The organism is Clostridium sp. TJA032, assembly GCF_058310275.1.
Genome location: NZ_JBZEFB010000003.1, coordinates 1 through 217,149, shown reverse-complemented (window position 1 = coordinate 217,149; position 217,149 = coordinate 1). Strand labels below are relative to the sequence as shown.

Below are 217,149 nucleotides of genomic sequence, written 5' to 3'. Positions count from 1 at the left end.
TTCCCATAGCGTAAGCTAGTAAGATCCCTTGAAGAACACAAGGTTGATAGGTCGGAGGTGTAAGCATGGTAACATGTTCAGCTGACCGATACTAATAGATCGAGGGCTTGACCAAATATAGTATTAATTATGTGCAATTTTGAAAGAACAAAGTTCTTTTTAAAATCTGGTGATGATGTTCTTTAGGGTAACACCCGTTTTCCATTCCGAACACGACGGTTAAGCCTATAGAAGCTGATGGTACTGCACGGGAGACTGTGTGGGAGAGTAGGTGGTTGCCAGGTTTATATTCCTCGATAGCTCAATGGTGGAGCACTCGGCTGTTAACCGATAGGCTGGAGGTTCGAGTCCTCTTCGAGGAGCCAAATCTAGTGATAATGCGTTTAAGGGTAACACCCGTTTTCCATTCCGAACACGACGGTTAAGCCTTTTACGGTCGATGGTACTGCACGGGAGACTGTGTGGGAGAGTAGATGGTTGCTAGGTAAGAAAAAGCTTGAAAATTAATTTTCAAGCTTTTATTTTTTTGTTTTTTATTATATTTATTAATTATGAATTTTATATGTGGATATTTTATTTTATAATTTTATCCACAGAAAATAATATTAAAAAATTTTCTTTATTCCTGTGGATAACTTTTTTATTTTAAAATATAACTATTACTTATTTAAAACATTATAAAAAATATATATAAAATTTTAAAAAAAGTGTTGACATATTGATATATTATCTATATAATTAATACTTGTGAAGAGCAAATCTTCTTTTATGGTAAGGCTCGATAGCTCAGTCGGTAGAGCAGAGGACTGAAAATCCTCGTGTCGCTGGTTCGATTCCTGCTCGAGCCACCAGCTTATGGCGCTATAGCCAAGTGGTAAGGCAGAGGTCTGCAAAACCTTTATTCCCCGGTTCAAATCCGGGTGGCGCCTCCATTAAAAACCTCAGTGATTTAACTGAGGTTTTTGCTTTGCAGAAATTTACATATAAACACTAAATTTTATTCCAAACACTAAGAAAAAGTGAATTTATCTTTTAAAGATAAATTCACTTTTTTTATTGATAAAATAGAATATAGTTTATTTTTATTTTATAAAAAATATCTTTAATAATATATATCTATATTTTCTTTTTCAGGATTAAAGTTAAATCTTCCACCTATAGGTAGAGAGATATTTGGATAATCATGTCCGAAAGGCATATTAAATATAATAGGTTTATTATATTCTTTTAAAATAGAATATATAATATTTTTAGTTTGAGAATTATTAGGAGTAAAATGACCTATTAGAAAGCCATTACAATTTTTAAGTTTATTAGATAGTTTTAATTGCATTAAGTATCTATCTATAGAATAATTTTCTTCATTTATATCTTCAATCATTAAAACTTTATTTTCTGTGTTTATTTCATAAGGGGTGCCAATAGAACTACATAATACTGCTAGATTTCCTCCACATAAAGTTCCTTTAAAAAATTTTTTGTTTTTTATAATAAATTCTTTTGTGGAGATTTTTATTTTATTAGAATCGTCTTTTAACATAGATAGAAAACTTTTTTTTGTATTGTTTTCTAAAAAAAAATTTGAATTTACCATAGGAGCATGAAATGTTGTTAATCCTGTCTTTTCTGTTATGTAATTTAGTAAGATTGTTAAATCACTATAGCCACAGAAAATTTTAGGATTTTTTTTTATAATATTTAAGTCTAAATAGGGCATCATTCTTATACAGCCATATCCGCCTCTATAAGCTACTATAGCTTTAATTTCATCATCCTTAAACATGTTAATTAAATCCATAGCTCTTTCTTTATCAGAGGCTCCTAAATAGTCATTTTTTTCTCTTAAATACTTTCCTTCTTTAATTTTAAAACCTAATTTTTTGAATTGTGAAATATTATAATCTAATTCTTTTAAGTTATCTCCACTTGCAGGTGCTATTATACCTATAGTATCTCCTTCATATAATTTCTTAAATTGCATAAAAGCCTCCTAAAAAAAGAGAGCAAAAAGTTGCTCTCTATTATTTATATTTAATTATATGCATATTCTTTTTTAGGATTACATTCTTTATACAAATTTTGTACAAAAAACATATGTCTATAAAATTTTAAAACATATCCTTTTTGTATAAAATAAAAGCAATTACACCACATAATATTATAGAAAATCCCATTACGATTTGGAAACCATAAGGATGATGTAATAAAGGTAAATAATCAAAGTTCATTCCATAAATACCAGAAATAACTGTAAGAGTTGACATAAGTATAGTAACTGAAGCTAAAACTTTCATAACTATATTTAAGTTGTTTGAAATAACAGAAGCAAAAAAGTCCATAGTACTTCCTAATATATTACTATAAATTTCTGTCATTTCTATAGCTTGCTTGTTTTCTATTATTACATCTTCTAGCACATCTTTATCTTCTTCATATCTCTGTATTACATCAAGTTTTAACATTTTTTCTAAAGTTATTTCATTAGATTTTAATGAGGTTGAAAAATAAACCAAGGATTTACTTAAAGAATGAAGTTGTACTAGTTCCCTATTTTTCATAGATTTATGAAGCCTTTTTTCTATCATTATACTTTTTTTATCTATTTGTCTTAAATATAAAAGATAATAAGTTGAAACTCTATTTAGAATTTGTAAAATAAATCTTGATTTTTTGAATGAATAAAAATTTCTAACTTTATTTGAAGAAAAATCAGTTAATACTTTACTATTTTTTAGACATACAGTAATTAATTCATTTTTTGTATGAATTATAGCTAATGGATAAGTATCATATGTTAATGAGTTATCCTCCATTTCAGTAAAAGGAATATCCACTATTATTAATATAAAATCTCCTTCAATCTCTATACGAGAGGTTTCTTCATCATCTAAAGGAGCTCTTAAAAATTCTATTGGAACTCCTGTTTTCTTAGAAATTAGAAGTAATTCTTCTTGTGAAGGTGCTATTATATTAACCCAACAACCTGGTTCAAGGGAATCAACTTTTTTTAAAGTTCCGTCGGTTTCGCTTAAAGATTTATATATCTGTATCATTTTGTCCCTCCCAAAGTTTTAAGTTATATTTTGTTTTCAATATCATTAAACAAGTTATTTAAAATAAAATCAAGAGAATTTTTAATAATAATATAGATATAATGAAGAAAGCTATAGAAAAAAAGAGGTACAAGCAATACGTTTCATTTAAACTTTAAATATGGTCAATTAAGATTAAAATTATTAGAATTCTACATTTGTTTAGGTAGAATTAATGTTTGAAAATTAGTATAATGTGATTTGTTTATAATATTAAAAGTCGGGGGATTTTTTAATGGGCACTATGCATAAGGAGGTTGTCAAAAAAAGAAGGGATGTAGCTATTATAATTAGTATAATCTTTATGAGCTTAGCTATAAGCTTAGCTAATTTTTTTGGCAATTTTAAATTTGAATCTTTTAAGGCTGAAAAAGTAACAGATCCAATTTTTATATTTTTAACTTTAGTTATTTTCTATAGAGAATATAGAAAATGCAAAATAAGTTATAAATATTCTATAGTTGCAAATCAACTAATGATTCACAAAGTTAAAGATAATAGTCAATCAACATTAGAGAACATAAAACTAAACAACATTGTTTATTTAGGAAAAGATGACCATAAGGAAGCAAAAGAATTTAAGGTATCATCTTGCAAAAAATATGTTTGTAGTTTATTAGATAGAACAGGACACTATTGTTGTATATATAAAAATGGTGATGTATATAACAAGTTTTATTTTAAACCAAGCAAAACACTTGTTGATAAATTAGAAAAGAATTTAGTGTTTTAAAAAAGAGAGTTTTTAAACTCTCTTTTTTAATATAAACTTTCTCTAGATAGATTAAAAGATTCTTTAACTTCTGATAAAAGGAAATCACTTTCTATAAGGTCTAAGGCTGTTGATATAAGAGAACAGGAAGCTATAAAAGCTTGATTTTGTGCAAAGTTGGTTATAGTTGAATCAGCAAATTCCTTTGTCCCATATTCAATATTGATATTATCAACTATATTTATATATGGATGAATACAAGGGACCTTATGACTTACTGCACCTAAAGAAATTCCAGCATCTATATTTCTAGGTTCTCCTATATTAATAATTCCATTTTCTTTTAAGTTATGACTATATAATCTATTTAACACTTGATTTGATAAAAGCTCCTCATTGGGAGGTTCATAAAGTTCTATAGAACTTTGTAGATTCATAGTGTTAGAAACACAGTTTACTATATTTTTAATTTTATTTTCTATACATTTAGCTATTTTTGTATTATCTGTTCTTATATAGAGTTTACCTTCTGCCTCTATAGGTCTTAAAAGTGGAGTAACTCCACCTTGAGATAAAATGGTGTGTATATTAGCTTTTTTACAGAAACCTTTTGATAAAGAATTTATAATATTAAAGGTTAGCATTATTCCATCTAAAGAAGTAAAGTTATCAAAATCTAAAAAGCTTAGACCATCATGACCTTTAAATGTAACTTTTAAAGGTATTATTGCCTTTGATGTTCCACTTCCAGAGGTTACAATATCAGGATGTGCTGTTAATACTACATCTATATCATCAAAAACACCTTGTCTAACATAAGTAGATTTAGTTCCACCTAAATATTCTCCAGGACATCCAATTAAAATAACTGTTCCACCAACTTTTTCTATTACTTTTCCTAAGCCTATGGCACTTGCAACTGAAATAGTAGTTAGTAGGTTGTGTCCTGTTATATGTCCACCTTTATCTTTAAGGGCATCATATTCACAAAGAAAACATATTTTAGGATAGCCATCTCCTTTCTTTGCATAAAAAGAGGTATCTAAATCTAAAAATTTTTCTCTAACTTCAAAATCCCTATCTCTTAGAAAGCTACATATGTATTTACAAGCATCATACTCTTTATAGCTTTCTTCAGGATTATCATGAAGAAATTTACAAAGATTAAAGAGTGCTTCTTTTTCAGTAGATAAATAAGAAATAACTTCTTGTTTCATTGAAAAAACCTCCTAAATTAGTTATATGTTTAGTTTGTGCTACAATATAAAAAATATTAATTTTTTTATGTAGCTTATAGAAAATTTTAGAAATTTATGTATAGAAAAATATGAGATGGAAAAAATATAAAAAAACAGAATTTTAAGGAGGTTTATTGTATGAACAATTCAATTTGTATTATTTGTGGTAAAGAGGCTCATGGTATAATGATAAGAGGAAAGCTAATATGCACAGAATGTGAAAAAAAGGCTATAAGTTGTGATGTTAATAGCGAATTTTATGAGTTTTATAAAAATAGATTAAAGGAAGAAGTTTATAAAAAGAAATTAGGATAATAAGGAGTGATTTACTTTGAAAAATATTCCTATTATAAATGGAATATCAAAATACTTAAATGATGAAATAGTACCATTTTCTATGCCAGGACATAAAAATGGGAGAGCTTTTAAAGATATTAAAAGATTTCTTATAGATGGAGATTTGACTGAAGTTGAAGGGTTAGATAATTTACAAGAACCAGAGGGAATAATTAAAGAAGCAGAGGATAAACTAAGCGATTTATATAAGAGTTATAAAAGTTATTTTTTAGTGAATGGTAGCACTTGTGGAAACTTAATAATGATTTTTTCAGCTTTTAAAGAAGGAGATAAAGTCTTAGTTGAGAGAAACTGCCACAAGAGCATAATGAATGGAATAATACTTAGAAAATTAAAGCCAGTTTTTATAAATAATATTTTTCATTCTAAATTAAAAGCACCTGTTGGAATAGATTTAAATCATTTAAAGAGCCAATTAAGTTTAAATAAAGATGTAAAAGGAATAATTTTAACTTATCCAAATTATTATGGGATAGGTGTAAATATAAATGAAACTATAAATTTATGTAAAAATTTAAATTTAAGAATTTTAATAGATTCAGCTCATGGAGCACATTTTGGTTTTAATAAATTACTTCCAAATAGTGTACAAGATTTAGAAGTTGATATGGTTGTTATGAGTGCCCATAAAACATTACCAAGTTTAACTCAAACAGCATGGCTTCATGTAAATAATAAGAAATTTATTGATGAAGTAGAGTTTTATAAAAATATATTTATGAGTACAAGTCCTTCATATATGTTTATGATGACTTTAGATTATTCAAGAGATTTTTTAGAGAATTATTCTAACTTAGCATATAATGATTTATTTAATAACATAGAAAATTTTAAAAATGATATAAAAGATTTAAATTATTTTAAAATACTAGATGATGAATTTTTAATAAATGGATTAGATAAAGATATTAATTTAGATGATATTGAGCTTGATAAAAGCAGAATAGTTTTTAATTTAAGTGATGGATTAAATGGAAACAAGCTATCTAATTATTTAAGGGATAAAAAAATACAATGTGAAATGAGTGATAATAAAAATCTTGTTTTGATACCTTCTCCTTTTAATACTAAGAAAGATTTTCTATTACTTAGTGAAGCTTTAAAGGAATGTGATATTAATCTTCTTAAAGAAGAAGAGGTTGATTTTTATTTAACAGATTTACCTAAGAAAAAATTAGAACCTTTTGAAGTTTTAAATTTAGAATATGAAAAGTTAGATATAGATAAATGTGAGAATAAAGTTGTAGCAGAAAATATAGTTCCTTATCCACCAGGAGTTCCTATGTTAATAATGGGAGAAGTTATTGATAAAAATCATATTAAACTTATTAAGGAATATATGAAAAATAATATTGATGTAATAGGTATAAAAAATAAAAAAATTAAGGTAATAAAATAAATATTTTAGGTTGTGTTTAAAATCATAAAAATAAAAATCTAATGTATTGTTATTTATATGATTTTGTACAACCTTTTTATGTTTTTCTACAAAAATAGTATTAAATTATTTGATATAATAATTTTTAGGTTAAAATTAAAAATTGTTTAAATGGTATTTTATAAATTATTTTATATAGATTGGAGCAAATATGGGTAAAATATTTTGTATAATGGGAAAAAGTGGTTCTGGAAAAGATACTATCTTAAAAGAAATCAATAAAATAAAGGATTTAAATTTAAAAACTATTGTTACATATACAACAAGACCAAAAAGAAGTAATGAAACTAATGGAGTAGAATATTTTTTTATAAATAAAGAAAAGTTAGAAGAATTTAAAAATGAAGGAAAAATAATAGAGTGTAGAGTTTATAATACTGTTCATGGAAAGTGGTATTATCTAACTGTTGATGATGGACAAATAAATTTAGAGAAGAATAATTATATAGTTATTGTAACCTTAGAGGCTTATTCAAATTTTAGAAAATACTTTGGAGATGATAAATTAGTTCCTCTTTATATAGATTTAGATGATGGAATTAGACTTGAAAGAGCTTTAAAAAGGGAGAGAGAAGAAAAAAATCCTAATTATAATGAGATGTGTAGAAGATTTTTGGCAGATAGTGAAGACTTTAGTAAAGATAAATTATTAAAAAATAATATACTAAAAAAATATAATAATAATGATTTAAAAGAATGTATAGATGAAATAGAAAAAGTAATAAGAAGTAATTTCAAATAAAATGTTAAATTAAGAGGGGAGAGAGAAAAAATGAAGAATGCTTTAAAATTAATATTTATTGGATTTTTATTAGTTTTAGTAGGAATATATTTAGCAGTTTCTGATATAGACCCGTATGGTCTTAATAAGGTTATAACTATTATAGGAGTTGTCTTAGCTGGTTTTGGTATAAAAGGAATAAAATAAAACTATTATTTAAATAGCTTAAAATAAAGTAATAATAACTTTTTGGTTTAGAATTAAAAATAATGATATAATTATTAAAAACATAAATTTGATTTGGGTAGAGAGATTAGGAGGCGTTAATATGAAATTGGTAATAGCCATAGTTCAAGATGATGATGCGTTAGATTTAGTTGATGCTTTAAATGATAAGGGGTATAGCGTTACTAAATTAGCTACAACAGGAGGATTTTTAAAATCAGGAAATACTACTCTTTTAGCTGGAGTTAAAAAAGAGAAGGTAGATGATGTTATAGCAATAATAAAGGAAGTATGTCAAACAAGAAAAGGCGTAATAACTTCCCCAGCAAATGTTTCTGAACCAGGAGGGGTATATATACCTTATCCTATGGAAGTTCAAGTAGGTGGAGCTACAGTTTTTGTAGTTGATGTAGATAAGTTTGTAAAAATTTAAATATGAAAGGAAAGTGCATAAATGATAGGTCATAAAAAAGTTATAGATAGATTTAGTAAAAGTGTAAGTAGAAATGCGCTTTCCCATGCTCATTTAATTATTGGTGAGGATGGCATAGGAAAAAGTCTTGTGGCAGAGGTCTTTGCATATAAGATTTTAGGAATACCATCTAGAAAAGAACATGTAGACATTATTAATTATAAATCTGAAAAAAGTTCTTTTGGAGTTGATTTAGTAAGAAATATAATAGAAGAAGCTAGTAAAAAACCTTATGAAGGTGATAAAAAGGTTATTATAATTCATAATGGTGAAAAGCTTACTGTTGCAGCGCAAAATGCTCTTTTAAAGACTATAGAAGAACCTCTTTCAGGTATTTTTATAATAATTTTAAGTAATAATTTAGAGGCGATTTTAGAAACTATAAGGTCTAGATGTCAAATTCATAGATTAGCACCTCTTAGTAAAGAGGAAATAAATTTATATATAAATGAAAAGTATAGATATATAGATGAAGATTTGCGTAAGACTCTTATATCTTTTAGTGAAGGTATTCCTGGAAGAGTAGATAAATTTATGAATGACCAAATATTTAAGGAAATAAGAAACTCTGTTTTAGAAATGTTTAAAGACATAGGAAAGGGAAATATAGGCCTTCCTATAAAGTATTCAGATAAATTTAATTCTATGAAGGGAAATGAAGAAGAAGTTTTAGAAACTATTACAACTTTTGCAAGAGATGCTATAGTTTATAAGGAAATAGAGAATAATCTATCCATAATAAATGGAGATAAAATAGAGGATATAAAAGAAATTGCTAATAATTTATCTTATAAGAAATTAAGTAGGATAATAAAATTAGTTAATGAAGCGAGAAATAATTTGAGAAGCAATACTAATTTATGGATAACTTTAGATAGTATGTTAATTAGTATATTGGAGGAATAAAAATGATAGAAGTAATAGGTGTCAGATTTAAAAAAGCTGGTAAGATATATTACTTTGGTCCTAATGGTATAGAGATTAAAAAGGGACAGAATGTAATTGTTGAAACTGCTAGAGGTGTTGAGTTTGGAGAATGTGTAATAGGCATAAGAAAAATAGATGAAGAAGATATAGTAGCACCTTTAAAATCAGTTTTAAGATTAGCAACAGAAGAAGATATAAATAAACATAGAGAAAATAAGGCTAAAGAAGTTGAAGCTTTTGAAATATGTTTAAAAAAGATAGAAGAACATAATTTAGTAATGAAATTAATAGATGTAGAATATACTTTTGATAATAATAAGGTAATATTTTATTTTACAGCTGAAGGTAGAGTTGATTTTAGAGAATTAGTAAAGGATTTAGCAACTATATTTAAAACTAGAATAGAGCTTAGACAAATAGGTGTTAGAGATGAAGCTAAGATGATAGGAGGACTTGGTCCTTGTGGAAGACCTCTTTGTTGTTCTACCTTCTTAGGAGATTTTGCATCTGTTTCAATAAAAATGGCTAAAGAGCAAAGTTTATCATTAAATCCTACTAAAATATCAGGAATATGTGGTAGACTTATGTGTTGTTTAAATTATGAACAAAGTACTTATGAAGAAATAAGAAAAGAACTTCCAAGAGTAGGTTCTATAGTTGAAACTGAATTTGGAAAAGGTGAAGTTGTAGCTAATAATGTTTTAAAAGAATTAGTAAGAGTGAAGTTACCAAGAAAGAATGAAGAGATTATACAAGACTTTAAAATGTATGATGTAAAATTAATTTCAGGAACTTATGAAGGTGAAGTTGAAGATAACAATATTAGATTAGAAATTACAGATGAAGCTGATAAGGCTTTAATTAAAAATTTAATAAAAGAAAATTAAAAAATAATACGGTATGGGGGTATTTCTTAGCATAGTTATTATAATTTTGTTAGAATACTCTAAATATGCTTAAATATAGAGATTAAATACTTTAAAAGTTAGAAGAAATGTGATAATATAAATATGGTATTTTTATACCAACATTTTAGGAGGTGTTTTATTATGGCATACAAAATATTAGACACATGTGTAAGCTGTGGAGCATGCGCTGCTGAGTGTCCTGTAGATGCAATATCACAAGGAGATACTCAATTCGTTATAGATGCAGATACTTGTATCGAATGCGGAAACTGCGCTAATGTTTGCCCAGTAGGTGCACCAGTTCAAGAATAATATTATTTAAAGATCATCTTAGGATGATCTTTTTTTATTATATTTAAATACTTTCTTCAGAAGAAATATCTAATATTTTTATAGTTGATTTATTAGGTAAAGAATTTTCTGAAACAGAAAGTATTTTTTCTTTAATTACAGGGTATGCTTTCATTTTTATTAGAAATTTATCTATAGTATTTAATTGAAAATTTAATTTAGTTGTTTTATAGTGCATAGGTATTATATATTTTGGATTTATCTTGTTTATTAACTTTTTTAAATCATCTATAGAAATAGTAAATTCTTCTCCTACAGGCACAAATAAAATATCAATATTACCTAGTTGTTCTATTTGCTTTTCAGAAAGCATATGACCTAAGTCTCCTAAATGACAAAGATTTAAATTATCACAGGTTATTTTAAATATAAAATTTCTATCTCTTTTTAAACCAAAACAATTATCATGGAAAGAAAAGAAAGATTTTACCTTACAAAAGGTGTTTTCGTAATTTACTAATTCTTTTAAAATTTTTGTTTTGTCTTTTATATATTTTGTGCAATTATGGTCAAAATGCATATGACTTATTGTAACCAAATCTATATCTCCTCTATAAGGCTTATAGCCTATATCAAAGTCAAAGGGGTCTAATAATATACGTTTTCCTAAGTTTGTTTTTATTAAAAAGCAGGAATGTCCTAACCAATAAATATTCATTAAAAAATCCTCCTATAAAAATTATTTTTATTATTGACACATATAATAGAAATAAACATAAAATATAAGAATGATTTTGGTAAATTAAAACATTTATATAAAAATAATCTATTAGCTCCTGTATTACATTGATTAAGTATGGCAAATGTATTAATATATATTGTGTATTAAGGTCAGTAAAGGTCAAATTTTGAGGAGTGATATATATGGCTAAATTGTCAGATTCAATAGAGGATTTTTTAAAAAAATTATTAGATGAAACAGAAGATAATAATTTAATGATAAGAAGAAATGAATTAGCAGAAAAATTTAAATGTGCACCTTCACAGATAAATTATGTTTTAACTACTAGATTTACTTATGAAAAAGGATATCTCATAGAAAGTAGAAGGGGTGGCGGAGGCTACATTGTTATAAAAAAGGTAGTTCATGAAGTCCATGCAGATAGAAGAGATTTAATCTATGATGAGATAGGCAAAGGCATTACATACCATAATGCAGCAGCTATTATAGATAATTTGCTTGAACATAATATAATTGATGAAAAAGCAGCAAATCTTACTAAAGTTGCTATAAATGATAGAACGCTACAAAGTTCTAAAAATATAAATGAAACTAGAGCAGATATATTCAAAGCTTTACTTATGGTATTACTTAAGTAATTTATAGGAGTTGAAAATATTGCTTTGTAATAATTGTAATAAAAATAAAGCTACAATTAATTTGTTAAAAAAGAATAAAGGAAAAAATGAGAGTTTTATGCTTTGTGAAATGTGTGCTTTAGAGGTAATGAAATTAACCTTAGATGATGAAAATAAGGGGTTAGATGAGTTCTTAGCATATTTAAATAAGTATATAGATTCAATGGGGAGTTTAGGAAAAAATTTATTATGTGATAAGTGTGGAACAGATATTAGAGATTTTAAAAAAAATAATTTTTTAGGATGTCAAAACTGTTATGAGATTTTTAGGGAAGATGTATTAGATTTTTTAACATCAAATAATTTAGGTTTAAAACATATAGGAAAGGAACCTAAAACTATAAGTAAGGAGCTTAAAATATTACAATTATCTATTTTAGAAGAAAAATTAAAAATTAATATACTAAAAGAAAAGTTTGAAGAAGCTACTATTATAAAGAAGAAAATTTTAAATTTAAAAGAAGAATTAAGGGAGGAATAGATTTTGTTTAAATATATTTCTCCTATTAATAATAGCATTATAATTGCTTCTAAAGTTAAGATTTATAGAAATTTTGAAGGACTTAAATTTAGAAAATCTTTAGAACCTAAGGAAGATACAGAAATTTTAAACTTAGTAATAGAGGTTTTAAAAGAAAAGAACTTTTTAGAGAAATCTTATTTATTTAAAGATAAAGAAGAGGAAGATATCTTATATAAGGATATTGATTTTATACATGAAAAAAATAAATATATAACCTTTGAAAAAAAGAGAGATTTTAATGTGTTTTTGAATGAAGATGAGCATATTGGGATAGAATGTACAAATGGTGGACTAAGTTTAAATGAAATTTATAATAAAGTAAATATGTTAGAGAGTTTTATAGAAGAAAGAAGAGATTATGCTTTTGATATGGAGTTTGGATACTTAACATCAAATATAAAAAATTTAGGAACTGCTTTAAGGGGAAGTGTTTTTATTCATCTTCCTTTAATAAGCTATTATAATTCAATAAATTTATTAAAAGAGTATTTAAGTACACAAGGTTTTGGCTTAAGAGATGTATTTAATTCAAGGAAACTAAGGTATAGCAATATTTATGAAATATATAATAAAAATACTATAGGAATTAAGGAAGAGGATATTTTAGAATCACTTAAAGCTATTAGCAGTCAAATTGTTTTAAAAGAAAAGATGAAAAGAGATAATATTTCTTATGAAGATTATCATAAATTAAATAAAGAAATTCTAAACTCTTTAGAAACTATAAAAGAAATTGATTCAATAGAAGAAGAAAAGGCTTTAAAAGTTTTATCAAATATAAGATTAGGAATTGAAAGTGGAATTATAAAGGATATTTCACTAAATTCAATAAATTCTATTCTTACAAAGATTCATCCTAATATAATAAATCATTTTAATGAGTATGAATTTTTAAAAGACTTAAATAAAAAAAGAGCTTATATTATTCAAAATTCTTTAATCACATAAAATTTTAATAGTAGGAGGTAAAAGATGCGTCTTGATAATTTTAATGAAAATTCCAAAGTAGTTATTAAAAAGGGAAAAGAAAGCTCTTTAAGGTTAAATCACGGTTATATGGGGACAGAGCATTTATTAATTGGATTAATAAATGAAAATGGACAATGTTCTAAAATTTTAGAGGAAAGTAATATAACAGAAGAAAAAGTGCTTAGTTTTATTAAGTTATATGTTGGAATTGGAGAAGTTAATTATAGTTTAGATGAAGTACCTTTTACTCCTAGATGTAAAAAAGTTTTAGAAAGAAGTATGGAGATTTCAAGAGATTATGGACACATAGTTTCAAGACCTGAACATATATTATTATCATTGTTACAAGAAAAAGACGGCGTAGCTAGATTTATTATGAATAAAATAGTAAAAAGCGATATAGATTCAATAAGCATAAAGTTAAATAATGTTTTAGGAAAGATAACAAATAAAGATAATAAAAATGTAAGGGAAAAAGAAAAGATTAAAAAAAGAGATATACCAACTTTAAACCTTTATGGAATAAATTTAATAGAGAAAGCAAGTAACAATAAATTAGACCCAGTCATTGGAAGAGAAGATGAAACACAAAGGCTTTTAGAAATACTTTGTAGAAGAATGAAAAATAATCCTTGTCTAATTGGAGAGCCAGGGGTTGGAAAAACAGCCGTTGTTGAAGGGTTGGCTCAAAAAATAGTTTTAGGAGAAGTACCTGAAAATATACAAGAAAAAGTTATATTTACCCTAGATGTTACTTCTATGCTAGCAGGAGCTAAGTATAGAGGAGAATTTGAAGAAAGACTTAAAAAGGTAATAAAAGAGGTTAAAGATTCAGAAGATATTATACTTTTTATAGATGAGATACACAATATTGTAGGAGCAGGAGGAGCAGAGGGAGCTATTGATGCTTCTAATATTTTAAAGCCAGCCTTAGCAAGAGGAGAAATACAATGTATAGGAGCAACTACAATAGAGGAATATAGAAAGAATTTTGAAAAAGATTCAGCCTTAGAAAGAAGATTTCAACCTATAATGGTTAAAGAGCCAAGTAAAGAAAATTCTATTTTAATTTTAAAAGGATTAAAGGAAAAATATGAAATTCATCATAATGTTAAATTGACAGAAGAAGCTATAGAATCTGCAGTTAGTTTATCAAGTAGATATATAACTGATAGATACTTACCAGATAAAGCGATAGATTTAATTGATGAGGCTTCAGCAAAGGTTAGAATTGATAGTTTAAAAGTTCCTAAGGAGTTTTTAAAATTAGAAGAAGAAATAAATTCTTTAAGAGAAAAAAAGGAAGAAGCTATAAGATTACAAGATTTTGAGTTAGCTGCAAAACTAAGAGATGATGAAAATATATTAGAAGAAAGTTTACAAGAGAAAAGGAATTTATGGAGAGAAGAAAGTTATAACAAGGTTCATGATGTGAAAAAAGAGGATATTGCACGAGTTGTTTCTAAATGGACTCAAATACCAGTTGAGAAACTTACAGAAAAAGAATCTCTTAAACTTTTAAATCTAGAAGAAAATTTAGGTAAAAGAGTAATTGGACAATTAGAAGCTATAAAAACAATATCAAAAGCTGTAAGACGTTCAAGGGTGGGATTAAAAGACCCTAAAAGACCTATTGGTTCATTTGCTTTTTTAGGACCAACAGGAGTTGGTAAAACAGAGCTTTGCAAAGCTTTAGCAGAAGCTATGTTTGGAGATGAAAACAAATTTATAAGGCTTGATATGTCAGAATATATGGAGAAAAATGGTGTGTCTAGACTTATAGGTGCTCCTCCTGGATATGTTGGGTATGAAGAAGGAGGACAGCTTACAGAGAAGGTTAGAAAAAATCCATATTCAGTAATACTTTTTGATGAAATAGAAAAAGCACATTCAGATATATTTAATATTTTACTTCAAATTCTAGAAGATGGTATTCTTACAGATGGAAAAGGTAAAACTGTAGATTTTAAAAATACAATTATAATAATGACTTCTAATATTGGAGCAGATAAATTAGATAAAAAAAGTTCACTTGGATTTAGTGCTAAAGATGATAAAGAAAAAGATTATGATAGAATGAAAAATATTATGATTGAAGAATTAAAACAAAACTTTAAGCCAGAGTTTATAAATAGATTAGATGATATAGTTGTTTTTCATCGCTTAGAAAAAGAGCATCTTTTAGAAATAGTGGACCTTATGATTTATTCTTTAAAGGAAAGATTAGAAGACTTAAAGCTTTCCTTATGTTTTTCTAAGGAATGTAAGGAGTTTTTAGTTAAGAAGGGTACTGAGTTAAAGTATGGTGCTAGACCTTTAAGAAGAGTTATAACTAAGTATGTTGAAGATAAGTTAAGTGAAGAATTATTAAATGGAAATATATTAGTTGGTTCTAAAGTTGAAGTTTTTTTAGAAGAGGATACTTTAAAATTTAAAAATATTATTTAATAAAAAGGTAAGACTATTTATTTTTATAGTCTTACCTTTTTATTAATGTATTAGATTTTAGAATATAATATGGTTTTTTAGTCAGAATAAGAATAAATTATTAAAAAAATATAATTAATAATAATTATTATTGAAAAATTGTTTAACAAGGAGTATAATTAATAAAAAAAGAGGTACCCTTAGGGGGTACATAGAATAATATATCATATAATACAAATAATAAATTTAACCTCAGTAAGGAGTGTTAGTATGGATAAAAAAGAAAAAGAATTAGATTTAATAATAATTGGAGGAGGTCCTGCAGGACTAACTTCTGCTATATATGCTTCAAGAGCTAAGTTAGATACTTTAGTTTTAGAGAATAATTTAGTTGGTGGGCAAGTAAGGTCAACTTACACAGTTGAAAACTATCCAGGATTTATTGAAATAACAGGAAATGAACTTGCAGATAAGATTCAAGCTCAAGCTGAAGCCTGTGGAGCTAATATAGATGAATTTGATTTTATAGAAAAGGTTTATCTAAAGGATGATGAAAAAATAATAGAAACTGGTGAATATATATATAAGCCAAAGGCTGTAATAATAGCTACAGGAGCAACACCTAAAAAATTACCAATCCCAAGTGAAAGTAAATATTTAGGTAAGGGTGTGCATTATTGTGCAGTATGTGATGGAGCTGTTTATAAAGATGAAGTTGTAGCAGTTGTAGGCGGTGGAAATGCTGCTTTAGAAGAGGCTTTATATTTATCAAATATAGTTAAAAAAGTAATTGTTATAAGGAGATATGATTATTTCCGTGCAGAGGCTAAAACATTAGAAGCTGCAAGTAAGAAGGAAAATATTGAAATAATGTATAACTGGGATTTAGTTGATGTTTTAGGAGGAGAATTTGTTGAAGCTGCTAAAATAAGAAATACTAAAACTCAAGAAGAAAAGGAAATTCCTATAAACGGGGTTTTTGGTTATATAGGTACAGAACCAAAAACTGCTATGTTTAGAGAATATATAAATATAAAAGATAATGGTTATATTGAAAGTGATGAAAATATGAGAACAAATGTTAAGGGTGTCTATGTAGCAGGAGATGTTAGAGATAAAATGTTTAGACAAATAACTACTGCTGTTTCAGATGGAACTATAGCAGCCTTACATGCAGAAAAATATATTTCAGAAATAAAGGAGAGATAATTTATGGTAAAGGTATATTCAGTTGAATGGTGTGGACCATGTAATAAACTAAAAAAATATTTAGAAAAAGTAGGAGTTCCATATGAAACAATAACAGTTGCAGATGGAAAAGAAGATAGAAATGAAGTTTTAGAAGTTTCAGGTCAAAGATCAGTTCCAGTAGCCGTAATTGGAGATGAAGTAATAGTTGGATTTGATAAAGAAAAAATAGATAATGCAATATCTAAATTAAAATAGTGAAGGATGAATTTTAATGAATACAAAAGAAAATGTTTTTTATAACTTTATGGGTGGAAGTTTTTATAAAGATACATCAGATAAATTAATTGATATAAAATCACCTATAGATGGTAGCTTAGTTGGAAAAATTCAAAGCTTATCTAGGGAAGATGTAGATAAGATTATTGATAATGCAGAAAAAGCTCAGAAATCTTGGAATGAAGTTCCTTTAAATGAAAGAGCTGATATTCTTTATAAAACTGCTGATTTATTAGAAGAGCATAAAGAAGAATTAGCAAATATAATGATAAGAGAAGTTGCTAAGGATAAAAAAAGTGCTTTATCAGAGGTTAGTAGAACAGCTGATTATATAAGATTTACAGCAGATGCAGCTAAGGGAATGGATGGAGAAAGTATTCCATCAGATAATTTTCCAGGCTTTAATAGAAGTAAGATATCAGTTGTAACAAGAGAACCTTTAGGGGTTGTTTTAGCAATATCACCTTTTAACTATCCTGTAAATTTATCAGCATCAAAGATAGCACCTGCTATAGTTGCTGGAAATAGTGTTGTTCTTAAACCAGCAACTCAAGGTGGGTTATCAGCATTGTATTTAGCTAAAATGTTTCATGATGCTGGACTTCCTGGAGGGGTTTTAAATACTTTAACAGGAAGAGGAAGTGAGATTGGAGATTATTGTGTAACTCACGATAAAATAGATTTTATAAACTTTACAGGAAGTACAGAGGTAGGAAGAAGAATTTCTCAAATAACAGTTATGAAACCTCTTCTTATGGAGCTTGGTGGTAAAGATGCAGCTATAGTTTTAGAAGATGCAGATTTAGATTTAACTGTTAATAATATAATTTCTGGAGGATATTCTTATTCAGGACAAAGATGTACAGCTGTAAAAAGAATATTAGTAATGGATTCTATTGCTGATAAATTAATTTATAAATTAAAAGAAAAAATAAGTAAATTAAAAATGGGAAATCCACTAGAAATAGAGGATGTTACTATAGTACCTCTTATAGATAATAAAGCAGCAGACTTTGTTATGGAGCTTATAGAGGATGCAAAAGATAAAGGAGCTGTTTTAATATGTGGAGGAAATAGAGAAGGTAATTTAATAGAGCCTACTTTATTTGATAATGTAACTACAGATATGAGATTAGCTTGGGAAGAACCTTTTGGTCCAGTTTTACCTATTATAAGAGTAAATAGTAAAGATGAAGCTATAGATATAGCTAATGCTTCTAAATATGGATTACAATCTTCTGTATTTACTAAAGATATAAATGAAGCTTTTTATATTGCAGATAAATTAGAGGTTGGAACTGTTCATGTTAATAATAAAACTGAAAGAGGACCTGACCATTTCCCATTCTTAGGAGTAAAATCTTCAGGAATGGGTACACAGGGAATAAGATATTCAATAGAAGCTATGTCTAGACCAAAGGCAACAGTAATTACAATAAGATAATAATTTAAAAATAAAATACTTAAACCTATACCTAAAAGCTACAAATAAAATTATTTGTAGCTTTTTTAAAATGAAAAAGAGAGATGAATTTCATCTCTCTTTTGTGTTCCTATTGTCCTAAAGCTTTGTCTATAGCATTTTTATCGAAACCAACTATTATAGTTCCATTTATATCTAAAACAGGAACACCCATTTGTTTACTCTTTTTAAGCATATCTTCTCTAGCAACCATATCTGTTTGAACATTTAAATCTTCAAACTCAACGTTTTTTGATTTAAGATATTGTTTTGCTTTAACGCACCATGGACAAGAGTTTGTTGAATAAACCTTTACCATATTATCATCTCCTATGCTAATTATTTTTAATATATATTTATTTTAAGTATTAAAAGTGTATAAAATATGTGATTTAAATCAATAAAAACCATTTATTTAATTTGACCATCATTTAAATGATCATTAAATATTAAGTTATGCATTGTATCCTCATTATTAACAAAGGAGGATAAAGTAGTTAAAGGTCTATTAGAAGTATGTAAGGGGTTTTCTGAAACTACATAGTTATGATTAAATTTATCCTTTAAATTCAAGGCAATCCCTCCTGCTTTTTGTTTATAGTATTTGATAAAATTAAGTTATATATTCACTAAGATTTATAAAAGTGGAAAATATTTAAGGATAAATGATAAAATATAACATAGACTAAAGAGATAATATAAAAAAGAATGTATAGTGGTCTAGACAACTATGGAACACTTGAGTATAATTAAAGTAGGAGGAGAAATCATGATAGATAAAAATAGTCCTATACCAGTTTATTACCAGTTAAAGGAAATGATAAAAGAAAAAATACTAGGAGGAACTTGGCAAGTAGGACAATGTATAGCTAGTGAAAGAGAGTTAACAGAGACTTATGGGGTAAGTCGCATGACTGTTAGACAGGCCTTAGGGGAGTTAGTTCAAGAGGGGCTTTTAACAAGAGAGAAAGGAAAGGGTACTTTTGTCTGTGAACCTAAAGTTAAGCAAGAAGATATGATGAGTTTCTCAGAAATAATAAAAAAAGCAGGACGCAGTTTAATAACTAAAGTTATAGATTTTGAGGTTATTAATACACCAGAGGAATTAGCTGATGTTTTTTTAGTAGACAGAATATACAAAATAAATAGATTAAGAATAGTAGATAATGAGGCTGTAGCAAATGAAGTTGTCTATATTCCCTGTGAGTATTGTGGCTTTATAACTAAGGAGGACTTAGAAGGTTCTTTATTTAAGTTATTAGAAGAAAAGGGATATATAATAGATAGCACAGAATCTTCTTTGGCAGCAGTTATAATGGATAAAGAATTAAAGGATTTATTTGGTGTTGAGAAACAAGTTCCTCTATTAAAAAGTCATAATACAGCTTTAAATTCTGAGGGAGAAATAATTTACGTTGAAGATGCAATTTATAGATCAGATAAGTATGTGTTAGAAATTAATATTTCTAAAAGAGAGGGGAAATTGAAATGAGATTAATAGTTACTAAAAATTATGATGAAATGAGCAAGGTTGCAGCTAATGAAATGGCTGAAGATATAAAGAAAAATCCTGAAATTGTTTTAGGTTTAGCAACTGGTGGAACTCCAGTTGGAATGTACAAAGAACTTATTAAAATGTACAATGAAGGAAAATTAGATTTTTCAAAGGTTACAAGTATAAATTTAGATGAATATGTAGGTCTATCAGGTGAGCATGACCAAAGTTATAGATACTTCATGAATAAAAATTTATTTAATCATATAAATATAGATAAAAATAAGACTTTTGTTCCTAATGGTTTAGCAGAAAATATTGAAGAAGAATGTGAAAAGTATGATGAGAGAATACAAGATTTAGGTGGAATAGACCTACAATTATTAGGTTTAGGAGCAAATGGACATATAGGTTTTAATGAGCCAGGAGAGGCTTTAAGTGTAGGAACACATTTAACTGACCTTAAAGAATCAACTATAGAAGCTAACGCAAGATTTTTTGATTCAATTGAAGATGTTCCAAGAAAAGCTATAACAATGGGACTTGGTGGAATAATGAAGGCCAAAAAAATAATGGTTATAGCAAGTGGAGAGGGAAAAGCTGCTGTTGTAAAAGCTATGATGAGCGGAAAAATAACAACTGAAATACCAGCTACTATGTTACAAATGCATAGAGATGTTTTATTAATAGTAGATGAAGCTGCTGCTAAGCTATTAAAATAGTTAAATTATATATAAAAAACTGTTTGCAGATTGGAATTTTTATTTTCTTTTTTGCAAACAGTTTTTTACTTTTTATAGCATTAATTTTTATTAAATCTTTTACATAATCTTTTTAATAAAATAGTAATAAATAAGTATGTGATTAGTTATAATGATATGATATGATTATTTAAGGATATATTAGGAAATAATTAGATTTGTACGTAAAATGAAGAAATATGGAGTTGGTAAAGTGGCAAAGGTTAGAAGTATATATGTGTGTCAAAATTGTGGATATGAAACACCGAAGTGGATGGGTAAATGTCCAGAATGTAATAATTGGAATACTTTAGTTGAGGAGATTAGAGATTCTAAAAGTAATCAATCTTCTCAAAAGGTTGAAAGACAGTTAGGTGAACTTAAAAAAATAAAAGAAATCAAATCAGGTGAGAAGGAAAGATATGACACAGGAATTGGTGAATTAAATAGAGTGTTAGGTGGAGGACTTGTTAAAGGGTCGCTTACTCTTATCTCTGGAGACCCTGGAATAGGTAAATCTACACTTCTTTTACAAACAGCTAATAATATTTCAAAAAAATATGGAAAAGTTTTATATATTTCTGGTGAAGAGTCAGAAGAACAGATAAAAATAAGAGGAGACAGATTAAAGGTTGATGCAGAAGAACTTTATATAGTCTCTGAAACTAATCTTGATTTAATAGAGGCATATATAGATAAATTAGAACCAGCTTTCATAATTATAGATTCAATACAAACTATATATAGAGAAACAGTATCTTCAGCACCAGGAAGTGTTTCTCAGGTTAAGGAATGTTCAAATTCTGTAATGAGGATTGCTAAAGGCAAAAATATTCCATTGTTTATAGTTGCTCATGTAACAAAGCAAGGAGATTTAGCAGGACCTAGAGTATTAGAACATATGGTTGATACTGTTTTGTCTTTTGAAGGTGAAAGAACAGAAGAATTTAGAATATTAAGAACTATGAAAAATAGATTTGGGACTACAGCAGAAATTGGCGTTTTTGAAATGCGTGGAGAAGGGCTTATGCAAGTTTATGACCCTTCTAGCATGTTTTTAGAGGATACTAGTTTCAATCAAGAAGGTTCAGTTGTAATTGGAGTAATGGAAGGAACTAGACCTATTCTTGTAGAAATACAATCTTTAGCTTCAGAAACAAAGGCTGTAATGCCAAGAAGGACCTCTGTAGGAGTAGAAAATTCAAGATTAAGTTTGATTTTAGCTGTATTAGAAAAGAAGTTAAGAGTGCCTTTTTATAATACTGATGTTTATGTAAATGTAGTAGGAGGGCTTGAAATAGAGGGAACTACAGCAGATTTGGGGATTGCCATTTCTCTTGTATCTTCTGTTAAGGGTAAGGCTACTTCTTTAGAAAAGTTAGTTGTTATAGGAGAAGTTGGATTAACAGGAGAAATAAGACCTATATCAAATTGTGACAGAATATTAAATGAAGCAGAAAAAATGGGATTTTTAAATGCTGTTGTTCCTTATAGAAGTTTAGATAAATTAAAGGGGAGTAAATTAAATCTTATAGGAGTAAAAACTGTAAGAGAAGCCATAGGAAAGATATTTTAAGATGGATAGGTGTGAGTTAAATGAGAACTGTACATGATGATGAGTTAAAGAAAATATTAAAAATAATGAGTCCTGGTACTTCATTAAGAGAAGGCTTAGATAATATATTAAGAGCTAAAACAGGAGGACTTATAGTATTAGGGGATAATGAGGAAATATTAGATTTAGTAGATGGTGGATTTAATATAAACTCTGAATATAGTCCTGCATATATATATGAGCTTGCTAAGATGGATGGTGCTTTAGTACTTACTTCAGATAGAAAAAGAATACTTTATGCCAATGCTCAGCTTATGCCAAATCAATCTATAAGTACTTTTGAAACAGGAACAAGACATAGAACTGCTCAAAGGGTTGCAAAGCAAACAAATAAAATAGCAATAGCTATTTCTCAAAGAAGAAATATAATTACTGTCTATAAGGGAGATATAAAATATGTTCTAAGAGATAGTGCTGTTATATTAAGCAAAGCAAATCAAGCTATACAAACATTAGAGAAATATGTAGCAGTTCTTGAAAGAGTAACTAACAATCTTAATATACTTGAGTTTCAAGATTTAGCAACACTTTTTGATGTTACTACTGCTATTCAAAGAACAGAAATGGTAATGAGAATAGTAGAAGAAATAGAAGGATATATTATTGAGCTTGGAAATGAAGGAAGACTTATTTCTATGCAGTTAAATGAATTAGTAAGAAGCATAGAACAAGATGGAGTTCTTTTAATAAGAGACTACTGTTACGATAGAATGGAATATAATAATGTTTATAAAGAGATACAAAAATTATCAGCTGAAGATTTATTAGATTTAGATATAATAGCAAAGGAATTAGGGTATGTAGGTAAACCATTAATTGACACATTAGTGTCACCTAGAGGATATAGAATATCTAATAAGGTGCCAAGAATACCTTCAAACGTAATAGAAAATCTAGTTGGACACTTTGGAAAGCTTAAGTATATTCTCGAGGCAGGAAATGAAGAATTAGATCAAGTAGAAGGAATTGGAGAAGCTAGAGCTAGAGCAATTAAAAATGGATTAAGAAGAATAAGAGAACAAGTAGCTTTAAATAAAAATTTATAAAAAAAAGTGCCATATTTATATGGCACTTAATATTTATCTAAAAGTAAATTTACCTAAAGTATCGATTTTATTATATTCTTTTAATAGTATATCAAATAAATTTAAATCCAAAGCATTACATAAAGAAGTTAGATAAAAAAGGTTATTACCAAGTTCACGTTCTATAACTTCCCTACAATTTTCACATAAAGCTCCTTTAATATGGGAGCTTAAATTTGGAGTTAAATCCTCTAAGGATAAGTCGCTATTTTCTAGTAAATTTTGCTTCTTACCATCAATTTCTATGCAGCCACAATTTGTAACGGCTTTACATATAGCTCTATTTGCTCTTGCTTGAGATTCTTGATATTTACTTAATATATCTAATATGCTTTTGTGTCTAAGTAAAGAATTATTAACGCTATTTTGAAATTCGTCAAAAATTACGTCCTTCATAGTGTTTCACTCCTTATATACTAATCTTTGACCCTATAGTAATTATAAAATTTTTTGGTTATATTTGTCAAATGATTTAGGGTTGCAAAACTAAACATATGTTAAAAACTAATTAGCTTGTTAACTTGACTACAATATAAATCAATTTTAAAAAAAGTTACAGGGGGTAATTTGTTAATTCTATGAATTAAGAAATATTTGTAAATCTGAAAAGGCACTTATATGGTATAATTAAGTAAGTATATTATAAATATTTTACAACTATGAATTATAAAACCTAAACATGTCAATAATTATATAGGAGGTGAGTTTGTGATAAAGAAAATTTTTAGAATAATCCTTACTATTTTAGGGGTGTTAATTGGCTTTGTTTTAGCAGATGGAATAAGAAAAAGTGCTATAGGCAAGGAGTATTTAACAAACATTTTTTTTAAGGTATCATTTTATATAATTTTAACAGTTGCATTTGGAATTATTTTATTTATTCTTTCTCCTTTTATATATAAAGCTATAAGAAGACTTATGACTTTTATAGAAAAAGGAATATCTAAGTTATCTCCAAGTGAAATAATATTTGGAGCTGGGGGAGCCATAGTTGCCTTAGTATTAGCTTTAGTAGTAACTTTGCCTTTAAGTAGCTTTTTAAGTGGAATAAATGATATGTTAGGGCCTATTGTATCTGTAGTTATAAATGTTTTAGCTATGATTATAGGTGCAGATATAGCTGTTAAAAAAAGAGAAGATATTACATTGTATTTTCAAAACTTTAGAAAAGGACAATCTAAAGAGAAAAAATCTAAAAGTCCTTCAAGTAAAAAAAGTGAAGCTACACCAAAGGTTTTAGATACCTCTGTTATTATTGACGGAAGAATATTTGATTTATGCCAAACTGGATTTATTGAGGGAGCTTTAGTAATACCTACTTTTGTTCTTGATGAATTAAGACATATATCAGATTGCTCTGATTCTTTAAAAAGAACTAGAGGAAGAAGAGGGTTAGATATATTAAATAAAATACAAAAAGAGCTTTCTATAGAAGTTATAATGTGGGAAGGAGATTTTCCAGAAATAGCAGAAGTTGATATAAAGCTTTTAAAATTAGCACAAAAATTAAATGGTAAGGTTGTAACAAACGATTATAATTTAAATAAAGTAGCGGAATTCCAAGGAGTTCCGGTATTAAACATAAATGAATTAGCAAATGCAATAAAACCTGTAGTATTACCAGGGGAAGAGATGACACTTACTGTTGTTAAAGATGGAAAAGAATCTGGACAAGGAGTTGCTTATCTTGATGATGGTACTATGATTGTTGTAGAAGGTGGTAGAAAGTACATGGGAAAAGAAATAACAGTAGTTGTAACTTCAGTACTTCAAACTGCAGCAGGAAGAATGATATTTGCTAAATATAAATCTTAAAAGGAAGTTGTTTATGGGAAAAGTAGTTAGCATTATATTAGCTGGTGGAAAAGGTAAAAGAATGGGTGCTAAAGTTAGCAAACAGTTTATAGAAATAAATGAAAAACCTATAATTTACTATACATTAAAAGCTTTTGAAAAATGCAAAGAGATTGATGAAATAATTCTTGTCTTACCTAAAGATGAAATAGATTATTTTAAAAAGGAAATAGAGCCTAAATTTAATTTTAAAATTTCTAAGATTATTGAAGGGGGAGAAGAAAGACAAGATTCTGTCTATAATGCTTTAAATTCTATAGAGAATTGTGAAATTGTCTTAATACATGATGGAGCTAGAGCCTTTGTAAGTAATAGAATAATAACAGAAGGCATAGATTATGCAAAGAAGTTTGGAGCAGCAGCTCCTGGAGTTACTCCAAAGGATACCATAAAGATTAAAGATGAAAAGGGATTTTCTATAGATACTCCTAATAGGAATTCTTTAGTAGCTGTTCAAACACCTCAATGTTTTAAGTATAACTTAATAAAAAGAGGTCATGATAAAGTAAAGGAAGAACACATTAAAGTTACGGATGATACTATGATAGTAGAACTTTTAGGAGAAAAAGTATATCTTTTTAATGGAGACTATGAAAATATTAAAGTTACAACACCAGAAGATTTAATTTTGGCAAAGTATTTTATTTAATAAAGATTCACAGGATAAAAAGAGTATATTGACATGTTATTTTTATAAGGATATAATTTTATAAGATTTAAGAAAATTTAATAGTTGTAAAGACTGTGAAAAAGATTAGTAGAAACGCTTATACAGAGAGAAAATACTAGGCTGAGATATTTTCAACATGTTTTGAACCTACTTTGGAGTCGTAGCAAAAAACTAACCGGCTTTAATACCGTTAACAATGAATAGAGTACAAATTTAGGTGGTACCGCGAAAATACAAGCTCGCCCTAAAGTTTTTTAGGGTAGAGCTTTTTTATTTATATGAAGTTAATTAAAAAAATTAGATTTATAGATAGCTTATGAGGAGGTAATATATTATGAAAATGTCAAATATGTTAGTAGGAACTTTAAGAGAAGTTCCAGCTGAAGCAGAAATAGAAAGCCATAAACTTATGCTTAGAGCAGGTCTTATGAGAAAGATGGCTGCAGGTATTTATAACTATATGCCTTTAGGATTAAAGGTTATAGAAAATGTTAAAAATATAGTTAGAGAAGAAATGAATAATGCAGGAGCTCAAGAGTTTTTAGCATCAGCTTTAATTCCAGCTGAATTATGGCAAGAATCAGGAAGATGGGATGCTTATGGAGCAGAAATGTTTAGATTAAAAGATAGACACAATAGAGATTTTTGCTTAGGACCAACTCATGAAGAAGTATTTACTGATATAGTTAGAAATGAGATAAAATCATATAAACAACTACCATTAAATCTTTATCAAATACAAACAAAATACAGAGATGAGAGAAGACCAAGATTTGGTGTTATGAGATCTAGAGAGTTCATAATGAAAGATGGATATAGCTTTGATAAGGACCAAGAAGGTTTAGATTTAGCATATGAAAAAATGAGAAAAGCATATGTTAACATATTTAATAGATGTGGTTTAGATGCAAAGGCAGTTGCTGCTGATTCAGGAGCTATAGGAGGTTCAGGTTCAGCTGAATTTATGGTTAAATCAGAAGTTGGAGAAGATGATGTAGTATTCTGTACAGCTTGTGATTATGCAGCTAATATAGAAAAAGCACCATCAACACCAGAACATGCAGAAAAAGAAGAGTTAATGGAAGTTGAAAAGGTTGAAACACCAGCTGTTAAATCAATAGATGATTTAGCTAAGTTTTTTGAGTGTTCACCAAAGAAAATAGCTAAAACTTTAATCTTCCAAGCTGATGATAAGGTTGTTGCTGTTATGCTAAGAGGAGATAGAGAAGCTAATGAAGTTAAAATAGCAAATGCTATTGGTGATGTAATTGAGTTAGAAATGGCAAGTGAAGAAGCAGTTAAAGAAGCTACAGGAGCAGTTGTTGGATTTGCAGGTCCTATAGGAATAAAGGTAGATATGCTATTAGTTGATGAGGAAGTAGCTAATATGTATAACTTTATAATTGGTGCTAATGAAACTGATATGCACTTAAAGAATGTAAACTATGGAAGAGATTTTGAAGGAATAGTTGGAGATTTTAGAAATGTTACTATAGGAGAAAAATGTCCTGAGTGTGGAAAGGAAATAACTATTTCAAGAGGTACTGAAGTTGGTCACATATTTAAGCTTGGAACTAAGTACTCAGAATCTATGGGTGCAACATTTATTGATGAAGATGGAAAAGCTAAACCTTTCATAATGGGATGTTATGGAATAGGTGTTACAAGAACTGTAGCTTCAATAATAGAACAGCATAATGATGAAAATGGAATAATATGGCCATTAGAAGTAGCTCCATATCATGTTTCAGTTATACCAGCTAATGTTAAAAATGAAGAGCAAGCAGCAAAAGCAGAAGAAATTTACAATGAATTAAGAAAAATGGGAGTTGAAGCTCTATTAGATGATAGAAAAGAAAGAGCTGGAGTTAAGTTTAAAGATTCAGAGTTAATAGGTATTCCAATGAGAATAACTGTTGGAAAAATGATTGGTGAAGGTCAAGTTGAATTTAAACTTAGAGATGGTGGAGAAGTTGAAACTTTAAAAATAGAAGAAGTTTATAATAGAGTAAAAGAAGAATTTGAAAAAGCAAATTTATCTTTATAATTTGTAAGATTAACCAAATTGTATATAATTAGAATATAATAGTAGAACTCACCTTATTTTAATAAGGTGAGTTAATAATATAAGATAGGAGGGTTAAATTATGATTAAAGTTTATAATACTTTAAATAAGAGAAAAGAAGAATTTATTCCTTTAACTCCAGGAGAAGTTAAAATGTATGTTTGTGGTCCTACTGTTTACAACTTTTTTCATATTGGAAATGGTAGAACATTTATAGTTTTTGATACTATAAGAAGATATTTTGAATATAGAGGATTTAAGGTTGACTTTGTCCAAAACTTTACAGATATAGATGATAAAATGATTAAAAAAGCTAATGAAGAAGGTACAACTGTAAAGAAGGTTGGAGATACTTATATAAAAGAATATTATAAAGATGCTGATGCATTAAATATAGAAAGAGCTACAGTTAATCCAAGAGCTACAGAATATATTGGAGAAATAATAAAATTTGTAAAAGGATTAATAGATAAAGGATACGCTTATGAGGTTGATGGTGATGTATATTTCTCAACTAAAAAGTTTGAGGGATATGGAAAATTATCAGGTCAAAATATTGAAGACTTACAATCAGGTGCTAGAATAAGTGTTGATGAAAGAAAGAAAGATCCAATGGATTTTGCTATATGGAAGGCACAAAAGCCAGGAGAACCAGCTTGGAATAGTCCATGGGGAATGGGAAGACCAGGATGGCATATAGAGTGTTCATGTATGGCTAAAAAATTATTAGGAGATACAATTGATATTCATGCAGGTGGTTCAGATTTAAAATTCCCACATCATGAAAATGAAATTGCACAAAGTGAAGCTTTAACAGGAGAACCTTTTGCTAGATATTGGTTGCATTCAGCTTTTGTTAATGTAAATAATGAAAAAATGTCAAAATCATTAAATAACTTCTTTACTGCAAGAGAGATATTAGAAAAATATGATGCAGATGTTATAAGATTTTTAATGTTATCAGCTCACTATAGACAACAACTTAATTTTAGTGAAGATTTATTAGAATCTGCTAAGTCATCAGTTGAAAGAATATATAATGCTATAGGAAATTTAGAAAATTTAATAGATGAAGTTTCTAGAGAAGAAATGAATGAAGATGAAAAAGCATATTTAGAGTCATTAAATAAATATAAAGAAAAATATATTGAAAAAATGGATGATGATTTTAATACAGCAGATGCTATAACAGCTATATTTGATTTAATAAAAGATACTAATACAAATATAACAATTGATTCATCAAAAGAGTTAGCTAAAAAAGCTTTAGATTTAATAAGAGAGTTAGGAAAGCCTTTAGGAATGTTACAAAAATCAACTAAAGGAAACTTAGAAGGAGAAATTGAAGCTTTAATAGCTAAAAGACAACAAGCTAGAAAAGATAGAGATTTTGCTTTAGCTGATAAAATTAGAGATGAGTTAAAAGATAGAGGAATAGTATTAGAAGACACACCACAAGGTGTTAGATGGAAGATGATATAATTAAAATAATAAACTTGCAAAGGAACTTTCTTTTGCAAGTTATTATTTTAAATAGGTTTATTTAAAATTTATTTATGAGTTTTTATATTTATAAATATAAAAAAGATATGATTGAATTAAATATGAAACTATAGTTTAATAGTTTTAAATAAACTTATATAATTACGCAATATATTAAATCTAAAAAAAGGAGATAAAATATTGAAGAATTTATTATATAGAGAGTTTACAGAAAATGAAGCTAGAATGTTAAATCCACTTCAGTTAGCTTTAATAGGAGATGGAGTTTATGAGGTTTTCATAAGAAATTATATATTAAGTGAAAATGCAGGGTTATCTGCTCATAAAATACATGTTAAGGCTATAGAGTATGTAAAGGCTAAGGCACAAAGTGATATAATAAACGCCTTAGAAAATGAGTTAAAGGAAGATGAACTTTATATCTATAAAAGAGGAAGAAATGCAAAATCAGCAACTGTACCTAAGAATGCAAATGTTAGAGATTATAGAAATGCAACAGGTTTTGAAGCATTAGTTGGATATTTATATCTTACAGGTAAAGAGGAAAGATTAAATGAGTTTTTACTAAGATGTATAGAGGTTCATATTTAAGGAGGAGAAATATTAATGTTAAAAGTTAGGTTATTGCAACATACACCAGAACCTGAAAAAACTATAGCAGCAGCAGCTAAATTATGTTATAGTGCCGTTGGTGTTGATGATATATTAGAAAATTTAACTGATGAAGGGGCAGAAAAGTTTTTAAATATGCTTATGTCCTATGGGCATATGTCTCCTATAGAGCATGTTTCATTTACTTTTGCAGTAGAGGGAGTTTCAAGAAGTTTAACCCATCAATTAGTAAGACATAGATTAGCTTCTTATTCTCAACAATCTCAAAGATATGTTAAATTAGAGCAATTTGAATATATAGTTCCACCTGCAATAGAAAAGGATGAAGTAGCTAGAGATATATTCATAAAACAGATGGAAGAATCACAAAAAGCATATGATGAAATAGCAGAAAGATTAAAGAGTAAATACATAGAGGAAGGTATGGCAGAAAAACAAGCAGAGAAAAAAGCTATAGAAGATGCAAGATATGTTTTTCCAAATGCTTGTGAAACAAAAATAGTATTTACAATGAATGCTAGAAGTTTAATGAACTTTTTCCATCATAGATGTTGTGATAGAGCTCAATGGGAAATAAGAACTATGGCAGAAAAGATGGTTGATGAAGTAAAGAAGGTAGCACCTATATTATTTAAAAAGGCGGGACCAAGTTGTGTATCAGGACCATGTCCTGAAGGAAAAATGTGTTGTGGTAAGCTTAAAGAGATGAGAGCTTTATATCTTGAAAAATAAAGATTTTAAGGAGAGAACAAAATGACAAAATCAGAAAATAAGTATAAACAATTAACTCGTAAGCAAAAGTATGCTTTAGAAAGAGAACAAAGAGTAAGAGAAGAAAAATACTCTAGAGGAAATAGAAATTTTGTTGAAGAGGAAGTTAAGGTTAGAGAGGATTTAGTAGAGGGAAGAAATGCTGTTATAGAATTATTAAAATCAGATAAAACTATAGAGCAAATTTTCATAGCTAATGGAAAAATGGAAGGTTCTATAAATAAAATTTTAGGCTTAGCTAAAGAAAAGAAAATAGTTGTAAAAGAAGTTGATAGAAAAAAACTTGACTTAATGAGTGAAACAAAAGCACATCAAGGAGTAATAGCACAAATAACTCCATTTAAATATAGTACCGTTGAAGAAATTTTAGATTTAGCTAAAAGAAAAGGAGAAGAACCTTTTATAATTATATTAGATGAGTTAGAAGACCCTCATAACTTAGGTTCAATAGTAAGAACTGCAGAATTATGTGGTGTACATGGTATTATAATTCCAAAGAGAAGAAATGTTGGAGTAACTGGAACTGTTTATAAAGCATCTGCAGGTGCCATAGAACATATGAAAATTGCAAAGGTTACTAATATAAATAATGCTATAGAAGAATTAAAATCTAATAACATATGGATATATGGAGCTGACATAGATGGTGAAGAGTACAGTTATGAAACAAACTTTAAGGGAGCTTGTGGAATAATAATTGGAAGTGAAGGAAGAGGAATGTCAAACTTAACGAAGAAGAAGTGTGACAAGTTAGTTAAAATACCAATGGTTGGTAAAATAAATTCTTTAAATGCCTCTGTTGCAGGTGGTATAATGATGTATGAGGTATTAAAATCAAGAATAATAAAAAAATAGAAAAAGAGTGATAAAATGAGAGTTATATTTATAGATGGTTATAATGTTATAAATAGTTGGCCTAATTTAAAAAAGTCAAAAAATTATAGCTATGATATAGCAAGAACAGAGCTTACAGAAATGCTTGAAAATTATGCTGCTTTTAACTCTTGTAAAATTTATTTAGTTTTTGATGCTCATAAAGTTGCTGGAAATATTGAAAGCAAAGAAGTATCTGGAAATATAATCACTGTCTTTACAAAAGAAGGCGAAATAGCCGATGCATATATTGAAAGAATGGTAGATGAATTAGGAAGAAAGGTAGAGATTGTTGTTGTAACTTCAGATAGGTTAGAGCAACAAACTATTTTCCAAAGAGGGGCAGTTAGAATGTCATCTATTGAATTTTATAATGAAGTATTAAAAGTACAGGATAATATAAGGAAAAAGGCAGAGAAAAATAAGGCGGAATTAGGCAAAAACTTTTTAGGAGATACTTTAGATGAAAGTGTTTTGAAAAAATTAGAAAAAATGAGAAGAGGGTAATATTGACTAAGTCAAATATAAATTTTATAATTTATTTGTAATTTATTGGATAATGGGATTTTATCTGGGGGTGTAGAGAATATGGGGATTACTTATGATTTGGCTAAGATTAATAATTATGAAGAGTTTAAAGATTTAACAGATAAAGAAGTAGTTATGATGGCTAAAGATGGAAATAGTAAAGCTCAAGAATATGTAATAAGTAAGTACGAACAGTTTGTAAAAGCTAAATCTAAATCCTATTTTCTTATAGGAGCAGATAAAGAAGATATATATCAAGAAGGGATGATAGGATTATATAAAGCTATAAGAGATTTTAATCCTAATAAATTTGCATCCTTTAAAAGTTTTGCAGAGCTTTGTGTTACAAGGCAAATTATAACAGCTATAAAAACTGCAACAAGACAAAAACATATTCCATTAAACACTTATATTTCTTTAAGTAAACCTATTTATGAAGAGGAGTCAGATAGAACACTTTTAGATACTGTAGTAGGTATAGCAATTACAGACCCTGAATCCTTAGTTATAGGAAAAGAAGAGGTTGAAAAAATAGAAAGTGCAATAAATAGTGTTCTTTCTGAATTAGAATTAGAAGTTTTAAATTCTTATTTAGATGGCAAATCTTATCAAGAAATTGCTTGTGATTTAGACAGGGAAGCTAAATCAATAGATAATGCTCTGCAAAGGGTTAAAAGAAAGCTTGAAAAATGTTTAAACATTAAATAATGCAATTTTTCAAAAGTATTGACAAAGAATTTTATTAGTAGTAAAATTTTTATGGCATAGGTAAATTAAATGAATTTGAGGTGCTCACGTAGCTCAGTCGGCAGAGCGTCGCCTTGGTAAGGCGGAGGTCGTCGGTTCAATCCCGATCGTGAGCTCCAATCCAAAATAAGGAAAATACAACACGCTAGGTAGAGTTTATTTGAATTTTAAAGGAGGAATTTGCAATGTCAAAAGCAAAATTTGAAAGAAGCAAACCACACGTTAACATTGGAACAATCGGTCACGTAGACCACGGTAAAACAACTTTAACAGCAGCTATAACAACAGTTTTAGCTCAAGCTGGTGGAGCAGAAGCATTCAAATACGATGAAATAGATAAAGCTCCAGAAGAAAAAGAAAGAGGAATCACAATCAACACAGCTCACGTTGAATACGAAACAGCTAACAGACACTACGCACACGTAGACTGTCCAGGACATGCTGACTACGTTAAAAACATGATAACAGGAGCAGCTCAAATGGACGGAGCTATCTTAGTTTGTTCAGCAGCAGATGGTCCAATGCCACAAACAAGAGAGCACATCTTATTATCATCAAGAGTTGGAGTTGACCACATCGTAGTATTCTTAAACAAAGCAGATATGGTTGACGACGAAGAATTATTAGAATTAGTTGAAATGGAAGTTAGAGAGTTATTAAGCGAGTACAACTTCCCAGGAGACGACATTCCAGTAATCAAAGGATCAGCTTTAGTAGCATTAGAAAACCCAACTGATGAAGCTGCAACAGCTTGTATCAGAGAGTTAATGGATGCTGTAGATAGCTACATCCCAACACCAGAAAGAGCAACAGATAAGCCATTCTTAATGCCAGTAGAAGACGTATTTACAATCACTGGTAGAGGAACAGTTGCAACAGGAAGAGTTGAAAGAGGAGTTCTACATGTAGGAGACGAAGTAGAAATCATCGGATTAACTGAAGAAAGAAGAAAAACTGTTGTAACAGGAATCGAAATGTTCAGAAAGTTATTAGATGAAGCACAAGCTGGAGATAACATCGGAGCATTATTAAGAGGTATCCAAAGAACTGACATCGAAAGAGGTCAAGTATTAGCTCAAGTTGGAACAATCAACCCACACAAAAAATTCGTAGGTCAAGTATACGTACTTAAAAAAGAAGAAGGTGGAAGACATACTCCATTCTTCGATGGATACAGACCACAATTCTACTTCAGAACAACAGACGTTACAGGATCAATCAAATTACCAGAAGGAATGGAAATGGTTATGCCTGGAGACCACATTGATATGGAAGTTGAATTAATCACAGAAATCGCTATGGATGAAGGATTAAGATTCGCTATCAGAGAAGGTGGAAGAACTGTAGGTTCAGGAGTTGTTACTTCAATAATCGAGTAGTTTTAAGCAAAACAACATATAGTTTATCATAATAAGGACTGGGTTTAATAACCTAGTCCTTTACATAGCCAACGTTTGTTGACACTTGTGTATATTTATGATAATGTATTTTAGTAATTAACTAGCAGTGTATTGGTAGATTAGAACTACTTTTAATATACAACAAAACTGGAGGTGCTGAACGTGAGAGTAAAAGTAACTTTAGCATGTACTGAGTGCAAGCAAAGAAACTATAACACTATGAAAAATAAGAAAAACGATCCTAATAGAATAGAGATGAAAAAATACTGCAAATTCTGTAAGAGCCATACTCTTCACAGAGAAACTAAGTAGTGTTTTGGAGAGAAAATTCTAATGCATTATTATGGTGTTAAGGATGTGAATTTATGGCTGCAAAGCAAAATGTAAATGAAGAAAGCAGAGGCTTTGGTATAACAAAGTTCTTTAGAGGGGTTAAGGCTGAATTAAAAAGAATAACTTGGCCACCAAAAGAAGAAGCTAAAAAGGCCATTATTGCAGTGATAGTATTTACTGTAATATCTATTGTTTTAATAGGAGCAATGGATTTTGTATTTAAGAACCTCTTTGAGTTAGTGTTTGGACTTAAATAATATAAAGGAGGTTTGGTGATTTATTCACCGATATGATATATGAGTGATAGAGCTAGATGGTACGTAGTACACACATATTCAGGATACGAAAATAAAGTTAAAGCAAATCTTGAGAAAACTATAGAGAACAGAAACTTAGAATCTTTAATTTTAGACATTCAAGTTCCTATGGAAGAGAGTGCTGAAGAAAAAGATGGTAAGATAAAAGTTACTTTAAAGAAAAAATTCCCAGGATATGTTATAGTAAACATGGTTATGACAGATGAATCTTGGTATGTAGTAAGAAATACAAGAGGAGTAACTGGATTCGTAGGTCCAGGGTCAAAACCTGTACCACTTACCGATGAAGAGGTAGAATCTATGGGAGTAATGAAAACTGCTATAGATATTGACTTGGAGGTAGGAGAAACTATAAACATTATTTCAGGAGCTTTAAGTGGCTTTGCTGCTATAATCCAAGAAATAAATGTTGAAAAAGGCAAAATAAAAGCCTTAGTAGATATGTTCGGTAGAGAAACTCTAGCTGAACTAGATTTTAATCAAGTAGAAAAATTAGATTAAAAATCAGACTAACGTCTCGATCAAGTGGGAGGGCGGAAGTCCGATAATTACCACAGTATAGGAGGAATAAACTCATGGCTAAGAAAGTAACAGGAATGATAAAACTTCAACTTCCTGCAGGAAAAGCAACACCAGCACCACCAGTAGGACCAGCTTTAGGTCAACATGGTGTAAACATAATGGGATTCTGTAAAGAATTCAACGCAAAGACTGCTGATAAAGCTGGCTTAATAATACCAGTTGTAATAACTGTATATCAAGACAGATCATTCAGCTTCATATTAAAAACTCCACCAGCTGCAGTTCTTATAAAGAAAGAATTAGGCTTAGAAAGTGGATCAGGTGTTCCAAATAGAACTAAAGTTGGAAACATCACTAAAGAGCAAATAAGAAAAATTGCTGAATTAAAAATGCCAGACTTAAATGCTGCAACAATCGAAACTGCAATGAGCATGATCGAAGGTACTGCTAGAAGTATGGGTGTAGTAGTAGTAGAATAATTTATTCAAATCGGTGGGAGGTAAAAACCGCTAATACCACGAAGGAGGATTATATTAATGGGAAAGAAATATATTGAAAGTTCAAAATTAATAGATAAAAATGCATTATATACTCCAGCAGAAGCTTTAGAGCTTGCTGTTAAAACTGCAAAAGCTAAATTCGATGAAACTATCGAATTACACGTAAGATTAGGTGTAGACCCAAGACATGCTGACCAACAAGTTAGAGGAGCTGTTGTTCTTCCACACGGAACTGGTAAAGATGTTAAAGTTTTAGTTTTCGCTAAAGGTGAGAAAGCTAAAGAAGCTGAAGCTGCAGGAGCAGATTTCGTTGGAGCTGACGAATTAGTACAAAAAATTCAAGGTGAAAACTGGTTTGACTATGATGTAGTTGTTGCTACTCCAGATATGATGGGTGTAGTTGGTAGATTAGGTAGAGTATTAGGACCAAAAGGTTTAATGCCAAACCCAAAATCAGGAACAGTTACATTTGATGTAGCTAATGCTATAAAAGAAATCAAAGCAGGTAAAGTTGAGTATAGAGTAGATAAGACTGCTATAGTTCACTGTCCAATAGGTAAGAAGTCTTTCGGAACTGAAAAATTAGTTGAAAACTTCAAAGCTTTAATGGATGCTTTAGTAAAAGCTAAGCCAGCTGCTGCTAAAGGACAATACTTAAAATCAGTTTCAGTTTCAGCTACTATGGGACCTGGAGCTAAAGTTAATCCAGCTAAAGTTTTAGATTAATTTTAATAAAATGCTTGACATAAGTTTTAGTATTTGTTAAAATAATTCTTGTTGAAAAAGTGAATGAAAGTTTCCGTAGACAGTAGGTGCTTTTAAAAAGCATAACGTAGAACAACCTACCGAGGGCAATTATAGTGTATATAATAGTCTTCCTATGTCTACGGGAAGACTTTTCTTATTATATAAAGCAGTTAAATAAACTGTGAGGAGGTGGACACAGTGAACAAAAACAGACAATTAAAAGAAGCTAAAGTTGCAGAAATTAAAGAGAAATTAGAAAAAGCTCAATCAGTTGTACTTGCTAGCTACCAAGGTTTAACAGTAGAACAAGATACAAACTTAAGAAAGAGCTTAAGAGAAGCAGGTGTTGAGTACAAAGTTTACAAAAACACACTAGTTACTCTAGCTGCAAAAGAATTAGGTTTTGATGGATTAGTTGAATACTTAGAAGGTCCAGTTTCAATAGCTTTCGGTTACGAAGATGCTACTGCTCCAGCTAGAATCCTTAACGATTTTGCTAAGGAAAACAAAAAGCTTGAGTTAAAAGCTGCTATAGTAGAAGGAACAGTTTACAACAAAGAGCAAACTGAACAACTTGCTGCTATACCTTCAAGAGAAGTGTTACTTGCAAAACTTCTTGGAAGTATCAAGTCACCACTATCAAACTTTGCATACTTATTAAGTGCAATAGCAGACAAGAAAGAAGAATCTGCTGAATAATTAATAAATTAAAAATAAAAATACAGGAAAGAAAATTCGGAGGTGCGAATCATGACAAAAGAGCAAATCATAGAAGCTATAAAAGAAATGAGTGTTTTAGAATTAAACGAGTTAGTTAAAGCTTGTGAAGAAGAATTCGGAGTAAGCGCTGCTGCTCCAGTTGCTGTTGTAGGCGGAGCTGCTGCAGGTGCTGCTGCAGAAGAAAAATCAGAGTTTGACGTAGTATTAACTAGTGCTGGTGCAAACAAAATAAAAGTAATCAAAGCAGTTAGAGAATTAACTGGTTTAGGATTAAAAGAAGCTAAAGAAATAGTTGACGGAGCTCCTAAAACATTAAAAGAAGCTGTAGCTAAAGAAGAAGCTGAAGAAATGAAAGCTAAATTAGCTGAAGTTGGAGCTGAAGTAGAGCTTAAGTAATTAAAGCTTAATTTAAAAATATTAAAAGAGGTACTTAGTAGTGCCTCTTTTTTTTAACTCAAGAAGATTGAATTAAAAAATAATTTAAAGTAAATTTTTTTAGAATATTGACAATGGGTATTGCCTATGATACCATAAGTAAATGTACTATTGTGTAATAGTATAAAGTGAATATGAATTTTATGTATACTACCTTTAAAAATGGGTATACTAAAAAGATGATATTGTATGTAATCCGAAAGCATAGGTCCTTAGGGAAAGTATGCTTTTGGCTATTTTAGTTTATACAAGGGGTGAAAGTTGATGGTACATCCTGTCCAAGTTGGAAAAAGAACGAGAATGAGCTTTGCAAAAGTCAAAGACGTGGCTGAAATGCCAAACCTAATTGAAATTCAATTAGATTCTTACAAATGGTTTTTAGATGCAGGACTTTATGAGGTTTTTGATGATATTAATCCTATCTCAAACTTTACTGGAAATCTTGTGCTTGAATTTGTAGGGTACACTCTAGATATGGATAACATAAAATATTCAGTTGAAGAGTGTAAAGAAAGAGACACTACTTATGCTGCACCGCTAAAAGTAGCTGTAAGACTTCAAAATAAAGAAACTGGAGAAATAAAAGAACAAGAGGTATTCATGGGAGACTTCCCATTAATGACAGAGCAAGGAACTTTTATAATTAATGGTGCCGAAAGAGTTATTGTTTCTCAGTTAGTAAGATCACCAGGAGTTTATTACAACTATAATGTAGACAAAACTGGTAAAAAACTGTTCTCAGCAACAGTAATACCTAACAGAGGTGCATGGTTAGAGTATGAAACAGATTCAAATGATGTTATCTATGTAAGAATAGATAAAACAAGAAAACTTCCTATTAGTATATTAGGAAGAGCTATGGGCTTTGGAAGCGATCAAGAACTTCTTGAGTATTTTGGAGAAGAAGAAAGATTCAAAGCTACAATAGAAAAAGACAATACTAAGACTAAAGAAGAAGCATTATTAGAAATCTATAAGAGATTAAGACCAGGTGAACCACCTACAGTTGATAGTGCGATTAGTTTAATAGATTCTTTATTCTTTGATGCTAAGAGATATGATTTATCAAGAGTTGGAAGATATAAATTTAACAAAAAACTTGCAATAAGTTTAAGAATTGCAAATCAAATAGCAGCAGAAGATATAATAGATAAATTAACTGGTGAAGTTTTAGTTGCAAAAGGTGAAAAGATATCAAGAACTAAAGCAGAAGAAATTCAAAACAGAGGTATAAACTCAGTTGACGTTTTAGTTGAAGACAGAGTAATTAGAATTATAGGTAATCACTTTGTAGATATACATAAGTGTGTGGATTTTGATTTATCAGATTTAAATATCAGAGAATTAGTTCACTACCCAACACTAAGAGAAATTCTAGATAGCTATTCAGATGAAGAAACTATAAAAGAAGAAATTAAAAAGAATATAACAAGACTTATTCCAAAGCATATAATTAAAGATGATATATTTGCTACAATAAGTTATCAAATAGGATTAGCTTATAATATTGGATATGTAGATGACATAGACCATTTAGGAAATAGAAGATTAAGAAGTGTTGGAGAGCTTTTACAAAATCAATTTAGAATTGGTTTATCAAGAATGGAAAGAGTAGTTAAAGAAAGAATGACTATTCAAGACCAAGAAGCTATAACTCCACAACAGTTAATAAACATAAGACCAGTAGCAGCAGCTATAAAAGAATTCTTTGGAAGTTCACAGTTATCACAGTTCATGGATCAAACAAACCCATTATCTGAGTTAACTCATAAGAGAAGATTATCAGCTCTTGGACCAGGTGGTCTATCAAGAGAAAGAGCTGGATTCGAAGTAAGAGACGTTCACCACTCTCATTATGGTAGAATGTGTCCTATAGAAACTCCAGAAGGACCAAACATAGGTCTTATAAACTCTTTAGCTACATATGCTAAAGTTAATGAATATGGATTTATAGAAACTCCATATAGAGTTGTAGATAAAACAGAAGGAAGAGTAACAGATGAAATAAGATACTTCACAGCAGATGAAGAAGATCAATATTTAGTTGCTCAAGCTAATGAGCCTTTAGATGAAAATGGATGTTTTATTGACAAAAAGGTTACTGTTAGAGATAAAGATGAAGTTTTAGTAGTTCCAAGTAAGGATGTTGACTTAATGGACGTTTCTCCTAGACAGTTAGTATCAGTAGCTACAGCTATGATACCTTTCTTAGAGAATGATGACGCATCAAGAGCCTTAATGGGATCAAACATGCAACGTCAAGCAGTTCCTTTATTAAAACCATATGCTCCAATAGTTGGTACTGGAATAGAATACAAAGCAGCAGTAGATTCAGGGGTTCTTCCTAAAGCTAAAAATGCTGGTGAAGTTGTTTATGTAAGTGCTAATGAAGTTAGAGTTAAAAGAGAGTTAGATGGTTCAATTGATACTTACAAACTTCTTAAGTTTAAGAGAAGTAACCAAGGTACTTGTATAAACCAAAGACCAATTGTTCAAAAAGGTGATTGGGTTCTTAAAGGTGAAGTATTAGCAGATGGACCTTCAACAGATTTAGGAGAAATTGCTTTAGGTAAAAACATAAGAATGGGATTCATAACTTGGGAAGGATATAACTACGAGGATGCTATGCTTATCTCAGAAGAGTTAGTTAGAGAAGACGTATTTACATCAATCCATATAGAAGAATATGAATGTGAAGCAAGAGACACTAAATTAGGACCAGAAGAAATAACTAGAGATATTCCAAACGTAAGTGAGGATGCTTTAAAGGATATAGATGAAAGAGGAATAATCAGAATTGGTGCTGAAGTAAGATCAGGAGATATCTTAGTTGGTAAAGTAACACCAAAAGGAGAAACTGAACTTACAGCTGAAGAAAGATTATTAAGAGCTATCTTCGGAGAAAAAGCTAGAGAAGTTAGAGATACTTCTTTAAGAGTTCCTCATGGAGAAGCAGGTATTATAGTAGATGTAAAAGTGTTTACAAGAGAAAATGGAGATGATTTATCACCAGGAGTTAATGAACTTGTAAGATGTTACATCGCTCAAAAGAGAAAAATATCAGTAGGAGATAAGATGGCGGGTCGTCATGGTAATAAAGGGGTTATCTCAAGAGTATTACCAGAAGAAGATATGCCATTCTTACCAGATGGTAGACCACTTCAAATATGCTTAAATCCACTAGGGGTTCCATCTCGTATGAACATCGGTCAGGTATTAGAAGTTCACTTAGGATGGGCAGCAAGTGCTTTAGGATGGCATATTGCTACTCCAGTATTTGATGGTGCTACAGAAACAGATATAGAAGACTGCTTAGAAAAAGCAGGATATAATAGAAATGGAAAAACAGTTTTAAGAGATGGTAGAACTGGAGAAGAATTTGATAACGAAGTAACAGTTGGTATAATGTACATCTTAAAACTTGCTCACTTAGTTGATGATAAGATCCATGCTAGATCAACAGGACCTTACTCACTAGTAACTCAACAACCACTTGGTGGTAAGGCACAATTCGGAGGACAAAGATTCGGAGAGATGGAGGTTTGGGCATTAGAAGCATATGGTGCAGCTCATACTCTTCAAGAAATACTTACTGTTAAGTCAGATGATGTTGTAGGTAGAGTTAAAACTTACGAGGCGATTGTTAAGGGTGAAAATATTCCTGAACCAGGAGTGCCTGAATCATTTAAGGTTCTTATTAAAGAATTACAAGCTTTATGCTTAGACGTTAAAGTTTTAAATGATAATAATCAAGAAGTTAAGTTCAAAGAATTAGCTGAAGATGATGATGAAATTGAAGTATTAGAAGTTAACATGGAAGGTACTGAAGATTCAACAGAAGAAGCTAAGGAAGATAAAGGGGAAGCATATATCCCTGAGGAAATTGAAGAAGAAATTGACTATGATTTATTAGACTTCGCAAGTGATTTAGACATAGAAGATGATTTTAACTAGGATATAAAGTATTCCCTTACTATTATAAGTAAGGGAATACTTAAAAATTCACATTAAACTATGAAGGGAGGACACACCCTTGTTCGAATTAAATAATTTTGATGCTTTACAAATCGGGTTAGCATCTCCAGAACAAATTAGAGAGTGGTCTAGAGGAGAAGTAAAGAAACCTGAAACTATTAACTATAGAACTTTAAAACCTGAGAGAGACGGATTATTCTGTGAAAGAATATTCGGACCTATAAAGGACTGGGAATGTCACTGTGGAAAATACAAAAGAGTTAGATATAAAGGTATTGTATGTGACAGATGTGGTGTTGAAGTAACTAAATCTAAGGTTAGAAGAGAGAGAATGGCTCATATTGAATTAGCTGCGCCTGTATCTCACATTTGGTACTTTAAGGGAATACCTTCAAGAATGGGATTAATTCTTGATATGTCACCAAGAGCTTTAGAAAAAGTTTTATATTTTGCATCATATATAGTTATAGATCCAAAAGAAACTTCACTTTTAAAGAAACAACTTCTTAATGAAAAAGAATATAGAGAAGCTTGTGATAAATATGGTGAAGAAAGCTTTGTAGCTGGAATGGGTGCAGAAGCTATAAAAACATTATTATCAGAAATAGACTTAGAAAGAACTGCAGCTGAGCTTAAAGAAGAATTAAAGCAAAGCACAGGTCAAAAGAAAGTTAGAATAATAAGAAGATTAGAAGTTGTAGAATCATTTAAATCATCAGGAAATAAACCAGAATGGATGGTTGTAGATGTAATACCAGTTATACCACCAGATTTAAGACCGATGGTTCAATTAGATGGAGGTAGATTTGCTACTTCAGACTTAAATGATTTATACAGAAGAGTTATAAATAGAAATAATAGACTTAAAAAGTTATTAGACCTTGGAGCACCTGACATAATAGTTAGAAATGAAAAAAGAATGCTTCAAGAGGCTGTAGATGCTTTAATAGACAATGGTAGAAGAGGAAGACCTGTAACTGGTCCTGGAAATAGACCTCTTAAATCCTTATCAGATATGCTTAAAGGTAAGCAAGGAAGATTTAGACAAAACTTACTTGGTAAGAGAGTTGACTATTCAGGAAGATCAGTTATAGTTGTTGGTCCTGAGTTAAAGATGTATCAATGTGGTCTTCCAAAAGAAATGGCCTTAGAATTATTTAAGCCTTTTGTTATGAAGAAATTAGTTGAAGACGGAGTTGCTCATAACATAAAGAGTGCTAAGAGAATGGTTGAAAGAGTAATGCCACAAGTATGGGATGTACTTGAAGAAGTTATAGCAGACCATCCAGTATTACTAAACAGAGCACCTACTCTACATAGATTAGGTATTCAAGCTTTCCAACCAGTTTTAGTTGAGGGTAGAGCTATAAAGCTTCATCCACTTGTATGTACAGCATATAATGCTGACTTTGATGGAGACCAAATGGCTGTTCATGTACCTTTATCAGTTGAAGCTCAAGCAGAAGCTAGATTTTTAATGCTTGCAGCAGGTAATATAATGAAACCTTCTGATGGTAGACCAGTTTGTGTACCTACTCAGGATATGGTTCTTGGTTCATATTACTTAACAATGGATAAAGATGGAGCTAAAGGAGAAGGAAAATATTTCTCTTCATTTGATGAAGTAATAATGGCTTATCAATTAAAAGAAGTTGATATTCATGCTAAAATCAATGTTAAAGTTATTAAAGAAGTAAACGGAGAAATTAAGTCAGGAATAATCAAAACAACTCCAGGATTTATAATCTTTAATGAATGCATACCTCAAGATTTAGGTTTTGTAAATAGAGAAAATCCTGAAGAAATGTTTAATTTAGAAATAAATTTCTTAATAACTAAAAAGTCATTAGGAAAAATAATCGATAAGTGTTATTTAAAGCATGGTCCAACTAAGACTTCAATAATGCTTGATAATATAAAAGCAACAGGATATCATTATTCATCAATAGGTGCTGTTACAGTTGCTGCTTCAGATATGATAGTTCCTAAAAAGAAATATGATTTATTAAGAGAAGCTGATGAAACAGTAGATAAGATTGAAAAGATGTATAGAAGAGGTCTTATCTCAGAAGATGAAAGATATGAAAGAGTTATAGAAAAATGGACTGAAACTACTGAAGAAGTTGCAGATACATTAATGAATAGTTTGGATAAATTTAACCCAATATTCATGATGGCAGATTCAGGAGCCAGAGGTTCTAAATCACAGATTAAACAGTTAGCTGGTATGAGAGGACTTATGGCAAGTCCATCAGGTAAGATTATCGAGTTACCAATCAGAGCATCATTTAGAGAAGGTCTAGATGTATTAGAGTACTTCATTTCTACTCATGGAGCTAGAAAAGGTAACGCAGATACAGCTCTTAAAACTGCTGACTCAGGTTACTTAACAAGAAGACTTGTTGATGTAAGCCAAGATGTTATAGTAAGAGAACACGACTGTGGAACTCAAAATGGTATTTATGTTGAAGAAATAAAAGAAGGTTCAGAAGTTGTTGAACAATTATCTGAAAGATTAACAGGAAGATATACTGCAGAAGATGTTTTCCATCCAGAAACTGGAGAGCTTTTAGCTAAAAATGATACTTATATGGACCCTGTATTAGCTGAAAAAATAGCTGATAGTGGAGTTAAAAAAGTAAAAATAAGATCAGTATTCACATGTGATTCTAAGGTTGGAGTATGTACTAAGTGTTATGGTATGAACATGGCAACATCATATAAGATTAATATTGGTGAAGCTGTTGGTATCGTAGCTGCTCAGTCAATCGGAGAACCAGGAACACAGCTTACAATGAGAACATTCCATACAGGTGGAGTTGCTGGAGCAGATATAACTCAAGGTCTTCCAAGAGTTGAAGAGTTATTTGAAGCAAGAAAACCAAAAGGATTAGCAATTGTAAGTGAAGTTGCAGGTACTGTAAGAATAGAAGAAACCAAGAAGAAGAGAACAGTTTATGTTGTTACTGATTCAGGAGAAGAATATAGTTATGATATACCATTTGGTTCAAGATTAAAAGTTAAGGATGGCATGGCTATAGGAGCTGGAGATGAAATAACAGAAGGTTCAGTTAACCCACATGATATTATGAACATTAAGGGTGTAGATGGTGCAAGAGAGTACTTACTTTCAGAGGTTCAAAAAGTTTACAGACTTCAAGGGGTTGATATAAATGATAAACACTTAGAAGTTGTAGTTAGACAGATGACTAGAAAGATAAAAGTAACTGAGCAAGGTGATACTAATTTATTACCAGGTGTAATGATTGATATGTTTGATTTCAGAGCTGAAAATGAAAGAGTTGAAAGCTTTGGAGGAGAAAAAGCTCAAGGAGATATAGTTCTTCTTGGTATTACTAAGGCAGCTCTTGCTACAGATAGTTTCTTATCAGCAGCATCATTCCAAGAAACAACAAGAGTTCTTACTGATGCAGCAATTAAAGGAAAAATTGATCCTCTTGTTGGATTAAAAGAAAATGTAATAATTGGTAAGTTAATTCCAGCAGGTACAGGTATGATGAAATATAGATCATTAAAATTAAATACTGAAAATAGTAATCAAGAAGCTGAAACAATAATTGAGATTGAAGAATAAGATTAATTTTGTTGACAGTAGTATTCTTAGATGATAAAATACAGTTTGTGTGATTAGCAAAGTACTAAGGGATTAACTTGTCTACATGATTATTTACAATGGAGGTAATCTTATGGTAGACAGACTTTTAGGAAAAAAGGTTATTGGCATAAAACAATCCACAAAAGCTATAAAAAAAGGTGAAGGAAAAATTTTATATGTTGCAGAAAATGCTAATGATAAAATAGTTTCACCATTAATAAAATTAGCAAAAGAATGTGGAGTTGAAATAAAACATGTTAAGAACATGAAAATTCTAGGAGAAATGTGCGGCATAGATGTAAAATCAGCAGTAGCATTAATCTTAGATTAGAGTGTTAACATCTAAAATTTATATAGATAGTTAAATAATTTATCAGGAGGTGAAAGTATGCCAACTATAAGCCAATTAGTAAGAAAAGGCAGAAAAACAGTAGCATCAAAATCAACTGCACCAGCTCTTAAAGAGTGTCCACAAAAAAGAGGAGTTTGTACTGTAGTTAAAACAACTACTCCTAAGAAACCTAACTCAGCGTTAAGAAAAATCGCCAGAGTAAGATTAACTAATGGATACGAAGTAACAGCTTACATTCCTGGTGTAGGCCACAACTTACAAGAGCATAGTGTTGTTCTTATAAGAGGTGGAAGAGTTAAAGACCTTCCTGGTGTTAGATACCACATAGTAAGAGGAGCTTTAGACTCAGCTGGAGTAGCTAACAGAATGCAAGGAAGATCAAAGTACGGTGCTAAGAAACCAAAGCAAAAGAAATAATTATTGCTTAAACTTAGTTTAAGTGCTGTGTCTTCAAGTTTAGATAGATAACTGATTGAAGTTTAAATATAGATTATGAAGCAAGCACTTTACGACAATCGATTAAGTTGTGTCGAGTACCGATGAACTTAAACAAAAATTGTTAAGGAGGGAAGAAAAGTGCCAAGAAAAGGACATATTGCAAAAAGAGATGTATTACCAGATCCAGTGTACAATTCAAAAGTTGTTACTAAGTTAATAAATAACGTAATGGAAGATGGTAAAAAAGGAGTAGCACAAAAAATATGCTACGATGCTTTCCAAATAATCAATGAAAAAACTGGCAGAGATGCTATGGAAGTTTTTGAGGAAGCAATGAACAACATAATGCCTTTATTAGAGGTTAAAGCTAGAAGAATAGGTGGTGCTAACTACCAAGTTCCAATAGAAGTAAGACCTGAAAGAAGACAGACTTTAGGATTAAGATGGCTTCTTGTAGCTTCAAGAAAAAGAGGCGAGAAGTACATGAGAGAAAGATTAGCTGGAGAATTAATAGATGCAGCTAACAATACTGGAGCAGCTGTTAAGAAGAGAGAAGATACTCACAAAATGGCTGAAGCTAATAAAGCATTTGCTCATTACAGATATTAATAAAATGGAACTGTTTTGGCTAAGAGCCAAAACAGTTTTGTTGAATTTAAAAACACTATACGTTGAGAGGAGGAGTCACAATGGCTAGACAATATCCGTTAGAAAAATTCCGTAACTTCGGAATAATGGCACACATAGATGCTGGTAAAACAACTACTACTGAGCGTATTCTTTTCTATACAGGAAGAAACCACAAAATAGGGGAAACTCATGATGGAGCTTCAACTATGGACTGGATGGCTCAAGAGCAAGAAAGAGGTATAACAATAACTTCTGCTGCTACAACTTGTTTCTGGAAAGGTTATGAATTAAACATAATCGATACTCCAGGACACGTAGACTTCACAGTTGAGGTTGAAAGATCATTAAGAGTTCTTGATGGAGCTGTTACTGTTCTTGATGCTAAGAGTGGAGTTGAACCACAAACTGAAACTGTTTGGAGACAGGCAGACAAGTACGGCGTTCCAAGAATGATTTATGTAAACAAAATGGATGCTACAGGAGCTGACTACTACAACTGTATAAACACAGTTAGAGAAAGATTACAAGCTAATGCTGTTGCAATTCAAATTCCAATAGGTCAAGAAGATGAATTCCAAGGAATGGTTGATTTATTAACTAACCAAGCAATAATCTTCAAAGATGACTTAGGAAAAGAAATAGAAGTAGGTGAAGTTCCAGCTGAATTAGCTGATAAAGCAGAAGAATACAGAGCTGCTATGATTGAAGCTATAGCTGAAACTGATGAAGAGTTAATGATGAAATACTTAGAAGGTGAAGAGTTAACTCTTGAAGAATTAAAAGTTGCTTTAAGAAAAGCTACTATAAATAATGAAATAATCCCAGTTATATGTGGATCATCATACAAAAATAAAGGTGTTCAACAAATGATTGATGGTGTTGTTGATTACTTACCATCACCATTAGATATACCTGCAGTTAGAGGAACTAACTTAGATGGTGAAGAAGAAGTTAGAGAAGCTTCAGACGACGCTCCAATGTCAGCTTTAGCATTCAAAATAGCTACTGACCCATTCGTAGGAAGATTAGCTTTCACAAGAGTTTACTCAGGAATACTAGAAAGTGGTTCATATGTATTAAACTCAACTAAAGGTAAAAAAGAAAGAATCGGAAGACTTGTTAAGATGCATGCTAACTCAAGAGAGGAAGTTGAATCATTAGAAGCAGCTGAATTAGGAGCTGTAATAGGTCTTAAGAACACAACTACTGGAGATACTTTATGTACAGAAGCAGCTCCAATAATATTAGAAAAGATGGAATTCCCAGAGCCAGTTATATCTATAGCTATAGAGCCAAAAACAAAAGCTGGTCAAGAAAAAATGGGTATAGCTTTATCAAAGCTTGCTGAAGAAGATCCAACTTTCAAAACTTGGACTGATCAAGAAACAGGTCAAACTATCATAGCTGGTATGGGTGAGCTTCACTTAGATATCATCGTTGATAGATTACAAAGAGAATTTAAAGTTGAGTGTAACGTAGGTGCTCCTCAAGTTGCTTACAAAGAAACTATCAAAAAGGCTGTTGAAGCAGAAGCTAAATTTGCTAGACAATCTGGTGGTAGAGGACAATACGGTCACTGTAAGATAGAAATGATACCAACTGAAGGTGAGTATGAATTCGAAAATGCTATCGTTGGAGGAGCTATTCCAAGAGAATATATTCCAGCTGTAGATAACGGAATCAGAGAAGCTGCAGAAAGTGGTATAATAGCTGGATACCCAGTTATAAACTTCAAAATCAGATTATTCGATGGATCATACCATGATGTTGACTCATCTGAAATGGCATTCAAAATAGCTGGATCTATGGCATTCAAAAACGCTATGGCTAAAGCTGATGCTGTATTACTTGAGCCTATAATGAAAGTTGAAATAACTGTACCAGAAGAGTACATGGGAGACGTTATAGGAGATGTTAACTCAAGAAGAGGTAGAATGGAAGGAATGGACTCAAGAAATGGTGCACAAATCATAAGAGCATTCATACCACTATCAGAAATGTTTGGATATGCAACTGCATTAAGATCAAGAACTCAAGGTAGAGGAACTTATGCAATGGAATTCGATCATTACGATGACGTTCCTAAGAGCATCCAAGAAGAAGTTGCAGGAAAGAAAAATAAATAATTAAAGAAGCTTTTAAAGCTTCTTTAATATAATAATATTTTATAAAATTAAAGGAGGAATTTGCAATGTCAAAAGCAAAATTTGAAAGAAGCAAACCACACGTTAACATTGGAACAATCGGTCACGTAGACCACGGTAAAACAACTTTAACAGCAGCTATAACAACAGTTTTAGCTCAAGCTGGTGGAGCAGAAGCATTCAAATACGATGAAATAGATAAAGCTCCAGAAGAAAAAGAAAGAGGAATCACAATCAACACAGCTCACGTTGAATACGAAACAGCTAACAGACACTACGCACACGTAGACTGTCCAGGACATGCTGACTACGTTAAAAACATGATAACAGGAGCAGCTCAAATGGACGGAGCTATCTTAGTTTGTTCAGCAGCAGATGGTCCAATGCCACAAACAAGAGAGCACATCTTATTATCATCAAGAGTTGGAGTTGACCACATCGTAGTATTCTTAAACAAAGCAGATATGGTTGACGACGAAGAATTATTAGAATTAGTTGAAATGGAAGTTAGAGAGTTATTAAGCGAGTACAACTTCCCAGGAGACGACATTCCAGTAATCAAAGGATCAGCTTTAGTAGCATTAGAAAACCCAACTGATGAAGCTGCAACAGCTTGTATCAGAGAGTTAATGGATGCTGTAGATAGCTACATCCCAACACCAGAAAGAGCAACAGATAAGCCATTCTTAATGCCAGTAGAAGACGTATTTACAATCACTGGTAGAGGAACAGTTGCAACAGGAAGAGTTGAAAGAGGAGTTCTACATGTAGGAGACGAAGTAGAAATCATCGGATTAACTGAAGAAAGAAGAAAAACTGTTGTAACAGGAATCGAAATGTTCAGAAAGTTATTAGATGAAGCACAAGCTGGAGATAACATCGGAGCATTATTAAGAGGTATCCAAAGAACTGACATCGAAAGAGGTCAAGTATTAGCTCAAGTTGGAACAATCAACCCACACAAAAAATTCGTAGGTCAAGTATACGTACTTAAAAAAGAAGAAGGTGGAAGACATACTCCATTCTTCGATGGATACAGACCACAATTCTACTTCAGAACAACAGACGTTACAGGATCAATCAAATTACCAGAAGGAATGGAAATGGTTATGCCTGGAGACCACATTGATATGGAAGTTGAATTAATCACAGAAATCGCTATGGATGAAGGATTAAGATTCGCTATCAGAGAAGGTGGAAGAACTGTAGGTTCAGGAGTTGTTACTTCAATAATCGAATAATTTTAAATTATTATAAATTTTCTTAGTACCGAAGAACACGGGAAATAAAAATGCTTAATTAAATTCAACTTATATTTTTAGCGCAAAAATTTATAAGATTGAATTTAATTAAGAAAAGTTTCTAATATATAGACGTATATATTAGAATGCTTTTTAAAAATTAAAATTAAAGCGCAATAATTTTATTTATTAAAAAGAGTTCATTAAAATAGGCCTTTAAATTATAAAGAGAAGAATCAGTATTGATTCTTCTCTTTATTTTTTTATTGATTTTCTATAAAAAATAAATATAATATAATTTAGGAAAAAAATTTGGGCAATAATATTAATATAATATTTTTAGGAATAAAATTCTTCTTGAAAAATAAAAAAAATAGTATATTATTAATATTAGGTTTTATTTTTTTGAACGGTTTTGGGGTAAAAAAACTACATAAATGTATATGTTAAAAGTTATAAAAAAATACTTGAAAAAACATAATATACATAGTATAATGAAGAAGTTGTAAAGCGAACAGCGATGAATCAAGAGGTTGCCGGACTTCCGGGTAATTCTTGAAGAGCATGTTAGGATCTAGAATCCAACGACAGAAGTTAGTGTATCTTTCTAAAGTGTGAAACACCAGGGACAGTTTACATAATACTTACTGTTGTGCGTTAGAAGTAAAGCGTACATGAAAAGGAGGGAAACCAAAATGTCAAAACAAAAAATTAGAATAAGATTAAAAGCATTTGATCACACAATATTAGATCAATCAGCTGAGAAAATTGTTGAAACTGCTAAGTCTACAGGAGCAAAGGTTGTTGGACCAGTTCCACTACCAACTGAAAAAGACGTTATCACAATCTTAAGAGCTGTACATAAGTACAAAGACTCAAGAGAGCAGTTCGAAGTAAGAACTCATAAGAGATTAATAGACATCGTTAATCCATCACCAAAAACTGTTGATGCATTAATGAGATTAAACTTACCAGCAGGTGTTGATATCGAAATAAAACTTTAATAGTTTATTTAGATTGAATTAAGAGATTGAACTGTTATGATTGCAGAAGCAATCCGCTAATATGTTTAGGAGGTGTAGCCACATGAAAAAAGCTATAATAGGTAAAAAAGTTGGAATGACTCAAATATTCGATGAGAATGGTAGAGTAATCCCTGTAACTGTAGTTGAAGCTGGTCCATGTGTTGTAGTTCAAAAGAAAACAGTTGAAACTGATGGATATGATGCAATACAAGTAGGATTCGGTGAATTAAGAGAAAAATTAGTTAACAAACCAAGAAAAGGACATTTTGCTAAAGCTGGTGTTTCTTTAAGAAGAACTTTAAAAGAGTTCAGAATGGAAGATGTAGCTAATTACAATGTTGGAGACGAAATAAAAGTTGACACATTTGAAATTGGAGACAAAGTAGATGTATCAGGAGTTTCTAAAGGTAAGGGATTCCAAGGTACAATAAAAAGATGGAATGCTAGTAGAGGACCAATGTCTCACGGTTCTAAATTCCACAGAGCACCAGGTTCAATGGGAGCTGCTTCAGACCCATCAAGAACTTTCAAAAACAAAAGAATGCCTGGACATATGGGAGCTAAGAACACAACTGTTCTTAACTTAGAAGTAGTTAAAATAATGCCAGAAAAGAACATTATTTTAATAAAGGGTGGAATCCCAGGTCCAAATAAAGGCACAGTAGTTATAAGAAACAGCGTTAAGGCTTAATTTCTGTAGAAAGGAGGAAGCGTAATGCCTAAAGTAGGTTTATTTAATAAAGAAGGACAACAAGTTGGAGATATCCAATTAAATGAGCAAGTATTCGGAGTAGAAGTAAACAAATATGCTTTACACCAAGTAGTAGTAGCTCAATTAGCTAATAAGAGACAAGGTACTCAATCAGCTAAAACAAGATCTGAGGTAAGAGGAGGCGGAATCAAGCCTTGGAGACAAAAAGGAACAGGTAGAGCAAGACAAGGTTCTATAAGAGCGCCTCAATGGATTAAAGGTGGAGTTGTATTCGCACCAAAGCCAAGAGATTACAGAATGTCAATACCAAAGAGCATGAGAAAAGTAGCTATGACTTCTGCTTTAACTAGCAAAGTTGCAGATATGGTAGTTTTAGAAGACTTAACTTTCGAAGCTCCAAAGACTAAGGAAGCAGTTAAAATGTTAAATGCTTTCGAAGCTAAAAAGACATTAATAATAACAGCTGAAGTTAATGAAAATGTATATAAATCAGCAAGAAACATAGAAGGTGTAACAGTTATGCCTGTTAACAACATAAATGTTTATGATTTATTAAACTGCAAAACATTAATGATAACTAAAGAAGCTGTAAACAAAATTGAGGAGGTGTACGCATAATGAAGTTAACAAGCCATGATATAATCAGAAAACCAGTTATAACTGAAAAGAGTATGGCAGCTATGGCTGAAAATAAATACACCTTCATAGTTCATATGGCAGCTAACAAAGTACAAATAAAGAGAGCTGTAGAAGAAGTTTTCAACGTAAAAGTTGCTGACGTTAAGACTATGAGATTCGAAGGAAAGACTAAGAGAGTTGGAGTTCATATCGGAAAAAGAGCTGACTTCAAAAAAGCTGTTATAACTTTAGCAGAAGGTAGCAGCATAGAATTCTTCGAAGGAATGCAATAATAAAAAGCAGGTATTGGTTGAAGGCCAGATAAGCTATAAGAAGGAGGGACAATAATGGCACTTAAAAAGTTTAACCCAACTACACCATCAAGAAGACAAATGACTATGCCAACATTTGAAGAAGTTACTACAAATGCACCTGAGAAGTCACTTCTTGTTTCATTAAAGAAAACTGGTGGTAGAAACGCACAAGGTAAAATAACTGTTAGACACCACGGTGGTGGAGCTAAGAGAAAATATAGAATAATAGATTTCAAAAGAAATAAAGACGGAATTCCAGCAAAAGTTGCTACAGTAGAGTACGATCCAAATAGATCAGCTTACATAGCACTTGTTGTTTACGCTGATGGAGAGAAGAGATACATACTTGCTCCTGTAGGATTAAAAGTAGGAGATACAGTAGTATCAGGACCAGATGCTGATATTAAGCCAGGTAACGCTCTTCAATTAAAACACATGCCAGTAGGTACTTTTGTTCATAACATAGAGTTACAAGCTGGAAAAGGTGGCCAAATGGTAAGATCAGCAGGTACTTCAGCTCAATTAATGGCTAAAGAAGGTAACTATGCTACATTAAGATTACCATCAGGTGAAATGAGATACGTAAGAATAGAATGTAAAGCTACTGTTGGAACAGTATCAAATACAACTCATGAGATCGTAAATATCGGTAAAGCTGGTAGAAAGAGACACATGGGATGGAGACCAACAGTTAGAGGTTCTGTAATGAACCCTTGCGATCACCCTCACGGTGGTGGAGAAGGTAGATCTCCTATCGGTAGACCAAGTCCAGTTACTCCATGGGGTAAACCAGCACTTGGATACAAAACAAGAAAGAACAAAAAATACTCAGATAGATTCATCATTAAGAGAAGAAACGCTAAATAATCTGGAGAGAATTAAAAATTCTCTTCACAGTTTGGCGGCATAATTAAGTTTATGAAGGGAGGAAATTCTAGTGAGTAGATCAATTAAGAAAGGACCTTTCGTGCATGCAGGTCTTTTAAAGAAAATAGAAGAAATGAACCAAAGTGGAGATAAGAAAGTTATCAAAACTTGGTCAAGAAGCTCAACTATATTCCCACAAATGATAGGCCATACAATAGCTGTTCATGATGGAAGAAAACATATCCCAGTTTATGTTACAGAAGATATGGTTGGACATAAATTAGGAGAATTCGTTTTAACAAGAACTTTCAAAGGTCATATTAAAAACGAAAAAACATCAAAGAGAAAATAATAGTATCCGGGAAAGGAGGATCTTTAGATGGAAGCTAAAGCTATAGCTAAATATGTAAGAATGTCTCCAACTAAAGTAGGAGTTGTTCTTGATTTAATAAGAGGAAAGAACGTAAACGAAGCTTTCGCAATTTTAAAATATACTCCAAGAGATGCTGCTGAGGTTATAAGCAAAGTTTTAAAATCAGCGGTAGCTAATGCGGAGAACAATCACGAATTAGACGTTAACAGATTATTCGTTGCAGAAGCACATGTAGGTCACGGACCAACATTAAAAAGATTCAGACCAATGGATCATGGTAAAGCATTCAGAATAAACAAGAGAACAAGTAACATAACACTTGTTGTTAAAGAAAGAGCTTAATAAGGTAAGGAGGGAAAAGCATGGGACAAAAAGTACATCCTCACGGACTAAGAGTTGGTGTAATTAAGGATTGGGATGCAAAATGGTATGCTGATAAGAAGAATTTTGCTGACAACTTAATTGAAGATCAACAAATAAGAAAATTCATAAAGAAAGAACTTTTCTCAGCTGGAATCGCTAAGATTGAAATCGAAAGATCAGCTAAAAGAGTAAAGTTAAACATACACACAGCTAAGCCAGGAGTAATCATCGGTAAAGGTGGTTCAGGAATCGAAAGATTAAAAGCTAGCTTAAAAAATATAATAGCTGAAAAGAATGTTTTAATAAACATTGTTGAGGTTAAGAACGCTGAAACTAACGCTCAATTAATGGCTGAAAACATTGCTGCTCAATTAGAAAAGAGAATATCTTTCAGAAGAGCTATGAAACAAACTATCCAAAGAGCAATGAAAGCTGGCACATTAGGTGTTAAAACTGCTTGTTCAGGAAGATTAGGTGGAGCTGAAATAGCTAGAACTGAGCAATACAATGAAGGAACAATCCCACTACAAACAATAAGAGCTGACATCGACTATGGATTTGCTGAAGCAGATACAACTTATGGTAAAATCGGTGTTAAAGTGTGGGTTTACAATGGAGAAGTTCTTCCAACTAAAAAAGTTGAAAAAAAGGAAGAAGCTAACGCATAATAGGATGCACTAAGAAAGGAGGAATATAACATGTTAATGCCTAAAAGAGTTAAACATCGTAAGGTACAACGTGGTAGAATGAAAGGTAAGGCAACTAGAGGAAACTTTCTAGCTTACGGAGATTTCGGAATCCAAGCTACAACTTGTGGATGGATCACTAGTAACCAAATAGAAGCTGCGAGAATAGCTATCAATAGATATATAAGAAGAGGCGGAAAGCTTTGGATAAAAATATTCCCAGACAAACCTGTAACTGAAAAACCAGCTGAAACAAGAATGGGTTCAGGTAAAGGTTCAGTTGAATACTGGGTAGCAGTAGTTAAACCAGGTAGAGTTTTATTCGAGTTATCTGGAGTTGATGAAGAGAAAGCAAGAGAAGCTATGAGACTTGCTTCACACAAACTTCCTGTAAAGACTAAGTTCGTTACAAGAAGAGATTTTGAGGAAATGGGTGGTGAAGAATAATGAAGGCTAGAGAGTTAAAAGAACTAAGAACAAGCAATCCTCAAGATTTAATAAAGAAATTAGGAGACCTTAAAGCTGAGTTATTCAATTTAAGATTCCAATTAGCTACAGGTCAATTAGAAAACCCAATGAGAATCAGAGAAGTAAAAAAATCAATAGCTCAAATCAAGACAATCATAAGAGAAGAAGAGTTAAAGATTGAGCAGTAATCCTGAAAGGAGGTAACCGCTGTGGAAAGAAATTTAAGAAAAAAGAGATTAGGTAGAGTTGTTTCTGATAAAATGGATAAGACTATCGTTGTTGCGGTTGAAACAAAGGTTAGACATCCACTATACGGAAAAACTGTTAACAGAACAACTAAGTTTAAAGCTCATGATGAGAATAATGAGGCTAGATTCGGAGATAGAGTTCTTATAATGGAAACTAGACCATTATCAAAAGATAAGAGATGGAGACTTGTTGAGATAGTAGAGAAAGCAAAATAGTTTTCTAAAGTCTGAAAGGAGGTTAATTTCATGATACAACAACAAACCTTACTAAAGGTTGCTGATAACTCAGGTGCAAAAGAAATAATGTGCATAAGAGTTTTAGGCGGATCTAAAAGAAAATTCGGAAATATCGGAGATGTAATAGTTGCTAGCGTTAAAAGTGCAACACCAGGCGGAGTTGTTAAAAAAGGCGAAGTAGTAAAAGCAGTTATTGTAAGATCAGTAAGAGGACTAAGAAGAGCTGACGGTTCATACATCAAATTTGATGAAAATGCAGCTGTAATAATAAAAGATGATAAGCAACCAAGAGGAACTCGTATCTTTGGACCAGTTGCAAGAGAGCTAAGAGATAATGAGTTCAATAAAATCTTATCATTAGCACCAGAAGTTCTATAATAAACGATTAGGAGGTGGCTAAGATGAAGGTACATGTTAGAAAGAACGACACAGTAGTAGTTATATCAGGTAAAGATAAAGGAAAAACTGGTGAAGTTTTAAGAGTAATTCCTAAGACTGGTAAAGTAGTAGTTAAAGGAGTTAATTTAGTTAAAAAGCATCAAAAACCTAATAGACAAAACATGCAAGGTGGAATAATAGAAATGGAAGCTCCAATAAATAGCTCAAAAGTTATGTTATTCTGCAACAAATGTAAAAAGGCTACAAGAATAAGCCATAAGTTATTAGAAGACGGTGCAAAAGTAAGAGTATGTAAGAAGTGTGGAGAAACATTCTAAAATTTGAAAGGAGGTACTTTACGTGAATAGACTTCAAGAAAGATATGAAAAAGAAGTAGTTCCAGCTATGATGGAAAAGTTCGGATACAAAAACATAATGCAAGTTCCTAAAATAGAAAAAGTTGTTATAAACATGGGAGTAGGAGAAGCTAAAGACAATCCTAAGGTTCTAGAATCAGCTGTTAGTGATTTACAAATAATCGCTGGACAAAAGCCTGTATTAACAAGAGCTAAAAAGTCAGTTGCTAACTTTAAAATAAGAGAGAACATGGCTTTAGGATGTAAAGTTACTTTAAGAAAGACTAATATGTACGAATTCGTAGATAAATTAGTTTCAATAGCTTTACCAAGAGTAAGAGACTTCAGAGGAGTTTCAGCTAAAGCATTTGATGGAAGAGGAAACTACTCATTAGGAATTAAGGAACAATTAATATTCCCAGAAATAGAGTATGATAAAGTAGATAAAGTAAGAGGAATGGATATAATCTTCGTTACTAGTGCTAACACAGACGAAGAAGCAAGAGAATTATTAAGATTCCTTGGAATGCCATTCGCTCAATAATAAGGAGGGGATACGCATGGCTCGTAAGGCAATGATCGAAAAATGGAAAAAAGAACCTAAATACAAAACTAGAGCGTATACTAGATGTAGATTATGTGGAAGACCACATTCTGTATTAAAGAAATTCGGAATTTGCCGTATCTGCTTCAGAGAATTAGCTTACAAAGGTGAAATTCCTGGATGTAGAAAGGCAAGCTGGTAATATAACTAGTAGAATGAAAGGAGGCACAATAGAATGGTTATGACAGATCCTATCGCAGACTTACTAACTCGTGTTAGAAACGCGAACTCAGTAAGACACGAAGTTGTTGAAGTACCTTCTTCAAGTGTTAAGAAGGCTATCGTAAATATATTATTACAAGAAGGTTATCTTAAAGGAGTAGAGGAGTACAATGATGGTGTAGTTCCTATGATGAGATTAACTTTAAAGTACGGAGCAAACAATGAAAGAGTTATAACTGGTTTAAAGAGAATATCAAAACCAGGTTTAAGAGTTTACTGCAAGAAAGATGAAGTTCCTAGAGTATTAAACGGACTAGGTATCGCTTTAATATCAACTTCAAAAGGATTAGTAGTTGACAGAGAAGCTAGAAAATTAGGATTAGGCGGAGAAGTTATCTGCTACGTTTGGTAATTTTTTAGAGTGAGAAAATAACATAGATTTATATAGATTGAAGCAAAGAGATGATTTAAAAAAATATAAGGACCAAATTCACAGGAGGTGCGCATTATGTCAAGAGTAGGTAAAATGCCTATAGCTATCCCTGCTGGAGTAACTGTTACTGTAACACCAGAGAACGTTGTTACAGTAAAAGGCCCTAAGGGTGAGTTAGTTAAAGCTATGCACAAAGACATTAATATAGCTGTAGAAGATGCTCAAGTAGTTGTTACTAGACCAAGTGACGTTAAAGAACACAGAGCACTTCACGGATTAACTAGAGCTTTACTTAATAACATGGTTATCGGAGTAAGCCAAGGTTTTTCAAAAACTTTAGAGTTAAACGGAGTTGGATACAGAGCTCAATTACAAGGAAAGAAACTTGTTATGAACTTAGGATATTCACATCCAGTAGAAGTTGAATCAGTTGATGGAGTAGACTTCAAATTAGATGGAACAACTAAAGTTATCGTTGAAGGTATCGATAAAGAAAAAGTTGGAGCAGTTGCTGCTAACATCAGATCATGGAGAAAACCTGAACCATACAAAGGTAAAGGAATCAAGTACTCTGATGAAGTTATAAGAAGAAAAGAAGGTAAAACTGGTAAATAATAAATACTAATATAGAAAGGAGTGAACCTTATGTTCAAAAAGGCAGACAGAAAAGAAGCAAGAGAAAGACGTCACCTAAGAGTTCGTAAGAAGGTATTCGGAACTCCAGAAAGACCAAGATTATCTGTATATAGAAGTGAAAAGAACATATATGCTCAAATAATAGACGACGTTAATGCTGTTACTTTAGTAGCTGCTTCAAGCTTAGATAAAGCTATCGAAGTTAAAGGAAGCAACAAAGAAGCTGCTAAATTAGTTGGAGAATTAGTTGCTAAGAGAGCTATAGAAAAAGGAATAAACGATGTAGTATTCGACAGAGGTGGATACGTATATCACGGAAGAGTTGAGGCTTTAGCTAGCGGAGCAAGAGAAGCCGGATTAAAATTCTAATCTACAAGGAGGGGAAATACATGAGAATCGATCCTAGCACACTAGACCTTAAAGAAAAGGTTGTTAGTATAAGCAGAGTTACTAAGGTTGTTAAGGGTGGTAGAAACTTCAGATTCAGTGCGTTAGTTGTTGTTGGAGACGAGAACGGACACGTTGGTGTTGGAACTGGTAAATCTATCGAAATCCCTGAAGCAATAAGAAAAGGAATAGAAGATGCTAAGAAAAACTTAGTAAAAGTTTCAATAGTTGGAACTACTGTTCCTCATGAAATACACGGAAAATTCGGTACAGGAGATGTACTTATAATGCCAGCTACTGAAGGTACAGGAGTTATAGCTGGAGGTCCTGCAAGATCAGTTCTTGAATTAGCAGGATTAAAGGATGTTAGAGCTAAATCATTAGGTTCAAACAATCCAAGAAACATGGTAAAAGCAACTATCAACGGATTAGCTAACTTAAGAACAGCTGAAGATATAGCTAAATTAAGAGGAAAATCTGTTGAAGAGATAATAGGTTAGGAGGGATAGCGATGCTAAAGGTAACATTAGTTAAAAGCTTAATTGGTAGAAAGAAAGACCATATCGCTACTGCACATGCCCTTGGACTTAGAAAAATAGGTAAAACAGTAGAGCATGAGGGAACTCCTCAAATAAAAGGTATGATAAACAAAATAAGTTATCTACTAAAAGTTGAAGAAGCATAATTAAATAGAGCATTAGAGGAGGTGTAATAAGATATGAAACTTCATGAATTAAGACCAGCAGCTGGTAGTAAATCAGCTCCAAAAAGAGTTGGTAGAGGTACTGGTTCAGGCTTAGGAAGAAATGCCGGTAAAGGTGAAAAAGGTCAAAATGCTAGATCAGGTGGTGGAGTTAGACCTGGATTCGAAGGTGGTCAAATGCCATTATACAGAAGACTTCCTAAAAGAGGATTCACTAACCCATTTACAAAACATTTTGTAACAATCAATGTTGATAGATTAAACATATTCGATAATGGAACAGAAGTTACTCCAGAATTACTATTAGAAAGAAGAGTAGTAAGTAAACTAATGGACGGAGTTAAGATCTTAGGAAATGGAAACATAGAAAAGAGCTTAACTATCGCAGGTTGCAAGTTATCAAAGCAAGCAGCTGAAAAAATAGTTGCAGCTGGAGGAAAAGTTGAGGTGAAATAATCGTGCTATCAACCCTACGTAATGCCTGGAAGGTTCAAGATTTAAGAAAAAAAATAATTTGGACTGTATTCTTAATAGCAATTTTCAGGATGGGAAGTTATATTCCTGTTCCTGGAATTGATACAGATAGTCTAAAAGCTTTAACACAATCAGGAGGCTTAGTAGGCTTCTATGATTTAATTTCTGGTGGTTCTTTTAGTAGATTTAGTATATTCGCTTTAGGTGTTGTACCATACATCAATGCTTCAATCATCGTACAGCTTTTAACAGTTGCAGTTCCTAAGTTGGAGCAATTGTCTAAAGAGGGAGATGACGGAAGAAAGAAAATTCAAAAGATAACTAGGTATGCATCCATTGTTATTGGAGCGGTAATGGCTTATGGAAGTTACGTAATAATTAGCAATGTTGGTGCATTAAAAGATACATCTCCAGTTAGTTTATTTTTAATATTACTAACATTAGTAGTTGGATCAACTTTCTTAATGTGGTTAGGAGATCAGATTACTGTTAAAGGAGTAGGAAACGGTACTTCATTGATAATATTTGCAAACATAGTATCAAGTTTACCAATGACTGGTTATCAAATATATAACCTAAGTAAAATGGGTAGAATAAATATTGTAGAAGTTGCATTATTTATTTTATTTACACTAGCTTTACTAGGTGGTGTAGTTTACTTATCACTAGCTGAAAGAAGGATTACTGTACAATATGCAGGTAAGGCCGTAGGTAACAAGGTTATGAAGGGACAATCAACTCATATTCCATTAAGTATTATTGGAACAACTGTCATAGGAATAATCTTTGCTATGTCTGTTATGAGTTTCCCAACAACTATAGCTCAATTCTTTCCAGAAGCTAAATGGTCACAATGGATTATAGGATCTTCTTACAGTCCTTTTAATACAAGTACTTGGATGTATCCAGTATTATATGCATTGTTGACTATATTCTTTACTTGGTTCTATACTCAAATAACATTTAAGCCAGATGAAATGGCTGAGAATATGCATAAATCATCAGGTTTCATTCCTGGAATAAGACCTGGAAAACCAACAGAAATTTATTTAGAGAAAGTATTAAATAGAATTTCAATGATTGGTGGATGTTTCGCTGCTTTAATAGCAGTAATTCCTATTTTAGTTGCAAACTATACTCCTTTCCAAGGAATACAGTTTGGAGGAACATCATTATTAATTTTAGTTTCTGTTTCACTAGAAATAATGAGACAATTAGAAACTCAATTAGCAATGAGACATTACCAAGGATTCTTAAAATAGAAATACAAGTTATGGAGATGATGCCCGTGAAGATAGTTTTATTAGGTCCTCCTGGAGCAGGAAAAGGAACACAGGCAAAATCAATTAGTAATAGATATTCAATTCCTCACATATCTACAGGAGATATTTTTAGAAAGAATATTTCAGAGAATACTCCTTTAGGTATTGAGGCTAAATCATATATGGATAATGGACAGTTAGTACCAGATGAAGTAACAATTAACATGGTTAAGGATAGACTTCAACAAGATGATTGTAAAAATGGATATTTATTAGATGGTTTCCCAAGAACAGTTCATCAAGCAGAAGCTTTAGATAACTTTTTAAAAGAAAGAAATGAGTCAATAGACACAGCTCTTTTAATAGAAGTACCTAAAGAATTTATTCTTGAGAGAATGACAGGAAGAAGAGTTTGTCCTTCTTGTGGAGCAAGTTATCACATAAAGTTTAATCCACCAGCTAAGGATGGAAAATGTGATCTTTGTGGTTCAGATGTTATACAAAGAAAAGATGACACTGAAGAAACAGTTAAGGAAAGACTTGATGTGTATGAAAATCAAACACAACCATTAATTGATTTTTATAAAAACAAAAAGCAACTTTCAGTAGTAGATGGAACACAAGCAATAAACGAGGTCTTCGAGAGTATCTGTAAAATATTAGGGAGAGATAAGTAGATGATTATTCTTAAAAATGAGAATGAAATCGACCTAATGAGAAAGGCAGGAAAGCTTCTTGGAGAAACACTTAACCTGCTTAAGGAGAAAGTAAGACCTGGTATTACTACTACGGAATTAGATAGAATAGCTGAAGAGTTTATAACTAAGCATGGAGCTACACCATCCTTTAAAGGATTGTATGGTTTCCCAGCTTCATTATGTATATCTGTTAATAATCAAGTAATTCATGGTTTCCCAGGAAGTTATGAATTAAAAGATGGAGACATTGTTTCTATTGATTGTGGAGTTTGTCTAAATGGATTTCACAGTGATGCTGCTAGAACTTTTGGTGTAGGAAATATATCAGAAGAAGCAAAAAAGCTTATTAGAGTTACTGAAGAATCCTTTTTTAAAGGAATCGAAAAGGCACAGGTAGACAGTAGACTAACGGATATTTCTAATGAAATACAGCAATATGTTGAAGCCAATGGATTTTCTGTTGTTAGAGACTTTGTAGGACATGGAATTGGCCGAAAAGTTCATGAAGATCCTGAAGTTCCTAATTTCGGTAGACCAGGCAGAGGTCCAAAGTTAATGGCAGGAATGGTATTAGCTATTGAACCAATGGTAAACATGGGATCATATAGAGTTAAGACTTTAGATGATGGCTGGACAGTAGTAACAGCAGATGGAAAACTTTCTGCACACTATGAAAACACAGTTGCAATTTTACCTAATGGTCCTGAAATATTAACACTTATAAAATAGTTTTAATATATATTGCTTAGTTATAAATTAACATTTGCCTATAAGGAATTTGTAGTTTATGACTAAGGTAATCTTTGAGGTGGATAAGTTGCAAGAAACTGATTTAATCGGTAGATTGGTTATTTCAAATGCTGGAAGAGATAAAGAAAAATCATATATAGTGATTGGATTGGTAGATGATGATCTACTATTAGCAAATGGATTGACTAAGACTATTGAAATGCCAAAAAAGAAAAAAATAAAACATGTAGTGCTTACTGAGATATTGGATGATGAATTAAAATCATGTATAATATCAAAAGATAAGAACTTAAATCTTAAGATAAAGAGATTTATAAGACTTAATTGCACTAACAAGGAGGTTTGATTACCTTATGTCAAAAAGTGATATAATTGAAATGCAAGGTACAGTTTTAGAAGCTTTACCAAATGCAATGTTTGAAGTTGAATTAGAGAGTGGGCATAAAATATTAGCTCATATCTCAGGAAAGTTAAGAATGAACTTCATAAGAATTTTACCAGGAGATAAGGTTACTGTAGAACTTTCACCTTATGATCTTACAAGAGGTAGAATTACATGGAGAGCAAAATAAGGAGGGTTAGCGATGAAAGTAAGACCATCAGTTAAGCCTATTTGCGAAAAGTGCAAAGTTATAAAAAGAAAAGGAAGAGTAATGGTAATCTGTGAAAATCCTAAGCACAAACAAAAACAAGGCTAATAGGTAAATAAAACATAATAAAAAAGGTCAATTGGGAGTGAATTCTTATTGACTTTTATTTAAAAGTAAAATATGATTATATAGGCATTTAAATAATAGCAAATAAATTTTAGGTGCGGCTGTGATGTGAAAAACATCAACCTAAAATTTTAAATATAAATAAAACAACAAAGCAATTGAGTTACTTATTTAATGTAAATCAATTTCGTATTTTAATTACCAGGAGGTGTAACATTAATGGCAAGAATAGCAGGTATCGACCTACCAAGAGAAAAAAGAGTTGAAATAGGTCTAACTTATATATATGGTATAGGATTACCTACATCACAAAAAATTCTTGAAGTAACTGGAGTTAATCCTGATACAAGAGTTAAGGATCTTACTGAGGAAGAAGTAAACTCAATAAGAAACTACATTAAAGATTTAACAGTTGAAGGTGACTTAAGAAGAGAAGTTGCTTTAAACATAAAGAGATTAGTTGAAATTGGTTCATATAGAGGAATCAGACATAGAAAAGGTCTTCCACTTAGAGGACAAAAAACTAAGACTAATGCTAGAACTAGAAAAGGTCCTAAGAAGACAATAGCTAATAAGAAGAAATAGTTAAGGAGGGAAGACAATGGCAGCTCAAAAAGTTAAAAAAACTAGAAGAAGAAAAGAAAGAAAAAATGTTGAGCATGGTGCAGCACACATCCAATCAACATTCAATAACTCAATAGTTACTTTAACTGATGCAAAAGGAAATGCATTAGCATGGGCAAGTGCTGGTGGACTTGGATTTAAAGGTTCAAGAAAGAGCACACCATTTGCAGCTCAAATGGCAGCTGAAACAGCAGCTAAAGCAGCTATGGAACACGGATTAAAAAGCGTTGAGGTTTACGTAAAAGGACCAGGTGCTGGAAGAGAAGCAGCTATAAGAAGCTTACAAGCAGCTGGATTAGAAGTTACTTTAATAAAAGATGTAACTCCAATCCCACACAATGGATGTAGACCACCAAAAAGAAGAAGAGTTTAGTAACGTCACGGGAGGTGTAATGAATGGCAAGATATACTGGAGCTACATGTAAGTTATGTAGAAGAGAAGGTATGAAATTATTCCTAAAAGGGGATAGATGTTATACAGATAAATGTGCTTTCGTTAGAAGAAGTTATGCACCAGGACAACATGGAGCAAGCAGAAAGAAATTATCTAACTACGGAACACAATTAAGAGAGAAGCAAAAAGCTAAGAGAATATACGGAGTTCTTGAAGGTCAGTTCAGAAACACATATGAAAGAGCTGAAAAAATGAGAGGAATTGCCGGTGAAAACTTACTTAAATTATTAGAAATGAGATTAGACAACGTTGTTTACAGATTAGGTTATGGTGCTTCAAGAACAGAAGCTAGACAATTAGTAAACCACGGTCATTTCTTAGTAAATGGTAAAAAAGTTGATATAGCATCATTTAAAGTATCAGTTAACGATGTTATAACAGTTTGTGAAAAGAGCAGAGGATCAGAAAGATTCAAAATGTTTGCTGAAAATCCAAAAGCTTTACCAAAATGGTTAGAAGCTAACGTTGAAAACTTTGAAGGTAAAGTTGTTGCTGAACCTGCAAGAGAAGACATCGACGTACCAGTTAACGAAACTCTAATCGTTGAGTTATACAGCAAATAATAATTATTGATCTTAAGTACTTTTACAATTGGATCAGTTGCCCTCATAAGGTTGCCATTTTAAAATTAAGGAGGGTTTTTGAATGTTAGAAATAGAAAAGCCAGTAATTCAATGTGTTGAATCAAACGATAACGGAACATATGGTAAGTTTGAGATAGAACCATTAGAAAGAGGTTATGGAATAACTCTTGGTAATGCATTAAGAAGAATATTACTTTCTTCTTTACCTGGAGTGGCTCCAACTTCAGTTAAAATAGATTCAGTTCTTCATGAATTTTCAACAATAACAGGTGTTAAAGAAGATGTTACAGAGATAATCTTAAATCTTAAAATGTTAGCACTTACTATGGAAGGTGAAGGACCAAAAACTATTTATATTGATGCTCAAGGACCAGGTGTTGTTACTGGAGCAGATATAAAAACAGATGGTGATGTAGAAGTTGTAAACAAGGATCTACATATCGCTACATTAGACGAAGATGGTAAGTTATATATGGAAATCATAGTTAATAGAGGAAGAGGATATGTTACTCAAAACAAAAATAAAACAGAAGATCTTCCATTATCAGCTATAGCTATAGATTCTATATACACTCCTGTAAAAAGAGTTAATTTCTCTGTTCAAAATACAAGAGTTGGTCAAATTACTGACTATGATAAACTTACATTAGAAATTTGGACTAATGGAACTATAAGAATAGAAGAAGCTATTTCATTATCAGCTAAAATTCTTATAGAGCACTTCAAATTATTCATGACTTTAACTGACAACGCTAATGATGTTGAGATAATGATTGAAAAAGAAGAAGATAAAAAAGAAAAAGCTTTAGAGATGACTATAGAAGAACTTGACTTATCAGTAAGATCATACAATTGTCTAAAGAGAGCTGGAATAAATACTGTTCAAGAACTTGCAGGCAAAAGCATGGATGATATGATGAAAGTTAGAAACTTAGGTAAGAAGTCTCTAGAAGAAGTAGAAAGAAAGTTAAACGAGTTAGGCTTAAATTTAAGACTAAATGACGAGTAGGTGAGGAGGTAAAGCCATGGCAGGATATCGTAAGTTAGGTCGTCCTACTGATCAAAGAAAAGCTATGCTTAGAAATCTTGTTACAAGCTTCTTAAAGCATGGTAAAATAGAAACTACTGAAACAAGAGCTAAGGAAACTAGAAGCCTTGCAGAAAAAATGATCACTCTTGCAAAAAGAGGAGATTTACACGCAAGAAGACAAGTGTTAGCATTTGTTACAGAAGAAGAAGTTGTTAAAAACTTATTTGACAACGTAGCTCCAAAGTACGCTGAAAGAAACGGTGGATACACTAGAATGTACAAAGTTGGTCCTAGAAGAGGAGACGGAGCTGAAGTTGTTATACTTGAATTAGTATAATATATTTCTTTAGAGAGGATTAAGTTTTTACTTAATCCTCTTTTGTCATACAAAATATTTTTATATAAAAGGTTAAAATAGGGAAATATCTATTTACAAAATAAAATTATTAATAGTATTATTTTATAAGTAGGTATTTTTTTATATGTAAAAATACTGAACTCAATATATTTTTTGAGAAAAAGGTAAATGTTTTGTTTGCTTTTAGTAGCTTTATATAGGAGGCTAGTATGGGAGAAAATATGATTAAAAGTGAAGACTTAGTTTTTAAGTATGTAAATGCTGAAGAAAAAACAGAAAAAATTGCAATAAATCATGTTTCCATGGAAGTGAAAAAAGGAGAGTTTTTAGTTGTTTTAGGACATAATGGTTCTGGAAAATCAACTATTGCTAAGCATATGAACGCTTTATTGCTTCCAAGTGGAGGAAAGATGTACGTAGATGGGTTAGATACTTCTAAAATAGAAAATATTTGGGAAGTAAGAAGAAGAGCAGGAATGGTTTTTCAAAATCCAGATAATCAGTTAGTAGCTACAATAGTAGAAGAAGATGTAGCTTTTGGACCTGAGAATTTAGGTATTGACCCTGTTGAAATTAGAGAAAGAGTAGATGAATCTTTAAAATCAGTAGGAATGTATGAATATAGAAAACATGCACCACACTTACTGTCTGGTGGACAAAAACAAAGAATTGCTATAGCTGGAATATTAGCAATGAGACCTAAATGCATAGTTTTAGATGAGCCAACAGCTATGTTAGACCCCTCTGGAAGAAATGAAGTAATTAGAACTATTAAAGAAGTAAACAAAAAGTTTGGAATAACAATAGTTTTAATAACGCATTATATGGACGAAGCAGCTCAAGCAGATAGAATAATAGTTATGGATAATGGAGAAAAAGTAATGGAGGGAGTTCCAAGAGAAATTTTTTCGCAAGTTGAAAAAATGAAAACTATAGGATTAGACGTTCCACAAGTTACTGAGCTAGCTTATGAACTTCAAAAAGAGGGAGTTAATATATCAACTGAAATATTAAATATAGATGAGATGGTGAATGCTTTATGTCAATTAAAATAGAAAATTTAAATTATATATATATGCCTAAAACACCTTTTGAAAAGTTAGCACTAAACAATATAAATTGTGAAATAAAAGATGGTGAATTTGTAGCTTTAATTGGGCATACAGGGTCAGGAAAGTCAACTTTTATACAACATTTAAATGGTTTATTAAGTCCAACTAGTGGAAATATTATAATTGATGGCATTAACCTTGGCGATAAACAAACTAAATTAAGTGATATAAGAAAAAAAGTAGGATTAGTATTTCAATATCCAGAATATCAATTATTTGAAGAAACAATAGAAAAAGATATTTCATATGGTCCTAAAAACTTAGGGTTAAGTGAAGAAGAAATTAGTAAGAGAGTTAAGAGGTCTATGAAAATGGTAGGTCTTGACTATGAAACTTATAAAGATAAATCTCCATTTGACTTAAGTGGAGGGCAAAAAAGAAGAGTTGCCATAGCTGGAGTTATAGCAATGGAACCCAAAGTTTTAATATTAGATGAACCAACAGCAGGGTTAGACCCAAAAGGAAGAGAAGATATATTATCACAAATAAGATTGCTTCATGAAGAATATGGAATGACAATAATAATGGTTAGTCATAGTATGGAAGATGTAGCTAAAATTGCTAGTAGGGTAATTGTTATGAGTGAAGGAAAAATAGTTTTAGATGGGAAGATTGCAGAGGTTTTTAAAGAAGTTGAAACCTTAGAAAAAATAGGTTTAGCAGTACCTCAAGTAACCTATCTAGTTAAAGAGTTAAGAAAAAAGGGCTTTGATATATCAGAAGAAATATTTACAATTTCACAGGCAAAGGAAGCTCTTTTAAAAATAATTAGGAAGGATAAATAATTATGCTAAAGGATATTACTATAGGGCAATACATTCCTGGAAATTCTTTTGTCCATAAATTAGATCCAAGGACTAAGATATTAGTATCACTTATTTTTATTGCTTCATTATTTGTAGTAGATAAATTTTGGGGTTATATATTTATAGTTGCCTTTTTAGTAGCGACTGTATTAATATCTAAATTACAATTTAAATATCTATATAAAGGTCTTAAACCTGTATTCTTTTTAATAGCAATAACAGCAATACTTAATATTTTTATGATTAAAGGTACAGAAGACACTCTTATATGGCATTGGAAGTTTTTACACATATACAAAGAGGGGATAAGGACAGCAATTTTCATGGCTTTAAGATTAATACTTCTTATAATGGGAACATCAGTCTTAACTCTTACAACATCACCTATTGAGTTAACAGATGGAATTGAAAGTTTATTAAAACCTTTAAAAAGAATAGGTGTGCCAGCACATGAATTAGCTATGATGATGACTATTGCTTTAAGATTTATACCAACTTTAATTGATGAAACTGATAAAATAATGAAAGCTCAAAAAGCAAGAGGAGCAGATTTTGAATCAGGTAACATAATTCAAAAAGCTAAAAGTTTAATACCATTATTAATACCATTATTTATTAGTTCCTTTAGAAGAGCTGATGAGTTAGCAATGGCTATGGAAGCTAGGTGCTATAGGGGTGGAGATGGAAGAACTAGAATGAAAGTATTAAAATATACAAAAAATGATTTTATTTCTTTTGCTTTAGCCTTCGTACTTTTAGCTTTATCTATAATGGTTAGAGTTTCTTAAAGTATATTTTAAATATAGGATAAATAATTCTTAATAGAAAGACTACATATATTTGTAGTCTTTCTTGATTTAAAGGATAATTATTTATATTTTAATTTTTTAAAACAAAGGAATGATTATATGAGAAATATAAAATTAACTATAGAATATGATGGAACAGCTTATTTTGGATGGCAGAAGCAGCCAATAGGAAATACTATTCAACAAAAGGTAGAAGAGGCTATAAAGAAAGTTACAAAAGAAGAGGTAGAAATATTAGGAAGTAGTAGAACTGATTCAGGAGTTCATGCTAAGGCTTATGTAGCTAATTTTAAAACCAACTCCAATATACCAGGAAAAAATTTTAAGGCTGCTTTAAATTCAAAATTACCAAAGGATATAGTAATAATGAATTCAGAAGAAGTAGAAGAAAATTTTCATTCAAGATATATGACCAAAGGTAAAACATATTGTTATACTATATTAAATAGAGAAGAAGCACCAGCATTAGAGAGAAATTATGTTTACCATGTAAAAAAGCCTTTAGATATTGAAGCTATGAAAGAAGCTTGTAAATATTTTTTAGGTAAGCATGACTTTAAGGCTTTTCAAAGACCCGGTGGAACAGTTAAAACATCTGTAAGAACAATAACAGATATTCATATTGAAACGGAGGGAAATAAAATAAAATTGTATGTATCAGCAGATGGATTTTTATATAATATGGTTAGATTAATTGTAGGAACTTTATTAAAAGTAGGAAGAGGAAAAGAAAAACCAGAGTATATAAAGGAAGTAATAGATTCTGGAGATAGAAAAAAAGCTGGAATTTGTGTTCCACCAACAGGATTATGCTTAGAAAAAGTTTTTTACTAAAAGTATAGGAAATGTATTGACACGCCCGTAAGCGTGTATTATAATTGTATTTGTTTGTAAGAGAGATGTACGGGATTCACTATGAATCTTAACATAAAGTACGAGGACATATAAAACCTATTTTAAAATTCTAGGGAGGGAAAACGATGAAATCATACATTGCAAAAGCACAAGAAGTTGAAAGAAAATGGTATGTTGTTGACGCTGCTGGAAAGCCACTAGGAAGAGTTGCTAGCCAAGTTGCTTCAATATTAAGAGGAAAGAACAAGCCAACATTTACACCAAATGTTGACTGTGGAGATTTCGTTATCGTTATAAACGCTGAGAAAGTTGTTTTAACTGGTAAGAAATTAGACCAAAAAATGTTAAGAAAACACAGCTTATATGCTGGTGGATTAAAAGAAACTCCATACAGAGAAGTTTTAGAAAAGAAACCTGAATTTGCTTTCGAAGAAGCAGTTAGAAGAATGCTTCCAACAGGCGTTTTAGGAAGAAAAATGTTAAAGAAATTAAACGTGTACAGAGGAGCTGAGCATAATCACGCTGCTCAAAAACCAGAAGTACTTGAGTTAAGATACTAATTATAAGCTCGGGAGGAGGAGTTCAAATGGCAAAAGTTCAATACATGGGAACTGGAAGAAGAAAGAAATCAGTTGCAAGAGTAAGACTTGTACCAGGTGAAGGTAGAGTTATAGTAAATAATAGAGAAATCGAAACATATTTTGGATTAGAAACTTTAAGAGTTGTAGTTAACCAACCATTAGTTTTAACTGAAACTAAAGATAAATATGATGTTTTAGTTAACGTTCATGGTGGTGGATTATCAGGTCAAGCAGGAGCTATAAGACATGGTATATCAAGAGCTTTATTAAAAGCTGACGAAAACTTAAGACCAGAATTAAAGAAAGCTGGATTCTTAACTAGAGACCCAAGAATGGTTGAAAGAAAGAAATACGGTTTAAAGAAAGCAAGAAGATCTCCACAATTCTCAAAGAGATAATATATTGCTTTTATGGAAAGAAGGAGGAATATCTCCTTCTTTTTTTTTCGTTTTTTTACAAAAAAATCTTAAAAAATCCCTTGATAAAGGGTATAATTATTAATATAGTATGAACAAAAATAGGTTTTATGCTTCTTTGACAAAAAAATATAAAAATCATTAGAAATGGCTATATATCTATATAGTAAAGGTTTAAATTTTAAGTTAGTTTTAATAAATTTGATATTATTTGTATAAAATTTCAATAAAATGGATACTGTATTAAGTTTAGGTTAAAAAGGTGCTTTAAAACTTAACAAAGTAAATATTATATTGTAAAATGTTATAGGATTGATATTTAAAATTAAAAATAAAATAAGTTTGTATTTTACAAATTAAGCAAAGTGGAGGAGAAGTATCTTGAAAGATGCAATTTTTACCTTAATAGAAGTTGCCGGTGGATTAGGTCTATTCCTTTTTGGAATGAAGTTAATGGGTGAAGGATTAGAAAATGCTGCAGGTGATAAATTAAAAAGTATATTAGAGAAAGTTACTAAAAATCCAATATCAGCAGTTTTAGTTGGTGCCTTTGTTACTATGATAATACAAAGTTCTAGTGCTACTACGGTAATGGTAGTTGGTTTTGTTAACGCAGGACTTATGAACTTAGCACAAGCTGCTGGGGTAATAATGGGTGCAAATGTAGGTACTACTATTACGGCACAGCTCGTTGCCTTTAAGCTAGATGATATAGCACCGTTATTTGTTATAGTAGGTGTTGTCTTATTAATGTCAGCAAAGCAAAAGAAAAGAAAAGATATAGCTGGCATAATTTTAGGCTTTGGTATCTTATTTATGGGAATGGGAATAATGAGTTCAGCTTTAAAACCATTAGCGGATTCACCAATGTTCTCACAACTTATAATGGCTATAGGAGATAACTGGGTATTAGGAATATTTACAGGTTTAGCTCTTACAGCTATATTACAGAGTTCATCAGCGACTACAAGTATATTAATTGCTTTAGCATCAACAGGCTCTATAACTATAGATGTAGTTTTACCAATATTATTTGGTTGTAACATAGGAACTTGTGTAACTGCTTTAATTTCAAGTATTGGTGCTAATAAAACAGCACATAAAGCAGCAGCAATACATTTAATGTTTAATGTATTAGGTACACTTATATTTATACCGTTCTTAAGACCATTAGGTCATCTTGTACAAAACATAAGTCCTGGAGATGTTCAAAGACAGATTGCTAATGCGCACACTATATTTAACGTAACAGCTACTATAGTCTTAGTTCCTTTAAGTAAGTACATGATTATGTTAGTTAATAAGTTAATCAAAGGAGAAGACGAAGTAGAAGTCTTAGGACCTAAATATATTGATGATAGATTATTAGAAACTCCAGTTATAGCTGCTGGTCAAGTTCAAAAAGAAACTTTAAGAATGGCAAATAAAGCTAAAGAAAACTTAGAGTTAAGTATGAAAGCATTTAAGGAAAATAATGATAGCTTAGTTAAGAAAGTATATGAAAATGAAAAGCTTATAAATATACTAGAAGAAGATATTACAGAATATCTAGTTAAGTTATCTAAGTGTGATTTATCTGCAAAAGAAAGTAATTTAGTGGCATCAACTTTTCATATTGTAACAGACATTGAAAGAATTGGAGACCATGTTGAAAATATAGCTGATTTAACTTTAGAAAAAGTAGGAAGAAAGTTAAAATATAGCGAAGATGCTTTAAAAGAAATAGATTATATTTATGACCAAACAATGAAAGCTTTAGATATAAGTATTGAATCCTATGCAAATGAAAATGTTGAAGAAGCAGGAACTATTTACGAAGTTGAAAGAAAGATAGATTCTTCACAAAAAGAATTTAGAGAAAATCATATTAAGAGATTAAGTCAAGGTTCTTGTAATGCTTATGACGGTGCAATATTTATGGATTTATTAAGCAACTTTGAAAGAATTGGAGACCATGCAACAAACATAGCAGAAAGTGTTATGGAGGTTTGCTAAGATTTTAAGAATACCTAAATTATTTTAGGTATTCTTTTTTTTATAGAATATTTATTATTTCATAGGAAAAAATAAATTGAGTTTGTAATTAAAGAATTATTTTAAATCTATTAGGAGGTTTTTTAATGAGAAAGATATTTAAGGTGCTATCTATAACTTTCTTATCCTTACTATTAATAAATTTAAGTTTTTTTAAAGTAAATGCAGAGGAAAGACAGAAGGTTATTGTTATAGACCCAGGGCACGGAGGAATTGATGGTGGAGCTAAAAGTGAAAGTGGAGTTATTGAAAAAGATATTAATTTATCTATAGCTTTAAAGACTAAAAAACTTTTAGAGGATAAAAATTATAAGGTAATAATGACAAGGGACAAAGATATTGGATTATACACAGAGGGAAAGAAAGTTAGAGAGAAGAAAAGAGAAGATTTAAATAATAGAGTTAAAATAAAAAAAGAAAATAATTGTGATGCTTTTATAAGTATTCATCAAAATATGTTTCCTCAAAAAAATTGCAAAGGGGCACAGGTATGGAGTGCTAATAATGAAAAGAGCGAAAAATTAGGAAGAATAATACAAGCTAAATTTAAGGAGTTGGATACTAGTAATAAAAGAGAGGCAAAGGTTGCTAAGAAAGAATATAAAATTTTAAATGATTATTATGAAGAAGCTTCCGTAATAGTTGAGTGTGGATTTTTATCAAATCCTGAAGAATGCAAGCTTTTAACTAATTCTAATTATCAAGATAAAATAGCGGAAACTATATTAAAAGCTATAGATGAATATTTTAATAGTTAAAACTCTTAAAGATTAAAGCTTAACTTCAAAATCTAAAGGAGTAATATTATAAAGTTCATTTAATAATATGGTTTTTAAGATTAAAAAAAATAATACAAAAATTAAAATTATAATTAAAATATTTATAATCCTTATTTTATTCATAAAAGCTCCTATTTTTCTAAGTATATATTAAATATATGATTTAGTATTTTATTTTATAAGAAAAAAAGGCTATGCCATTAATTTAGGCATAGCTTTTAGTTTATATATTTTTAAAGCCTTTTCCTTTTACTTCGGAAACATCCATTATAGTTACAAAGGCATTTGGATCTATATAATGTATTGTATTTTTTAATTCAATCATTTGTCTTGTAGTAACTAAACAATAAAGCATCTTCTTTCTGTCATGAGTGTACTCTCCTTCAGCTAAAAGAGAGGTTACTCCTCTATGAAGGTCCTTTATTATATAATTTATAACCTGTTGTTCCTTATCGGTTATTATAAGTAAAAGTTGTTTTGAGTGTATCCCTTTAATAACCTTATCTACTAAAACTGTTTGAACAAAAATAGAAATAAGAGTATAAAGAGCTGTTTCTAATCCAAAGAATATAGCTCCTACACCTACTATACACATATTTAATATAAAGCTTAAAGAGCCTATATTAAAGTTTGAGTACTTTTTACGGATAACCATAGTAAGTATATCTGTTCCACCAGTTGAGCCACCTTTAGAAAATACTAAGCCATAGCCTAAGCCACATATAGCACCACCAAAAACACAATAAAGCAATTTATCATCTAGATTAATTAGATTTGATAAAGGTGCCGTTATCATTAGTGAAAGGGATAAAGCTAGCATTCCTATAGCAGAGTTAAATGTAAACATCTTTGATAACTTAAAATAACTAAGTATAAATAGTGGAATATTTATAAGTAAAACAACAATACCAGAATTAACTCCCATTAAATACTGGAATATAAGTGCAATACCTGTAGCACCACCACTAAGAAGTTTAGCATTAGATAAAAATAAGTTTACTCCTAAAGAAGCGATAAAGCATCCTATGATAATAAATAAATTATCAATAAGTAATTCTTTTTTCTCTTTGATGTAATTCATTTGGGATTCTCCTAAATCTTAGAATAAATAATTTCATAGGTAATTATAATGCTTTTTTTGGTAAAGTAAAGCCAATAAATACTTTGAAAAAGCAACTAATGTGTTTTTATGGTAAAATACATTGTATATACTAAGAATTTCATAAAATTAATAGTAGAAGATGTATCTTAAGAAAATCGTAATAAATAAATAGGTTAATTTTAATTTTCCTCCTTTAATATTTAGAGGAGGCATAAGTTTAAGGAGTGCTTTGTTATGGAAAAAGAAAATTTTAATGTTTTAGTTGTAGATGATGAAAAAGAGATAAGAGACGCCATAGACATATATCTAAGAGGAGAAGGAATAAATGTAATAAAGGCTGGAGACGGAATGGAAGCCTTAGAAATTTTAGATAAAGAAGATATACATTTAGTTGTTTTAGATATAATGATGCCTAAATTAGATGGAATGAGAACTTGTTTAAAAATAAGAGAGAGCAGAAATATACCTATAATATTATTGTCAGCAAAATCAGAGGATAGTGATAAAATATTAGGGTTAAATATTGGGGCAGATGACTACGTTACAAAACCCTTTAATCACTTAGAACTTGTTGCAAGAGTTAAGTCGCAATTAAGAAGATACGATTATCCTTTAAATAAAGAAAATACTCAAGACTTAATAGTTATAAAAGACTTAACTATAGATACTGTAAATAAACAAGTTTCCTTAAGAGGAGAAAATATAAAGTTAACTGCAACAGAATATAAAATATTAACTCTTTTAGCTTCTCATCCTGGAAGAATATTTTCTATTAAAGAAATATATGAAAGAGTTTGGGAAGAACCTTTTTATAAAAGTGAAAACACCGTAACTGTTCATATAAGAAGGATGAGAGAAAAGATAGAAATAAATTCAAAAGAACCTGAGTATATAAAGGTGGTGTGGGGACTTGGGTATAAAATTGACAAATAGTTTTTCAAGATGGTGGAGAAACTATAGCCTTTCAGTAAGAAGCATAGAAAATATGTTTATTTTAATATTTTCATTGTTTATACCTGTTTTATATATAATATTATTTGGAGGTTACTCCTTTGATAATATAGCTAAATTAAATGCTAAAGGAAATCCTAATATATGTAATAGAGTTATGTATAGAGATGCACTTATAAATCCACATAAATATAAAGAGTGCAGACTCTTAGCACAATCAGTAGATATATCGGATTTTATTTATAATGAAACAAATTACTTAAGTAAATTAGATAATCTTGATTCAAAGGAAGAAAAGCAAGAGTTTATTAAAAAACTTCAAGAAAGAGCTACAAGCTATTCAGGAGTAGTTATTATAAATAAAAAAACTGGAGAATATTATTCAAATAGAGTTTGGTTTTATGAAAAACCTTATAATTTATCTACTCCAAAGGAAGTTTTAGAGAGCTTATCTAAAAATGATAATGTTGTTTTTAAAGAGATAAATTCTTCAGGAGATTATGAAGAAATATACTTTTCAAGAGGAGAGCTTTATGACTCTGAAATCAATTCAATTAGGATAGCCTTTTTAGTTACTATGACAACCACTCTTATTGTAATACTTTTACTTTTAAAGAAAATTTCAATGATTAAAAATATGGGTATAAAAGCTTATAAAGATAGTTGGAAAAATGGATATTTATTTAGAGTATTAGATAGTATAAATGTTTTAATAACAAAGAGAATGTTCATAGAAGAATTTTTAAAAGATAAAGTGGTTATTTTTGTATTTTCTTTTACAATAATATATATGCTTATAAATGGTTTTATGAGAAATATAGAATTTGTTTGGAAGCAATATCATTATGTTTTAGTAGATACAAGATACATTTTAATAATTCCTATAGTATTAGTTATAAACTTTATAGTTAAGTTTATAAGAAAATATGATGGATTAGATACAATAATAAATGGAATAGAAAAAGTTAAAAAAGGCGATACAGATATTGAAATTAAAGAAAATGATGATGAGCAAATAAGAAAGTTAGCAGATGATGTAAATGACTTAAGATTATGTTATAGAGAATTAGTTGAAGAAGGAATAAAAAATGAAAAATTAAAAACTGAGCTTATATCAAATGTATCACATGATTTAAAAACACCTTTAACATCAATAATAAATTATGTAAATATTCTTCAATTAAATGATATAACTGAAAAAGAAAGAAAAGAGTATATACAAATACTAGATAAAAAATCTCAAACTTTAAAGAAGTTAATAGATGATTTATTTGAGGTTTCTAAAATGTCCTCAGGAAAAGTAGAATTATTTAAATACAATATAGATATAATTCAGTTAGTATATCAATGTATAGCTGAAGTTGAAGATTTTTATTCAGAAAAGGAAATAGAGTTTAAGATAAATGGACCAGAGGAATGCATGGTTAAAATAGACCCTCAAAGAATGTCTAGAGTATTTCAAAATTTAACTACCAATGCTTTAAAATATAGTTTAGAAAAGACTAGAGTTTATGTAGAGATAAAGGACTTTGAAAACTATGTAGAAATATCCTTTAAAAATATTTCTTCTTATGCTTTAGATTTTGATGAAAATGATATTTTAGAAAGATTTGCAAGAGGAGATGAATCAAGAAACTCAAGTATAGAAGGTTCTGGTTTAGGATTAGCCATAGCTAAAACAATTGTAGAACTTCATAATGGAAGATTTAGAGTTGAGTGTGAGGGAGATTTATTTAAGGCCTTTGTAATAATTCCTAAAAATAAAGAAGATGATGAAGAAGAAATAAATTAATAATAAAATTTTGATTAATTTTTCTAAATAATTTATATGTAAAAATATATTATTCTTTTAACACAATATATTTAAAATTTTAACTATAAAGAGTATAATTACTACATAATAATTTTTATTGCATACTTGCAATATATTTAAAGAAGGTGTGAGAAAATGAGTTGTTTATTTTTAGAATATCCTAAATGTAGTACTTGTAGAAAAGCTAAGAAATGGTTAGAAGAGAACAATATAGATTTTACAGATAGGATGATTGTTGAGGAAAATCCTACTAAGGAAGAATTAAAAACTTGGTATGAAAAAAGTGGAGTTAAGTTAAATAAGTTTTTTAATACTTCAGGTAAACTTTATAGAGAAATGAATCTTAAAGATAAAGTAAAAACAGCTAGTGAAGAGGAACTTTTAGAAATATTATCAAGTAATGGAATGCTAGTTAAAAGACCTTTACTTATAAAAGAAGATTTAGTTCTTATAGGTTTTAAAGAGGATGAGTGGAAGGAAAAATTAAAATAAAAAATAGGTCGCAAGGAAAGATATTACTTTTCCTTGAGACCTATTTTTCTTTTTATAAAAATACTCTCATATCTTTATTATTTAAAAATGTCAATAATCATTATTAGTCGAATAAAACTAAAAAAAGAAAATATGACTTATATAATAAGGGTTATTCTTAAAATAAGTTAGCCTTATCAAGAAATATGAATTTTACAAAACAATTTTTAATTATTATAATAAATTGTCAAGATATTGTGCGAAGAATAAAAATAATTACTATATATTGTGGAGGGCTATTTGATGACACTATTAGAGAGATATTGTACATGGTCTATAGAGGAGCTAAAGGATGAGAGCGAATTATATACAGAGGAAAAGCTTAAAGTAGCTTTAGATAATATAATTACCTCAAAGATGGGAGAAAAGGAAATAATAAAATCCTTTATACAAGTTTCTTTAGAGTTAACTTCTCAAGTAGAGCCAAGATGGCAAGAAATTGCTGCTAAATTATATGTTAAAAACTTATATAAAGAGGTAAGAGAAAATAGAGGACTTGATAAAGATGAAGATCCATACAATGATTTTTATGGATTTATAAAAGAGCTAACAGATAAAGGCTTATACGGAAAATATATATTAGAAAATTACTCTAAAGAGGATATAAAAGAACTAGAAAAAGAAATAAAAAGAGAGAGAGACTTTTTATTTACATACAGTGGAATAAGTCTATTATCTAAAAGATACCTAATACAAGATTTTAACAGATTACCTCTAGAGCTTCCACAGCAAATGTTTATGGGGATTGCTATGCACCTTGCTATACCAGAAAAGAAAGAAAATAGACTTTACTGGGCAAAGAGATTTTATGATGTTTTAAGTTCTATAAAGGCTACTATGGCAACACCAACTATGTCTAATGCAAGAAAACCATTTTATCAACTAAGTTCTTGTTTTATAGATACAGTAGGAGATAGTTTAGCAGGAATATATAAATCTTTAGATAATTTTTCTAAGGTTTCTAAATTTGGTGGCGGAATGGGAATTTATATGGGCAAGGTAAGAGCCCTAGGTTCAGCTATAAGAGGTTTTAAAGGTGCATCAGGTGGAATTATACCTTGGATAAAATTATTTAATGACACAGCCATAGCAGTTGACCAATTAGGTGTTAGAAATGGTTCTGTTGCAATTTGGTTAGATGCATGGCATAAAGATTTACCAGAGTTTCTTCAAATAAGAACAAATAATGGAGATGACAGAAAGAAAGCTCATGATATATTCCCAGGACTTTGTTATCCAGATTTATTTTGGAAATTAGCAGAAAATGATATAGATGCTAACTGGTATATGATGTGTCCTCATGAAATAAAAACTGTTAAAGGATATTCTTTAGAGGATTTTTATGGAGAAGAATGGGAAAAGAAATACTATGAATGTGTAGAAGATGAAAGAATAGAAAAGAGAGTTATGAGTGTTAAAGATATTGTAAGGCTTATAATAAAAAGTGCTGCAGAAACAGGAACACCTTTTGCTTTCTATAGAGATACAGTAAATAAATTTAATCCTAATAAACATAAAGGAATGATATATTCATCAAATCTTTGTACTGAAATAATGCAAAATATGAGTGCTATGGAAATAGAAAAGACAGAGATTAAGGATGAAAATGGTGATATTTTAGTTGTTGAAAAAACTAAACCAGGAGACTTTGTAGTTTGTAACCTTTCTTCTGTAGTGTTAGGAAATGTAGATGTTACTTCAGAGGAAGAGATAGAATATGTTGTTGAAACTCAAATAAGAGCTATGGATAATGTAATAGATTTAAATTATTATTCAGTTCCCTTTGCTGAAATAACAAACAAAAGATATAGAGCAGTTGGATTAGGAACTTCAGGATATCACCATATGCTTGTAAATAATAAAATTGTTTGGAACTCAGAAGAACATTTAAACTTTGTAGATAAAGTTTATGAGAGAATAAATTTCTATGCTATAAAAGCTAGTTTAAACATAGCAAAGGAAAAAGGATGCTATCCTTTATTTGAAGGCTCAGATTGGAGTAATGGGGATTACTTTGATTTAAGAGAATATAATTCACCTAAGTGGAGAGAATTAAAAGAAGAAGTAGCTAAGTATGGAATTAGAAATGGCTATTTATTTGCAGTAGCACCAAATGGTTCAACAGCTACTTTAGCAGGAACTTCAGAAGGAGTAGACCCTGTTATGAATAGATTTTGGTTAGAAGAAAAGAAAGGAAGTATTACTCCAAAGGTAGCACCAGGTTTATGTCAAGAGAATTTTTGGTATTATGTTTCAGCTTATAATGTTGACCAAGAATTTACAGTTAAAGCTAATGGAGTAAGACAAAGACATATAGACCAAGGGCAATCTTTTAACCTATATATAACAACAGACTATACTATGAGACAAATAATGAATCTTTATATTTCTGCTTATAAAAATGGCGTTAAAAGTATTTATTATGTAAGAAGTAAATCTTTAAGTGTAGAAGAGTGTGAAAGTTGTTCAGCTTAAAATATAAAATTTTTTTAGATACTCATCTTTTATTGATGAGTATCTATTATGTATAAATAAATAATGAAAGGTGAATAAAATGGAAATAAATAAAAGACCGCTTTTTAATGAGTTTGGAGATATTGAAACTAATAAGAAAAAAATAATAAATGGTAATACAACTAATTTAAATGATTTTAACAATATGAAATATACATGGGTTTCAGATTGGTACAGACAGGCAATGAATAATTTTTGGATACCAGAGGAAATAAACCTAGCTCAAGATTTAAAGGATTATAAAAAATTAACTAAAGAAGAAAAAACAGCTTATGATAAGATACTTTCTTTTTTAATATTTTTAGATTCAATACAAACGGCAAATTTAGGAAATATAAATAGTTATATAACTGCCTCAGAGGTTAATCTATGTTTAACTATACAAGCCTTTCAAGAAGCTGTGCATTCTCAAAGTTACAGTTATATGCTAGATAGTATATGTTCACCAGAAGAAAGAAATGAAATATTATTTCAATGGAAAGATGATGCTATATTACTTCAAAGAAATAAGTTTATAGGAGATTTATATAATAAATTTTTAGAAGAATCTAGTATGGAAAACTTTATAAAATCAGTAATGGCTAACTATATTTTAGAGGGTGTTTATTTTTATTCAGGATTTATGTTTTTCTATAATTTAGAGCGTAATGGTAAAATGCCAGGTTCAGCTCAAGAAATAAGGTATATAAATAGAGATGAAAACACTCATTTATGGTTATTTAGAAATATAATAAAAGAATTACAAGAAGAAATACCAGAAGTTTTTACAGAGGAATTAAAAGATGAATTAAGAGATATGATAAAAACTGGGGTTGAACATGAAATTGCTTGGGGAGAATATGTTATAGGAGATAATGTTTCTGGAATAAATAATAATCTTATAGAAAATTATATAAAATATATTGGAAATTTAAGAGCTAAAGCTATTGGTTTAGGACGATTATTTAAGGGATATGATGAAAATCCAGCTCCTTGGGTAGATTATTATGCTGATGCAAATCAAGTAAAAACAGACTTTTTTGAAGCTAAATCAACAGCATATGCAAAAGCTGGTGCTTTAATAGATGATTTATAAAATAAAAAAATACCTAGAGAATAACTCTAGGTATTTTTTATTTTTTTATATCTATATCATATTTTTTGCACTTTAGAGAAATAGTTCTATGAGTTAATCCTAAAGCTTTACCAGCTTTATTAAAGCTTTTATATTTTTTCATAGCAGCCTCTATAATTTGTTTTTCATACTCTTCAAAGGGAAGTATGTGTTCAATATCAATATTTAAATTAAAGGATTTTAGCTCAACGGGCTTTAAATATGAAGGAAGATAGGAACTATCTATATAATCATTATCACAAAGATTTATAGCCCTCTCCATTATATTTTCAAGTTCTCTTATATTTCCAGGCCATGAGTACTCAATTAATAAATTTAAAGCATCTTGTTTTATTCCTAATATAGTTTTATTTAGCTTTTTATTTAACTTAGAAATAAAGTGTTCTACAAGTTCTGGAATATCTTCTTTACGCTCTCTAAGAGGAGGAAGATTAATTCCTAAAACATTAAGCCTATAGTATAAATCTTCTCTGAAAGAGCCTTCTTTAATCATTTCTTCTAAATTTCTATTAGTTGCAGCAATAACTCTTACATCAATATTTTTTGGTGTTATTCCTCCAACGCTTTCAATTTCTCTTTCTTGCAAAACTCTAAGAAGTTTAACTTGCATAGATAAAGGCATATCACCTATTTCATCTAAAAATATTGTTCCAGTATGTGCAATTGTAAATTTACCAGGCTTACTTTGAACTGCACCTGTAAAAGCCCCTTTTTCATATCCGAAAAGTTCACTCTCTAAAAGATTTTCAGGAATTGATGCACAGTTTACTCTTACAAAAGGTTTATTTTTTCTATTGCTATTATTATGTATTGCCTTTGCAATAAGTTCTTTTCCAGTACCACTTTCACCTCTAATAAGAACTGTTGAAGTTGTTTCTGAAGCTTTTTGGCACATATACATAATATCCTTTAATGTTCTAGTGGAGCCTATAATATTGTTAAAAGATGAATTTTTAGATAATTGTCTTAAAAATTCATTTTTATAATAATCTAATTCTTGTTCTGATTTGTTTAGCTTTGACATAAGCTCCTTTATCAAACTAACAGGTCTAGAGGTTGATATAACTCCTTTGAATTGTCCATCAATAAATAAAGGGTCAATTGTACTTATAACATTTATTCCGTTCTTTTTATGAATTACATCTTTTAATAAGGTTTTATCCTTAAAAACTTTAGCACGAAGTCCATTTGGTGCTATATCAAAAATGCTTTTTCCTAAAACATCAGAGGAAGATTTAGAAAAACTTTTAATGTATGCAGGATTTAAGTAGTTTATTATTCCGTTTTCATCTACAAAACAAATCATATCCTGTGAGTTTTCTAATATTTTAGTGAATTTTTCATTTATTTCTTTCATGCCTATTATGTCAGAAACATCTTGAATAACACTAACTGCACCTATTATTTTTTCATTTATAAAAAGTGGTGAACTATTTACTAAACCTATTCTGTTATTTATATGAAGCGTTGAACCATATTTCTTTAAATTACTAAGCATTACATGGGGAAGTTGTGAAGAAGGAATAATTTCTGTTATTTGTCTTCCTTTAACTTCTTTTCTACTATGACCAATAAATTTTAGAGCATAATCATTTATAGTTATTATGTTTTGGTCAATATCTATTACAACAATTCCTATAGGTAAACTTTCTAAAACTTGCTCATTAGCTATTATACTAGCATCTATTATTTCATCTATTTCACTATTTTCACATTCTAAAGGAGGAGTATTTATATTTTTATCTATAAATTCAAGAAGAGATTGTACTGCTAATTTTTCAATCATACCTTCTGTTTTAGAGCCTATTAAAATACTTTCATTAGGTAAAACTTTTAGAGAAAGTATTGCAAGCATGCTTATTCCAAGCCAGTCTGTGTATTTTTCTTTTTTTATATATAGCTTAACTTTATATTTAGATTCTATTTCTGATGCTTTATTAACAATCATAGCAGAATATCTAGTATGTAAGCCTAAGGGAGTTTTTATAACTAATTCTCTTGAATACATAAAGTAAATCACCATCCAAAGTTTTATTAAAAATTACAACAAATAAATAAGGTTGATATTTTTTATCAAATATTAATTAATATATTATCAGAAAAAAGTACTATTTTAAAGGATTTAAAAGTATATATGTTAATAAAGTAAGGCTTTAAAAGAATTATTTGATAAAAAGTATCAATAGATAAATAGGTTTGATATTTTTTATCAGATTTAGTATAATTAAATTAACCAATATAAGTAATTCCTTAGAGTAAGTTTTTAATAAATAAAATATTTTTCTAATATTTATAGGCATTTTTACTAGTGTTTATGAGAATAATATATTTTGAAAAATAATAAAATTAAAAACTTGGCACGCAAATTGCTGTTATATATAAGCAGTGAATTTGAAAAGTGAATTGATTGAATTGTGATTGATATTTAATGTTGTATTTAATTGAGTACTAACTTAAAGGAGGACTACATAATGAAAAAAGGTATTGCCGCTTCAAAAGGATATGCAATAGGAACTGTATTTATACAAGAACATGAGGAAATAATAATATCTGATGATAAAGTTTCAGATGTAGCAGCTGAAAAGGAAAAATTAGCTAAAGCTTTAGCTAAGTCAAGAGAACAATTAGAAACTATAAAAGAAAAAACTTCTAAAGAAATTGGTGAACATGAAGCAGAAGTTTTTGAAGCTCATTTAATGTTATTAGATGATGTAGAATTTACAGGTCAAATGGAAATGACTATAGAAAATGATAAATTAAATGCTATGAAAGCTGTTCAAAATGTTACAGATACTTTCGTTATGATATTTGATTCTATGGATGACCCTTATATGAGAGAAAGGGCAGCAGATATAAAAGACGTTTCAAAGAGAATAATAGCTAACCTAGCTGGTAAGGGCGGAAACGGAATGGAGAATTTAGGAGCTAATACTGTTATTGTAGCTCATGATTTAACACCTTCAGATACTGCTCAATTAGATAGAAGCAAAGTTATTGGTTTCTTAACTAATATAGGTGGAAGAACTTCTCACTCAGCTATAATGGCTAGAACTTTAGAAATACCAGCTGTTGTTGGATTAGGTGATATAACAACTTCAGTTAAAAATGGTGATACTGTAATAGTTGATGGTATAGAAGGTGTAGCTATAATAAATCCAGATGAAGCTACTATAAATGAATACAAAGCTAGATTAGATAAATATAAAGCAGAGCAAGAAGAATTAAAGAAATTAATAGATGTTAAAACTACTACTAAGTCTGGTAGAAGAATAGAAGTTTGTGGAAACATAGGAAAGCCAGAAGATATAAATCAAGTTTTAGCAAACGGTGGAGATGGTGTTGGACTATTTAGAACAGAGTTCTTATATATGGATAGAGAAGAAGCACCAACTGAAGATGAACAATTTGAAGCATATAAATATGTTTTAGAAAAAGCAAATGGTAAACAAGTTGTTATAAGAACTTTAGATATAGGTGGAGATAAAACTTTACCATACTTACCATTACCAAAAGAAATGAATCCATTCTTAGGATATAGAGCTATAAGATTATGCTTAGATAGAAAAGATATCTTTAGAGTTCAAATAAGAGCTTTATTAAGAGCTTCTATTTATGGAAATCTTGCAGTAATGTTCCCTATGATTTCAGGATTAGAGGAATTCCAAGAAGCTAAGGCCTTTGTTGAAGAATGTAAAGCAGAATTAAAACAAGAAGGAATAGCTTACTCAGAAGAAACTCAATGGGGTATCATGGTAGAAATACCAGCAGCTGCAGTTTATGCTGATGAATTAGCTAAACATGTTGATTTCTTCTCAATAGGAACTAATGACTTAATTCAATATACACTAGCTGCAGACAGAATGAGTGAAAAGGTATCATACCTTTATAACCCAATGCATCCAGCTGTATTAAGATTAATCAAAATGACAATAGATGGAGCTCACAAACATGGTAAGTGGGTAGGAATGTGTGGAGAAATGGCAGGAGATGAAAAAGCTATACCAACTTTAGTTGAATATGGTTTAGATGAATTCTCAATGAGTGCTACTTCAATCCTTACAGCTAAAAAAATAATAATGGAACAAGAATAGTTAAAAATATTAAAAATTTAATATATAAATAAATATTAATATAACACTCAAATCCTAAGTTTTGGCACGAATTTATTCGTGCCTTTTTTTTATAAAATAAGTTTTTGTAAAATTAAATTATTATTATTGAGTTTTAGGTAAAAATAATAGTAATTTAAATAAGGGAGGTGATTTTTTGATAAAGATAATAAAAAATATTGAGGTTTATGACCCAGAGTATTTAGGGAAAAGAGATATAGTAATTTTAAATGATAAGATTGAAGGTATATATGATTTTGTGAAAATACCTAAGGATTTTATAAATATACAAGTCATTGATGGAGAAAATAAAATAGCTGTTCCAGGATTTATAGATTCTCATGTGCATATAATCGGTGGTGGAGGTGAAGGTGGTTTTAGAACAAGAACTCCAGAGATACAATTAAGTAGTATAATAAAAGGTGGTATAACTACATTAGTTGGATGCATTGGAACTGATGGTGTGTGTAGAGATATGAAGGGGCTAGTTGCAAAGGCTAATGCTCTTTGTGAAGAAGGCGTAACTTGTTACTGTTATACAGGTTCTTATGATGTTCCTGTAAAAACTATAACAGAGAATATAAAAAGTGATTTATTATTAATTGATAGAATAATAGGTGTTGGAGAAATAGCATTATCAGACCATAGAAGTTCTCAACCAACTTATGAGCAATTTGCAAATATAGTTGCTCAAGCAAGAGTAGGAGGTCTTTTATCAGGAAAAGCTGGAATTGTAAATGTTCATTTAGGAAATGGAAAAAGAATGCTTAGTTATATAACTAGACTTATAGATGAATCAGAAATTCCAGCAAATCAAATTATACCTACTCATATGGGAAGAAATAGGGAGCTCTTTGAAGAAGGTATAAATTATGCAAAAAGAGGAGGACAAATTGACCTAACAACATCTTCAGATCCAGAAAATTTAGAAGAAGGTGAAGTTAGAGCATCACTTGGGCTTAAAAAACTTTTAGAAAGTGGAGTTGATGTAGAGAAAATTACTTTTTCTTCAGATGGAAATGGAAGTATGCCGATATTTAATAATTTTGGTGAACTTGTAGGATTAGGTATATGTTCTGTATCAAGTCTTTTTGAAGAAGTTAAAGAATCTATAAGATTAGGGATTCCTATGGAAACTGCAATTAAAGTAATAACTAGCAATGTAGCTAAGGTTTTAAAATTATCTCAAAAAGGATTTATCTCTACTGGTATGGATGCAGATATAGTTTTATTAGATAAAGAAAATTTAGATATAGATTCTGTTATATCTATGGGAAATATTTTAATGGATAATAAAAAATTATTAGTAAAAGGCACCTTTGAATAATAAATTTATAAAAGCTTTATAATAATTATTATTTGTAACATTGACTTAATATTTTAAATATAATATAATTGTAAATAATAAAATACCCCTAAGGGGTATATAGGGAGGCGTATAATTATGGTAAAACATATAAATGATCAAGATTTTAATACAGAGGTAATAGAAGCTAAAGAGCTAGTAGTTGTTGATTTTTGGGCAACTTGGTGTGGACCTTGTAAAATGATAGCTCCAGTTATAGAAGAGCTTGGAGAAGAAATGAAAGAGGTTAAATTCGTTAAAGTTGACGTTGATAAAAACCCAGCTTCAGCAGGAAAATATCAAATTCAAAGTATTCCAACTTTATTAATATTTAAAAATGGAGAAGTTGTTGATACTTTAGTTGGATTTAGACCAAAAGCTGCTTTAGCTGAAGCAATTAAAAAGCATATTTAATAACTAGCTTCATAAGGAGATGAAAAATTTTGAGCGAAAGATATGATATAGCTATAATAGGAAGTGGACCTGCTGGTCTATCTGCTGCTTTAAATGCAAAAATTAGAAATAAAAAATTTATTCTTTTTGGAAATAATGATTTAAGCACAAAGCTTGTTAAAGCACCAAAAGTAAATAATTATCTTGGATTTGTAGGCAAGAATGGGATAGATTTAAAAAATCAATTTATGGGCCATTTAAAAGAAATGGATATACAAATAACAGAGGAAAGAATAAATAGTGTTTATGCTATGGGAGAATATTTCGCTCTTATGGTAAATGAAAAAATGTATGAAGCTACTTCAATAATAATAGCTACAGGAATTGAATACACAAAGCCTATGAAGGGTGAAGAAGAATTCTTAGGAAAAGGTGTAGGATACTGTGCTACTTGTGATGCTCCATTATATAAAGAAAAGGTAGTAACTATAATTGGCTATAATAAAGAAGCTGAAGAAGAAGCTAATTTTGTAAATGAATTAGCAGGTAAGGTGTACTATGTTCCTAGATATAAGGGAGAATTAAATTTAAATCCAAAAATTGAAGTTATTGATGATATTCCTTTAGAAATAAGGGGAGAAGGTAAAGTTACTGAATTAATAACTAAAAATGGAAGCATAAAAACAGATGGCATTTTTGTTTTAAGAGATAGTATATCTCCAGGACAATTAGTTCCAGGACTAAAAATTACAGAAGGCCATATTGAAGTTGATAGATTAATGAAAACAAACATAGAGGGGTGTTTTGCAGCTGGTGATTGTACTGGTAAGCCCTATCAATATATAAAGGCTGCAGGTGAAGGAAATGTTGCAGCTTTAAGTGCTGTTGTATATTTAGATAGTAAAAGATAAAAAAGCTAACACATTTGTGTTAGCTTTTTTTTAAACAACATTAAAAAAAACATGTTGACCTATACTTTTTTCTCCTGTTTTTTCTACGCCTTTCATCCACGAACAAGTAGCTATTTTAGGATTATAAAAATATAATGCTTCATCTGTTGGGTCATATCCTTCTATAGCTTTTAAAACTGCATTATAGCTATCATCATCAGGAACAACATCAATTTTTCCATCTCTAACACAAGAAAAAGCATTTTTTTGTGTTATTACTTCTTGAATAGTATTGGGAAATTGAGAGTCTGTAGTTCTATTTAAGATAACAGAAGCAACAGCTATTTTTCCATCAAAAGGTTCACCTTTACTTTCAGCATAAACTACTTGAGACATTAAATATATGTCATCTTTAGTAAGTGAAATTGTAGAGTCTGAACTTTTAAATACAGCGACTATATTATTGTCGCCATTATTTTCATAAGCTTCTTGTGGATTTATGTTAGAAGCTAGTGCATTTTTTTCTATATAATTATTTTTGCTAACTGGCTTAGTTGAGTGAGAAAGTGCGAAAACATCTTTTCCCATAAAATTTGTTATAAATAATAAGGCGAAGGCGAAGACAAAGTAAGTATAAATACTTTTTTTCATAAGAACCTCCTTTTAGGTAATTATTTTACTTTGTATATTGTAACCAAAAAAAAATAATTAATACTAAGAGGGTTAGTTTTTATTATAAAGGTCTAAGTTTTTTTCAGCTTTTTCTAAATCTATTTTAAATTTATCAAATAAAGAAGCAGCTTCTTCATAATAAGACGTATCCACATCCTTATTTTTAATTTCTTTTAAAAGACCTTTATTAAAGAATTCAATATAATTTTCAAAAGATTTCAAGGCGTTTTCAAGAGCTAAAAATGCATCATTAGCTTTTTCGGGAATAGGAATAGAGTAAAGAGTATTTTTAATTTCTTTTAAGTCATTTTTTTTCTTTTCAATATCTGTAGCTAATATATCTAAATTCCTTCCAGAATTTTTTATTATATTAGCTGTTTCAAAAAGTTTTTCATCTAATGAAGAAAGCTTGAATATTAATGATTTCATAGAAACTACAAAATCATTTTTTTGACTTTGAATAAATTTTTTATCTCTATTAATCTTTATTAATTCATTAATATAATAAAAAATATCTTGTATATAATTGTAACCTTCCTTATATAAATAAACAGGTAGTAGGTTTTCTCTACACAAAGAGTAATAATTTTCACATTCTTTTTTTAAGTCTAAAACTTTATAATATTCTTCACTTAGATTTAATGAATCAGGATTTTTTAAAATATATAGAAGCTTATTAAAAAGCTCAATATTCTTATCTAGTCCTTTATTTAAAGAACTGTGGATATTTTCATGATTTTTAGATACTTTTAAAGAATTTAAAGTTATGTTGTTTTCTTTTAGCATATTTAATTTTTTTTCAATGGAATTTACGTAGTTTTCAGAACTAATTTTATCTTTAGGTATGTCATAAGTTAAATTAATTTCGGAAACATTTCTAGCGATATCTTCAATTTTTGATTTTTCATTATGAGCTCTAAAAAATAAAAAACCTACTATAAATATTAATATAAGAACTGCAAATATTATATATATTAAGTATTTATCTATATACTTTTTAAATTTAAACTCCATAGTGTTTACCCCCTTATAAAATTTTCTATTTAAATATATGAATAATTAAACAATAACATTACCTAGAATATGTAAAATTGAAAAGAAATAAACTAAAATATACCTTATATTTATATTTTTATTGTATAATTTAATTGGTACTGTAATGGAGGTGAATTAGATGCAAGAATTAATAATGCTATTTACAAATAGCTTAAAGGATATGTCTATTTGGTCAATTATAGATATATTAATTGTGGCCTTTATATTTTATAGAGGATATGTATTAATAAAGGAAACAAGGGCAGAGCAATTATTAAAGGGTGTAATACTTTTATTAATTTTAATTCCTATAAGTTATGTATTAAGACTTCAGATGTTAAATTTTATACTAACTAAAACTTTAACTATAGGTGTTTTATCAATAATTATTATTTTCCAACCTGAAATAAGAAGAGCCTTAGAACATATAGGAAGTACTGCTTTTGATGATTTTCATGTTATTCAAGATGATCAAAAATTAGAAGAGGTTATAGACCAACTTATAACAGCTGTTCAAGATATGGCAGATACAAAGACAGGAGCCTTAATTGCCATAGAACAAAGTACTGGATTGGCTGAAATAATTTCTACGGGAACTCAATTAGATGCAGTAATAACTTCGGCTTTAATAGAGAATATATTCTTTAAGAATACTCCATTACATGATGGAGCAACAATAATTAGAAATGATAGAATAGTTTCAGCAGGCTGTGTATTACCTTTAACAGATGACACTACTATAAGCAAAAAGTTAGGAACAAGACATAGAGCTGCTATTGGTTTATCAGAAATATCAGATGCTTTAGTTATTGTTGTTTCAGAAGAAACAGGAGCAATATCCCTAGCAGTAAAGGGAAGATTAACAAGAAATTATGACGGTAAGAAATTAAAAAGTATATTATTAAAGGTTATGAGAAATAGAAGAAGTAAGAAAGGTAAAACTTTTGGGGAGAAGGTGAAAATATGCTTAAGAAAATTAAAGGAAAAAATTTCTTAGTAAAATTTATATGCCTATTATTATCCTTTTCTCTTTGGTTGTATATAATCAATGTGGAAAATCCTATTAGAGATCTTAAGTTAAATAATGTTCCTGTTCAGGTTGTTAATAGTGATGTTCTTAAAGATTATGATTTAGTAATGATGCCTAATCAAAATTTGACTGTAGACTTAGATTTAGAAGGCCCTTCTACTGAAATTTATAAGGTTAAGAAAGATCAATTTAAAATTATTGTTAACTTAAGTGAATATGTTCTAAAAGAAGGGGATAATAATATACCTGTGCAAATAGAAAATTATCCAAATAATATAAATATAAAAAATAATGGCTTTTTAAGAGTTAATATAGTTCTTGATAAATATCAAGAAAAGAGTTTACCTATAGAAAATCATATAAAGATAAATACTGCACAGGGAACATATGCAGATAAAATTAATTTAAGTCCAGAAAGTGCTACAGTTTCTGGAGCTGAATCTTTAGTAAACAAAGTTAAATCTTTAGTTGTAAAAGGGGAAATTAAAGATGTTAAAAAAGATGTTAACATGAAATTACCTATTATAGCTATTGATGAAAGTGGAAATGAAATAAAAGATATTAATATAAGTCCAGATAAAGCAGATATATCTTTTGGTGTTAAAAAATCAAAGGAAGTGCCTATTAATGTAATAACAACAGGAAATCCTCAAAATGGATTGGTTGTAAAATCAATAACTCCAAGTGAGGGAAAAGTAACTTTACTTGGGCCTGAGGATAAACTTAATAAAGTAGATTCTATTGATACTTCAGCTATTGATCTTTCACAGTATAGTGATGATACAGAAGTTAGTGTAAATTTAAATGTTCCAGAGGGTCTTACTATATCAAGTGGAGATAAGGGAACTATCAATGTAAAGTTGTCCTTTAGTAAAGATGCAAAAAGAGATTTAGAACTACCTGTAAATTTAGAAGGTTCATTAGAGGGATATACTTCAGAAATAGATAGTAAAACTGTAAAAATTACTATAGATGGTCCTGAAGATTTAGTTAATAATATTGATTTAAGTAAATTTAAATGCACTTTAGATATATCAAAACTTACAGAAGAAGGTGGAAGTTTAAAACCTAATATTACAACTTCCTATGATAACATAAAGATAATTAGCATAAATCCTTCAGAGATTAAGGTTACTTTTAAAAAGAAAGAAGAACCACCAAAACAAGGAACAAATACTGATAATAATAAGAATGAAAATGCACAAAATGGAAGTGTTCCAGAAGAAAATAACAAAGAAAATGGAAATAATAATCAATAAATTTTTACCACAGATTACTTTAAGGGTATTCTGTGGTAAAATAATTTACTAAAGAAATAAAATGGAGGAGTTTTGTTATGACGATTAGAATAAATAATATTAGTTTAGATATAAATGAAGATTTAAGTCTTTTAAGAAATAAAGTAGCTAAAAAATTAAGAATGTCTAAGGATGAAATTGGAGACATAAAAATAATAAAAGAATCCTTAGATGCAAGAAAAAAGAATATAATAAAATTTAATTATTGTGTAAATATAGAACATGAAAATGAAGAAAAAATAGTAGCTAAACTTAATGATAAGGATGTAAAAATAGATAAGTTAAATTATGATTTTGATTTTAGCTTTGGTGATAAAAAATTAGAACATAGACCCGTAGTTGTTGGCTTAGGACCTGCAGGACTTTTTGCAGCACTTTTACTAGCTAAGAAAGGGTTTAATCCTATTGTTTTTGAAAGAGGAGAAGATGTAGATTCTAGAACTAAAACAGTAGAGAAATTTTGGAAAACTGGAGAGCTAAATAAAGAGTCAAATGTTCAATTTGGAGAAGGTGGAGCAGGTGCTTTTTCAGATGGAAAACTTACAACTAGAATAAAGGATACAAGATGTGATTATGTTTTAGATGCTCTTGTTAGAAATGGGGCTCCAGAAGAAATAATATATAAAGGCAAACCTCATGTAGGAACAGATATATTAAAAACTGTTGTTAAAAATATTAGAGAAGAAATAAAAAAATGTGGTGGAGAAGTACATTTTAATTCAAGATTTGAAGGAATAATAAAAAAGGATAATAAGTTAAAGGGAATAAAGGTAAATGGAGAGGAAGTTCCTTGTGAAGTTGTAGTACTTGCTTTAGGACATAGTTCTAGAGATACTTATGAAATGTTATTTAATGAAGGTATATTTATGAAGCAAAAGCCCTTTGCAATAGGAGTTAGAATAGAGCATCCTCAAGAAGTTATAAATTTAAGTCAGTATGGAGAGAAATATGCGAATCATCCAAAGTTAAAAGCTGCTGAATATAGATTAGCTTATCAAAGTAAAACTTTAGATAGAGCTGTTTATTCTTTCTGTATGTGTCCAGGTGGAGTTGTTGTAAATGCTTCTTCAGAGGAAAATAGACTTTGTGTAAATGGAATGAGTTATCATGCTAGAGATAAGGAAAATTCTAATTCAGCTTTAGTTGTAACAGTTGGACCAAAAGACTTTAATGGAGAACATCCCTTAGAAGGAATGAAGTTTCAAAGACATTATGAAGAACTTGCCTTTAAGCTAGGAGGAGCAAATTATAATACACCAGTTCAATTAGTTGGAGACTTTATGGAGGATAGAATTACAAAAAAATTAGGGTCTGTTAATCCTAGTGTATTAAGTAATGGTTATAGATTTGAAGATTTAAGGAAATGCTTACCTTCTTATGTAATAGAGGGCTTAAAAGAAGGAATAGTTGATTTTGATAGAAAAATAAAAGGTTTTGGACATAATGATAGTGTTTTAACAGGTATTGAAACAAGAACGTCAGCACCAGTTAGAATTGAAAGAAATGAGAAATTACAAAGTATATCATTAGAAGGGCTTTATCCAGCTGGAGAAGGTGCTGGCTTTGCTGGTGGAATTGTATCAGCTGCTGTAGATGGGTTAAAAGTTGCTGAGAATATAATGAAAGAATACACTGTTTAAATTTTAACAATTTAATAAAAAATAATAAATTGAATATTCTGAAAACTTATGTTTTCAGAATATTTTTTGGTAGAATATAGTTATAAAGAATTAATTTTGAATTTATATGGGTGTAAAAGTAGTTTTTTTTTGCTTGCATTTGTTATAAATTTAACAAAATTCAAGGAAGAGGGTTGAGTATTATGGCTAAAAATTTTAATGAATTGTTTTCAAAACTAAGAGAAAATGGGATGAAAAAAGTTTCTGTTGCAGTTGCTCAAGATGAGCCTGTTTTAGAAGCAGTTAGAGAGGCTAAGAAGTTAGGAATAGCAGATGCTATTTTAGTTGGGAATGAGGAAAAAATAAAAGAAATAGCTGATAAAATAGGCATGGATTTATCAGATTTTGAGGTTTTAAATGAGGTTAATGATAAGAAAGCAGCTTTATTAGCTGTAGAGTTAGCATCTACAGGAAAAACAGATATGGTAATGAAAGGATTAGTTGATACTGCAACTTTTTTAAGAAGTGTACTTAATAAAGAAGTTGGATTAAGAACAGGTAAATTAATGTCTCATGTATCTGTATTTGAAATGGAAAAAATGGATAGATTAATTTTTTTAACAGATGCGGCTTTCAATACTTATCCAGAACTTAAAGACAAAGAAGCAATGATAAATAATGCAGTTAAGGTTGCACATGCCTGTGGAATTGAGGTGCCTAAAGTTGCAGTTATTGGTGCAGTAGAAGTTGTTAATCCTAATATGCAAGCTACAGTAGATGCAGCTTTATTAGCTAAGATGAATGATAGAGGTCAAATAAAGCAATGTTTAGTAGATGGTCCTTTTGCTTTAGATAATGCAATATCAGAAGAAGCAGCAAAACATAAGGGAGTAAAGGGAGAAGTTGCTGGAAAAGCAGACATATTATTATTACCAAACATAGATGTAGCCAATGTTATGTATAAGACTTTAACTTATATGTCAGAATGCAAAAATGGTGGGTTATTAGTTGGTACATCAGCTCCAGTTATATTAACTTCTAGAGCAGATAGTTTTGAAACAAAAGTTAAATCAATAGCTATAGCAGCAGTTGTTGCTCATGATTTAAAGTAGAGAGTTTTTGAGGGGGAAAGTTATATGGGATACAAATTATTAATAATAAATCCAGGTTCTACATCAACAAAAATTGGTGTTTATGAAGGAGAAAAAGAAATTTTAGAAGAAACTTTAAGACATTCAGCAGAGGAAATATTAAAGTATGATACTATAGTAGACCAGCTTGATTTTAGAAAAAATCTTATATTAAAGATTTTAAAGGAAAAGGGAATTGATATAAATGAAATAGATGCTATTGTTGGTAGAGGTGGAATGCTTAAGCCAATAGAAGGTGGAACTTATGAAGTAAATGAAGCTATGGTTAAGGATTTAAAAATAGGAGTTCAAGGTCCACATGCTTCAAATTTAGGTGGAATATTATCAAATGAAATAGCAAAGGAATTTGGTAAAAGAGCTTTTATAGTAGACCCTGTTGTTGTGGATGAAATGGAAGAAGTTGCAAAGCTTTCAGGAGTTCCTGAGTTGCCTAGAAAAAGTAAATTTCATGCATTAAATCAAAAAGCAGTAGCTAAAAGATATGCTAAGGAACATAATACTTCATATGATGATGTTGATTTAATAGTTGTTCATATGGGTGGTGGAGTTTCAGTAGGAGCACATAAAAAAGGACGAGTTGTAGATGTTAATAATGCTTTAGATGGAGACGGTCCTTTCTCACCAGAGAGAGCAGGGGGCGTTCCTTCAGGTGAACTTTTAGAAATGTGTTTCTCAGGTAAATATACTAAAGATGAAGTTTATAAAAAATTAGTTGGAAAAGGTGGCTTTGTTGCTTATGCTAATACAAATGATGCAAGAGATTTAATAAAACTATCTAAAGAAGGAGATAAAAAAGGTTCATTAATATTTGATGCATTTATTTATCAAATTGCAAAAGAGATAGGTTCTATGGCTGTTGTATTAGATGGAAAAGTTGATTCTATATTATTAACAGGTGGAATTGCATATAGTGATTATGTAACTGAAGCAATAAATAAAAAGGTAAATTGGATTGCACCTATTAGTGTATATGGTGGAGAAGATGAACTTTTAGCTTTAGCGCAAGGTGCTATAAGAGTTTTAGATGGAATAGAAGAAGCTAAGATATATAAATAAAAAATAAACAATGTATATAATTTAATAATTTATTTTTAAATGGGGAAGAATTTTGTAATTCTTCCTCAAATTTTGTCGTAAAAAAGTGTTCATAAAAATCTGAAATATTTATATTTCACTAATATTATGTTAGAATAATAACGATGATTTTTAAATTAACTGATTTTTACAATGTATGAGTTGAGGTTTAGTTTTAATTAAAAAACCAAAAATTGGAGGAACAGCATGAATAAAATAATAATCAATGACAAGACTATCGAATTTGATGGTGACAAGACGATACTTGACTTAGCGAGAGAGAATGGTTTTGACATTCCAGTGCTTTGCGAGTTAAAAAATTGCGGTAACAAAGGACAATGTGGAGTTTGCCTTGTTGAGCAAGAAGGAAACGAAAGACTATTAAGATCTTGTGCGATAAAAGCTAAGGATGGAATGGTTATAAAAACAGATAGTGAAAAAGTAATAGAAGCTAGAAAAGAGAGAGTTGCAGAACTTTTAGATGAACATGAGTTTAAATGTGGACCATGTAAGAGAAGAGATAATTGTGAATTTTTAAAACTTGTAATAAAAACAAAAGCAAGAGCTCACAAACCATTTGTAGTTTCAGATAAATCAGAATATGTAGATGATAGAAGTAAATCAATAGTTTTAGATAGAAGTAAATGTGTTAAATGTGGTAGATGTGTTGCAGCATGCAGAACAAGAACTGCTACAAATTCAATAAAGTTCCATAGAATTGATGGAGTAAGATTAGTAGGACCTGATGAATTAAAATGCTTTGATGATACAAATTGTTTATTATGTGGTCAATGTATAGTAGCTTGTCCAGTTGATGCTTTATCAGAAAAATCACATATTGATAGAGTTGAAGAAGCATTAAAGGACCCAGAAAAGCATGTAATAGTTGCAATGGCACCTGCTGTAAGAACATCTATGGGTGAATTATTTAAGATGGGATACGGTCAAGATGTTACAGGAAAATTATATACAGCTTTAAGACAATTAGGCTTTGATAAAGTATTTGATATAAACTTTGGAGCAGATATGACAATAATGGAAGAAGCTACAGAGTTAGTTCAAAGAATAAAAAATAATGGACCTTTCCCAATGTTAACTTCATGTTGTCCATCATGGGTAAGAGAAGTTGAAAATTATTTCCCTGAGTTAGTTGAAAATCTTTCTACTGCAAAATCACCACAACAAATATTTGGAGCTGCTTCAAAGACATATTACCCAGAAGTTGCTAATATAGATCCAGAAAAGGTATTTACAGTAACAGTAATGCCTTGTACTTCTAAAAAGTATGAAGCTGATAGACCAGAAATGGAAAACAACGGTATAAGAAATATAGATGCAGTTATAACAGCTAGAGAGTTAGCTAGAATGATAAAAGCTGCTAAAATTGATTTTGCTAAATTAGAAGATGGTGAAGTTGACCCAGCTATGGGAGAATATACTGGAGCAGGAGCTATTTTTGGAGCTACAGGTGGAGTTATGGAAGCTGCTTTAAGAACAGCTAAAGACTTTATGGAAAATGACGACTTAGAAAATGTTGATTATGAAGCTGTAAGAGGTTTAGCTGGAATAAAAGAAGCAGAAGTTGAAATAGCAGGAAAAGAATATAAATTAGCTGTTGTAAATGGAGCTGCTAATGTTTTTGAATTAGTTAAGTCAGGAAAAATAAATGATTATCACTTTATTGAAGTAATGGCATGTCCAGGAGGATGTGTTAATGGTGGAGGTCAACCACATGTTTCAGCTGAAGATAGTGATAAAATGGATATTAGAGCAGTAAGAGCATCTGTTCTTTATAATCAAGATAAAAACTTAGCAAAGAGAAAATCACATCAAAATTCAGCTTTATTAAAAATGTATGAAAATTACATGGGTACACCAGGACACGGAAGAGCTCATGAGTTATTACACATGAAATATAAAAAATAATAATTTTAAAATTAAAAGCAGGATATTATTTATCCTGCTTTTTTTATTTAAAATAATCCATGAAAAATAAAATTTATACAAACTCTTTAGATTAGTATACAAAAAATATGGAATTCTTTTGTAAGTAATGTTTATAGATGAAAACGGTTAAGTGGTATAAAATAAAATCATGAAAGAATTTGAGAAATAATTTTAAAATTATGGGGGATTATTAATATGGCAAAATTATCACTTAAACATATTTATAAAGTTTATCCAGGAGATGTTACAGCTGTTAAGGATTTTAACTTAGAAATAGCTGATAAAGAATTTATAGTATTTGTTGGACCATCAGGTTGTGGTAAATCAACTACTTTAAGAATGATTGCTGGTTTAGAAGAGATTTCAAAAGGTGAGTTATATATTGGAGATAGATTAGTTAATGAAGTTGAACCAAAAGAAAGAGATATAGCAATGGTTTTCCAAAGTTATGCTTTATATCCACATATGACTGTTTATGATAATATGGCTTTTGGTCTTAAGTTAAGAAAAGTTCCAAAGGCTGAAATTGATAAAAAAGTTAAGGATGCAGCTAAAATACTTGATATAGAACATTTATTAGATAGAAAGCCAAAGGCTTTATCAGGAGGTCAAAGACAAAGGGTTGCTTTAGGAAGAGCTATAGTAAGAGAACCTAAGGTATTCTTAATGGACGAGCCTTTATCAAACTTAGATGCTAAGCTAAGAGTTCAAATGAGAACTGAAATAGCTAAATTACATCAAAGATTACAAACAACATTTATATATGTTACACATGACCAAGTTGAAGCTATGACAATGGGTACAAGAATAGTTGTTATGAAAGATGGTATTATTCAACAAGTTGATTCACCACAAGAAATATATAACAATCCAGCTAATGTGTTCGTTGCAGGATTTATAGGAAGTCCACAAATGAACTTTATAGATGGTACTATTAAAGAAGAAGGTGGAAAATACTTCGCTTACTTCCAAAATCAAAAAATTGAAATGCCAGTTGAGAAAGCTAGATTATTAAAAGAAAAAGGATATATGGGAAAAGATGTTATACTAGGAGTAAGACCTGAACATTTAGATGATGATCAAGATTTAGTTTCTTCAAATCCATCAACAGTAATAACATCAAGAGTTGAAGTTACAGAGCTTATGGGAGCAGAAAGTTATATATATACTAAACTTGGTGAGCAAAACATAACAGTTAGAGTAAATGGAAGCACTAAGTTACAAAGTGGACAAGAAGCTAAATTCTATGTAGATGCTACTAAAATTCATGTTTTTGATAAAGAAAGTGAATTAAAGTTAGTTTAGAAGAAATAGCGATAATATAAAGGGGAAATAAATATGTACAGTTTTCATAAATTCTTAGAAGAGTTATATTTAAATACAAAAATACCTTTTAAAGTTCTTTTAGAAGAGGAGGAGTTTTCTTTAGGAGAAGTTGAGGAGAAGAAAAAAGTTTCTTTAGATTTTTCTGTTAAGGGTAAAAGTATTGTTATAACAACGGATGAGAAATATGAAAGCTGTATTTCTTTATTAAAATATTTAATTGAAACCAAAATTAAAGAAGCTTCTAGTAGTAGAGAAAAATTAATTAAAAAAGCTTTAAAAGGTATAAATATAGAAAAAAGTATTATAGATAGTGAACTTAATTTTTTAAAAAATGGTTTCTATATGATAAATGTTTTTTTAACGTCTAATCTTGAAGAAGCATTAGATATTGTTCAAGAGTGTTATAATAATAAAAATGTTATTAGTCTTTTAGAAGGTGGAAGTATAATAATACTTGGTGCATTAGAGGATGTTGAAGAACATGTAAATAGTATAAAATATTCTATAGATTCAAACCTTTATATAAAATGTTATATAAGTTATATGAAATTAAATAATATTAATGAAATAAAAGAGGCTTATGAGATAAATATGTCTAAGATAAATCTTGCAATAAAATATGATTTAGATGAAACTATCTATGGGGAGAGAGACTTGCTTTTTGAAAGTTTAGTTGATTCTATAGATGAAAAATTAAAATTAAAGCTATATGAAGAGTTTGGTTTAGGATTTTCTACTTTAGATAGAGAAATGATTAAAACCATAGAAACTTTTTTTAAGTGTGGACTTAATGTAAGTGATGCATCTAAAGAACTTTATGTACATAGAAATACATTAATATATAGACTTGATAAAATTCAAAAGTGCACATCTTACGATATAAGAAATTTTAATGAAGCGGTAATATTTAAAATAGCATTTTTAATATGGCGTGGAAAAGAAATAGATAAAAATAATTAATTGAAAGCTTAGTTAGAAAATAAAAGTTCTGACTAAGCTTTTTTATTGTAAATAAATAATGGATAATTTTTATAAAATAATAATAATTTTCAAGAAAAATATATTGAAAATGTTTTCTTAGTATTATATAATTAAGTTGGAAACGGTACCGAAATTTCAAAAGAGTTTTGGTGATTTTTTTAGAATGTTTTTGGTACCGTTTCCGAAAATGAGAATGTAATTTATGGCTTTTTAGCTAATTAAAATTATGAGGGGGATTTATAATGGGAAAACGTACAAAAATTTTAGTAACTGTTATGGCAGCAACAATGTTGTTTGCTGGTTCTTTAATTGGATGTGGAGGTAAAGGAGATTCAGCTTCTTCTGAAGGTTCAGATAAAGAACTTACAGTATGGTCACATTTAACAACTCCAGAAGTAGAAGAAATTAATAAAATTGCTTCTAAATGGGGAGAAGAAAAAGGAATAAAAGTTAAGGTTGTAGAGGACAAATCAGAAATGCAAGCTTACATACAAGCTGCAAATAGTTCTAAAGGACCAGATGTAATGTTTGGACTAGCTCATGATAACTTAGGAACATTCCAAAAAGCTGGTCTTTTAGCAGAAGTTCCTGAGGGAGTAATAAATGATTCAGATTATGCATCACATCAAGTTTTAGATGCTGTAACAATTGATGGTAAAAAATATGCTATTCCAATAGCGCAAGAAACATCAGCTCTTTTCTATAATAAGGATAAAGTAAGTGAAGTACCAAAGAGTATGGAAGATTTAGTTAAAGTTGCAGAAGAAGGTGCAGGATTTAAATATGATATCAATAACTTTTATGCTACTTATGGATTTATAGCAGCAGATGGAGGATATGTTTATAAAGATAATAATGGAACATTAGATCCAACTGATATTGGACTAGGAACACCAGGTGCAATAAAAGGATATCAATTCGTTCAAGATTTAGTTCAAAAAGATAAATTAATGCCTGCTGATATAACTGGAGATATAGCAAAAGGTGATTTCTTATCTAAGAATACAGGTTTTTATATTTCAGGACCTTGGGATGTATCAGCTTTTAAAGAGGGAGGAGTAAACTTTGGTGTTGCTCCAATGCCAACATTATTTGGAAAGCAAGTACCAACATTCTTAGGTGTTCAAACTGCTTTTGTTAGTGAAAAATCTAAAAATAAAGATTTAGCATGGGAATTAGTTAAGTACTTATCAGAAAATTCAGGGGATGTATTACTAAATAAGGGTAACAGAATACCAGTATTAAATAAATATTTAGATAGTGATGACTTTAAGAATAATGAATATATGAGTGCATTTGCAGAACAAGCTAAATTTGCTACACCAATGCCTAATATACCAGAAATTCAAGCTATGTGGGGACCTGCTGGTGCTAATCTACAATTATTAACTTCAGGACAAATAACACCAGAAAAATGTGCTGAAATGACAGTAGAACAAATTAAGCAAGGTATAGCACAACAAAAATAATTTTAAAAACTATAAATAAAGGGATTTAAATCCCTTTATTTATAGAAATTTATTTTAACTAGGTATTTAAGGAGGCGAGATATAATGCAAGTTACAAGTGATGATGTAAGGGCATGCAAGAAATCAAAAAATTTAAAAAATACAATTAAAGCAATGCCATATTTATTACCAGCTATTATATCAATAATGATATTCACAATATTTCCAATAGTATATACTGTAATAATTGCTTTTACTGATTATACTATGTATTCACAAGGACATATTAATTTTGTAGGCTTTGCAAATTTTATAGAAGTTTTAACAGGACCGTTTAAAGATGTATTTTTACCTGTTTTTGGGTGGAATATAGTATTTGCAGTAATATCAACTGCAGGAACTTTCTTCTTAGGATTAATGGTTGCTATGGCAGTAAATAATCCTAATATAAGAGAGAAAGCAATATATAGAGCAATACTTATAATTCCATGGGCTCTACCAGCTACAGTTGCTATTTTATCTTGGCAAGGGCTATTAAATGGAAGCTATGGTGCTATAAATAATTTATTATTAAATTTACATTTAATATCAAATCCAATTCCTTGGCTTACAGACCCAACTTGGGCAAGAGTAGCACTTATAATAGTTAACATATGGTTAGGATTCCCTTATATGATGAATGTTTGTTTAGGAGCTTTAGGAGCAATTCCTGATAGTTATTATGAAGCTGCAGAAGTTGATGGTGCTAGTAAATGGCTTCAATTTAAGAAGATAACTTTACCTTCTTTAGCACAAATATCTTATCCATTATTAATTTCATCTTTTGCATTTAACTTTAATAACTTTGGTTCAGCTTTCTTAATAACAAAGGGAGGACCACCAAGAATGACTACTCAATTTGCAGGTTATACAGATATATTAGCATCTGTAAACTACAAATTATCAACACAATTTGGTAGATTTGAAATAGCTTCTGCAATAAGTATAATAATCTTCTTAATACTAGGAACTATATCTTATTACCAAATGAAGTTAAGTGGTCAGTTTGAGGAGGTTGAATAATATGCAAAGTAAAGTTCAAAAAAAGAGTAATATAGTAACTACCTCAGAAATCAAATATGAAAGAAAATTAAGACCAGCAGAAAAAAGGATGGCTTGGATATGTAGAATATTCATTTGGATAATGCTACTTATAGTTTTATTTCCAGTTTTCGCTGTAGTTTCAGCTTCTTTAGCTAAGGGAGAAGTTTTTACCCAAACAACTTTAATTCCTTCAGCATTTACTTTAGAAAATTATACAAAGGTTTTAACTGAAACAAATTTCTTAATATGGGTTAAGAACTCCTTAATAATATGTGTTGTAGTATCAATAATTCAACTTGTATTAACAGTACCTATGGCTTTTGCTTTTTCAAGATTAAAGTTTTGGGGAAGAAAAAAGGGATTAATGATGTTATTATTACTTCAAATGTTTCCATCAGCAATGTCTTTACCAGCAATATTAGCTATTGCATATAGATTAAACGGAATGGATCATATAATTACTTTAATAATAATACAAGCTGGGGCAGGAGCATTTAACATTTGGCTACTTAAGGGAGCTATAGATGGAATTCCAAAGGAACTTACAGAAGCAGCTTATGTTGATGGAGCATCTACTTTCCAAACTTTTAAAATGATAATACTTCCTTTATTAAGAAATATGTTATTAGTAATTTTCTTATTTACTTTTATAGGAACATATAGTGAATTTATATTTGCTTCAGCTCTTTTAAAGAGTCCTGAAAGTTTAACACTTGCAGTAGGTATGCAACAGTTTATTACAAACAATTTCTCTGCAAACTGGACTCAATACTCAGCAGCTGCAATTATGGCATCAGTTCCAATAGTTATATTTGCAACTGTTGCACAAAAATATATGGCTAAAGGATTAACTGCTGGTTCAGTTAAAGGTTAATTAAAAATTTATTATATCTCAAAGCCCAACATACTTCTTTAAAATAAATTTATTAGGGAAGGATGAAAGTCCTTCCTTTTTAAAATAACTTCTATTGTTAAATTATAAGTCCTTTTATTGCCAAGGTTTACAAAGAAGGTTATAATTTACTTGGAATCGTTACCGGTACAATTTCCAAAAATGGGATTTTATAAGGTGAAAGATTTTATAATAGGAGGAAGTTATGAATATAAGAGATATAGCAAAAATGGCTGAAGTAGGAGTAAGTACAGTATCTAGGGTTATAAATAATCACCCAGATGTAAAGGATGAAACAAGAGAAAAAATATTAAAAATAATAAAAGATAGTAATTATATACCAAATAATAGTGCTAGAATTCTAAAGAAAAATAATACTAAAAATATAGGAGTTTTAGTAAAAGGGGTATTTAACCCTTTTTTTGCAGAAATGATAAATATAATAGGTAATAGAATAAATGAAGCTGGATATACAATGATTTTACAACAAAATGATTATACAACAGAGGATGATGTAGACAATTTAATTGCCTTTGTTAAGGAAAAAAGGCTTCAAGGTATTATATGTCTAGGAGGAAACTTTTTAAATATAAATGATGAAAGTTTTCAATTTTTAGATATTCCTGTGGTTTTAACCTCTGTTAATACTCTTTCAAAAAAGAGTAAAAGTAAGTTTTCTTCAGTTGGTATAGATAATATATTAGCTGCTAAGGAGTCAACAGAATATTTAATATCTCTTGGACATAAAAATATTGGTATTTTATTAGGAGAGAAAAATGATGTAGGAATAAGTGGACTAAGATTAGAAGGGTATAAAAGAGCTTTAAAAGAAAGTAATATAAAATATTCAGAAGAAAATGTTTTTATAGGAAATTATGATTATGAGGGTGCTTATAGGGTTACAAAAGAGATAATAAAAAATAATAGTAGCATAACAGCGATATTTTCTATTTCAGATATAATGGCAGTTGGTGCTGCTAAGGCTGTTGTAGATTGTGGGTTAAAAATTGGAGAAGATATATCTATTGTTGGATTTGATGGTATGGATATAAGTAAATATTATAATCCTGGTTTAACAACAGTAAAACAACCTAAAAAGAGTATGGCAAATAATAGTATAGATTTATTATTAGCTCTTTTAGCTAAGAAAGAAGAACATAAGCATATAATTTTTGAAACTAAAATAATTGAAAGAGAATCTTGTAAAAATTTAAAAAAATAATAAAGTGGGATTAAGTTTAAAAAGTATTCAACTATTGGTAAAAGAATAAGGGGGAGAATATTATGAAAGATAATTTAATTAATAATAATATAATTAAATATACCTTTGGAAAACCTTTTTTTAATACAGAATCTATAGTGTTAAAGGAAGAAGAAATAAAAAAGGGGAGAGAGTTAAAGTATTTAAAATTAAAGGATGGATATTTAATTTTAAAGCTTAAAGAGGATGATATAGTTTATGGACTTGGTGAAAATGTAAGAGGGTTAAATAAGAGAGGATGGAAGTATGAAAGCTTTTGTACAGATGATTTTTCTCATACTCCAGAAAAAGTAAGACTTTATGGAGCACATAATTTCTTATTAATATATGGAGAAGAAAGCTTTGGTGTCTTTATAGATTCTCCTGGAAAAGTTAATTTTGATATAGGTTATACAAAAAGTGATGAACTTAAAATAAAAGTAGAGGATATAAATTTTGATTTATACATTATAGAAGGAAAAAACTTAAATGAAATATGTAAGAATTTTAGATGTCTTATAGGGGAAAGTTACATAGCTCCAAAGTGGGCCTTTGGTTATCAACAAAGTAGATGGAGCTATAAAAATGAAAAAGAAGTTAAAAATCTATTAGAAAATTTTAATAGATTAAATATTCCTATTGATTGTATATATCTTGATATAGATTATATGGATGACTTTAAAAACTTCACAATAAATAAAAATTCCTTTCCAAATTTTGAAGCCTTAGTAAGTGAATTTAAAGAACAAGGAGTAAGACTTATTCCAATAATTGATGCAGGGTGCAAAATTGAAAAAGGATATGATGTTTATGAAGAAGGGATTAAAGAGGGATATTATTGTATAGATGAAAAGGGAAAGCCTTTTGTAGCAGCAGTTTGGCCAGGAAAAGTTCATTTCCCAGACTTTTTAAATAAGGATGCTAGAAAATGGTTTGGAAATAAGTATAAATTTTTAACTGATAAAGGAATAGAAGGTTTTTGGAATGATATGAATGAACCTGCAATATTTTATTCGGAAAAAAGATTAAATGAAGCTTTTGAAAAGGTATCACAAGCTAAAGGAAAAAATTTAGGTATATATGATTATTTTGACCTTAAAGATGAGTTTCCAAGACTTCAAAATAATATGGAAGATTATAAAAGTTTCTATCATAAAACAAAAGATGGTTTTATAAGACATGATAAAGTGCATAACCTTTTTGGATTTAATATGACAAGAGCAGCTTCTGAAGGGCTTTATGATATTGATAAAAATAAGAGGTTTTTATTGTTTTCTAGAGCTTCAACTGTTGGTATGCATAGATATGGTGGAATATGGACTGGAGATAACATGTCTTGGTGGGAACATATTAAGTTAAATATGCAAATGATGCCAAGTATAAATATGTGTGGATTTATATATGCAGGAGCTGATACTGGTGGCTTTGGAGGAGATGCTACAGAGGATTTAGTTATAAGATGGTCTCAGTTTAGTGTCTTTACTCCTTTGTTTAGAAATCATTCAGCTTTAGGTACAAGAAATCAAGAGCCTTATTCTTTTAGAGAAGAAAGCTGTCATATATTAAAAGATGTTTTATATTTTAGATATTCTATTATTCCATATCTTTATAGTGAGTATATGAAATCAGTTTTAAATAATGAAATGTATTTTAAGCCATTAACCTTTCAGTATAAAGATAATTTCACAAAAAGAGTAGAAGATCAGATGCTTTTAGGAGATAGCTTAATGATAGCTCCTATATATGAACAAAATTCCTTAGGCAGATATGTATATCTTCCAGAAGATATGCTTTTATTTAAAGTTAGAAAAGTTGATGACTTTGAACTTAAAGTTTTACAAAAGGGACATAATTATATAGAAGCTAAACTAAATGAAATACCTATATTTATAAGAAAAAATAAAATTATGGTAATGGCTAATAATAAAGCAAAAAGGGTAGAGGAAATAAATAGTGAGGAGTTAAATTTAATTTCCTTTGTTTCTGAGGAAGCTGAATATATTTATTATAATGATGATGGATTTAGCAAAGATTATGAAAAGGGTAAATATGAGGAGTTGAAAATTATAATTAAAAAAGAAAATTTAGATTATGAAATATTGGTGGAAAATAATAATTCTAGGGTTAAAAAGTTAAACATTAAAATATTTGATATAAATAATAATATGGTTAAAAGAGAAATATTACTTTAGTAATAAGTAACTAGGGGGATATAAGTTATGAGAAGAGCAAGTGGAATAATAATGCATATAGCTTCTTTACCAGGAAGACATGGAATAGGTACTTTAGGAAAAGAGGCGTATAAATTTGTAGATTTTTTGAAAAAAGCTGGACAAAGCTATTGGCAAATACTTCCTTTAGGGCCAACGAGTTATGGAGATTCACCCTATCAATCTTTTTCAGCTTTTGCAGGAAATCCATATTTTATAGATTTTGATATCTTAAATAAAGAGGGAATTCTTCAAAGCAAAGATTATGAAGGTATTAATTTCGGAAATAATCCAGAAAAGATAGACTATGCTTTATTATTTGATAAAAAGATGAGAGTGTTAAAAATAGCATATGAAAAATCTTTAGATAAAGATAAAGAAGAAATTAAAAAGTTTAAGGAAGAAAATAAATTTTGGCTTGAAGACTATGCCATATACATGGCTATAAAAAATGAAAATAACTTATTAAGTTGGCAAGAATGGGATGAAAAATTAAGATTAAGAGATGAAAAAACTTTAGAAGAATATAAGATTAAGTTAGAAAAAGAGATAAATTATTGGATTTTTCTTCAATACCATTTCTTTAAGCAATGGAATAAGTTGAAAGAGTATGCAAATAATTGTGGTATTAAAATAATAGGAGACATGCCTATTTATGTAGCTGAGGATAGTGCAGATGTTTGGGCTAATCCAAAGGCGTTTTTATTAGATGAAAATAATATTCCAAAAAAAGTAGCAGGATGTCCACCAGATGCCTTTTCAGAAACAGGACAGTTGTGGGGAAACCCTATATATGATTGGGATTACATGGAGGATACTGGCTACGCTTGGTGGATTAGTAGAGTAAGAGAAAGTTTTAAGCTTTATGATGTATTAAGAATAGATCATTTTAGAGGATTTGAATCTTACTGGCAAATTCCTTATGGAGATGAAACAGCTATTAATGGAGAATGGGTTAAAGGACCTGGAATAAAGTTATTTAATTCAATTAAAGATGAACTAGGTGATGTAAAGGTTATAGCTGAGGACCTTGGATATTTAACAAAAGAAGTTATAGACTTTAGAAATGAAACTGGTTTTCCTGGTATGAAGGTTTTACAATTTGCCTTTGATTCTAGAGAAGAAAGTGATTATTTACCACATAACTATAAAGAAAATTCCATAGCATATACAGGAACTCATGATAATGATACATTTAGAGGTTGGTTTGAAGTTACTGGGAATAAAGAGGATGTGGAGTATGCAAAAAAATACTTAAAGCTTACAGAAGAAGAAGGTTATAACTGGGGCTTTATAAGAGGTGTTTGGGGTAGTGTATCTAGTATCTCAATGGCCTTAATGCAAGATTTTTTAAATTTAGGAAATGAAGCAAGAATAAATTACCCATCAACCTTAGGTGGTAATTGGCAATGGAGAGTAAAATGTTATGCTCTTACAGATGAATTAGCAGAAAAAATATACGATATAACAAAATTATATGGAAGGGTGAATATCTATGAATAAAGAAGAAATAAAAAATGGAATAAAGAGATATTTAAAAGTTAAATATGGTAAAAGTTCAATTAAAGATGCTAAGGATTTTGAAGTTTTTAATGCATTATCATTAACTCTTTTAGAAAGTATTGTTGATGATTGGAATAGTACAGAAAAGATTTATGAAAAAGAAAAAAATGCCTATTACTTTTCTGCTGAATATTTAATGGGAAGAGCTTTAGGTAATAATTTAATAAGTTTAGGACTTTACAATGAAGTTAAAGAGGTTTTAGAGGAACTTGGATTTGATTTAAATAAAATTGAAGAAATAGAGGAAGATGCAGGTTTAGGAAATGGTGGATTAGGTAGACTAGCAGCTTGTTTTATGGATTCTGGAGCTTCTTTAGAAGTACCTTTAAAAGGGTATGGAATTAGATATAATAATGGTTTATTTTCACAATACTTTGAAGATGGATTTCAAAAGGAAGAGGTTGATAATTGGTTAAAGTATGGAGAGCCTTGGAGTATAAGAAAAGAAGAGGAGTTTGTAACTGTTGATTTTGAAGATATGACAGTTAAGGCGATTCCCTATGATACTCCTATTATAGGATATGCAAGTAAAAATATAAATACTTTAAGACTTTGGAAGTGTGAGCCTGTAAGAGAATTTGATTTTAAGTTATTTAATGAACAAAAATATGATAAAGCTTTAGAACTTAAAAATAGAGCAGAAGATATATCAAGGGTTCTATATCCTAATGATTCGAAAAAAGATGGGAAGCTATTAAGGTTAAGACAACAGTATTTTCTAGTAAGTGCTTCTTTAAAAGATATAATAAGAAAACATAAAAAGATTTTTGGAAAAATAACTGAAAATTTTGCTAAGATGCATGTAGTTCAGTTAAATGATACTCATCCAGTTTTAGCAATTCCAGAGCTTATAAGACTTCTTGTAGATGATGAAGGATTTACTTTTGATGAAGCTTACAATGTGGCATCAAAGACTTTTGCTTATACAAATCATACTATATTAGCAGAAGCTTTAGAAAAATGGGATGTTGAATTAATAGAAGAGCTATTTCCAAGAATATTAGAAATAATTGAAAATATAGATGAGAATTTTATAGAAGAATTATGTGAAAAAGGATATTCAGAAGAGCATATAGATGAGCTAAGAATAATAAATGATGGAAAGGTTAGAATGGCTAATTTAGCAATTCATGTGGGATTTGCTGTTAATGGTGTTGCTAAGTTACACACAGATATATTAAAAAATATTGAACTTAAATCTTGGTATGACTTATATCCTAATAAATTTCAAAATAAAACAAATGGAATAACTCCAAGAAGATGGCTAAGATTATGTAATCAAGAATTATCGGCTTTAATAACTGAACTTTTAGGAAGTGAGGATTGGGTTAAAAATCTAGATTTATTAAAAGGGCTAGAAAAATATAAAGATGATGAAGCTATATTAAAAAGATTTATGGATATTAAACATATTAAAAAAGAACAATTAGCTTCTTATATAAAAGAACATGAAGGGGTTACACTAGATCCAAGTTCAATATTTGATATACAAATAAAAAGATTACATGAGTATAAAAGACAATTATTAAATACATTATATGTTTTAGATTTATATTATAGATTAAAAGAGAATCCAGATATGGATATACCAAAAGTAACATTTATATATGGAGCAAAGGCTTTTCCAGGGTATAAGAGAGCTAAATCAATAGTTAAATTAACTAATGAAGTTGCAAAACTTATAAATAATGATAAATCAATAAAGGGAAAAATAAAGGTTGTATTTGTAGAAAATTATAGAGTTTCTTATGCAGAAAAATTATTCCCAGCAGCAGATTTATCAAAACAAATATCAACAGCAGGTAAAGAAGCTTCAGGAACAGGAAATATGAAGTTTATGTTAAATGGAGCACCTACTTTTGGTACTAATGATGGAGCTAATATAGAAATTTTTAGAGAAAGTGGATTAGATAATAACTTTATATTTGGTTTAGAGGTTGAAGATATAGAGAAGTTAAAAGAAGATTATGACCCTGTAGCTTATTATGAAGCTGATAAGGGTTTAAAGAGAGTTTTAGATTCCTTAATAGATGGAACTTTTGATGATGGAGGAACTGGTGATTTTGAGGACCTTTATAATTCATTACTAAAAGAAGGGGACCAATATTTCTTGTTAGCAGATTTTAAGTCTTTTAAGGATACTGAGGATAAAGTTTTTGAAGCTTATAAAGATAAATTAGGATGGGCTAAAAAAGCCTTTGAGAATACTTGTAATGCAGGAATATTCTCAAGTGATAGAACAATAAAAGAATATTGTAAAGATATTTGGCATATTAAAAAATGCACTAACAAATAAATTTTTTATTTAATTATTAATAAAAAATACTTTTAGAATTGGTTTTGTAAAATTTTAAAAGCTTATTATGAAATTTAAATAACATTTTAAGGATAATAATTTATTCTTTATAAGTATTTAAATTAAAGGTTTTTAAGTTTTACAGAACCTTTTTTAATTCAAAATTTTATACAAATAGATAAATGAAGTATGTTCATATTTAAAAGGGTATGATTTTATTATTAAAATTAAGAGGTGTTAATTTATGAATTTTGGAAAAATGGATTGGCTTAATTATGATAGGGCTATAGAGAAAGAATGGATGATTACAAATGGTATAAGTGGATTTTGTGGTGGAACTATTATAGGCTCTAATTCTATAAAATATCATGGATTATTAATAGGGTGTATTAACTCACCTGAGGAAAGATATATGATTCTTTCAAGCTTAAATGAAGAAATAATTATTAATGGAAAGCTTAGTAAGTTAAGTTCTTTAAAATATACAGATAAAATTGATGAAGGATTTAAAAATCTTCAAGGATTTTATTATGATGGGTTACCTCATTTTAGATACTTTATAGATGGAGTAGTTATAAATAAGAAAATTGCTATGGAATATGGTAAAAATACTGTGTTAATAGAATATGACATATTAAATGGAAGTAAAGAAGTAAAAATTAATATTGAACCTTTAATTACTTTTAGAAATCCAGGAGTATGCAGTAAAGAGGAAAATTTAAGATTCTTAAAGCTTGTGGATAAAAATAAAATTGAACTTATTCCTAATATAAATAAAGATATAAGTATAAAATTTTTTGCATATGGTGGAAATATATTAGACAAAAATAGTAGAATTGTGGATAAAATTTATTATGATGTTGATAAAAGTACAGGAGATAACTTTGTGGATAAATGTTATATACCAGGAAGTGTTGAAATAAATCTTAAGCCTAGGGAAAATAAAAAGGTTTATTGTGTTTGTACTATAGAAGATGAAAGGGATTTTAATTGTGAAAAAATAATAAAGAATGAAGAAAAGAGAATAGAAAAATTAAGAAATACCTTTAATGATTCAAGAATTTTAGCAAGATATCTTCCGATTTCTGCAGACCAGTTTATAGTAAAGAGAGAATCTATAAATGGAAAAACAATTTTAGCAGGATATCCTTGGTTTTTGGATTGGGGAAGAGATGCAATGATTGCTATTAATGGATTAACCTTATCAACAGGAAGGCTTGAAGAAGCTAAGGAGATTATAAGAAGCTTTAGTCTTTATGAAAAAGAAGGTTTAATACCAAATATGTTTCCTGGGAAAGGAAAAGAGCCTATTTATAATACAGTAGATGCATCCCTATGGTTTATAAATGCAGTTTATAATTACTTGCTTTATGCTAATAGTAAGGAAGCTTTAGATTTTGTTGAAAAAGAAATTTATAAAACTATAAAAAATATAATAAAGGCTTATAAAAAAGGAACTAAATTTTCAATAAAAATGGATGAGAAGGATTATTTAATAAGTGCAGGTTCTGGATTAGACCAAGTAACTTGGATGGATGTTAGAGTTAATGATATTGTAGTTACACCAAGACATGGAAAGCCAGTTGAAATAAATGCTTTATGGTATAATGCTTTGAAAATTACAGCATTATTAAAAGATAAATTTGAAAAAGAAAGCCATAACCAGTATGAAGATTTAGCTAAAAAGGTTAAGGAGTCTTTTTTAAAAACCTTTTGGATAGAAGATAAAAACTATCTTTATGATGTTGTAAACAAAGAGGAAAAGGATGATGATTTAAGACCTAATCAAATTTTTGCTATATCTTTACCCTTTACAATGTTAGATAAGGAAAGGGGAAAACTTGTAATTGAAAAAGTCTTTGAGAAATTATATATTCCTTATGGATTAAGAAGTTTAGATAGAGAAAATAAAAATTATCATGGTGTTTATATTGGAAAACTTTTTGATAGAGATATGGCATATCATCAAGGAACAGCATGGGCTTTTCCATTAGGTGCATTTTTTACAGCTTATTGTAAAGTTAATGATTATTCTAAAGATGCTGTAGATACTGTTAATTCTTTAATGACGGATATGGAAAATCATATTAAGGACCAATGTTTAGGAAGTATTGCTGAAATTTTTGATGGTGATAATCCTTATAGACCTAGAGGTTGTTATTCTCAAGCTTGGAGTGTTGGAGAAATGCTTAGAGTATATTATGAAGATATTTTAGGGAACTATAGGCTTTTAAAAAATGCTCATAAAATTTTATTTGAATAAATTTTTGCTAGAGATTATTAAATTAATCTCTAGCTTTTTTTAAAGTTTTGTAATTATTAACTTTGTAATTTTAGGATATAATTAAATGAATAAATAAAAATAAAGGAGGGTAATTTATGAGGACATCATTAAATATAGAAAATAAATTAAATATAATAAGTGAAATGAGAGGAGATTCTCTTTTTCAAATTTTAGAATTTGATAGTTTAAAAGGAGGAAATTCTTTAGACCTTGCTATTAAGTTAAATCAAATGAATGAAGCTAATATAAAGCTTAGACAAGTAAGAATTATTTTAGATAATAGCTCAGTAAATATAGAAAAGGGAGCTTTAAGTTACATGAGAGGGCCTATAAGCATAAAAAATAAAGTTGGAGGAGCAATAGGTTTAGGAAAGAAATTATTTACAAGTAAAGTTACAGGCGAAAGTACCTTTAAACCTAGATATGAAGGAGTAGGAGATATCTTTTTAGAACCTTCTTTTGGTCATTATGCCTTAATTGAGTTAGAGGATGAGGATATAGTAGTTGATGATGGAATATTCTATGCTTGTGAAAGTACAGTAGAAATATCATCTCATATGAATAAGAGCATATCCTCTATGGTATTAGGAAATGAAGGAATGTTTCAAACTAAATTATCTGGAAGTGGAATAGCTGTTTTAGAAATTCCTGTTCCTGAAGAAGAAATATTTAAGTGTAAAATAAATGATGATGTTTTAAAAGTAGATGGAAATTTTGCTATTTTAAGAACTGGAGATATAGAATTTACTGTTGAGAGGTCATCAAAATCCTTAGTAGCAACTTCAACTAGTGGAGAAGGACTTTTAAATGTCTTTAGAGGAACTGGAGAGATTTGGTTAATACCAACTAAGGGTGTTTATGAAAAGCTTGAAAAAGGATGGACTTCTTTAAAACCTTTAACTGACCCTAGTGGAACATCTAATACTGAAGCATAATTTATAAGTATTATTTTATTTATTTAAATAAAGATATATAATTAAATTATTAGGAGAAATAGTCTAAATATAATTGATTATATATAAATAAACGAAGAGTTAAAGGAGAAGATTATATGAACGGAGTACACTCAAGATTAAAGGGAAAAGATTTAGATTTTTTATTTGAAGCTATATTAAAATTAGAAAATATAGATGAATGTTATAATTTTTTTGAAGATATATGCACTATTTCAGAACTTAAAGCTTTAGCACAAAGATTACATGTAGCTAAAATGCTTAGAGATAAAAAAACTTATACTGAAATTGCTGAAGAAACAAAGGCTTCAACAGCTACCATAAGCAGAGTAAACAGGTGTTTAAATTATGGAGCTAATGGATATAATGAAATATTAAATAAATTAGAGGCTAAGTAATAATTTTTTGAAAAATAGGCATACTAGTATCATTAACCATTAAGGAGGGATATGGTATGCCAAATTTAAGCTGTGGTGTGGATAATTGTGCATATAATCAAAATGATATGTGTTCTTTAAACTCAATAAAGGTAAATGGCTCTTTTGCAAATCATTCAGAGGCTACTTCTTGTGGAAGTTTTGTTGAAAAGGGTGGCTTTACTAATGCTGCTTTTAGTATGGGAGAAGCAGAGGCACAAACTATAGTTGCTTGTGAAGCTGAAAATTGCTGTCATAATAAAAACTGTAAATGCCATGCTGAAAGTATAGATATTTCTGGTGATTATGCTCAAAATCAAGATCATACAGAATGTTCAAGTTTTAAACAAGAATAAAATATTTATTACTTTAAGAAGAAGACTATTTTTTAGTCTTCTTTTTAAATAATCTTATTTAAATTTGGACAAGCTTAAATTCTACATATTATTTATACACTTTTTAGTTTTAATAGAATTAAAAAGTCTTTATAAGAGGTGGGAACTTTGAATATATTATTAGTTGACGATGAAGAAAAGATAGTTGAGGTATTAGAGGCTTATTTAAAAAAAGAAGGATATGAAGTTTTTTCTTGTAGAAGTGGCAAAGAGGCCTTAGAAATTTTTGATAAAGAAAAAATAGATTTAATTCTTTTAGACCTTATGCTTCCAGACTTAAGTGGAGAAGAGGTTTGTAGATTAATTAGAGCAAAAAGTTGTGTGCCTATAATAATGTTAACAGCTAAAACAGAGGAAGAGGATTTGCTAGAGGGTTTTAATATTGGAGCAGATGATTATGTTACAAAGCCCTTTAGTGTAAAACAATTAATAGCAAGAATAAAGGCCATTATAAGAAGAAGTAATTCTTCTAAGGAAGGAAGTAAAATTTTAATTTTTAATAAGGGAGAATTAAAAATTAATTTAGATACAAGAGAGGTTTTTATTAGAGAAAATTTAATAAATTTAACTTCTACAGAATTTAATATACTTTTATCTTTAAGTAAATATCCAAAAAAAATATTTACAAGAGATGAATTAATTGAGCTTGTTTTAGGGAATAAAAGTGATAGTTTTGATAGAGTTATAGATTCTCATATAAAAAATTTGAGAAGTAAAATAGAGGAGAATACAAGAAAACCTAAGTTTATAATAACTGTCTATGGAGTGGGGTATAAATTTGAAGGTGAGAAGATATAAAACTTTAAATTTTAAGGTTATAGTTCCATCTATAATACTTATAATAATTGTAACTTTAATTACGGTAACTATCTCTAAATTTTATTTTGATAAAAAATTTGGAGATTATATAATGGTAAAAAATCAAGATACAGTTCAGAATATTTTAATGGAATTAGATGAACAGTATTCTAAGGATAAGTGGGATTATAAAAATGTTGAGAAAATAACATATAATGCTTTAGATAAAGGAATTATAGTAGCCTTATATGATAAAAATGGAAATGAAATAATTAACATGGAGAAAAACTCTAAGGATAAGTGCAATAGGATTATGAATTTTATAAAGAGTTCTATGGAAGGTAAATATGGTTCAACAAAAACACAGTTTCAACCTGTGTACTATCCACTAATAAAAAATGGAGAGCGTATTGGTGAAGTTGTAGTAAAATTTTATGGACCAATATTTTATATGGAAAATGAGTTAGTATTTTTAGATATAGTAAATAAGATAATTTTAGGTATTGGATTATTACTTATATTATTTTCCACAATAATAGGTTTTATAATTTCTAGGTCTATAACAAGACCTATAAAAAAATTAATGATTAAAGCAAAGTATATATCTAAAGGGGAATATGATAAAAAGATAGAAATAAATACTGATATTTTAGAAATAAATGATTTAGTAAATTCTATAAATAATTTATCAAAAAGTATAAAGGAACAAGAGAATATAAGAAAAAGATTAACAGGAGATATATCTCATGAATTAAAAACTCCACTAACAAATATACAATCTCATTTAGAAGCTATGATTGATGGAATATGGGAACCTACAGAGGAAAGGTTAATAAGTGTTAAGGAGGAAGCAGAAAGATTATCAACCTTAGTAAGCGATATGCAAAGACTTAATAAGTATGATGAGTTTTCTATTAAATTAAAAATGAGCAAGGAAAATTTAGATAACATAATTTCTTTTGTAATATTTCAATTTTCTAATTTAGCTAAAAGTAAAAATATTAATATAAATTATGAAAGTAAGAATATAAGTATTTTCTGTGATAAAGATAAAATAACACAAGCCTTAGTTAATCTTCTCTCAAATGCTTTAAGATATTCAAATGAAGGAAGCAATGTATTTATAAATACTCATGAAAATTCTAAGGAAATATTAATATCAATAAAAGATCAAGGCATAGGAATTTCAGAGGAAGATTTAAAATATATTTTTGAAAGATTTTATAGGGCTGATAAATCAAGAACAAGGACAACAGGAGGAACAGGGATAGGATTAACAATTGTAAATTCAATAGTTAATTCTCATAATGGAGAAATTAAAGTTAAGAGTAAATTAGGTAAAGGAAGTGAATTTATAATAATATTACCTAAGTTTTAGATTTTTCTATATTGAAATAACCCAATAGATTAATTCTATTGGGTTATTATTATTAATTTAAAGAGTCTAATTCTTTCTTTATTTCTTGAATTTCTCTTTGAACTTCTTTAACTTTAGCTTTATTATTTTCTATTCTTCCTTTAATGTCTTCAACTATTTCTTGATATTTTTCAATAGTTTCTAAAGTGTTTCCACCAGGTCTAACATTAAAAAGTCTATTAGTAAAGTCTTCAAGTCTTTCTTCATCTTGGCTTATATATTTTTTTAATTTCTTTATAAATTCTTCTTTATTTCTAACTAAAGAATTTAAGAAATCCTTTTGTTTATCAGCTCTAGCAGCATTTATACCATCAAAGTATTCTTGTCTAGCTTTATAAAAGCCATCTCTAATTTCTTTAAATTCATTTATAAGTTTTTCATTTTCATCTTTTCCACAAAAGCCTATTTTAAAGAAATCATCACTTATTTCTTTAACTTTAACAGAAGCTTCTTTCCAGCTATCATTTTCATATAAAGCTTTTAATGCTTCTATAAGAACTCTTCTTTTTTCTACATTAAGTCTATTTTCAGCTTTTAAAGCATCAAAGAATTCTTGTCTTTTAGCAAAGAATATATCTTTTGCCTCTTTATAACCTATAGAAATTTCTTCATTTCCTTCTTTTCCAGAGAAACCTATGCTCTTAAATTCATCACAAAGAAGGTTGAATTTTTCAGTAGCATCTTTCCAGTTATCATTATTAACTAATCCTTTAAGTTCAATTATTATTGCTCTTTTTCTATTAGCTTTATTTGTGAATTCTTCTCTTAAACCTTCCATAATAGCTCTTCTAGCTTCTTGAGCTGCATTTCTAGCCTTTTTAAATCTATCATATAAATCGTTATTTAAATCTTTTCCAGCAAAGCCTATAGCATAAAATTCTTCAGATAAAGATTTAGCTAACATATCAGAAGCTTTTATATCATTTGTATAAACTAAAGCTTCAAGTCTTTTTATAACATCTTCTTTTTTTATAGCATTTTCTTTAAAACCTTCATTTGCTTTTTCAAAGAAATCTTTTCTAGCAGTATAGAATTCATTTTTAGCTTCTCTTAATTCGTTCTTTAGGGCATTCTCAATTTCTTGGTCATAGTAATAAATATCGTTAAACTCTTCAATAAGAGCGTTAAATTCTTTATTAGCTTCTTTCCAGTTTTGAGCATTGTTAGCTAAGAATTTTATCTTTTCAATTACCTCTTTTTTTCTTTTACAACAGTTTTCTTCTTCTGCAGCTAAAGCTTCAGCGAAATTTTCAATTTCTTTAGAATCTCTTTTTTCATCTATGTAATTAGATTCATTAGTTGTCATTGTAAATTATCCCCTTTCTTTTATATCACTCAATTAATATTTTAAGGCGTAATTACTCTTATGTCCATAATTAAAATGTTTTCAAATATATTTATGTAATATATAATATGAAATTATTAAAATTTAAATAAGTCCATAAATTCATTGCCTTTACAGTTTAAATTATATGCTATTAATTGACATATATTATATTAATTTAATGAAAATAATGGTATAAATAATGAAAAGAATGTTAACTTAATAAATCAAAAATAATATTTTAGTAATAAATAAATTTTATTAATATGTTATTATAAAATATGACTTTAAAATAAAAACTTAAGAGAATATTAATAGCAAATATTTGACAAATTAACTTATATAAAGTATTCTTTGAAAGTGTAAAAAGTATTAATTAAGTAGCAAAATTATAGATATTTTAATTTATTATTAGTATAATATAAAATTATTAGAGGGGTGACATAAATTGTCAAGATTATTTGGAACAGATGGAGTTAGAGGAATAGCAAATACTGAATTAACAGCAGAATTAGCATATAATTTAGGTAGAGCTGGTGCTTATGTTTTAACAGAGGGAACTCACAAACCTAAGATACTAGTAGCAAAGGATACAAGAATATCAGGAGATATGTTAGAAGCTGCTTTAGTTGCAGGAATTTTATCAGTAGGTGCAGAAGCAATATGTTTAGGAGTAGTACCAACACCAGCAGTAGCTCACCTAACTAGAGTTTATGGAGCAGATGCAGGAGTTATGATATCAGCTTCACACAATCCTGTTGAATATAACGGAATAAAATTCTTTGATGACAAGGGATATAAATTATCTGATGATTTAGAAGATGAAATACAAAGAGTTATAGAAAGTGGATTTGAAAATGTGCCTTCACCAACAGGTGCTAATTTAGGAAGAGAAATAAAAGAAAAAGCTGCTCTAGAAGACTATATAAGCTTTGCTAAAGATACAATAGGAATATCTTTAGAAGGATTAAGAATTGCATTAGATTGTGCAAATGGTGCATCTCATGAAGCTGCTGTTAGAGCTTTTAGAGAATTAGGAGCAGAAATATTTGTAATAAATGATAATCCAGACGGAACTAATATAAATGAAAATTGTGGTTCAACTCATCCAGAGGAATTAATGGAGTATGTTGTTAAGAAGAAATGTCATATGGGCTTTGCTTTTGACGGAGATGCAGATAGATGTTTAGCTGTTGACGAACAAGGAAACTTAGTAGATGGTGATTTTATACTAACAATATGTGCTAAGTACTTAAAAGAATTAGGAAGATTAAAAGATGACACTTTAGTTGTAACTGTAATGAGTAATTTAGGACTTATGATAGCTTGTAAAAATGAAGAAATCAATACTTCAGTTACAAAGGTTGGAGATAGATATGTTTTAGAGGAAATGTTAGCTAAAGGATATTCTTTAGGTGGAGAACAATCAGGACACATTATATTCCTAGAACATAATTCAACAGGAGATGGACTTGTTACTGCACTTCAAGTAGCCAGTATAGTTAAGAGAACAGGAAAATCTTTATTTGAATTAAAGAGTGTAATGAAAGTATTACCACAAGTTTTAGTTAATGCAAAGGTTCCTAATGATATGAAAAATATTCATGAAGAAGATGAGGAAATAATTGCTGAAATTAAAAAGATGGAAGAAGCTTTAGATGGTTGTGGAAGAGTTTTAATAAGACCATCAGGTACTGAACCACTAGTAAGAGTTATGCTTGAAGGTGAAAATCAAGCTGAAATAGATGAAATGGCTCATAACTTAGCAAAAATGATAGAGGAAAAATGTAATTAATATAAAATTTATATTATAAGAAAAGCTATAAATAATCTTATTAGGTTGTTTATAGCTTTTATTATTTAAAGATGATTTTTTATAAAAAAAGTACAATATTTATTTTAAATTACTTTTAGATATATTATAAATTACATAAAAATGCAGGATATAATTAATGAAATTTCTTAAGTTTTATGTTTTTTATTAGATTTTTTTAAAAAACAATATTATAGATGTCTATACAACTATACATTAATATATTAATATAGAGTAATTTAAAGAAAAACAAAGAAAACAAAAAATAATTATTAAAAATAAATTAAAATCGCTTAAAATAAACTAAAATAACTTATAAATGCTTGAAATTTTTTTAAAAAGTGCTAAAATAAGTTTGTAGCTTTTTAAGTATATGATGCATAGTATATAATAACTTTCAAAATAAAATATAAAGCGCCAGGACTTAAAGTGATTTTAAGTTGACGAGGATTGGGGAGTATCGAAATTTCGGCGGATGCCTCACGGTATAGCACTACCGTAAAAGATTAGTTAAATCTTAAAAGTGATTTTAAGGACAAAGCTAATTAGGTGTTTTAAATCTTCTATGCATTAAAAGTTATATTAATATTGTTTTGAAAGTTAAATATGATTTTACAGATGGAAGGAAGAAAAATAATATGTGCGGAATAGTTGGATACGTAGGAAAAAAAAGAGCAACAGATATACTAGTTGAGGGATTATCAAAGTTAGAATATAGAGGATATGACTCAGCTGGAGTTGCAGTTTTAGAAAATAATAAAATAAAAGCTGAAAAGCATAAAGGTAGATTAGCAAATCTAGAAGCAATGTTAAGTGAAAATCCAATAGATGGTGGAATTGGAATTGGACATACTAGATGGGCAACACATGGAGAACCATCAGATGTTAACTCACATCCTCATTTAAATAATAAAGGTACAATCGCTGTAGTTCATAACGGAATTATAGAAAACTACAATGAATTAAGAAACTGGTTAATTGAAAAGGGTTATGAGTTTAAATCAGAAACAGATACAGAAGTTATACCAAATTTAATAGATTTCTACTACAAAGGAGATTTATTAGATGCTGTTATGGAAGCTACTAAACATATGGAAGGTTCATATGCTATAGGTGTTATATGTAGTGAGGAACCAGATAAATTAGTAGCAGTAAGAAAAGATAGTCCATTAATAGTTGGTTTAGGAGATAAGGAATACTTTATAGCTTCTGATATTCCTGCAGTTTTAAATCATACAAGAGAAGTTTATCTTTTAGAAGATAAGGAATTTGTTGTATTAACAGAAAATGGAGTTTCTCTTTTTGATGAAAATAAAAAGCCAGTTGAAAAAGAAATATATCATATAACATGGAATGTTGATGCAGCAGAAAAAGGTGGATATGAAGATTTCATGTTAAAAGAAATAAATGAACAACCAAAAGCTATAAAAGATACAATGACTTCAAGAATAATGGAAGGAAAAGAAGTAACTTTAGATGATATATCAATAACTAAAGAATACTTAGATAATGTTGATAGAGTTTATATAGTTGCTTGTGGAACAGCTTACCATGCTGGAGTTATTGGTAAATATGCTATTGAGAAATTAGTTAGAATACCAGTAGAAGTTGATATAGCTTCAGAATTTAGATATAGAGATGCTGTTATTACAGATAAAACTTTAATAATAGTTTTAAGCCAATCAGGAGAAACTGCAGATACTTTAGCTGTTTTAAGAGATGGAAAAGCAAAAGGTGCAAGAGTATTAGCTGTAACTAATGTTGTAGGAAGTTCAGTTTCAAGAGAAGCTAATGATGTATTATATACATGGGCAGGTCCAGAAATAGCAGTTGCATCAACAAAGGCATATGTAACTCAATTAATAGCAATGTACACATTAGCATTACATTTTGCTGAATTAAAAGGAAGTAAATCTGTAGAAGAAATTGAAGAAATTAAAAAAGCAATGCTTCAATTACCAGAAAAAGTTGAAGAAATACTTAAAGATACAGAGTTAATAAAAGAATTTGCAGTTAAAGCATCTAATGAAAGAGATTTATACTTCTTAGGAAGAGGTATGGATTATGGAGTTGCAATGGAAGGTTCTTTAAAACTTAAAGAAATTTCTTACATTCACTCAGAAGCTTATGCAGGTGGAGAACTTAAGCATGGTCCAATAGCTCTTATTGAAAAAGATATTCCAGTAATATCATTATTAACTCAAAGAGAACTTATGGATAAAATGATAAGTAATGTTCAAGAAGTTGTAACTAGAGGAGCTAAGGTTTTAGGAGTTTGCTTCGAAGGAGATATGGAAGATAGTAAAAGAGAGATGTTTGAAGGTATAATAGAAATACCAGAAACATTAAGCTTCTTATCACCAGTTTTAAGTGTAGTACCATTACAATTATTCTCATATTATGTAGCTAAAGCTAAAGGGTTTGATGTGGATAAACCTCGTAACTTAGCTAAGTCAGTAACTGTTGAGTAAAAGAGGTGTGTATTATGAATAATGAGAGTTTATTAAAATTATTAGCAGAGTACAAAGAAACTAAAAAATGCCTTGAATCAGGATTAATTTGGTTAGAAGAAAAAGACTATGCTAAAGGTAAACTAGATATAGTAAATGTAGTTATAAAAGACTTAGAAGCAGCAATTGGTGCTGAAAGAATTTAATAACAATTAGGATTAAATATTAAGTTTATATATAATTTTTAAGGTGTATTTAAAATTATTGATTTTAAATACACCTTATTTTATTAAAACATATTGAAAATTTTATAAGGTTGAAGTATAATACTCTAGCTTATTTTTTATTATTTTATGAATAAGTTAATAAATAATTAATGAGGTATTTGTAGTGGGAAAAATTCAAGACAATGACATTTTAAATAGTGGGAAAGTATGTGTAAATGAAAATGAAGAGGCTTGGAATAAAGAAACCTATAATGCTTGGGTAAAAAGATTTGGCACAGCAAAAGAGGCAGGAGAAAAAATTAAAGCTATGCCTGAAAAGAAGCTAGGGATTTTATTAGATAAATTTGGAGAGGTACAAGGAAAAAAGATATTTAATCTTATGGGGTCTAATGGAAATAAGGCTGTTGCCTTAGCTTTATTAGGAGCTGAAGTTACTGTTGTAGATTTTTCAGAGGGAAATAGGAGATATGCTTTAGATTTAGCTAAAGCTTGTAATGTTGACATAAATTTTATATTAAGTGATGTTTTAAAAATGCCTAAAGAGGTTCTTAGTGGAGATTATGATATAGTATTTGCTGAAATGGGAATACTTCATTATTTTACTGATTTATCTCCCTTTATGAATGTTATAAATAGTTTATTAAAAGAAGGAGGAAGAGCTGTTTTAAGAGATTTTCATCCTGTATCAACTAAACTAATAACTTCAAGGGGTTCTACAGCAAAGGTAAGAAAACATAAGGTTACAGGAGATTATTTTGATACTTCCTTAGAAGAAAAAGCTGTTGCTTATTCAAAATATTTAGAAGAAGATGAAGTAGAAAAAGTATATTTACGTAAATGGAATTTAGGAGAAATAATAACTGCTGTAGCTGAAACAGGTCTTACTATAAAAAGTTTAACAGAAGAACCGAACTTATCTAGTGATATATTTGATAAGGGTATTCCAAAGACTTTCACTATAGTAGCAAAAAAATAGTTAAATAAAGTTTTGCATAGTATAAAATATATACTATGCTTTTTTTATTTTTGTAATTTAATATTTAATTATGATATAGTGATTTTATAGTATGGCAATACAAAATATGGTAAAATAATTAAAAGCCTATAAGGAGGAATTTCAAATGGATAAAGGGGAATTAAGAGAAGAGATTAAACTAAAAAGAGAAAGTATGGATAAAGATACTAAAATGATAGCTGATGAAAAAATAAGAAAAACTCTTTTAGAAAATGATATTTATAAAAATAGTAAGGTTATATTTGTATATGTAAATATGGAATCTGAGGTAAACACTATTAATATAATTAAAGATATAATTTGTTCTGATAAAACCCTTGCAGTACCTAAAGTAATTCCAGTTAGTTTAAAAGAAAAGCAAATGAAAGCATTAAAGATAGAGTCTTTACTTCAATTAAATGAAAGTGGTGCTTTTGGAATATTAGAGCCTAGCATTAATTGTGAAGATATAAGTAAAGAAGTGGATTTAATTATAATACCTGGATTAGCCTTTGATTTAAAAGGAAATAGATTAGGATATGGAGGAGGGTTTTATGATAGATTCTTAAGTAAATATCCTAATAGTAAAAGAGTAGCACTTTGCTATGATTTTCAAATTTATGATGAAATACCTCATGAATTTTTTGATGAAAAGGTTGATTTAATTATTAGTGAAAGTAGGAGTATAGCCTTTAAGAAGTTATAATGGTAAAGAAATACTTTTGATAATGTAAATTTATTGATAATAATTTTTAACTATGCCAAAATTATAAAGAATATATAAAGCTTAAGGTGGGGTAAATAATGAAATTTAAGGATTTTAAATATGAAAGACCTAATATTGAAAAAGATAGAGAAAATATTAGAACTTTTATAAAAGAATTAGAAAAAGCTAAGGATTTTAATGGGGCTAAAGAAATAATAAAGAAAATAAACACTATAAGAAATAATTTTGCTACTATGATAGCTTTGTCTGAAGTTAGACATACAATTGATACTGAAGATGAATTTTATAATAAGGAAAAAGATTTTTGGGATGAAAGTTCTCCGCTTATAGAAGAAATAAATAATGAATTTTATAAAGCTATATTAAATTCTCCATTTAAAGAAGAAATCGGAGATTATTATGGAGAACCTTTAATAAAAGGAGCAGAGTATTCTCAAAAGAGTTTTTCAAAGGATGTAATAGAAGATATGAAGCTTGAAAATAAGTTAGCAAGTCAATATCAAAAGCTTATAGCTTCGGCTAAAATTGAATTTTTGGGAGAAGAAAGAACTTTAGCACAATTAGTGCCTTTTATAAATTCTAAAGATAGAGAAACAAGAAAAAAAGCATCAGAAGCTAAGTATGATTTTTTTGTTAAACATGAAAGTGAAATAGATGAAATTTTTGATAAGCTTGTAAAGGTAAGAACAACTATAGCTAAAAAACTTGGATTTAATAGTTTTGTAGATTTAGGCTATATAAGAATGAGAAGATATGACTATAATAAGGAAATGGTAGATAACTTTAGAAAACAAGTTAAAGAGTATATAGTTCCTGTAAATAATAAATTGTATAAAAGACAAGCTAAAAGATTAGGACTTGAAGATTTAAAATACTATGATGAAAAATTTGAGTTTTTAAGTGGGAATCCAACTCCTAAAGGAGATGCTAAATGGATAGTTAATAATGCAGAGGTAATGTACTCAGAGCTTTCAAAGGAAACTAAAGAATTTTTTGATTTTATGGTTGAAAATGATTTAATGGACTTAATTGCTAAAAAAGGAAAAGCAGCAGGAGGGTATTGTATTAATTTCCCTAATTATAAAGCTCCATTTATTTTTTCAAACTTTAATGGTACAGCTGGGGATGTAGATGTATTAACTCATGAAGCAGGACATGCTTTCCAAAACTTTAGAAGTTCTTGGATAGAAATGCAAGAGTGTCAATGGCCTACAATGGAAAGTTGTGAAATACATTCAATGAGTATGGAATTCTTTACTTGGCCTTTTATGTATTTATTTTTTAAAGAGGATACAGATAAATATAAATTTTATCATTTAGGAGATGCAATAAAATTTATACCTTATGGAATAACTGTTGATGAATTTCAACACTTTGTATATGAAAATCCAGAAGCTACTCCAAAGGAGAGAAAAGAGGCATGGAGAAATATAGAGAAAAAATATCTTCCACATAAAAATTATGGAGAATGTGATTTCTTAGAAAGAGGGGGATGGTGGTTCCAACAAAACCACATATTCTTAGATCCTTTTTATTACATTGATTATACTTTAGCACAAATATGTGCACTTCAATTTTGGAAAAAAGATAGAGAAAATCATGAAAAAGCATGGGAAGATTATTTAAATTTATGTAATATAGGTGGGACAAAAACATTTTTAGGCTTATTAAAATATGCTAATTTAAAATCACCTTTTGAAGATGGATGTATTAAAGAGATTCTTAGAGTAGTTGACGAATACTTAGAAAGTATAGATGATAGTAAATTTTAAAAGTTATAGAATAAAATTTTAATAGAAATTAGAATAAAAAAACTTGGAAGTATTTCTATAAAAAAATTATAGAAATGCTCCAAGTTTTTTATTATATTAATTAGTTTTCTTTGTTAGCTATTTCAAGAACTATTCTGTTTACAAAATCAGCTAGAGGCATAGCACCTTCTTCACCATTTTTTCTACTTCTTACAGAAACTTCTTTATTTTCAGCTTCTTTTTCTCCAACAACTAAGATGTAAGGAGTTCTTTCTAATCTAGCTTCTCTTATCTTATAGCCTATTTTTTCAGCTCTATGGTCAGCTTCAACTCTAACTCCTCTTCTTCTTAATTCTTCAACAACTTCGTTTGCATAATCTGCATATTTGTCTGATAGTGGAAGAACTTTAGCTTGAACAGGAGCTATCCAAGTTGGAAGAGCACCAGCGTATTTTTCTATAAGCATTGCTAATGTTCTTTCATAGCATCCTATTGAACTTCTATGAATTATATATGGACGTTTCTTTTCTCCATCTTTATCAATATAATACATTCCAAATCTTTCTGCTAAAGCGAAATCTATTTGAATAGTTATTATTGTGTCTTCTTTTCCATGAACATTTTTAAATTGTATATCAAGTTTTGGTCCATAGAATGCAGCTTCATCATCAGCTTCAGTAAATTCTATATTTAAATGGTTTAATATTTCTCTCATTATGTTTTGAGTGTTTTCCCAAGCTTCAGGGTCATTTATATACTTTTCAGTATTATTTGGGTCCCACTTTGAGAATCTGTAAGTAATATCATCAGAGATTCCTAAAGTATCCATAACATATTTAACTAAATCAACAGTATTTTTAAATTCATCTTCTAATTGTTCAGGAGTACATACTATGTGTCCGTCAGCAAGAGTAAATTGTCTTACTCTTATAAGACCATGCATTTCTCCTGAAGCTTCATTTCTAAATAAAGTAGAAGTTTCAGCAAATCTTACTGGTAAATCTCTATAACTATGTTGAGTTGCATTATATATTGCATATTGGAATGGACAAGTCATTGGTCTTAAAGCAAATACTTCACTATCCTTTTCTTCATCTCCTAAAACGAACATACCATCTTTATAGTGGTCCCAGTGTCCTGAAATTTTATAAAGGTCGCTTTTAGCCATTAAAGGTGTTTTAGTTAAAACGTATCCTCTTCTTTGTTCCTCATCTTCAATCCATCTTTGAAGAGTTTGAATTATTCTAGCTCCCTTTGGCATTAATAGAGGAAGACCTTGACCTACATTTTCATCTGTAGTAAATATTCCAAGTTCTCTACCTAATTTATTATGGTCTCTCTTTTTAGCTTCTTCTAAAGCTTCTAAATATGCATCTAATTCAGATTTTTTAGGGAAAGCAGTTCCATATACTCTTGAAAGCATTTTGTTCTTTTCGTTACCTTTCCAGTAAGCACCAGTAGATCTTAATAACTTAACAGCTTTCATTGGTTTAATAGCCATTAAGTGAGGACCAGCACAAAGGTCAACAAAATCACCTATTTGATAGAATGAAATTACTTCATCTTCTGGAAGGTCATTTATAAGTTCTACTTTATAAGGTTCATCCTTCATAAGTTCTAAAGCTTCATTTCTAGGAAGTTCAAATCTTTTTATTTCAGGATTTTCTTTTATTATTTTTTTCATTTCTTCTTCTAATTTGTTTAATTGGTCAGCAGAAAATGGCTTTTCAGTATCAAAATCATAATAGAAGCCATTATCTATTGATGGTCCTATAGCTAATTTATCTTGTGGGAAAAGTCTTTTAACAGCAGCTGCTAGTACATGAGATGCAGTATGGTTAAAAGCATGTTGACCCTCTTTAGAATCAAAAGTACATATTTCTAATGAGGAATCCTCATTAACTATAAATCTTAAGTCCTCAACTTTTCCATTTAATATACCACAACAAGCATTTCTTGCAAGTCCTTGGCTTATGCTTTGAGCTATTTCAAAAATTGATAATCCAGCTTCTACTTCCTTTACTGAACCATCTTTAAGTGTAATTTTTATCATATTAATTTCTCCTTTCGAAATAATTTTCTTTATTCTTTCATAAAAAATAAAAACTCTCGTCTCTTTTCTAAATAGAAAAGGGACGAGAGTGTATATTCCCGTGGTTCCACCCAATTTGTGTTAAAAAACACCTCTTAAAATAATCGTAACGTGATTAAACGGACTTGATTAGAGTCACTCAGAGTTAGTTTTCAACTAATTCCATTTAAAAGTACTCACAGCTATTGTACCTTCTCTCTGAAAATGTACCAAAGTTTACTCTTCTCTTCATTGTGTTAACAAACTTATAATATTTACTTAAGATTATAAGTTTATTATTTTTGTATGTCAATGGATAAAATAAAAATAAATTCTAATTTAATTTTATATAATAATTTAAATGAAATAAAATTTTAAATGTTAAAAAAATAGAATATAGATAAATATTATATCCAAATTTTTAATAAAATAATTTTAAAAAAATATTGAAATAAAATTTAAAAAATATTATAATAAAAACATAGGTTTGCAGGTGTGGCGGAATTGGCAGACGCACTAGACTTAGGATCTAGCGCCTACGGCGTGGGGGTTCGACTCCCTTCACCTGCACCAACTTATAAGCGGGTGTAGTTCAATGGTAGAACACCAGCCTTCCAAGCTGGATACCCGGGTTCGATTCCCGGTACCCGCTCCACTTTACATAATATATTAAATTTTATGCGGGAGTGACTCAATGGTAGAGTGTCACCTTGCCAAGGTGAAAGTTGCGGGTTCGAGTCCCGTCTTCCGCTCCACTTATGCGGGTGTAGTTCAATGGTAGAACACCAGCCTTCCAAGCTGGATACCCGGGTTCGATTCCCGGTACCCGCTCCAAATTATGCACCATTAGCTCAGTTGGTAGAGCACCTGACTCTTAATCAGGGAGTCCAGGGTTCGAATCCCTGATGGTGCACCAAAAGCATCCATGTTTTGGGTGCTTTTTTTTATTTTTATAAAATTTTCTAATGAAAAAAATAGTAGGTTTTTATTAAAATTACTATATAAGAGTTGTTAAATATCATTATTGCTAATTTTAGAAATTATATTTAAATATAAAAGGGGGAAATTTATGTTTAAAGAAATATTTAATAATAAAGATTTAAGTATTGTTTTTACAGGAGATAGTATAACTCATGGGGCACTTCATACTAAGGGATATAGAAGTTATACTGAATATTTTAGAGAGATATTAATAAGAAATAATAATTTTAATAATAGAAAAAATTCTAATATTAGTGTTTTTAATACTGGAATTTCTGGGGCTACAACCTTAGATATATTAGAAAATTTTGATGATTGTATAAAGAAGTATAGTCCTAATATTGTTTTTATTATGCTCGGTATGAATGATTGTGCAGAAAATAAGGTACCTTTAGAAATTTATAAAAAAAATATATTAAGAATTATAGAAAAAGTTGAGAGCTTAGGAGCTAATATTTTTATTCAAACTAGTAATATAATAAATAATGATATTAGTAGAAAAAGTATTGATGAGTATATGGATATTTTAAGAATGATTTCTAAGGAGAGAAATATATTTTTAATAGATCATTATAGAAGTTGGGAAGAACTTTATAACAAGGATTTAAATATTAAATCCTTACTTTTAAGTGATAATATTCATCCAAATGAGTTAGGACATTTAGAAATTACTAAATTTATTTTTAATAGCTTAAACATTTTAGATAAAGATGTTTTAGATTCTTTGTTAAATGACCATATCTTTTATAAAAAAGAAAAGGTAAAAGAGTTAGAGTATGTTATAGAAAATTCTTTTAATGTTTATGATATTTTTTCTGAAGAAAGTAAAAGAAAAATAGAATTGATATATAAGATAATAGTAGAGGAAAAAGGAAGTGTTTTTGAATTTATATATAGTAAGCGTTTTAGTGAAGATAGGATATTTTTTAAAAACTATATTGAATATCTAGAAGAAAGAGTGCGCTGGGAACTAAATGATGGTTCTATAGAAAGTAAGAAAAGATTTATGCTTAATTTATATAATGAAAATTTTAATATAAAATATATATTAAATAATTTTTCTGATACTGTTTTAAAATTTAAGCCTAGGGTTTTATTTATATCTTTAAATGAAGAAGTAGATAATCTATATGAGTTTGAGAAAGATATTTTTAAGTTATATATTAAGACAAAGGAGATAAATACTTTTTTAGTAATAGAAAATTTATTAAATCTTAAGAAAGAGTGTATAGAAGTTATAGAAAATTTAGTTAAAAATAGAGAGATATTATTTATAAATCATTATGAATATTTTAAAAATATAAAACTTTATAATAGTGATTTTGGTGAAATATTTTTTTCGAAGAATAAACTAAGTTATAAAGGAGAAATTTTAATTGCTAGAAATCTTTTTAAAATATTTAACATATATGATGAGAAAAGTTTAATATGTAGTTTAAAGTTCTTTTAAATTTAAGCTAAATAAAAACCTAAAAAGTTTTTATTTAGCTTTTTATACGTAATTTAAGGCTCTTTGCAAAATAAAATCTTCAATAAATTCCTCAGAATATATTTTTTTTCCCATAAGGTTAAATATTAATTCTTCTCTTGCATATCCTTCCTTATATAGTTTTAAATTTTTAGTTAATTTTTTTAAAGAACCAGGAGTAAGTCCTAAAAGTATTTTAAGGTCTTTACTTGTATAAAAATTTTTTGAAAAAAGTTCATTTAAATTATTTTGCATTTCCAATTTATAATTTAAATCCACAACCTTATCTTTGTGTGGGCCTTGTTTAGATCTATGATGTTTTTTACATAAGTATTTATAATTAAGATTAAAATCTAAACCGCCTTCAGATTTATGAACTATGTGATGAATATCTGCATAATCTCCACAAATTTCACAGAAATAAGACATATAATCCTCCTTAAAAATTTAATACCCATTTATAGTAATAAAATAGCATAAAAAAACAGTTTAATCAATATAAGTTACCTGTATAAATATAGATTAAGTTATATAAAGAAATATAGGTTTTTTTACACTTTGATGTTAAAAAAAGTTAGCAATATAATTAAAATGTAAGTGTATATAAGGGGGTTTGGATATGCATAACTTATTTAAGAAAAAAACAAAAACAGAAGAAAATCCCGAAAAATTTTGGGGGGAATTAATAACTAAAAATGAAACCCTAAAAGGAAGAATGTTTAAGGAACAATCTATAAACGAAGAAACCAAATATTTACACTATGTTATATTTAACAGAAAAGTGGGAATTGAAAATGTTTGGGTGATTTTACCTAATTTTGGAAAGTTAATAGGGTTTATAGAGTATGCTTTCATGCCTGAAGCTTATTATAAGTGGGTTGAAGGGAAGAATAAGTTAATAACAAGAATACCTTCAATTGATGTTGAAAAAATAAGCGCAATGATAAGCAGCAATGCAACAGAAGAAGACAAAGACAAAATGAAAAGGGACATTGTAGCACTAAGAAAATTAAAAGGATTAAGTGCTGAAAATGGAATGAGAAAACTAAAGATATTCTGTAGTAGGTTCAATAATAACTGGCTTGGAAATGATGACGAGTTCTTATATTTAAAGGCTTTTGAAACAGCTGAAGAACTTGGTAAATTTGTTGTAGAAACTAATTTACAAACAGATAGTGAAGAATTATTTGAAAAAACTATAGGGATGAGTACAGAAGAATGGTTTAGAGTTTGTGAAAATGCACATAAAAATAAAGAGGACGAAGAAAAGTTTAAAATAGTTCTTTTTAAACATCTAGAAGATGTAGTATAAGTATAGGTATTTTCATTATTTTTTTTATGTGGTAAAGACTTGAATTGATTAACATAACATAATAAATTAAAAAATTGTTGACAATATTTAAATAAATATGTATAATAATTTTTGTTAGTTCAAGTTTGTATCTTTAGCTCAGCTGGATAGAGCAACGGCCTTCTAAGCCGTGGGTCAGGGGTTCGAATCCCTTAAGGTACACCATATTGGGATATCGCCAAGCGGTAAGGCAACGGACTTTGACTCCGTCATTCGCAGGTTCGAATCCTGCTATCCCAGCCATTTAATTGGTTAAACTTGACAAGATATTAATGTTATGTTAATATATAAATGTATTTGCGGGTGTAGTTCAATGGTAGAACACCAGCCTTCCAAGCTGGATACCCGGGTTCGATTCCCGGTACCCGCTCCATTTTTTAAGGTTTATTTGTAAAATAATGCTTAAAAATATAATATGCACCATTAGCTCAGTTGGTAGAGCACCTGACTCTTAATCAGGGAGTCCAGGGTTCGAATCCCTGATGGTGCACCAAGCATCGTCTATTTAGGCGATGCTTTTTTTTATAATAAATTTTAAAATACTAAAAAGTAAATTAGTATTATATTATTAAACTGATATAATATTAAAAAAGCATAAAGTTTATTTATTAAAATTTTAAGGAGGAATAAAGATGAATCCTGTAAATAAAATTGCTGCAATTCATGATATGTCTTGCTATGGAAGAGCGGCTTTAGCAACAATAATACCTGTGTTATCTTCAATGGGAAATCAAGTGTGTCCTTTGCCTACAGCAGTTTTGTCAACTCATACAGATGGCTTTGGAAAACCAGCTTTTAGGGATTTAACAGATTTTATATATGAAACTAAAGAACATTGGAAAAAATTAAATCTAGATTTTAAATGTATATATAGTGGTTATTTAGCAGACCCTAAGCAAGTTAATTTTGTAAAGAGTTTTATAAAAGAATTTAAAGAGAAGAATACTTTAGTTCTTATAGACCCTGTAATGGCTGATGGGGGAAAGCTTTATGATGGCATGAGTTTTGAAATAATTGAAGAAATGAGAGAACTTATAAAAGATGCACATATAATAACTCCAAATTTAACAGAAGCCTCTTTTCTTTTAGGAAGAGAATATAAAGAATATTTAAGTGAAGAGGAGATAAAGGAGTATTTAATAGATTTAAGTGAATTAGGACCTAGAATAAGTATAATAACAAGTGTATCAAGTTCAAAAGGTGATGAATATATTGATACTGTACTCTATGATAAGAAGGAGAAGATTTTTTATACATACTCTCATAAAAAAATAAATGCTTTTTATTGTGGGACAGGTGATACCTTTGCTTCACTTTTAATCGGATGGATATTAAAAGGAGAGGATGTTAAGAAGGCTTTAGAAAAATCTTGTGATTTTATTGCAGAAGCAATAGAGTATAGCGAAAAGTTTAATTATCCAAAAAATGAAGGCATATTATTAGAAGCATTGTTATATAAATTAATAAGTAAATAAATTATTAATGTCATATAATTTATTTGACAAAGTAATTTTAGAATGATAATATTAAAAAAACAAAATTTAATAAATCTTATCAAGAGAGGTGGAGGGACTGGCCCTGTGAAACCCAGCAACCGGTAATTCTTTGCGGTTAAAATAATACTGATTTAAACTTTTAAATAAGTCAGTATGCTTTCTTATGCAAAGATTTATAGCGGTGCTAAATCCTGCGGTAGAAACTGAGAGATAAGAATGCGAATCTGTAAGAATAATAACTTCTATCATAGGATAGGAGTTTTTTTATTTTGTAGGATAAAGATAGATTTATTAAATAGATTAAGATTAGGAGGAAAAAAATGAAAAAAGGAAAGTTTTCAGCATTATTACCATTAATAATTTTTGTAGCTATTTATTTGGGAACTTCATTAGTAATGAAAGACTTCTACTCTGTATCTGTTTTAGTTCCAGGAATAATCGCAGTTTTATTTGGAATATTTACAAATAGAAAAAGAGGACTTGAAAAGAACGTAGAGATATTTTGTAAAGGGGCAGGAAATAGTAATATAATTTTAATGTGCTTAATATTTATATTAGCTGGTGCATTTGCAGAAGTAGCTAAAAGCATGGGAGCTGTAGAGTCTACAGTAAATTTAGGATTAACAATATTACCTAAAAATATATTAGTTGCAGGTATATTTGTAATATCATCATTTATAGCTATATCTTTAGGTACATCAATGGGAACTATAGCAGCTATCGTTCCTATTGCAATGGGGATTTCAGATAAAACAGATATAGCTTTACCACTTATTGTAGGTGCCGTAGTTGGAGGTGCTATGTTTGGAGACAATCTTTCAATGATTTCTGATACAACAATAGCAGCTACAAAAACACAGGGCTGTGCAATGAAGGACAAGTTTAAAGTTAATTTTAAGGTTATATTACCAGCTGCAATTTTAGTTATTATTATATATACGGTTTTAGGAAGTGGAGCTAATACTTCAGTAGGACATTATGATTATAATTTTATAAAAATAATTCCTTATTTAGGAATATTAATAGCAGCTTTGATGGGAGCTAATGTAATAGCTGTTTTATCAGGGGGAATAGTTTTAGCAGGTGCTATTGGATTTTTTACAGGTTCTTTAGATGTAAAAACATTCTTTACTTCAATATCAACTGGTATAGGTGGAATGAGTGAGCTTATACTAATTTCAATAATTATTGGAGGAATTGTTGAAATAATAAAGGCAAACGGAGGAATAGATTACGTTTTAAACTTAGTTACAAAGAGAATAAACGGTAAAAAAGGTGCTGAGTTTGGTATTGGATTATTAGTAAGTTTAGTTGATGCATGTACAGCAAATAATACAATTGCTATAGTTACAGTAGGACCTTTAGCAAAAGATATTTCAGATAAATATAATTTAGATTCAAAAAGAATTGCAGGAATATTAGATATGTTTTCTTGTGCAGTTCAAGGAATAATTCCTTATGGTGCTCAACTTATGTCAGCAGCAGCTTTAACAGGCTTAAGTTCCTTTGAAATAATGAAATTTTTATTTTATCCATACTTAATGGGAATAAGTGCAATAATATTTATAGCATTTTTCCAAAAGAAAGGACAGACTAAAAATAATGAGGAGCTTGAGGTAGCTTAAAAAATTAAGTTTAGTATTTTTTATTTAAATTGGGGCTAAAAAAACTTACAATCTTATTTTAAGATTATTATTTTATCTTAATATAGATTGTAAGTTTTTTTATTTTTAATTACATAAAAGACAGATACTTTGAGAAGAAATTCCTTCACCTGAGCCTGTAAAGCCAAGTCCTTCTTCAGTTGTAGCTTTTATGTTTATTTGATTTAAATTTATTTTTAATACTTTAGCAATATTTTCTCTCATGGTAAGTATATAAGGTGCCATTTTAGGTTTTTGAGCTATTATAGTTGAATCTATATTGCAAATTTTATAATTATTTTCTTCTAAAAGTTTGCCAACAAATTCTAATAGTTTTAAACTATTTGCTCCCTTATATTTAGGGTCTGTATCAGGAAAGTGTTTACCAATATCTCCTAAAGCAGCAGCACCTAGTAAGGAATCCATTATGGCGTGAAGTAAAACATCAGCATCTGAATGTCCTAAAAGCCCTTTTTCATATGGAATTTTTATGCCACCTAATATAAGGTCTCTATTTTCAACTAGCTTATGAACATCATATCCCATTCCTATTCTCATATTAATCACCTCGTAATTTATTTTAAAGTTTGTATGTTTACATTATATATAAAGTTTATAAATTATTATAGCTTTACATACGTAATTAAATATATTTATAAATTTTATTTGTTAAAAAATATACTTATATGTAAAAAAATATATAGATATAAAGTGTTGCTATGGTATAATAAATTGAGATTTAGTAGAAGAAAAATAAATTAATAATTTTATATAAGATTATTTATAAGATACTTTGAGTTGAAAGGGTGAATTTTTATATGTGGGGAAAAATCAGAAACATACTTGGTATTTTATTGATTGTTGTAGGTATAGGCTTAGTTGGCTTAACTGTTTGGATGAAATATGATACTTATAAGCAACAACAAGCAGTTTTAGAAAGTTTTAAGAACTTACAGTTTGATGTTCCAGAGGGAGAAGAAAATAAGAAAGAATTACCTGCAAATAATAATAATAGTGAAAGTAGTAATAGTGAAAGTAGTGATAAAAGTAATACGGATACTACAGAAAATAAAGATAATAAAACTCCAGAAAAAGCACAGCTTGAGGATGGTAAGGGTATAGGAATTTTAAATATACCTAGATTAAACTTAGAGATAGGGATAATAGAAGGAGTTAGTTATAATGATATAAAATATGTTGTAGGACATTTCCCAGGTTCACCAATGCCAGGACAAAAAGGAAATTTTGCTATAGCAGGTCATAGAATATCATATTTTGGTCAAGCTTTTAAGGATATTGATAAGTTACAAAAAGGAGATAAGATTATTGTTACTTATAATGGTAAAGAGTATACTTACGAAGTAACAGATATGTATGAGGTTACTCCAAATGAAACGGAAGCTTTAAATCCTACAAAAGATGCTACTATAACAATAGTTACATGTACAAAGGATGCAAAAAATAGGGTTATAGTTAAAGGAAAGTTAGTACAATAAGACTGGGTTTATACTTAGTCTTATTTTTTGTAAAATAAACATAAAGGAGTGTAGCTTTAGTGAGCGAATTAACTTTTAGAAAAGATAAATATATGTTTTCTACTAGAAGTGTAAAAAGAAACTTAGAAAAAAGTGTGCTAAAAAAAGAAATAATTGCTTTTAAAAGAGAACTTAAGGAATTTAATGTTGATTTAAAAACCCTAGCTAATGAAAGATTTAATCTTGAGGATAGAAATAAAATTCTTAATATAGCGTATTATTTAATTGATGAAGAAGTATTATTAAGAAAGATTTTAATAAGAAAAGAATTAAAAACAAAAATTATTGCTAAGAAAACAGGTTTTTCAAATGAACAAATAATTGATTGGTCAAATTATTTAATAGCTTACTTGCTTTTATTATATAATGCAAACTATACTAATTTAGCAATGTATTTAAATATAAATTTTAGAGATTTAGAAACCTTATCTGTAATAAGAGGTTCTGAGGGGGAAGAAACTTTATATAAAGGATTAGTTCTTTTAGAAAGTAAGAAGGGGAGCATAATATTAACTAGAGATGGAGACTTTATAAGAATAAAAACAAGGTCAGAAAATAAATTAGGTGAAGAGCTTTCAGGAAGAGAAAAAAAGACCTTTAGACACTATAAAAAAATAATAATATTTGCTTCTATAATAGTTATTATTTTTACTTGTGCTTTTACTTATATGTATAAACAACAAGAAACAACAATATTAATTCAAGGTACTTCAAAGGTTAAATTAGGAATAAATAGATTTGATAGAATAGTATATTGTTATTCTCCAACTGAAAAGGGAAATATCTTAGTAACAGAACTTAAGCTAGATAATAAAAAGTTTGATGATGGAATGATAGCTATTTTAAAAGGTTTTGAACAAGAGGATATGCTTCCACCAAACAGAATTGTAGATGTTTATATTACTGGTAAAATGGTTGATACTGTTGATTTAAATAAGGTAACTAATTATGTTGAAAGCGTAAATAAAGATGATAATACAACGAATAATTTTAGAATAAAAATAAATAATTCAGGCTATGAAAAGAAAAATTAAAAAAGGAAGGGATTATTCATAGTGAGAAAAACATTAAGAAATAGTAATAAGAAAAATAAAGATTTTAAAACTAAAAGTAATTCAGATTTTATAAATAAAAGAGTTCATAAGAAAAATAATTTTAAGAAAAGCAATTTAGCAAAAAAAGCTTCAGAAAATAATACGATTATAGTATCAAATAAGGATGAAGTTAGAGATGAAGTTAGGCTAAATAAGTATATAAGTGAAACAGGCTTTTGCTCAAGGAGAGAGGCAGATAAGCTTATAGAACAGGGCAGAGTTAAGATAGATAATATTAAGGCTACCATGGGAATGAAGGTTTTAAAAGGTCAGAAAGTATATATAGATGGTAAACCTATAAAAAGTGAAAATGAATTAGTGTATATTGCATTAAATAAGCCAGTAGGTATAACTTGTACTACTGAACACAAGGTAAAAGGAAATATTGTAGATTTTATAAATCATAAGAAAAGAATTTTCCCAATAGGAAGATTAGATAAAGATTCTCAAGGCTTAATATTTATGACTAATGATGGAGATATAGTAAATAAAATATTAAGAGCTGGAAACAACCATGAAAAAGAATATATTGTAACTGTAAATAAACCTGTAACTAAAGATTTTATAAAAGGCATGGGAAATGGGGTTCCTGTGTTAGGTAAAGTTACTAAGAAGTGTTTTGTTAAAAAAGAAGGTGAAAATTCTTTTAGAATAATATTAACTCAAGGATTAAACAGACAAATAAGAAGAATGTGTCAGTATTTTGGTTATGAGGTAATAAAGTTAGAAAGAATAAGAATAATGAATGTTTCATTAGAAGGGTTAGATATAGGAGAGTGGAGATATTTAACTGAAAAAGAGCTAAATGAAATAAATAAATTAACTAGAAAATCATTAAAAACTGAAGAGGCATCAATCTAAGACAATATAAAAAACTTACAATCACTTAAATTATTAGTGTTTGTAAGTTTTTTATTTATAAATTAAACATATTTTTATAAGTTAAGTATTACTAGACAAGAAATTCCCCATAATAAAATTATAAATATTAATTGTTTATCTTTTAATATTAAATCAGTAGGGTTATCAAATTTAGCCTCAAAGTAAATTAGATAATAATATCTTATTATTCCCAAAATTACCAAGATACTTGTCCAAATAAATAAGTTTGAGGAGGTTCCTAAAATACAATATATTGAATAAAAAACTATTGTACAAGTTAATGATATATTGATTATTTTATCTAAAAATTTGATATTATATTTAGATAAATTTTTTCTATGACTACTTGCATTTTTTCCTAAGGATATAACTTCATTTCTTCTTTTACTAAAATCTAAAAATAATGATAAGAATAGGGTACATAAAATTATCCAGCTTGATGCAGGTACTCCAGTAGCAAAGCTTCCAGCCAATACTCTAAGTATAAATCCAAAGGCTATTGAGAATACATCTATAATAATTAAATTTTTTAATTTAAATGAGTATGCTATATTATTTATCAAATAAATTATTATGATAATAAATATATGAATATTTAAATTGAAAGAGATTATTAAAGATACTGTACAAAGTATTATTCCAACTATTATGGCAGTAAAAATACTAACTTTACCACTAGCTAAAGGCCTCTTACATTTTTGAGGATGATTTTTATCTTTATCTATATCTACTATGTCATTTAGAATATAAACTGTAGATGATATAAAACAGAATGATATAAAAGTAAGTATGTTATTAATTATTAAATGCATATTTAAAAAGTTATTTGAGAAAATTATTGGACCAAATACAAATAGGTTTTTTATCCAATGCTTTGGTCTTAATAATTTTATTATATATTTAATATTATTCATAACTTAAAGCCTCCTTATCTGATTCAGATTTAAAGGCTGTTGTAGCAAGTATTATAAATATCCATGACAAAGGATAAGCATATCTTTCCTGTGCCTCTATAATTAATAATTGAATTGACATACCACCAAAAAGTATATAAAGTAAATCTATTGATTTTTTTCTTTTTGATTTATTTTTATATATCCCAATATATGATAGTAAAAGCAGTATAATATAGAAACTTTGAGTATAGAATGCTCCTTCTTTACTAATTCTTATTTTCATATCTGCATTTTCTTTTTTTAATATTTTTAGATAGTAATCCTTATTATAAGCACTATCTAATCCAGCTTCAGACCAATAATCTCCAGCAAAACTTCCATTATTCCATAAACGTATAAATTTTGAAACATAGAATTTAGCAAGTTCTATTTTAGGTGTATTTACTAATCTATTTTTAATTATTTCTTTAGCAGCACTATTTACTTTATTATAATCACCATTATATTTTTGAAATATTTGAGAATCTTCATAATTCCATTTACCATCAGAAGATATATTAGTGCCTTTTAGAATAGAAATACTCATAGGCTCTGTACCATGCCAAAGAGGAAACTCTGTTATATTTAATTTAATAAGAATTGTACTAACTAAAACAATAGGAAGCACAAAAGAAAATAAAGTTACTATAACTTTTTTAAATTTAATATTAATCTTTTCTTTGAAATAAATACATATGTACATTAAATAAGCTACTATAAAAACATAGCCATTTGGTCTAAAAAGATGAGATAAACCTAAAAATATTCCACAAAAAACTAAATATAATAGACTTTGTTTTTTATTTATTGATTTAAAAAACATAAGAACACTAAGTAGCAATAAGGGAAGTGCTATATTTTCTGAACAATAAACATTGTTATATAGTATCATAGGAGGATATAAAGAGCTTATTAATAAGGCCCAGATGCTTTTATTCTTGTCTTTAAAAATTTCTTTAGATATTAAATAGATTAAAATTACATTAAACATTGAAAATAATAAATTTATGATACGGATAATTACAAGTGGATTGCTAAAAAAATTTCTAATCAATGAGAAATATAAAACTGTTAAAGACATATGTGGAAATCTTGCGAAGTAAGAAGTTCCTTTAAACATATAATTTGAACCATTTAAAAATTCACCAGAACAAATAAACATTCTATTAAAATCACCTATGGGAATACTATCTATATTTAAAAACCATAGAACTCTAAATATAAAGGCAATAAATATGATGAAAAAAATTAAAAATTTTCTGTTATAGCCTTTTTTTATATAGAAGAATACAAATAGTATTAAGGAAATTGTTATTAAAGAAAGTATTACTGAAGTGGATGAAATATCACAATTAAAATTTAAATATCTAATACTTCCTAATAATACTAATAAAAACAAAATTTTTAAAGAAAAGTTTAGAAAAGAACTTAACCATATATTTTCTTTCATTGTAAAATCTCCAATCATTATGTATTGTAAAGAAATAACTCTTTATATTTATTATAATTTTTAAAAATTGTTTTTTATTTACAATCATATGAAAATAAATGAAAGAATTTTTATAAATAATCTTAAAAATTTATATAGAAAATCTTAATTATTTTTAAAGATTTTATTTTAAATTGAAATATTTAGAAATAATTTATTTTAATAAAAAAACTGAGATTTAAATCTCAGTTTTAGATAATAAATTTTATTTATAAGTTATTTATACAAATCAAGAGCTTTTTTTACGAAATCCATAACCTTCTTTTCATAAAGAATTTTATTTACTTCTAATGATTCAGCATGTTTTGCCCCTTCCACTAAATAAAGTTCTTTAAGTCCTTTTTTCTTAGCTTTATATAAATCTAATCCCATGTACCAAGGAACAAAATAATCTTCTTTTCCATGTATAAACATTATAGGAATAGTACTTTCTTCTATTATTTTTATAGGTACTATGTCTTTCATAGAAAATTTAGCTTTAGATTTCATAAGAAAATTTGCAAATACAAGGCTTGGCATAAGAATTTTTCTAATAATTCTATATTTAAAATTTTCTGTTATTTGAAAAGCTAAAAGTTCTTCAAAGTTTGAATACCCACAATCTTCAATTACAAATTTTATAAAATTACTTAGAGGAATAGTTTCCATAACTGTACCAGCACCCATAGATTCACCATGCAGACCTAGTATTATATCATCACCAAATTTTTCTTTAAGATAATTTATCCACAGATTTATATCATATTTTTCATAAAATCCGTAAGTAGAATATTTTCCTCCACTTTTTCCATGTCTTCTTTGATTAACAATTAAAATGTTGAAATCATCTTTATAAAACATATCAAAGTATTTTAAAGAACCCACATAACATATAGACACTCCATGAACTAATATTACAAACTTTTTTGAAGGTTTTTTACTTTTTATAAAGGTAGATGTTAAATCAATTCCATCAAAGGATTTTAAAGTAATATCTTCCTTACAGGCAGAGTTATATAAAGCTTCATCAAAGAGATTATTTTCAACATATCTATTGTAACTTTTATTAATATCATGTAATTTTCTAGTAACTGTAGAGCTAAAAACATAATAGCCTGTCCCAAAATAGAAGAATAAAATTAAAAGGACAAAAATCAAAATAATAATAATAAAGTTCATTTATAACACTCCTTTCATTGTTAATTAAAAATCTTTTGTTTATACATAATTATAGCACTTAAGAGAAAAATAAAAGTGTTTAATTTAAACTAAAAGGGAGGTTTAGTTATGACTTTTAAGAAAACTTTTTTACTGCTTTCTATTTTAATTTTTTCTTTTACTTCAATAGTTTTTGGTAAAAGTTTAAATTGTGAAAAATTATTAGAGAAAACAGTAAAGGAAAGTACGGAAGAATATGATATTAAGGTTAAATATCCAGTAGTTTTATTAGAGGATAAAGGGATTGCTGATAATATAAATAAGGCAATAGAAGATTATACTTTAGAATGGATAGAAGATATTAAGCTTTTAAAGAAGGAAGAACATAATAAAAAAGAAAATTTAAATAAGGATATTAAAAAGTTTGAAGCTTATACTAATTATAATTATTTTTCTAAAAATGATTTATTAAGTATTAATATGGATTACTATCAGTATACTGGTGGTGCTCATGGGTTGACTACTAAAATTAGCTATAATTATAATTTGAAAAATGGGAAAGTTTTAAAGCTTAAAAATCTTTTTAAAGATAATTTTGATTATAAATTAAAAATAGATGAAAAAATTAAGGAAGATATAAAAAAAGAAAAGGAACTTTATTTTGATGGAGGAGAAGTGTTTAAAGGGATTAATGAAAATCAAGATTATTATTTACTAGAGGATGCCATAGTAATATATTTTCAGTTATATGAAATAGCACCCTATTCTTCAGGAATTAGAGAGTTTAAAATACCTTACGAATATTTAAAAGAAGGATTGATTTATAATTTTTAACTTTGAGAAATAAAAAAATGTATCAAAATATTTTGATACATTTTTTATTTTTTGGTATTTATTTTATTATTGAAGAATTTAGATATATAATAAGTAAAAAGGAACTTTGGAATAAAGAGGGAGGAAGAGTTTTGGAATTATTAAGAGATAAAATAAATAATCAAAGAGAATATTTTTCCTTAGGAGAAACCAAAAATATAGATTTTAGAATAGAAAAATTAAAAAAGTTAAAAGAAGTATTAAAAAAAGAAGAAGAAAATATATTTTATGCTTTACAGAAAGATTTAAAAAAATCTAGTTTTGAAGCTTATGTTACAGAAATAGCAATGGTTTATGATGAAATAAATTTACAAGTTAAAAATATAAAAAAATGGAGTAAAAAAAGGAGGGTAAAAACACCTTTAGTACAATTCCCAGCTAATAGTTTTGTAAAATTAGAACCTTATGGGGTAGTCTTAATAATAGGTCCTTTTAATTATCCTTTTATGTTACTTATGCAACCTCTTGTTGGAGCTATAGCAGCAGGTAATACTGCGGTTATAAAGCCATCAGAATCAGCTTTAGAAACTTCTAAAATTGTTAAGAAAATTTTAGAGGAAGTTTTTGATGAAAAGTATGTTTTACATGTTGATCCAGGCAATGGAAAAGATGTAGTTGAGGCTTTATTAAAGGAGAGATTTGATTATATATTCTTTACAGGCAGTGCTACTGTTGGAAAGATAATTATGAAAGCTGCTTCAGAATTTTTAACTCCCGTAACTTTAGAGTTAGGTGGAAAAAGTCCTTGTATTGTTGATAAAGAAAGTAAAGTTTCCTTAGCAGCTAAAAGAATAATATGGGGAAAATTACTTAACTCTGGACAAACTTGTGTTGCACCAGATTATATATATGTTCATAAAGATATTGAGGAAGAATTTTTAAAGGCTTTAAAATTAGAAATAAAAAATCAATTTGGAGAAAATCCTTTGCTTTCTGAGGACTACCCTAAAATGGTTAATGAAAGAGAATTTGATAGGGTTATTTCTTACATAGATAAAAATAAATTATTCTTTGGGGGAAATTACAGTAGAGAAACTTTACAGATAGAACCTACTATTTTAAGAGGAGTAAATTGGAATGATAAAATTATGGAGAGAGAAATTTTTGGTCCTATTCTTCCTATTTTGACTTTTAATAGTTTAGATGAAGTAATAAACATTATAAATAGTAAAGAGAAACCTTTATCTTTATATTATTTTTCTGAGAACAAAAATAATATTGAAAAAGTATTAGAAAAAACATCCTCTGGAGGAGTAACAATAAATGATACTGTAGTTCATGTTTCATCTTCTTATTTACCTTTTGGTGGAGTTGGAAATAGTGGAATGGGAGAATATCATGGTAAATATAGCTTTGATTTATTCTCTAATAAAAAGAGTGTTATGAATAGAAAAACATTTTTTGATTTAAAAATTAGGTATGCTCCTTTCCAAAATAAGTTAACAATTGTTAAAAAATTAATGAAATAAATAAAAAATGAAAGAAACTGAGTGGATTTGTATGGAAATGATTAAGAAAGTTATGTATAATATAATTAAAGATTGTATATGTTTTCAATGTTCGGATGAGAAATAATTAAAATTTAAGTGTTCAATTTATAAAAATTTTAAAATAGGAATACAATCTTTAAAGTTACGTCTATGTACTAATGCCTGTTATTTATAGATGAACTTCTAACAAGCCAATAATTTTATTATTATCATATTCAAGTTAATTTTTTTCTTTTTGGTTTGGGGGAGCCTTTAAGTAGATTATTAATTTAGAATGTGTATAAATTTTACTTTAAACTTAAGAATAAGGAATTATTCTTATGCAATTTTACAAGCTTCGACGGGGAAGAAGCTTAGATATCTTTCGACATATGATAGATATTAGGGTATTTATATTGAGTATTTTTATTATTTAAATTTTGAGAGAATTTATTAAGTATGGTCATTTAATGGGGACGTTATTTGTTTAAATTAAAATTTATAGAATACACTAGTAAAATTTGGTTTGCTATAAAAGATCTAAGATTTTCTTAGGTCTTTTTTTTCTTGAAATTATCCATAATTTTTGGAATAAATCAATAATAGAAAAGTAGAAAAAACAACTAAAAAAAATTATAATAAAATAAAGGAAAAAATTTCAAAATATTATAATTAGGAGGTAGAGATGAAATATAATTTCCCAAAGGGTTTTTGGTGGGGTGCTGCTACTTCAGGACCTCAATCAGAAGGTAGATTTAATAAAAAACATGATAATGTATTTGATTATTGGTTTGATATAAATCCTGAGCTATTTCATAATGGAATAGGTCCTAATATAGCATCAAATTTTTATAATAGCTATAAAGAAGATTTATCAATGTTAAAAGAGATTGGATTAAATTCTTTTAGAACATCAATACAATGGACAAGATTAATAAAAGACTTTGAAACTGGAGAAGCAGATGAAGATGGAGTAAGATTTTATAATGAAGTAATAAACAATTGTTTAGAAAATGGTATAGATATAATAATGAATTTACATCATTTTGACCTTCCAGTTGAACTTTATGAAAAATACGGTGGATGGGAATCAAAACATGTTGTAGAGTTATTTGCTAAATTTGCTAAAACTGCTTTTAGTTTATTTGGAGATAGAGTTAAAAAGTGGGCTACTTTTAATGAGCCTATAGTTATTATTGAAGGACAATTTTTATATAAATGGCATTATCCTTGTATAGTTGATGGAAAAAGAGGAATTCAAGCAGCTTATAATATAGCTTTAGCCTCTGCTAGAGCTATAGAAGAATACAGAAAGTTAGGTCAAGATGGAGAAATTGGAATAATAGTTAATTTAACACCAGCCTATGCAAGAAGTAATTCTAAAGAGGATAGGGAAGCTGCTGAATTTGTTAATGCATTTTTCAATGAGCTATTTTTAGACCCTGCTGTTAAAGGGGAGTTTCCTAAAAAGCTAGTAGAAATTTTCAAAAAAGATGGAGTTCTTTGGAGTTCTACTAAAGAGGAATTAGATATAATAAAAAATAATACTGTTGATTTTTTAGGGGTTAATTATTATCAACCAAGAAGAGTTAAAGCTAGAGAAAATAAAGATTATAATGAAAAAACTTGGGCACCAGAGAAATATTTTGATAATTATGATATGCCAGGAAAGAGAATGAATCCATATAGAGGATGGGAGATATATCCTAAGGCAATTTATGACATAGCTAAAAATGTTAAGGATAACTATGGAAATATAAAATGGTTTGTTTCAGAAAATGGAATGGGTGTTGAAGGAGAAGATAGATTTAAAAATCCTCAAGGAATAATAGAAGATGATTATAGAATTGAATTTATAGAGGAGCATTTACAATGGTTACACAAGGCGATTTTAGAAGGCTCAAATTGTGTTGGATATCATCTTTGGACACCTATAGATTGTTGGTCATGGTTAAATTCATATAAAAATAGATATGGATATATATCCTTAGATTTAGAAACTCAAGAGAAAACCATTAAGAAATCAGGTATGTGGATGAAAGAGGTTTCTAAGAATAATGGATTTTAATATTTATTTTACTTAATTTAAAATAGGGATAAAATAAAAATATTTATTAAATCTTAATAAACAGATTAAATTAATAAGAATTGTAAAAGGCTTTAGTTTAGGTTTTTCTTAACTAAAGCCTTAAATTTTTTATTATTCACATAATAGGAATTTTACACATAAAATACACTATAACAATTAAGGGAGTTGGAGGCACAATGCTTTACTCATTAATTTTAGCAGGAGGAAGAGGAACTAGACTTTATCCACTTTCAAGAAGTTCTAACCCAAAACAATTCCTTAGTATACAAAATAACGGTAAAAGTTTTTTGAGCAATACTGTGTATAGAATTAGACCTATAATAGATAAGGATAATATTTACGTAGTTACAAATAAAGAGTATGAAGACAAGATAAGAAATGAACTTAAAGACATAAGGAAAGAAAATATATTTACTGAACCTGCTAATAAAGAAACTGCAACATGTATAGGTCTTTCAGCTGCTAAGCTTTTAAAGAAAGATAAAGATGCAGTTATGATAGTATTGCCTTCAGATCACTATATAGAAGGAGATAAAAGCTATCTTCAAACCTTAGAACAAGCAGTAGAGATTGCTGATAAAAAAAGGGCTATTGTTACCATTGGAATAGAACCAAATAGACCAGAAACAGGTTATGGTTATATAGAAATGGGTGATAGAGTAAATGGACAAATTCCTACCTTCAAGATAGCAAGGTTTACAGAAAAGCCTAATTTAGAAGTTGCAAAAGACTTCTTATTAAAAGGCACTTATTTATGGAATAGTGGAATGTTCATATTTAGAGCTGATGCTCTCATCACAAAAATGCGATGCAGAAGTAAGTTTTTTAGAATCATTTGTATTCATGTTTATCCTCCTCGGTTAAATAAGCTTGTAGTATTAGCTACAAGCTATTTTTTTATTATGTTTTTATATATATTAGTTTCTTTAATTACTTTAAATAACAAAGAAATCAGTATTACTATTACTAAAAATAAGAATATTTGAATTGGATGAAAATATCTTAAAAATTCATTTATTAATAAAGGTGACAATAATAAAATACAGCAAATTAAGTAAATAATATTAGAGATTTTTTTAGTAACATTCTTTCGGTGAAGAGATTTATTTCCCCAGCGTCTAAATATACTCATTATTAATTGCCCACCATCAAGAATAGGTAATGGTAAAATGTTGAAAGCAAATAAAAATAAATTTAATGAAGCAAATAATAATAAGAATATATTTGAATTAGAGTTGTTTAATATTTCAGGAATTGTAGAGCTTAAAGCAAATTCTGAACCAAAAATATTAGATAAATTCATTAATTTAAGTAAAAGTTGTGGTAAGATTTTTGTAAATATAGAACTTACTGTAAAAATTAAAGACTTATCTAATAAAAGTGAGAATGATATAATAGCAGCTATTATATTTATAAAAACTCCTGAAAGAATAATAATATATTCTTTGATTATATTTATTTTATTTAAATCATTATCATCATTACAGATATAACCACCCATAGGAATAAGCTTAAAATTAAAGTCTGTATTAAATTTTTTGAACCCAAAGAGTTTAGGACCAAAGCCTATAGAGAAGGTTTTTACAGGAACTTTAAAGGCTTTACAAGACAAATAATGACCAAGTTCATGGATAAATATTGATAAATACATAGCAATAGTAAAATTAATAATACTCATAGTTATACTCCTTAATTAAATGATTTAAATTTTATTTTCACTGCTCCAGTATCACCATCAACAAAAACTTTATCAATTACTGATGATAATAAATTTCTTTTTTGTGGAACATCTAAATCATCAATTAGAGCTGATAAGTTTTTTAATTTTTGTATGATATTATCACAGTTATTTATCAAAATGTCTTGTTTAGCTAATTCATCATTTAATTTATTTAATGAATTTGTTAGCTCTACACTTTTACCTTTTAATTTTGTTAATTTATCAAGTAATATTTGAACAAGTTGAGGGTCTTCTGTAAGAGTAATATTATTTACTAAGTTATCTATTTGCTCTTTATTTTTAGATATTTCATTTTGAATATTTTTAGATAAAATATTTTCTGATGAAGTAGCAAAAGACTTTTTATAATCTTTTAATCTTTGAACTAGATAACTTTTATCTAAAGATAGTTCTTTTAACTTATTAATTACTAATTTATCAACTTCTGGACCATCAACATTTTTACTTGCACACCTTACTTTTCCCGAATTGTGTTTTAAAGTACACATATAGTAATGCTTTCTTTTTTTAGTTAGTTTATTTGGAACCCCATATGATACTCTCATAGAGCTTCCACATTGTGCACAGCGAATTATTCCACTTAGTAAAGCTTTATGACTACTACCTAAAGCAGGAGCTTTATATTTATTAATCTCAGCTATTTTTTGTGCTTCTAACCAAGAATCTGAATCAATAATTCCTTCATGAGTAGATACGGCATAAATCCATTCATCTGGATTACGTATTTTCCCACTTTTACCTTTTCGTTTTTTATAAATTAATATGCCGTGTATGTCATCAGGTTCACCATATGTTTTTATTCCTTGGGACTTAAAATACTCTATTGTTTTATCATTTGCCTTAACATATACAGGATTAGAAATAATATTTTTTATGCTTGCCTTACTCCAATCTTTTCCTCGGCGAGTTTTAATGTTATTTTGAAGTAGATATTTTTCAACTTGAGAAAGGCTACCTAATTCAATATATTTATTAAATATTAATTTAACTAAATTTATTTCTTTTTCAATTGGTATTAACTCAGAGTAACTTCTATTCGTACCAGAAGAATCAGTAAAATTTTTTCTAGAGCTACTGAAACCAAATGGAAATTCACCACCTAGCCAATATCCATTTGTAGCAAGAGAGTACATGTTATCACAAACCCTTTGAGATATAGTTTCTCTTTCAAGTTGACTAAATACGGAGCAAATATACATCATGGCTTTGCCCATTGCAGCTCTAGTATCAAATTGTTCTATTACTGATATAAATGAAATTTCATTTTTTTCAAGTTCATTTATTAGATTTGAGAAATCACCAATATTACGACTAAGTCTATCAACTTTATAACATACAAGAGTATCAAATTTCTTTTGCTTGGCATCGTTCATTAATCTAACAAATCCAGGTCTTTCTGTGTTTTTACCAGAAAAGCCTTCATCTGAATAGATAAGAGTATTATTTATACCTATATTTTTAAGATAATTAGTGCAAAGTTGAATTTGATTTTCTATAGAATCACCAGTTTCAACAACTTTTGAACGACGAGCATAAATTGCAGCGGTTTTCAACTAAATACCTCCTCATATATCAGATTTTACTTTATTAATTAAACAGTTCATTGTTTCAATATCTTTAGGAAGAATATCTTTAATTGAATCAATGGTTGCAATACTAAGCTTTTTTATAAGTAAAGATTCATCTTCAATGGAATCTTCGGCTATAAACAATTGTACTTTATCATGTTGATTAGCCATTTTTCCCCCAAAATATAGTGATATACTTTTAATATATATTCATTTAATTTGGGAAAAATAATAGTAACTATTTAAATATTATTTCTATTTCAAATGTTTCAGAAATTATTATTTTATCAATAATTTCATGTAGCAATAGCCTTAAACATCTGTTTTTAATCTTTGAATTTTCTTGGCTAAGTATATCTTCAATAGGTTTTAAAGTATTTACTACATAGTCTTTAAAACAAGCTTTACTAGGTATAGATTTTGAAAGCTTTCTATTTATTTTATTTAAATCATCGTTTAATTGAGACTTAGATAAAATAAGGCTAGTTTTAAATTCTTTAATTGAATCAAGTAACAATAAATTTTTTTCATGATAGTCAATATCAGCAATATCTTTACTCATAACATTAGTTAGTTCTAGCAATCTTGAAATTTCAGATGAGCATTTCATTAATATATCATCACAATGGTTTATATTACTTTCAATTTCATCTTTCTGAACTAATAGGTTGTTATTTTTTTCTTTTAATTTATTTAAATAGTTAGAATAAAACTCATCAAAAAATGCAGGAATACTTAATATTGATTTATAAAGATTTAGTAATTCTTTAAAAACAATATTGTGAATTAGTGATGCTTTAATTGTAATTGTTGGAGCATTTATTTTTTTAGAAAATTTATCTTTATTATTATGAGAGCAAAAGTAGACTCTACCAGATGAATTTCCATGATTTTTACTAATTAAATAATTTCCACAACTTTTACACACAAGCATTCCTTGAAGTAAAAAGGCTGTTGATAAAAATTTAGGGTTCTCGTCTTGAAGCTTTCGTATGTTTAAAGATTTTTTCCACAACTTTTCATCTATTATTCTTATATTTTCATCATATTTAGAATAAACATATTCATTAGTAGGATGTTTTTTGGGGTTTCTTCTGCCTCCTTTTTTATTCCAAACTATAGTTCCTGTATATACTGGATTATTTAATATACTTTTAATACTATTTATTGTCCAAAGTCTATCTTTATTGTAACTATATTCTGATTTAATAAATTGAACTATATCTTTAGGAGTATATCCTTCAGTATATAATTCAAAGATTTTTTTTACTATTCTAGCTTCTGGAGCATATATTGAAAGTTTACTTTTTTTACGGTTAGATGGAATAGCAATTAATTTATAACCATAAGGAGCAGGACCACCAGCCCATAGATTATTTAATATATTATGTCTATTGCCAATAAGAACTCTTCCACCAATAATACTAGATTCAAGAGCAGCTATATTGCTTAGCATATTTTCAAAAAAGTTATTAATAGATTGATTTTCAGAATTTATTTGTTCACCAGCTTTAGAATATAATATATCAATGTTTAGTTTCTTTAAAGTATGCTTAATTAATAAGCTTTCATATATATCACGAGATAATCTATCATGAGAATAAACTATTAATTTATCAAATTTTTTATAATTAGCATCATAAATTAATCGTCTTAATCCATCTCTTAAAAATATACTAGGATTCATAGTATCTGATTCATTATAAATATTAATAGAGTTAGATGTTATTGAAGCAGATTGAGTATCAGAATATATTTCATAAGGAATATCACTCCATCCTTGATTGCTTATATATTGCTTTATACTTGAAAGTTGATTAGCTTTAGAGTTATTATTTTCCTGTCTTTCAGTAGACACTCTAGTATAAATAGCTATACTTTTAGGACGTAAATTCATATTTGATGTTGAGCTTTCCTTCAATTGGAGATTGGTCATAATTAATATCCACCTTTATTTCTTTAATAATTTCACTAAATATAGGAATAAAAAATTCTTCATTATTCATAATATGATTAACTATTTTTTCTTTTACTTGGTGTAATAGAATACTATCATTTTCTAATTGAGGTTTAGAACTACATTTTTTATTTATTTTATTAACTTCATCAAATAATTGGTTTAAATAAGAAAGTTTATTTCTATACTTATTGCATGAGTTAATATAGGATTTTATTGCAGTATCCTTTTGTTGTATTTTATCAACATAAGAATAATCATTTGAAGATAGATAGTTATAAATAGCTTCATATTTACTTAAAGTTTGATATTTAATATTTTGATTTTTAATTTCAATATTTCGAGATAGTTTGTTTATAAATTGTTCCATTGGTGTTTGACTTATAGATAAACAACTATCTATAATTTTATCAATAATAAATTTTAATAAATCATATTTTAGGAATGGATAACATCTAGCTCCTTTACATGATAGATAATTATCATCAATTAATTTTAGCTTTTTATTACATTTAGAACATATGAGGATTCCTTTAAGCAAAAAGTTAGGAGTTCTATCAATATTAATTAAAGTTTTATAAGTTATATAAGAATATACTGTTTTAAAAATAGGTAAAGGAATTATTCCAACTAAATTATTGGTATTAACAAAGGAGTTCAAATCTAAACGCTCTTTAAAATTAGTAATACCAGTTTTTTTATTAGTTGAGTAAGACAGGCCTTTAAATGGATGATTAGAGTCTACTAAAATAAAGCCTGCATATATAGGGTTTTTTAAACAAGAATTTAAATAATTAGAATTTTTTTTTCGATTATTTTCTTTATAAAATAAATAATAGTATTTAACTTCACTTATCTCTTTTTTTAAATATTCTAAATCATTTTTTTTTATATATTTATTAATTACATCAAAAAGTTCACCTTCTAAATATGGGTATTTAATATTATTTCTAATAGGAATATATTTTGAATTAATATGGGATTCTATATAATCTAATGTACTTTTTAATAAATTATATAGTTTATTGATTGAAGCTTGAGAATTAGAGTTACTACTTCTTTTTTCTTCAATAATTAAGCGATGAAAAACAAAAAATATATACTTAATAAATGCTAGTTTTATAGGCTCTTGAATAAATATAGATTTTGATTTTTTACTATCATTAGATTGTTTTTTTATATATCCAAATGGGGATTTAGTAGAAGTATATGCACCACTATTTCTTCTAAATATTTTACCTTGATTTGCACGTAAGCTTATAGTGTCTGGCTCCATTTCTGCTATCATTACAGAAAAATTTTGAAAGAATTCAGATTGTGGGGAGTTTTCTAATAAGGCTTGGTTAGTATCTGAAAACAATATTTTAATTCCTAATCTATTGAGAATTTTTTTTGTCTCAATCCAATCATCATATCTTCTAACTAATCTATCAAGTCTATATATAACTAGAGTTTTAAATAGACCTGCTTTAGCATCTTCTAAAAGTCTAGAAAACCCTTTTCTTTCTTTAGGAGATGTAGTTTTTCCAGATATCTTATCTATGTATGTATCATAAAGTATTAGGTTATTTTTATATATGACATCTTTTCCAAGATTAATTTGTGCATTTATAGAGTTATTTTCATTTTTAGAAGATATTCTTGCATATATAACAGCATAGTTTTTTGGATTGTTTATTACCTTATTTACCATCGTTATATTCTCCATTCTTTAAATCCTCCATAATATCATAATTTTCCATAATATATGATATTAAAAAATTAGTTAACTTATTCCAAGTTGATGATTTGTCTATATATGATATTTTTACTTTAAAATTATCATTTTTTTTAATTGCCATTTTAAAACACCTCTTTATTTAATATTTTAATTTTATAAATGGAAGATAGATGTTGAAAATAAATTTTATGTAACTATCACATATATAGTTATTTGCAAATTTATATGAAATATTCAAAAAAATATATAAATAATTCAATATTTTATATGAGATTTAAAATAAAAAAGTAAGTAATTTAGGTGATTACTTACTTAATTTGAATTTATTTTATTATAAAAATTTATGTCATTAATAAGTTTATCTAATAATAATTGGATTTTGAGCTGATTCCAATTGGGATTATTTGCTATTATATTCAATGATTTTAATAAAGGTATAAAAGATTTAGAGATAGATATGTTTTCTAAATTTATATCCTTAATATTATCAGAAACAATCTGAGAAGATGATATATTTAAAGTATCGCTAATTTTATGAAGTAATTCTAAGTTAAATGTGTCGGTCTTACCATTTTCTATATTATTTATTAATCCAGGTGATACATTTAATATATTGGCTAATTCTTGAGTGGAATAGCCTTTTTCTTTACGTTTTGACCTTATTAGATTTCCAGCATTATTTATTAATTTATTCATTAAATACACTCCCCATAACATATATATATATCCATATTATGGACAAGTATTATAAGTTTTATAACTTAAAAAAGCAAATTTTCATGTATAAAAGATAATAAGCATATTTGAACTATTTCTGAATATAAATCACGATTTTGTGATATTAAATTTTCGGTATTAATTAGATTATGTTTATCAATAAACTTAGATATGTTAACTAAGATGGAATCCTTTATAGTTACTTGTCTTTCATTAGAATTGCTATTTAATAAAGAATTAAAAGTGTTTAATTTCATTGAAACTAAGTTTTCAACTTTTTTACTTTCTATATTGTTTTTATATTTATCTATATCCTTATTAAGACGTTCTATTTCAGCAATAAAATATTCTCTTTCATTAAGTAGGTTTTGATTTTCTAAGGAGACTTTATTAAAGTTTTCTTGAAGAATAGATAATCGGTCTGTAAGCTCCTTGTTAATTAAATTAACTTTATCAATATTGATAGTTTCATCGATTTCTATAGATTCAGAAGAATTTTTAATATCAATATATTCATCAATTAATTTATCAGAAATTTCATAAGTTTCATTGAAATTTTCTTTTATTAAAGGGTAAATTTCTTTGTCAGTACAATTATTTAATTTTTTATTTAGAGAGTTATCATTTTTTATTAAATTTATGAGTGAACCGATATTAAGCTTTTTCTTTTCTTTAAAAGTTTCAAGAGTAGTTTGTTCAATTTTTATTTCTTCTAAGTTTGCTTTAGTATAAATGTTTGGTGTTTTTAATTCTTTTATTGAATGAATTTCTTTTCTAATTTGCGCAGAAATATTATTAGAAATATAGAAAGGTAGGTTTTCTTCATCTCTTAATAAATAGTTTACTTCTTTAATGTCTTTACATTGTAACAATTTATTATATATATTAACTTTCTCATTTGAAAGAAAATTTATAATTATTATGGCTTTTAAGTAAACAGATATATAGTTTTTACAAGAGTTAAAGTTATCTTCAGATAAATTTAAAGATGAAATAATATCAGATTTATTTTCTCTAATAAATTTGTTTATTTCATTTTGTTTTAAATTAATAATTTCTGAAAACTTTTTGTCTTTTAAATATTTTATTACTGAATCAAGATAGGGATTTTTACTCATTAAACTTTCCTTTATAATAGTAATATCTATAATATATATGTTTAGTTTTTAGTAAATAGTATATAAAAACATAAATGTTTAAACTTGTTATGTCTATTAAAACAATATTTAATATTATTATGATAAAATTAATATAAGATTAAAAATAAAGGAGATTAATTTATGGCAAAGCTTACACTACAAGAATTAGAATCAACACTTTGGCAATGTGCTGATATTCTTAGAGGAGAATTATCAGCTGCTGAGTACAAAGATTATATATTTGGAATGTTATTTTTAAAAAGATTAAATGATGAGTTTGATGAGGAAAGAGAAGAGAGAAGAAAAGAGTTTTTAGAAGATGGATTAGATAAAGAGGAAGTAATAGAACTTTTAGAAGACCCTAGTATTTATGAGACTTTCTTTGTTCCAGAGCAAGCAAGATGGGAGAAACTTAGAAATTTAACTTTAAATATAGGACCAGAATTAGATAAAGCATTTAAAGCTTTAGAAGATGAACCTAAAAACTCAGAACTTGTGGGAGTTTTAAGCACAACTAACTATAATGATAAGGAAAAAGTACCAGATAAAAAATTAGCACAACTTTTAGTTTTATTTAGCACAATAAACTTAGCAAACTCAAACTTAGAATCAGAAGATATTCTAGGGGATGCTTATCAGTATTTAATAAAACAATTTGCCGACCAAGGTGGTAAAAAAGGGGGAGAATTCTATACTCCTACTGAAGTTGTTAAGGTTATTACAAATATTTTAAAACCACAAGAAGGAGATAGAATATATGACCCAACTTGTGGTTCAGGTGGTATGCTTATTCAAAGTATAGAGTATGTTAAAAAGCATGGTGGAAATCCTAAGAATTTAAGTTTATTTGGTCAAGAAATAAACCTTTCAACTTGGGCAATTTGTAAAATAAATATGTTATTCCATGGGGCAAAGGGAGCAGATATTCAAAAAGGTGATACTATAAGAGAACCAAAACATACAGAAGGTGGAGCATTAAAGGTATTTGATAAGGTATTAGCAAACCCACCATTCTCACTTAAAAATTGGGGAGTAGAAGAAGCTTCACATGATGCTTTTCATAGATTTACTTATGGAATTCCACCAAAGTCATATGGAGATTTAGCTTTTGTTGAACACATGTTAGCAAGTTTAAATATGAAAGGTAAAATGGCATCAGTAGTTCCTCATGGAGTTTTATTTAGAGGGTCAGCTGAAGGAAAGATAAGAAAAGGATTCATAGAAGATGATTTAATAGAAGCAGTAATAGGACTTCCACAAAACTTATTCTATGGAACTGGAATACCAGCAGCAATATTAGTACTTAATAAGGCAAAATCAGAAGAAAGAAAAAATAAAATATTATTTATAGATGGAAGTAATGATTTTGTAAAAGAAGGAAATAAAAATAAATTAAGAAAAGAAGATATAGAAAAAATAATAACTGCCTTTGATAACTTTGAAGATGTAGAAAAATATGCAAATGTAATAGATTTAGAAACAATAAAAGAAAATGACTATAATTTAAACATAAGTAGATATGTAGATACAACTGAAGAAGAAGAACTAGTAGACATACAAAAAGTAATAAATGAAATAAAAGAATTAGAAAAAGAAGAAGAGAAAACAAAAGAGAAACTTAATGGATACCTAAAAGAATTAGGCTTTGATATTCTATAAGGTGGTGAGTTAGTAAGTGAAAAAAGAAGTAAGAGAAGGATATAAAATGACTGAGTTAGGAGAGATACCTAGTGGATGGAAAGTTAATAAATTGAAAAATATATTAGAAGTTTGTTATGGTAAATCTCAAAAAGAAGTAGAAAATGAGAATGGTATATATAAAATTCTAGGTACTGGTGGTGTAATAGGATATACAAATGAATATTTGTGGAATAAGCCATCTGTATTAATAGGGAGAAAAGGTACTATTGATAAACCCATGTATATAGAAGAGCCTTTTTGGACTGTAGATACTTTATTTTATACTAAAATAAATAATGAGAATAATGTAAAGTGGATATATTATTATCTAAATAATATAGATTTAAAAAAATATAATGAGGCTACAGGTGTTCCTAGTCTTAGTGTTAATAATTTAAATAACATAAAAGTAATTACTCCATCATTAAGAGAACAGGAAAAAATAGCAGAAATACTTTCAACTGTAGATGAACAAATAGATAATACAGAAAAATTAATACAAAAAAATGAAGACCTTAAAAAAGGATTAATGCAACAATTACTAACAAAAGGAATTGGGCATACAGAATTTAAGAAAACAGAATTGGGTATAATTCCTAAGAAGTGGAGGTTAAAGAAAATAGATGAAATAGGGAAAGTTATAACAGGGAATACCCCAAAAACAACAGAAAAAGATAATTATGGTGATGAGTTTTTGTGGGTATCACCATTTGATATGGGGAATAGTAAATATATAAAAAATACAAATAAAATGTTATCTAAAAAAGGATTTGATAAAGCTAGAAAGTTACCTAGTGGAGCAGTATTAGTAACATGTATAGGTTCAACTATTGGGAAGATTGGGATAGCTACTAATGAATTAAGTACAAATCAACAAATAAATTCAATAATATGTAATGAAGATGTGGATAGTGAATTTATATATTATGCAATAGACTATAATTTTAGTAAATATTCTAATTATATTTCTAATCAAGCAGTGCCTATAATAAATAAATCTACATTTGGTGAGTTTTTAATTCAAATACCTGAGTTAAAAGAACAAAATAAAGTGGCTAAAATATTATCAAAGGTAGATGATAATATAGAAAAGCAGTTAAACAAGAAAAAAAAATTAGAAATTCTAAGAAATGGATTAATGCAACAACTTCTAACTGGAAATATTAGAGTAATATAGTTGAGAGTAGGAGAGATTATGGGAAAAGAATATATAATACGAAGTCTTAGTGAGTATATCGAAGTAGTAAAAGAATTAACTAATGAGATTCAAGAAAAGAATCCAAGATATGAAGTATGGTTTAGAGGGCAAGAAAAATGGAATTATGAATTATTACCTAAAGGATTAAGAACTATAAAAAAGTTGACTCCTTGTCAATATATGAGGGAAGGAGAAGATATAGAAATACTTCCATTAAATGATATGCTTAATGATTTTAAAAGAAAAGCGATAGATAATTTAGACTACAAGCCAAATAGTTTAATAGAATGGTGTATAATTGCACAACATTATGGGCTTCCAACTAAATTATTAGATTGGACAACAAACGCTTTAGTAGGACTATATTTCTCACTACCTAGTGAGGAATGCTTGCGAAAAAGTAAAAGTATAAGTAAAAATGATATTGTTGATTTAATTAAATGGGAAGAGGTTGACATTGATGATATTGAGAATATGTCTTTTGAAGAAATATATAATAAAAAACTAAAAATTAATGAATTTAATGACTATCAATATGAATCAGTCACTGAATTTTCAGAAATTGAATTGGAAAATTCAGCTGTTGTATATATAATGAGTCCTAACTTAATTAATAAAAATACTATTGGAATTGATGAAGTAATTTATACTAAAGGAAATAAAGTCGTTGAAGATGAGATGGAGTATTTTTTAAATTCTTCTAAATATGGGGAGCGCAAGGTAATTTCAGGTATATCAAACACTGCAACAAATGATTTTCCAATTTGTATAAATTGCAATGAAATAGATAAGAGAATAAAATTTCAATCAGGATGTTTTACGTTACATGGTATTTGTTGTGCACCATTAGATTTTTATGACGTTATAAGAAGAGAAATACATAAATTATGTATACCATATAAGTATGTTAAAAAAATTAGAGATGAGTTAAATACTTGTGGAATAAATAAATATTTTATATATCAAGATTTAAATAGTTTATCAGAGACTTTATATGATAAGGAATTGGAGATGTTTTTTAAAGGAAAATAGTCCTATATAGAATTATTATATTGTGGGGGTATATGAGAATAGAATGTTTAGTGGTTTAGATATTGATAAAGAGTTAGGCAAAGGAATAAATATATATCCTTTTAATGAAAATAATTTAAAAGAAAATTCTATAAACTTAAGTGCCAGTAAATATGCTTGGTCAATGAAAAAGGGAAAAGTTTTTTTATGATAAAGAAGGAAATCTTTATAATGAAGATAAAAATAATAATTTGAGAGAGATAAATATATATAGGTAAAAATTCTGTAAAACGAATAGGTAAAAAAGAATACATAATATTATTACCTTCATCTACAACGTTGATTGAAACGAAAGAAGTTATTGGAATTGATAAATATATAGGAGGAACTTATCATTCTAAAGTAGGAATTGTATCGTTAGGAATTGGACATATTGGAACTATGGTTGGTCCTAATTTTTGTGGACATTCTCTTATTGCAATTCATAACGTTTCTGATTATCCATTAAAAATAGATATAAATGACACTATTGTATCAGTAATATTCTATAATTTAGAAACTCCTATTAATTCAAACAATGCAACACAAAATGGTCATCTTGATAAAATGTCAACATTAGGAATAAAGTTAAGCGATGATGAATTAAAAGTTATAAATGAAGATTGGAAGAAAGATATAGTTAAAATAAGAGAAAAAATGAATAGTAGTTTAGAATTTAAAAACTATAAGAAAAAGATATTAAAAAGGAAATTTGAATCATTTAAATCATATATAAATATATGGAATATATTAAGTTTAATTTTGGGAGTGGGGATTTTATTCTTTATATTTAAAATATGTGAGTATATAGATGTTAACAATGGAGATTTAACTGTGTGGAGAGATAGATTTTGGAATGTAGGGCTTTCAGGTATTTTAGTAGTTATAGTACAACAGGTATTTAAATTTTCTAAGTCTAAAAGGTAATTAAGCAAAAAAGTCATGGATAAATCTATGGCTTTTTGCTATGCAAAGAATTTATTAAATGTAAAATAGTGTATAATAAAGTTGTTATTAATACTAAAGGGGGATAAAAATGTCATACTTAGGTAATGAAGAAACTTTGGTTGAATTACCAGCAGTTAATTATTTAGAGAAGAATTTAGGATATTCTTTTATTCATGGCAAAAATTTAACTCCTGAAAGCGGGGAGAGAGATTCTTTATCTGATGTTGTTTTGATAGATAGACTAAGAGAATCTTTAAAAAGAATTAATCCATGGATGAATGAAGAAAATTTAGATAGAGCGATTAGATATATTTCTAGGTCTGATAATCTAGGAAGTGGTTTGTTAGAGGTAAATGAAAAGATATATGATTCATTAGTAGATTTAACTTTTACTGTTGAACAGGATTTGTTTGGGAATGGACAGAAAAAGCCACAGACAGTTCATTTTATAGATTGGGATGATGTTGATAATAATGATTTTTTAGTTGTTAGACAGTTTGAAGTTCAAACTCTTTCTGGAAAGTCTATATTTCCTGACATAGTTATTTTTATTAATGGTATTCCAGTAGTTGTTTTAGAAGCTAAATCTCCTTTTTTAGAAAAGGGAAATAATGAATGTATTGGAAAGAAACAAGCTTATGAACAGTTAAGAAGATATATGAATGCTAGAGATGAGTCTTTAGGAGAAGGAGCTCCAAAACTATTCTATACTAACTTTTTTACTGGAATTTTAAATAGATATAATTCTTATGTTGGCACTATAAGTTCAAGTTATAATTACTATTTAGAATGGAAAGACCCATATCCATTTAAACTTGAAGAAGTTGAAGATTATAAAAATTGTGGACAAAATATATTCTTACAAGGATTTTTAGAAAAGAAAAATCTTTTAGATTTGATGAGAAATTTTATAGTTTTTGAGGCAGAAGATGGAGTTGTAATTAAAAAGGTTTGTAGATATCAACAATTTAGAGCTGTAAACAAAGCTATTAAAAAAATTAAAAATGGAAAAGATAAGATTTCAAGAGGTGGTGTTGTTTGGCATACTCAGGGGTCAGGTAAATCTTTAACTATGGTTTTCTTAGCTAGAAAAATTAAGAGAACACAAGGATTAACAGATTCTACAATAGTTGTAGTGACAGATAGAATTGACCTTGATAAGCAAATAGCAGGAACTTTTGAAAGAACTTTAGGTAAAATAACTACTCCTGTTAGAGCTGATACTATTGATAAAATGAAAAAATTATTATCAAATCCTCAACCACAAATTATAATGACTACTATTCAGAAATTTCAAAGTGAAACTGAAGAAAAGGAAGTTATGCTTGATGGAGAAAAATTAACTCAAAAATATGCTGTTGAGTACCCTGTTTTAAGTACAAAACAAAATATTATTGTATTGGCTGATGAGGCTCATAGAAGTCAATATAAGGACACAGCAGCTAATATGAGAAAGGCATTACCTAATGCTGTTTTTATTGGATTTACAGGTACTCCAATAGATAAAGAAGATAAATCAACACCAAGAACTTTTGGAGGATATATAGATAAATATTCTATTAAACAAGCCGTAGATGATGGTGCTACTGTTAAGATTGTTTATGAAGGTAGGAGACCAGACTTACAGGTAATAGGAGAATCTTTAGAAGAATTATTTGATGAAGCTTTTTCTGATAGAACTGATGAAGAAAAAGAAGCTATTAAACAAAAATATGCTAATAAAAAAACTGTTGTTGAATCAGAAGATAGAATTGATGAAATTGCTAAAGATTTATTAAAACACTATAAAGAACAAATACTTCCTAATGGATTTAAAGCACAGATTGTATGTGTATCAAGAGAAGCTTGTGCAAAATATTATGATGCTTTAAATAGACATATGAAAGAAATATTAGGTGAAGGATTTGAAGCTCAAGTAATATTCTCAGGAGATAATAATGATAAACCTCACTTAAAAAAGCATTTTACTACAAAATCAGAGCAAGAAAAGTTAATAAAAAGATTTAAGAAACCTATAAATAAGGACAAGTTAACATTTTTAATAGTTAAAGATATGTTATTAACAGGATTTGATGCACCTATTGAACAGGTTATGTATCTTGATAGACCACTAAAAGAACATACTTTACTTCAAGCTATTGCAAGGGTTAATAGAACATCAACAAGAGAAGTTGAGAGACAACTTGAAAATGGAGAAATAGTAAAAGAAAATATTACAAAGCAATGTGGATACATAGTAGATTATTATGGAATTTCAAATTACTTAGAGGATGCTTTAGCTATATTTGATAAAGAAGAATTAGGTAAACCTATGGAATCTTTAGATGATTTATATAATGAAATGTTAGCTTATAGAGAATCTATAATGTCTATGTTTAGAGGTGTGGATAAAAATAATTTAGATGCTCTTGTTAATAAAATTGAGCCAGAAGATAAAAGAGCTGAATTTGAATTAATGTATAGGAAATTCTCGGGGGCAGTTGAAAGTCTTTTACCATCACATGTTGATACAGAAATATTAAATGATTTGAAATGGCTATCATATATTAGAGCGGCTGCTAAAGCTAAGTTTAGTCCAAGTGAATCCATAGATATTGCTGATTGTGGAGAAAAGGTTAGAGAAATAATAGAAACTCATTTAAAATCACTAGGAGTTAGAAGTTGGATTGAACCAATAACATTATTTGAAAAAGATTTTAAAGGTAAGATAAACACTCTAAAATCAGATGAGGCTCAAGCATCTGCTATGGAACATGCAATTAAGCATACAATAAATATTAGAGGAAAAGAAAATCCAGTTTATTATGCTTCACTATTGGAGAGACTTCAAAAGATATTAGATGAAACAAAAAACGATTGGATTGAAAGAAAAAGAAGATTATATGAGTTTATTAAGACTGAGGTTGAAGATGGAGCTGCTAATGAGGCTAGTGATTTAGGACTAGATGAGAAAGAGTTTGCGTTCTTTAAAGTAGTAAAAAAATACTTAGAAGATGGTGGCGAAGAATTCATAGCTAAGGAAGAAAAAGCTTGCTACATATCTGATGAAACAGTAGAACTTTCTAAACAAATAGCCAAAGATGTTAGAACTGTAGTTGAAGATGTCAGTGGAATTGACTGGGTTACTAATCCTTCAAAAACTAATGATGTTGAGAGAGGAATAAAGCTTATGCTAATCAAAAAGTATGCTAAAAAAATTCCTAGGGATGTTAGAGAAAAAATAATGGAACCACTTCTAAACTTAGCTAAGATACATTTTGAAGTAGTTTAATTATATATAATTCTAAGCAGAATGATTAAAATCTGAGGTAGAATATGAAAAGTAAAATACAATTTGGAACAAAAGAAATAGAATTCAGAATTGAATTTAGAGATAGAAGAACGATAAGTATTTCTGTAGAGCCACCTAAAAATATTTTAGTAGTTGCTCCTATGAATACTTCTGAAGATGAAATTAAGGAAATAGTTAAGTCAAAAGGAGCTTGGATAGTACAAAAGCTTTTTGAATTTAGACATATAGAAGAGAAGAAAGTTAAAAGAGAATTCGTTAATGGCGAATCATTCATGTACCTAGGAAGAAACTATTCATTACAAATTCATGTAGATGAAACTTTACAGAATAATTCATTTGTAAAATTATTTAGGGGAAAGTTTCATGTTTACGTAAAGGAAAAAAATGATGAAATAATAAAAAAGGCTATGGAAGAATGGTATAGAGAAAAAACTGAAGAACAAGTTGCCAAAAGAATAAAATACTATCAAAAATTTTTTAATAAGAAACCAACAGATATAAAAGTTAAAGAACAAAAGAAAAGATGGGCTAGTTGTACAAGTAAAGACGAATTACTATTTAACTGGAGATGTGTAATGGCTAAATCAACAGCTCTAGACTATATAATTGTTCATGAAATGTGTCATATGTATTATATGAACCATTCTCATGAATTTTGGCAATTATTATCTTCAGTAATGAGTGATTATGAAGTTAGAAAAGAGTGGCTTAGAGATTATGGAATACGAATGGATATTTAATGGGAGAAACTAAATGAATTCAAAGAAAAATTTGATATAAGCGATTTTAAAAAAGAAAAATTTAATAGCAAGTTTTATAATCCAGATTTATATTTTAAAAATAATGATGAAGCTATATAGATAGAACATTCAAAAACTGGAGATAGAAAGGTGCATATAGGTGAATTATGTCAATTCATAAATGTAGTTAGTGAATTAAATAAAAATATGATTTTAATATTAGATGGAGTAGGTAAAACTGCACCAACTCCAATATTGGAAAGAGATAGACTAAGGTTTTACAGGAAAGGCTTTAATACATCTTTAATGGAAAATATAAATTTTATTGGTGTCGTAAAAAATAAAGAAGATATAAATAATTTAACTTTTGATGATTTGAAAAAAAGTGTGAGATAATTTATAAGAAAAGTTAAATTTATTAGGCAATTAAGTGGATGCAGTATACTACAACCATTTAATTACCTAAATTTAAAATAAAAATATTATCTATTAAATTTAGATTTTATTGATGAAAAGATTATAAAAGCTAGTGGCATTTGCCACTAGCTTTCTATATTATTTTGCTTATTTTTCTATATTGTAATCTTGTGGGATATTTTAAGTAAGATTCGAACTTATAAATATCAACAGGACTAATATTAAGTTTTTTTGCCAAATCTTTTTGAGTGTACTTGAAAGCTTTTCGTATGTTTAAAATATCATTTGCATAGTCACCTAAAACAAATAAATAATATTCATCTGCTATTAGTGTGTAAGGAATCATAAATAGCCCACAAAAAGTTTTAAAATGTTTAGGAGAAAGATATCCCTCATCTAGAGTAAATGGATAATGAACATATATAAATATATCTATATTTTCCATATATTCTTCTTCGCTAATATTATAATCAGTTACAAGTTTATAATATTTTTCTTTCATTGATTGCTTTAATTTCTCTTGATATAAGTTAAATTCTATGTTTCCAATTATCGGTTGTTGCATTGCACTTTTATTAAGAGTACTGATGTTATATTAAGAGAGATTGAAAAATATATTCCTAGAATGTATAAGAATTTAATGGAGATATATCAACACATTGGAGAAGAGGATGAAGAAGAGGTAATAAAAAATCAATATGCATTAATAGATGGGATATCTATCGATTTTGGTGTTATGCAAAAAACAAGAAGATCCTTTGTAATAAAATGTGATTTTTCTTGGGATGATATAGGAACTTTTTCAGCTCTAGGAAGATTTTTAGAGCCTAAGGGAACTAATAGAAGTTCAGAAAATGTTTTTTTAGAAGAATGTGAGAATTGTTCTATATTTGGTAAGGAAAAATTGATAATAGGTTTTGGAATAAAAAATTTGGTTTTAGTAGATGCTGGAGATGTTATTTTAGTTATGGATAAAGGAAGAGATCAAGAGATTAAGCATTTATTGAATTCTATTAATAGTAAGAAGGAATTTAAAGATTATTTATAAGGGTTAATTCTATAAAAATTCTGTATGTTTTATCATACAGAATTTTTTTATATAATTATTTTCTTTAAAATAAATTTCACATAAATATAAGTAAAATTAACCATTATAATATGTTAATAATAAATTTTTGTGTTATTATAGTAATAATATAAGTTTGAACTTTACGGAGGTATTGTTTTATGAGTGATAGAATTGTAGATTTTAATGAATTAAAAAACAAGGCAAGAGATAAAGATATAGATAAGTTTGAATCATATATTTATGATTTATATTATTCAGTAGCTCAAGGTAAGATGAGCATGATAGACCTTTCAAGAGAGATAACTAAATATATGAACGAAAATAATATTTCTCAAGAAAAGTTTTTAAATATCCAAACAGAAATGTTAAAAAGGTATGGCTTTGACATGGGTGATATTGAAGGACAAATGAAAAATCTAGGAATAGATATGAGTAGTTTAGGTATAAAAAATGGGGATTATGAAAGCTTAAGAAAAACTTTAAGTTTTCAAGAAAAGTATAAAGGAAAAGTAAAGACTTCAAGCGTTACTACATATTTTATAAGAAATGATAAAAATGATATAGAATTAATATTAGAAGGAAATAAAGTTCTTATAACTAGTCCTAAGAATATAGACCTTCAAGATACTGAGTTAAATGAATTTTTATGTTCTTATAAGAAGACTCTTTCAGAGGATACTTTAGATATAAGACTTTGTGAAAATGTAGGACAATATAATTATTAAGATTTTATACTAGAAATAGATATTATCTGTTTCTAGTTTTTATTTTTTTGTGTAAATTTGTATAATTAGAAAAAAATATTATGATAATATTAATAAAAAATTAATTAATAATTAATTAATAATTACTTAATAAATAAAAAATGTTTTTGTAATATACTCTTATTGAGATGAAATATCATATTAATAAGAAACTTTTAAAAGATTAGAGGTAATAAATTATGTTAATGAACACTCATATTCTTATTGCGCAAAATATATTAAAAGATGTTGAGGTAGATTTCAAAATAAGTGATAAAAACTTCATATATGGAAATGTAAAGCCAGATATGGTTTCAAAGTATAAATTAAGAAAACATTATTTAGATGAATCTTTTGATATGATTGTTAATAAGATAAAAGAATTATCTTCTCTTAATATGGAAGACTTTAAAAAGAAATTTTCAGTAAGTAGATTTAGTCAAGAATTAGGAGTTATATGCCATTTTGTATGTGATTTTTTCTGTATTCCTCATAGTGAAAGATGGGAATTTAAGCATAGCATGAATAAGCATGTTAAGTATGAAAAAGAATTAGCTAACTTTGCTAAAACATATATTCCTTCTAAGGAATACTTTACTATATGGGGAAAAATGTCAGTTGAAACATTTTTAGAAGAGGCACATAGCTTATATAGAAAAAGAGAGAGTTATGAAAATGACCTTAAATATGCTTACTTTGCTTGTATTAGTGTAGTTAGATATATAAATGATAGCATAGTTGCTAATACTAAAGCAGTTTACTCAGCAGCAATAGCTTAATACAAAAAATTCCTTTAATGAATAAAATATGTTAAAATTATAATATAACATTTTTTATAGAAAGGGATAAATATGGAGATTAAAGTAAATGAGCCTATGTATAAGCAAATAGCCTTAGATATAGCTGGAAGAATATATAATAATGATATAAAGGTAGGGCAAAGGATACACGGAAGGTCAACCCTAGCAAGTAGTTATAATGTATCTCCAGAAACTGTAAGAAAAGCTGTTAAGCTTTTAGAGGAAATGAAAGTAGTATCTTCTAGTAAGGGTAGTGGGATAACTATCATTTCAAGGGAAAATGCTTATGATTTTATAAATAGGTTTCATTCTATAGAAAGCGTAGCTTCATTAAAACAAAGTATAGATTTTTTAATGGAAGAAAAAAAGTCTATAGAAAAAAGTATAGGAGAAATGATTGATAAAATAGTAGATTATTCTAATAGGCTTAGACATACAAATCCACTAACTCCTATAGAAGTAGAGTTGCCAAAGGAATGTTTTTTAATAGGAAAGAGTATTTCGGATTCAAGATTTTGGCAAAACACAAAGGCTACAATTGTTGCTATAAGAAGAAAAGGAAATCTTATAATATCTCCAGGGCCATATATAATTTTTGAACAAGATGATATCTTACTTGTTGTAGGAGAAGAAGATATTTTAAAAGAAATAGAGATATTTTTAAAAAGAGAAGTGAAAGACTATATGTAAAATATAGTCTTTTTTTATTGCATTTTTTAGTAATTTAACATATAATAAAAATGAACATATGAACAGATGCTCATATATAAAAATAATAGGAGTCTTGTATATGAATAATAATAAAATAGAAAGTTGTAATTGTCTTGATATCCATGAGGATATTCTACGTAAAGTTAAGGAACATTTACCAAAAGAAGAAGTGCTTTATGAATTGGCAGAAATATTTAAGGTTTTTGGTGATTCAACAAGAATAAAAATATTATGTGCTCTTTTTGAGGGAGAAATGTGTGTATGTGATATGGCTGAGTTATTAGGAGTAAGTCAATCAGCTGTTTCTCATCAGCTTAGAGTTTTAAAACAAGCTAGATTAGTTAAGTTTAGAAGAGATGGAAAAGTAGTTTTTTATTCTTTAGCAGATGACCATGTTAAACATATATTTAATGAGGGATTAAATCATGTTTTAGAATAATTCAAAAGAAAAAATAAAATAATTATATTTTAATGAAAAGGAGGTATTTAAAATGAATGATATCAAACTTTATTTAGAAGGATTAAATTGTGCAAACTGTGCAGGGAAAATTGAGGATAAAGTTAATAAACTTCCAGAAGTTAAAGAAGCTGTACTTAATTTTTCAACAAAACTTTTACTTGTAACACCAAAAGAAGGTGTTTCAAAGGAAGGACTAGAAGAAAAGATAAAAAAAATAGTTTTAGATTTAGAGCCAGAGGTAAAAGTTTTAAAAAATAAAAGTGATATGAAAAATAATAGTCATGTTTGTGAAGATTCATGTTGTCATGAAGGTAGTCATAGTCATGCTCATAAGAAGGAAAGTAATAATTCAATTGCTGGCAATATAGATAAAAAAGAATTATTAAGACTTGCAATTGCCTTAGCTTTATTTATTATAGGAATGATAGTTAAATTAGATAAAACTTATGAGTTTATTATTTTTGGTATTGCTTATATTATAGCTGGTGGAGAGGTTCTTTTAAGAGCATGTAAAAACATTTTAAAAGGACAAGTTTTTGATGAAAACTTCTTGATGTCTATAGCTACAATTGGGGCTTTTGCCATAGGTGAGTTCCCAGAGGGTGTAGCAGTAATGTTATTTTATGAAGTAGGAGAACTATTCCAAGATTATGCAGTAAATAAATCAAGAAAATCTATATCTGATTTAATGAATATAAGACCAGATTTTGCAAATTTAATAGGTGAAAATGGAGAAGAGAAAAAAGTTTCACCAGATAAAGTAAGTGTTGGTTCAACAATAATTGTAAGAGCAGGTGAAAAAATTCCTCTAGATGGTATTGTGTTAGAAGGAGAAGGAACTCTTGATGTTTCAGCTTTAACAGGAGAATCACTTCCAAAGGAAGTTGATAAAAAAGATGAAGTTTTAGCAGGTTCTATAAATAAAAGTGGATTATTAAAAATAAAAGTAACAAAAAGTTTTGGTGAATCTACAGTTTCTAAGATATTAGATTTAGTTGAAAATGCAGGTAATAAAAAATCACCAACAGAGAAATTTATAACGAAGTTTGCAAGATATTATACACCAGTTGTAGTATTTTCAGCTTTAGCTCTTGCCATAATACCTCCTTTAGTTATGGGAGAAAGTTTTTCTCCTTGGATTTCAAGAGCTTTAATATTTTTAGTTGTTTCTTGCCCTTGTGCATTAGTTGTATCTATACCACTTGGTTATTTTGCTGGAATAGGTTTAGCATCTAAAAATGGTATATTAATAAAGGGTAGTAATTACTTAGAAGCTTTAAATAATGTAGAGAGTATAGTTTTTGATAAGACAGGAACTTTAACAAAAGGTACTTTTAAGGTTCATAAAGTACAAAGTACAAGCAATTTAAAGGATGAAGAATTATTAAAGTTAGGAGCTTATGCAGAGTATTATTCAAATCATCCTATTGCTAAGTCTATAGTTAGTGAGCTAAAAGAAAAAGTTGATAAATCTTTAATTTCAGATTATGAAGAGATTTCAGGTAAAGGAATAAAGGTTAAAATTAACAATGATATCTTTTTAGCTGGTAATTCAAAATTAATGGATATGTTTAATATAAAAATATCTAAAATAGATGAAATAGGAACTGTTGTTTACTTAGCAAATGAAAAAACTGAGTTAGGATATATAGTTATTTCAGATGAAGTAAAGGATGATTCTAAAGAAGCTATAAGTGGATTGAAGCAAATAGGAGTAAAGCAAACTATAATGTTAACTGGAGATAATGAAAAAGTTGGAGATAGTGTAGCTAAAGAACTAGGAATTGATAAAGCTTATTGCAGTTTACTTCCTCAAAATAAAGTTGAAAAGTTAGAACATATTTTTAAAGATAAAAGTAAAGGAAAAAAGATTGCCTTTGTTGGTGATGGAATAAATGATGCACCTGTTTTAGCTAGGGCTGATATAGGAATAGCTATGGGTGGTGTTGGTTCTGATGCAGCTATAGAAGCAGCAGATGTAGTTATAATGGATGATAAGCCAAGTAAGATAATAAAGGCAATAAAAATAGCTAAAAGAACAAATGCAATTGTATGGCAAAATATAATTTTTGCTTTAGGTATTAAGGTTATAATTTTAATATTTGGTGCTTTAGGAATGGCTAATATGTGGGAAGCTGTATTTGGAGATGTAGGTGTAACATTAATAGCTGTTTTAAATTCAAGTAGAATATTAAAGAGTAAAAATTTATAAGCGTGAAATTTGTCTAATGTTGTTGACAATGGTTAAATTTTTTGCTATCTTAATATGGTAAGAATACTTTCAGGCATAGGGTATAGATTGTAAATAATTCCCTTAAACTTTTATATTAAACATTATGAAATGTTTAAATAGGCTTGTGTGCACGTAGGGTTTTAGCCACGCAAGCCTTATTTTTTTTGTAGAAATTTATTAGATAAGTATAGATATGTTATAGATTACATAGTTTTAATAATATTAATTAAGAAAATAAAAATTTCTAATATTTGTAAAGAATACACAAAAATACATATATTTTTCATAGTAAAACCAAAAGAATGTTAAAATATAGACAAACTTTTTAGGGTATGATAATATTTTATAAGGTTAATTTTGTAATTTTATCATTAGATTTTAGAATATAGTCTAAAAAGTAATTGCTTTTTAAAAAAATAAAAATTTTAGAAAGAGGTGCTATTTAAATGGAAAAGAAAAAAGGCATATCTATGGCTGTAGTAAAAAGATTGCCTAAATACCATAGATATTTACAAGAGCTTATGGAAAATGATGTTGATAGAATATCTTCAAAAGAATTAAGTGAAAAAATAGGATTTACAGCTTCTCAAATAAGACAAGACCTTAACTGCTTTGGTGATTTTGGTCAACAAGGTTATGGTTATAATGTTAAGGAGTTATATAATAACATAGGAAATATTTTAGGCCTTAATAGAGATTATAATACAGTTATAATCGGTGCGGGAAATATAGGTCAGGCTATTGCAAATTACAATAGTTTTAATAAATTAGGCTTTAAATTAAAAGGTATTTTTGATGCTAATCCAAGAATGTTTGGCATAAAAATAAGAGATATTGAGATACAGGATGTTGAAAATTTAAAAGATTTCGTGAAAGAAAATGATATAGAAATAGGAATAATTTGTGTTCCTAGAACTAATGCACAAAAGGTATGTAATGACTTAGTTGAAGGTGGAATAAAAGGTATATGGAACTTTGCGCCTTTAGACTTAAATGTTCCTAAAAATGTAAAAGTTGAGAATGTACATTTAAGCGAAAGTATGATGACTTTAGTGTATCTTTTAAATCATAATGACGTAAAATAAATTGGATTTATTTTATAAAAATTTGTTTAAAATGGAAAATTAGTATTAGATTTTCAAAAAAATATATTGAAAAATTTACTATTAAGTTTTATAATTTAATTGAAGTACAGGGTACTTCAATTATTTTTTTGCCTTTGCTTGTTACAAAATTAACAATTAATTATGTGAAAGTTTAGGATAATAATGGTTATATTGTTATAAATTACTTTAAAAGTCATTTACAACCGTATATCCGCTATGGTATATGAGGGAGGAAATAAAATGGAATTAAATAATGTAATCTTTGAAAAGCAAGGAAACATCGGAGTTTTAACAATTAACAGACCTAAAGCATTAAATGCACTAAACTCAGAGACACTAAAAGATTTAAATACTGCTATAGAAAATATAGAAAAAGATGATGATTTGTATGTTGTTATTTTAACAGGCGCTGGAGATAAAGCTTTTGTTGCAGGTGCTGATATAGCAGAAATGAAAGACTTAAATGAAGAAGAGGGTAAAGAATTTGGATTATTAGGAAATAAGGTATTTAGAAGATTAGAGAATTTAGACAAGCCTGTCATTGCAGCAATTAATGGTTTTGCTTTAGGTGGTGGATGTGAAATTTCTATGTCTTGTGATATAAGAATAGCTTCTTCAAAAGCTAAATTTGCTCAACCAGAAGTTGGTTTAGGTATAACACCAGGTTTTGGTGGAACTCAAAGATTACCAAGAATAGTTGGACAAGGCAAAGCTAAAGAACTTATTTATACAGGAGATATTATAAAAGCTGATGAAGCTTTAAGAATTGGGTTAGTAGATAAAGTTGTTGAACCAGAAAAATTAATGGAGGAAGCAATGACTTTAGCAAAAAAAATAGCTAATAATGCACCAATAGCTGTTAAGTTATGTAAAGATGCAATTAATAGAGGTATTCAAGTTGATATAGATTCAGCTGTAGCTATAGAAGCTGGAGATTTCGGAAAATGTTTCTCTACAGAAGACCAAAAAGAAGGAATGAGTGCTTTTTTAGAGAGAAGAGAAAAAACTTTTAAAAATAAATAATTTTTAAAATGGTTGTATGGATTTAAGGAGGGTAATTAAAATGAACTTTCAATTAACAAGAGAACAAGAATTAGTTAAGCAAATGGTTAAAGAATTTGCTCAAAATGAAGTTAAACCTATAGCGGCTGAAATAGATGTAACAGAAAGATTTCCAATGGAAAATGTTAAAAAAATGGCCAAATTAGGAATGATGGGCATACCTTTTAGTAAAGAGTTTGGTGGCGCAGGTGGAGATACTTTATCTTATATTTTAGCTGTTGAAGAATTATCAAAGGTTTGTGCTACTACAGGGGTTATAGTTTCAGCCCATACTTCTTTATGTGCTTCTTTAATAGAACAATTTGGAACACAAGCACAAAAAGAAAAATATTTAATTCCACTTGCAAAAGGGGAAAAGTTAGGAGCTTTTGGATTAACTGAGCCAGGAGCAGGAACTGATGCAGCTGGTCAACAAACTACTGCTACATTAGATGGCGATAACTATATTTTAAATGGAAGTAAGATTTTTATAACTAATGGAGGAGTTGCAGATACTTTTATAATCTTTGCCATGACAGATAAAAGTCAAGGAACAAGAGGTATTTCTGCATTTATAGTTGAAAAGAATTTTCCAGGCTTTTCAATTGGTAAATTAGAAGAAAAAATGGGTATAAGAGCTTCATCAACAACTGAGTTAATTATGGAAAACTGTGTAGTTCCAAAGGAAAACTTAGTTGGAAGAGAAGGAAAGGGATTTGGAATAGCTATGAAGACTTTAGATGGTGGTAGAATAGGTATTGCTGCTCAAGCCTTAGGTATAGCAGAAGGTGCTTTAGAAGAAGCAGTTGCATACATGAAAGAAAGAAAACAATTTGGTAGATCATTATCAGCATTCCAAGGACTTCAATGGATGGTAGCAGAAATGGATACTAAAATAGAAGCTGCAAGATTTTTAGTATATAAGGCAGCTTGTTTAAAAGAAGAAGGTAAACCTTATTCAGTAGATGCTGCAAGAGCTAAGTTATTTGCTGCAGAAGTAGCCATGGATGTTACAACTAAGGCAGTTCAATTATTTGGTGGATACGGATATACTAAGGAATACCCAGTTGAAAGAATGATGAGAGATGCTAAAATAACTGAAATATACGAAGGAACTTCAGAAGTTCAAAAAATGGTTATTGCAGGAAGCATATTAAGATAATTTAGGAGGGCTTTGAGATGAAAATAGTAGTTTGTTTAAAACAAGTACCAGATACAACAGCTGTTAAAATAGATCCAAAAACAGGAACTCTTATAAGAGATGGAGTTCCATCAATAATAAACCCAGAAGATAAGCACGCTTTAGAAGCTGCCTTACAATTAAAGGATAATAATGGAGCAGAAGTAACTGTTTTAAGTATGGGACCACCTCAAGCTAAATTAGCTTTAAGAGAAGCTTTATGTATGGGAGCAGATAAAGCAATTCTTATAACTGATAGAGCTTTTGCAGGAGCAGATACATTAGCTACATCAAAGGCTTTAGCAGGAGCATTAAAGAAATTAGATTATGACATAATATTTGCAGGAAGACAAGCTATAGATGGTGATACTGCACAAGTTGGGCCTGAAATAGCTGAACACTTAAATATCCCTCAAGTAACTTATGTTCAAGGTGTTAAAGTTGAAGAAGATGGCTTATTAGTAAATAGAGCTTTAGAAGATGGATATGAATTAATAAAAGTTAAACAACCAGTACTTTTAACTGCAATAAAAGAATTAAATGAACCAAGATATATGAATGTTAAAAATATATTTGATACATCTGATGATGAAATCTTAGTATGGTCAGCTGATGATATAGATGTAGACAAGTCTCAATTAGGATTAAAGGGTTCACCAACAAAGGTTAAAAAATCAATGACTAAAGAGGCTAAGGGTGCAGGAGAGATAGTTAAGGAATCACCTAAGGATTCAGTTAATTATGTACTAGGTAAATTAAAAGAAAAGCACTATATCTAAGATTATGGGAGGTATTTAAGATGAATAAAGCAGATTTTAATGGCGTTTGGGTTTTTGCTGAGCAAAGAGAAGGTCAATTACAAAAAGTTTCACTAGAATTATTAGGTGAAGGTAGAAAAATAGCTGATAAATTAGGGTCAAAGTTAACAGCTTTATTAATAGGAAGTAATGTTGAAAACTTAGTTGAAGATTTATCAAGACATGGGGCAGATGAAGTTTTAGTTGTAGAAGATAAAGAGTTAGAACACTATACAACTGATGGTTATACAAAAGCTATATGTGAATTAGCTAAGGATAGAAAACCAAATATAATTTTTATAGGAGCAACTTTTATAGGAAGAGATTTAGGTCCAAGAGTTGCTGCAAGATTAGAAACTGGATTAACAGCAGATTGTACATCTTTAGACGTTGATGTTGAAAATGGAGATTTATTAGCAACAAGACCAGCTTTTGGTGGTAATTTAATGGCTACAATAGTATGTCCAGAACATAGACCACAAATGGCTACAGTAAGACCAGGAGTTTTTGAAAAGCTTCCTTTAGGTGAAAATGATGCTACTGTAGAAAAAGTTGATATAAAATTTAATGAAGAGGATATAAGAACAAAAATAGTTAAAATAGTTAAAGAACATAAAGATATTGTCGATATATCAGAAGCTAACGTATTAGTTGCTGGTGGTAGAGGAATAGGTTCAGAAGAAAACTTTAAGATGCTTAAGGAATTAGCAGAAGTTATGAATGGATCAATTGCAGCTTCAAGAGCAGCAGTAGAAAAGGGTTGGATAGATAAAGATTATCAAGTTGGACAAACTGGTAAAACTGTTAGACCAAGTATATATGTAGCTTGTGGTATATCAGGTGCAATTCAACATGCCGCAGGTATGCAAGACTCAGATATGATAATAGCTATAAATAAAGATGCTAATGCTCCTATAATGAAAATTGCAGATTATGCAATAGTTGGAGATGTAAATAAGGTTGTTCCAGAATTTATAGCACAGTTAAAGGCTATGAAGGAAGAAGCTTAATATAAATAAATATATAAATATAAAAAGGGTAAACTTATAAAATTTTTCAATTTATGGTGTATGACTTTTAAAATTAAAAGTCTAATAAAGAGTATTTAGGAGGAGTTTAATATGGAAAAGATTTTTGTGATTGGTGCAGGTACAATGGGAGCTGGAATAGTTCAAGCATTTGCACAAAAAGGATATGAAGTAATTGTTAGAGATATAAAAGATGAATTTGTTGATAGAGGATTAGCAGGGATTAATAAAGGGTTAACTAAATTAGTTTCTAAAGGAAAAATAACTGAAGAAGATAAAGAGGCTATTTTATCAAAAATTACAGGAACTACTGATTTAGGTCTAGCTGCAGATTGTGATTTAATTATAGAAGCTGCAGTAGAAAATATGGACATTAAAAAACAAATCTTTGCAGAGCTAGATAAGATATGTAAAGAAGAAGCTATTTTAGCTTCAAATACATCTTCTTTATCAATAACAGAAGTAGCATCTGCTACAAATAGACCAGATAAAGTTATAGGAATGCATTTCTTTAATCCTGCAACAATAATGAAATTAGTAGAAGTTATAAGAGGTATGGCTACTTCACAAGAAACTTTTGAAAAGGTTAAAGCTATATCAGAAGCTATAGGTAAAACTCCAGTAGAAGTTGCTGAAGCACCAGGTTTTGTTGTTAACAGAATTCTTATTCCTATGATAAATGAAGCAGTTGGAATATATGCAGAAAATATAGCATCTATTGAAGATATAGATACTTCAATGAAATTAGGAGCTAATCACCCTATGGGACCTTTAGCTTTAGGAGATTTAATTGGTTTAGATGTTTGTTTAGCTATAATGGATGTATTATTTAAGGAAACTGGTGATTCTAAATATAGAGCACATAGCTTATTAAGAAAATATGTTAGAGCTGGATGGCTAGGAAGAAAAACAGGTAAAGGATTCTATGACTATAAAGCTTAATTATTGAAATTTTATAATGTAGAATTAATATAATTTTTTAGATTGCAGTAAATTTAGAGGTTGATATTTATCAACCTCTTTTTATTTTCTTAATTTTTAAATTAATTAAAAAAGAGTTTATAGTTTATTTCAAAAAAATAGGAATATTTTTCGATTTATTAGAATATACATATATTGTAATTTTATATTTTTATTCAGAGATAGGTGAATTTATGAAAAATAAGAGTTTATTTAATATAATATATTACATAATTATTTTTTGTTTAATTATAATTTTAATAAATAATTTTATGAGTAAATCAGATAAAATCTTTAAAACTGTTGGCTTTAGAACTTATACAATATTAAGTGGTAGTATGGAGCCTAAAATAAAAACAGGAGATTTAGTTGTTGTTAAAAATACTAATTTTAATGAAATTAAAGAAGGAGATATTATAACATTTAAATCTGAGGGGAATGTGGTTACTCATAGAGTAATAGGAAAAAAGGATGATGGATTTATAACAAAAGGTGATAATAACAATGTTGAAGATAGTGGCTTAGTTAATGAAGAAAATTTTATAGGAAAAGTTTTATTTCACATACCTTTATTAGGACATTTAACTATATTTTTATCAAAGCCTATAGTTATTTCTGGATTTATGATATTAATTGCTATAAGCATATTATTTGACACATTTAAAGGAAATAAAAAGAATATTAAGAATTAAAAATAAACCTAAAGAAATTAAAGTATTTTAGTTTCTTTAGGTTTATTTTATATTATTAAATACTATTTATTAATAACTCTTATTAGTATAATATTAGTAGTATGAGGTTATTATTTAAGTTAATGACTTTTAAAATTAATTTTATGAGATAAGGTTTTATAGAAATTAAACTTTATTTTGGAGGTATAACATGTTAGTTGAAAAAGCTAGAGAAAAGTGGGATAAAAAGCATGACTTAAATTGTGCAGAGTGCATAATGTATGCTGCAAATGAAGAATATAATTTAAATTTATCAAAGGAAACTTTAAAGGTAATGTCTTCTTTTGGTGGAGGATTAGCTATAGGAAATATCTGTGGGGCTATAACTGGAGCAGCTGGAGTTTTAGGAGTTATGTTTACTGAAGATAGAGGACACCAAAGTCCTAAGACAAAAGCTTTAACAGAAGAATTTATGAAAAAGTTTTATGATAAATTAGGATATTATAATTGTATTGATTTAAAAGCTAAATATAGAAAAGATGATGACAAAAGATGCATAGTTATGATAGAAACAGCAGCTGAAATTTTAGATGAAATTATACAAAGAGAAAGATAGGTGAAAAAAATGGATTTTAAAAGTGTAGAATATAAAGATAATGAAGTTATCTTAAGAGAAACTAAAAATTTTAATATAAAACAAGTTTTTGAGTGTGGTCAATGTTTTAGATGGGAAAAAACAGAAAATAATTCATACATAGGTGTTGCCTTTGGTAGGGTTATAGAAGTATCTCAAAAGGGAGATGATGTAATAATATATAATACTAACAAAGAAGATTTTGAAAATATATGGATTGATTATTTTGACTTAAAAAGGGATTATTCAAAGGTTAAAGAAGCTTTATCTTGGGATGAAACTTTAAAAAGTGCTGTTGAATTTGGATATGGTATAAGAATATTAAATCAAGAACCCTTTGAACTTGTTATATCATTTATAATATCAGCTAGAAATAGTATTCCTGTTATTTCAAAAACAATAAAGAAAATAAGTGAAAGATGGGGAAATAAAATAGAGTATAAAGGCAAAGACTATTATTCATTTCCAAGTCCAGAAAGTTTATCTAAAGCATCAATTGATGATATAAGGGAAACAGGGGCTTCATTTAGAAGTAAGTATATAGTTGATACAACTAAAAAGATATATGATTGTGAGTTAGCTAAGAAAGGAATATTAAATGCACCTGAAGAGGACATAGTTGAAATACTAGAAAAATATGATTTAGAAAAGATAAGCAATATGGATGCTGATAACTGTCATAAAGGACTTCAAGAATTTATGGGAGTTGGAGCAAAGGTTGCAGACTGTATAATGTTATTTTCCATGAAAAAAAGTTCTGCATTTCCTGTAGATGTATGGGTTAAAAGAGCAATGATGCATTTTTATGGTGCTGATGATGCTTCTTTAAATAAAATAAGAATTTTTGCAAGAGAAAGATTTGGAGAATACTCAGGATTTGCTCAACAGTATTTATTTTATTATGCTAGAGAAAATGGAATAAAACTTTAAATAAAAAAAGAGCTTAGTTATTTAAGCTCTTTTTTATTTTAATAATATCGTCCTTTTTTTCTTAAAGCTTTTGATTTTTTTATTGAGATATCTGCTTCTCCAGGTTGTTTTCTAATAAAGTTTAGATATTTTTTTATTTTTTCTTCTTCTTTAATTCTCTCAAGAGAATTAAGTCTAAAAGATAATTCATAATTGCTAAAAAGAGCGTGAATTTGCTTATGACAGGGAATACAAAGAGAAATTACTTCCTCATTAAATTTCTTCTTTTCAAGAGGTATTAAATGATGTTTTGTAACTTCTGGAACACTCCTTTTACAAAGATTACAAATATTTTCTTTAGTCAAGTTAACCACCTTTAAATAAATATAATATTATTAAATATTATAATACATATATTTAAAATTAAAAAAACCTTATTTTAAAGCTTTTTTTAATTTAAAAGCTTTAATTTTAATATTTTATTTAATAAAGGTAGATTTTAGTTTTTTTATTTTTATAGTGTAAAAAATTTTTGATATTATGGAAAATATCATTACTAAAAATAATATAAATAAAGCTAACAATAAAAAATAGGATTCAGGTAAGACATTTATTATTTCATCTTTTTTAGGGTCAAAAATCCAGTAGTCATTATTAAAAAATATTTTATGAAAAATGGTAAATAATTTTGAAAAGTTTATATAAAAAGAAATAATTAAAGTGAAAAATATCAATATAACTTCATAAAAGAACATATTAAAACCTTTAAAGGAAAGGTTTGAGTTAGACTTTTTAAAAAATACATAAATTAAAATACCTATTATTATAGATATTAAAGCCATTAAATATAAGGATGAAAATATTTCTTTAACTTCAAAAAAGTGAATTTGCCCTATATTGCTAATTTTGAAGTTGTTAAATTTAAGAATTTCAATTTCAGGTGAATTTAAGTAATTTATTATATTTTTATAATCTTTTAAAAGTTCATTAGTGCTAATATTATTAAATTTTGGTATTTTATTAAATTTAATAAGTATATAATAGATAATAGGGGATATATTTAATGTTATAAGTACTGAAATTATTATAGAGCTTATTAAAAGGTAGATTGAAAATATAAAATCCTTTAAAGTTTTAAACATTACGTACTCCTTTAAATAATTATTTTTTTAATTCTAGACTTTTTTATTAAATAATAAACAAAAATACATATTTTAATAAAAGTTTTAGTATTAATTTATAGTACGTAAGCTTTAAATATATGATATTATTTTATAATTTAATAATTATAAATCTTTAAATATGTAAATTAAAGAAATTTCAAAAGAATAGAAGAAATATTAAGATAAATTAATTTAAAGATAGAAAATAATACTAATATATTCTAAATAAATAAATTTACTTATTGAATTTACAACTGGTAAATTATATGATAATAGTAAGAATTAGCACTCTATAATAAAGAGTGCTAAATAAATTAGCATTTTTAAGGAGGGTTTTTAATGAATATTAGACCACTAGGAGACAGAGTTGTTATTAAAAGACTAGAGGCTGAGGAAACCACTAAAAGTGGAATAATTGTTACTGGAACAGCTAAAGAAAGACCACAAGAGGCAGAGGTTATTGCAGTAGGTCCAGGAGCTATAGTTGATGGAAAAAGAAGCGAAATGGAAGTTAAAGTTGGAGATAAAGTATTATACTCTAAGTATGCAGGAACAGAAGTTAAATTTGAAGGTGAAGAATACACTATATTAAGACAAGATGATATATTAGCAATAGTTGAATAGTTAAATATAAGTGATTTATATATTCATGATAGATTTGGGAGGTAAATTAGTATGGCTAAAACATTATTATTCGGTGAAGAAGCAAGAAGATCTATGCAAGCTGGTGTAGATAAATTAGCTAACACTGTTAAGGTTACATTAGGACCAAAAGGAAGAAATGTTATTTTAGATAAAAAATTTGGTTCACCATTAATAACAAATGATGGTGTTACTATAGCAAGAGAAATTGAACTTGAAGATGCTTATGAAAATATGGGAGCTCAACTTGTTAAAGAAGTAGCTACAAAAACTAATGATGTTGCAGGGGATGGTACAACTACAGCTACATTATTAGCACAAGCTATTATAAGAGAAGGATTAAAAAATGTAACTGCAGGTGCAAATCCTATTTTAATAAGAAATGGAATTAAAACAGCAGTTGAAAAGGCTGTAGAAGAAATACAAAAAATTTCTAAACCTGTAAATGGAAAAGAAGATATAGCTAGAGTTGCTGCAATTTCAGCAGCTGATGAAAAAATAGGTAAGCTAATTGCAGATGCTATGGAGAAGGTTGGAAATGAAGGTGTTATAACTGTAGAAGAATCTAAATCAATGGGTACTGAATTAGATGTTGTTGAAGGTATGCAATTTGATAGAGGATATGTTTCTGCTTATATGGTTACAGATACAGAAAAAATGGAAGCCATTTTAGACAATCCTTTAATATTAATTACAGATAAAAAAATAAGTAATATTCAAGAATTACTACCATTACTTGAACAAATAGTTCAAGCAGGTAAAAAACTTTTAATAATAGCTGATGACATAGAAGGAGAAGCTATGACTACATTAGTTGTTAATAAATTAAGAGGAACTTTTACTTGTGTTGCAGTTAAAGCACCAGGATTTGGTGATAGAAGAAAAGAGATGTTACAAGATATAGCAACTTTAACTGGAGGTATTTTAATATCTGATGAAGTGGGAGGAGATTTAAAAGAAGCTACATTAGATATGCTAGGAGAAGCTGAAAGTGTTAAGATTACTAAAGAGAGTACTACAATTGTAAATGGAAGAGGAAATTCAGAAGAAATTAAAAATAGAATTAATCAAATAAAATTACAATTAGATGCTACATCTTCAGAATTTGATAAGGAAAAATTACAAGAAAGATTAGCAAAATTAGCTGGAGGAGTTGCAGTAGTTAAAGTTGGTGCAGCTACAGAAACAGAGTTAAAAGAAAGTAAATTAAGAATAGAAGATGCCTTAGCTGCAACTAAAGCTGCTGTAGAAGAAGGTATAGTTCCTGGTGGTGGAACAGCTTATGTTAATGTTATAAATGAAGTTTCAAAATTAAATTCAGATATACCGGATGAACAAGTTGGTATAAATATAATAGTAAGGTCTTTAGAAGAACCTATGAGACAAATAGCTCATAATGCTGGCTTAGAAGGCTCTGTTATAATTGAAAAAGTTAAAGGTAGTGCTTTAGGAGTAGGTTTTGATGCTTTAAGAGGAGACTATAAGGATATGATTAAAGCAGGAATAGTAGACCCAACTAAAGTTACAAGATCAGCACTTCAAAATGCAGCATCTGTAGCTTCAACCTTCTTAACAACAGAAGCAGCAGTAGCAGATATACCTGAAAAAGAAATTCCACAAGCACCTGGAATGGGAATGGACGGAATGTATTAAAAAAAAGATGGCAAGAAATTGCCATCTTTTTTTCTTTTATAGAGAAAATATATACATATAAGACTATAAATGTAACAAATGTCGAAAAAGAAGTTGATTTTTATTAATAATTGTAATTAAAAGTATTAATTTTTGATTGATAAAAGTTTTTAATAATATAATTATTAAAAAAAATAATAAATATTGTATTATTTTGTAGACAAATGGAAATTAATATGTTAGTATACAAATATAAAGTACAAAAGATTTATAAGTACATGAGATAATATAATTATTAAGAGAAACTTATAAAACTAATGATTTAAATTTTACTAATGATTTAAATTCTACATATGAACCTTTGTATTTAAAAACATTAAGATGGCATTAGAAATACTAATGACTTTAAATTAGACAAACTATATGAAGTGAAAAAATACTAATGATATAAAAAAAGAAGATTCTTAAAAGAATCTTCTTTTTTTTGTATATAAAACCTTTAAATGTTAATAATTATAGATAAAAATTATATAACATTTAAAGGAGTGTAATATGAAAAAATTTAAATGGAAATTTAAAATTAGTAAAAAGAAAAAAGGCTTTACCTTAATAGAATTAACAGTAGTATTAGCTATTATGGCTATAATACTAACAGTTATAGCACCTAATTTTTCTTATATTAAAGAAAGTGCAAAGAATAAGGTGGATAAGCAAAACTGTATGACAATAGAACGTTCTATTGAAATGCTTCTTGCTGAAGAAGCTATAAGTGAACAAGAAGAAGAAATAAAAATAACTGTAGAAGAGGATTCTATAAGTATAAATGGTATAAGCGGTGAAGGAAAAGAAAAGTTAAGTGATTTACTTGATGGATTAGAAAAGCCACAGAAAGGAGAAGCTTATTTAGCTAATATAACTGATGGTAAGAAAGTTGAGGTTACAATAGTTTAAGTTTTTAAAAGGATATAATTTTAAAGTTATATCCTTTTATTTAAATTATAGGATTATGAAATAATATTAAAAGAGGAGGAAGCTTGTATATAATATTTTTTTTCATTGGATTATTAAGTGGTTGGTGTTTAAATATAATTTCAGATTATATTCAGAAAGAAAATTATAAATCATTAAGATATTTTGCTTATAAATACTATAAAAGTTTTAAATATATAAGTAAGATATATACTATTACCTATATTAAATCAAAGATTAAATATATATTATTAAATAAAAAAAGATACATAACTAAATTTATAGTCATGGTAATCATGGGATTACTATATTCATTTATTTATAAATTTTATGGTATGTCTTTTTTTACGGTTAAGTATATCTCTTTAATAACCTTTCTTATGTTGATTGCATTAATTGATTATGAAACACAGTATATATATGCAATTACAACTTATCCAGCTATTGTTTTAGGAATAATATTTATTTTTTTTGAAAAAATTATATTTAACAATAGTATATTTAATTATTTACTTGGGTTTTTGATATCTTTTTTATTTATATCAATTTTAAGTAAAATTACTGGCTCTATAGGGAGTGGAGATGGAGAGGTATATGCTATTTCTGGAATATTTTTAGGTGTTGAATTATCAATAGTGAATATATTTTTATCTTTTATAGTAGGAGGAATCTTTTGCTTAATATTTATTATTTTTAGAAATAATAAATTAAATGATAAAATAGCTTTTGTTCCTTTTATTTCAATATCAACTACAATACTAATATTTTTTGGTGATGCAATAGCTTATTTATATTTTATTTAATAAATTTTACAATGTAAGTTTCTAAATTATAATTTTTATTAGAGTTTATTTTAATTAGTATTTATAGATATGGTTTAGAGCATAATATATTTAAAGTATATTTTTAATATAAATTTATTTATATTAAGGATAAAATTTTAAAGGGAATATAAATAGTAAAAGAAAGTAAATTTTTTCATGTTAATTTATAATTAATTAAATATGTAAGATTTTTTGGAAGAATATAAAAATGTTTGTGTGTAAATAAAAGTAAAAATTCTTTGATAAATTATTTTTTTGAGGTTAAAATGCAATTTTTATTTCGTTTATAGTCATTTTTGAATTAAAAAATGCAATAAATAAGTTTTGGAATTTATTTTATGCATTTTATTGACAAGCTTTATTTCATAGATTATAATAAATAAAAATTAAACAAAACGGAATATAAATAAACTCGTATAAGCTTTGAATAGGGCAAGGCGTTTCTACCGGGAACCTTAAATTTCCGTCTATGAGTGAATTTGATATACTATAGGGGTACTATAAGCATATTAACTTCACTTAGGAGTTATTATGCTTTTTTTTGAACACTAAAATTCATTCTTTATGTATATTTGCAAGTTTGCTTTCAAAAAATAAATTGGAATTTAAAAAAGGTAGAAACATTAAAAATTCAATTGTACGTAATTAACTTAAAGATATTGTGTGGAGGCGATAGTATGGCAAGAATATTAAAAACAGCATATACATTTGATGATGTATTATTAGTACCAAACAAATCAGAGGTCCTACCTAATGAGGTTTCTTTAAAAACTCAATTAACTAAAAAAATTCAATTAAATATTCCATTAATGAGTGCAAGTATGGATACAGTTACTGAATCTAAGATGGCAATTGCTATGGCTAGAGAAGGTGGAATTGGAATAATCCACAAGAATATGACAATAGAGGACCAAGCAAAAGAGGTTGATAGAGTAAAAAGACAAGAAAATGGAGTAATAACAGATCCAATATTCTTATCAGAAGATCACACAGTAAGCGAAGCTTTAGATTTAATGGCTCAATATAGAATTTCAGGAGTTCCTGTAACAAGAGAAGGAAAACTAGTTGGAATCATAACAAATAGAGATATAGTATTTGAAACAAATTACGATAAAAAAGTTTCAGAGGTTATGACAAAAAGCCCATTAGTTACTGCGAAAGAAGGAACTACATTAACTGAAGCTTTAGAAATATTAAAAAAGCATAAAATAGAAAAGTTACCTTTAATTGATGATGATAATAATTTAAAAGGGCTTATAACTATAAAAGATATAGAAAAAGCAAAGGCTTTCCCAAATGCAGCTAAGGATGAGAAGGGAAGACTTTTATGTGGTGCATCAATTGGTGTAACTAATGATATGATGGATAGAGTTGATGCAGTAGTTAAGGCAAAGGTTGATGTTATTGTCTTAGATACAGCTCATGGTCATTCAAAAGGAGTTATTGAAGGGGTTAAAAAAATAAAAGCTAAATACCCAGAACTTCAAGTAATCGCTGGTAACATAGCTACACCAGAAGCTGTAAGAGATTTAAAAGAAGCTGGTGCAGATTGTGTTAAGGTTGGTATAGGACCAGGTTCAATTTGTACTACAAGAATAGTTGCAGGTGTTGGAGTTCCTCAATTAACAGCTGTTATGGATTGTGCTGAAGAAGGTAAAAAATTAGGAATACCAGTAATAGCTGATGGTGGATTAAAATATTCAGGAGATATAGTTAAAGCTTTGGCAGCAGGAGCTTGTGCAGCTATGATGGGTTCAATCTTTGCAGGGTGTGAAGAAGCACCAGGTGCTATAGAGATATATCAAGGAAGAAGTTATAAAGTTTATAGAGGTATGGGTTCACTTGGAGCAATGGCTAAAGGTTCTAGTGATAGATATTTCCAAAATGGAACTAAAAAATTCGTTCCAGAAGGAGTAGAGGGAAGAATAGCTTATAAAGGTCATTTAGCAGATACTATATATCAATTAATAGGTGGAATAAAGTCAGGTATGGGATACCTTGGAGCACCTACTTTAGAAAATTTATATGAAAATGCTAATTTTGTAGTTCAAACTTCAGCAGGATTTAGAGAAAGTCATCCTCATGATATAAACATAACTAAAGAAGCACCAAATTATAGTGTTAACCAATAAATTAGATTAAAATTTTCAACAAGATGTTAGATTATAGCATCTTGTTGAATATATTTTATACATAAAACGTAAATGAAATTGTGGAGGAAATCGAATGAGAGATTTAGTTTTAGTTGTCGACTTTGGTGGACAGTATAACCAATTAATTGCTAGAAGAGTTAGAGAATGTGGAGTTTATTGTGAAATAATACCTTACACATATAGCATAGAAAAGATAAAAGAAAAAAATCCAAAGGGAATAATCTTTACTGGAGGACCAAACTCAGTTTATGGAGAAAATACTCCAACATTAGATAAGGAAATTTTTAACTTAAATGTTCCTATATTAGGAATATGCTATGGAGACCAATTAATGGCACATCTTTTAGGGGGAAAAGTTGGTACAGCACCAGTTAGAGAATATGGAAAAACTAATGTAACTTTAGATAATTCTTCAAAATTATTTAAGGGAATAGAATCAGCTGAAACTTGTTGGATGAGTCATACTGATTATATAGCAGAAGCACCAGAAGGGTTTAAAATAATAGCTAATACAGATGTTTGTCCAGTTGCTGCTATGGAAAATGAAGAAAGAAGACTTTATGGAGTTCAATTCCACCCAGAAGTTGAACATACTCCATTTGGCCAAGATATGATGAGAAATTTCCTTTACAATATATGTGGTTTAGAAAATTCTTGGTCAATGGCTTCCTTTGCTGAAGAAAAAATAGCAGAAATAAAGAAAATTGTTGGAGATAAAAAGTTAATATGTGCATTATCAGGTGGTGTTGATTCATCAGTTGCTGCTGTTATGGTACATAAAGCCGTTGGAAAGCAATTAACTTGTATCTTTGTTGACCATGGTCTATTAAGAAAAGATGAAGGAGACCAAGTAGAAAAAATCTTTAAAGAAGGTTTTGATATGAATCTTATTAGAGTTAATGCTAAAGATAGATTCTTAGGAAAATTAAAGGGAGTTTCAGAACCTGAAGCTAAGAGAAAGATTATAGGTGAAGAATTCATAAGAGTTTTTGAAGAAGAAGCTGGAAAGCTAGGAGATATTAAATTCTTAGTTCAAGGAACAATTTATCCAGATGTTGTTGAAAGTGGAACAGATACTTCAGCAGTAATAAAAAGTCATCATAATGTTGGAGGACTTCCAGAAGATATGGAATTCTCATTAATAGAGCCATTAAGAGAATTATTTAAAGATGAAGTAAGAGCTGTAGGAGAGGAATTAGGAATTCCACATCATTTAGTATGGAGACAGCCATTCCCAGGACCAGGATTAGCAATAAGAGTTCTAGGAGAAGTTACTGAAGATAAATTAGAAGTTGTTAGAGAAGCTGATGCTATCTTTAGAGAAGAAATAGCTTTAGCAGGTCTTGAAAGTGAAATTTGGCAATACTTTGCAGTTTTACCTAACATACAATCAGTTGGTGTTATGGGAGATGAAAGAACTTATTGTCATACTGTAGGATTAAGAGCTGTTACATCTTCAGACGGAATGACTTCAAACTGGGCTCATATACCATATGAAGTTATAGATAAGGTTTCAAGAAGAATAGTAAATGAAGTTAAGGGAGTAAACAGAATTGTTTATGATGTAACTTCAAAACCACCAGCAACTATTGAGTGGGAATAATAGAAGCAATTACAAACAAAAAGTTTATTCTTTAATTAAATACCCTATAGAATAAAATCTAAAAAAGATTATTCTATAGGGTATTTTTTATGTATAAATTATGTTACTCAATAGAAATATTATTTTCTAAAAATATGTATTCTGGTAGAGTTAGAGATTTGGCGAAAATACAGTTATCAAGTTTTTCAAAGTGAAAGAAATATATGTATTTACCTTTACCTATACAATCTATTTCTAAGGTATTTTCTATTATAATTTTTTTATTCCAATTTATTCTTGGAGAAGGAGTAGGTTCTGGAATTATTAAGATATTATTAAAGTAATAGTAATCAAAGTCGCATTGTAAACCTTTAAAAATCTCATCGTCTTTTTTTACCTTATTTACCCAAGAAAGTTCCATTGTTTCTATATCTAACACGCCTATTGAGGGTTCAAAAGTGAAACCTATAAAGTCAAAAGAATTCATAAACATCTCCCTTTCATAGTAGAATGATTGTTTAATTATACTATAAAGATATTAAAGAGTTTATAATAAAGGATAAACATTTAAAAAATATTTAACGTTAAAAATATTTTGAATAAAACATTATTTAAGTAATTTAGTTAAAATCAGTTCTAATAAAAAAAAATAAAATTTTTTTATTTTTATCTATATCTAAAAAAATTCAAATCTTTGGAAAGCTTATCATTAATATAAAAATAAAATGTAACTTTTTTAATAAAATTGAAAAGAAATAATAAATTGATAAAATAATAGCTTTTATATGCCTTTGTGCTTTGAAATTAATAATTAAATGATTAAAAATTGTTAGGTTGATAAAAAATATAAAAAACTAATGTTAAAAAACATTTAATATTGTTAATAAAATGAATAGTAATTAATAATAAAATGTGAAAATATTTATAATGAAAAAATAATTTTACAATATTGCAAAAATATTGGAAATAAATTAAAATACAAATAATATAAATTTGAAAGACGAATGTTTTTCTATTATGGACACATTTGGTTTTAATAAAATAATTATATATAAAGTTTTATTTTGATAATTTATTAAATTAAGTATTTTATTAAAAATAATTTTTAACTTATTTTATTTATAAGATAAAAATTATAAAAGATATACAATAAAACTTTATTTATAAAATAACATTAAATGTATGTTTTTATAACAATATTTTATTTATGGGGCATTTAAAATTTTGTTATATCAAAACAATAAATATTAAAGGGGGCATATTAAATGAAAAAAAAATTAGTTGCGTTATTAATGGCGGGTTTAGCAACTTCAATGCTTTTTACAGGTTGTGGAGGAGCTAATGAAACAGCAGTAAATGGTAGCACACAAACAGGAGGTACTGTTAAAGACTTATCAAAGCCAGAGAGAATTGAGGCAGCAAATCCTAGTGCACTTCCAGAAGCTGCAAAAAATAGAACAGATACTTTGATTGTGGGAACTACAGACCCAAAAGGTGAATTTGTACCAATATATGCATCTACTCTTTATGATTCATGGGTTAATAAATTAATCTTTGATGGGCTTATTACTAACAATGAAAAAGGAGAGCCTGTTCCTAATGTAGCAGAAAGTTATGAAGTTTCAGAAGATGGAAAAACTTATACCTTTAAACTAAATAAAGGTATTAAGTTTTCAAATGGACAAGAGCTAACAGCAAATGATGTAGCATTCACATTTACTTCTATTTGTGATCCAAGCTATGATGGGCCAAGAATGGATGCTGTAAATAATTTAGTTGGTTATGAAGAATACAATAAGGGTGATGTAACTAAAGTTGAGGGTATAAATGTAATTGATGATTACACAATATCATTTACGAATAAAGAAACTGATGCAGCTGGTATATGGAATTTTGAATATGGAATTATGCCAGAGAGTGTTTATAAATTTGAAAAAGGAAATTTCCAAGCTGTTAAGGATAAATTATTAGAACCGGTTGGTTCAGGAGCTTATAAGTTTGTTCATTTTAAACCAGGACAAGAAGTTAAATTTGAAAAAAATGCTGATTACTGGAAAGGAGAACCAAAGATACCTTATATAGTAATGAAGGTTACAAATGCACAAACATTATTACAAGAATTAATGGCTGGAACAGTTGATATAGATAGAGTTGGTGCGAAACCAGAAAATATAGATCCATTAAAACAAGCTGGATTCTTAAATTTAGACTTATACATGCAAAATGGTTATGGATACATGGGGCTTAACTATGGAAGTGATAAAGTTAAAGACCCTAAAGTAAGACAAGCATTGCTTTATGGTTTAGATAGACAAGGATTTATGCAATCTTATTATCAAGGATATGGACAAGTATACAATTCACATATTTTACCTACTTCATGGGCATATAACCCAGATGTTCCTAAGTATGAATATGACCTAGAAAAAGCTAATCAATTACTTGATGAAGCAGGTTGGAAAGATACAAATGGAGATGGAATTAGAGATAAAGATGGAGTTGAATTAGAACTTCAATGGTTAACTTATACTGGTTCTAAATATGTTGATGCATTAATTCCAATAGTTCAACAATCATGGGAGAAGATAGGTGTTAAAGTTACACCAGAACTTATGGAATTTGGAACAATGATGGATAAAGTTAATAACAGAGAGTATGACATATATAATGGTGCTTGGAATCTTTCAATAGACCCAGACCCATCAGGAATATTTGCAATTTCTCAAGATGTACCAGGCGGATTTAATAATATTGGATGGAGAAATGAAGAAGCAGATGAGTTATTAAAAGAAGGTAAAGGAACAACAAATGAAGCTGATAGAAAGAAAGCTTATGATGAATGGCAATTAAAATTCTCTGAAGATGTACCTTATATTCTTCTTGGAAATGCACAAGAGATGTTTGCATCAAATTCAAGAGTTAAAGGTTATAATCCTTCAACTTATATAGATTGGACTCATGATGTGCATAAACTTGAATTAGACAATGGGAATCAATAAGATTTTAATAAATTAAGAAGAAATTAGCCTGGACGTAAAATCCAGGCTAATTTTTAAAAATTGGGGGGAAAGACAGTATGCTACAGTATATAACTAGAAGAATACTATTAATAATACCAACTATTATTGGTGTATCATTAGTACTTTTCTTCATATTTGCTATGGCACCAGGTGATGCTATTACAGCAAATATGGATCCAAATATGAGTGTAGAAACAAAACAGGCAATAAGAGAAAAATATCATTTAGATGAGCCAAAAACAACTCAATATATGTATTGGTTAAAAGGAGTTGTAACAGAAGGTTCTTTAGGAGAATCTTTTTATTATAAAAGACCTGTTGCAGAGGTTATGAAAGAGTTTATACCAAACTCATTTATTTTAGGGGCGGCATCTTTAATTTTGGGACTTATAATTGCAGTACCAATAGGTATAGTTTCAGCAACAAAGCAATATTCATTTTTTGATAAATTTTTTACGGTATTTGCCCTTATGGGAATATCAATGCCGTCATTTTTCTTTGGTCTTATTTTAATTAAATATTTAGGAGTTCAACTTAATTTATTTCCAATATCGGGTATGACAACCCCAGGTAGTGCATATACGGGGATGAAGTATGTATTTGATGTGCTAAAGCATATGATTTTACCACTTATAGTTTTAACACTTGGAAGTGTAGGTGGATGGATGAGATATACTAGGTCAAGTATGCTTGAGGTAGTTAGACAAGATTATATAAGAACTGCTAGAGCAAAGGGATTAAAAGAAAAGGTGGTTATTTATAAACATGCTCTAAGAAATGCTCTTATACCAGTTGTAACTTTATTAGGAATGTCAATTCCAGGGTTATTTTCAGGAGCTACATTAACAGAAAAAATATTTAACTGGCCAGGAATCGGTCCAGTACAGTTAAGTGCTGTTAATAATAGAGATTACTATTTACTTATGGGTATAAACCTTACTTTAGCTATATTAGTTTTAATAGGAAATTTACTTGCTGATATTATATATGCATTGGTAGATCCAAGAATAAGGCTTAAGTAGGAGGTGCTTTTTAATGAGTAAAGAAGAGGCAATAAGAGTTGAAAAAATAAAAACACAAAAAATAGAAAGCCCTTGGACTGTAGCTTTTAAAAGATTAAGAAAAAATAAATTAGCTTTAGGTGGTTTATTTATATTATTAGTTTTAGTTTTAATTTCAGTTATTGGTCCTATGGTATATCCACATGACCATTTAACCATTGATTTATTACAAACAAATCAAGCACCATCAGCTACTCATTGGCTAGGTACTGATGAATCAGGAAGAGATGTTTTAGCTAGACTTATGTATGGAGGAAGATATTCTCTTTCAATAGGTATAGTTGCTGTTGGTATTTCAATAGTTATAGGAACTAGTTTAGGTATTTTAGCAGGATATTATGGTGGATTTATAGATAGTTTAATTATGAGAATTGTTGATGTATTTATGTGTTTCCCATTTTTATCCTTATTAATAATGGTTTCTGCTATAATGTCAGATTTAAAAATACCACCAGAATATAGAATATTTATAGTTATGTTTATTATAGGTGCTCTTAGTTGGACTGGTACTTGTCGTATGGTAAGAGGTATGGTTCTTTCTTTAAGGGAACAAGAATTTATGCAAGCTGCAGAAGCTTTAGGTTTATCAGATACTAGAAAAATGTTTTTGCATCTATTACCTAATACTCTAGCAGTTATTATAGTTTCGGCTACCTTAGGAATTGGGGGAGCAATATTAACTGAATCATCTTTAAGTTTCTTAGGTCTTGGAGTTACACCACCTACACCAACTTGGGGTAATATGATACAAACAGCTCAAGATTACTATACTTTAACTAATAGATGGTGGTTATGGATACCACCTGGTGTATGTATATTCTTAACTGTTATATCAATAAATATTTTTGGGGACGGATTAAGAGATGCTCTAGATCCTAAGCTAAAGGTCTAAGGGGGCAAAGGAAATGACAAAAACATTAGTAGAATTTAAAAATCTTGAAACTCACTTTCATACAGGTGAGGGAATTGTTAAGGCGGTAAATAACGTTAGTTTTAAAATAAAAGAAGGAGAAACTGTGTGTGTAGTTGGAGAGTCTGGTTGTGGAAAATCTGTTACAGCCATGTCTCTTATGAGACTTATACCTAGTCCTCCAGGAAAAATAGTTGGTGGAGAAATACTTTTTGAAGGAAAAGATGTTTTAAAATTTACAGAGCAAGAGCTTATGGATATGAGAGGAAATGATATTTCAGTTATTTTCCAAGAGCCTATGACATCTTTAAACCCAGTATTTAAAATAGGAGACCAAATATGTGAGGCTATAATACTTCATCAACATTTATCAAAGGAAGAAGCAGAAAAAAAAGCTATAGAAGTTTTAAAAATAATTGGTATAGCTAGAGCTGAAGAGATAATAAAGTCTTACCCTCATGAATTATCAGGAGGTATGAGACAAAGAATTATGATTGCTATGGCAGTTTGTTGTAATCCTAAGCTTTTAATAGCTGATGAGCCAACAACTGCATTAGATGTTACAATTCAAGCACAAATTTTAGACCTTATGAGAGATATTAAAGAAAAATTAAATACATCAATATTATTAATAACTCATGACTTAGGAGTTGTTGCTGAAATGGCAGATTATGTTGTTGTAATGTATGCAGGTAAAGTTATTGAGGAAGCACCAGTTTTAGAATTATTTAAAAATCCTCTTCATCCATATACTCAAGGATTACTTAAATCTAAGCCATCAGTAAATGGAAATGAAACTAGACTTTATTCAATACCAGGACAAGTCCCTAATCCAGTAGGAATGCCTGATAATTGTTACTTTAATGAAAGATGTGATAGATGTATGAAAAAATGTACTACTATGCAACCACATCTTATTGATGTTGGAAATAGGCATAAAGTTTCATGCTGGTTATATGAAGGAGGGAAAGTAGATGGAGAATAAGACTGTTGTAAGAGTTGAAAATTTAAAAAAATACTTTCCTATTAAAGCAGGAGTTTTTTCTAAAACTGTTGGTAATGTAAAGGCTGTTGATGGGGTTAGTTTTACTATTGATAAAGGAGAAACTTTAGGATTAGTTGGAGAATCAGGTTGTGGAAAATCAACAACAGGAAGAGCGATTTTAAGATTATTTGAAAAAACAGAGGGAAATGTTTATTTTGAAGGAAAAGATATATTTGCTCTTAAAAAGAAAGAACTTAGAGACTTAAGGCCTAAAATGCAAATGATATTTCAAGACCCTTATTCTTCTTTAAACCCAAGATTATCAGTAGATTCTTTAGTGGGGGAAGCACTTTTAAGTCATAACTTATGTAGTAAAAGTGAACTTCCAGAAAGAGTTGCTAAAACCATAGAAAGATGTGGACTTGCAAGATATCATATGAAAAGATATCCTCATGAATTTTCAGGAGGACAAAGGCAGAGAATAGGAATAGCAAGAGCTTTAATATTAAATCCAAGTTTTATAGTTGCAGATGAGCCAGTTTCAGCTTTAGATGTATCTATACAATCACAGATTGTAAATCTAATGATGGATTTACAAGAGGAAATGGGATTTTCTTATCTTTTTATATCTCATGATTTAAGTATAGTAAAGCACATATGTCATAAGATTGGAGTAATGTATTTAGGTAGTTTAGTAGAATTAGCACCTAAAAATGAACTTTATGAAAATCCATTACACCCATATACAAAGGCTTTATTATCAGCTGTTCCAATACCTGACCCAACAATTAAAAGGGAAAGAATAATTTTAAAAGGAGATATTCCATCTCCTGCTAATCCACCAAGGGGATGTAAGTTTCATACTAGATGCCCATATGCTATGGATAAATGTAAAAATGAGGCACCTGAGTATAAATGTGTAGGAAAAAATCATTTTGTAGCTTGCCATTTGGTTTAATTAAATAAATTACATTTTAAGAAAAATAAATTAAAAGCTTAATTTTAGAATTAAATTTGTAGTGTAGGGACATAAAATTTCCTACACTATAACTATATATAAGAAATTTTCATTAAAAATATAAAAAATTTTAGATTGTATTGTAATACACAAATAATAAATGATAAAATATTAACGGATGGTAAATGGGAGGATTTAGTTTGTTTTGGTTTAAAGATGAAATAGCTAGAAGGAAAGAAAAAGAAGAGTATGAGAGGTTAATGGAAGAAATTAAGGATAAAGAAAAGCCAACTTTTAAGGATTTGGTTGCTATAATGTTAGCGCAATACGCAATAATATTCCCAATGGTCTTTGGAGGATTAATTATTTTTGCGATTATATTATATATATTGATGGCGTGGATAAAATAATTTTATAAACGCTAATGGAGGTAGTAATAATGAAAAAAGGATTAGTTGTTGATTTATCAAAAGCAGCTCCATATTTAAAATCTCACGAAGTTGCTTACATGCAAGAAACTATAAGCCAAGCACATAACAAACTACATAATGGAACAGGAGCAGGAAATGATTTCTTAGGATGGGTTGACCTACCTGTTAATTATGACAAAGATGAATTTGCAAGAATAAAAGAAGCCGCTAAAAAAATACAAAGCGATTCTGATGTTTTAATTGTTATAGGAATTGGTGGTTCTTACCTAGGTGCTAGAGCAGCTATAGAAATGTTAACTAATAACTTCTATAACTCAGTATCAAAAGATAAGAGAAAAACACCAGCTATATTCTATGCAGGAAATAACATAAGCTCAAGCTATATGGTTGATTTATTAAAAGCTATTGAAGGTTTAGATGTAAGCTTAAATGTTATATCTAAATCAGGTACAACTACAGAACCAGCTATAGCTTTCAGAATTTTAAAAGATTACATGGAAAAGAAATATGGAAAAGAAGAAGCTAGAAAGAGAATATATGCTACAACAGATGCTAAGAGAGGTGCTTTAAAAACATTAGCAGATGCTGAAGGATATGAAACTTTCGTAATTCCTGATGATGTTGGAGGAAGATATTCAGTTTTAACAGCAGTTGGATTATTACCAATAGCTGCAGCTGGAATAAATATAGATGAAATGATGGAAGGAGCTGCTGATGCTAGAGAAGAATACTTAAATCCTTCATTAGCTGATAATGAATGTTATAAATATGCAGTTGCTAGAAATGCTTTATACAACAAAGGTAAAGCTATAGAAATATTAGTTAACTATGAACCATCAGTTCATTTCTTCAATGAATGGTGGAAACAATTATATGGAGAATCAGAAGGTAAAGACAACAAGGGATTATTCCCAGCAGCTGTTGACTTCTCAACTGATTTACACTCAATGGGACAATATATTCAACAAGGTAGAAGAAATATATTTGAAACTGTTGTAAATGTAGAAACTCCAAGAGAAGAAATAGTTATAGAAGCTAACGAAGAAAATATAGATGGATTAAACTTCTTAGCAGGAAAAACTATGGATTATGTTAACAAACAAGCATTTAGAGGAACTTTAGTTGCTCATAATGATGGAGAAGTTCCAAATATAGTTGTTAATGTTCCAGAGTTAACTCCATACTATTTCGGAAGATTAGTTTACTTCTTTGAAAAAGCTTGTGGTATAAGTGGATATATTTTAGGAATAAATCCATTTGACCAACCAGGTGTTGAAGCTTATAAGAAAAATATGTTTGCTTTACTTGGAAAACCAGGCTTTGAAGATTTAAAAGCTGAATTAGAAGAAAGATTAAAATAATAACTAAGTTTAAAAAAGGGAGCTCTTTAAAGGGCTCCTTTTTAACATATAAATAAGTTATTTCCCTTTTAAAAATATTTTGGAGGATAATATTTTGAAAATAATAGTAGATGGTGATGGATGTGCAGGGAGAGAAATAATTGAAGAGGTAGGAAAGAAATATTCAATAAAGGTTTTAATTTATTGCACTATAAATCACAGTATAAGTTCAGATTATTCAGAGGTAAAAATTGTAGACCATGGCTTTCAAAGCGTAGATATGTATGTTGCTAATAATACCAATGAAAATGATATAGTAGTAACCCAGGATTATGGAGTAGCTGCAATGTCTTTAGGAAAGGGAGCTTTAGCTATAAGTCCTAAGGGATATGTGTATGACAATAATAATATAGATAGGTTATTGTTTGAAAGACATTTAAAACAAAAGAATAGAAAAGCTGGTGGTAAAATAAAAGGAAGTCATAAGAGAAAAGCTGAGGATGATGAAAGACTTTATAAAAATTTAGAACTTCTAATACTTAAAAACGTTGAAAATTAAAAAGAAATCCCAGAAAGGCTGAGATTTCTTTAATGGTTTGATTATATGGATATAATAAAATTAGGAGATTTATAGTGTCATTTAACACTAACTATATTATAGACATTTTAAATTTTTTTTATACACTTTATAAATAATGTAGAAATAAAGTGTTTTATGGGAATAAAAATAGAAAATATTTACATAAAAACACAAGTATAATATAATTTATTTATCATAAGTTTAGGGGTTTAGGGGGCGTAGCAATATGGGAGAAATGCTTTTAGAGTTAGAAGCTTTAAATAATAGTTTCATAAAAATTAAAATAATAAATAATACAAAAGAAAACTTAAATTATAAAATTTTAATAGGGAAAGATGGAATATGGGAAACCTTAAGGGAATTTGAAAAAGATAATGAATTTTTATGGACTCCTAATGAAGATGGAGAGTATATGATAATGGTTCAAGGTAAGAAAGAAAATTCTAATAAACCTTTTGATTATAAAGTTACTGAAAAGTTTGATACTAAAGAACTTATGAAAAATTCAGAGGAAAAAGATAAAGAAACTAATTATAAAGAAGAAAGCTTAATAAAGGGAATATATCTTAATAAGGATGTATTTAACATAGGAGAAAAAGCTAAATTAGAAATTGAAAATAGTGAATCAGATGTAATGAATAGATTTTTCATAAGTGGAAAAAATGGATGGCAACTTGTAAAAGATTATACTCTAGATAAAAAATTAAATTATACAATAAATGAAAGTGGACAGTTTGAGTTTTTAATTGAAAGTAAGAAAACTAGCTCTACAAATGCTGCTGATGATTATGCTACTGTTATATTTACCGCAAAGGATTTTATAAAACCTGAAATAACAAATTTTCTAAATTTAAGTAAAAAGTTAATTGTAAATTCAGACCTTACCTTTGAGGTGGAAGCAAATTTTGAAGATGAGAGAACGGCTTTATATAAATTTGTTAAGATTTCACCTGATGGAAGCAGAACTTGTATACAAGATTTTTCTTCAAATAAAACAGTTACTTTTAAGGAATTTAAAGAAGGAAAATATAAACTTTTATGTCTAATAAGAGACATGTATTCTAATAAAGAATTTGATGATAGAGCAGTTATGGTTTATGAAGTAAAACCTTATGAAGCTTTACAACTTAGAAGTTTTACAACAGATTTAAGCTCTCCTCAGGAAAGAGGAGAAATAATAGATATTAAAGCTATAGTTGAAGGTGGAAGTAGTCTTTTATATAGATTTAAAATTGATGGAGAAATATCAGAAGATACTGGATATATAAAAAGTAATAACTTTAAATGGAATACTAAAAAGGAAGGTAATTATAAAATAACTCTTTGGGTTAAAGATGAGGCTTTTATAGGTGATTATGAAATTGAATCAAAACTAAATTATAAAATTGAGAAAAAACATAAAAAATCAATAAGAATAAAGGAATTAATTTTTGATAAGGATAAAGCTCCAATAACAAATGAAATAGTAAAACTTAAGGTAAATGCTGAAGGTTCATCTGATTTAAAATATTCATTTTTGATTTTCAAAGAGGGAGATTTATTAGAAAAAATTGATTTTGGAAATAATAATTGGGTAGAATTTATTCCAAAAGTAAAAGGAAATTATCAATTAGAGGTAAGAGTAAAAGATAAGTATTCAAAAAAGGAATATGATGTTCATACTGTTTTAAATCTAAAGGTTAGAGATTATGTTGAAGGAAAGATTGAACATATTTTAGTGCCAGCTAAGGAGTATTTTCTAGTTGGAGATGATATTGAAATTGAAGTTATAGTACAAAATACTAGGCAAATAAAAGTTAAGTATGTTACTAAAGTTAATGGACAAACTGTTGAAGAAACTGATTATATAAAAAGCAAAAAGTTTAAAGTTTCTCCAAAATGTCCAGGAAAATATACAATTGATGTTTTTGCTAAAAATGTTAAATGTGAAGAGGGCTTTGATTCAAAGAGAGAAATAAAATTTTATGTAAGTGAAGCTTTACCTATTACAAATACTAAAGTAGTTTCTTCTGAAAATGAATTTAAAATAAATGAAGAAATAAATTTTTATACTAAATGTGAAGGTGGAAGTAGAGTTTGTTATGAGTATTATATAATGATAAATGGAAACTGGTCTTTAGTTCAAAAATATAGTAGAAAAAGTTATTACTCTTTCAGGCCTTATGTTCCAGGGAAATATAAAATCTTAGTTTTAAGTAAGAGTTATTATAAGAAGTGTTCTTATGAGGACTATGATATTTTTGAATTTAAGGTAAAATAAAAATATAAGAAAATTTATTAAGATTCTATTTTACATAATATTTATCTAAAATAAATATTTATAAGAAAATAGAGTCTTATTTATTTTAATTTATAATAAGTTGTAATTAATTAAGCTTTGCTTTATACTAACCACAGATATAAATGTGATTTTTAAGGAGTGATTACTTAGTGGAAAGATTAGATAAGGTTTTGTCAAATTTAGGCTATGGAACTAGAAAAGAAATAAAGCAAGTTGTTAAAAAGGGCTTTGTTACAGTTAATGATGAAAAGGTTAAAGATAGTGGACTTCAAGTAGATCCAGAGAAAGATATTATAATTATAAATGGAGAAAAAGTAGAATATAAAAAGTACATATATTTAATGATGAATAAACCAGCAGGAGTTATTTCTGCAACTTATGATAAAAGAGATGAAACTGTTATTGATTTATTATACATGGAAGATCAAGTTTTTGAACCTTTTCCTGTAGGAAGACTTGATAAGGATACGGTAGGATTATTATTATTAACTAATGATGGTGATTTAAATCATAAGTTAATATCACCTAAATATCATGTAGACAAAGTTTATTATGCAGAGATAAATGCTCCAATAACAGAGAAGGATATTTTATCTTTTGAAAATGGAGTAACTTTAGATGATGGTTATAAATGTATGAGTGCAAAGCTTAAAGTAATAGAAAATTTAGAGGATTCATCTAAAGTTGAAGTTACTGTTCAAGAAGGAAAGTATCATCAAGTAAAAAGAATGTTTGAAGCTAGAGGTAAGAAAGTTACTTATCTTAAAAGAATTTCTTTTGGAAATCTTGAACTAGATGAAAATTTAGAAGAAGGCGAATATAAAGAGCTTTCAGAAAGCGAATTAGCGATACTTTACAAAAATTTTTAACTGTTTAATTTTGAACGATTGTTAAGGAAAAATTCATGTAGGAAAACTTGCAAAAAAGATATTAGATTACTTGCAATTTAAGTAAACATCTAATATAATAGTTGTGCGAGGATAAATAAAAGGAATAAATAGCCCCCTTTTTATTTATTGCTTATTGCTGAAACGCAACCTAGCCCCAAGGGTTGCGTTTTTTATTTGTTTAATTTTGCAAGAAAAATATCTATTTTTTATTTATTTGAAATAAAAAAGTCTTTTGATATTTAAATTATTATAATTAGTTTATAAAAATATATTATTATAATGTAATTATTTGAATAAATGGCCATCTTTTAAATGGTCATTTATTTTTTGTGTATTTAAAATAATAATATTTATATACAAGATAATATGTAGATTTATATGGTATAATAAAGTTTAGTTTTATTGTAGGAAGAGGAGTGATTTAATGGATTTAAAAAGCTTGCTTAATAAGGAACAATATGAAGCAGCAACTACAATTGAGGGTCAAGTACTTATATTAGCAGGAGCAGGTTCTGGAAAAACTAGAGTACTTACACATAGAATAGCATATATGATAGAAAATGATATAAAGCCTTATAATATATTAGCAATAACATTTACAAATAAAGCAGCAGGTGAGATGAGAGAGAGAGTAAAATCTTTAGTTGGAGAAGTTGCAGATAATATGTGGATATCAACTTTTCATTCATCCTGTGTAAGAATTTTAAGAAGAGAAATAGATAAATTAGGATACAGCAAAGACTTTACAATATATGATTCATCAGATCAAAAAACTTTGATAAAAATAGTTATGAAAGAACTTAATATTAATGATAAAGATATAAGTGATTTAGAGATTTTAGGTACTATAGGAAAAGCTAAAGATAATATACAAAGTGCTGAAAGTTTTAAAAGAGAGAATGAAAGTAATTTTAGAAAAAATAAAATTGCAGAGGCATATCTTTTATATCAAAAAAAATTAAAAGAAAATAATGCCTTAGATTTTGATGATTTAATTGTTAAAACTGTTGAGTTATTTAGAAAACATAAAGATGTATTAGAATTTTATCAAAATAAATTTAAATATATTATGATTGATGAATATCAAGATACAAACAAAGCACAGTATGAATTTGTTAAGCTTTTAGCTGATAAATATAAAAATATCTGTGTAGTTGGTGATGATGACCAATGTATTTATGCTTGGAGAGGAGCAGATATAAGAAATATTTTAGATTTTGAAAAGGATTATCCAGAGGCTAAAGTTATTAAACTAGAACAAAATTATAGGTCAAAGGGAAATATACTAGAAGCTGCTAATAAAGTTATAAGAAACAACGCAGAGAGAAAATTTAAGGTTTTAAGAACTGAAAAAGCTGAAGGAGAAAAGGTAAGTATTTATAGAGCTTATTCAGATAAAATGGAAGCTTCTTTTGTGGTTTCAGAAATAGAAAAATTAAGAAATGATAAGGGATATAACTATAAAGACTTTGCCATTCTTTACAGAACTAATGCACAGTCCCGTAATTTTGAGGAGGCTTTAAGAAGAGCAGGAATACCTTATAAAATTTTTGGAGGGTTAAAATTTTATGATAGAAAAGAAATAAAAGATATTCTTTCATACTTAAAAATAATAGTTAATCCTAAGGATTCCATAAGTTTAAGAAGAATAATAAATGTTCCTAAAAGAAGTATTGGAGATACTACTGTAGAGAAGCTTCAAAATCATGCAAATGATATAGAAGATACTTTATATAATGTTTTATTAGATGTTGATTATGTACCAGGATTAACAGCTAGAAGTATAAATCCTATTAAAAAATTCATTGCTATGATGGAAGAAATATTAGTAATGTCAGAGCAATTAAGTGTTTCTCAATTAATTGAATATGTTTTAGAAAAAACAGGATATTTAAAATCTCTTAAAGATTCTAAGCTTATAGAAGACCAAAGTAGAATAGAGAACTTAGAAGAATTAGTTTCTGATGCAGTTGAATTTGAAAAGAGCAATGAAGAAGATAAATCATTATCTGCTTATTTAGAGAAGGTTGCCCTTGTTCAAGATATGGATGATTTAGAAAATGAAGATAATTATGTAATGCTTATGACTGTTCACAGTTCAAAGGGATTAGAATTTCCAGTTGTATTTTTAGTAGGAATGGAAAATGGAATATTCCCAAGTGCAGTTTGTTTTGATAAAGATAGTCAAATGGAAGAAGCAAGAAGGCTTTGTTATGTTGGAATAACTAGAGCTGAAGAAAAACTTTATATGACATCTGCAGAAACAAGGATGATATTTGGTAAAATGGTATCCTATGGACAATCTGATTTTATTTCAGAAATTCCATCTAATTTGAAGGAATATATAAATAATAAAGAGAAATCATCAGTAGATTCTTTTAAAAATAATTCTAAAGTTTATGGAGAAACAAGAAAAAGTTATAATCCTCATAGTCTTAGAGGAGAAATGAGTTTTTCTAAGGCTAAAGAAGTTTTAAATAAAACTTTATCAGAGAAATCTTCAGATAATATAGAAATAAATGAGTTAACCATTGGAAGAAAAGTTAAACATACTAAATTTGGAGTAGGTACTTTAATAACAAAAAGTAAAGTTGGAGATGATTATAAGCTTACAATAGCTTTTGATAGTCAAGGAGTTAAGCATTTAATGTTTAGTTTTGCAAAGCTTGAACTTCTTTAATATATATTTACTTTAATAAGGAGTAGATGAGTAAGATGGATAAGAAAAAATTAATAGAAGAGTTAGTTGAAGAGTTAAATAAGTATGCCTATGAATATTATGTTTTAGGAAATTCTTCAATAACAGATAAAGATTATGATAAAAAATACTATGAATTAGTAGAGTTAGAAAAGGAAACAGGATATAAATTACCATATTCACCTACTCAAAGAGTTGGTGATGTAATTCTTCCAGAGTTTAAAAAATATACTCATAAGGCAAGACTTTGGAGTTTAGATAAAGCTCAAACTTTAGAGGAAATTAAAGAGTGGCACAATAAAAATATTAAGTTTATTGAAGAATATAATAAGACAGCAGAGGAAGAATTACCACCACTAAAATACGTTTTGACAAAAAAGTTTGATGGATTAACAATTAATCTTTCTTATGATGAAAATGGAGTTTTAGTAACTGGTGCTACTAGAGGAACAGGAACTGTTGGAGAAGATGTAACAGCTCAAGTTAAAACAATAAAAAGTATTCCTTTAAAAATTGACTGTCATGACTTTTTAGAGATTCATGGAGAGGCAATTATGACAGAGGAAGCTTTTGAAAAATATAATAGAGAAACAGATACTCCCCTTAAAAATTTAAGAAATGGAGCTGCAGGAGCTTTAAGAAATTTAAATGTCTTAGAAACAGCTAAGAGAAATTTATCAGCTTTCTTTTATGATATTGGTTATAAGGAAGGTAGACCTTTTAAAACTTATATGGAAATGTTACATTTCATAAAAGAAAAAGGGTTTCCAATGGATGATTATCTTAAAGAATGTGAAAGTTTAGAGGAAATTCAAAAAGAGATTGACTACATAAGAGATATTAGATTTGAATTAAATTACGATATAGATGGCTTAGTTATAGCAATAGATGATATAAAAACTAGAGAGTTATTAGGATATACAGTTAAATTTCCTAAATGGGCAATTGCATATAAATTTGAGGCTCAAGAAGCTACAACTAAACTTTTAGATGTTGAATGGAATGTTGGAAGAAGTGGAAGAGTTTCTCCAACAGCTATATTAGAACCTGTAGAATTAGCAGGAGTTACAGTTAAAAGAGCCACCTTAAATAATATGGATGACATAGCTAGAAAAGGAGTAAGACTTGGAGCTTATGTTTTTGTAAGAAGAAGTAATGATGTAATTCCAGAAATAATGGGAGTTGTGCCTGAAAGTTTAGAAGGTACAAAGGAAATTGAAGAACCAAAGTTTTGTCCAGCTTGTGGAGCTCATTTAGTTCATGAAGGGGTTCACATTTATTGTGAAAATACTTTAGGATGTAAACCTCAGATGGTTAAAACTATAGTTCATTTTGCAGGAAGAGAAGCTATGAATATAGCTGGTTTTTCAGAAAGGACAGCAGAACAATTATTTGAAAAGTTAGATATAAGAGATATATCAGACCTTTATAAATTAGAGTACGACAAATTATTAGGTTTAGAAAAGTTTGGTCCTAAAAAAGCACAAAATCTTTTAGATGCTATAGAAAAAAGTAAAAATTGTACTTTAGAAGCTTTTTTATATTCTTTAGGTATTCCTAATGTAGGAGTAAAAACAGCTAAAGATTTGGTTAAAAGATTTGAATCTCTAGAAAATATAGAAAAAGCTACCTTTGAAGAATTAGTTTCTGTTCAAGATGTTGGAGATATAGTTGCTAAAAGTATAATAGAATTTTTTAAGGAAGAGAGAACATTAAAAGTTATAAATGAATTATTATCTCTTGGAGTTAATCCTCATTATGAGAAAAAAGAAGTTTTAGAAAGTAGCTTTATGGGGAAAACAGTAGTTGTTACAGGAACTTTGAAAAATTACTCAAGGACATCAATAAAAGAAAAATTAGAGGCATTAGGAGCAAAGGTTTCAGGGAGTGTAAGTAAGAAAACAGATTTTGTAATAGCTGGAGAAGCAGCAGGATCTAAATATGATAAAGCTAAAGATTTAGGTGTAACTATATTAAGTGAAGAAGAATTTGAAAATATGATATAAAAGAAAAGCTATGCTAAAAGGCATAGCTTTTTTCTTTATAAAGAAATTTAATAATTTATATTCATTTTATTTTAGCTCATGTTTTTATCTTTTTTTAAAAGATTTTCTTTTATTTCAGCATAAGAAACTGAATCATCCATTGAGTCTAAGTTGTCAAATATTTTTTCTTTATTTCTTATTAAAGAGATATTGTGTGCTATTTTTTCAAGTAAATAATTTTTATATTTTATTTGTCTATAGGCTTTGTTAACTAATACAAAGGTCCATATTCCTAGAAAAATCATTATTAGCATAAATACTATAGCAACAACTTGAACTACTAGGGTCATTTATTCTACCTCCATATAAATAATAAGTAAATTATACCATAACACTACTTATAAATAGTATTAAATAATTATTACAATAAAACATATACTTTTATTAAGTAATAAATAAGGGGAATAGTAATGCTGAAGTCTTTTTATACAATTATTAATTCAAAAAATATAGAAAAGTCCTTAATGAAATTTAGAAAAATTTCAATAAAAAAAGTTACTCAAATCATAAGTAAGGAGTGTGAGAGTGAAAATTTAAATTATGAAATAATTGAGAGTAATAATAGAGAACTTATTGTTAAAATAAATTCTTATAAAAAAAGTACTTTAATAATTTTCCATAAAGCCTTGGCTATTACAACTTATGATTATTATAAATTTATAGAGATTTTGAAAAGAGAAAAAATAGATAAGGGAGTATATATAACAACAGGGGTTTTTCAACAAGATGTTTATAATATACAAGAAGCAGATAAATTTATAAACAAGGTTAAACTTTTAGATGGGAAAAATTTTATAATTAAAATAAGGTGGATAAAAAAGAAAAAGCATAATCATATATCTTACGATAAAATAACTTTTAAATCTTTTTACTAGCTAAGTATATAATTAAAAATATTAAATTTTTTAAAAGTATTAATTAAATTGTATTTCTTTTTTTTGACTTGTCAATAATTTAGAGGGACAGCTTATTAAAGGAGATATTTAAATGAAAAAGATACTTTTGTTTATATTTTTAATAATATGTTTTTTTAGCTTTAGTATAGCTAAAAGTTATGTAGATGTAAGCTCTTTTTTAGAGGAAGATAAATTTTTAGAAGAGGATAATATTGTTTATGCTATAAATAATTTGCCACAAAGTTTAAGCCCTATGGAAAATTTAAATAAAGGAGAAGAGGACTTAATAGTAAATTTATTTTCTGGACTATTAGAATTAAATGAGCAGGGGGAGCCAATTCCAGACCTTGCTTTAGGATGGACAATTAGTAATAATTTCTTAGAATATACTTTTAAAATAAAAGAGGGTATTAAGTGGAGTAATGGAGAAAATATAAAAGCTAAGGATTTTCAATTGTTTTTTCGTGATTTACTAAGCCCTAAGAATAAAAATTATAAAAGCAAAGAATTATATAGTATATATGGTGTTAAAGATTATAGAGAAGGAAAAATAGAATTTAGTGAAGTGGCTATAAATGCTATTGATGATTACACTTTAGTTTTTAGAATGAATAATAAGGATGATAACTTTCTTAAAAATTTAGCCAAACCTATTTATAGATTAAGGGATTTTAATGAACCCTTAGGTGATTATAAAAATTCTTTTAAAGAAATATCTTATACGGGTTCTTATATTTTAAAAGATATAAGTGAAGAAGGGGTAGTTAATTTAAAAGAAAATCCCTATAACAAAGAAGAATTAAAGTTAAAGAATATATCTTTTAAAGAAAAAACAGAAGGAGAGCTAGAATTAGCTGCATTTAATTTACAAAAAGTAGATGTATTGAAAAATCCACCTATTATTTATTCAGAAGAAATAGAATTATATAAAGAATCTACAAAATATACAAATAATAATTTAAAGCTCATGCTTATAAATAGCAAAGATGATGCCTTTATCAAAGCAATCCAAAATATTATGGAAGTTTTGGTTATGGAATCTCCTATATTAAAAAATATAATAGGAGAATTAAAAGTTCAAAGTTTAAATAGTAAAGAGGATTTTAATATTATAAAAAGTTATAATGCTAAAAAAGAAAGTGATGATGAATTTTTAGTAAAAAGAAATAATGTAAAAGAAGAAGCTAAGAAAATTTTAAGGGAATTTAAAGAGGAAAATATTAAAATAATTATAGGAGAAAGTGAAGAAGATAAAATTTTAGCAGAAAGTTTAAAAAGCTTCTTAGAGGAGGAGTTATTTATAAAGGCATCTGTTAAAATTTATGAAGAAGATATAGAGAAGAAGATTAATAAAGGAGATTTTACAATTACTTTTAAAGAGATAAACCTTAATGAATTAAATAAAATAAGTGAAAAAGAGAATGATGAAAATAGGGAATTAAAAGATTCTAATAATGGAGAAGAAAAAGAAAAGTTAAATTTAAGCTATAGTAGTTTATATTTGAAAAATGACATTTGGTTTAAATCACCTAAGGTCAAGTACTTGTTTATTGATGGTCTTGGAAATTTAATATTTAAATATAGTAGTTAAATTTATATAAAAAATATAAAACTTATAGATAAAGATAACTGTATTCTAAATCTATAAGTTTTATATTTTTTTATTTAAAGTAAGTCAGTAGATTCTAATATTTTTTCACTTTGCTTATCTAAGCTTGTATCTTCAAATTCTTCATCTTTATTAATACAAGAAGGATTAGGAGAAGCTTTTTCATTAACTTCATTACAGATATCTTCTAAAGTATTTTCTACAGTTAGATTAGTACTGTTATTGTCCTCAGAAAGATTTTCTTTATTTTTAGTATTTTCTAAAGTTTTAGATTCTATGTTTTTTATATTTTCTATTTCCTCAGATTTTTTAACAAATCTTATATAATTATCAAGGAAACTATTAATAAAGATAAAGAAGATAAACATATTTTTTGTACTATCAAAGGTTATTTTATCTGCTATAAATATTGATTTCTTAGTTGAATATTTTACATTCTTAATAAAAATAGGAGCTAGACCAGCTAGTAAAGGAGATGTTACATTATTCATTCTAAAATAACTTTCCTCAATTTTTCTTCCTTCTTTAATGGAAAAATTCATATATCTTTCCTGTGATGATAAATCAGGAGCTTCAGGGAAGCTAGTTACAAGACCAGAATTTATAATATAATTTTTATAGAACTTAGAAAGAATAACTTGATTTTTCTTTTTAAAATCTTCTTCTAAGTCATAATTTAAAATAAGATTAGTTATATATAAACAAATTTCTATATTTGAATATTTATATTCTTTTTTATCAGCTCCTTTTAAAAGCAATTCCTTTTCTTCATTGAACATATTTATGAAAAGCTCAATTAAATCTAAGTAAGCATCCTTAAATAAAAATATGTTTGTATTTTTATAACTTAAATAAAGATTTATAGCTATAAGAGCTGTGGTTTCAATATTTGAAAATGTATTATTTGATTCTTTATATTTATTTAGTATAAAGTCTGATAAATCTAAAATTAAAGTCTTACATTCTTCATTTTTATCATAAGAAAACATATTATTTAAACAGTAATTTATTTTACAACATTCATTTAGAGATAAAGAATATATTTTATCCTTAAAGTTTATAAACATATTTAATATTTGAAGTGCAAAATCTTCATAAGCTGGACTATCTTTGTCAGAAGGATTTAGTTTGCTATACATATAGTATGCTAACATCATAAAAGCTTGGTCGCTATAACAGATTTCTTTATCAATTTCACTTAAAGTTAGTTGATGTTTATTAGAAGAATCATTATTTTTTTTGTCTACAAAAAATCCTTCAGAATCTCTTAAATGGGTATAATAAAAATCTAATTGAAGTTTGCTTAAATTTCTATAAAAGATAGCTTTTTTATATAAGGAGTTTTCTTTATCTTTAAATTCTTCATAGTATGAAGAAAGTCTTAAAAGAGAAAGGGTCATTAAAGCATTTGATGATATAGGAATTTCTTTTTTAAATGTAGTATCATCCCAAGTTTTAGAATATTTAGAAGAGTATATATTAGGTTTAGCTTTTTTATATATACAAATTAAAGGATTATTATTTTTGAAGAAATTCATTTCATCTTTTTTGAAATTTTCTTTAATATTTTTATAATTTATAGATATACCACATCTAGATTCAAGAACTATATGATTTATAGCTTCTTTTGAAAGAAAAAGCAGTTGAGATTCTATTTCTTCTTTTGAAAGAGAATTCACTTTAAGAAGGGAATTTATATATTTCAAAAAGTTCACCTCATAATAATATTTCTTATATATATTAATATGAATTTTTATTATAAATATTACCTAATAAGTATATAATACTTTTATGTGAATTTTGAATTAATAAATTGTTATTTTATTAATAGTTTTTGTGATTTAGGTAATATTGATTAAGAATAAAATAAGAAATATACTATTCTTATGATTAATTTTGTTTAAGACAATTTTAAAAGGTAAGGAGATAATAAATGAGAAGTGGTGGAAGGAAAAATGGACAAATAAGACCTGTTAAGATAACAAGAAATTTTACTAAGTATGCTGAAGGTTCTGTTTTAATAGAAGTTGGTGATACAAAAGTATTATGTACTGCTTCAATAGAGGAAAAAGTTCCACAATTTTTAAAGGGGACAGGAGAAGGCTGGATAACTGCTGAATATAATATGCTTCCTAGAAGTACTCAAGTTAGAAAAGCAAGAGATATTAGCAAATTAAGGATAGAAGGAAGAACTATGGAAATTCAAAGGCTTATAGGAAGGGCTTTAAGGTCTGTAGTTGATATGAAAGCCTTAGGAGAAAAAACTATTTGGATAGATTGTGATGTAATACAAGCAGATGGTGGCACAAGAACAACAGCAATAAATGGCTCATTTATTGCTTTAGTTGATGCTGTAAATAAACTTCATAAAAAGAAACCTTTTAATGTATATCCTATAAGAAGTTTTGTAAGTGCTATAAGTGTAGGTATAGTGGATGAAGAAACAGTTATAGATTTATGTTATGAAGAAGATAGTAGTGCTAAAGTTGATATGAATGTTGTAATGACAGAGGAAGGAAAGTTTATTGAGATTCAAGGGACAGGAGAGCAAGGTCCTTTTTCAAGAGAAGAATTAGATGAGCTTCTTAAAATTGCTGAAAAGGGAGCAAAACAAATTATACAATGTCAAAAAGATTCTTTAAAAACAGATTCTTTATGGATTGGAACAGGGAGAGATTAATATGAAAAAACTTATATTAGCAAGTAATAATTCACATAAGATAAAAGAGATAAAGGAAATATTAAAAGATTTTGATTTAAATATATTATCCTTAAAAGAAGCAAATATTGATATAGATGTTGAGGAGGATGGTAAAAGCTTTGAAGAAAACTCCTTTAAAAAAGCAAATGAAATAAGAAAATACTTATTAAAAAGAGGAGAAAATAATTTTATTGTTATAGCTGATGATTCTGGTTTAGAGGTTGATTATTTAAATGGAGAACCAGGAATATATTCAGCAAGATATGCTGGAGAACATGGAAATGATGCTAAAAATAATGAAAAACTTTTATCTGAATTAAAAAATGTTAAGGAAGATAATAGAAAAGCTAATTTTACATGTGTTATAGTTGCAGTTAATGATAAGGGAGAAAAGATAGTTGCAGAGGGGAAAAGTTATGGCATTATTTTAGATAAATTAAGTGGAAATGATGGCTTTGGATATGACCCTTTATTTTTTGTGCCAGAGTATAAAAAGACTTTTGCAGAAATGACTTCAGATGAAAAAAATTCTATTAGCCATAGGGGTAGAGCCTTAAATAAACTAAAAGAGAAATTAGAACTTATAGTAAAATAGGAGGAAATAAGATGAGAGTTGCTATAGTTAGTGATACACATGGACTTGATAATGTTTTAGAATACATAAAAACTTTGCTAAATGATTCAGATGCTTTAATACATTTAGGAGATAATATAAGAGATGTTAAACTTTTAAGTGAAGGATTTCAAGGTAAAGTTTATGCTGTTTTAGGAAATTGTGATTATGAATCAGAGGGAAAAGTAGAGGATGTAATTGAACTTGAAGGGAAAAAATTTTTAATAACTCATGGACATAAATATGGAGTTAAATTTTCTTTAGATAAGTTATATTATAGAGCTTTAGAATTAGGAGTAGATGGAGTTATTTTTGGTCATACTCATAAAAAAATGGCTTTAAAAGAAGAAAATATTTATATAATAAATCCAGGGAGTCCTTCTTTACCAAAAGATGGAGATGCAAGTATAGCTTTTATGGATGTGGATGAAGGAAATATAAAGGTTAACTTTTTCTCAGTTTAAGTAAAATTATATTAAAAATAATAGCTAATAAAGATAAAAGAAACTATTTTTATTAGCTTTTTTTATCTTTAAAGTTAGAGTTTATCAAGGTTTTAGAGGTTTCGATAAATTTTTTAAAAAAAACTTTGAAAAAAGTGTTGACATAATAATAACTATACTGTAGAATAACTATTGTCGTCGCGAGAGAGTAGCGGTGAGAGAAACCTCTCGGGGTGTGGCGCAGATGGGAGCGCGCGTGGTTTGGGACCATGAGGTCGCAGGTTCGATCCCTGTCACCCCGACCAATATGCGGGTGTAGTTCAATGGTAGAACACCAGCCTTCCAAGCTGGATNGGATCTAGCGCCTACGGCGTGGGGGTTCGACTCCCTTCATCTGCACCAATTAAATTTAATATTAAAATGCGGGAGTGACTCAATGGTAGAGTGTCACCTTGCCAAGGTGAAAGTTGCGGGTTCGAGTCCCGTCTTCCGCTCCAATATGCGGGTGTAGTTCAATGGTAGAACACCAGCCTTCCAAGCTGGATACCCGGGTTCGATTCCCGGTACCCGCTCCATTCTAAAGATAACCAATAATTGGTTATCTTTTTTTATTAAGAAAATTAAGCACCTATAGCTCAGTTGGATAGAGCTTTGGACTTCGAATCCACAGGTCGCGAGTTCGAATCTTGCTAGGTGCACCAATAGATAAAGGGTTACAAATAATTTGTAACCCTTTATTTATTTTTATCTGTAATTGATTTTTAAAATTAAAAGGTAAATATGTTCAAATAGATTTATTTAAAATATAAAAGATTTCTAAATAACTTAATAAGATGATATTATAAAAATATATTAATATGACTTAACATAATATAAAAAAATTGAAACAAATTTAGGAGGAGTAATATGGGAGTACTAAAAAATTTAGAACCTAAAAATGTCTTTAGATTTTTTGAGGAGATAAGTAAAATACCACATGATTCTGGAAATGAAAAAGAACTTAGTGATTACTTAGTAAAGTTTGCAAAGGAAAGAAATCTTTTTTTTATTCAAGATAAAGCTCTAAATGTAATAATTAAAAAAGAGGCTACAAAAGGATATGAAAATGCACCTACTGTTATAATACAAGGACATATGGATATGGTATGTGAGAAAACAAAAGAAAGTAATCATAATTTTAAAAAGGATTCTTTAAATTTAAGAATAGTTAATGATGAGTTTGTATATGCAACAGATACTACTTTAGGTGCCGATGATGGTATAGCAATAGCATATGCATTATCAATTTTAGATTCTAAAGATATAAAACATCCAGCTTTAGAGTTTGTAGCAACTACAGAAGAAGAAACTGTTATGGGGGGAGCTAGTTTTTTAGATGCTTCTAATTTAAATGGAAAGATATTATTAAATATAGATGCAGAGGAAGAAGGAGTATTTATAGCAGGATGTGCTGGGGGAATAATGCTTTATCCAGAGAAAAGGGTTTATTTTGAAAATTCATCTGGAGAAATTTTAGATATAGAAGTGTCTGGCTTAAGAGGTGGACACTCTGGAATGGAGATACACAAAAAAAGAGGAAATGCAAATAAAGTTATGGGAAGAATATTAAATAACATAAAAAAGGAAATTCCTTTTAATATTGTTTCTATTGAAGGCGGAACAAAGCATAATGCTATACCTCAAAGCTGTAATTGTAAGATTTCATTAAATAAAGAATATATAGATAAAGCTAAAGAAATTTTATTAAAGTTAGAAAAAGATTTTAAAGAAGAATTTAAAGTAAGTGATAGTGAAATAAAAATTAAGTTTAAGGAATTAAAAGAAGTTAGTTTATTTAAAAATCAACTTGATAAAAAATCTACAGAAGATTTAATAAACTTTTTAATATTAATACCAGATGGATTAAGAGCAATGAGTCAAGATATAGATGTTGTAGAGAGTAGTTTAAATCTAGGAATAGTTAAATTAGAAAAAGATAAAATTAGGTTTATTACAGATATAAGAAGTTCAGTAAAGAGCAAAAAAACAAGTATGGTAGATGAAATAGAAGCTTTATGTAAAGTTATGGACTTTACTTTAAAAAAAGAAGGAGATTATCCAGAGTGGAAATATGAAAAAGATTCAAAAATAAAAGATTTAAGTTTTAAGACATACAAAGAATTATTTGGAGTAAATCCAAAAGTAACAACTCTTCATGCAGGACTTGAATGTGGAATTTTTAAAGAAAAAATGGGTCAAGATTTGGATATGATAAGTTTTGGACCTGATATATTTGATGTTCATACAGCAAAGGAGCATTTTAAAATAGATTCAGTAAAAAGATGTTATGAGTTCTTAATTGCATTATTAGAGAATATAAAATAGACTTTATCTTTTATATTTAAATAAAAATTTATATTTTAATCTAAGTAATATAACTTATAATAAAATGATAATTATAAGTTATATTACTTTTAATTTTTTATTTTTATAATAATTAGAGCTTTTATAAATTAATTTATACAATTAAGGAGGAGTTTTTAAAATGAAAGATTTAATAAATTTATATTTGCTTTTTGTAAAGTTAGGTTTTATGAATTTTGGAGGAGGATATGCATTATTTCCAATATTACAAAAAGAAATAATAGAAAAGAGAAATTGGATTACTAATGAAGAACTTATGGATTATTATGCCATTGGTCAATGTACTCCAGGAGTTATTGCTGTAAATACTGCAACATTTATTGGACAAAAAAGAAAAGGAAATATTGGAGGAATATTTGCAACTCTTGGATTTGTAACTCCTTCATTAATAATGATAACAATAATTGCAACATTTATTGGTAATTTTTCAGACTTACCTATAGTAAAAAATGCCTTTGCAGGAATTAGGGTTTGTGTAGCAGTTTTAATTTTAAATACTGCAATAAACTTAATAAAAACTTCTGTAATTGATATAAAAACAGGAATTATTTTTTTATTAGTAGCTGTATTTTCAATATTTACAAACATATCTCCTGTTCTTTATGTAATATTAGCTGGAATAGCTGGAGTAGTTTTAAAGTCTATTGGAGGTAAAAATAAATGATATTAATTAGGCTATTTTTAGAATTTTTTAAGATTGGGCTTTTTGCTGTTGGAGGAGGAGCTGCTACAATACCATTTTTATATAATTTATCTGATAAAACAAATTGGTTTACTCATACTGACCTTGCAAATATGATTGCTATTTCTCAATCAGTGCCAGGAGCTATGGGGATTAATATGGCAACATATGTAGGTTATTCAACTGATGGAGTATTAGGAGCTATAACTTCAACTATTGGAATAATAGTGCCTTCTATTATAATAATTTTATTAGTTGCAAGAGTATTATCTAAATTTAAAGATAATAAAATAGTTCAAAATTGTTTTTATGGATTAAGACCAGCCTCTACAGGATTATTATTAGCTGCTGGCTTTGAAATAGTAAAAATATCTATTTTAACATTAAATAAATATATAGAAACAAATAATTTATTAGATTTATTTTCAACTAAAGCTTTAATTTTAGCAGTAGTTTTATTTTTTTTAATAAGAAAATATAAGAAATCACCAATTATATATATAATATTTTCAGCCTTAATTGGAATAATATTTAAATTTTCAATTTAATAAAAAATAAAAAAGCCTTAAAATTAGGCTTTTTTATTTTTTATTAGGTATAAATGATTTTACTTTAAATAAATTCGACAATAATAAGTTTATTTTTACAAAATTTAATATTAAACTGAACCTAGTGTATCAATAGATAAAAAAAAGAGTAATATTATGAAAAAAAGAGAAAAATAAAAATATTTTTTTAAAATGGAAATTTTTATATTAAAACAAAGGTTTAATTATGTTATGATAAATATCGTCATCAAGAGCAAGCGATAAACAAAGCTTAGATGATATGGTCTTTGAAAATTAAACAGAAGATATTAACATAAACCAGCAATTCTTTTATAAGTAATATGAGTATAGATTAAACTTTTAAATTGAGAGTTTGATCCTGGCTCAGGATGAACGCTGGCGG

Annotated in this window: 210 protein-coding genes, 18 tRNA genes, 3 rRNA genes, 2 pseudogenes, 2 riboswitches and 2 other annotated features; of the genes and pseudogenes, 201 read left to right on the top strand and 32 right to left on the bottom strand. The window is 28.4% G+C overall.

The window, feature by feature from the left end; all coding sequences use genetic code 11:
• From AC4FRL_RS09425 to AC4FRL_RS09400, 6 genes are all read left to right on the top strand, one after another.
• Positions 1–115 (top strand): 23S ribosomal RNA (locus tag AC4FRL_RS09425); the annotation flags it as partial.
• 50 nt (positions 116–165) lie between these two features.
• Positions 166–284, top strand: a 5S ribosomal RNA gene (rrf, locus tag AC4FRL_RS09420).
• Positions 285–290: 6 nt separating this feature from the next.
• A tRNA-Asn gene (locus AC4FRL_RS09415) sits at positions 291–365 on the top strand.
• Between the two features lie 2 nt (positions 366–367).
• Positions 368–486 (top strand): 5S ribosomal RNA (gene rrf / locus AC4FRL_RS09410).
• 289 nt (positions 487–775) lie between these two features.
• Positions 776–851 (top strand) — tRNA-Phe (locus AC4FRL_RS09405).
• Between the two features lie 6 nt (positions 852–857).
• Positions 858–932 (top strand) — tRNA-Cys (locus tag AC4FRL_RS09400).
• A 170-nt stretch (positions 933–1,102) separates the two neighbouring features.
• Here AC4FRL_RS09400 and AC4FRL_RS09395 read toward each other — a convergent pair.
• Together AC4FRL_RS09395 and AC4FRL_RS09390 are read right to left on the bottom strand one after the other, a co-directional pair.
• Entirely contained in the window at positions 1,103–1,981 is an 879-nt protein-coding gene (locus AC4FRL_RS09395; protein ID WP_491139946.1) for a S66 peptidase family protein, read from the bottom strand.
• A 127-nt stretch (positions 1,982–2,108) separates the two neighbouring features.
• Positions 2,109–3,053: a magnesium transporter CorA family protein gene (locus AC4FRL_RS09390; RefSeq protein WP_491139945.1), complete on the bottom strand. Its 945-nt coding sequence runs from the start codon at positions 3,051–3,053 to the stop codon at positions 2,109–2,111.
• Between the two features lie 274 nt (positions 3,054–3,327).
• Here AC4FRL_RS09390 and AC4FRL_RS09385 point away from each other — a divergent pair, with 274 nt between their 5' ends.
• Entirely contained in the window at positions 3,328–3,825 is a 498-nt protein-coding gene (locus tag AC4FRL_RS09385) for a DUF6106 family protein (protein ID WP_491139944.1), read from the top strand.
• A 26-nt stretch (positions 3,826–3,851) separates the two neighbouring features.
• Here AC4FRL_RS09385 and AC4FRL_RS09380 read toward each other — a convergent pair whose 3' ends face one another.
• Positions 3,852–5,021 carry a zinc-binding metallopeptidase family protein gene (locus AC4FRL_RS09380; protein WP_491139943.1) on the bottom strand — a complete coding sequence of 390 codons (1,170 nt, stop codon included), beginning with the start codon at positions 5,019–5,021 and terminating at the stop codon, positions 3,852–3,854.
• Positions 5,022–5,180: 159 nt separating this feature from the next.
• Here AC4FRL_RS09380 and AC4FRL_RS09375 point away from each other — a divergent pair, with 159 nt between their 5' ends.
• The 8 genes from AC4FRL_RS09375 (at position 5,181) to fdxA (ending at position 10,402) form a co-directional block, all read left to right on the top strand.
• Positions 5,181–5,357: a sigma factor G inhibitor Gin gene (locus tag AC4FRL_RS09375; protein WP_491139942.1), complete on the top strand. Its 177-nt coding sequence runs from the start codon at positions 5,181–5,183 to the stop codon at positions 5,355–5,357.
• Between the two features lie 16 nt (positions 5,358–5,373).
• Positions 5,374–6,798: an aminotransferase class I/II-fold pyridoxal phosphate-dependent enzyme gene (locus AC4FRL_RS09370; protein WP_491139941.1), complete on the top strand. Its 1,425-nt coding sequence runs from the start codon at positions 5,374–5,376 to the stop codon at positions 6,796–6,798.
• Between the two features lie 190 nt (positions 6,799–6,988).
• Complete coding sequence (locus tag AC4FRL_RS09365) at positions 6,989–7,579, top strand: guanylate kinase (RefSeq protein ID WP_491139940.1); 591 nt, start codon at positions 6,989–6,991, stop codon at positions 7,577–7,579.
• A 30-nt stretch (positions 7,580–7,609) separates the two neighbouring features.
• Positions 7,610–7,765 carry a hypothetical protein gene (locus tag AC4FRL_RS09360; protein WP_491139939.1) on the top strand — a complete coding sequence of 52 codons (156 nt, stop codon included), beginning with the start codon at positions 7,610–7,612 and terminating at the stop codon, positions 7,763–7,765.
• Between the two features lie 121 nt (positions 7,766–7,886).
• The gene (darA, locus tag AC4FRL_RS09355) at positions 7,887–8,216 is read left to right on the top strand and encodes a cyclic di-AMP receptor DarA (protein ID WP_491139938.1); all 330 of its coding nucleotides are present in this window, start codon (positions 7,887–7,889) and stop codon (positions 8,214–8,216) included.
• A gap of 21 nt (positions 8,217–8,237) precedes the next feature.
• Positions 8,238–9,161, top strand: a complete 924-nt coding sequence (locus tag AC4FRL_RS09350) for a DNA polymerase III subunit delta' (protein ID WP_491139937.1) — start codon at positions 8,238–8,240, stop codon at positions 9,159–9,161.
• Between the two features lie 2 nt (positions 9,162–9,163).
• Entirely contained in the window at positions 9,164–10,069 is a 906-nt protein-coding gene (locus AC4FRL_RS09345) for a PSP1 domain-containing protein (protein WP_491139936.1), read from the top strand.
• A gap of 162 nt (positions 10,070–10,231) precedes the next feature.
• Positions 10,232–10,402, top strand: coding sequence for a 4Fe-4S ferredoxin (fdxA, locus tag AC4FRL_RS09340; RefSeq protein WP_300257591.1), 171 nt, complete (start codon positions 10,232–10,234; stop codon positions 10,400–10,402).
• A 43-nt stretch (positions 10,403–10,445) separates the two neighbouring features.
• On the opposite strand, the gene AC4FRL_RS09335 is transcribed toward fdxA, so the two are convergent.
• Positions 10,446–11,099: an MBL fold metallo-hydrolase gene (locus AC4FRL_RS09335; RefSeq protein WP_491139935.1), complete on the bottom strand. Its 654-nt coding sequence runs from the start codon at positions 11,097–11,099 to the stop codon at positions 10,446–10,448.
• Between the two features lie 206 nt (positions 11,100–11,305).
• Between AC4FRL_RS09335 and AC4FRL_RS09330 the strand changes: the two genes are divergently transcribed.
• The 7 genes from AC4FRL_RS09330 to AC4FRL_RS09300 all read left to right on the top strand — a co-directional run bounded on the left by AC4FRL_RS09330 (position 11,306) and on the right by AC4FRL_RS09300 (position 18,630).
• Positions 11,306–11,761 carry a CtsR family transcriptional regulator gene (locus AC4FRL_RS09330; protein WP_491139934.1) on the top strand — a complete coding sequence of 152 codons (456 nt, stop codon included), beginning with the start codon at positions 11,306–11,308 and terminating at the stop codon, positions 11,759–11,761.
• A gap of 19 nt (positions 11,762–11,780) precedes the next feature.
• Positions 11,781–12,281: a hypothetical protein gene (locus AC4FRL_RS09325; protein WP_491139933.1), complete on the top strand. Its 501-nt coding sequence runs from the start codon at positions 11,781–11,783 to the stop codon at positions 12,279–12,281.
• 3 nt (positions 12,282–12,284) lie between these two features.
• Positions 12,285–13,271: a protein arginine kinase gene (locus tag AC4FRL_RS09320; RefSeq protein ID WP_491139932.1), complete on the top strand. Its 987-nt coding sequence runs from the start codon at positions 12,285–12,287 to the stop codon at positions 13,269–13,271.
• A 24-nt stretch (positions 13,272–13,295) separates the two neighbouring features.
• Complete coding sequence (locus AC4FRL_RS09315; protein ID WP_491139931.1) at positions 13,296–15,740, top strand: ATP-dependent Clp protease ATP-binding subunit; 2,445 nt, start codon at positions 13,296–13,298, stop codon at positions 15,738–15,740.
• A 249-nt stretch (positions 15,741–15,989) separates the two neighbouring features.
• Positions 15,990–16,928: a thioredoxin-disulfide reductase gene (gene trxB / locus AC4FRL_RS09310; RefSeq protein WP_491139930.1), complete on the top strand. Its 939-nt coding sequence runs from the start codon at positions 15,990–15,992 to the stop codon at positions 16,926–16,928.
• A 3-nt stretch (positions 16,929–16,931) separates the two neighbouring features.
• Complete coding sequence (locus tag AC4FRL_RS09305; RefSeq protein ID WP_491139929.1) at positions 16,932–17,165, top strand: glutaredoxin domain-containing protein; 234 nt, start codon at positions 16,932–16,934, stop codon at positions 17,163–17,165.
• Positions 17,166–17,181: 16 nt separating this feature from the next.
• Positions 17,182–18,630: an NADP-dependent glyceraldehyde-3-phosphate dehydrogenase gene (locus tag AC4FRL_RS09300; RefSeq protein ID WP_491139928.1), complete on the top strand. Its 1,449-nt coding sequence runs from the start codon at positions 17,182–17,184 to the stop codon at positions 18,628–18,630.
• 109 nt (positions 18,631–18,739) lie between these two features.
• On the opposite strand, the gene AC4FRL_RS09295 is transcribed toward AC4FRL_RS09300, so the two are convergent.
• Positions 18,740–18,967, bottom strand: coding sequence for a glutaredoxin family protein (locus AC4FRL_RS09295; RefSeq protein WP_491139926.1), 228 nt, complete (start codon positions 18,965–18,967; stop codon positions 18,740–18,742).
• Positions 18,968–19,059: 92 nt separating this feature from the next.
• Entirely contained in the window at positions 19,060–19,221 is a 162-nt protein-coding gene (locus tag AC4FRL_RS09290; protein ID WP_491139925.1) for a hypothetical protein, read from the bottom strand.
• A gap of 196 nt (positions 19,222–19,417) precedes the next feature.
• Between AC4FRL_RS09290 and AC4FRL_RS09285 the strand changes: the two genes are divergently transcribed.
• The 4 genes from AC4FRL_RS09285 to disA all read left to right on the top strand — a co-directional run bounded on the left by AC4FRL_RS09285 (position 19,418) and on the right by disA (position 23,544).
• Positions 19,418–20,140: a GntR family transcriptional regulator gene (locus AC4FRL_RS09285; protein ID WP_491139924.1), complete on the top strand. Its 723-nt coding sequence runs from the start codon at positions 19,418–19,420 to the stop codon at positions 20,138–20,140.
• Positions 20,137–20,865 (top strand): glucosamine-6-phosphate deaminase, encoded by a 729-nt coding sequence (gene nagB / locus AC4FRL_RS09280; RefSeq protein WP_491139923.1) that lies wholly within the window; start codon positions 20,137–20,139, stop codon positions 20,863–20,865. The genes AC4FRL_RS09285 and nagB overlap by 4 nt, the downstream gene beginning before the upstream one ends.
• A gap of 232 nt (positions 20,866–21,097) precedes the next feature.
• Positions 21,098–22,459 (top strand): DNA repair protein RadA, encoded by a 1,362-nt coding sequence (gene radA / locus AC4FRL_RS09275; RefSeq protein ID WP_491139922.1) that lies wholly within the window; start codon positions 21,098–21,100, stop codon positions 22,457–22,459.
• A gap of 20 nt (positions 22,460–22,479) precedes the next feature.
• A complete protein-coding gene (gene disA, locus AC4FRL_RS09270) occupies positions 22,480–23,544 on the top strand; it encodes a DNA integrity scanning diadenylate cyclase DisA (protein ID WP_491139921.1) in 1,065 nt (354 codons plus the stop codon).
• A 33-nt stretch (positions 23,545–23,577) separates the two neighbouring features.
• Here disA and AC4FRL_RS09265 read toward each other — a convergent pair whose 3' ends face one another.
• Positions 23,578–23,979: a nucleoside triphosphate pyrophosphohydrolase family protein gene (locus AC4FRL_RS09265; protein WP_491139920.1), complete on the bottom strand. Its 402-nt coding sequence runs from the start codon at positions 23,977–23,979 to the stop codon at positions 23,578–23,580.
• Positions 23,980–24,291: 312 nt separating this feature from the next.
• On the opposite strand from AC4FRL_RS09265, the gene AC4FRL_RS09260 reads away from it, so the two are divergent.
• The 65 genes from AC4FRL_RS09260 (at position 24,292) to cwlD (ending at position 74,468) form a co-directional block, all read left to right on the top strand.
• Positions 24,292–25,398 (top strand): PIN/TRAM domain-containing protein, encoded by a 1,107-nt coding sequence (locus AC4FRL_RS09260; RefSeq protein ID WP_491139919.1) that lies wholly within the window; start codon positions 24,292–24,294, stop codon positions 25,396–25,398.
• Between the two features lie 13 nt (positions 25,399–25,411).
• Entirely contained in the window at positions 25,412–26,086 is a 675-nt protein-coding gene (gene ispD / locus AC4FRL_RS09255; protein WP_491139918.1) for a 2-C-methyl-D-erythritol 4-phosphate cytidylyltransferase, read from the top strand.
• 355 nt (positions 26,087–26,441) lie between these two features.
• Positions 26,442–28,154: a proline--tRNA ligase gene (locus AC4FRL_RS09250; RefSeq protein WP_491139917.1), complete on the top strand. Its 1,713-nt coding sequence runs from the start codon at positions 26,442–26,444 to the stop codon at positions 28,152–28,154.
• A gap of 103 nt (positions 28,155–28,257) precedes the next feature.
• Entirely contained in the window at positions 28,258–29,655 is a 1,398-nt protein-coding gene (gene cysS, locus AC4FRL_RS09245; RefSeq protein ID WP_491139949.1) for a cysteine--tRNA ligase, read from the top strand.
• Positions 29,656–29,856: 201 nt separating this feature from the next.
• Positions 29,857–30,267, top strand: coding sequence for a Mini-ribonuclease 3 (locus tag AC4FRL_RS09240; protein ID WP_491139916.1), 411 nt, complete (start codon positions 29,857–29,859; stop codon positions 30,265–30,267).
• Between the two features lie 15 nt (positions 30,268–30,282).
• Complete coding sequence (thyX, locus tag AC4FRL_RS09235) at positions 30,283–31,020, top strand: FAD-dependent thymidylate synthase (protein WP_491139915.1); 738 nt, start codon at positions 30,283–30,285, stop codon at positions 31,018–31,020.
• Positions 31,021–31,041: 21 nt separating this feature from the next.
• Positions 31,042–31,914 carry a 23S rRNA (guanosine(2251)-2'-O)-methyltransferase RlmB gene (gene rlmB, locus AC4FRL_RS09230; RefSeq protein WP_491139914.1) on the top strand — a complete coding sequence of 291 codons (873 nt, stop codon included), beginning with the start codon at positions 31,042–31,044 and terminating at the stop codon, positions 31,912–31,914.
• Positions 31,915–31,929: 15 nt separating this feature from the next.
• Positions 31,930–32,439 carry an NYN domain-containing protein gene (locus AC4FRL_RS09225; protein ID WP_491139913.1) on the top strand — a complete coding sequence of 170 codons (510 nt, stop codon included), beginning with the start codon at positions 31,930–31,932 and terminating at the stop codon, positions 32,437–32,439.
• Between the two features lie 81 nt (positions 32,440–32,520).
• Entirely contained in the window at positions 32,521–33,168 is a 648-nt protein-coding gene (sigH, locus tag AC4FRL_RS09220) for an RNA polymerase sporulation sigma factor SigH (RefSeq protein WP_491139912.1), read from the top strand.
• 82 nt (positions 33,169–33,250) lie between these two features.
• Positions 33,251–33,326, top strand: a tRNA-Thr gene (locus AC4FRL_RS09215).
• 66 nt (positions 33,327–33,392) lie between these two features.
• Entirely contained in the window at positions 33,393–34,586 is a 1,194-nt protein-coding gene (gene tuf / locus AC4FRL_RS09210) for an elongation factor Tu (RefSeq protein ID WP_168970974.1), read from the top strand.
• Positions 34,587–34,769: 183 nt separating this feature from the next.
• Positions 34,770–34,919 (top strand): 50S ribosomal protein L33, encoded by a 150-nt coding sequence (gene rpmG, locus AC4FRL_RS09205; protein WP_055260249.1) that lies wholly within the window; start codon positions 34,770–34,772, stop codon positions 34,917–34,919.
• A gap of 53 nt (positions 34,920–34,972) precedes the next feature.
• On the top strand, positions 34,973–35,197 hold the full coding sequence (secE, locus tag AC4FRL_RS09200) for a preprotein translocase subunit SecE (RefSeq protein ID WP_491139911.1): 225 nt from the start codon (positions 34,973–34,975) through the stop codon (positions 35,195–35,197).
• Positions 35,198–35,236: 39 nt separating this feature from the next.
• Entirely contained in the window at positions 35,237–35,758 is a 522-nt protein-coding gene (gene nusG / locus AC4FRL_RS09195; RefSeq protein WP_491139910.1) for a transcription termination/antitermination protein NusG, read from the top strand.
• A 74-nt stretch (positions 35,759–35,832) separates the two neighbouring features.
• A complete protein-coding gene (rplK, locus tag AC4FRL_RS09190; protein WP_003452181.1) occupies positions 35,833–36,258 on the top strand; it encodes a 50S ribosomal protein L11 in 426 nt (141 codons plus the stop codon).
• Between the two features lie 57 nt (positions 36,259–36,315).
• The gene (gene rplA, locus AC4FRL_RS09185) at positions 36,316–37,005 is read left to right on the top strand and encodes a 50S ribosomal protein L1 (RefSeq protein WP_003452172.1); all 690 of its coding nucleotides are present in this window, start codon (positions 36,316–36,318) and stop codon (positions 37,003–37,005) included.
• A gap of 55 nt (positions 37,006–37,060) precedes the next feature.
• Positions 37,061–37,190 (top strand) — a sequence feature (ribosomal protein L10 leader region).
• Between the two features lie 34 nt (positions 37,191–37,224).
• Complete coding sequence (gene rplJ / locus AC4FRL_RS09180; protein WP_491139909.1) at positions 37,225–37,725, top strand: 50S ribosomal protein L10; 501 nt, start codon at positions 37,225–37,227, stop codon at positions 37,723–37,725.
• 51 nt (positions 37,726–37,776) lie between these two features.
• Positions 37,777–38,142, top strand: coding sequence for a 50S ribosomal protein L7/L12 (rplL, locus tag AC4FRL_RS09175; protein ID WP_491139908.1), 366 nt, complete (start codon positions 37,777–37,779; stop codon positions 38,140–38,142).
• Positions 38,143–38,445: 303 nt separating this feature from the next.
• Positions 38,446–42,135 carry a DNA-directed RNA polymerase subunit beta gene (gene rpoB / locus AC4FRL_RS09170; protein WP_491139948.1) on the top strand — a complete coding sequence of 1,230 codons (3,690 nt, stop codon included), beginning with the start codon at positions 38,446–38,448 and terminating at the stop codon, positions 42,133–42,135.
• A gap of 79 nt (positions 42,136–42,214) precedes the next feature.
• Entirely contained in the window at positions 42,215–45,751 is a 3,537-nt protein-coding gene (rpoC, locus tag AC4FRL_RS09165) for a DNA-directed RNA polymerase subunit beta' (protein ID WP_491139907.1), read from the top strand.
• A gap of 112 nt (positions 45,752–45,863) precedes the next feature.
• The gene (locus tag AC4FRL_RS09160; RefSeq protein WP_491139905.1) at positions 45,864–46,103 is read left to right on the top strand and encodes a ribosomal L7Ae/L30e/S12e/Gadd45 family protein; all 240 of its coding nucleotides are present in this window, start codon (positions 45,864–45,866) and stop codon (positions 46,101–46,103) included.
• A gap of 57 nt (positions 46,104–46,160) precedes the next feature.
• The gene (gene rpsL / locus AC4FRL_RS09155; RefSeq protein ID WP_003452165.1) at positions 46,161–46,541 is read left to right on the top strand and encodes a 30S ribosomal protein S12; all 381 of its coding nucleotides are present in this window, start codon (positions 46,161–46,163) and stop codon (positions 46,539–46,541) included.
• Positions 46,542–46,700: 159 nt separating this feature from the next.
• A complete protein-coding gene (gene rpsG, locus AC4FRL_RS09150; RefSeq protein WP_491139904.1) occupies positions 46,701–47,171 on the top strand; it encodes a 30S ribosomal protein S7 in 471 nt (156 codons plus the stop codon).
• An 80-nt stretch (positions 47,172–47,251) separates the two neighbouring features.
• Positions 47,252–49,318 carry an elongation factor G gene (fusA, locus tag AC4FRL_RS09145; protein WP_491139903.1) on the top strand — a complete coding sequence of 689 codons (2,067 nt, stop codon included), beginning with the start codon at positions 47,252–47,254 and terminating at the stop codon, positions 49,316–49,318.
• A 65-nt stretch (positions 49,319–49,383) separates the two neighbouring features.
• Entirely contained in the window at positions 49,384–50,577 is a 1,194-nt protein-coding gene (tuf, locus tag AC4FRL_RS09140) for an elongation factor Tu (RefSeq protein ID WP_168970974.1), read from the top strand.
• Between the two features lie 695 nt (positions 50,578–51,272).
• Complete coding sequence (gene rpsJ / locus AC4FRL_RS09135; protein ID WP_003479233.1) at positions 51,273–51,581, top strand: 30S ribosomal protein S10; 309 nt, start codon at positions 51,273–51,275, stop codon at positions 51,579–51,581.
• A gap of 82 nt (positions 51,582–51,663) precedes the next feature.
• Positions 51,664–52,293, top strand: coding sequence for a 50S ribosomal protein L3 (gene rplC / locus AC4FRL_RS09130; RefSeq protein ID WP_003476250.1), 630 nt, complete (start codon positions 51,664–51,666; stop codon positions 52,291–52,293).
• Positions 52,294–52,317: 24 nt separating this feature from the next.
• Entirely contained in the window at positions 52,318–52,932 is a 615-nt protein-coding gene (gene rplD / locus AC4FRL_RS09125) for a 50S ribosomal protein L4 (protein WP_003454270.1), read from the top strand.
• Positions 52,932–53,225, top strand: coding sequence for a 50S ribosomal protein L23 (gene rplW / locus AC4FRL_RS09120; RefSeq protein WP_003454311.1), 294 nt, complete (start codon positions 52,932–52,934; stop codon positions 53,223–53,225). Before rplD ends, rplW begins: the two co-directional genes overlap by 1 nt.
• A 54-nt stretch (positions 53,226–53,279) precedes the next feature.
• Entirely contained in the window at positions 53,280–54,113 is an 834-nt protein-coding gene (gene rplB / locus AC4FRL_RS09115) for a 50S ribosomal protein L2 (protein WP_491139901.1), read from the top strand.
• 70 nt (positions 54,114–54,183) lie between these two features.
• Entirely contained in the window at positions 54,184–54,465 is a 282-nt protein-coding gene (rpsS, locus tag AC4FRL_RS09110; protein WP_491139900.1) for a 30S ribosomal protein S19, read from the top strand.
• 27 nt (positions 54,466–54,492) lie between these two features.
• Positions 54,493–54,828, top strand: coding sequence for a 50S ribosomal protein L22 (gene rplV / locus AC4FRL_RS09105; protein WP_491139899.1), 336 nt, complete (start codon positions 54,493–54,495; stop codon positions 54,826–54,828).
• 20 nt (positions 54,829–54,848) lie between these two features.
• Positions 54,849–55,517, top strand: a complete 669-nt coding sequence (gene rpsC / locus AC4FRL_RS09100; RefSeq protein WP_003454406.1) for a 30S ribosomal protein S3 — start codon at positions 54,849–54,851, stop codon at positions 55,515–55,517.
• Positions 55,518–55,547: 30 nt separating this feature from the next.
• A complete protein-coding gene (gene rplP, locus AC4FRL_RS09095) occupies positions 55,548–55,982 on the top strand; it encodes a 50S ribosomal protein L16 (RefSeq protein ID WP_003454381.1) in 435 nt (144 codons plus the stop codon).
• The gene (gene rpmC / locus AC4FRL_RS09090; RefSeq protein ID WP_003454396.1) at positions 55,982–56,191 is read left to right on the top strand and encodes a 50S ribosomal protein L29; all 210 of its coding nucleotides are present in this window, start codon (positions 55,982–55,984) and stop codon (positions 56,189–56,191) included. The genes rplP and rpmC overlap by 1 nt, the downstream gene beginning before the upstream one ends.
• Before the next feature lie 21 nt (positions 56,192–56,212).
• Positions 56,213–56,467: a 30S ribosomal protein S17 gene (rpsQ, locus tag AC4FRL_RS09085; RefSeq protein WP_003454312.1), complete on the top strand. Its 255-nt coding sequence runs from the start codon at positions 56,213–56,215 to the stop codon at positions 56,465–56,467.
• A gap of 30 nt (positions 56,468–56,497) precedes the next feature.
• A complete protein-coding gene (gene rplN, locus AC4FRL_RS09080; protein ID WP_003454425.1) occupies positions 56,498–56,866 on the top strand; it encodes a 50S ribosomal protein L14 in 369 nt (122 codons plus the stop codon).
• A gap of 23 nt (positions 56,867–56,889) precedes the next feature.
• Positions 56,890–57,204, top strand: coding sequence for a 50S ribosomal protein L24 (rplX, locus tag AC4FRL_RS09075; RefSeq protein WP_491139898.1), 315 nt, complete (start codon positions 56,890–56,892; stop codon positions 57,202–57,204).
• Between the two features lie 22 nt (positions 57,205–57,226).
• Positions 57,227–57,766 carry a 50S ribosomal protein L5 gene (gene rplE / locus AC4FRL_RS09070; RefSeq protein ID WP_003454431.1) on the top strand — a complete coding sequence of 180 codons (540 nt, stop codon included), beginning with the start codon at positions 57,227–57,229 and terminating at the stop codon, positions 57,764–57,766.
• A 16-nt stretch (positions 57,767–57,782) separates the two neighbouring features.
• A complete protein-coding gene (locus tag AC4FRL_RS09065) occupies positions 57,783–57,968 on the top strand; it encodes a type Z 30S ribosomal protein S14 (RefSeq protein WP_003470274.1) in 186 nt (61 codons plus the stop codon).
• A gap of 33 nt (positions 57,969–58,001) precedes the next feature.
• On the top strand, positions 58,002–58,400 hold the full coding sequence (rpsH, locus tag AC4FRL_RS09060; protein WP_003454446.1) for a 30S ribosomal protein S8: 399 nt from the start codon (positions 58,002–58,004) through the stop codon (positions 58,398–58,400).
• Between the two features lie 96 nt (positions 58,401–58,496).
• Complete coding sequence (rplF, locus tag AC4FRL_RS09055; protein ID WP_491139897.1) at positions 58,497–59,036, top strand: 50S ribosomal protein L6; 540 nt, start codon at positions 58,497–58,499, stop codon at positions 59,034–59,036.
• A 30-nt stretch (positions 59,037–59,066) separates the two neighbouring features.
• Positions 59,067–59,426, top strand: coding sequence for a 50S ribosomal protein L18 (gene rplR, locus AC4FRL_RS09050; protein ID WP_003454424.1), 360 nt, complete (start codon positions 59,067–59,069; stop codon positions 59,424–59,426).
• Positions 59,427–59,446: 20 nt separating this feature from the next.
• Positions 59,447–59,944, top strand: coding sequence for a 30S ribosomal protein S5 (gene rpsE / locus AC4FRL_RS09045; RefSeq protein WP_491139896.1), 498 nt, complete (start codon positions 59,447–59,449; stop codon positions 59,942–59,944).
• A 5-nt stretch (positions 59,945–59,949) separates the two neighbouring features.
• Positions 59,950–60,129 (top strand): 50S ribosomal protein L30, encoded by a 180-nt coding sequence (rpmD, locus tag AC4FRL_RS09040; RefSeq protein ID WP_034824315.1) that lies wholly within the window; start codon positions 59,950–59,952, stop codon positions 60,127–60,129.
• A gap of 33 nt (positions 60,130–60,162) precedes the next feature.
• A complete protein-coding gene (gene rplO, locus AC4FRL_RS09035; protein ID WP_003454379.1) occupies positions 60,163–60,603 on the top strand; it encodes a 50S ribosomal protein L15 in 441 nt (146 codons plus the stop codon).
• A gap of 2 nt (positions 60,604–60,605) precedes the next feature.
• Positions 60,606–61,883: a preprotein translocase subunit SecY gene (secY, locus tag AC4FRL_RS09030; protein WP_491139895.1), complete on the top strand. Its 1,278-nt coding sequence runs from the start codon at positions 60,606–60,608 to the stop codon at positions 61,881–61,883.
• Between the two features lie 26 nt (positions 61,884–61,909).
• Positions 61,910–62,560 carry an adenylate kinase gene (locus AC4FRL_RS09025; protein ID WP_491139894.1) on the top strand — a complete coding sequence of 217 codons (651 nt, stop codon included), beginning with the start codon at positions 61,910–61,912 and terminating at the stop codon, positions 62,558–62,560.
• Entirely contained in the window at positions 62,561–63,310 is a 750-nt protein-coding gene (gene map / locus AC4FRL_RS09020) for a type I methionyl aminopeptidase (protein WP_491139893.1), read from the top strand.
• A gap of 88 nt (positions 63,311–63,398) precedes the next feature.
• The gene (locus AC4FRL_RS09015; protein ID WP_491139892.1) at positions 63,399–63,677 is read left to right on the top strand and encodes a KOW domain-containing RNA-binding protein; all 279 of its coding nucleotides are present in this window, start codon (positions 63,399–63,401) and stop codon (positions 63,675–63,677) included.
• Positions 63,678–63,684: 7 nt separating this feature from the next.
• A complete protein-coding gene (gene infA / locus AC4FRL_RS09010; protein ID WP_003454491.1) occupies positions 63,685–63,903 on the top strand; it encodes a translation initiation factor IF-1 in 219 nt (72 codons plus the stop codon).
• 12 nt (positions 63,904–63,915) lie between these two features.
• Complete coding sequence (gene rpmJ, locus AC4FRL_RS09005; RefSeq protein WP_003373491.1) at positions 63,916–64,029, top strand: 50S ribosomal protein L36; 114 nt, start codon at positions 63,916–63,918, stop codon at positions 64,027–64,029.
• 237 nt (positions 64,030–64,266) lie between these two features.
• Positions 64,267–64,632, top strand: coding sequence for a 30S ribosomal protein S13 (gene rpsM, locus AC4FRL_RS09000; RefSeq protein WP_003454489.1), 366 nt, complete (start codon positions 64,267–64,269; stop codon positions 64,630–64,632).
• 16 nt (positions 64,633–64,648) lie between these two features.
• Entirely contained in the window at positions 64,649–65,044 is a 396-nt protein-coding gene (gene rpsK, locus AC4FRL_RS08995) for a 30S ribosomal protein S11 (RefSeq protein WP_003454436.1), read from the top strand.
• A gap of 23 nt (positions 65,045–65,067) precedes the next feature.
• Positions 65,068–65,688, top strand: a complete 621-nt coding sequence (gene rpsD, locus AC4FRL_RS08990) for a 30S ribosomal protein S4 (RefSeq protein WP_003470276.1) — start codon at positions 65,068–65,070, stop codon at positions 65,686–65,688.
• A gap of 82 nt (positions 65,689–65,770) precedes the next feature.
• The gene (locus tag AC4FRL_RS08985; RefSeq protein ID WP_491139890.1) at positions 65,771–66,718 is read left to right on the top strand and encodes a DNA-directed RNA polymerase subunit alpha; all 948 of its coding nucleotides are present in this window, start codon (positions 65,771–65,773) and stop codon (positions 66,716–66,718) included.
• A gap of 16 nt (positions 66,719–66,734) precedes the next feature.
• Positions 66,735–67,076, top strand: a complete 342-nt coding sequence (gene rplQ / locus AC4FRL_RS08980; protein WP_152887773.1) for a 50S ribosomal protein L17 — start codon at positions 66,735–66,737, stop codon at positions 67,074–67,076.
• Positions 67,077–67,306: 230 nt separating this feature from the next.
• Positions 67,307–68,152: an energy-coupling factor transporter ATPase gene (locus AC4FRL_RS08975; protein ID WP_491139889.1), complete on the top strand. Its 846-nt coding sequence runs from the start codon at positions 67,307–67,309 to the stop codon at positions 68,150–68,152.
• A complete protein-coding gene (locus tag AC4FRL_RS08970) occupies positions 68,137–68,994 on the top strand; it encodes an energy-coupling factor transporter ATPase (protein ID WP_491139888.1) in 858 nt (285 codons plus the stop codon). The genes AC4FRL_RS08975 and AC4FRL_RS08970 overlap by 16 nt, the downstream gene beginning before the upstream one ends.
• Before the next feature lie 2 nt (positions 68,995–68,996).
• On the top strand, positions 68,997–69,803 hold the full coding sequence (locus AC4FRL_RS08965; protein WP_491139887.1) for an energy-coupling factor transporter transmembrane component T family protein: 807 nt from the start codon (positions 68,997–68,999) through the stop codon (positions 69,801–69,803).
• 120 nt (positions 69,804–69,923) lie between these two features.
• Complete coding sequence (truA, locus tag AC4FRL_RS08960) at positions 69,924–70,658, top strand: tRNA pseudouridine(38-40) synthase TruA (protein ID WP_491139886.1); 735 nt, start codon at positions 69,924–69,926, stop codon at positions 70,656–70,658.
• Between the two features lie 146 nt (positions 70,659–70,804).
• On the top strand, positions 70,805–71,239 hold the full coding sequence (gene rplM, locus AC4FRL_RS08955; protein WP_011010899.1) for a 50S ribosomal protein L13: 435 nt from the start codon (positions 70,805–70,807) through the stop codon (positions 71,237–71,239).
• A gap of 26 nt (positions 71,240–71,265) precedes the next feature.
• Positions 71,266–71,658 (top strand): 30S ribosomal protein S9, encoded by a 393-nt coding sequence (gene rpsI / locus AC4FRL_RS08950; protein WP_288678257.1) that lies wholly within the window; start codon positions 71,266–71,268, stop codon positions 71,656–71,658.
• Positions 71,659–72,057: 399 nt separating this feature from the next.
• Complete coding sequence (locus AC4FRL_RS08945) at positions 72,058–73,671, top strand: Na/Pi cotransporter family protein (protein ID WP_491139885.1); 1,614 nt, start codon at positions 72,058–72,060, stop codon at positions 73,669–73,671.
• Positions 73,672–73,796: 125 nt separating this feature from the next.
• On the top strand, positions 73,797–74,468 hold the full coding sequence (gene cwlD / locus AC4FRL_RS08940) for an N-acetylmuramoyl-L-alanine amidase CwlD (RefSeq protein WP_491139884.1): 672 nt from the start codon (positions 73,797–73,799) through the stop codon (positions 74,466–74,468).
• 244 nt (positions 74,469–74,712) lie between these two features.
• On the opposite strand, the gene AC4FRL_RS08935 is transcribed toward cwlD, so the two are convergent.
• Positions 74,713–75,570: a YitT family protein gene (locus AC4FRL_RS08935; protein ID WP_491139883.1), complete on the bottom strand. Its 858-nt coding sequence runs from the start codon at positions 75,568–75,570 to the stop codon at positions 74,713–74,715.
• Positions 75,571–75,825: 255 nt separating this feature from the next.
• Here AC4FRL_RS08935 and AC4FRL_RS08930 point away from each other — a divergent pair, with 255 nt between their 5' ends.
• The 5 genes from AC4FRL_RS08930 (at position 75,826) to AC4FRL_RS08910 (ending at position 82,475) form a co-directional block, all read left to right on the top strand.
• On the top strand, positions 75,826–76,524 hold the full coding sequence (locus AC4FRL_RS08930; RefSeq protein WP_491139882.1) for a response regulator transcription factor: 699 nt from the start codon (positions 75,826–75,828) through the stop codon (positions 76,522–76,524).
• Positions 76,502–78,334, top strand: coding sequence for a sensor histidine kinase (locus tag AC4FRL_RS08925; RefSeq protein ID WP_491139881.1), 1,833 nt, complete (start codon positions 76,502–76,504; stop codon positions 78,332–78,334). Before AC4FRL_RS08930 ends, AC4FRL_RS08925 begins: the two co-directional genes overlap by 23 nt.
• Before the next feature lie 156 nt (positions 78,335–78,490).
• Positions 78,491–78,847 carry an arsenate reductase family protein gene (locus AC4FRL_RS08920; protein ID WP_491139880.1) on the top strand — a complete coding sequence of 119 codons (357 nt, stop codon included), beginning with the start codon at positions 78,491–78,493 and terminating at the stop codon, positions 78,845–78,847.
• 282 nt (positions 78,848–79,129) lie between these two features.
• Positions 79,130–81,361 (top strand): ribonucleoside-diphosphate reductase subunit alpha, encoded by a 2,232-nt coding sequence (locus tag AC4FRL_RS08915; protein ID WP_491139879.1) that lies wholly within the window; start codon positions 79,130–79,132, stop codon positions 81,359–81,361.
• A 79-nt stretch (positions 81,362–81,440) separates the two neighbouring features.
• A complete protein-coding gene (locus AC4FRL_RS08910; protein ID WP_491139878.1) occupies positions 81,441–82,475 on the top strand; it encodes a ribonucleotide-diphosphate reductase subunit beta in 1,035 nt (344 codons plus the stop codon).
• A 37-nt stretch (positions 82,476–82,512) separates the two neighbouring features.
• Here AC4FRL_RS08910 and AC4FRL_RS08905 read toward each other — a convergent pair whose 3' ends face one another.
• Complete coding sequence (locus AC4FRL_RS08905; protein ID WP_491139877.1) at positions 82,513–84,522, bottom strand: sigma 54-interacting transcriptional regulator; 2,010 nt, start codon at positions 84,520–84,522, stop codon at positions 82,513–82,515.
• A 463-nt stretch (positions 84,523–84,985) separates the two neighbouring features.
• On the opposite strand from AC4FRL_RS08905, the gene ptsP reads away from it, so the two are divergent.
• The 4 genes from ptsP to AC4FRL_RS08885 all read left to right on the top strand — a co-directional run bounded on the left by ptsP (position 84,986) and on the right by AC4FRL_RS08885 (position 89,272).
• Positions 84,986–86,605, top strand: coding sequence for a phosphoenolpyruvate--protein phosphotransferase (gene ptsP, locus AC4FRL_RS08900; protein WP_491139876.1), 1,620 nt, complete (start codon positions 84,986–84,988; stop codon positions 86,603–86,605).
• A gap of 175 nt (positions 86,606–86,780) precedes the next feature.
• Complete coding sequence (gene iadA / locus AC4FRL_RS08895) at positions 86,781–87,950, top strand: beta-aspartyl-peptidase (protein WP_491139875.1); 1,170 nt, start codon at positions 86,781–86,783, stop codon at positions 87,948–87,950.
• Between the two features lie 117 nt (positions 87,951–88,067).
• Positions 88,068–88,382, top strand: coding sequence for a thioredoxin (gene trxA, locus AC4FRL_RS08890; protein WP_491139874.1), 315 nt, complete (start codon positions 88,068–88,070; stop codon positions 88,380–88,382).
• Positions 88,383–88,411: 29 nt separating this feature from the next.
• A complete protein-coding gene (locus tag AC4FRL_RS08885; RefSeq protein ID WP_491139873.1) occupies positions 88,412–89,272 on the top strand; it encodes an NAD(P)/FAD-dependent oxidoreductase in 861 nt (286 codons plus the stop codon).
• A 30-nt stretch (positions 89,273–89,302) separates the two neighbouring features.
• Here AC4FRL_RS08885 and AC4FRL_RS08880 read toward each other — a convergent pair whose 3' ends face one another.
• Complete coding sequence (locus tag AC4FRL_RS08880; RefSeq protein ID WP_491139872.1) at positions 89,303–89,902, bottom strand: cell wall hydrolase; 600 nt, start codon at positions 89,900–89,902, stop codon at positions 89,303–89,305.
• A gap of 72 nt (positions 89,903–89,974) precedes the next feature.
• The gene (locus AC4FRL_RS08875) at positions 89,975–90,937 is read right to left on the bottom strand and encodes a hypothetical protein (protein WP_491139871.1); all 963 of its coding nucleotides are present in this window, start codon (positions 90,935–90,937) and stop codon (positions 89,975–89,977) included.
• Positions 90,938–91,097: 160 nt separating this feature from the next.
• On the opposite strand from AC4FRL_RS08875, the gene cdaA reads away from it, so the two are divergent.
• The 21 genes from cdaA to AC4FRL_RS08770 all read left to right on the top strand — a co-directional run bounded on the left by cdaA (position 91,098) and on the right by AC4FRL_RS08770 (position 118,340).
• Positions 91,098–91,955 carry a diadenylate cyclase CdaA gene (cdaA, locus tag AC4FRL_RS08870; RefSeq protein ID WP_491139870.1) on the top strand — a complete coding sequence of 286 codons (858 nt, stop codon included), beginning with the start codon at positions 91,098–91,100 and terminating at the stop codon, positions 91,953–91,955.
• Positions 91,922–93,247 carry a CdaR family protein gene (locus AC4FRL_RS08865; RefSeq protein ID WP_491139869.1) on the top strand — a complete coding sequence of 442 codons (1,326 nt, stop codon included), beginning with the start codon at positions 91,922–91,924 and terminating at the stop codon, positions 93,245–93,247. The genes cdaA and AC4FRL_RS08865 overlap by 34 nt, the downstream gene beginning before the upstream one ends.
• Positions 93,248–93,324: 77 nt before the next feature.
• Entirely contained in the window at positions 93,325–94,926 is a 1,602-nt protein-coding gene (locus AC4FRL_RS08860; RefSeq protein ID WP_491139868.1) for an NAD(P)/FAD-dependent oxidoreductase, read from the top strand.
• 182 nt (positions 94,927–95,108) lie between these two features.
• The gene (gene ptb, locus AC4FRL_RS08855) at positions 95,109–96,017 is read left to right on the top strand and encodes a phosphate butyryltransferase (RefSeq protein ID WP_491139867.1); all 909 of its coding nucleotides are present in this window, start codon (positions 95,109–95,111) and stop codon (positions 96,015–96,017) included.
• Between the two features lie 24 nt (positions 96,018–96,041).
• A complete protein-coding gene (buk, locus tag AC4FRL_RS08850; RefSeq protein WP_491139866.1) occupies positions 96,042–97,112 on the top strand; it encodes a butyrate kinase in 1,071 nt (356 codons plus the stop codon).
• Between the two features lie 225 nt (positions 97,113–97,337).
• Positions 97,338–99,056 carry a ferredoxin hydrogenase gene (locus tag AC4FRL_RS08845; RefSeq protein ID WP_491139865.1) on the top strand — a complete coding sequence of 573 codons (1,719 nt, stop codon included), beginning with the start codon at positions 97,338–97,340 and terminating at the stop codon, positions 99,054–99,056.
• A gap of 216 nt (positions 99,057–99,272) precedes the next feature.
• A complete protein-coding gene (locus tag AC4FRL_RS08840) occupies positions 99,273–100,382 on the top strand; it encodes an ABC transporter ATP-binding protein (RefSeq protein ID WP_491139864.1) in 1,110 nt (369 codons plus the stop codon).
• Positions 100,383–100,415: 33 nt separating this feature from the next.
• Complete coding sequence (locus AC4FRL_RS08835; protein WP_491139863.1) at positions 100,416–101,363, top strand: PucR family transcriptional regulator; 948 nt, start codon at positions 100,416–100,418, stop codon at positions 101,361–101,363.
• A gap of 263 nt (positions 101,364–101,626) precedes the next feature.
• Positions 101,627–102,853, top strand: a complete 1,227-nt coding sequence (locus AC4FRL_RS08830; RefSeq protein ID WP_491139862.1) for a sugar ABC transporter substrate-binding protein — start codon at positions 101,627–101,629, stop codon at positions 102,851–102,853.
• 84 nt (positions 102,854–102,937) lie between these two features.
• Complete coding sequence (locus tag AC4FRL_RS08825; protein ID WP_491139861.1) at positions 102,938–103,894, top strand: ABC transporter permease subunit; 957 nt, start codon at positions 102,938–102,940, stop codon at positions 103,892–103,894.
• A 1-nt stretch (position 103,895) separates the two neighbouring features.
• The gene (locus tag AC4FRL_RS08820; protein WP_491139860.1) at positions 103,896–104,789 is read left to right on the top strand and encodes a sugar ABC transporter permease; all 894 of its coding nucleotides are present in this window, start codon (positions 103,896–103,898) and stop codon (positions 104,787–104,789) included.
• 223 nt (positions 104,790–105,012) lie between these two features.
• On the top strand, positions 105,013–106,029 hold the full coding sequence (locus AC4FRL_RS08815) for a LacI family DNA-binding transcriptional regulator (protein WP_491139859.1): 1,017 nt from the start codon (positions 105,013–105,015) through the stop codon (positions 106,027–106,029).
• Between the two features lie 62 nt (positions 106,030–106,091).
• A complete protein-coding gene (locus AC4FRL_RS08810; RefSeq protein ID WP_491139858.1) occupies positions 106,092–108,239 on the top strand; it encodes a TIM-barrel domain-containing protein in 2,148 nt (715 codons plus the stop codon).
• Positions 108,240–108,266: 27 nt separating this feature from the next.
• Complete coding sequence (gene malQ / locus AC4FRL_RS08805; RefSeq protein ID WP_491139857.1) at positions 108,267–109,760, top strand: 4-alpha-glucanotransferase; 1,494 nt, start codon at positions 108,267–108,269, stop codon at positions 109,758–109,760.
• Positions 109,753–112,116, top strand: a complete 2,364-nt coding sequence (locus tag AC4FRL_RS08800) for a glycogen/starch/alpha-glucan phosphorylase (protein ID WP_491139856.1) — start codon at positions 109,753–109,755, stop codon at positions 112,114–112,116. Before malQ ends, AC4FRL_RS08800 begins: the two co-directional genes overlap by 8 nt.
• A gap of 244 nt (positions 112,117–112,360) precedes the next feature.
• Positions 112,361–114,379, top strand: a complete 2,019-nt coding sequence (locus AC4FRL_RS08795) for an amylo-alpha-1,6-glucosidase (RefSeq protein WP_491139855.1) — start codon at positions 112,361–112,363, stop codon at positions 114,377–114,379.
• 116 nt (positions 114,380–114,495) lie between these two features.
• A complete protein-coding gene (locus AC4FRL_RS08790) occupies positions 114,496–115,335 on the top strand; it encodes an AIM24 family protein (protein WP_491139854.1) in 840 nt (279 codons plus the stop codon).
• A 116-nt stretch (positions 115,336–115,451) separates the two neighbouring features.
• A complete protein-coding gene (locus tag AC4FRL_RS08785; RefSeq protein ID WP_491139853.1) occupies positions 115,452–115,751 on the top strand; it encodes a YerC/YecD family TrpR-related protein in 300 nt (99 codons plus the stop codon).
• Positions 115,752–115,807: 56 nt separating this feature from the next.
• A complete protein-coding gene (locus AC4FRL_RS08780) occupies positions 115,808–116,125 on the top strand; it encodes a DUF1540 domain-containing protein (RefSeq protein WP_491139852.1) in 318 nt (105 codons plus the stop codon).
• A 147-nt stretch (positions 116,126–116,272) separates the two neighbouring features.
• On the top strand, positions 116,273–116,962 hold the full coding sequence (locus AC4FRL_RS08775; RefSeq protein ID WP_491139851.1) for a response regulator: 690 nt from the start codon (positions 116,273–116,275) through the stop codon (positions 116,960–116,962).
• Positions 116,949–118,340: a HAMP domain-containing sensor histidine kinase gene (locus AC4FRL_RS08770; protein ID WP_491139850.1), complete on the top strand. Its 1,392-nt coding sequence runs from the start codon at positions 116,949–116,951 to the stop codon at positions 118,338–118,340. The genes AC4FRL_RS08775 and AC4FRL_RS08770 overlap by 14 nt, the downstream gene beginning before the upstream one ends.
• A gap of 52 nt (positions 118,341–118,392) precedes the next feature.
• On the opposite strand, the gene AC4FRL_RS08765 is transcribed toward AC4FRL_RS08770, so the two are convergent.
• Positions 118,393–119,685: a DUF349 domain-containing protein gene (locus tag AC4FRL_RS08765; protein ID WP_491139849.1), complete on the bottom strand. Its 1,293-nt coding sequence runs from the start codon at positions 119,683–119,685 to the stop codon at positions 118,393–118,395.
• Positions 119,686–120,151: 466 nt separating this feature from the next.
• On the opposite strand from AC4FRL_RS08765, the gene glmM reads away from it, so the two are divergent.
• From glmM to AC4FRL_RS08735, 6 genes are all read left to right on the top strand, one after another.
• The gene (gene glmM, locus AC4FRL_RS08760) at positions 120,152–121,498 is read left to right on the top strand and encodes a phosphoglucosamine mutase (protein WP_491139848.1); all 1,347 of its coding nucleotides are present in this window, start codon (positions 120,152–120,154) and stop codon (positions 121,496–121,498) included.
• 656 nt (positions 121,499–122,154) lie between these two features.
• Positions 122,155–123,987: a glutamine--fructose-6-phosphate transaminase (isomerizing) gene (gene glmS, locus AC4FRL_RS08755; protein WP_491139847.1), complete on the top strand. Its 1,833-nt coding sequence runs from the start codon at positions 122,155–122,157 to the stop codon at positions 123,985–123,987.
• Positions 123,988–124,001: 14 nt separating this feature from the next.
• The gene (locus AC4FRL_RS08750) at positions 124,002–124,172 is read left to right on the top strand and encodes a hypothetical protein (protein ID WP_491139846.1); all 171 of its coding nucleotides are present in this window, start codon (positions 124,002–124,004) and stop codon (positions 124,170–124,172) included.
• Positions 124,173–124,356: 184 nt separating this feature from the next.
• Positions 124,357–125,169, top strand: coding sequence for a class I SAM-dependent methyltransferase (locus tag AC4FRL_RS08745; RefSeq protein ID WP_491139845.1), 813 nt, complete (start codon positions 124,357–124,359; stop codon positions 125,167–125,169).
• 145 nt (positions 125,170–125,314) lie between these two features.
• Complete coding sequence (locus AC4FRL_RS08740) at positions 125,315–125,893, top strand: 5-formyltetrahydrofolate cyclo-ligase (protein ID WP_491139844.1); 579 nt, start codon at positions 125,315–125,317, stop codon at positions 125,891–125,893.
• Positions 125,894–125,991: 98 nt separating this feature from the next.
• A complete protein-coding gene (locus AC4FRL_RS08735; protein WP_491139843.1) occupies positions 125,992–127,686 on the top strand; it encodes a M3 family oligoendopeptidase in 1,695 nt (564 codons plus the stop codon).
• 100 nt (positions 127,687–127,786) lie between these two features.
• Here AC4FRL_RS08735 and thrS read toward each other — a convergent pair whose 3' ends face one another.
• A complete protein-coding gene (thrS, locus tag AC4FRL_RS08730) occupies positions 127,787–129,718 on the bottom strand; it encodes a threonine--tRNA ligase (protein WP_491139842.1) in 1,932 nt (643 codons plus the stop codon).
• A 75-nt stretch (positions 129,719–129,793) separates the two neighbouring features.
• Positions 129,794–129,998 (bottom strand) — a binding site (T-box leader).
• A 227-nt stretch (positions 129,999–130,225) separates the two neighbouring features.
• Here thrS and AC4FRL_RS08725 point away from each other — a divergent pair.
• The 6 genes from AC4FRL_RS08725 (at position 130,226) to AC4FRL_RS08700 (ending at position 132,167) form a co-directional block, all read left to right on the top strand.
• Positions 130,226–130,309, top strand: a tRNA-Leu gene (locus AC4FRL_RS08725).
• An 8-nt stretch (positions 130,310–130,317) separates the two neighbouring features.
• Positions 130,318–130,391 (top strand) — tRNA-Gly (locus AC4FRL_RS08720).
• Positions 130,392–130,416: 25 nt separating this feature from the next.
• Positions 130,417–130,491, top strand: a tRNA-Gly gene (locus tag AC4FRL_RS08715).
• 5 nt (positions 130,492–130,496) lie between these two features.
• A tRNA-Gly gene (locus AC4FRL_RS08710) sits at positions 130,497–130,570 on the top strand.
• Positions 130,571–130,576: 6 nt separating this feature from the next.
• Positions 130,577–130,652: transfer RNA gene (locus tag AC4FRL_RS08705), tRNA-Lys, on the top strand.
• A 153-nt stretch (positions 130,653–130,805) separates the two neighbouring features.
• Positions 130,806–132,167, top strand: a complete 1,362-nt coding sequence (locus tag AC4FRL_RS08700; protein WP_491139841.1) for an SGNH/GDSL hydrolase family protein — start codon at positions 130,806–130,808, stop codon at positions 132,165–132,167.
• A 42-nt stretch (positions 132,168–132,209) separates the two neighbouring features.
• On the opposite strand, the gene AC4FRL_RS08695 is transcribed toward AC4FRL_RS08700, so the two are convergent.
• A complete protein-coding gene (locus tag AC4FRL_RS08695) occupies positions 132,210–132,614 on the bottom strand; it encodes an HNH endonuclease signature motif containing protein (RefSeq protein WP_491139840.1) in 405 nt (134 codons plus the stop codon).
• Between the two features lie 190 nt (positions 132,615–132,804).
• Between AC4FRL_RS08695 and AC4FRL_RS08690 the strand changes: the two genes are divergently transcribed.
• The 7 genes from AC4FRL_RS08690 to AC4FRL_RS08660 all read left to right on the top strand — a co-directional run bounded on the left by AC4FRL_RS08690 (position 132,805) and on the right by AC4FRL_RS08660 (position 136,657).
• Positions 132,805–133,497: a hypothetical protein gene (locus AC4FRL_RS08690; RefSeq protein ID WP_491139839.1), complete on the top strand. Its 693-nt coding sequence runs from the start codon at positions 132,805–132,807 to the stop codon at positions 133,495–133,497.
• Positions 133,498–133,624: 127 nt separating this feature from the next.
• Positions 133,625–133,701, top strand: a tRNA-Arg gene (locus AC4FRL_RS08685).
• A 3-nt stretch (positions 133,702–133,704) separates the two neighbouring features.
• Positions 133,705–133,779 (top strand) — tRNA-Gln (locus AC4FRL_RS08680).
• Positions 133,780–133,835: 56 nt separating this feature from the next.
• A tRNA-Gly gene (locus AC4FRL_RS08675) sits at positions 133,836–133,909 on the top strand.
• A 44-nt stretch (positions 133,910–133,953) separates the two neighbouring features.
• Positions 133,954–134,029: transfer RNA gene (locus tag AC4FRL_RS08670), tRNA-Lys, on the top strand.
• Positions 134,030–134,168: 139 nt separating this feature from the next.
• Positions 134,169–135,011, top strand: coding sequence for a pyridoxamine kinase (locus AC4FRL_RS08665; RefSeq protein WP_491139838.1), 843 nt, complete (start codon positions 134,169–134,171; stop codon positions 135,009–135,011).
• 73 nt (positions 135,012–135,084) lie between these two features.
• Positions 135,085–135,249: riboswitch (SAM riboswitch) on the top strand.
• Positions 135,250–135,352: 103 nt separating this feature from the next.
• Positions 135,353–136,657 (top strand): Na+/H+ antiporter NhaC family protein, encoded by a 1,305-nt coding sequence (locus tag AC4FRL_RS08660; protein WP_491139837.1) that lies wholly within the window; start codon positions 135,353–135,355, stop codon positions 136,655–136,657.
• 105 nt (positions 136,658–136,762) lie between these two features.
• Here the strand turns inward: AC4FRL_RS08660 and ispF are convergent, their stop codons facing one another.
• A complete protein-coding gene (ispF, locus tag AC4FRL_RS08655) occupies positions 136,763–137,233 on the bottom strand; it encodes a 2-C-methyl-D-erythritol 2,4-cyclodiphosphate synthase (protein ID WP_491139836.1) in 471 nt (156 codons plus the stop codon).
• A gap of 260 nt (positions 137,234–137,493) precedes the next feature.
• Here ispF and AC4FRL_RS08650 point away from each other — a divergent pair, with 260 nt between their 5' ends.
• The 3 genes from AC4FRL_RS08650 to rluF all read left to right on the top strand — a co-directional run bounded on the left by AC4FRL_RS08650 (position 137,494) and on the right by rluF (position 140,165).
• Entirely contained in the window at positions 137,494–138,171 is a 678-nt protein-coding gene (locus AC4FRL_RS08650; protein WP_491139835.1) for a class D sortase, read from the top strand.
• Between the two features lie 59 nt (positions 138,172–138,230).
• Positions 138,231–139,244 carry an anti-sigma factor domain-containing protein gene (locus AC4FRL_RS08645; RefSeq protein WP_491139834.1) on the top strand — a complete coding sequence of 338 codons (1,014 nt, stop codon included), beginning with the start codon at positions 138,231–138,233 and terminating at the stop codon, positions 139,242–139,244.
• Between the two features lie 165 nt (positions 139,245–139,409).
• Positions 139,410–140,165 (top strand): 23S rRNA pseudouridine(2604) synthase RluF, encoded by a 756-nt coding sequence (gene rluF / locus AC4FRL_RS08640; RefSeq protein WP_491139947.1) that lies wholly within the window; start codon positions 139,410–139,412, stop codon positions 140,163–140,165.
• A 74-nt stretch (positions 140,166–140,239) separates the two neighbouring features.
• Here rluF and AC4FRL_RS08635 read toward each other — a convergent pair whose 3' ends face one another.
• The 3 genes from AC4FRL_RS08635 to AC4FRL_RS08625 form a co-directional block, all read right to left on the bottom strand.
• Positions 140,240–141,100, bottom strand: a complete 861-nt coding sequence (locus tag AC4FRL_RS08635; protein WP_491139832.1) for a decaprenyl-phosphate phosphoribosyltransferase — start codon at positions 141,098–141,100, stop codon at positions 140,240–140,242.
• A complete protein-coding gene (locus tag AC4FRL_RS08630; RefSeq protein ID WP_491139831.1) occupies positions 141,093–142,571 on the bottom strand; it encodes a glycosyltransferase family 39 protein in 1,479 nt (492 codons plus the stop codon). The genes AC4FRL_RS08635 and AC4FRL_RS08630 overlap by 8 nt, the downstream gene beginning before the upstream one ends.
• 255 nt (positions 142,572–142,826) lie before the next feature.
• Positions 142,827–143,768, bottom strand: a complete 942-nt coding sequence (locus AC4FRL_RS08625) for an alpha/beta hydrolase (protein ID WP_491139830.1) — start codon at positions 143,766–143,768, stop codon at positions 142,827–142,829.
• Between the two features lie 108 nt (positions 143,769–143,876).
• Here AC4FRL_RS08625 and AC4FRL_RS08620 point away from each other — a divergent pair, with 108 nt between their 5' ends.
• The 4 genes and pseudogenes from AC4FRL_RS08620 to AC4FRL_RS08605 all read left to right on the top strand — a co-directional run.
• Complete coding sequence (locus AC4FRL_RS08620; protein WP_491139829.1) at positions 143,877–144,581, top strand: DUF3298 and DUF4163 domain-containing protein; 705 nt, start codon at positions 143,877–143,879, stop codon at positions 144,579–144,581.
• A 131-nt stretch (positions 144,582–144,712) separates the two neighbouring features.
• A complete protein-coding gene (locus AC4FRL_RS08615; RefSeq protein ID WP_491139828.1) occupies positions 144,713–146,089 on the top strand; it encodes an aldehyde dehydrogenase in 1,377 nt (458 codons plus the stop codon).
• A 685-nt stretch (positions 146,090–146,774) separates the two neighbouring features.
• The gene (gene gmuD, locus AC4FRL_RS08610) at positions 146,775–148,157 is read left to right on the top strand and encodes a 6-phospho-beta-glucosidase GmuD (protein ID WP_491139827.1); all 1,383 of its coding nucleotides are present in this window, start codon (positions 146,775–146,777) and stop codon (positions 148,155–148,157) included.
• A 197-nt stretch (positions 148,158–148,354) separates the two neighbouring features.
• Positions 148,355–148,984 (top strand): annotated as a pseudogene (locus tag AC4FRL_RS08605) (mannose-1-phosphate guanylyltransferase); the annotation flags it as partial.
• Between the two features lie 83 nt (positions 148,985–149,067).
• Here the strand turns inward: AC4FRL_RS08605 and AC4FRL_RS08600 are convergent.
• The 8 genes from AC4FRL_RS08600 to AC4FRL_RS08565 form a co-directional block, all read right to left on the bottom strand.
• A complete protein-coding gene (locus AC4FRL_RS08600) occupies positions 149,068–149,856 on the bottom strand; it encodes a site-2 protease family protein (protein WP_491139826.1) in 789 nt (262 codons plus the stop codon).
• 11 nt (positions 149,857–149,867) lie between these two features.
• Positions 149,868–151,472 (bottom strand): recombinase family protein, encoded by a 1,605-nt coding sequence (locus tag AC4FRL_RS08595; protein WP_491139825.1) that lies wholly within the window; start codon positions 151,470–151,472, stop codon positions 149,868–149,870.
• A 12-nt stretch (positions 151,473–151,484) separates the two neighbouring features.
• The gene (locus AC4FRL_RS08590) at positions 151,485–151,658 is read right to left on the bottom strand and encodes a hypothetical protein (RefSeq protein ID WP_011591118.1); all 174 of its coding nucleotides are present in this window, start codon (positions 151,656–151,658) and stop codon (positions 151,485–151,487) included.
• A 67-nt stretch (positions 151,659–151,725) separates the two neighbouring features.
• Complete coding sequence (locus tag AC4FRL_RS08585; RefSeq protein WP_491139824.1) at positions 151,726–153,423, bottom strand: recombinase family protein; 1,698 nt, start codon at positions 153,421–153,423, stop codon at positions 151,726–151,728.
• Positions 153,368–155,152 (bottom strand): recombinase family protein, encoded by a 1,785-nt coding sequence (locus AC4FRL_RS08580; RefSeq protein WP_491139823.1) that lies wholly within the window; start codon positions 155,150–155,152, stop codon positions 153,368–153,370. Before AC4FRL_RS08580 ends, AC4FRL_RS08585 begins: the two co-directional genes overlap by 56 nt.
• On the bottom strand, positions 155,127–155,285 hold the full coding sequence (locus tag AC4FRL_RS08575; protein WP_491139822.1) for a hypothetical protein: 159 nt from the start codon (positions 155,283–155,285) through the stop codon (positions 155,127–155,129). Before AC4FRL_RS08575 ends, AC4FRL_RS08580 begins: the two co-directional genes overlap by 26 nt.
• A gap of 191 nt (positions 155,286–155,476) precedes the next feature.
• Positions 155,477–155,860: a helix-turn-helix domain-containing protein gene (locus AC4FRL_RS08570; RefSeq protein ID WP_491139821.1), complete on the bottom strand. Its 384-nt coding sequence runs from the start codon at positions 155,858–155,860 to the stop codon at positions 155,477–155,479.
• Positions 155,861–155,925: 65 nt separating this feature from the next.
• Entirely contained in the window at positions 155,926–156,999 is a 1,074-nt protein-coding gene (locus tag AC4FRL_RS08565; RefSeq protein ID WP_491139820.1) for a hypothetical protein, read from the bottom strand.
• A gap of 162 nt (positions 157,000–157,161) precedes the next feature.
• On the opposite strand from AC4FRL_RS08565, the gene AC4FRL_RS08560 reads away from it, so the two are divergent.
• From AC4FRL_RS08560 to AC4FRL_RS08525, 8 genes are all read left to right on the top strand, one after another.
• On the top strand, positions 157,162–158,679 hold the full coding sequence (locus AC4FRL_RS08560) for a type I restriction-modification system subunit M (RefSeq protein WP_491139819.1): 1,518 nt from the start codon (positions 157,162–157,164) through the stop codon (positions 158,677–158,679).
• A gap of 16 nt (positions 158,680–158,695) precedes the next feature.
• Positions 158,696–159,877: a restriction endonuclease subunit S gene (locus AC4FRL_RS08555; protein ID WP_491139818.1), complete on the top strand. Its 1,182-nt coding sequence runs from the start codon at positions 158,696–158,698 to the stop codon at positions 159,875–159,877.
• A gap of 18 nt (positions 159,878–159,895) precedes the next feature.
• Positions 159,896–160,930, top strand: coding sequence for an FRG domain-containing protein (locus AC4FRL_RS08550; protein ID WP_491139817.1), 1,035 nt, complete (start codon positions 159,896–159,898; stop codon positions 160,928–160,930).
• A 43-nt stretch (positions 160,931–160,973) separates the two neighbouring features.
• Positions 160,974–161,120 carry a hypothetical protein gene (locus AC4FRL_RS08545; RefSeq protein WP_491139816.1) on the top strand — a complete coding sequence of 49 codons (147 nt, stop codon included), beginning with the start codon at positions 160,974–160,976 and terminating at the stop codon, positions 161,118–161,120.
• A 128-nt stretch (positions 161,121–161,248) separates the two neighbouring features.
• Positions 161,249–161,875, top strand: coding sequence for a dCTP deaminase/dUTPase family protein (locus AC4FRL_RS08540; RefSeq protein WP_491139815.1), 627 nt, complete (start codon positions 161,249–161,251; stop codon positions 161,873–161,875).
• Positions 161,876–161,984: 109 nt separating this feature from the next.
• Complete coding sequence (locus AC4FRL_RS08535) at positions 161,985–165,167, top strand: type I restriction endonuclease subunit R (protein ID WP_491139814.1); 3,183 nt, start codon at positions 161,985–161,987, stop codon at positions 165,165–165,167.
• Positions 165,168–165,211: 44 nt separating this feature from the next.
• Entirely contained in the window at positions 165,212–165,928 is a 717-nt protein-coding gene (locus AC4FRL_RS08530; RefSeq protein WP_491139812.1) for a M48 family metallopeptidase, read from the top strand.
• Positions 165,929–166,078: 150 nt separating this feature from the next.
• Complete coding sequence (locus AC4FRL_RS08525) at positions 166,079–166,324, top strand: hypothetical protein (protein WP_491139811.1); 246 nt, start codon at positions 166,079–166,081, stop codon at positions 166,322–166,324.
• Between the two features lie 154 nt (positions 166,325–166,478).
• On the opposite strand, the gene AC4FRL_RS08520 is transcribed toward AC4FRL_RS08525, so the two are convergent.
• A complete protein-coding gene (locus AC4FRL_RS08520; protein ID WP_491139810.1) occupies positions 166,479–166,910 on the bottom strand; it encodes a helix-turn-helix domain-containing protein in 432 nt (143 codons plus the stop codon).
• 6 nt (positions 166,911–166,916) lie between these two features.
• Between AC4FRL_RS08520 and AC4FRL_RS08515 the strand changes: the two are divergent.
• From AC4FRL_RS08515 to AC4FRL_RS08445, 15 genes and pseudogenes are all read left to right on the top strand, one after another.
• Positions 166,917–167,393, top strand: a pseudogene (locus AC4FRL_RS08515) (mannose-1-phosphate guanylyltransferase); the annotation flags it as partial.
• 179 nt (positions 167,394–167,572) lie between these two features.
• Complete coding sequence (locus AC4FRL_RS08510; RefSeq protein WP_491139809.1) at positions 167,573–168,139, top strand: DUF3867 domain-containing protein; 567 nt, start codon at positions 167,573–167,575, stop codon at positions 168,137–168,139.
• 218 nt (positions 168,140–168,357) lie between these two features.
• On the top strand, positions 168,358–168,936 hold the full coding sequence (locus AC4FRL_RS08505) for a zinc dependent phospholipase C family protein (protein WP_491139808.1): 579 nt from the start codon (positions 168,358–168,360) through the stop codon (positions 168,934–168,936).
• A 72-nt stretch (positions 168,937–169,008) separates the two neighbouring features.
• Entirely contained in the window at positions 169,009–169,647 is a 639-nt protein-coding gene (locus tag AC4FRL_RS08500) for a cation:proton antiporter regulatory subunit (protein WP_491139807.1), read from the top strand.
• A gap of 100 nt (positions 169,648–169,747) precedes the next feature.
• Entirely contained in the window at positions 169,748–170,107 is a 360-nt protein-coding gene (locus tag AC4FRL_RS08495; RefSeq protein WP_491139806.1) for an ArsR/SmtB family transcription factor, read from the top strand.
• A gap of 52 nt (positions 170,108–170,159) precedes the next feature.
• The gene (locus tag AC4FRL_RS08490) at positions 170,160–172,340 is read left to right on the top strand and encodes a heavy metal translocating P-type ATPase (RefSeq protein ID WP_491139805.1); all 2,181 of its coding nucleotides are present in this window, start codon (positions 170,160–170,162) and stop codon (positions 172,338–172,340) included.
• A gap of 467 nt (positions 172,341–172,807) precedes the next feature.
• The gene (locus AC4FRL_RS08485) at positions 172,808–173,446 is read left to right on the top strand and encodes a redox-sensing transcriptional repressor Rex (protein ID WP_491139804.1); all 639 of its coding nucleotides are present in this window, start codon (positions 172,808–172,810) and stop codon (positions 173,444–173,446) included.
• Between the two features lie 261 nt (positions 173,447–173,707).
• Positions 173,708–174,490, top strand: a complete 783-nt coding sequence (locus tag AC4FRL_RS08480; protein ID WP_491139803.1) for a short-chain-enoyl-CoA hydratase — start codon at positions 173,708–173,710, stop codon at positions 174,488–174,490.
• Positions 174,491–174,530: 40 nt separating this feature from the next.
• Positions 174,531–175,670, top strand: coding sequence for an acyl-CoA dehydrogenase (locus AC4FRL_RS08475; RefSeq protein WP_491139802.1), 1,140 nt, complete (start codon positions 174,531–174,533; stop codon positions 175,668–175,670).
• A gap of 17 nt (positions 175,671–175,687) precedes the next feature.
• Positions 175,688–176,467 carry an electron transfer flavoprotein subunit beta gene (locus tag AC4FRL_RS08470; RefSeq protein ID WP_491139801.1) on the top strand — a complete coding sequence of 260 codons (780 nt, stop codon included), beginning with the start codon at positions 175,688–175,690 and terminating at the stop codon, positions 176,465–176,467.
• A 20-nt stretch (positions 176,468–176,487) separates the two neighbouring features.
• Positions 176,488–177,495 (top strand): electron transfer flavoprotein subunit alpha/FixB family protein, encoded by a 1,008-nt coding sequence (locus tag AC4FRL_RS08465; protein WP_491139800.1) that lies wholly within the window; start codon positions 176,488–176,490, stop codon positions 177,493–177,495.
• A gap of 111 nt (positions 177,496–177,606) precedes the next feature.
• On the top strand, positions 177,607–178,455 hold the full coding sequence (locus tag AC4FRL_RS08460; RefSeq protein ID WP_491139799.1) for a 3-hydroxybutyryl-CoA dehydrogenase: 849 nt from the start codon (positions 177,607–177,609) through the stop codon (positions 178,453–178,455).
• A gap of 212 nt (positions 178,456–178,667) precedes the next feature.
• Entirely contained in the window at positions 178,668–179,165 is a 498-nt protein-coding gene (locus tag AC4FRL_RS08455; RefSeq protein WP_491139798.1) for a signal peptidase I, read from the top strand.
• A gap of 190 nt (positions 179,166–179,355) precedes the next feature.
• Positions 179,356–179,760 (top strand): C-GCAxxG-C-C family protein, encoded by a 405-nt coding sequence (locus tag AC4FRL_RS08450; RefSeq protein WP_491139797.1) that lies wholly within the window; start codon positions 179,356–179,358, stop codon positions 179,758–179,760.
• A 9-nt stretch (positions 179,761–179,769) separates the two neighbouring features.
• Positions 179,770–180,708: a DNA-3-methyladenine glycosylase family protein gene (locus AC4FRL_RS08445; protein WP_491139796.1), complete on the top strand. Its 939-nt coding sequence runs from the start codon at positions 179,770–179,772 to the stop codon at positions 180,706–180,708.
• 38 nt (positions 180,709–180,746) lie between these two features.
• Here AC4FRL_RS08445 and AC4FRL_RS08440 read toward each other — a convergent pair whose 3' ends face one another.
• Both AC4FRL_RS08440 and AC4FRL_RS08435 read right to left on the bottom strand, forming a co-directional pair.
• Entirely contained in the window at positions 180,747–181,052 is a 306-nt protein-coding gene (locus tag AC4FRL_RS08440; protein WP_491139795.1) for an HNH endonuclease, read from the bottom strand.
• A 114-nt stretch (positions 181,053–181,166) separates the two neighbouring features.
• The gene (locus tag AC4FRL_RS08435) at positions 181,167–181,829 is read right to left on the bottom strand and encodes a TIGR01906 family membrane protein (RefSeq protein ID WP_491139794.1); all 663 of its coding nucleotides are present in this window, start codon (positions 181,827–181,829) and stop codon (positions 181,167–181,169) included.
• 360 nt (positions 181,830–182,189) lie between these two features.
• Here AC4FRL_RS08435 and groES point away from each other — a divergent pair, with 360 nt between their 5' ends.
• The 6 genes from groES (at position 182,190) to guaA (ending at position 189,673) form a co-directional block, all read left to right on the top strand.
• Positions 182,190–182,474, top strand: a complete 285-nt coding sequence (groES, locus tag AC4FRL_RS08430; protein WP_491139793.1) for a co-chaperone GroES — start codon at positions 182,190–182,192, stop codon at positions 182,472–182,474.
• A 51-nt stretch (positions 182,475–182,525) separates the two neighbouring features.
• Entirely contained in the window at positions 182,526–184,145 is a 1,620-nt protein-coding gene (groL, locus tag AC4FRL_RS08425; RefSeq protein WP_491139792.1) for a chaperonin GroEL, read from the top strand.
• 531 nt (positions 184,146–184,676) lie between these two features.
• Complete coding sequence (locus AC4FRL_RS08420) at positions 184,677–185,075, top strand: type II secretion system protein (protein WP_491139791.1); 399 nt, start codon at positions 184,677–184,679, stop codon at positions 185,073–185,075.
• A gap of 83 nt (positions 185,076–185,158) precedes the next feature.
• A complete protein-coding gene (locus tag AC4FRL_RS08415) occupies positions 185,159–185,896 on the top strand; it encodes a prepilin peptidase (RefSeq protein WP_491139790.1) in 738 nt (245 codons plus the stop codon).
• 413 nt (positions 185,897–186,309) lie between these two features.
• A riboswitch (purine riboswitch) is annotated at positions 186,310–186,407 on the top strand.
• Positions 186,408–186,594: 187 nt separating this feature from the next.
• Positions 186,595–188,049 (top strand): IMP dehydrogenase, encoded by a 1,455-nt coding sequence (gene guaB / locus AC4FRL_RS08410; protein ID WP_491139789.1) that lies wholly within the window; start codon positions 186,595–186,597, stop codon positions 188,047–188,049.
• Positions 188,050–188,143: 94 nt separating this feature from the next.
• A complete protein-coding gene (guaA, locus tag AC4FRL_RS08405) occupies positions 188,144–189,673 on the top strand; it encodes a glutamine-hydrolyzing GMP synthase (RefSeq protein ID WP_491139788.1) in 1,530 nt (509 codons plus the stop codon).
• A gap of 103 nt (positions 189,674–189,776) precedes the next feature.
• Here guaA and AC4FRL_RS08400 read toward each other — a convergent pair whose 3' ends face one another.
• Positions 189,777–190,139, bottom strand: coding sequence for a hypothetical protein (locus AC4FRL_RS08400; RefSeq protein WP_491139787.1), 363 nt, complete (start codon positions 190,137–190,139; stop codon positions 189,777–189,779).
• 778 nt (positions 190,140–190,917) lie between these two features.
• Between AC4FRL_RS08400 and AC4FRL_RS08395 the strand changes: the two genes are divergently transcribed.
• The 12 genes from AC4FRL_RS08395 (at position 190,918) to ligA (ending at position 206,812) form a co-directional block, all read left to right on the top strand.
• On the top strand, positions 190,918–192,651 hold the full coding sequence (locus AC4FRL_RS08395; RefSeq protein WP_491139786.1) for an ABC transporter substrate-binding protein: 1,734 nt from the start codon (positions 190,918–190,920) through the stop codon (positions 192,649–192,651).
• A 77-nt stretch (positions 192,652–192,728) separates the two neighbouring features.
• On the top strand, positions 192,729–193,694 hold the full coding sequence (locus AC4FRL_RS08390) for an ABC transporter permease (protein WP_491139785.1): 966 nt from the start codon (positions 192,729–192,731) through the stop codon (positions 193,692–193,694).
• A gap of 13 nt (positions 193,695–193,707) precedes the next feature.
• Positions 193,708–194,625: an oligopeptide ABC transporter permease gene (opp4C, locus tag AC4FRL_RS08385; RefSeq protein ID WP_491139784.1), complete on the top strand. Its 918-nt coding sequence runs from the start codon at positions 193,708–193,710 to the stop codon at positions 194,623–194,625.
• A 13-nt stretch (positions 194,626–194,638) separates the two neighbouring features.
• The gene (locus tag AC4FRL_RS08380; protein WP_491139783.1) at positions 194,639–195,628 is read left to right on the top strand and encodes an ABC transporter ATP-binding protein; all 990 of its coding nucleotides are present in this window, start codon (positions 194,639–194,641) and stop codon (positions 195,626–195,628) included.
• The gene (locus AC4FRL_RS08375) at positions 195,618–196,586 is read left to right on the top strand and encodes an ABC transporter ATP-binding protein (RefSeq protein ID WP_491139782.1); all 969 of its coding nucleotides are present in this window, start codon (positions 195,618–195,620) and stop codon (positions 196,584–196,586) included. Before AC4FRL_RS08380 ends, AC4FRL_RS08375 begins: the two co-directional genes overlap by 11 nt.
• 200 nt (positions 196,587–196,786) lie before the next feature.
• Complete coding sequence (locus AC4FRL_RS08370; RefSeq protein ID WP_491139781.1) at positions 196,787–196,996, top strand: hypothetical protein; 210 nt, start codon at positions 196,787–196,789, stop codon at positions 196,994–196,996.
• A gap of 29 nt (positions 196,997–197,025) precedes the next feature.
• Complete coding sequence (locus tag AC4FRL_RS08365; protein WP_491139780.1) at positions 197,026–198,378, top strand: glucose-6-phosphate isomerase; 1,353 nt, start codon at positions 197,026–197,028, stop codon at positions 198,376–198,378.
• 94 nt (positions 198,379–198,472) lie between these two features.
• Positions 198,473–198,916 carry a YaiI/YqxD family protein gene (locus AC4FRL_RS08360; RefSeq protein ID WP_491139779.1) on the top strand — a complete coding sequence of 148 codons (444 nt, stop codon included), beginning with the start codon at positions 198,473–198,475 and terminating at the stop codon, positions 198,914–198,916.
• A 247-nt stretch (positions 198,917–199,163) separates the two neighbouring features.
• Positions 199,164–201,197, top strand: coding sequence for a triple tyrosine motif-containing protein (locus tag AC4FRL_RS08355; RefSeq protein ID WP_491139778.1), 2,034 nt, complete (start codon positions 199,164–199,166; stop codon positions 201,195–201,197).
• Between the two features lie 170 nt (positions 201,198–201,367).
• Positions 201,368–202,087, top strand: coding sequence for a pseudouridine synthase (locus AC4FRL_RS08350; RefSeq protein ID WP_491139777.1), 720 nt, complete (start codon positions 201,368–201,370; stop codon positions 202,085–202,087).
• 445 nt (positions 202,088–202,532) lie between these two features.
• The gene (gene pcrA, locus AC4FRL_RS08345; RefSeq protein WP_491139776.1) at positions 202,533–204,788 is read left to right on the top strand and encodes a DNA helicase PcrA; all 2,256 of its coding nucleotides are present in this window, start codon (positions 202,533–202,535) and stop codon (positions 204,786–204,788) included.
• A 35-nt stretch (positions 204,789–204,823) separates the two neighbouring features.
• Positions 204,824–206,812 carry an NAD-dependent DNA ligase LigA gene (ligA, locus tag AC4FRL_RS08340; protein ID WP_491139774.1) on the top strand — a complete coding sequence of 663 codons (1,989 nt, stop codon included), beginning with the start codon at positions 204,824–204,826 and terminating at the stop codon, positions 206,810–206,812.
• 71 nt (positions 206,813–206,883) lie between these two features.
• Here ligA and AC4FRL_RS08335 read toward each other — a convergent pair whose 3' ends face one another.
• Entirely contained in the window at positions 206,884–207,141 is a 258-nt protein-coding gene (locus tag AC4FRL_RS08335) for a hypothetical protein (protein WP_491139773.1), read from the bottom strand.
• Between the two features lie 120 nt (positions 207,142–207,261).
• On the opposite strand from AC4FRL_RS08335, the gene AC4FRL_RS08330 reads away from it, so the two are divergent.
• Both AC4FRL_RS08330 and AC4FRL_RS08325 read left to right on the top strand, forming a co-directional pair.
• Positions 207,262–207,726: a restriction endonuclease gene (locus AC4FRL_RS08330; RefSeq protein WP_491139772.1), complete on the top strand. Its 465-nt coding sequence runs from the start codon at positions 207,262–207,264 to the stop codon at positions 207,724–207,726.
• A gap of 112 nt (positions 207,727–207,838) precedes the next feature.
• A complete protein-coding gene (locus AC4FRL_RS08325; RefSeq protein WP_491139770.1) occupies positions 207,839–209,338 on the top strand; it encodes an ABC transporter substrate-binding protein in 1,500 nt (499 codons plus the stop codon).
• A 74-nt stretch (positions 209,339–209,412) separates the two neighbouring features.
• Here the strand turns inward: AC4FRL_RS08325 and AC4FRL_RS08320 are convergent, their stop codons facing one another.
• Positions 209,413–211,071, bottom strand: coding sequence for a hypothetical protein (locus AC4FRL_RS08320; RefSeq protein WP_491139769.1), 1,659 nt, complete (start codon positions 211,069–211,071; stop codon positions 209,413–209,415).
• A gap of 218 nt (positions 211,072–211,289) precedes the next feature.
• Between AC4FRL_RS08320 and rph the strand changes: the two genes are divergently transcribed.
• The 11 genes from rph (at position 211,290) to AC4FRL_RS08265 (ending at position 216,746) form a co-directional block, all read left to right on the top strand.
• Positions 211,290–212,036: a ribonuclease PH gene (gene rph, locus AC4FRL_RS08315; protein WP_491139768.1), complete on the top strand. Its 747-nt coding sequence runs from the start codon at positions 211,290–211,292 to the stop codon at positions 212,034–212,036.
• Position 212,037: 1 nt separating this feature from the next.
• A complete protein-coding gene (locus AC4FRL_RS08310; RefSeq protein WP_491139767.1) occupies positions 212,038–212,652 on the top strand; it encodes an XTP/dITP diphosphatase in 615 nt (204 codons plus the stop codon).
• 11 nt (positions 212,653–212,663) lie between these two features.
• Positions 212,664–213,134, top strand: a complete 471-nt coding sequence (locus AC4FRL_RS08305; RefSeq protein WP_491139766.1) for a metallophosphoesterase family protein — start codon at positions 212,664–212,666, stop codon at positions 213,132–213,134.
• Between the two features lie 208 nt (positions 213,135–213,342).
• Positions 213,343–213,418, top strand: a tRNA-Pro gene (locus AC4FRL_RS08300).
• A gap of 4 nt (positions 213,419–213,422) precedes the next feature.
• Positions 213,423–213,515, top strand: a tRNA-Gly gene (locus AC4FRL_RS08295).
• Between the two features lie 20 nt (positions 213,516–213,535).
• A tRNA-Gly gene (locus AC4FRL_RS08290) sits at positions 213,536–213,610 on the top strand.
• A 4-nt stretch (positions 213,611–213,614) separates the two neighbouring features.
• A tRNA-Gly gene (locus tag AC4FRL_RS08285) sits at positions 213,615–213,688 on the top strand.
• A gap of 49 nt (positions 213,689–213,737) precedes the next feature.
• Positions 213,738–213,814, top strand: a tRNA-Arg gene (locus tag AC4FRL_RS08280).
• A gap of 205 nt (positions 213,815–214,019) precedes the next feature.
• The gene (locus AC4FRL_RS08275; protein ID WP_491139765.1) at positions 214,020–215,477 is read left to right on the top strand and encodes an aminoacyl-histidine dipeptidase; all 1,458 of its coding nucleotides are present in this window, start codon (positions 214,020–214,022) and stop codon (positions 215,475–215,477) included.
• A 160-nt stretch (positions 215,478–215,637) separates the two neighbouring features.
• Positions 215,638–216,180: a chromate transporter gene (locus tag AC4FRL_RS08270; RefSeq protein ID WP_491139764.1), complete on the top strand. Its 543-nt coding sequence runs from the start codon at positions 215,638–215,640 to the stop codon at positions 216,178–216,180.
• Entirely contained in the window at positions 216,177–216,746 is a 570-nt protein-coding gene (locus AC4FRL_RS08265) for a chromate transporter (protein WP_491139763.1), read from the top strand. The genes AC4FRL_RS08270 and AC4FRL_RS08265 overlap by 4 nt, the downstream gene beginning before the upstream one ends.
• The last annotated feature ends 403 nt before the right edge of the window (positions 216,747–217,149 follow it).

Excerpts from the sequence above, each read along its gene's own strand:
- AC4FRL_RS08570 (WP_491139821.1), bottom strand. The coding sequence starts at position 155,860 with ATGAATAAATTAATAAATAATGCTGGAAATCTAATAAGGTCAAAACGT.
- AC4FRL_RS08310 (WP_491139767.1), top strand. The coding sequence starts at position 212,038 with ATGAAAAAACTTATATTAGCAAGTAATAATTCACATAAGATAAAAGAG.
- guaA (WP_491139788.1), top strand. The coding sequence starts at position 188,144 with ATGAGAGATTTAGTTTTAGTTGTCGACTTTGGTGGACAGTATAACCAA.
- AC4FRL_RS09335 (WP_491139935.1), bottom strand. The coding sequence starts at position 11,099 with ATGAATATTTATTGGTTAGGACATTCCTGCTTTTTAATAAAAACAAAC.
- AC4FRL_RS09285 (WP_491139924.1), top strand. The coding sequence starts at position 19,418 with ATGATAGATAAAAATAGTCCTATACCAGTTTATTACCAGTTAAAGGAA.
- rpsL (WP_003452165.1), top strand. The coding sequence starts at position 46,161 with ATGCCAACTATAAGCCAATTAGTAAGAAAAGGCAGAAAAACAGTAGCA.
- AC4FRL_RS08355 (WP_491139778.1), top strand. The coding sequence starts at position 199,164 with ATGGGAGAAATGCTTTTAGAGTTAGAAGCTTTAAATAATAGTTTCATA.
- AC4FRL_RS09360 (WP_491139939.1), top strand. The coding sequence starts at position 7,610 with ATGAAGAATGCTTTAAAATTAATATTTATTGGATTTTTATTAGTTTTA.
- AC4FRL_RS08505 (WP_491139808.1), top strand. The coding sequence starts at position 168,358 with ATGTTAATGAACACTCATATTCTTATTGCGCAAAATATATTAAAAGAT.
- AC4FRL_RS09350 (WP_491139937.1), top strand. The coding sequence starts at position 8,238 with ATGATAGGTCATAAAAAAGTTATAGATAGATTTAGTAAAAGTGTAAGT.
- AC4FRL_RS08985 (WP_491139890.1), top strand. The coding sequence starts at position 65,771 with ATGTTAGAAATAGAAAAGCCAGTAATTCAATGTGTTGAATCAAACGAT.
- AC4FRL_RS08325 (WP_491139770.1), top strand. The coding sequence starts at position 207,839 with ATGAAAAAGATACTTTTGTTTATATTTTTAATAATATGTTTTTTTAGC.
- rplF (WP_491139897.1), top strand. The coding sequence starts at position 58,497 with ATGTCAAGAGTAGGTAAAATGCCTATAGCTATCCCTGCTGGAGTAACT.
- rplQ (WP_152887773.1), top strand. The coding sequence starts at position 66,735 with ATGGCAGGATATCGTAAGTTAGGTCGTCCTACTGATCAAAGAAAAGCT.
- rlmB (WP_491139914.1), top strand. The coding sequence starts at position 31,042 with ATGACAAAATCAGAAAATAAGTATAAACAATTAACTCGTAAGCAAAAG.
- AC4FRL_RS08975 (WP_491139889.1), top strand. The coding sequence starts at position 67,307 with ATGGGAGAAAATATGATTAAAAGTGAAGACTTAGTTTTTAAGTATGTA.
- ptsP (WP_491139876.1), top strand. The coding sequence starts at position 84,986 with ATGAAAAAAGGTATTGCCGCTTCAAAAGGATATGCAATAGGAACTGTA.
- rpsK (WP_003454436.1), top strand. The coding sequence starts at position 64,649 with ATGGCAGCTCAAAAAGTTAAAAAAACTAGAAGAAGAAAAGAAAGAAAA.
- AC4FRL_RS08365 (WP_491139780.1), top strand. The coding sequence starts at position 197,026 with ATGAAAAAAGGATTAGTTGTTGATTTATCAAAAGCAGCTCCATATTTA.
- AC4FRL_RS08395 (WP_491139786.1), top strand. The coding sequence starts at position 190,918 with ATGAAAAAAAAATTAGTTGCGTTATTAATGGCGGGTTTAGCAACTTCA.
- AC4FRL_RS08740 (WP_491139844.1), top strand. The coding sequence starts at position 125,315 with ATGGATAAAGGGGAATTAAGAGAAGAGATTAAACTAAAAAGAGAAAGT.
- AC4FRL_RS08450 (WP_491139797.1), top strand. The coding sequence starts at position 179,356 with ATGTTAGTTGAAAAAGCTAGAGAAAAGTGGGATAAAAAGCATGACTTA.
- secE (WP_491139911.1), top strand. The coding sequence starts at position 34,973 with ATGGCTGCAAAGCAAAATGTAAATGAAGAAAGCAGAGGCTTTGGTATA.
- AC4FRL_RS08495 (WP_491139806.1), top strand. The coding sequence starts at position 169,748 with ATGAATAATAATAAAATAGAAAGTTGTAATTGTCTTGATATCCATGAG.
- rplX (WP_491139898.1), top strand. The coding sequence starts at position 56,890 with ATGAAGGTACATGTTAGAAAGAACGACACAGTAGTAGTTATATCAGGT.
- nusG (WP_491139910.1), top strand. The coding sequence starts at position 35,237 with ATGAGTGATAGAGCTAGATGGTACGTAGTACACACATATTCAGGATAC.
- AC4FRL_RS08335 (WP_491139773.1), bottom strand. The coding sequence starts at position 207,141 with ATGACCCTAGTAGTTCAAGTTGTTGCTATAGTATTTATGCTAATAATG.
- AC4FRL_RS08825 (WP_491139861.1), top strand. The coding sequence starts at position 102,938 with ATGCAAGTTACAAGTGATGATGTAAGGGCATGCAAGAAATCAAAAAAT.
- AC4FRL_RS08380 (WP_491139783.1), top strand. The coding sequence starts at position 194,639 with ATGACAAAAACATTAGTAGAATTTAAAAATCTTGAAACTCACTTTCAT.
- darA (WP_491139938.1), top strand. The coding sequence starts at position 7,887 with ATGAAATTGGTAATAGCCATAGTTCAAGATGATGATGCGTTAGATTTA.
- rplO (WP_003454379.1), top strand. The coding sequence starts at position 60,163 with ATGAAACTTCATGAATTAAGACCAGCAGCTGGTAGTAAATCAGCTCCA.
- map (WP_491139893.1), top strand. The coding sequence starts at position 62,561 with ATGATTATTCTTAAAAATGAGAATGAAATCGACCTAATGAGAAAGGCA.
- AC4FRL_RS09265 (WP_491139920.1), bottom strand. The coding sequence starts at position 23,979 with ATGAAGGACGTAATTTTTGACGAATTTCAAAATAGCGTTAATAATTCT.
- rplR (WP_003454424.1), top strand. The coding sequence starts at position 59,067 with ATGTTCAAAAAGGCAGACAGAAAAGAAGCAAGAGAAAGACGTCACCTA.
- AC4FRL_RS08565 (WP_491139820.1), bottom strand. The coding sequence starts at position 156,999 with ATGAGTAAAAATCCCTATCTTGATTCAGTAATAAAATATTTAAAAGAC.
- AC4FRL_RS08475 (WP_491139802.1), top strand. The coding sequence starts at position 174,531 with ATGAACTTTCAATTAACAAGAGAACAAGAATTAGTTAAGCAAATGGTT.
- AC4FRL_RS08965 (WP_491139887.1), top strand. The coding sequence starts at position 68,997 with ATGCTAAAGGATATTACTATAGGGCAATACATTCCTGGAAATTCTTTT.
- AC4FRL_RS08650 (WP_491139835.1), top strand. The coding sequence starts at position 137,494 with ATGTGGGGAAAAATCAGAAACATACTTGGTATTTTATTGATTGTTGTA.
- AC4FRL_RS08625 (WP_491139830.1), bottom strand. The coding sequence starts at position 143,768 with ATGAACTTTATTATTATTATTTTGATTTTTGTCCTTTTAATTTTATTC.
- opp4C (WP_491139784.1), top strand. The coding sequence starts at position 193,708 with ATGAGTAAAGAAGAGGCAATAAGAGTTGAAAAAATAAAAACACAAAAA.
- AC4FRL_RS09250 (WP_491139917.1), top strand. The coding sequence starts at position 26,442 with ATGAAAATGTCAAATATGTTAGTAGGAACTTTAAGAGAAGTTCCAGCT.
- ispF (WP_491139836.1), bottom strand. The coding sequence starts at position 137,233 with ATGAGAATAGGAATGGGATATGATGTTCATAAGCTAGTTGAAAATAGA.
- AC4FRL_RS09225 (WP_491139913.1), top strand. The coding sequence starts at position 31,930 with ATGAGAGTTATATTTATAGATGGTTATAATGTTATAAATAGTTGGCCT.
- rplP (WP_003454381.1), top strand. The coding sequence starts at position 55,548 with ATGTTAATGCCTAAAAGAGTTAAACATCGTAAGGTACAACGTGGTAGA.
- AC4FRL_RS08375 (WP_491139782.1), top strand. The coding sequence starts at position 195,618 with ATGGAGAATAAGACTGTTGTAAGAGTTGAAAATTTAAAAAAATACTTT.
- AC4FRL_RS08420 (WP_491139791.1), top strand. The coding sequence starts at position 184,677 with ATGAAAAAATTTAAATGGAAATTTAAAATTAGTAAAAAGAAAAAAGGC.
- AC4FRL_RS08635 (WP_491139832.1), bottom strand. The coding sequence starts at position 141,100 with ATGAATAATATTAAATATATAATAAAATTATTAAGACCAAAGCATTGG.
- AC4FRL_RS08700 (WP_491139841.1), top strand. The coding sequence starts at position 130,806 with ATGTTTAAAGAAATATTTAATAATAAAGATTTAAGTATTGTTTTTACA.
- AC4FRL_RS08830 (WP_491139862.1), top strand. The coding sequence starts at position 101,627 with ATGGGAAAACGTACAAAAATTTTAGTAACTGTTATGGCAGCAACAATG.
- AC4FRL_RS09160 (WP_491139905.1), top strand. The coding sequence starts at position 45,864 with ATGGTAGACAGACTTTTAGGAAAAAAGGTTATTGGCATAAAACAATCC.
- AC4FRL_RS08810 (WP_491139858.1), top strand. The coding sequence starts at position 106,092 with ATGAAAGATAATTTAATTAATAATAATATAATTAAATATACCTTTGGA.
- AC4FRL_RS08530 (WP_491139812.1), top strand. The coding sequence starts at position 165,212 with ATGAAAAGTAAAATACAATTTGGAACAAAAGAAATAGAATTCAGAATT.
- AC4FRL_RS08690 (WP_491139839.1), top strand. The coding sequence starts at position 132,805 with ATGCATAACTTATTTAAGAAAAAAACAAAAACAGAAGAAAATCCCGAA.
- AC4FRL_RS08970 (WP_491139888.1), top strand. The coding sequence starts at position 68,137 with ATGTCAATTAAAATAGAAAATTTAAATTATATATATATGCCTAAAACA.
- rpmJ (WP_003373491.1), top strand. The coding sequence starts at position 63,916 with ATGAAAGTAAGACCATCAGTTAAGCCTATTTGCGAAAAGTGCAAAGTT.
- AC4FRL_RS08845 (WP_491139865.1), top strand. The coding sequence starts at position 97,338 with ATGAATAAAATAATAATCAATGACAAGACTATCGAATTTGATGGTGAC.
- AC4FRL_RS09300 (WP_491139928.1), top strand. The coding sequence starts at position 17,182 with ATGAATACAAAAGAAAATGTTTTTTATAACTTTATGGGTGGAAGTTTT.
- AC4FRL_RS08460 (WP_491139799.1), top strand. The coding sequence starts at position 177,607 with ATGGAAAAGATTTTTGTGATTGGTGCAGGTACAATGGGAGCTGGAATA.
- AC4FRL_RS09365 (WP_491139940.1), top strand. The coding sequence starts at position 6,989 with ATGGGTAAAATATTTTGTATAATGGGAAAAAGTGGTTCTGGAAAAGAT.
- AC4FRL_RS08470 (WP_491139801.1), top strand. The coding sequence starts at position 175,688 with ATGAAAATAGTAGTTTGTTTAAAACAAGTACCAGATACAACAGCTGTT.
- sigH (WP_491139912.1), top strand. The coding sequence starts at position 32,521 with ATGGGGATTACTTATGATTTGGCTAAGATTAATAATTATGAAGAGTTT.
- AC4FRL_RS08735 (WP_491139843.1), top strand. The coding sequence starts at position 125,992 with ATGAAATTTAAGGATTTTAAATATGAAAGACCTAATATTGAAAAAGAT.
- thyX (WP_491139915.1), top strand. The coding sequence starts at position 30,283 with ATGTTAAAAGTTAGGTTATTGCAACATACACCAGAACCTGAAAAAACT.
- AC4FRL_RS08270 (WP_491139764.1), top strand. The coding sequence starts at position 215,638 with ATGAAAGATTTAATAAATTTATATTTGCTTTTTGTAAAGTTAGGTTTT.
- AC4FRL_RS08865 (WP_491139869.1), top strand. The coding sequence starts at position 91,922 with ATGCTTAAGAAAATTAAAGGAAAAAATTTCTTAGTAAAATTTATATGC.
- rpsM (WP_003454489.1), top strand. The coding sequence starts at position 64,267 with ATGGCAAGAATAGCAGGTATCGACCTACCAAGAGAAAAAAGAGTTGAA.
- AC4FRL_RS08535 (WP_491139814.1), top strand. The coding sequence starts at position 161,985 with ATGTCATACTTAGGTAATGAAGAAACTTTGGTTGAATTACCAGCAGTT.
- cdaA (WP_491139870.1), top strand. The coding sequence starts at position 91,098 with ATGCAAGAATTAATAATGCTATTTACAAATAGCTTAAAGGATATGTCT.
- ptb (WP_491139867.1), top strand. The coding sequence starts at position 95,109 with ATGGCTAAAAATTTTAATGAATTGTTTTCAAAACTAAGAGAAAATGGG.
- AC4FRL_RS08390 (WP_491139785.1), top strand. The coding sequence starts at position 192,729 with ATGCTACAGTATATAACTAGAAGAATACTATTAATAATACCAACTATT.
- AC4FRL_RS08465 (WP_491139800.1), top strand. The coding sequence starts at position 176,488 with ATGAATAAAGCAGATTTTAATGGCGTTTGGGTTTTTGCTGAGCAAAGA.
- cwlD (WP_491139884.1), top strand. The coding sequence starts at position 73,797 with ATGAGAAAGATATTTAAGGTGCTATCTATAACTTTCTTATCCTTACTA.
- AC4FRL_RS08910 (WP_491139878.1), top strand. The coding sequence starts at position 81,441 with ATGGAAATAAATAAAAGACCGCTTTTTAATGAGTTTGGAGATATTGAA.
- guaB (WP_491139789.1), top strand. The coding sequence starts at position 186,595 with ATGGCAAGAATATTAAAAACAGCATATACATTTGATGATGTATTATTA.
- AC4FRL_RS08435 (WP_491139794.1), bottom strand. The coding sequence starts at position 181,829 with ATGTTTAAAACTTTAAAGGATTTTATATTTTCAATCTACCTTTTAATA.
- AC4FRL_RS08920 (WP_491139880.1), top strand. The coding sequence starts at position 78,491 with ATGAGTTGTTTATTTTTAGAATATCCTAAATGTAGTACTTGTAGAAAA.
- AC4FRL_RS08575 (WP_491139822.1), bottom strand. The coding sequence starts at position 155,285 with ATGGCAATTAAAAAAAATGATAATTTTAAAGTAAAAATATCATATATA.
- AC4FRL_RS08780 (WP_491139852.1), top strand. The coding sequence starts at position 115,808 with ATGCCAAATTTAAGCTGTGGTGTGGATAATTGTGCATATAATCAAAAT.
- AC4FRL_RS09375 (WP_491139942.1), top strand. The coding sequence starts at position 5,181 with ATGAACAATTCAATTTGTATTATTTGTGGTAAAGAGGCTCATGGTATA.
- AC4FRL_RS08485 (WP_491139804.1), top strand. The coding sequence starts at position 172,808 with ATGGAAAAGAAAAAAGGCATATCTATGGCTGTAGTAAAAAGATTGCCT.
- AC4FRL_RS09295 (WP_491139926.1), bottom strand. The coding sequence starts at position 18,967 with ATGGTAAAGGTTTATTCAACAAACTCTTGTCCATGGTGCGTTAAAGCA.
- AC4FRL_RS08665 (WP_491139838.1), top strand. The coding sequence starts at position 134,169 with ATGAATCCTGTAAATAAAATTGCTGCAATTCATGATATGTCTTGCTAT.
- rph (WP_491139768.1), top strand. The coding sequence starts at position 211,290 with ATGAGAAGTGGTGGAAGGAAAAATGGACAAATAAGACCTGTTAAGATA.
- AC4FRL_RS08520 (WP_491139810.1), bottom strand. The coding sequence starts at position 166,910 with ATGCAACAACCGATAATTGGAAACATAGAATTTAACTTATATCAAGAG.
- AC4FRL_RS08785 (WP_491139853.1), top strand. The coding sequence starts at position 115,452 with ATGAACGGAGTACACTCAAGATTAAAGGGAAAAGATTTAGATTTTTTA.
- AC4FRL_RS08560 (WP_491139819.1), top strand. The coding sequence starts at position 157,162 with ATGGCAAAGCTTACACTACAAGAATTAGAATCAACACTTTGGCAATGT.
- AC4FRL_RS08480 (WP_491139803.1), top strand. The coding sequence starts at position 173,708 with ATGGAATTAAATAATGTAATCTTTGAAAAGCAAGGAAACATCGGAGTT.
- rpsH (WP_003454446.1), top strand. The coding sequence starts at position 58,002 with ATGGTTATGACAGATCCTATCGCAGACTTACTAACTCGTGTTAGAAAC.
- rplV (WP_491139899.1), top strand. The coding sequence starts at position 54,493 with ATGGAAGCTAAAGCTATAGCTAAATATGTAAGAATGTCTCCAACTAAA.
- ispD (WP_491139918.1), top strand. The coding sequence starts at position 25,412 with ATGGGAAAAGTAGTTAGCATTATATTAGCTGGTGGAAAAGGTAAAAGA.
- trxB (WP_491139930.1), top strand. The coding sequence starts at position 15,990 with ATGGATAAAAAAGAAAAAGAATTAGATTTAATAATAATTGGAGGAGGT.
- AC4FRL_RS08860 (WP_491139868.1), top strand. The coding sequence starts at position 93,325 with ATGACGATTAGAATAAATAATATTAGTTTAGATATAAATGAAGATTTA.
- AC4FRL_RS08400 (WP_491139787.1), bottom strand. The coding sequence starts at position 190,139 with ATGAATTCTTTTGACTTTATAGGTTTCACTTTTGAACCCTCAATAGGC.
- nagB (WP_491139923.1), top strand. The coding sequence starts at position 20,137 with ATGAGATTAATAGTTACTAAAAATTATGATGAAATGAGCAAGGTTGCA.
- AC4FRL_RS08695 (WP_491139840.1), bottom strand. The coding sequence starts at position 132,614 with ATGTCTTATTTCTGTGAAATTTGTGGAGATTATGCAGATATTCATCAC.
- rpmC (WP_003454396.1), top strand. The coding sequence starts at position 55,982 with ATGAAGGCTAGAGAGTTAAAAGAACTAAGAACAAGCAATCCTCAAGAT.
- AC4FRL_RS08840 (WP_491139864.1), top strand. The coding sequence starts at position 99,273 with ATGGCAAAATTATCACTTAAACATATTTATAAAGTTTATCCAGGAGAT.
- AC4FRL_RS08630 (WP_491139831.1), bottom strand. The coding sequence starts at position 142,571 with ATGAAAGAAAATATATGGTTAAGTTCTTTTCTAAACTTTTCTTTAAAA.
- rplL (WP_491139908.1), top strand. The coding sequence starts at position 37,777 with ATGACAAAAGAGCAAATCATAGAAGCTATAAAAGAAATGAGTGTTTTA.
- AC4FRL_RS08500 (WP_491139807.1), top strand. The coding sequence starts at position 169,009 with ATGGAGATTAAAGTAAATGAGCCTATGTATAAGCAAATAGCCTTAGAT.
- AC4FRL_RS08590 (WP_011591118.1), bottom strand. The coding sequence starts at position 151,658 with ATGGCTAATCAACATGATAAAGTACAATTGTTTATAGCCGAAGATTCC.
- AC4FRL_RS09330 (WP_491139934.1), top strand. The coding sequence starts at position 11,306 with ATGGCTAAATTGTCAGATTCAATAGAGGATTTTTTAAAAAAATTATTA.
- disA (WP_491139921.1), top strand. The coding sequence starts at position 22,480 with ATGAGAACTGTACATGATGATGAGTTAAAGAAAATATTAAAAATAATG.
- AC4FRL_RS08600 (WP_491139826.1), bottom strand. The coding sequence starts at position 149,856 with ATGAGTATTATTAATTTTACTATTGCTATGTATTTATCAATATTTATC.
- AC4FRL_RS08660 (WP_491139837.1), top strand. The coding sequence starts at position 135,353 with ATGAAAAAAGGAAAGTTTTCAGCATTATTACCATTAATAATTTTTGTA.
- rplB (WP_491139901.1), top strand. The coding sequence starts at position 53,280 with ATGGCACTTAAAAAGTTTAACCCAACTACACCATCAAGAAGACAAATG.
- rpsJ (WP_003479233.1), top strand. The coding sequence starts at position 51,273 with ATGTCAAAACAAAAAATTAGAATAAGATTAAAAGCATTTGATCACACA.
- rpsC (WP_003454406.1), top strand. The coding sequence starts at position 54,849 with ATGGGACAAAAAGTACATCCTCACGGACTAAGAGTTGGTGTAATTAAG.
- AC4FRL_RS08750 (WP_491139846.1), top strand. The coding sequence starts at position 124,002 with ATGAATAATGAGAGTTTATTAAAATTATTAGCAGAGTACAAAGAAACT.
- thrS (WP_491139842.1), bottom strand. The coding sequence starts at position 129,718 with ATGATAAAAATTACACTTAAAGATGGTTCAGTAAAGGAAGTAGAAGCT.
- AC4FRL_RS08490 (WP_491139805.1), top strand. The coding sequence starts at position 170,160 with ATGAATGATATCAAACTTTATTTAGAAGGATTAAATTGTGCAAACTGT.
- AC4FRL_RS08790 (WP_491139854.1), top strand. The coding sequence starts at position 114,496 with ATGAGGACATCATTAAATATAGAAAATAAATTAAATATAATAAGTGAA.
- AC4FRL_RS08880 (WP_491139872.1), bottom strand. The coding sequence starts at position 89,902 with ATGAAAAAAAGTATTTATACTTACTTTGTCTTCGCCTTCGCCTTATTA.
- rplD (WP_003454270.1), top strand. The coding sequence starts at position 52,318 with ATGCCTAAAGTAGGTTTATTTAATAAAGAAGGACAACAAGTTGGAGAT.
- rplK (WP_003452181.1), top strand. The coding sequence starts at position 35,833 with ATGGCTAAGAAAGTAACAGGAATGATAAAACTTCAACTTCCTGCAGGA.
- rpsD (WP_003470276.1), top strand. The coding sequence starts at position 65,068 with ATGGCAAGATATACTGGAGCTACATGTAAGTTATGTAGAAGAGAAGGT.
- AC4FRL_RS08545 (WP_491139816.1), top strand. The coding sequence starts at position 160,974 with ATGTTTAGTGGTTTAGATATTGATAAAGAGTTAGGCAAAGGAATAAAT.
- tuf (WP_168970974.1), top strand. The coding sequence starts at position 33,393 with ATGTCAAAAGCAAAATTTGAAAGAAGCAAACCACACGTTAACATTGGA.
- groES (WP_491139793.1), top strand. The coding sequence starts at position 182,190 with ATGAATATTAGACCACTAGGAGACAGAGTTGTTATTAAAAGACTAGAG.
- AC4FRL_RS08510 (WP_491139809.1), top strand. The coding sequence starts at position 167,573 with ATGAGTGATAGAATTGTAGATTTTAATGAATTAAAAAACAAGGCAAGA.
- rplN (WP_003454425.1), top strand. The coding sequence starts at position 56,498 with ATGATACAACAACAAACCTTACTAAAGGTTGCTGATAACTCAGGTGCA.
- AC4FRL_RS08330 (WP_491139772.1), top strand. The coding sequence starts at position 207,262 with ATGCTGAAGTCTTTTTATACAATTATTAATTCAAAAAATATAGAAAAG.
- groL (WP_491139792.1), top strand. The coding sequence starts at position 182,526 with ATGGCTAAAACATTATTATTCGGTGAAGAAGCAAGAAGATCTATGCAA.
- rplA (WP_003452172.1), top strand. The coding sequence starts at position 36,316 with ATGGGAAAGAAATATATTGAAAGTTCAAAATTAATAGATAAAAATGCA.
- fusA (WP_491139903.1), top strand. The coding sequence starts at position 47,252 with ATGGCTAGACAATATCCGTTAGAAAAATTCCGTAACTTCGGAATAATG.
- gmuD (WP_491139827.1), top strand. The coding sequence starts at position 146,775 with ATGAAATATAATTTCCCAAAGGGTTTTTGGTGGGGTGCTGCTACTTCA.
- tuf (WP_168970974.1), top strand. The coding sequence starts at position 49,384 with ATGTCAAAAGCAAAATTTGAAAGAAGCAAACCACACGTTAACATTGGA.
- AC4FRL_RS09395 (WP_491139946.1), bottom strand. The coding sequence starts at position 1,981 with ATGCAATTTAAGAAATTATATGAAGGAGATACTATAGGTATAATAGCA.
- AC4FRL_RS08800 (WP_491139856.1), top strand. The coding sequence starts at position 109,753 with ATGAATAAAGAAGAAATAAAAAATGGAATAAAGAGATATTTAAAAGTT.
- AC4FRL_RS09385 (WP_491139944.1), top strand. The coding sequence starts at position 3,328 with ATGGGCACTATGCATAAGGAGGTTGTCAAAAAAAGAAGGGATGTAGCT.
- AC4FRL_RS08935 (WP_491139883.1), bottom strand. The coding sequence starts at position 75,570 with ATGAATTACATCAAAGAGAAAAAAGAATTACTTATTGATAATTTATTT.
- AC4FRL_RS09305 (WP_491139929.1), top strand. The coding sequence starts at position 16,932 with ATGGTAAAGGTATATTCAGTTGAATGGTGTGGACCATGTAATAAACTA.
- pcrA (WP_491139776.1), top strand. The coding sequence starts at position 202,533 with ATGGATTTAAAAAGCTTGCTTAATAAGGAACAATATGAAGCAGCAACT.
- AC4FRL_RS08765 (WP_491139849.1), bottom strand. The coding sequence starts at position 119,685 with ATGACAACTAATGAATCTAATTACATAGATGAAAAAAGAGATTCTAAA.
- AC4FRL_RS08305 (WP_491139766.1), top strand. The coding sequence starts at position 212,664 with ATGAGAGTTGCTATAGTTAGTGATACACATGGACTTGATAATGTTTTA.
- AC4FRL_RS08620 (WP_491139829.1), top strand. The coding sequence starts at position 143,877 with ATGACTTTTAAGAAAACTTTTTTACTGCTTTCTATTTTAATTTTTTCT.
- AC4FRL_RS08930 (WP_491139882.1), top strand. The coding sequence starts at position 75,826 with ATGGAAAAAGAAAATTTTAATGTTTTAGTTGTAGATGATGAAAAAGAG.
- AC4FRL_RS08815 (WP_491139859.1), top strand. The coding sequence starts at position 105,013 with ATGAATATAAGAGATATAGCAAAAATGGCTGAAGTAGGAGTAAGTACA.
- infA (WP_003454491.1), top strand. The coding sequence starts at position 63,685 with ATGTCAAAAAGTGATATAATTGAAATGCAAGGTACAGTTTTAGAAGCT.
- AC4FRL_RS09345 (WP_491139936.1), top strand. The coding sequence starts at position 9,164 with ATGATAGAAGTAATAGGTGTCAGATTTAAAAAAGCTGGTAAGATATAT.
- AC4FRL_RS08835 (WP_491139863.1), top strand. The coding sequence starts at position 100,416 with ATGTACAGTTTTCATAAATTCTTAGAAGAGTTATATTTAAATACAAAA.
- buk (WP_491139866.1), top strand. The coding sequence starts at position 96,042 with ATGGGATACAAATTATTAATAATAAATCCAGGTTCTACATCAACAAAA.
- rpoB (WP_491139948.1), top strand. The coding sequence starts at position 38,446 with ATGGTACATCCTGTCCAAGTTGGAAAAAGAACGAGAATGAGCTTTGCA.
- AC4FRL_RS09065 (WP_003470274.1), top strand. The coding sequence starts at position 57,783 with ATGGCTCGTAAGGCAATGATCGAAAAATGGAAAAAAGAACCTAAATAC.
- AC4FRL_RS08455 (WP_491139798.1), top strand. The coding sequence starts at position 178,668 with ATGAAAAATAAGAGTTTATTTAATATAATATATTACATAATTATTTTT.
- AC4FRL_RS09390 (WP_491139945.1), bottom strand. The coding sequence starts at position 3,053 with ATGATACAGATATATAAATCTTTAAGCGAAACCGACGGAACTTTAAAA.
- AC4FRL_RS09315 (WP_491139931.1), top strand. The coding sequence starts at position 13,296 with ATGCGTCTTGATAATTTTAATGAAAATTCCAAAGTAGTTATTAAAAAG.
- rplC (WP_003476250.1), top strand. The coding sequence starts at position 51,664 with ATGAAAAAAGCTATAATAGGTAAAAAAGTTGGAATGACTCAAATATTC.
- rplM (WP_011010899.1), top strand. The coding sequence starts at position 70,805 with ATGAAATCATACATTGCAAAAGCACAAGAAGTTGAAAGAAAATGGTAT.
- AC4FRL_RS08275 (WP_491139765.1), top strand. The coding sequence starts at position 214,020 with ATGGGAGTACTAAAAAATTTAGAACCTAAAAATGTCTTTAGATTTTTT.
- truA (WP_491139886.1), top strand. The coding sequence starts at position 69,924 with ATGAGAAATATAAAATTAACTATAGAATATGATGGAACAGCTTATTTT.
- AC4FRL_RS08580 (WP_491139823.1), bottom strand. The coding sequence starts at position 155,152 with ATGGAGAATATAACGATGGTAAATAAGGTAATAAACAATCCAAAAAAC.
- AC4FRL_RS08265 (WP_491139763.1), top strand. The coding sequence starts at position 216,177 with ATGATATTAATTAGGCTATTTTTAGAATTTTTTAAGATTGGGCTTTTT.
- AC4FRL_RS08905 (WP_491139877.1), bottom strand. The coding sequence starts at position 84,522 with ATGTATTCAAGAGAATTAGTTATAAAAACTCCCTTAGGCTTACATACT.
- trxA (WP_491139874.1), top strand. The coding sequence starts at position 88,068 with ATGGTAAAACATATAAATGATCAAGATTTTAATACAGAGGTAATAGAA.
- AC4FRL_RS08445 (WP_491139796.1), top strand. The coding sequence starts at position 179,770 with ATGGATTTTAAAAGTGTAGAATATAAAGATAATGAAGTTATCTTAAGA.
- AC4FRL_RS08550 (WP_491139817.1), top strand. The coding sequence starts at position 159,896 with ATGGGAAAAGAATATATAATACGAAGTCTTAGTGAGTATATCGAAGTA.
- AC4FRL_RS08915 (WP_491139879.1), top strand. The coding sequence starts at position 79,130 with ATGACACTATTAGAGAGATATTGTACATGGTCTATAGAGGAGCTAAAG.
- fdxA (WP_300257591.1), top strand. The coding sequence starts at position 10,232 with ATGGCATACAAAATATTAGACACATGTGTAAGCTGTGGAGCATGCGCT.
- AC4FRL_RS08585 (WP_491139824.1), bottom strand. The coding sequence starts at position 153,423 with ATGACCAATCTCCAATTGAAGGAAAGCTCAACATCAAATATGAATTTA.
- AC4FRL_RS09380 (WP_491139943.1), bottom strand. The coding sequence starts at position 5,021 with ATGAAACAAGAAGTTATTTCTTATTTATCTACTGAAAAAGAAGCACTC.
- rpsI (WP_288678257.1), top strand. The coding sequence starts at position 71,266 with ATGGCAAAAGTTCAATACATGGGAACTGGAAGAAGAAAGAAATCAGTT.
- AC4FRL_RS08875 (WP_491139871.1), bottom strand. The coding sequence starts at position 90,937 with ATGGAGTTTAAATTTAAAAAGTATATAGATAAATACTTAATATATATA.
- rpsE (WP_491139896.1), top strand. The coding sequence starts at position 59,447 with ATGAGAATCGATCCTAGCACACTAGACCTTAAAGAAAAGGTTGTTAGT.
- malQ (WP_491139857.1), top strand. The coding sequence starts at position 108,267 with ATGAGAAGAGCAAGTGGAATAATAATGCATATAGCTTCTTTACCAGGA.
- AC4FRL_RS08795 (WP_491139855.1), top strand. The coding sequence starts at position 112,361 with ATGAATTTTGGAAAAATGGATTGGCTTAATTATGATAGGGCTATAGAG.
- glmS (WP_491139847.1), top strand. The coding sequence starts at position 122,155 with ATGTGCGGAATAGTTGGATACGTAGGAAAAAAAAGAGCAACAGATATA.
- rplW (WP_003454311.1), top strand. The coding sequence starts at position 52,932 with ATGAAGTTAACAAGCCATGATATAATCAGAAAACCAGTTATAACTGAA.
- AC4FRL_RS08820 (WP_491139860.1), top strand. The coding sequence starts at position 103,896 with ATGCAAAGTAAAGTTCAAAAAAAGAGTAATATAGTAACTACCTCAGAA.
- ligA (WP_491139774.1), top strand. The coding sequence starts at position 204,824 with ATGGATAAGAAAAAATTAATAGAAGAGTTAGTTGAAGAGTTAAATAAG.